This window comes from Pseudomonas kairouanensis (assembly GCF_004682055.1).
In the GTDB taxonomy this organism is placed as follows: Bacteria; Pseudomonadota; Gammaproteobacteria; order Pseudomonadales; family Pseudomonadaceae; genus Aquipseudomonas; species Aquipseudomonas kairouanensis.
This window is the reverse complement of the sequence record NZ_QUZU01000002.1, coordinates 115,343-307,014: the sequence shown is the minus strand read 5'-3', so window position 1 is coordinate 307,014 and position 191,672 is coordinate 115,343. Positions and strand designations below refer to the sequence as shown.

The window sequence follows — 191,672 nt, the reverse complement described above, 5'->3', positions numbered from 1 at the left end:
TTGGGTTTTGCTATGAGTCAGTTGAGCCAGGGGTTGGTTAGCAAGTGCTGACGCTCGAACGCTTTGATCTGCTCACTGCGCTGCAAGGTGCTGCCAATCGCATCCAGCCCCAATAGCAACGCGGTCTTGCGCAGGGTATCGATTTGAAAAGGGATCACCTCGCCATCGGCCAAACCAATCACCTGTGTTTGCAGGTCCACACTGATCTGCGCCTGTTCCGGCTGGCTCACGGTCTGCCCCAGTTTCTGCAACACCGCCTCCTCCAACGTGATCAACAACACCCCGTTGCGCTGACAATTGTCATAGAAAATCCCGGCAAAGCTGCTGCCGATCAGCGCCCGAATGCCCATCTGCTTCAAGCCCCACACTGCGTGCTCGCGGCTGGAACCGCAGCCGAAGTTGGGCCCTACCACCATAAAGCTCGCGCCCTGCCAGGCCGGCTGGTTCAACACGAACGCGGGGTTGGGCTCACCGTTGGGTAAAAAGCGCAGGTCGAAGAACACCCCGCGGTCCAGGCCGCTGCGGTCGATGCCCTTGAGAAACTGCTTGGGCATGATCACGTCAGTGTCGATATTCGCCGCCAGCATCGGCGCGGCCTTGCCGGTAACTTGGGTGAAGGGTTGCAGGCTCATGGGCGGTCTCCAAAGTGGCGGATGTCGGTCAGGTGGCCGGTGATCGCGGCCGCCGCTACCATCGCCGGGCTCATCAGATGAGTGCGGGCACCCGCGCCCTGGCGGCCTTCGAAGTTGCGGTTGGTGCTGGACGCACAGCGGTCGCCGGGGGCCAGCACGTCGTCATTCATCGCCAGGCACATCGAGCAGCCTGACTGGCGCCACTCAAAGCCTGCGTCGATAAAAATCGCCGCCAGCCCTTCAGCTTCGGCCTGATCACGGACTTCGGTGGAGCCCGGCACGATCATCGCCCGTACGTGTTCGGCCACGCGCTTACCGCGCACCACACTGGCGGCGTCGCGCAGGTCTTCGATGCGGGCATTGGTGCAGGAGCCGATAAACGCATGGCTGATAGCGATATCCCTCAGCCGCATGCCGGCTTGCAGGCCCATGTAGTTGAGGGCGCGGCGCATGGCCTGGCGCAGGATCAAGTCGCTGATAGCCTGCGGGTCGGGTACGCGGGCGCCAATGGGTGCAGCCTGGTCGGGGCTGGTGCCCCAGGTGACCATGGGTTCCAGGGTGGTGGCGTCGAGGTGGACTTCGCGGTCGAACACCGCACCGGCATCCGAATACAACCGGCGCCAGCCCACCAGTGCTTGCTCCCATCGCTCGCCCTTGGGCGCGCGGGGCTTGCCCTTGAGGTAGGCGAAGACTTTTTCATCCGGCGCCATAAAGGCCCCTCGCGCACCGGCTTCCACCGCCATATTGCAGATGGTCATGCGCGCCTCGACGCTCAGTGCATCGATGGTGGAGCCGCAAAACTCGATGGCATAGCCGGTGGCCCCCGAAGCGCCGATCTGGCCGATCAGCGCCATGATCACATCCTTGGACGTCAGGCCTGAGGCCAGCGGCCCATCCACCGTGACCCGCAGGGTTTTCAGGCGTTTATACACCAGGGTCTGGGACGCCAGCAGGTGTTCGATCTCCGAGGTGCCAATGCCAAAACCGAATGCGCCCAGGGCGCCATAAGTGGTGGTGTGGCTGTCACCGGCAGCGATCACCATGCCCGGCAGGATAAACCCCTGCTCCGGTGCGATGACATGTTCGATGCCTTGGCGCTTGTCGAGGATATCCAGCAGCTCGATGCCGAAGTCCCGGCAGTTCTCGGCCAGGTACGACACCTGCCGCGCGCCGCCTGCATCGGGCATGGCCGCACTGCGCTGGGGCGTCGTGGGGTTTACATGGTCGACCACCGCCAGCGCCGTGCCAGGGCGCCATACCTCACGCCCGGCCTCGCGCAAGCCGCTGAAGGCCTGGGGGCTGGTGTATTCATTGATCACCTGGCGGTCTATATAAAGCAGCACATGGCCCTGGTCATCCAGGGGGCACACCGTGTGGGAATCGATGTGTTTGTCGTAGAGGGTTCTGGCGGTCATTGGTCTTGGGGCTCGCTCAACGGTTTGCGCCCATCCTACGCAGCCCGCCCCCGCCATCAATGGCGCCTGGGTGATGGCGTGGAACATGTTTCGTGTTCGATCCCGGCTTTGAACCGGTCGGAATGTGAACCTGAAACATTTTCTTTCATATCCAGGTTAGGGATTTCTCATTCTCATCCGTCTTAATTTAGATACAGCCCGTCGCGTCAGCAAAAGCTACGACCGGCCTTTTCCGGGCCTTCACTGCCCCCCTCCGATCAAGACCCGCATTCACATGTCGAAGAAGTCACGCTCAAAACTCTGGTTTCTCGTACACAGCTGGCTGGCATTGCCCATCTGGTTCTTCGTACTGATCGTCTGTTTCACCGGCACCCTGGCGGTGGTCAGCCAAGAAATCGTCTGGCTGGCCAACCCGGACATCCGTGCGAGCAAGCCCTCGGAGGATGCCGAACCGCTGAGCTTCGACCAGGTCATCGCCGCCATCAAGCGTGAAGACCCCAAGGTGATCGTGCGCTCGATCCTTCGCTCCGACGAATCGCATTTCGCCTTGACCGTACGCCTTACTTACCCCGACGGGCGCGCCATATCGGCCTACGCCAACCCTTACACCGGCACCATCCAGGGCATCAGCCCCTCGTTCGACTTCGAGCAATTCACCCGCGCCCTGCACGGCTGGTGGCTTGTACCGTTCACCAATGGCTACAGCTGGGGCTGGTACCTGGTGTCGCTGCTGGGCCTGCCGATGCTGGCTTCGCTGGTCACGGGCCTTGTGGTGTACAAGCGTTTCTGGAAAGGCTTCCTCAAGCCGACGCTGCGCGTGCGCCATGGCGCGCGGATCTTCTGGGGCGACTTTCACCGCCTGAGCGGCATCTGGTCGATCTGGTTTATCGCGGTCATTTCCATCACCGGCACCTGGTTCCTGATCCAGGCGATCCTGGGGGATAACCAGATTTCAATTTCCAGCGAGCCCGTGGTACCGGTCATTGCCCGGGAGAATGTGCCGATGTCCGCACCGGGCGTACCGGCACCGATGATCGGGCTGGATAAGGCGATTGAAATCGCCACCCAGCGCATCCCCGGGCTGGAAGCCAGCTATGTGTTCCTGCCCCTCAATGCCTACAGCCACCTGACGATTGGCGGCCGTGGCTGGTACCCACTGATGTTCCAGACCGCACAACTGAACCCGTATGACGGCGAGGTTGCGGTCTCGCACATGTTGTCTGATCGCACCGCCCTGGAGTTCGTCACCGAGTCCATGCGCCCATTGCACACCGGCGACTTTGGCGGCATCTGGATCAAACTGATCTGGGCGTTCTTCGGCCTGATCCTGAGCATGATGGTCTTGAGCGGCCTGCTGATCTGGACCAAACGCACCGCCCTGGCCAGCCTCCATGCGCTCAAGCGCAGCAACAAGGCACCGCGCCAGCCCGCCCCTATCCCTGCCCTGCAGGCTGAAACTTCGGAGGGCAACCCATGAGCAAGGTCGCCGCTGCTGCACCGTCGCCATTGCGGGCCTTTTGGCTCAAGTGGCGGTTCCACCTCAATATCCTACTGTTGCTGATACCGCTGGGGTTCATGCCCAAGTACTTCGCCGATGCCGCGCTGTTTCGTGGTGATACCGGCATCGGTGAGCGGGTGGCCGGTGAAGTGAAGGTCGGCCCCTGGAGCCTGACCCTCGCCGAGTTTCGCAACGAGGGCCCCACCCCCGACCCGGCCGGCCCGATGAAGTTCTTCAATGCGGCCCTGTGCGACGCCTGCGCCGATCAGGTCAAGGCCACTTACCTGCGTATCGGCAAGCCCCGCAGCCTGCGCGCCGCCGGGGTGATCTTCTTTGGCACACCGTACCGCATGGGCGCTGCCCTGCCGGTGCCCGAGCGCACCCCGGTGGACGCCCAAGTGTGGGTCACCATGGAAGGCTGGGACGGCACCATGCACCAGGGTTCCATCCCGCTGAGCCAGGCCTCGCCTGCCACTATTGCCTGGCTGAACAAGCAAGGAGTTAAACCATGACTTTGATGCGCCTGACGCGCGCCTGCGGCGTGCTGCTGATAACTGCCGGTTTGAGTAGCGTTGCCCTGGCCCACAACCCGATGTGCGAATGCAAGGAGATCGCCGGCGAGCAGATCCAGTGCACCGGCGGTTTCTCCGATGGCAGCGGCGCCCCCGGCGTGACCCTGGATGTGATCGGCTACGACGAAACCATCCTGGTGCCCGGCAAACTGGGCCAGGACTCCACACTGACCTTTAAGAAGCCCTCCGCCGAGTTCTACGTGCTGTTCGATGCAGGCCCCGGCCATGTGGTGGAAATCGACCAAGCGGACATCCAGCCGCAATGAGTACCACACAGGTTGTACGCCCCGCCGGTGCCGGGCACGAAACCCTCTACGTCCTGCTGCTGTGCCTGATCATCCTCGCCGTGGCGGGTTCGGTCATCGCGCTGCACGGTGAAACCCAGGAAGTCGCCGCCGTGCCCAGCCACCAACTGGATGCGCGCCGAGACTTGAGTGCCGCCGAGCAAGGTATCTACGCCGACCTGCGGGTGACCCTGGATGAGATCCAGTTGCTGCAGCAGGAACACAGCGGGTTGCCAACGCCTGAGCAACTGGCCCAAGAGGGTTTTGCACCGTTTGCCCAGGACGCCAGCTCGGTCAGCCGTGGCAACCACCGCTGGCAGGTAGTGGAACCTTCGGCCTACCTGGGCTTGAGCCAGGTACCCGCCACCAGCGGTTCATTGCTGATGCGCGTGCGGGGCGCCGAGCCGGATATCTGGCTCAACCGCAGCGCCAACCTGGCCGCCCCTTCCGACCTTTCTGACCAGGCGCTGATCGCAGCCGGCTGGCAGCAAGTGGTCGCGCAATTCGATGCCGGCGTCACTCGCCAGCACCGTCACTGAACGAGAAGACCGATTGCCCATGTCTATGTCATCGCCCCTGTTGCGCCTGTTGCTGGCTGGCCTGTTCAGCCTGATGTTCGCCCCCCTGGCGAACGCCGAGGCGGCTAAACGCCTGCGTATCGGCATCACCCTGCACCCTTACTACAGCTACGTGAGCAATATCGTCGGCGACAAGGCCGAAGTGGTGCCGCTGATTCCCGCAGGCTTCAACCCCCACGCCTACGAGCCGCGAGCCGACGACATCAAGCGCATCGGCAGCCTGGACGTGATCGTGCTCAACGGCGTCGGCCATGACGATTTCGCCGACCGCATGATCGCCACCAGCGAGCGCCCGGACATCCCGGTGATCGAAGCCAACGCCAACGTGCCGCTGCTGGCCGCCACCGGCAATGCCGCACGCGGCGCGGGCAAAGTGGTCAACCCACACACCTTCCTGTCGATCAGTGCGTCGATTGCCCAGGTCAACAACATCGCCCGCGAACTGGGCAAGCTCGACCCCGACAACGCCAAGACCTACACCCAGAACGCTCGCGCCTACGGCAAGCGCCTGCGCCAGATGCGGGCCGATGTCCTGGCCAAACTGACCAGCGCCCCCAACCCGGACCTGCGCGTGGCCACCGTGCACGCGGCCTACGACTACCTGCTGCGCGAGTTCGGCCTGGAAGTCACCGCCGTGGTCGAGCCGGCCCACGGCATCGAACCAAGCCCGAGCCAGTTGAAAAAAACCATCGACGAACTGCGCGCCCTGGACGTGAAGGTGATCTTCTCGGAGATGGATTTCCCATCCACTTACGTCGAGACCATCCAGCGTGAATCCGGGGTCAAGCTGTACCCGCTGTCGCACATTTCCTACGGTGAATACAGCCCCGAGAAGTACGAAGTGGAAATGACCGGCAACCTCAACACCGTGGTCCGGGCGATCCAGGAGTCGGGCGCATGACCGCAGCACAACGACTTGAAGTGGCCAGCGTCGGCCCGACGATCGAATTCGACAAGGTGTCCCTGACCCTGGGCCGCACGGCGATCCTCGATGGCGTGAGCTTCCAGGTAGCGCCGGGCAGTATCCATGCATTGGTCGGCCCCAATGGCGGCGGCAAAAGCTCATTGATCAAGACACTGCTGGGGCAAACGCCGCACCAGGGGCAATTGCGCCTGCACTGGCCGAGCACCGTGGGCACCGTCGGCTATGTGCCCCAGGCGCTGGAGTTCGACCGGGGCTTGCCGATGACCGTCGACGATTTCATGGCTGCCATGTGCCAGCGGCGCCCGGCGTTTCTGGGCCTGTCTAAACACTACGCCGCAGCCATTGGCGAGGCGCTGGAGCGGGTCGGCATGCAGGACAAGCGCAAGCGGCGCATGGGCGCGCTGTCCGGCGGCGAACGCCAGCGTGTATTGCTGGCCCAGGGCCTGATCCCCGCACCGCAATTGCTGGTGCTGGACGAACCGATGTCGGCCCTCGATGAAGCGGGCATCCAGGTGTTCGAACGCCTGCTCAACGACTGGCGCCTGGCCGGAATCACCGTGCTGTGGATCGAACACGACCTGGAAGCCGTGGGCCGCCTGGCTGACCGCGTCACTGGCCTGAACCGCCGTGTGCTGTTCGACGCTACGCCCAAGGAGGCGCTGACCCCGGATCGCCTGCTGACCCTGTTCTCCACTCACCCTCGGAGCCCGGCGCAATGAGCTACGAAGCGTTTCGCTTGATGGTCCAGGGCTGGGCCTCTTCCGGCTACCTGCCGGAGGCGCTGGCCTATGGTTTTGTAGTCAACGCCCTGCTCGCTGGCCTGTTGATCGGCCCGGTATTGGGCGGTTTGGGTACGCTGGTGGTGGTCAAGCGCTTTGCGTTTTTTTCCGAAGCCGTCGGCCATGCCGCACTCACCGGCGTGGCCGTGGGCATCCTGCTGGGCGAACCCTACACCGGGCCCTACGGCGCGCTGTTCGGCTACTGCCTGTTGTTCGGCATCCTGCTCAACTACCTGCGCAACCGCACGGGCCTGGCGCCCGACACCTTGATCGGCGTGTTCCTTTCGGTGTCCCTGGCGTTGGGTGCGAGCCTGCTGCTGATCCTGGCCGGCAAGATCAACGTGCATATCCTGGAAAACGTGCTGTTCGGCTCGGTACTGACGGTCAACGGCAATGACTTGCTGGTGCTGGCGATTGTCGGCTCGCTGGTGATGGCCCTGGCGTTGCCGCTGTACAACCGCATCATGCTCGCCAGCTTCAACCCGCAACTGGCGGCGGTGCGTGGCGTGGCGGTAAAGACCCTGGATTACCTGTTCGTGATCCTGGTGACGCTGATCACCGTGGCTGCGGTCAAGGTAATCGGCGCGATCCTGGTGGGCGCACTGCTGGTGATCCCGGCCGCGGCGGCACGCCTGTTGAGCCAGTCACTCAAGGGCTTCTTCTGGGTGTCGGTGGTGATCGCCACCGTCAGTACGCTGTGCGGGATCTTGCTGCCGATCATCTTCGACCTGCCCATTCCATCCGGTGCCGCGATCATCCTGATGGCCGGTATCGCGTTCGCCTTCGCTGCCATCGCGCGCGGCATTGTGCCCAGCCTCAAAGGGAATATTGGATGATGCGCCCCGTTTTTCGCCCACTGGCCTTAGGCCTCGCTTGCTGGATCAGTACATCGGCGTTGGCTGTCGATGGTTTTGCCGCCAATGATTTCAAAACCAACCATGGCCTGGGCCATGCGGCGCTGAGCAAGGCCAAGTCGATAAAGCCGGTCAAAGTGCTGGCCTCGTTGCCCATCACCTATGGTCTGGCCGAGGTGCTGCTCACGGGCACAAACGTGCAACTGGAACGCGCCGCACCGGCGAACCTGCCGGGCTCGCGGCAGGTTTCGTACTTCACCGGGCGTGGCGCACCGGCCCTCGGCAAGCTGGCCGTGGAGGCCGATGCAGCCATCGGCCTGCGCTCCCTGTGGCCGGATGACCCGCTGTACCCAGTGGCACGGCGCAGCAATATCCGCATCGTCGAAGTCGACGCCGCACGCCCGGTGGACGGTGGTTTGCCGGGTATCGCCGTGCAGCCGGGGGTCGCCGATGGCCTGAACAGCCAGCCATGGCAGTCGAGCAACAACATGGGACGCATGGCCGATGTGCTGGCCGCCGACCTGAGCCGCCTCGCCCCCGACGCCAAGCCGAAGATCGACGCCAACCTCGCCGCCCTCAAACAGCGCCTGCTCAAGCTCACTGCCGACAGCGAAGCGCGACTGGCCAAGGCGGACACCCTTACGGTGGTCAGCTTGAGCGATCACTTCGCTTACCTGGTGAGCAGCTTGAACCTGGAAGTGGTCAGCACCGATGCACGGCCGGATGCCGACTGGACGAGCGAGGACTTGCAGAAACTGAGTACCGAACTGAAGGACAACGAGGTGGCCGTGGTGCTGCACCATCGCCAGCCGAGTGACGCCGTGAAAGCCGCAGTGGCCGCCGGCGGTTCACAGTTGCTCGTGTTGAACGTCGATGGCGCCGACCCGGTGACAGAACTGGAAACCAACGTAGCTCAGGTGATCAAGGCGCTCACGCCCTCGCCACAAGGCTAGATGACATCCACGCCGACGTGGATGGCGTCGTGCCGCCAGAACTCCAGGTCGCAATCGATCAGGCGCTGATGCTGGTCATAGTTGACCCGGGCGATGCGCAAGCCGGGGCTGCCCACCGACACGCGCAGGGCGCCAGCGGCCTCCACCGGCAATGAGGTGGGCACGATCTCGAAGCGCACCCGCCCGTAATGCAAGTCGTACTTGCGGGCATAGAGTTCGGTCATCGACTGGTTCAAATCGCACTCAAGAATCCCCGGAAAGTACTGCGGGTTCAGGTAATGCTCCACGTACAACACCAGCCGCCCATCGATGCGCCGGCCCCGGCAGATCTGGATCACGCTGGACAACGCCGGCAACTGCAACCATGCACACACCGCCGCCGACGCCGGTTGCAGCCGCGCCGAGATCACCTCGGTGGACGCCACCCGCCCCTGGTCGCTGACCATCGCGTGAAAGTGGCTGCGCTGCATCAGGTTGTAGGCCAACCGCGGCGGCGAGACAAACCAGCCGCGGCGCTCCTCGCGATAGATCTGCCCTTGGGCCTCCAGTTGTAACAAGGCTTCCCGCACAGTAATTCGAGTGGTACCAAACAACTCGCTGAGCTTGCGCTCGGCGGGCAGTTTGCTTGCAGGCGGCAGCAGGCCATGGTCGATCTGCTCTTGCAGCGCCAGGCCGATGGAGGTTACCGCCTTGATTGCCTCATCACGCATCAATGTTACCTATCTGGACTAGACCAGCACCGATCAGGTGCACAAACCGCTCCGTAATTGGGCTTGCGCGACTGCTTGCCAGCCTAGGCATTGCAGATGACCGACAGATGACAGTCCATGTCGATCGCCCGCAGAACACCCTGCAATACATCGGCCAAGTCCAGGCGCTGCGGGCGCTTGAGCATGGTCTACGCTCACTCTGGGGCTTGCGACATCAGCGATTTAAAAACGACATCGACACGAAACTGTCATCCATCGAGCCTAGATTGGCTCAGGTATTGCTGACCTAGACCAACACCACCGCAAACGTTCATAAAAACGCCGCGTTGATAACGCCCATAGGAGCTTCGGATGAAACAGCTTTTCCTGGCATCACTGTTAGGCTCGACCATTGCCATGTGCACCGCCGCCATGGCCGCTGATACCGATCTAAAAACCCTGGAAGCTGCCGCCAAGGCAGAAGGCGCCGTAAACAGCGTCGGCATGCCCGATGACTGGGCCAACTGGAAAGGCACCTGGGAAGACCTGGCCAAGACCTATGGCCTCAAGCACATCGACACCGACATGAGCTCGGCCCAGGAAATCGCCAAGTTCAAAGCGGAAAAAGACAACGCCAGTGCGGATATCGGCGATGTGGGCGCGGCGTTCGGGCCGATTGCGGTGAAGCAGGACGTGACCCAGCCTTACAAGCCGTCCACCTGGGCCCAGGTGCCGGATTGGGCAAAAGACAAAGACGGTCATTGGGCCCTGGCCTACACCGGTACCATTGCGTTTATCGTCAACAAAAAGCTGCTGCATGGCTCCGAAGTGCCGACCAGCTGGGCTGACCTGCAATCGGGCAAATACAAAGTGTCTGTCGGTGACGTGAGTACCGCTGCCCAAGCGTCCAACGCCGTACTGGCCGCAGCCATCGCCAACAAGGGCGATGAAAAGAACATCGCCCCAGGCCTGCAGTTTTTCACCAAGATCGCCCAGCAAGGTCGCCTGTCGCTGTCCAACCCGACCATCGCCACCATGGAAAAAGGCGAAGTCGAAGTGGGCATCGTCTGGGACTTCAACGGCTTGAGCTACAAAGCCAAGATGGCCAACCCGGATGACTACGTGGTGCTGATCCCATCGGACGGCTCGGTGAAATCCGGCTACACCACCATCATCAACAAATACGCCAAGCACCCCAACGCCGCCAAGCTGACCCGCGAATACATCTTCAGCGACGCTGGCCAGATCAATCTTGCAAAGGGCAATGCCCGCCCTATCCGCGCTGAAACCGACCTGAAACTGCCAGCCGATATCGCCAAGAACCTGATTCCAGGTGAGCAGTACACCAAGGCCAACCCGCAGCCGATCAAGGACGCCGATGCCTGGGAAGCGACCTCCAAGAAGCTGCCTCAGTTGTGGAACGAGCAGGTCATCGTAGAGATGAAGTAAGGCTATTTCCCACATTGGAAATCCACTGGAAATCCAATGTGGGAGGGGGCTTGCTCCCGATGGCGGTGGATCAGTCAATGAATGTGTTGAATGACACACTGCTATCGGGAGCAAGCCCCCTCCCACACTTGATCCCTGTTTCTCCACACAAAGAGATTCAAGTCCATCCGTTGCGGAGCACCTCCCCCCATGAAGCACAACGTCATCCTTGTGGTGCTCGACGGCCTGAACTTCGAGGTTGCGAGGCTCGCCATGGGGCACTTGCAGGCCTATGTCGGCGCAGGACGCGCAGCCCTGTACAAACTGGAATGTGAACTGCCCGCCCTGTCCCGCCCGCTGTATGAATGCATCCTTACCGGCGTGCCACCGATCCAGAGCGGCATCGTGCACAACAACGTTTCGCGCCTGTCCAACCAGCGCAGTATTTTCCATTACGCCACCGACGCGGGCCTCACGACAGCGGCGGCGGCCTACCACTGGGTGAGCGAGTTGTATAACCGCACGCCCTTCCTCGCCGCGCGGGATCGTCATACCCACGACCAGACGCTGGCGATCCAGCATGGGCATTTCTACTGGAATGACCACTACCCCGATTCCCACCTGTTCGCCGATGCCGAAAGCCTGCGCCTCAAGCACGCGCCAAACTTTCTGGTAGTCCACCCGATGAACATCGACGACGCCGGCCACAAGCATGGCCTCGACACCCCGCAATACCGCAACAGCGCACGCTCGGCCGATATCATCCTGGCCGATTACCTGCAAGCCTGGCTCGACGCGGGCTATCAGGTGTTGGTAACCGCCGACCACGGCATGAACAACGACCGCTCCCACAACGGCCTGCTGCCCGAAGAACGTGAAGTGCCGCTGTTCGTACTTGGCGACGCCTTCAGCCTGGACCTAAAAGCCACGCCCAAACAGACCGACCTGTGCGGCACCGTCTGCGAACTGCTGGGCGTGCCCCACGACAAACCTGTATGCCGGGAGCTGTTGAAATGACCCGTGGTAAATGGCTGGCACTCCTGTGCCTGGTGCCGTTCGCGTTGTTCTTCATCGTGTTCGAAATTGCCCCACTGGTATGGGTGCTGATCAACAGCCTGCAAACCGAAGAGGCCGGCTGGGGGCTGGAAAACTTCACGCGCATCTTCAGTTCGAAGTTCTACCTGCAAGCCATTCAGTTCAGTTTGGAGATCAGTTTCTACTCCAGTATTTTCGGCATCATCATCGCCACCTTGGGCAGCTATTCCCTGCGCCGGGTGGATTCGCCGCTGCGCAATTTCGTCACCGCCTTTGCCAATATGACCAGCAACTTTGCCGGTGTGCCACTGGCCTTTGCCTTCATCATTCTGCTGGGGTTCAACGGCAGCATCACCATCATGCTCAAGCAGGCGGGGATCATTGAGGACTTCAACCTCTACTCCAAGACCGGGCTGATCATTCTCTATACCTACTTCCAGATCCCCCTCGGCGTGCTGCTGCTCTACCCGGCTTTCGATGCCTTGCGCGAAGACTGGCGCGAGTCGGCCGCGCTGCTGGGCGCCAATGGCTGGCAGTTCTGGCGGCATATCGGCCTGCCGGTGCTTACACCGGCGCTGCTGGGCACCTTCGTGATCCTGCTGGCCAATGCGCTGGGGGCCTACGCCACGGTGTATGCGCTGACCACCGGCAATTTCAACGTGCTGCCGATCCGCATCGCAGGCCTGGTCTCCGGGGATGTGTCCCTCGACCCGAACATGGCCAGTGCCCTGGCCGTGGTGCTGGTGGCGCTGATGACCGTGGTCACCGTGGTCCATCAATTGCTGCTCAAGAGGAGCTACCATGTCTCGCGCTGAAGCCGGCCCGGCCTCCCTCTACCATCGGGTAGTGGTCTACGTGTTGTTTGCGATCCTGGTGCTGCCGCTGGTGGGCACCTTTGTCTACTCCATTGCCAGCAGTTGGTCGGCGACCATCCTGCCCGCAGGCTTTACCGTGAAGTGGTATGCGCAACTGTGGAGCGACCCACGCTTTCTGATGGCCTTCGGGCAGTCGTTGCTGGTGTGCGTCGGCGCGCTGGTGCTGTCGGTAGTATTGATTCTGCCGCTGCTGTTCGTGGTGCATTACCACTTCCCCAAGCTCGATGCGCTGATGAACATCCTGATCCTGCTGCCCTTTGCGGTGCCGCCGGTGGTGTCGTCCGTTGGGCTGCTGCAACTCTATGGTTCCGGGCCATTTGCGATGGTGGGCACGCCGTGGATTTTGATCGGTTGCTACTTCACCGTGGCGTTGCCGTTCATGTACCGGGCGATCACCAACAACCTGCAAGCCATCAACTTGCGCGACCTGATGGACGCCTCCCAGTTGCTCGGCGCCAGCACCTGGCAAGCGGCGATCCTGGTGGTGCTGCCGAACCTGCGTAAAGGCTTGATGGTGGCGCTGCTGCTGTCGTTCTCGTTCCTGTTTGGTGAGTTCGTGTTTGCCAACATCCTGGTGGGCACCCGCTACGAAACCCTGCAGGTGTACCTCAACAACATGCGCAACAGCAGCGGCCACTTCACCAGTGCCGTCGTGATCTCCTACTTCTTCTTTGTGCTGGTGCTGACCTGGGCCGCCAATATCTTGAACAAGGACAAAAGCCAATGAGCTTCGTCAGCGTCCAACACCTGCAAAAAGGCTACGCCGGCACCCCGGTGTTCAGTGATATCAACTGCGAGATCGCCAAGGGTGAGTTCGTGACCCTGCTCGGTCCTTCGGGCTGCGGCAAGTCCACCCTGCTGCGCTGCATTGCCGGGCTGACCTCGGTGGACAGTGGGAAGATTCTGCTGGACGGGCAGGACATCGTCCCACTGAGCCCCCAGAAACGAAACATCGGCATGGTGTTCCAGAGCTATGCCCTGTTCCCCAACATGACGGTAGAGCAGAACGTCGCCTTCGGCCTGCGCATGCAAAAGGTCAACGCCGACGACAGCCACAAACGCGTGCAAGAAGTCCTGCAGCTAGTCGAGCTCAAGGACCTGGCCGGCCGTTATCCGCACCAGATGTCCGGCGGCCAATGCCAGCGCGTAGCCCTGGCCCGCTCCCTGGTGACGCGCCCGCGCCTGTTGCTGCTCGATGAACCCTTGTCGGCCCTGGATGCGCGCATTCGCAAACACCTGCGCGAACAGATCCGCCAGATCCAGCGCGAGCTGGGGCTGACCACGATCTTCGTGACCCATGACCAGGAAGAAGCGCTGACCATGAGTGACCGCATCTTCCTGATGAACCAGGGCAAGATCGTGCAGAGCGGCGACGCCGAGACGCTCTACACCGCGCCGGTGGATGTATTCGCCGCCGGCTTTATCGGCAACTACAACCTGCTGGACGCCGACAAGGCCAGCCAACTGCTGCAGCGCCCCATCAGCAGTCGCATCGCCATTCGCCCCGAAGCCATCGAACTGAGCCGCAATGGCGAGTTGGACGCCCTGGTGCGCAGCCACAGCCTGTTGGGCAATGTGATCCGCTACCGCATCGAAGCCCGCGGCGTGGAGCTGGTGGTGGATGTGCTCAACCGTTCGGCCGACGACCTGCACGCAGATGGCCAGCGCCTGGCACTTTCCATCGACCCAAGCGCCCTGTGTGAAGTAGCCTGACGCAACGTTTTAATGAGAGAGCCTGACCGATGGCATTGGTAATTTTTGATCTGGACGACACCCTTATCCACGGTGACTGCGCCACCCTGTGGAGCGAGCAGATGGGCCGCCTGGGCTGGGTCGACCCCGAGTCGTTCATGCGCAAGAACAATGAACTGATGGACGCCTACAGCCAGGGCAAGCTGAAGATGGAAGACTTCATGGACTTCAGCCTGGAACCGATGATCGGCCGCACCCCGGAGGAGATCGACCACCTGGTGGAGCCGTGGGTCGAGGACGTGATCGAGCCGCTGATCTACAGCGACGCCACCAAGACCATTGCCCGCCACCGGGCCAACGGTGACCGGATCCTGGTGATCTCGGCGTCGGGTGCGCACTTGGTCAAGCCGATTGCGGCGCGCATCGGCATCGATGAAGTGCTGGGGATTGAGCTGGAGGTCAGCCATGGCGTGTACAGCGGGCGTACCGTGGGCGTCCTGACCTACCGCGAAGGCAAGATCACGCGGTTGCTGGAGTGGCTGGAGCAGGAAGGCGAGACGTTGGAGGGGGCGTACTTTTACTCGGATTCGCGCAATGACTTGCCATTGCTGTTGAAGGTGGATCATCCGCAGGTGGTGAATCCGGATCCGGTATTGCGGGCGCATGCTGAACAGGCAGGTTGGCCGATCCACCACTGGATCTGATTCAACCTGATTCAAAATGTGGGAGGGGGCTTGCTCCCGATAGCAGTGTGTCAGATGAAACATTCTTCACTGTCACACCGCTATCGGGGGCAAGCCCCCTCCCACATTTGACCCCATTTCAAATTGGAATCAGCTCAGGCTTTCGTCGATCACCAACACTAACTTCCCGCTGATCTGATTGGTCGCCAACTCCGCAAACGCCAATTCGGCATCCTTGATCGCAAAGGTCTTGGCCAGTTGCGGGCTCAGGCGGCCCTCCACGAACAACGGCCACACATGCTGGCTCAGATCACTGAGCAAATCGGCCTTGAACTGATCACTACGACTGCGCAAGGTCGAGCCCAGCAACTGGATGCGCTTGCCCAGCACCTGCGCCAGGTCCAGCTTGGCCTCGCGCCCGCCCATCAAACCGATCAACACCCAACGACCGTCCAAGGCCAGCAGCTTGAGGTCCAGGGCTGCATAGTCGCCGCCCACCGGGTCGAGGATCACATCGAAGGGCCCAAAATCCCGCAGCGCCTCGATGCCATCGGTGCGTACCACACCACCCTGGGCGCCCAGTTCTTCACAGTACGCCAGGCGCTCTGCCGAGCCGACGCTGACCCAGCACGGGCTGCCAAACGCCTTGCACAGCTGGATCGCCGCCGAGCCCACGCCACTGGCGCCGGCATGCAGCAACACCTTCTCACCCGGCTTCAGACCTGCCAGTTGAAACAGATTGAGCCACGCCGTGCTGTACACCTCAGGCAGCGCCGCCGCTTCGATCAGCGACAAGCCTTCCGGTACTGGCAGCACATGACGCGCATCCACCACCACCTCTTCGGCCATGCCACCGCCGGCCAGCAAGGCGCAGACGCGGTCGCCGACCTGCCAGGATGAACCGGCACCCACTTCGCTGATCACCCCGGAACATTCCAGGCCCAGCACAGGGCTGGCGCCCGGTGGCGGCGGGTAGAGGCCAGCGCGCTGTAATAAATCAGCGCGATTGAGGCCCGCAGCCGCCACACGGATGCGAACTTGGCCTACATCACATGTAGGACTGGCTTCATCCAACCACTCCACATGACCGTCAACGCCTTGCAATGCTTTCACAGTGCCTCCATAGTGAGTCTGGACTGAGCCCGTAGCTGTATCGCCGGGCTTTTTGCATTATGCGACCGGACCATATGGAACCGGCTCCCTCAAAGACGGCCTAATATGCGTTATCAATTGCCCCCGCGTCGAATCAGCATGAAGCATTTGTTCCCCAGCACCGCCCTCGCTCTTTTCATTGGTCTCGGCTTCGCGTCGATGTCGACCAATACGTTCGCAGCCAACAGCTGGGACAACCTTCAGCCGGATCGCGATGAGGTGATTGCCAGCCTTAACGTCGTCGAGTTGCTCAAGCGTCATCACTACAGCAAGCCGCCGCTGGACGACGCGCGCTCGGTGATCATCTACGACAGCTACCTCAAGCTGCTGGATCCCTCGCGCAGCTACTTCCTGGCCAGCGACATCGCCGAGTTCGACAAGTGGAAGACCCAGTTCGACGACTTCCTCAAGAGCGGCGACCTGCAGCCTGGCTTCACCATCTACAAGCGCTACCTGGACCGCGTCAAAGCGCGTCTGGATTTCGCCTTGGCTGAGCTGAACAAAGGCGTCGACAAGCTCGACTTCACCGAGAAGGAAACCCTTCTGGTGGACCGCAAGGACGCCCCTTGGCTGACCAGCACCACAGCCCTTGACGACCTGTGGCGCAAACGCGTCAAGGACGAAGTACTGCGCCTGAAGATCGCCGGCAAAGAGCCCAAGGCCATCCAGGAACTGCTGACCAAGCGCTACAAGAACCAACTGGCGCGCCTGGACCAGACCCGTGCCGAAGATATCTTCCAGGCCTACATCAACACCTTCGCGATGTCCTACGACCCGCACACCAATTATCTGTCACCAGATAACGCGGAAAACTTCGATATCAACATGAGTCTGTCCCTGGAAGGCATCGGTGCCGTCCTGCAAAGCGACAACGACCAGGTCAAGATTGTGCGCCTGGTGCCGGCAGGTCCGGCGGACAAGACCAAGCAGGTTGCCCCGGCCGACAAGATCATCGGCGTGGCCCAGGCCGACAAAGAGATGGTCGATGTGGTGGGCTGGCGTCTGGACGAAGTGGTCAAGCTGATCCGTGGCCCTAAAGGCAGCGTAGTGCGCCTGGAAGTGATCCCACACACCAATGCGCCCAACGACCAGACCAGCAAGATCGTGTCCATCACCCGTGAAGCGGTGAAGCTCGAAGACCAGGCTGTGCAGAAGAAAGTCCTCAACCTCAAGCAGGATGGCAAGGACTACAAGCTGGGCGTGATTGAAATCCCGGCCTTCTACCTGGACTTCAAGGCCTTCCGCGCTGGCGACCCCGACTACAAGTCCACCACCCGCGACGTTAAGAAAATCCTGACAGAACTGCAGAAGGAAAAAGTCGACGGCGTGGTCATCGACCTGCGCAACAACGGCGGCGGCTCCCTGCAGGAAGCCACCGAGCTGACCAGCCTGTTTATCGACAAGGGTCCGACCGTGTTGGTACGCAACGCTGACGGCCGTGTGGACGTGCTGGAAGACGAGAACCCGGGCGCCTTCTACAAAGGCCCGATGGCGTTGCTGGTCAACCGCCTCTCGGCCTCGGCCTCGGAGATTTTCGCCGGCGCCATGCAGGACTACCACCGCGCGTTGATCATCGGCGGCCAGACCTTCGGCAAAGGCACCGTGCAGACCATCCAGCCGCTGAACCATGGCGAACTCAAGCTGACGCTGGCCAAGTTCTACCGGGTTTCCGGGCAGAGCACCCAGCACCAGGGCGTACTGCCGGACATCGATTTCCCGTCGATCATCGACACCAAGGAAATCGGCGAGAGCGCCCTGCCCGAAGCCATGCCGTGGGACACCATCCGCCCTGCAATCAAGCCGGCGTCGGATCCGTTCAAGCCATTCCTGGCGCAGTTGAAGGCTGACCATGACACCCGCTCCGCCAAGGATGCCGAGTTCGTGTTTATCCGAGACAAGCTGGCCCTGGCCAAGAAACTGATGGAAGAAAAATCCGTCAGCCTCAACGAAGTGGATCGTCGCAAACAGCACGCCGACATCGAGAATCAGCAACTGGTGCTGGAGAACACCCGCCGCAAGGCCAAGGGTGAGGACCCACTCAAGGAGCTGAAGAAGGAAGACGAAGACGCGCTGCCGACCGAAGCTGACAAAACCAAGCCGGAAGATGACGCCTACCTGGCCGAGACCGGCCGGATCCTGCTGGACTACCTGAAAATCACCAAGCAGGTAGCCAAGCAGTAAATGATGGCGATTTAATGTGACCGCTACGCAAGCTGTCATCATATAGACATCATTCTGTCGTGAAATGAAGGACCGCCGGCTCACCGCCTGCGGTCCTTTTTTTTCGATCGAGATCGCCATGACCATGACCGAACAGCTGAATGCATTGGGCTCTATCCTGGCTCAAGGCAGTTTGCACAGCCTGTTCCAACCAATCATCTGCCTGTCAGAACGGCGCATCCTCGGCTATGAAGCCCTGAGCCGCGGCCCGTCCAACAGCCCTCTGCACTCCCCCGTCGCCCTATTCTCCGTGGCCCATCAGGCCGGGCGCCTCAGTGAACTGGAAATGGCCTGCCGCGAAAGCGCCTGCCGGCGCTTCAGCGAACAAAAGCTGCCGGGCAAGCTGTTCCTCAACGTCTCGCCAGAATCCTTGATGGAAACCGCGCACCAGCCAGGACGCACCCTGCAATTGCTGCATGACTACGGCATCCCGCCGAGCCAGGTGGTGATCGAACTCACCGAGCAGACCCCCACCGACGATTTCGACCTGCTGCAAACCGCCTTGCACCACTACCGCAACATGGGCTTCTCGATTGCCCTTGATGACCTCGGCGCCGGCTATTCCAGCCTGCGCCTGTGGTCGCAGCTGCGCCCGGATTACGTGAAGATCGACCGGCACTTCATCGACGGCATCCACCAGGATGCGCTCAAGCGCGAGTTTGTCGGCTCGATCCTGCAAATCGCCAAGGCCTCGCGCGCCCAGGTAATTGCCGAAGGTATTGAACTGCCCGAAGAGCTGGCGGTGCTGACCGAGATGGGGGTGGACCTGGTGCAGGGCTATCTGCTCTGTCGTCCACAAGAACAGCCGCCGCAGGAAGCCCGCCAGATGCTGCCCAAGCCTGACAGCGCCAACGTGGCCCTGAGTGAAGAAGGCAGCGACCTCAGCGCCCTGCTCAACGAACAACCGGCCATGGACCAGGACACCGCCACCGCCAAGGTGCTGGAGGCGTTTCGGCGCCAAGCCAACCTCAACTCCCTGGCGGTACTGGATGGGCGCGGTCAGCCGGTGGGTATCGTGCACCGGCATTCGCTGTCGGATGCGCTCCTCAAGCCGTTTGCCACCGACCTGTTTGCGCGCAAGCCCATCAGCCGCTTGATGAGCACTGACTTCCTGGCAGTGGAGCTGAGCCAGTCGCTGCAACAGGTCAGCCGGCTGCTCACCAGCCGGGCACGGCAACGCATCGAAGAAGACTTCATCATTACGCTGAACGGCGATTACCTGGGGTTGGGTCGGGTGATCGACGTGCTCAAGCTGATTACCGAGCTGAAAATCCAACAAGCCCGCTACGCCAACCCCCTCACCCTGCTACCGGGCAACGTACCGATCCAGCAGTGCCTCACGCGGTTGCTGCAACAGCAACGGGAGTCGGTGATCTGTTACGTGGATATCGACAGTTTCAAGCCGTTCAACGATATCTACGGCTACGGGCGCGGGGATGAAGTGTTGCTGTGCCTGGCGCAGTGCCTGAACGACCGGGTGGACCCCAGCCGCGACTTTGTCGGGCATATCGGCGGCGATGATTTTCTGCTGGTGCTGGGCCCGCAGGAGTGGCGCAAGCGCCTTAACCAGTTGCTGGATGACTTCCACACCCAATGTCGGCGCTTTTACCGTGCCGAGCACCTCGAAGCTGGTTGCTTCGTGGCGCTGAACCGCCAAGGCGTGCGCCAGGAGTTCGCGTTGTTGTCATTGTCTATCGGTGTGGTGCATTTATATCCACAGGCCTGTGGACAACTCGACGCCAGCCAACTGGCGGAATTGGCATCCCAAGCCAAACACCATGCCAAGGACATGGCCGGCTACAGTATCCATGTGATCGACAGCATGGACGCCCTGCCCCAGGCGCTTTAAGCCTCGGCGGACTCTGGATACTCGTATTCGAACACCCGCACCACCTCCGAGGCATGCCAGGAAGCCGCGGCTACCCCGTCGGAGGGCCCGCTGAAGCGCCCCAGGCGCTCCACACACTCGAAGAAACCGGTACGCGGCAAGCGGCTGGCCCCCTGGCTGATCACCAAGGAGCTGCGCAGTGGCTGCTCGGCCTTGGCGTCCAGCGCCGCCAGGTGCTCCAGGGCTGCCGCCAGGGTTTGCATGGCCGGCGTGGGGAACTGCAAACGCTCCAGCAGCGCGCGATAAGTGAGCAGATGGCGCTGGCGACGCGCCTGGTCCAGTTCGTTGAGCAACCCATCCCAGTGTTGACGGCTGATACGTAGGCTCAAGATTCATCCCTCCAACCTGCAACGCCCAATTCCCAGGCCAGGCTGCGGCGAATCGCGGCATCCGGCTGGCGTTCACCACTTTCAATCAATCCAAGGTACGAAGGGCTGATGCCCACAGTGCGTGCCAGGGTTTCAATCGCCAGGCCCTTGGTTTCGCGCAGGCCGCGCAGGTCTGCGAGCGGGCGCAGGTCCTGGGCGGGTGCGGCGTGGGCAGGTGCAGAAGAAGGAGGTGACGTCGGTTGTTGCTGACCGGCAGCTTTTAGCAGCGCCTGGTACTGGTCCCATGGCAACACCGCGTATTCGGGTGCGCCGTCGCGTGAAATTATCTGAATATCCATGACTGCCCCGTAGGATAACTGCACTTACTGAGTAAGCTCTTTCCTTAGGAGTGTAATCCTAACAGCCACAAAGGTCGCAGGGGGATATCCGCGTCATGCATTTTTTTGCGGGTTTTCCTTGGCCAGCAAGGCTGGCGTCGCAGGCAGGCGCTCGACCACGGCAAGTTTCTCCGGGCGCTGGGCGTCGCGCCAGGCGCGGAAGGCGCTCAGTTCGCCGTCCAGGGTCTTCATGACCCAGGCCAGTACGGCAATGTCATCGAGCATGCCGAACATGGGGATAAAGTCCGGAATCGCGTCGATGGGACTCAGGAAATACATCAGCCCCGCCACCACGGAAATCAGCGCCTTGGGGCTGATCGCACGGTACTCGCCGCGCCAGTAGGCCAGGCACAGGGCCTGGAGCAGCCGGAGGTCATCCTTGAGCTTACCCAGCCGGTTGCCCTGGCTTGAGCCCTTGGCGGCCACGGCAAACAGCAGGGTCGGCAGGCGGCCACGGCCGAGCAAACGAGCGGCCATGGGCAGGAAACGGGTGAAATTGAAGGGTGGTTTCATTCGTCACTCCAGTTCCAGGCGACAGGAAATGTTATCCACACAAATTGTGGATAACCTTGTGAACAGAGCCTGTTTTACAGGCTGAAAGCCACGGTTTACATAGCTTGCAGTTAGATCGGGCATTTTTTGCGCACATAAAAAAAACCCAAGATTTCATTGACTTGGTGTTGATGTGCGGCTACCCGTATTCAGGTGTTATATCAGACTGTCGTCCGCTACAGACGTTCGTTCGGATCTCTGTAGTGAGCGGGCTCGCTACAAAGACCCCGTCAGACCCGCAGAAACAACAACGCCCCGTCGAAACGGGGCGCTGTGTGTTCAAGTGCTGCTTACTTCTTGGCAGGTGCAGCCGGTGCTTCAGGGGCTTCAGCCTTGGCTGGGTCCTTGATGGCCAGCAGCTCCAGGTCGAAGACCAGCACGGAGTTGGCCGGAATCGCAGGGCTCGGGCTCTGTGCGCCGTAGGCCAGGTCGGAAGGAATGTACAGCTCGACCTTCTCGCCGACGTGCATCAGTTGCAGGCCTTCGACCCAACCCGGGATCACGCCGCTGACCGGCAGGTCAATCGGGCTACCGCGATCCACGGAGCTGTCAAAGGTGGTGCCGTTGGTGAGTTTGCCGGTGTAGTGCACAGTCACCACGTCAGTCGGCTTAGGCTGGGCGCCATCGGCTTTCTTGGTGATCTTGTACTGCAGACCGGAAGCGGTGGTGACGACGCCGTCTTTCTTGGCGTTGTCTTCGAGGAATTTCTTGCCGGCGGCTGCCGACTCTTCGCTCATTTTGGTCATGCGTTCTTCAGCACGTTTTTGCAGTGCGGCAAACGCTTCAACCAGTTCGTCGTCTTTGAGCTTTTGCTCTTTCTTGCCGACGGCATCTTCGATGCCCTGGGCTACTGCTTTGGAATCCAGGTCATCCATGCCTTCTTGGGCAAGGCTCTTGCCCATGTTCAGGCCGATGCCGTAGGAAGCTTTCTGCGCCGGGGTTTTCAGCTCTACGCTGGTCTGCGAATCACAACCCGCAAGTACCAGGCTAACCAGGGCCACCGCCGCCGCCAACCGATGCTGTTTCATGCTATTTCCTTGTTCATGCGCCAAAAGGGCAATCGAATAAAGTCGCGAGCTTATCAGGCGGCCACGACCAATGGCTACCGGCATCTGAGCAGGAAACTTCTGATAAGTTCACGTGTTTAAAAGCATTTTCATTCATGATGAGGGCCCACGATGGATCGTGGGACAGCCCCTGACAGCGCTCATGGCCACTTGCCGCACCCGTGGCGTGGTGGCATAACAGCGCTACTCCTCGACAAGACCAAGACAAGGATAGTTATCTTGCGCATTTTTTCCCGTGTTTTAGTCCTCACCCTAATAGCGCTAGGCCTGGTTCTGGCCGTGGTGCTCTATTACATCGTCAACCCCAAGTTGCCGGATTACGTGCCCGTGGACCAGGTGCACTACCAAGACCAATGGAGTGCCGCCGACCGCCAGACCTATTACTTCACGCCCCAGGGCACCCAGGTAAAAGGCCTGCACTACGACTGGTTCACCGCCCTGGAGCTGCCGTTTTCCAAGCAACGCTTTGCCACGCCCGAATACCTGGCGCGCTTCGGGTTCCTGGTGGACCCCAAGCAAGTGCCCACCCCACAAAACCCCGGCAACCTGCCCGTGGGCTTCGCCCGTCACACGAATGCCGACAGCAGCGTCCAATACCTGGACATCACCTGCGCCGCCTGCCACACCGGTGAGTTGCACTTCAAAGGCCAGGCCCTGCGCATCGACGGTGGTTCGGCCCAGCATGTACTGCCCTCCAGCGTACCCACCTTGCGTGGCGGCAGCTTCGGCCAGGCCCTCGTCGCCAGCCTGGCAGCCACCTATTACAACCCGTGGAAATTCGAACGTTTCGCCCGCCAGGTACTGGGCGATCAGTACGACGCCCAGCACAGCCAACTGCGCCAGGACTTCAAGCAAGCGCTGAACAAATTCCTCAGCGTTGCCTGGAACGACACCCACCGCGGCCTCTACCCCACCGAAGAAGGCCCGGGCCGCACCGACGCGTTCGGGCGCATTGCCAACGCCAGCTTTGGCGACGCCATTTCGCCGGACAACTATCGTATCGCCAATGCGCCGGTGGACTACCCGCAGCTGTGGGATATCTGGACCTTCGACTGGGTGCAATGGAACGGCTCGGCCCAGCAGCCCATGGCCCGCAATATCGGCGAGGCCCTGGGCGTGGGCGCAACCCTGAGCTTCTTCGACAGCGCCGGCCAACCGCTCCAGGGCGAGGCCCGCTACCCCTCCAGCGTACGGGTGCGCGACCTCAACCTGATCGAAGAAACCCTGCAACGCCTCAAGCCGCCCAGCTGGCCCGAAGACCTGTTCGGCGCCATCGACAAGCCGCTCGCCGCCCAGGGCCGCGCGCTGTTTGCCGAAAACTGCGCCGGCTGCCACGTCCCCACCGTCACCCAGGAAAACGGCCGCCCGGTGCAGCAACTTAAAATGCTGCCGGTGGACTACATCGGCACCGACCCTGGCACCGCCAACAACATCGCCGACCAACGCTACGACCTCAGCGCCCTGCAATGGGACCCGGCGGAACTGGCCAAGCTCAATGTCGAACTGCACCCCACCCCGAGCGAGCCCCTGGACCTGAAGAAAATGTCCGTGGCCAAGGGCCTCGCCTACGTCACCGCGTTTGTCGAAGACCACGCCTACCGCGCCGCCGGTGTCACTCCTCAGGAACGCCCGCGCCTGGACGGCTACGGCCTGCCCATCGGCGTGCGCGAACTGCGTGCGTACAAGGCGCGACCACTGGCCGGTGTATGGGCCACTCCGCCGTTCCTGCACAACGGCTCGGTGCCGACGATTTACCAGTTGCTCTCGCCCCAGGACGAGCGCAGCACCACCTTCTATAAAGGCACCTTCAACTACGACCCGCGCCACTTGGGCTTCGAGACCGGTGCCTTCAAGAATGCCTTCCTGTTCGATACCAAAATCACCGGCAACCACAACAGCGGACATGAATTCCGTGCCGGCAAGCGTGGCAACGGCGTAATCGGCCGCAGCTTGCTGCCGCAGGAGCGCTGGGCGTTGCTGGAATACCTCAAAGTGCTGGGCGGCCCGCTGGAGCAACAACTGCCATGATGATTCGATCCCCCTACGACCGACCTTCCCTGCTCGCGCGCCTGTGGCTGCGCATCGGCGCGTTTCTGGGCAAAACCCTGCTGTGGCTGGTGGGCCTCGGCCTGCTCGGTTGGCTGGCCGCCACTGCCTGGTATGCCTGGCAGCACAGCGGCCCGGTGTCGCCTAACGAACAGGTCCCGCCCGGTGAGGCGGCAATGACCCAGGGCATCATCCAGACGGCGGTGCGCATCGTCGACCAACACCGCGAAGGCACGCGTTACCTGCGCGATGCCCACGCCAAGGCCCACGGTTGCGTGAAAGCCGAAGTCAGCGTGCTGGCCGATCTCGACCCGGCGCTGCGCCAGGGTGTGTTCGCTGAGCCGGGCAAGACCTGGCAGGCGCTGATGCGCCTGTCCAACGGCAACGCCTACCCGCAGTTCGACAGCATCCGGGATGCCAGGGGCATGGCGCTCAAGCTGCTGGACGTGCCCGGCAAACAACTGCTGGCTGACCAGCAGGCGCGCACAGAGCAGGACTTTGTGATGTTCAGCCACCCGAACTTCTTTGTCTGCGATGTGGCCGAGTACGCGCAGAACATCGGCGCGCAAGCAGACGGCAAGAAGGTGCTGGCATTCTTCCCCAAGCTCGACCCGCGCAGTTGGCAGGTACGTCACTTGTTTATCGCCTTGGCGACCCTGGCGCCCGCCCCCGCGAGCCCGACGCAGACTACGTATTTTTCCGTATCGCCCTACAAGTTCGGCGCGGCCAATGCCAAGTTCCGCGTCGCCCCCGACCCACAAAGCTGCCCGGACTACCCACTGCCCAAACAGAACCAGGACCTGCCCAACTTCCTGCGCAGCGCCTTGAACCAGCAGCTGTCCACCGACCGTGTGCCGGCCTGCTTCGTGTTGCAGATCCAGCGGCAGAACCCGCAGAAATTCATGCCGATCGAAGACACCAGCATCGAATGGAAGGAGAGCGATGCGCCGTTTGAAACCGTGGCCAAGGTGAAAATCCCTGCGCAGGACTTCGACACTCCCGAGCAGAACCTGGCGTGCGATAACCAGTCGTTCAACCCCTGGTTCGGCGTCGCAGAGCACCGCCCCATCGGCGGCATCAACCGCTTGCGCAAGGCGGTGTACGAAGCGGTCAGCGACTACCGCCACAGCCGCAACGCACCTTAGGTCAGCAGGGTGATCACGCCTTCGGCTCAGTTGCGGGGTCGGTGATCACCAGTTCTTCGGGAATTTCGTCCACTCGCGGGTCGAGTACCGCAGCCATGGCGCCCATGGGATGTTCCGGCATGGCGACGTGATGCAGTGGCGCCCCTTCGACCAGGTACTCGCCGGTGACATGCTTGGGCTGTACTCGCCAGATCAGCAGCAACGCACAGGCCGAAAACAGCATGTAGAACGCACCGTGGCCATAGCTGTTCATCAGCGCGCCACTGAGCATCGGCCCCAGGCTGGCGCCGATGCCGTGGGTGGCGAGCATCATCGCGCTCAACGGCACACGCCGGGGTTGTTCAACGTTGTCATTGGCCAAGGCCACCGCCAACGGGTACAGGGTGAACAGCAGCAAACCGCTGAGGAAACCGAACAGCAGCAACAACGCGTAAGGCAATTGCACCAGGCCCCACAGCGGAATCACCAACAGCCCCAAGGCCAGGGCGCAACCACGAATCAGACGGGAGCGGTCGATGCGGTCCGATAGCCAGCCAATCGGCCACTGCCCACACAGCCCGGCAAAGATCGACACCGCCACAAACGTACTGGCCTGGGCGGTGCTCAAACCATTGCGGGTGGCAAACACCGGCGCCAGGGCGTAGAACGCCCCGATCATCAGGCCGGTGACAAACACCGTGGTCAAGGCTTGCGGCACGCGCTGCCAGAAGAAGCCGATCTCCAGCGGCGCCGCCACCAGTTTGGCCGGGTGCAAACGCTTGGTCATGGTCACCGGCAACAGGCACGCGGCGAAGCAGATCGCGACCATGATCAGCGGCTTGAAGTCCAGCTCCGGTCGCCAGACCAATACGCCCTGCCCCAGCATCAAGCCCAAGGACACCGCCACCATGTAGCCGGCGAACACTGCCCCGCGCTGGTTGTTTTCGGCCTGCTCATTCAGCCAGCTTTCGATAACCATGTACTGGTTCATCATCACCAGTCCCATCACAAAGCGCAGCGCCAGCCAAAATTCCAGCTGCTCGAACAGCACATGCAGCAACACGATGATGGTGGCAACGCCCGCGCAGGCCACATACGAGCGCACATGCCCCACCCCGGCAATCAGGCGGTGGCCGAACTTGGCGCCGCATACCATGCCGCCGTAGTACGCCGCCGTCAGCGCACCGATCCACAACTCGTTGATGCCCTGGCTACTCAGGCGCAGGCCGATAAAGCTGAAGAACAGCCCGTTGCCGGTGAGCATCAGGATGGTGGCGCTGTACAGCGCGGGAAAGGTCAGGAAAGTCAGGTTCATGATGGCTCAGGCGGGGTTGTTCAAGCAGCCGGCGTGGGCCAGCAGCCAGTGGCGAAAACTGCGCGCCGCCGAGGGCGGGTTGCGGTGAAGGGGTTGCATCAGATGCAGGCGACCTCGGCTGTGCATGGCGTGGGGCAAGGCCATTTGCAGGCGCCCGGCATCCAGTTCGCCTTGCAGCAGGCTCTTCCAGCCAAGGGCCACACCGTGGCCCATGACTGCCGATTGCATCAACAGTTGATAGCTGTTGGTGCGCAACGCGTGACGCGGCGTGTGGTAATGGGCATCGGCATCGGCGAACCAGTCGGTCCAGGTCAGCCAGTCGTGGTAATGGTCTTCCACGATCAGCAAGGTGTGGGCGTGCAACAGGTGCTGCACGTCGTGAATCGGGCCGTGGCGCTCGATATAGCCTGGGCTGCACACGGTGATGACCTGTTCGCTGGCGAACACCGGCGACAATTCCAGGCCGTGGGGCGGCGGCAGTTCGTCGAGGTGGTAGAACAGGCCAAGGTCGTATTCGCTTACATCCAGGTGACTGGGGCTTTCGCTGCACAGGATGCGAATGTCCAGGTCCGGGTGTTCGCGCTGGAACTGCGGCAGCAGGCCGGCGAGCCAGATAGAACTGATGGTGGGCGTGCTGGCCAACGTCAACTGGCGATCGGCACCGCGACGACGCAACTCGGCGGACTCGCGGTCAAGCTCACGCAGCAGGCGCTGGATGGTACGGAAGTAACGAACCCCGGCGGGCGTCAAGCTCAGGCCCTGGGCCAGGCGATAGAACAACGGACGAGCCAGGTCCTCTTCCAGGCGCTTGACCTGGCGGCTGACCGCGCTTTGGGTCAGGTTCAGTTCATGGGCGGCCTGGGTAAAGCTCAAATGACGGGCCGCCGCTTCGAAGGTTTGCAGGCAATTGAGCGGGGGAAGATCGACGTTTCGGCGCGACATGAACAATTCCAATGGCAGATACGGGCCCGGTTTTCCCAGGCCCGCAAAGATCAGGTTGGCAGGCATCCTGCCAGTTGCCCGCTCATAGCGCGACCCTGGCCACGCGTTTGCTCCACTGCCGGCGGTGTTCCAACTGGCCGTTCTCCCAAGCGGTCTGCTCGGCCTCGACGTAGAACCACTGGGCATCGGCGTGCACGCTCAATCGGCTTTCCACTTCGACCGCCCACCCATCGCGCCCCACGCGGTAATGCCACTGAATATCGGCACGGGCCGATAACGGGTCCCAGGGCAAGGTGTGGTATTGCTCGGTACAACGCTGGTCCACCGCCAGGCCGTGGTCGGCAAACCGCACCGCACCCAGGTCGTCTTCGATTTTTACACAGACTTCACCACTGCCCACGTCTTCGATCAGGGTGCGTTTCGGCGCGGCAGCGCGCAGCACTTCCAGGTTCGCAGGGGGGGCCGATTGCGGGGTTTGGAATGGGCAGTCCACTGCGTCACCGGTAAACACCGGCAGTTGCAGGCTTTGCAAGGTCGGCAGCAGGGTCAGGGTGGTCAGCTCGCGGCTTGGCCACAACAACGGGAAACTCGCGGTGCTCAGGGCCAGGCGCAAACGGTAGCCGGCCGGCAAGCGCATGCCGATGTGGTCGAGGTTTAACTGCACGTCCATTGCTTCACCTGGGACTACAGGGGTTACGCGGGAAAAGTCTTCACGGAGCGTGAGATTCAGCACCCCGTAACTGATCTGCGTGACCTGGCCGTCCGGCGCTATCGCATTCAATCGCGCCACCAGTTGCCCGCAAGCGGTGTCGCTGGCCAGGCGCAGGTTGAGGCGCGCGTCGCCCAGCAACGCGAGGGGTTCGGTCAGTGGCTGCGAGTCGAAGCACAGCGAGTTGGCGTCATCACGACGCTGGTCCGTCGGCCCATCGGGGCCAAACCAGATCGCACAGTATTCGCCCTGGTGCAGGCCGGTGGTCAGTGGCGAGCAGATACTGCGTGGCGCGGCCAAGGGTTGCGTACCGGGCTTCAGGCCGTCTGCGTCCAGGCTGAAATCGGTCCACTGAATCTGCGGGTCAGGCCAGCCCTGCGTCTGTACCCAAACGCCAGGCCGCTCGGCATAACTGCCCTTGGGCGGCAGAACATCCTGTAGGTAAAAGGTGCAGGCCGCGTCATCCATCACCCCGTTATCGATGCCTTTAAGCCAGTGATCCCACCAGCGCTTGGCCTCTTGCAGAAAGCCGATGGCCGGGTTGGGCACGGCAAAGTGCGGGTATTTGTGAATCCATGGGCCGATCATGGCCTTCTTCGGCCCCGGCAGGTTTTCCATCAGCCGCGAGACCGTGTTGCGGTAGGCATCGCCCCAGCCGCCCACCGCGTACACGGCGGCCTTGATCTGCGAGTAGTCTTCGCACACCGAGCCATGGCGCCAGTAGTCGTCGCGGGTCTGATGTTGCAGCCAGGTTTCGGCGAGCAGCGGCATGGCTTCCAGGCGTTGGTGCCACAGGTCTTTCCAGGCGTCGCCCACCAACAGCGGGTCGGGCACAGCGGCGCTGAAGTTGAGCATGGTGGCGGCCCAACCGAAATTCTCCATCAGCAGGTTACCGCCCTTGTAATGGATATCGTCGGCGAAGCGGTCGTCGGTGGAGCACAGGGTGATGATCGCCTTCAGCGCCTCGGGCTGGCGCGCAGCCACCTGCAGGCCGTTGAAGCCGCCCCAGGAGATACCCATCATGCCGACGTTGCCGTCGCACCAGGGTTGCTGACACAGCCAGTCGATGACTTGCAGGGCATCGTCCTGTTCCTGCAACAGGTATTCATCGGCCATCAAGCCCTGGGATTCGCCGTTGCCGCGCATGTCCACACGCACGCACACATAGCCCTGCCCGGCCATCCACGGATGGGTCAACGCATCACGCACGGCGGTGCCGTCGCGCTTTCTGTACGGCAGGTATTCCAGGATCGCCGGGAAGGTCTGCAAACCGGCGACTTCCGGCAGCCAGATGCGCGCGGCCAGCTGGGTGCCGTCTTTGAGGGGGATCAGGCAGTGCTCGATTTCACGGACCTTATAGGCAAACTCGGTAACGATTTGCATCGGTAACTCCACACATTTATTGCGAACAAACGACTCCCCCGCGCCCCGTGGGGAGCACGCGAGGAGACACACAGATTTATCCAATCAGCGGGCGTATTCCGTGACCGGGTTAGCGCCACGCAGGTCCGGCTCGGCGGCGGGCTGACGGTTTTTCACATCCAGCAGCGCCGGGTTTTTCAGCCAGAAGATCAGCGAGGTACTGGCCAGCAGCACCAGGATCATGCCGGGCAAGCCTCCGAGATTGGAAAGCATCTTCACCCCGTCGATGCCGATGAACGACACCATTACCCACGACACCGTACCGATGATCACACCCCAGACAATCTTCAACACCGGGTTGCCGTCCAGGTCGGAGTCGGCGGTCACGCCTTTGCTGCACAGGTTGGCGATCACGTCGGTACTGGAGTCTGCGGCCGTGACAAACGAGATGAACGCCACGAACAACAGGAACGCGATCATCAAGCCACTGGCCGGCAGTTGCTGGAACATCTGGTACAGCACATGCTCCACACCCTGCTCATTGAGAACACGGTTGAGGCTGCCATCCCCCAGCGCATCGAAGTACAGGCTGGTGCCGGAGAAGATGCAGATCCACACCGCCGTGAACAGTGCCGGGTAAAGCATGTTGATGTGGATGAACTCACGCACGGTGTAACCACGCCCGATCTTGCCGAGGAACAGCGCACTCACCGGCGCCCAGGCAAACCACACCGACCAGTAGAACACCGTCCAGCTTTGAGGCCAGGTGTCGCCGCTGGCGGCGCCGGTGAACAGGCTGCGGCTGAAGAACGTATCGAGGTAAACCCCAAGGGATTCGACGCCAAGGCTGAACATGTACAGGGTCGGCCCGCACAGCAGCACAAACAGCCCCAGGGCCAGCATGATCCAGGTGTTGAACGACGACAGCATCACAATGCCGCGCTGCAAGCCGCTGGCGGCCGAGGCAACAAAGGTGATGACGATGATTGCGATGATCACGGCCAGGCGAAACGGTGTGGTCTCGCCACCGATGTATTGGCTCAGGCCGCCGGACAAGGTCAGTGCCCCCGTGCCGAGGGACGACGCCATGCCGGCCACCAGGGCGAACATTGCCAGGGTGTCGATCAGACCCGCGTAGCGCTTGACCCGAGCCGCACCCAGCAAGGGTTCGAGCATGGCGCCAATCGAGAAATTGCTGCGACGGTTATAGAACACCAGCGCAAATACCAGCGAAGGCACCAGATAGATGGCGTATGGCGTGATGGTCCAGTGCAGGAACATCGTCGACATGGCAAAGCTTTTGGCGGCCGAGCTGCCGGCTTCAATCGGCAGGCTGGTGGGTGGACCGTACAGGTGATAGAGCGGTTCGGCGGTAGTCCAGAACAACACACCCACCGCCAGCGTGGTGCACAGCGCCACCATGAACCAGCGCCATTTGCTCAGCAACGGCTGGGCATCTTCGCCACCGATACGCACGTTGCCCAGCGCGGAGAAGTAAACGACAGCGGTCAGCACCACCATGGCAAACGAGCCGGCACTGAACAGCCAGGAGAAGTTTTTCAGGATCAGGTTATTGAGCTGCTTACTGACCGCAAGGAATGCATTGAGGTCGACGTAGCTGGCGATCACCGCCGCCAACAGAATCAGGAAAGTTGGCCAGAACACCAACGGACGCAATGGATATTTCATGTAGAGCCGTTCCCCTTGCAGACTATTTTTATCGCCCCGCAGGGCCATTGTTAGAAAGCGGGCACCGCAGCGTCCTGCTGCCGATTGCCTGCCTGGAAGTCTTCGCGTGGCTATAGATAACCGTTTAAGCGGCAAGGGGCGCAATCGACCAATGTGCATGGGGGTATTCCGCCACAGCATGACGCACCAGCACGGTTCGGGATGACCATTGGGTGCACAACGGTAAGGCGAGAAAGGGTCAAATCGCAGGCAAAAAAAAGCCCGCTCAATGAGCGGGCTTCTTGTGGTGACCTGGCGTTCAGTGTTCCAGGTTACCGAATATGGCGCAGCGGACGGGACTCGAACCCGCGACCCCCGGCGTGACAGGCCGGTATTCTAACCGACTGAACTACCGCTGCGCGTAACACTTGAAGCGAATGGTGGGTGATGACGGGATCGAACCGCCGACCCTCTGCTTGTAAGGCAGATGCTCTCCCAGCTGAGCTAATCACCCTTCGTTTCGGTGTGGGCGCATAATACACCAAAAAATCGTAATGTCTTGATTTAAATGCAATTTATTTAAAAAAAGTTTAAATCGCGATTTTTTGCCATATTCCGGACAAAGAAAAGCCCGCGATTAAGCGGGCTTTCTGTGGTGACCTGGCGTTCAGTGTTCCAGGTTACCGAATATGGCGCAGCGGACGGGACTCGAACCCGCGACCCCCGGCGTGACAGGCCGGTATTCTAACCGACTGAACTACCGCTGCGCGTAACACATGAGGCGAATGGTGGGTGATGACGGGATCGAACCGCCGACCCTCTGCTTGTAAGGCAGATGCTCTCCCAGCTGAGCTAATCACCCTTCGTCTCGGTGTGGCGCGCATTCTACGGAGCGACCCAAGGTCTGGCAAGCACTTTCTTAAATCTTTTTTTTGAGGCCTTCCAATGGCTTAGGCAGGGTTGGCCTGGGGCGCTATCAAGACAATAATGCCCCCCTTTGTATAAAGGAGAGACTCACCCCATGTGGTTCAAGAACCTGCTTATCTATCGCCTGACCCAAGATCTGCCTGTTGATGCCGAGGCGTTGGAAGCGGCCATGGCCACCAAACTGGCGCGCCCATGTGCAAGCCAGGAGTTGACCACTTACGGTTTCGTCGCGCCTTTTGGTAAAGGTGAAGACGCTCCCCTGGTTCACGTCAGCGGTGACTTCCTGCTGATCGCCGCGCGCAAGGAAGAACGCATCCTGCCGGGCAGCGTGGTGCGCGATGCACTTAAAGAGAAGGTCGAAGAGATTGAGGCCGAGCAAATGCGCAAGGTCTATAAGAAGGAACGCGACCAGATCAAGGATGAAATCATCCAGGCTTTCCTGCCACGCGCCTTTATCCGCCGTTCGTCGACCTTTGCCGCCATCGCGCCGAAACAAGGCCTGATCCTGGTGAACTCGGCCAGCCCGAAACGTGCCGAAGACTTGCTGTCGACCCTGCGCGAAGTGATCGGCACCCTGCCCGTTCGCCCGCTCACGGTTAAAACTGCACCGACTGCGATCATGACCGACTGGGTCACCACCCAGAAACCGGCTGATGACTTCTTCGTGCTCGACGAATGCGAGCTGCGTGATACCCACGAAGACGGCGGCATCGTGCGCTGCAAGCGCCAGGACCTGACCGGCGAAGAGATCCAACTGCACCTGACCACCGGCAAAGTCGTGACCCAACTGTCCCTGGCCTGGCAGGACAAGCTGTCGTTCATGCTCGACGACAAGATGACCGTCAAGCGCCTGAAGTTCGAAGACCTGCTGCAAGACCAGGCCGAACAGGACGGTGGCGACGAAGCGCTGGGCCAACTGGATGCAAGCTTTACGCTGATGATGCTGACCTTTGGCGACTTTATCCCGGCGCTGGTTGAAGCCCTCGGCGGTGAAGAGACCCCACAAGGCATCTAAGCCATGTGAGGATCAACATGTGGGAGGGGGCTTGCTCCCGATAGCGGTGGATCAGCAACAGATGTAGTGACTGATCCCCCGCTATCGGGAGCAAGCCCCCTCCCACATTTGATTGCATTCGCAAATTAAGAATCCAACAACAAGGACATCCCATGCGCGCACTCGCCGCCTTGAGCCGCTTCGTCGGCAACACCTTCGCCTACTGGGTGCTGATTTTCGCGGTGCTCGCGTTTCTCGAACCTAGCTGGTTCATCGGCCTGAAAACCGCCATCGTGCCGCTGCTGGGCCTGGTGATGTTCGGCATGGGGCTGACCCTCAAGATGGATGACTTCGCCGAAGTCGCCCGCCATCCGTGGCGCGTGGCACTGGGCGTGGTCGCGCATTTCGTCATCATGCCGGGCGTGGCCTGGTTGCTGTGCCAGGCGTTCCACCTGCCGCCGGAAATCGCCGTGGGTGTGATCCTGGTAGGGTGCTGCCCAAGCGGCACGTCGTCCAACGTGATGACCTGGCTGGCCCGTGGCGACCTGGCGTTGTCGGTGGCCATCGCCGCCGTGACCACCCTCCTCGCCCCACTGCTTACACCGGCGCTGATCTGGCTGCTGGCCTCGGCGTGGTTGCCGGTGTCGTTCATGGAGTTGTTCTGGTCGATCCTGCAAGTGGTGCTGTTGCCGATCGTGTTGGGCGTGCTGGCGCAACGCGTGCTTGGCGAAAAGGTGCGCCATGCCGTGGACGTGCTGCCACTGGTGTCGGTGGTGAGCATTGTGATCATCGTCGCGGCGGTGGTTGCGGCGAGCCAGGCGAAGATCGCCGAATCGGGCCTGCTGATCATGGCCGTGGTGATGCTGCACAACAGCTTTGGCTACTTGCTGGGTTACTTCACCGGCCGACTGTTCAAGCTGCCACTGGCGCAACGCAAATCGCTGGCGCTGGAAGTGGGTATGCAGAACTCCGGACTGGGGGCCGCCTTGGCCAGCGCGCACTTCTCGCCACTGGCGGCGGTGCCGAGTGCGCTGTTCAGCGTCTGGCACAATATTTCCGGGGCCTTGCTGTCGACTTACTTCCGCCGCATGAGCGAAAAAGAAGACCGCCGCATCCTGGAAAACACCCCGCAAACTTGATCGCCCGATCAATATTCGGCACTCTACCGAGCTTCGCGGGGACGACCTCGCGACGCTCTCAAGCGCCTAATCCGGGGACGACCCCACCTATATATGGGAGGTCATCATGTCCTGGATCATTCTGTTTTTTGCCGGGTTGTTTGAAGTTGGCTGGGCCGTTGGCTTGAAGTACACCGACGGCTTCAGCAAGCCATTGCCCACCGCCGTGACGATTGCTGCCATGGCTATCAGCCTTGGCCTGCTGGGGCTGGCGATGAAGGAGTTGCCGCTCGGCACCGCCTACGCGATCTGGACCGGAGTGGGTGCCGTGGGCACGGTGATTGCCGGGATTATCCTGTTTGGGGAGTCCATGGCGTTGTTTCGGTTGGCCAGTGTGGCGTTGATTATCTGTGGGCTGATTGGGCTCAAGATCAGCACTTAGGCCACTACCGCTATCGGGAGCAAGCCCCCTCCCACATTTGACCGAGTTGGTCAGACGAACACGGTCAGTGTGGGAGGGGGCTTGCCCCCGATGAGGCCAGCACAGCCAACATAAAAACTACCTGACACTCCCCCGCAACCCACCCACAACCTCCTGCAACCTTGCAGGCGTCGGCTCCTGCACAGGCTCCCCCGCCACCAACACCACCCGCGACCAGATCCGATGCAAAAACCCCTTGTTCGGATCACGGCTGAAAAAGCTCCCCCACAGCCCCTGCAACGCCAGCGGAATCACCGGCACCGACGTTTCCTCCAGAATCCGCGTCACCCCACCCCGGAACTCATTCATCTCGCCGTCAGCGGTCAACTTGCCCTCCGGGAAGATGCACACCAACTCCCCTTCTTTCAGATACTGGGCGATCCGGGTGAAGGCCTTTTCGTAAATCTGGATATCTTCATTGCGCCCGGCAATCGGAATCGCCCCGGCAGTACGGAAGATAAAGTTCAGCACCGGCAAACGGTAGATCTTGTAGTACATGACAAAGCGAATCGGCCGACGCACCGCGCCGCCAATCAACAAGGCATCGACAAACGACACATGGTTGCACACCAATAACGCCGCGCCTTCGTCCGGAATCGCTTCAAGGTTGCGATGCTCCACACGGTACATGGAATGGCTGAGCAGCCAGATCATGAAACGCATGGTGAACTCGGGGACGATCTTGAAGATGTAGGTGTTCACCGCGATGTTGAGCAGCGACACCACCAGAAACAGCTCGGGGATCGACAGCTTGGCCACGCTGAGCAGCAGGATCGACACAATGGCCGATACCACCATGAACAGCGCATTGAGAATATTGTTGGCCGCGATCACCCGCGCCCGCTCGTTCTCGGCGGTACGCGACTGGATCAGCGCATACAGCGGCACGATATAAAAGCCACCGAATACACCCAGGCCAAGGATATCCAGCAACACCCACCAGGCCTGGCCATAGCTGAGCACCGCCAGCCAGTCGTTGGCCTGCACGTTTTGCGGGAAGCCGCCGGAGTGCCACCACAGCAGCAGGCCGAACACCGTCAGGCCGAACGAGCCGAACGGCACCAGGCCGATTTCCACCTTACGCCCGGAGAGTTTTTCGCAGAGCATCGAACCCAATGCGATCCCCACGGAGAACACCGTGAGGATCAGCGTTACCACGGTTTCGTCGCCGTACAACCATTCCTTGGCGTAGGCCGGGATTTGAGTGAGGTAAATCGCGCCGACAAACCAGAACCATGAGTTGCCGACAATGGAGCGCGACACCGCCGGCGTCTGCCCCAGGCCCAGGCGCAAGGTGGCCCAGGATTCGCTGAAGATATTCCAGTTCAGACGCAGCCCCGGCGTCGAAGCGGCCGCCCGTGGAATGCTGCGACTGGCCAGGTAACCCAGCACTGCCACGCCCACGATTGCCACCGCCACCACCGGCGCATAGTGGGTGGACGACATCATGATGCCCGCGCCAATGGTGCCCGCCAGGATCGCCAGGAACGTGCCCATTTCCACCAGGCCGTTGCCGCCTACCAGCTCGTCCTCGTGCAGCGCCTGGGGCATGATCGAGTACTTCACCGGGCCGAACAGCGCCGAGTGGGTGCCCATGGCGAACAGCGCCAGCAGCATCAACTCCAGGTGGTTGGTCAGGAAGCCGGTGGCGCCCACGGCCATGATCACGATTTCGCCGATCTTGATCGCACGGATCAACGCATCCTTATTGAATTTCTCGCCAAACTGCCCGGCCAGCGCCGAGAACAGGAAGAACGGCAGAATAAACAGCAACGCGCACAGGTTGACCCAGATCGAGCGGTCACCGTCGATGGTCAGCTTGTAAAGGATGGCGAGGATCAGCGATTGCTTGAAGATGTTGTCGTTGAAGGCACCCAGCAACTGGGTAATGAAAAACGGCAGGAAGCGCCGTGTGCGCAGCAAGGTGAATTGCGAGGGGTGGCTCATCGTCCGTGTTCCTGCGTGGCCTGTTTTTTTGTAAAAGCATTCAGGCCACGACTTTACCTAATCCGGCTTACTTATTCGCTAGTCCCGCAATACACGGCGAAACAAAAAGCTCACCTTTATAGGCACCCTGCACGGTGCGCTTGGCGACGATCAGCCACATCAGTGCCAACGCCACCACCAGCGCGCTGCCAAACACAGTGAAGAACCCCAGGTGCAACAGGCTCGCCAGCTTCAACGTCGCCAGGGCATACACCCCCAGCGGAAAGGTAAAGCCCCACCAGCCGAGGTTGAACGGGATACCAGCGCGTAGGTAACGCAGGGTGATCAGCACCGCGATCAGCATCCACCACAGGCCGAAGCCCCATAGGGTCATGCCGGCCACCAGGCCCAGACCATTGGCCATTTCACCCACGCCGGGCAAGCCATTGGCGGCGAAGATCGCCGGGGCGTCGCCACCCAGCAGCAACATGCCCAGGGCACCGGTGCCGATGGGGCCAAGGGCCAGCCAGCTGGACGCGGCCATATTGGCGTGGGGTAGTTTATGCAGGGCCATGCGCAGCATCAGGATGGTCAGGATGCTGAACGCCACCGGTAGGGAAAACGCCCACAGCACGTAGCTGGTCACCAGCATCACCAGCTGCGAATGGGCGTCGACCAAGTGCGGCGCCAGCAGGCCGCCGCTGGCGGCAGCGACTTCAGCGGCCACCACCGGCAGCAGCCACACGGCGGTCATTTGGTCGATGCTGTGTTCCTGGCGGGTGAACATCATGAACGGGATCAACACGCCACAAGCCAGGGCCATGGCCACATCCAACCACCACAGGGCTTCGGCCAGGGCGATCACGCCACTGCCCCAGCGCGGCAGGCCAAACACCAGCAAGCCGTTGAGAATAGTCGCGAGCCCCATGGGAATGGTGCCGAAGAACATCGAGACCGTGGAGTGCCCGAAGATCCGTCGCGCCTCATGGAAAAACATCAGCCAGCGGGCCGCGTATAACGCGCTGAACAACACAAACAGGCCGATGGTGAACAACCACAAACCTTCAGCGATGGCGTGCAAGCCTGCCACGTTGACCGGCAGTTGGGCCAAGGCCAGAGCCAGCACGCCGGTGCCCATGGTGGCGGCGAACCAGTTGGGGGTGAACTGACGAATCACTTCCCGTGGTCGGGTCAGGTGACTGAAGGGTTTGTAGCTGATGGTCGTTGAGCAGGTCATGGGTAATCCTCTTCCTCGCATGAGGTTGAGACCATGGTAGAACCTGATCGAATATCTATATAACGGGTAATTTCTCTAACTGTTATCTGCTTTACCTATAAGCGCGTTGCGCCGCCCCCTGCACCAGCAAGGCGGCCAACGCCCCAAGGGACAGCAGGATCAACACAACGCCGTAGCCGTCGGTGGTGGCGATCAGCCCAAAGGTGCGAATCAGATTGCCCGCCAGCAACGACGGCAAGCAAAACGCCAGGTAGCTCAACACATAGAACGCCGACATCAGGCCCGCCCGTTCATGGGGCTGCGCCAATGGCACCACACTGCGCAAGGCGCCCAGAAAGCCTGCGCCGAAACCGCTGCCCGCAATCAACGTGGCGATGAAAAACAGCGGCAGGCTGGCGCTGTGTACTGCCGCCAGGATCAATGCCACCCCCACTGCCAGCAGGCTGGCGCCCAGGCGCAAGACCTTGTCGGCAGGATGATGACGCAGGCTGAAGATCATCAGCGCCCCACTCAAGGTCAGCACCGCCACCAGCCCGCCACCGATCAGGTTGGACGTGGAGCCCGTCGCCGCTCGCACCAGCGAAGGTGCCAGCGACAGATAAAAGCCGCCCATTGCCCATACGGCGATATCCACCGGCAATGACAACCACAATGCCCGTCGCGCCTGGGGCGGCACATGCAAGGTCGGGCGCAACGAGGCCAGCGCACCTGGAATGCGGCTGACGGTTTCTGGCAAGCGCCACACGTACAGTGCCTGCACCAGCATCAGCACGAACAGCGTCCAGTAGATCAACTGCGTGGGCAGCGGCGCGAATTCCACCAACACGCTGCTGCCCATCGCACCGCACGCCATGCCCAGCAATGGCGCCACGCTGTTGACCAGCGGGCCCTGCTGGCGGTCGGTGTCGAGCAACGCCGCCCCCAGCACCGCAGTGGCCATGCCGGTGGCAAAGCCCTGCAGGGTACGCGCGGCAATCAGCCAGGCCACACTGCCTTCATTGATAAACAGCAGCATCGCCGCCATATCCAGCACCAGTGCGGCAAAAATCACCGGCTTGCGCCCCAAGTGATCCGACAATGACCCCACCGTCAGCAGTGCCGCCAACAGGCTGATGGCATAGACACCAAAGATCAACGTGAGCATGCCCGCCGAAAAGTGCAGGCCCTCCTGATACAGGTGATACAACGGCGTCGGCGCGCTGGACGCGGCCAAGAAGGTCAGCAAAGTGATCGCCAGGAACACCAGGCTGGAACGATTAGAACTGATGCTGGACATGCGCACGCTCCGCTAAAGCTAATATTTTGCTTTTGCAGAGTGTGCTACTGGTCAGCGCTTAAAGCAAATTCTTTGTGTTAAGGTCGCAAACATGGCGATAAAAGAAGGGCTCCGCCCGGGGGGCCGTAGTGCCCGGGTCCAAGAATCTGTCCATCGTGCGGTGCGCGAACTGCTGGAAGCCCATGAGCGTTCCAGCGTCACCGTGCCGATGATTGCTGCGCGCGCGGGCGTCACGCCCTCCACTATTTACCGGCGCTGGGGCGACCTTTCTGCCCTGCTCGCCGACGTGGCCCTGGAACGCATGCGCCCCGACAGCGAGCCCGCCAACACCGGCAGCCTGCGCGGCGACCTGCAAGCCTGGGCCGAGCAGTATCTGGACGAGATGAGTTCAGAGCCTGGGCGCAACATGATGCGCGATGTGCAATGCAGCCTCACGCCGGGGTATTGCGTGGCGTTGATTGGTGGGCAGTTGCAGGTGATTGTGGATCGCTATCCAGATAGCAGCGCGCCCAGCGTGGATCGGTTGATCAATCTGCTGGCGGCGCCGACGGTGTTCAGGATTTTGTTTGCGAGTGAACCCTTGCAGGTTGAAGAACTGCACGACCTGATCGAATTGGCGCTGCAAACCTAAAGCCTATACACAAAACCAAATGTGGGAGGGGGCTTGCTCCCGATAGCGGCGTGTCAGTCATCACTTAGTTGACTGACCCACCGCTATCGGGAGCAAGCCCCCTCCCACCTTTTTACTGCATGCATTCAGTCAGTTAGGTGCGCATCCCGCGCCCACTCACCAGCAACCGCGCGCAGCCTACATACAGCACCACCGTCGCCACCAACATGAATGTGATCGCCACGCTGATCTTGATATCCGACACCCCCAGGATGCCGTAGCGGAAGGCGTTGACCATGTGCAGCACCGGGTTGGCCAGCGACACGGTCTGCCAGAACGGCGGCAGCAACGAGATGGAGTAGAACACCCCGCCCAGATAAGTCAGCGGCGTCAGCACGAAGGTCGGGATGATCGAGATATCATCGAAGTTGCGTGCAAACACAGCGTTGATGAACCCCAGCAGCGAGAAGATCGTCGCCGTCAGTACCACCACCAAAATGGTGACCCCAAGGTGATGCACCTGCAGATGGGTGAAGAACAGCGACAACAAGGTCACGATCACCCCCACCATCAACCCGCGCAGCACGCCACCCAGGGTGTAGCCGATCAGGATGGTGTGGGGCGACACCGGCGACACCATCAACTCTTCGATGGAACGCTGGAACTTGCTGCCAAAGAAACTCGACACCACGTTGCCGTAGGAGTTGGTGATCACCGACATCATGATCAACCCCGGCACGATGTACTCCATGTAGCTAAAGCCACCCATGTCGCCGATCTGGCGACCGATCAGGTTACCGAAAATCACGAAGTACAAGACCATGGTGATTGCCGGCGGCAGCAGGGTCTGTGGCCAGATTCGGGTAAAACGCTTCACTTCGCGATAGACGATGGTTTGCAGGGCGACGAGGTTGGGTTGCAGTTCGGAACTCATACCGCCACCTTCGCCAGGTTTTTTTCCACCAGGGACACGAACAACTCCTCAAGGCGATTGGTTTTGTTACGCAGGCTCAACACTTCAATGTTCTGCGCGGCCAATTGGGTGAACAACGCAGTGATACCCATGGCCTTGTCCACCTGGACTTCCAGGGTGTGGCTGTCTACCAGGCGGCTTGGGTAGCCGAGCAACTGCGGCGCCGTCGGCAGGTTGTTTTTCAGGTCGAGCAGGAAGGTTTCCACATGCAACTGGCCCAGCAGGTTACGCATGCTGGTGTTCTCGACGATGGTGCCGTGGTCGATGATGCCAATGTTGCGGCACAGCTGTTCAGCCTCCTCCAGGTAGTGGGTGGTGAGGATGATGGTGATGCCCTTCTCGTTCAGCTCGGTGAGAAAGGTCCACATCGAACGGCGCAGTTCGATGTCCACGCCAGCGGTGGGCTCATCGAGAATCAGCAGGCGCGGCTCGTGCACCAATGCGCGGGCGATCATCAGGCGCCGCTTCATGCCGCCAGACAGCGAGCGCGACGGCACATCGCGCTTGTCCCACAGGCCCAGTTGAGTCAGGTACTGCTCGGCGCGTTCCTTGGCGATCTTTGCCGGAATGCCGTAGTAACCGGCCTGGGTCACGACGATGTCGAAGGTTTTTTCGAACTGGTTGAAGTTGAATTCCTGGGGCACCACGCCGATGGAGCGCTTGAGCGCCGCCGGGGATTTGTCCAGGTCATGGCCAAAGATATTCACCGTGCCACTGGTCTTGTTGACGAGGGTGGAGAGGATACCGATGGTGGTGGATTTACCCGCCCCGTTGGGGCCGAGCAAGGCGAAGAAGTCACCTTCGGCAACGTCCAGATCGATACCACTCAGGGCCTGGAAACCGTTGCCGTAGGTTTTGGTTAGCTGCCGGATGGACAGAGCGGAACTCATATCGGAATACGCACCAAAGAAGGGAATAGGAACAATAGATGAGGGCGCAGCCCACGTAGTTCAACGGCGGCGCATGACAAACATGGTGCTTGCCCGCGCCGCACAAGTACAGTCACCCGTGTTAATAGTCTTTATCAGGTCAACGCAGTCATGACCGCTTTGCGGTAGGCCGGGCGTTGTTGCAGGCGCTGGTACCAAGCCTCTAGATGGGGCATTGCAGGCCGTTCGATAGGCATTTCAAACCAGGCGTACGCAAAGCAGCCCAGGGGAATATCACCGATGCCGATCTCGCTGCCCGACAGGTACGGCTGCTCGGCGAGCGCTTTGTCGACGGTGGCGAGTGCATCGATGCAGGCTTGGCGGCCAGCGTTGATGCTGTCCCAATTCTGCTTTTCAGCGGGGGTGCGCAAGATGCCCCAGAATACGGCCTTGAACGGTTCGGCCAGGGTCGAGGTGGTCCAGTCCATCCACTTTTCCGCACTGGCCCGTGCTTTCAGGTCAGCCGGGTACCAGCTGGAACCTTGCTTGGCACACAGGTAGCGCACGATGGTGTTGGACTCCCACAACACAAAATCGCCGTCTTCAATCATCGGCACCCGCCCATTGGGGTTCAGTGCCCGGTATTGCGGCGTGTCGACCACACCAAAAGCCCCGCCCGCATCAATTGCCTCATAGTCCAGGCCGAGCTCCTCGGCGCACCACAGTGCTTTCCTGACGTTTGATGAATTTTTACGACCCCAGATTTTCAGCATGACCGTGCCTTATTGTGTGGTGAGCGCAGCAGCATACGCCGGTTCACGCGCGGCTTAAATCGCTGTGCATGTCTCCCAGCAACGCGGGCATGTCCTGGCCAAACAAATGGGGGTAACACTGGCGGATATGCGCGAAGAAAAACGCCTCGGGCACGTCGGCAAATTGCCCATGGTCCACCACGTATTCCATCGAGCGCAGGCCCTGGCGGTTGAAGGCGTGGAACACGCTGTCATTGATCCCGTCGAATTCCAGCGGCGGCACATCGAACAGTTCGCACAGCTGTTGATTGAACGCCGGGGTGGCCTTGACCCAACGCCCGTCCAGATACAGCTCCGTGTAGCCGTGCATGGCAAACACATCACTTTTGAGCAAGGCGATCAGGCGCGGCGTCGACAGATGATTACGCACATCCGCCAGGCCGATCCGCGCCGGTATGCCGCAGTGCCGGGCGCAGGCGGCGAGCAAGGTGGCCTTGGGCACGCAATAGCTTTCGCCAGTGGCCAGGGCAAAGCTGGCATTCAAGGTGCCGGGATCGCGGCTGAAGGTGTAGGGGTTGTAGCGAATCGCCTCACGCACGGCGTAATAAAGACTGACTGCCTGGTCACGGGGATCGGCGCTGGAACCGCGATGTTTTTCGGCGAACTCCACCACCGCAGGGTGGTCACTATCGATGAAGCGGCTGGGACTCAGGTACGTATCCATGAGCGTTATCTCCGAAGGAAGCCTGGAGTCTAACCACAGCCCGGCCATGGAGATAACGACGAATCGGCCAAATCTCGTTACACCCTGATCACCCGCTTGCTCGGATGCCGACTAAGCTCCTGGGTGGTTTCGCCCCTGGTTTCACGGAGGATTGAATATGCTGTTGTTGTGGATACTGGTTCTGGTGCTGGGCATTGCCTACCTGGCGCACCGCCGCACCGCGCCCCTGCCCGCCCTGGGCGTGGTCGCCGTCTACCTGCTGGCGATGGGCGTGTGGAGTCACGCGCCGGGCTGGTTGTTGCTGATCTTCTGGGTGTTGCTGGCTGCCGTCGCCGCGCCCCTGCTGCTGCCGGACCTGCGCCGCCAATACTTCACCAAGCCGCTGTTCAGCTGGTTCCAGAAAGTCCTGCCGCCGATGTCCGAGACCGAGCGCGATGCCATCGATGCCGGTACCGTGTGGTGGGACGGCGAACTGTTCAGCGGTCGCCCCGATTGGGACAAGCTGCTGGCCTACCCCAAGGTGCAACTGACCGAAGAAGAGCAGGCCTTCATCGACGGCCCCACCGAAGAGCTTTGCGCCATGGTCAGCGACTGGGAAATCGGCCAGGCCATGGACCTGCCGCCCGCTGCCTGGGAACACATCAAGACCCACGGTTTCTTCGCCCTGATCATTCCCAAGGAGTTCGGCGGCAAGGGTTTCTCCGCCTACGCCCACTCCCAGGTCGCGATGAAACTCGCCACCCGCAGTGGCGACCTGGCCTCCACCGTGATGGTGCCCAACTCCCTGGGCCCGGCCGAACTGCTGCTGCACTACGGCACCGACGAACAGCGCAACCACTACCTGCCACGGCTGGCTCGCGGCGATGACATCCCGTGCTTCGCCCTCACCGGCCCGCTGGCTGGCTCCGACGCTGGCGCCATGCCCGACACCGGAGTGATCTGCAAAGGTGAATGGGAAGGCAAGGAAACCCTCGGCCTGCGCCTGAACTGGGAAAAACGCTACATCACCCTTGGCCCGGTCGCGACCCTGCTGGGCCTGGCCTTCAAGGCCCATGACCCCGACCACCTGCTGGGCGACGAGGAAGACCTGGGCATCAGCCTGGCGTTGATTCCCACTGATACGCCAGGTGTCGAGATCGGCCGTCGTCACTTGCCGCTGGGCGCCGCCTTCATGAACGGCCCCAACTCCGGCAAGGACGTTTTCATTCCACTGGACTTCCTTATCGGCGGCCAGGAAATGCTCGGCAAGGGCTGGATGATGCTGATGAACTGCCTGTCGGTAGGCCGTTCGATTTCCCTGCCGGCGGTGGGCACTGGCGCGGCCAAGTTCACCAGCCTGGTGACCGGCCAATACGCCCAGGTTCGCGAGCAGTTCAACGTGCCGCTGTCGGCCTTCGAAGGTATCCAGGAAGCCCTGGCACGGATCGGCGGCAACGCCTGGCTGATGGACAGTGCGCGCATGCTCACCGCCAACGCCGTGGACATGGGCGAAAAGCCGTCGGTGCTGTCGGCGATCCTCAAATACCACCTCACCGAGCGCGGCCGCGAGTGCATCGGCCACGCCATGGACGTGCACGGCGGCAAGGGCATCATCATGGGCCCCAACAACTACCTGGGCCGCAGCTGGCAAGGGGCGCCGATCTTCATCACCGTGGAAGGCGCGAATATCCTGTCGCGCAACCTGATGATCTTCGGCCAGGGTGCCATCCGCTGCCATCCGTTCGTACTCAAGGAAATGGCCCTGGCCGGTCGCGAAGACCACGACCAGGCGCTCAAGGAGTTCGATGGCCTGCTGATGCAGCACATCGGTTTTGCCGTGAGCAATGCCGCTAGCACCCTGGTGCTGAACCTGGGCGTCGGACACTTCGAAAAAGCCCCGGGCAACCGCTTGAGCCAGGGTTATTTCCGGGCGCTGAATCGCCAGGCCGCGGCGTTCGCCCTGCTGGCCGACCTGAGCATGATGCTGCTGGGCGGCGAACTTAAACGCCGCGAACGCTTGTCGGCACGCCTGGGGGATGTACTGAGCCATATGTACCTGGCCTCTGCTGCGCTCAAGCGTTATCACGACCTGGATTCGCCCGACCACCTTGAGCCGCTGTTCGCCTGGGCCATGGAAGAAAGCCTCGGCCAGTCGGAGCGCGCGCTGGATGAACTGCTGAGCAACTTCCCGAACAAGGTACTGGGTGGCCTGTTGCGGGTGATCGTGTTCCCGTTTGGCCGTCGCCATACCGGGCCTTCCGACAAGCTGGACGCTGAAGTGGCTGCGGTGATCGGCCGCGCCAAGGGCGACCCGACCCTGGAAGAACTGCTGGCCGGCTGCTATCGCCCACAATCGGCGGACGATCCGGTGGGCGCCCTGCAACACGCCTACGACCTGCTGGGCGCCAGCCACCCGTTGCAGAAAAAACTGCACACCGCGCTCAAGAGCGGCCAGGTCAAACCCAAGGCTGGCGAGCACGCGATTGACGCAGCACTGGAAGCCGGCGTGCTGCAACCGGGCGAAGCGCAAACCCTGCGTGATGCCGAAGCGGCGCGGCGCAAGGTGATCGATGTGGATGATTTCAGCAAGGAAGAGCTGGCGCACACCGAGGGTAAAATCCGCTGATCCAGGCGGTCATATAAAAACGGGCGCGTGAGCTATATACTCTCGCGCCCGTTTTTGCTTTAGAGGACTTATCTCGTGTCCAACGTCGTTGCCGATCATCTCGTCTTGCTCGACCACCTGCGCAGCATCCTGGTTGCCGTCGGCGAAGCCGAACAGGTTCCCGAGGAAAGCCATTCGCTGTTCCTGGAGCGTTTCGACGAATTGCGCGCCCTGCTGCCGATCGACCCGATCGAAAGCCAGTACCTGGGCCAGGACCTGATGAGCCAGGTCATCCTGCGCTACCCGCAAATTGCCCACCTGGTCCCGCGCGATTTGCTGTGGTTCTTTGGCGGTGACTGCCTGCACTTCATGCCTGATGAAGAACTGGACATGTACCAGGCCCTGGAAGAGCGTCGCTTCGAAGCCGAACAGAACGACGAACCGTTCGACTGGAACCAGGAAAAACAGCTGCTGGCCATGTCGGACGACCTAAGCAAGCACTGACTTTTCAGACCTGCATAAAACTAAATGTGGGAGGGGGCTTGCTCCCGATTGCGGTGTGTCAGCTATAAATTTGTTAGCTGACACACCGCAATCGGGAGCAAGCCCCCTCCCACATTTGCACCGCATTTCTACCGGCGACGCAGTGTCGGCTCGCGCGCCATACACTCCACAAGATAATCAATAAACACCCGCAACTTCGGCGGTAAATACCGCGTCGGCGAATGCAGCAACCACACCTCGCCATGGTACGACGCAATAAAATCCCACTGCGCCAACACCTGCACCACCGTCCCCGCCTCCAGCGCGTGGCGCGCCGTGAAGTACGGCAAGCTGGCGATCCCCACATGCTGCAACACCGCATCCAACCGCACGCCGGTGTGGTTCGCCGCATAGCGCCCACGCACACCAACCGTGACCGTCTTGCCCGCCTGGCGAAACTTCCAACGCGCATCCGCCGGGGTTTCCCCCAGGTAAATGCAGCTGTGCTCCAGCAAGTCATGGGGATGCCCAGGCGTGCCATGCTCGGCCAGGTACTGCGGCGTGGCGCACAGCAGATGTTCAATGGGGAACAGTGGCCGCCCGACCAGACCGGGTGGCGGGCTTTCGGAAATACGCAGGATCAAGTCCAGGTTGTCGTCGATCAGATCCACCGGCCGATCCTCAAGGATCAACTGCACATCCACCTTGGGATAACGCCGCAAAAACTCGGGCATATGGGGATGGATCACAAACCGCCCCACCGCCTTGGGCACGCTGACCCGCACCAGGCCTTCGGCTTCATGGGTGAACTGGCCGCTGATCTCCATCACCGAACGCGCCGCGTTGACCATCTCCTGGCAACGCTTGAACACCTCTTCTCCGCCTTCACTCAGCCGCAGTTTGCGCGTGGTGCGCTGCAACAGGCGTGTGGCCAAAGCTTTCTCCAGACGCGAGATACTGCGGCTCACCGAAGAAGGTGAAGCGCCCATTTGCCGGGCAGCTTCGGAGAAACTACCGGTCTCCACCACTTTGACGAAAATCGCCATTTCGCCCAACAGTGGTAACGGAAGATTGATGCTCATGACGCACAGGTCCATTGATAGTTGAGCGGATTATCACCTATCCAGGCACTATTTATACTCCCCGCAAAACCCTGATGCGGATGTACCTGATGACCGAGCGCCTGTTTTTCACCCATGACCACCTGACAGCCGAACTGGAAGTACTCAGTTGCACACCCCACGAAGGGCTGTTTGCGGTGACCTTGCAGTCGACGATTTTCCATCCCCAGGGTGGCGGGCAGCCGTTCGACACCGGTTGGCTCGGCGATAGCCCGGTCATGCGGGTCACTCAGGAGGCCGACCGGGTGGTGCACTACGTCAGCCAGCCAGTGGCGACAGGGCCAGTCACGGCGCGGGTCGATGAACAGCGTCGCACCCTGCACAGCCGCCTGCATTCGGCCGGGCACTTGATCGGCAATGCCGGTGAAGCCCTGGGCTGGATGCCAATCAAGGCCCATCACTGGCCGGGGGAAGGCAAGGTCACCTTTATCCGGGGTGAGGCCGCGCAAACCATGGACGCCGAGGCCATTCAACAGCAGATCAACCAATGGATCGCCGCCGACCACCCGCGTCACACAACCCTGGAAGACGGCACCCGCGAAGTCGGCTTCGGCGATTTGCCTGCGTATGCCTGCGGCGGCACCCATGTGCAGGCCTTGAGCGAATTGGGCCAGGTGACGATCCTGGCCCTGTCGGAGAAAAAAGGCGCGCTGTCGGTGCGTTACGACATCACTACACAGCAATAGCTCCGGGCCTGGTGGGCTCTACGACAAACGACTTGAGGGTCGACACCGTTGCCGCCGGGTCACGGGCATCGCTGATAACCCGAAAATGCGTGAGCATCGTGTGCTCATGCACCTCCACCGACACATACCCCCGCTGTCGGCTGTCGAAAAACTTCACATGGGGGTTCAGCGGCAAGATCTTGCTGAACGCGTCGAACGGCGGCCCATCGGATGTGACTGAAGTGCCTACGAACTCGGTGGCGACAACCGGCGACTCCAGATTGCTGCCGTCGGCATGCAGGTCGTTTGCCCAGAACGAATGAATATCGCCGCCCCAGAACACCGGGTTCTTCACCCGATGACGCTCGATCGACGCCAGCATCCGTGAGCGGTTGGCCATATAGCCATCCCAGCCATCGGTCCACCGCCCTGGCTTGTGGTTGGTCAAGTCGCGCTGAGTCAGCGGCGCCACCAACAAGTCCTGGGCGATTACGTTCCACTGCGCCGGCGACTGGGCAAAACCCTGGTCGAGCCACGCCTCCTGCTGCCAACCCAGCATGGTGCGCCCAGGGTCGCGCAGGTCATGGCACAGGTTGTCGGCGATATGCCCCTGATGGCTGCCATTGGCCTGGATGCACGGCTGTTCGGAGCGATACTGCCGACCGTCCAACACATGGAAGCGGGCCAACCGACCGTAGTCCAGACGCCGAAAGATGCGCATGTCCGGGCCTTTGGGCAAGCTGCTGGCACGCAGGGGCATGTGCTCGTAGTAGGCCTGATAAGCCGCCGCGCGCTGCTGTAAAAATTGCGCCACCGGGATCTTCGGGTCCTGGGACCAGCGGTTGGCGTAGTCATTCTGTACTTCGTGATCGTCCCAGGTCGCCACGCTCGGCGCCGCCGCGTGCAGGCTCTGCAGGTCCGGATCGGTTTTGTACAAGGCGTAGCGGTTGCGATAGTCGCTCAAGCTCACCGCGTTGCCGCTGCCATGGGGACGAATGATCTTGCCCGAGTCTGCCGCGTAAGAACTGTCGTAAATGTAGTCGCCCAGGAAAAACACCAGGTCCGGTTGCTCCGCAGCCAAGTGGCGATACGCGCTGAAATAGCCGCGCTCCCAATGGGAGCAAGAGACAAACCCCAAGCGCGCCGACACCATCGCCTGCGCCGCCGGCGCCGTACGCGATTGCCCCACCGGGCTCTGCGCCCCCAACCCCTCGAACTGGTACCAATACGGCCTGCCCGCCTCCAGCCCCGCCACCTCCACATGCACGGAATGGGCAAAGCGCTCGGTTGCCATCACCTCGCCCTGCCTGATGATGCGCGTCATCGCTGCATCGCTGGCCACCCGCCAACGCACCGGCACCGCTCGACGCAGGCCCCCACGCCCATCGGCGTCATTGAACAGTGGCGCCAGGCGCGTCCAAAGCACAAACCCATCCGGCAGTGGATCACCGGAGGCCACGCCGAGGGTGAACGGGTAGTCCACCCCGGCACTGCGGGCGAACGGGCTGAGGATCGAAAAAGTGGTGGCCACGGCCAGGCCTGCAAGCACCCGGCGTCGCCCATGATCAACGGCATCACTCATAGCGAGAACTCCCAGTCCTCACGCAGGGCGGCAAACACCAGCATGTCTTCATGCACGCCATTCTTGAGAAACGCGCCACGCAGGCAGCCTTCGTAGCGCAGGCCGATTTTTTCCATGACCCGCGCCGATTCCTTGTTGCGGCTAAAGCACTGGCTGCCCACGCGATACAAGCCCAACTCGGCAAACCCGTAGTCCATCAATGCCGTTGCGACCTCGGCGGCATACCCCTGGTTGCGCGCGTGCGCCGCCACCCAGCCACCCAGGTGCCCGTAGAGGTTTGCCGGGTTGATGCGCAGGCTGGCGATGCCGATCAATTCACCGGTGTCGCGCCGATGGACGCCCAGGCTCAACAGGTTCGCCGAACGGTATTTCTCCTGCATGCCGTCGATAAAATCCAGCGCGGTCTGCAGGGTGTAGGGCGACGCAATGGTCGCCGTGTTATCGGCGATCTTGGGGTCGTTGGCGAGGCTGCATAACGTCTGGGCCTGGTGTGTTTCCAGGGGCCGCAATAGCAGTCGCGGGGTGGGTAGATGTGGCAGTTCGCTACTCATTCCTTCGGGCCCTCAATGTAAAGTTTTTGAGAATGGTCCTCTCGGGTTTCAGTTTCGTTACGTCACCAAAATGACTTCAGAGTCACTTGAAACCCCCATCCTAGAGCCCTCAAAACGTCAATTAAAGTTAACCAATCGGTCATTTTTGGTTGTTAGCGTGTCGCCCCTAATTCAACAACGGGGTAACGGAATGAGAACCTGGGACGAACCGAAAAAACGCAAGGCGCACATCGAACTGATCCCGATGATCGATGTGATGATGTTCCTCCTGGTGTTTTTCGTACTGGTGAGCCTGAACGTGATTCCGGCCCTTGGCATGAAGACCCAACTGCCCAGCGCCAGCAGTTCGCAACAGCTCAAGCCGCAGAACAAATTCATCCTCACCCTGGGCCTTGCGGGCCAACTGCAGCTCGATGGCAAGGACCTCACGGTCGACGCCCTGGTACCGGCGCTGAAGGCCGCGGAAAAGCCCGACACCAAGTCAACCATCATCGTTAACAGCGACAAGGGCGTGGAGGTTTCGCGCCTGGTGGAAGTGATGGACACCCTGCGCCTGGGTGGCTTCACCTCCGTGTCCATCGCCACGCGCAAGTCCTGATCATGTACGTCTTGTTTCGTGCGCGTCAGTTGCTGGGCAGTGTGCCGGCCCTGATCGCCCTGGTGCTCATTGCGATGGGCATCCAGTCACAAACCTTGAAGGTCGAGCCGGTGTATGACGAGTCGGCGGTGGAGCTGGCATTGGTCGAGCCCGAGCCAGAAGTGATCCCCGAGCCCGTGGTGGAACAAGAGCCACCACCACCGGTGATCGAGGATGAAGAGGCCGAGCCGGCCCCACCGCCGCCGCCGCCCAAACCACTGCCAAAACCCAAGCCTGAACCCAAGCCCAAACCCGTGGCCAAGCCTGTGGTGGCCAAGCCAACCCCCACACCCACACCGCCCGTGGCCGCCAAACCGGCACCCGCCGCGGTGGCCCAGGCCGCGCCCACACCGGCTCCGCCCGCACCACCCAAGGTCGATGGCCAGGCGCTGGAAGGCGGTTACCTCAAGGGTTTGCGCAATGAGTTGGACACCTACAAGCAGTACCCCACCGGTCGCCAGGCGTCCCTCGAACGCCCCAGCGGCGAAGTGGTGATCTGGCTGCTGGTAGACCGCCAGGGTCGAGTCCTCGATTCGGGCCTGCAAACCCAGGCGTCGAGCATGTTGCTCAACCGAGCCGCCACCAACAGCTTGCGCCGTATCAAGCAAGTCAAGCCGTTCCCCGAGCAAGCCTTCGGGGGGCGCAACGAGCAGCGCTTCACCGCCACCTTCAACTACAGCGTGCAATAAGCACCCGACACCAGGACGACAGTGATGAGGTTCACACGGATTCATCTGGCACTCGTTGCCGCAAGCATGGGCCACGGCATGGTCATGGCCGACACCGGCGACAGCGACGTCGGCACCATCGGCGTACAGGGCAAGGCCACGGCAGGTGGCGGCTATATGGTGCAGGAAGAAAGCATCAAGGGCCGCTCCACCGTGACCAAGGAGGCGCTGGATAAACAGACCGCCACCGGCAACGCGATCGACAAGCTCAAGTACACCCCGGGCCTGAACATCTCCAGCGAGGACAACACCGGCCTGTCGGGCTTTCGCTTCACCATGCGCGGGCTCAACTCCGACCAGGTGGGCATGTCGGTGGACGGCATGCCGATCAACGACTCGGGCAACTACGCGCTGTACTCCAACCTGCTGGGCGACCCGGAGAACATCGAGCAGATCTTCGTCACCCAGGGCTCGGCCGAAGCCGACGGCCCGCACATCGGTTCCAGCGGCGGCAACATCGGCATCGTGACGATTCGCCCCACCAAGGAAACCGGCGCGTTCGTCAAACAGATCATGGGCAGCAACGCCACGCGCAAGACCTTTGCGCGGCTCAACACCGGTGAAGTCAACGGCCTGAGCAACTGGCTGTCGGTGTCCCATACCGAAGGTGACATGTGGCGCGGCTCGGGTGCCGTGCGTGCAGACAAGGTGGAGTGGAACAGCTTCTTCGATGCCGGCAACGGCAACACCGCCAACCTGATCCTCAAGTACCACGAGCAGGACAACAACAGTTACAGCCAACTGACCAAGGCCCAGTACCAGCAGAACGGCCGCAAGTACGACCCCTACCCGGCCACGCCGACAGTGGGCAGCAACGGCAAGGTCAACAGTTACTACGCCCTGGCGCAGAACCCGTTCCAGACCTTTACCGGCGTGCTCAACACCCAGTTCAAACTGGCCGACAACCTGGCCCTGTCGGTGATCCCGTATTACTACTGGGGCAATGGCAGCGGCGTGGGTTCCTCCAGCTACGCGCTCAACAGGGGCTCGAACGCGGGTGGCATTTTTGACCTGAGCAACCTGCCAACCGCAGCGCAGTACAACGCTGATGGCTCCTCCACCACCGGCGTGTACTACCGCCCTTCGCGCACCCAGACCTGGCGCCCGGGTATCACCACCAAGTTGAACTGGGACCTGGAAGAGCACAGCCTGCAATTCGGCTACTGGTACGAGCGCGCTCGCCAGAGCCAGACCCAACCGTTCATTGCCCTCAAAAACAGCGGCAAGCCGAGCGACACCTGGCCGGACGGCGATGCCGTGGTGGATGCCAACGGCAACACCGTGCAGGGTCGCGACCGCTTTACCGTGACCCCGGCGCAGAAGGTCTGGGCCCAGGACACCTGGTACATCAACCCGGACTGGACCCTGGTCGCGGGCCTGGCCTACATGAACGTCAAGCGTGACGGCACCAACCACGGCAGCCTCACCGAGCAAGCGGAAAAACGCAGCCAGACCTACAACAAGCTGCTGCCCAACGTCGGCCTCAAGTACCAGCTGGATGAGCGTGACCAGTTGTTCTACAGCCTGTCGCGCAACATGCGTATCCCGCAGAACTACGTGCTGTACGACAAGGGCGCCGGCTCCATCGACGCCAAGCCGGAAACCAGCTGGAACCACGAACTGGGCTGGCGCTACACCAATGACGACATGACCGTGGCCGCTACCTTGTTCTACATGCAGTTCAAGGATCGCCAAGTGTCATCCAGGGACATCAACGGCGACTTCGCCGACATCAACGCCGGCGCCGTCAACAACAGCGGTATCGAGCTTGAGTGGAGCGGCCTGCTGCCCAACCATTTCAACTACTACACCTCCTACACCTACACCAAGGCCGAGCAGCAAGACGACCTCACGGTGTACAACGCCGGCCAAGCGATCCTGCTGCCCACCAGCGGCAAGCAGTTCGCCAACGTGCCGAAAAACATGCTGGCGGCCAACATCGGCTACGACGATGGGCGCTTCTACGGCACCTTCGGCGGCAAGTACACCAGCAAGCTCTACGGCGACTTGACCAATGACGAAGCCATCTCCGGGCGCACCGTGTTCAACGCCGGCGCCGGTATCTACCTGCCGGTGGACAAGAAGGTGGTCAAGGACGCAACCCTGCGCCTGAACGTCGACAACCTGTTCGACAAGAAGTACCTGGACGGCGTGTACACCACCAAGACCAACGCGGCCAGCTACAGCGGTTTCCGCGATGGCGACCCGGCCTACATCGTGGGCCTGGAACGCACCGTGACGGTTTCCCTGGAAGCCAATTTCTAACTGCGAGGTAAATGAACATGGACATGAATGTGCTCCACGACATCACCTTTTATGTGATGTATGCCGCGATGGCCATCGCCATCTTTATCGCCATCGAGCGCGGTCTCTACTTCGCCTATGTGCGCCGTCAAGCCCGCGCGCTGAACGAAGTGCTGGGTGCCCATGTGCACAGCGAACGCGATTTGCCCGACAGCCTCACCCGCCGCGACAGCCTGCCACTGAGCATGGTGTTGCCGGTGCTGGCACAAAAAGCCAGCCAGGGCTCTCGCAAGGACCTGGATGACGTGATCGAAACCCAGTACCTGACCACCCGCGCCCCGCTGGCCCGTAGCCTGTGGATCATCGAGACCATCACCACCGCCGCCCCCTTGCTGGGCTTGCTGGGGACCATCCTCGGCATCATCGACACCTTCAAGGCACTGGCTTCGGCGGGCGTGTCCGACCCAGGGCAGATCTCCGGGGGTATCGGTACGGCCCTGTTCGCCACCGGGCTGGGCATCGCCATCGCGTTGTTCTGCGTGGTGTTCCACAACTTCTTCCAGGACAGCCTGGAGCGCATCAACGATCAGCTGAAGATCCTGCTGATCCGCGCTGCCACCGGCGCCCGCGTACAGAGCGAAGTGCCGCACCTGGTGCCGACGGCGCTGCACAGCCGCACGGCGTAATCGTTCAGGCGGGCGCGCAATGCGCCCGTCTTTTTTTCTGATCGAGAACCTTATGTCCCTCTCCTCTACGTTGCGTCATGCAAGCTTCGCCGGCTTGCTCCTCTGCCCATTGGCCCAGGCGCAGTTTACGATTCCGGGGTTTGAACTGGTGCACACCGTGCCCGTGGATACAGCCTTGGGCACTGCCGACCTGCGCCAGCCCGGCCCGGTGTGGATCGAGTTGTTCGACGGCGCAAGAACCAGCATCGACATCGGCCAGTTCTACGCCGCCGACCACCCCGGTTCGGTGATGGACAGCGTCATCGACCACCTGGAAGCCGCCGGCAAACGCGGTGTGAAGATTCGCTTTTTGCTCGAAGAAAAAGGCATCAAGCTGTCAGAGGCATCCACCCTGGAGCGCTTGCGTGCCATCCCCAACCTGACCTTCCGCGTCCTGGCGTACGGGCAACTGAGCGGTGGGATCATCCACGCCAAATACATGGTGGTGGACGGCAAGCAGGCGTTTGTCGGCAGTCAGAATTTCGATTGGCGCTCCCTGGAACATATCCACGAAACCGGGCTGCGCATCAGCGATGCAACGGTAGCCCGTCAGGTTCAGGCGATCTTCAATCAGGACTGGCAAGCCCAGGCCGCCCTCGCCGACCACAAACCGGTGCCATTGCCTGCGGCAAGCCAAGCGCCTGCGCGCACCGGCAACTACCTGGTCGCCAGCCCGCAACAGTACAACCCGCCGGGGGTGGGTGATTCTCAGCTGGAACTGCCGCGCCTGCTGGGCGAAGCGCAAAAGGAAGTACGGGTGCAACTGCTGGACTATGCCCCCCTGTCCTACGGACCTGATCGAACCCGCCCGTATTACGCAGTCATCGACAATGCCGTGCGTGCTGCGGCGGCACGCGGGGTGTCGGTCAAGCTGATGGTCTCCAACTGGAACACCGACAAGCTGGAACTGCCCTACCTCAAAAGCCTGGCGGTGTTGCCCAACGTGCAGGTCAAGATCGTCACCCTGCCCGAGGCCAGGCAAGGGTTTATCCCTTACGCACGAGTGATTCACAGCAAGACGATGGAAGTCGATGGGCAAGTCGCCTGGATCGGTACGAGCAATTGGCTGGGTGGTTACCTGGATAATTCGCGCAACCTGGAAGTGGTGATGCGCAACGAAACGATGGCCAAGCGTGTGGGGCAACTGCACCAACAACTGTGGGATGGGCCTTACGCCAAGGCGTTGAAGGTCACGGACGCATACCCTGAGCCGCATCCGGGCCAGCATTGACGACGCGCACCTGACTAGTGGTAGTGTGTGGAAATGTTTCTGACGATTTGGTCAGAAACCTCCTACCTACCACCTGCAAAGGAATGCTCCAGCAATGCACTTCCCACTCAAGCAACTGGCAGCTGCCACCCTGTTCGCGGCGAGCCTGTCGGCGATTACCACCCCTGCCTTGGCCAATATCACCCCGGATCAAAGCGCGGCGATTCTCAAGAGCTTCAACGAAAAATCCGTCACCGATTTTCGCGGGTTCCTCGGCACACTGAACAAGGGCGACCTGGCGCCGTCGATCAATGCTTTCCTCGACAACAAAACCCTGACCGCCGACCAGCAGAACGACATCCACCGCCTGCTCGGCATCTACACCCGCGTGAAGTACGGCAAGGCCGCCACCGAAACCCTGCGTGAGCTGGTGGAAATCCCGACGTTCAACATTGACGGCGTGCCCCAGTACAAAAACCCGGAATTCATCAAGATCGCTGGCAAGATCCAGGACCTGGCGAAAGCCTTCAACCTGAACTTCCGCAATATCGACAACCGCGTGTACGAAATATCCCTGGAAGGCAGCGGCGATGAAGTGGTGGGCATCCACGCCCACGCCGACGTAGTGCCGGTGACGCCGGAGAACTGGGTGCTCAAGGATGGCACCAAGCTCGACCCGTTCAAGGTCACGCTGATCGGCGACCGCATGTACGGCCGCGGCACCGAGGATGACAAGAACGGCATCGTGGTGGCGATGTATGCCATGAAGGTGATCAAGGAAGAAAAGCTGCCGCTGGCGCGTAATTTCAAACTGCTGGTGGACACCACCGAAGAAACCTCTGGCGACGCGATCCCCTATTACTTCGAAAAGAACCCGACGCCCCAGTACAACCTGGCGCTGGATGGCGGCTACCCCGTCGTGATTGCCGAGAAAGGCTACGGCACCGTCATGGCCACCTTCCCCCGCCGCAAGGGTGAAGGCAAAGGTGCAGAGATCATCTCAATGACCGGCGGCATGGCCACCAATCAAATCCCGTCAGCATCGGTGGCCACTTTTATCTCGGACAAACCTGCCGAATTGGCCGCCAGCCTGCAAACCGCCGGCGCTCAGTACGTCAAAGCCAACGGCGCTGATTTTGAAGTGGCCGCCAAAGTGGTTGGCAAAGAGGTCAAGCTGACGGTGACGGGCGTGTCGGCGCACTCCTCGGAACCCGAGTCGGGCATCAACCCGGTGGCGCGCATGCTGGAATTGATCTACAGCGTTGACGGCAAGATCGCCCTCAAGCACAACCACATCACCGACGCGGCGCGTTATGCGGCCGACAACTGGGGCCTGGATTACCTGGGTGGCAAGTTGGGTGTGGGCTTCTCCGATGAGTTCATGGGGCCGCTGACCACCTCGCTGACGTTTGTAGGGCTGGATGACAAAGCTTTCAAACTGGCTGTGAACCTGCGCGTGCCGAAGGGCAAGTCTCCAGAGAAGCTCAAGGCAGAGATTGCCGACAAGCTCAGTGCCTGGGACAAGAAAACCAAGGTCAAGGTGGACTTCACCTATTCAGTGGCGGAACCGATGTACCGCAACCCGGAAGGCGAGTGGGTAAAGGCCCTGCTGGCGGTGGCCAGTGAAAACCTGGGGATGGAGCACAAGTTCGGTACGTCGGCCGGTGCTACCTCGGTGCATGAATTGCCCAATGGCGTGCAATTTGGCCTGGCGCGCCCGGAAGTGAAGTACACCGGGCACACCGACAATGAGTTCAAGACGGTTGACCAGTTCTTGTTGGACTTGCAGATCGTGACTGAAATGATGGGGCGCATCGGGCAGTTGCCCACGCTCTGATAGCCGAACGAGCCCGCCGCAATGGCGGGCTTTTTTCGTGGCTATAAATCAAGCACACACAAAAACGCCGATCATCTCTGATCGGCGTTTTCGTTGAATATGGAGCGGGAAACGAGACTCGAACTCGCGACCCCGACCTTGGCAAGGTCGTGCTCTACCAACTGAGCTATTCCCGCAAATGGCGTCCCCTAGGGGACTCGAACCCCTGTTACCGCCGTGAAAGGGCGGTGTCCTAGGCCACTAGACGAAGGGGACACACAGCTGGAACACATGGTGTGTATTCCAGTGTCCAGGGGTTAAATCCGAAGATCATGCCCTGGTTTCACTCAGTGCCGCCCGAAGGCCACACTGCTTAAATTGGAGCGGGAAACGAGACTCGAACTCGCGACCCCGACCTTGGCAAGGTCGTGCTCTACCAACTGAGCTATTCCCGCAAATGGCGTCCCCTAGGGGACTCGAACCCCTGTTACCGCCGTGAAAGGGCGGTGTCCTAGGCCACTAGACGAAGGGGACACACAACTGAAACACATGGTGTGTATTTCAGTGTCCAGAGGTTAAATCCGAAGATCATGCCCTGGTTTCACTCAGTGCCGCCCGAAAGCAGCACTGCTTAAATTTGGAGCGGGAAACGAGACTCGAACTCGCGACCCCGACCTTGGCAAGGTCGTGCTCTACCAACTGAGCTATTCCCGCTTATTGGCGTCCCCTAGGGGACTCGAACCCCTGTTACCGCCGTGAAAGGGCGGTGTCCTAGGCCACTAGACGAAGGGGACACACGTACAACATTCACTACTTATCGCGTTTCGCTGTGTGCTTTCCGCTTTAAGTGGCGCGCATTCTATGGATGGATTGAAAGGTCGTCAACCCCCAAGGATAAATTTATTAAAATCAATGACTTCGCCCTGCTTATCGGGCCGATGGGGGCATTCTGCCCGTCTGGGCCTTGACGCCTATATTCTGGCGCCCGACAAGACGTTATAGTTCGCTTCGGCAAATGATGGCAATGTGCATCTACTCAGGGAACCCTTACCTATATAGACGCATCTACCTGGGTAACTGGTCGATCAGCCCTATCCCCCGGATAGCCCAGTCACTACACTCCACAGCAAACCCTACAAAGAGGTCACACCGGTGACACCACTCATGATCGCCCTGCTGGTAATAGCCGGGATCGCAATACTGATCGCCATTGGCTACATGAACCATGTGGTGGAAAACAACAAGCTGGAGAAAAAGCGCACCGAGATCGAACTCAACGATCGGCTGCGCCGTTGCGGTGAAATCACCGAGACGTTCCCTGGCCAATTGATGACCCCGGCACTCAAGTTGTTGCTGACTCGCCTGGAACTCAACGTCAACCAGCGCCTGCTCAACCTCAACAAAACCAGCGCAACGGCCAAGGCGCGGATCACCGAACTCAATGCCTTGGTGGCCCAGGGCGAATCGATTCCGGTGAACAACCCGCCCGCCCCGATCCAGACCGAAGCCAAGGCCAAGGATGTGCGCTTCCTGCTCGAAGCCCTGCACGGCCAGGTCACCCGCGCGGCCCAGGATGGTTTCCTGCCGGCCAACGAGGCCAAGCACTGGATCAAGGAAATCCGCCATATCCTGGTGCTGCTGCACATCGAATTCTTCAACAACCTTGGCCAGCACGCGCTGCAACAAGGCCAACCTGGCCAGGCGCGCCTGGCGTTCGAACGTGGCGTGCAGTACCTGCGCAAACAACCGGAGCCAGTGGTCTACAGCGCGCAGTTGCAGCAGTTGGAAGCGCAACTGGCCCGTGCCAACTCCACGGTGCTGACCAACAGCAAGCCGGCCGAAGACGAGGTCAACGAGTTGACCGAAGGCCTGAAAGTGGCCGACACCGACGCCGAGTGGAAAAAACGCGTCATCTACGACTGATTGCCTGTGGTGAGCGGGCTTGCCCGCTCACCACGCCCCCATCGGCACATGCCATCACTTTGCACCTATCCCCCCGCCCCCGACTCGCGTAAAAAAGTGCCCTCACTCCGTGAAGTCAGAGGCCTGCTATGCCTGTCGCCGTCATTGATGGACAACCGCTGCACTACATCGACCAGGGCACCGGCCCCGTCGTCCTGTTGGGCTCAAGCTACCTGTGGGGCGCTGAGATGTGGGCGCCGCAGATCGAGGCGCTGTCACACCAGTACCGTGTGATCGTCCCCGAGCTGTGGGGCCATGGCGAATCGGGCCCGTTGCCCGCGCAAACCCACTCCCTTGACGACCTGGCGCGCCAGACCCTGGCGTTGCTGGATCACCTGGATATCGAACAGATCAACCTGGTGGGGCTCTCAGTGGGCGGCATGTGGGGTGCACGCCTGGCGCTGCTGGCGCCGCAACGCGTCAACAGCCTGGTGCTGATGGACACCTACCTGGGCGCCGAGCCCGAGGCCACGCGCCAGTACTATTTTTCACTGTTCAAGATGATCGAAGACGCCGGCGCCATTCCCGAGCCGCTTCTGGACGTGATCGCGCCGATCTTCTTCCGTCCGGGCATCGACCGTGAATCCGCGCTGTATCAGGACTTTCGCACGTCGCTGCAGGCGCACTCCCGCGAACGCCTGCTGGACAGCATCGTGCCCTTGGGCCGGTTGATTTTCAGCCGTGAGGATGTGCTGGAACAACTGCCGCGCCTGGACACCGACACCACCCAGGTGATGTGCGGCGAGTTCGACACGCCGCGGCCGCCGGCCGAAGCACAGGAAATGGCCGACCTGATCGGCTGCAGCCTGATCCTGATCCCGCAGGCAGGCCATATCAGCGCCCGGGAAAACCCGGAGTATGTCAATGAAGCGCTGCTGACCTTCCTGGCCAACAACGCCTGATCGCCCGGCCCCATGATCGCCGCGTGTCAGCGGCGATCAAAGGCGAAAGTGCCCCACCATGCCCTTGAGCTCTGCCCCCAATTGCGCCAGTTGGATACTCGACGCGGCATTGCCTTGCATGCTCAATGCGGACTGATCGGCGCTGGCGCGGATACTGGTGACGCTGCGATTGATCTCTTCGGCCACCGAACTTTGCTGCTCGGCCGCAGCGGCGATCTGCTGGTTCATCTGCTGGATCAGCGACACCGCCACTGCAATGCTGCCCAGGGCACTTTCGGTTTCCAGCGTGTCGCTGACCGCCAGTTTTACCAACTCGCCGCTGTGTTGAATCTGCTGCACGGATGACTGCGCTGCGCTGCGCAATGTGCCGACAAGACGCTCGATTTCTTCGGTGGACTGCTGGGTACGCTTGGCCAGGGCCCGCACTTCATCGGCGACCACTGCAAAGCCACGCCCCTGCTCACCGGCACGGGCCGCCTCAATGGCGGCGTTGAGGGCCAGCAGGTTGGTCTGCTCGGCCACACTCTTGATCACCCCCAGCACGGTGCCAATGTTCTGGATCTCCTCACTCAGGCTTTCGATGCTGGCACTGGCGCTGGTACTGGATGTCGCCAGCAACTCGATCCGCTGCAAACTCTGACGTACCACCTGCTGGCCGCTGTCGACCTTGTCGTCCGCCGTCTGCGCGGCTTGCGCCGCCTCTTCGGCATTGCGCGCCACATCGTGCACGGTGGCGGTCATCTGGTTCATCGCCGTGGCCACCTGCTCGGTCTCCTCCTTCTGGCTGCTGACCTCGACATTGGTTTGTTCGGTGACACTGGACAGCGAATGGGCCGAACTGGCCAGTTGTTCGATACCGGCCTGCAGCCCGCTGACCATATGGCTCAGGCCATTGCCCATCTGCTGCATGGCCTGCATCAACTGGCCGATTTCATCACGGCGGCTGACCTCCATCCGGCCACTCAGATCACCTGCGGCAATCTGTTGGGCCACTGCGATCACACGGCGCAACGGCGTGACGATCAAGCGGGTGATCACCCAGGCCGCAATCAGCCCCACCAGTAGCGCCAGGGCCGACGAGCCGATGATCAGCAGAGCGCTTTTGTTCAATTGTGCCTGCATCGACTGGTCTTCGGCGTCGTAGGCCTGGTTGACCCGGCTGACCACCTGGGCCGCGCGATCATTGAGCTGCTTGTAGACCGTCTTTTCCTGGGCCAGCAGGCCGGTGTATTCGCCCAGTTTTTCGCTGAACGCGGCGATATGCCCGCTGACTTCATTGAGCACCGTCTGGTAGCCAGGATCCTTGACCGAGGTCTTCAACTGCTCGACCTGGGCCAGGGCCTGGTCCGCCTGCTCGATCTTGCCTTGCTCGGCGTCGTCGTCGCTCACCTTGCGGCTCTGGTCCAAGCGCACACGCGCTTCGTTCATGGCTTGCAGCATCAAGCGCGAAACCTGGCTGACCTGCCCCGCCTGCTCGATGAACTCAGCGCCCTCCTTGCCCTGGCTCTCCTTGAGGCCATAGGCGCCGTCGTCCGCCAGGCCGGCCTGCAGCACATCGAGGTTGTTCGCCACGCTAGACACCGACCAACTGGCCATTTCCAGTGCCAGGTCCTTGGTCTGGGTCAACTCGACAAACTGATCGAACGCCTGGCGGTAGGCGGCCAGGGCCTGCTCCACATCCGTCATCACCGATACGTTGGCAGCCGATTGCGCCTTCAGGCGGGTCGCCAGGGCCGTCAAGGCGTCGACACTTTCGTGCAGGGCATCCACGGCCTTGGGGTCGGCATGCAGGGCGTAGTCCTGTTCGATCAGGCGCACCTTGAGCAAACCGCTGTTGAGCGACGACATAGCCTTGAGGCCTTCAAAACGCTGCCCAACGGTTTGCAGGGACCACACGCCAATGGCCGCAATCAGCGCCGTCAGCAGCAGCACCAGGGCAAACCCCAGGCCCAGTTTTTTTGCCATACCCAGGTTGGCGAAACGTCGTTGCATGGCCGAAATCATTGCACTTGAATCCTCTGCACCCGGTTGACCAGTCGTGAGATTGGCAACCCCAGGGTACGGAGCACAAGACGCTGGCGCCGGAATAATGGCAAAAAGCTACATACTCGTCGTTTTCAGAATGGTCGAGGTCGATCTGGCGGGCCCCATGTCGCGGAACAGCGCCAGCGCGCGCTGATCGCCTGCGTACGCCACGTTGATGCGCAGCCAGTCACTGTGCTCGCCGGTCGGGCTGAACAATGCCCCCGGTGACAGCAACACGCCCAGTCGTTGGGCGCAGGCCGTCAAACGCGAAGGCTCCCCCGCCCCCGGCCGCGCCCACAGGAACATGCCGCCGGACGGCACGGCGAACACCTCCCACTCTTCATCCTCCAGCACCTGCAACGTGGCCGCCATTTGAGTGTTCAGCCGCTTGCGCAGACGCTGCACCCATTTGCGATAGGTTCCATTGGCCAGCAAGGTCGTGACCACCGCCTCGGCAAACCGCGAAGTGCCGAAACCGGTCAAGGTCTTCAGGCTGGCCAATTGGGTAACAAGCGCCTTGCTGGCGCTGAGGTAGCCCACCCGCAACGCACTGCTCAAGGTCTTGGAAAAGCTCGCGACGTAGATTACCCGGTCATCGTGGGGCAACGCCGAAAGCCTTGTGCAACTGGCATGTTGCAGGTCGCCTTGCACGTCTTCCTCGATGATCAGGAAGTTCTCGCGGTGGGCCAGCTCCAGCAGACGCGCGGCCACCTCGCGGCTCAGGCTGGTACCGGTGGGGTTGTGATACAGGCTGTTGATAAACAGGCACTTGGGCCGATGCTGCCGCAACAAGGCTTCCAGCACCGCAATGTCCGGGCCGCCCCGAGTGCGGGGTACCTGCAGCAAGGTCACCCCCTGGAAGGCCAGTTGCCGATAGAGGTTGCCATACCCCGGGGTTTCCACCACGACGCAATCGCCGGGCTTGAGCAGCGTACGTATCAGCAGGTCTTGGGCATGGCTGGCTCCTGCTGTGGTGAGGATTCGGTCAAGGCTTGAGGGGATGCGCAGCCGAGTCAGGCGCTTGAGCAGTTGCTCACGCAGTGCCGGCAGCCCCAGCGGCGTGCTGTAGTTGAACAGGCCAGCGGTGTCGGTACGGGCGACTTCGCGGATGGCGTAGCTGATGTCGTCGCTTTCGCGCCAGCCGTCCGGTAGCCAACCACACCCCAGTTTCAACTCGCCAAGCGGATTATCGGCAAAAGCGCCCCAGGCCTGCTCCGCACCCTCATACCATGGGCGCTCATGGGAGACCGGCGGCTGGGCGACCACAAACCCCGAGCCCTGCTTCGATGCCAGCAAGCCCTGGGCAACCATGCGCTCGAACGCTTCGATCACACTGGACTGACTGAGCAGGTTATCCAGCGCCAATTGCCGGATGGACGGCAGGCGTGTACCGGGGCTCACCCCGCTCTTGCGAATCCACTCTGCCACTGCGCTGACGATTTGCTGCACCACCGGTACAAGGGCTTGTCGATCGATCCCTAAATCCATGAGCCACTCACTTGAACTGTCTGTTATTCAACCCAGGGCAGTTAAGCACAGAAGCTTGCGCCTACCGGCGACGAAAAATTATTAAAGTATTGATTTTATTGAGTTATTTACCTGGTGATACACATTCTGACAAGGCACTGTGCCAGCCGTGGAAAAACCCCACACGCCCCCAAACCTTTTCGAATCGGGGGCGGCGCGAGGTCCTAGATCGCGGTGGCGCCACCGTCCACGGCCAAAGCCTGGCCGGTGGTGAACGCCGCACCATCGCTGCACAGGTACAGCACCGCACTGGCAATTTCTTCGACTTTACCGATGCGCCCCACTGGGTGCATGGCGGCGGCAAAGTCGGCCTTGCGCGGGTCGGCCTCATAGGCGCGCCGGAACATATCGGTATCGATCACCGCCGGGCACACGGCGTTGACGCGGATTTTCTTCTTCGCGTACTCGATAGCCGCCGACTTGGTCAGGCCGATCACCGCATGCTTGGACGCTGCATAAATACTCATCTTCGGCGCTGCACCCAAGCCCGCGACCGACGCGGTGTTGACGATGGCCCCGCCGCCCTGGGCCAGCAGCAGCGGCAATTGATGCTTCATGCACAGCCAGACGCCCTTGACGTTAACGCCCATGATGGCATCGAACTCGTCTTCGCTGCCGTCGGCCAGCTTGCCCTTTTCGATTTCGATGCCGGCGTTGTTGAAGGCGTAGTCCAGACGCCCGTAGGCATTGAGGGTCTGCGCCATCAATTGCTGCACATCCGCGTCCTGGGTGACGTTGCAGCGCACAAACAGCGCTTCGCCCCCGGCCTGCTGGATCAGCGCCACGGTGCCCTCACCGCCCGCCACGTCCAAGTCGGCGACCACAACCTTCAAGCCTTCGGCAGCGAACGCCAGCGCGGTGGCGCGGCCAATACCGGCGGCGGCGCCAGTCACCAGGGCAACCTGGCCGGAAAACGTCATGCTCATGGGAGATTTCCTGTGGGAAAAGTAACCGGGTAGCCAGTCTAGCCAACAGCATGATCGACGCGTCAGCACTATCAGCTGCGCCTATCAATCTGCATTCGCGCCCCCGGCGGGTCTTGCCTGCGGGGCGTTGAAGGTCTATCACTCTAGGCTCATTTCCTGAAGAGTCCCTGCCATGACCGCCCAGACCAACCGCCAATTCCTGCTCGCCAAACGCCCGGTCGGCGCGGCCACGCGGGAAACCTTCACCTACCAGGAAGTACCGGTAGGCACGCCTCAGGACGGGCAGGTGCTGGTGCGTAACGAATACCTGTCGCTGGACCCCGCCATGCGTGGCTGGATGAACGAAGGCAAATCCTACATTCCGCCCGTCGGCATCGGCGAAGTGATGCGTGCATTGGGCGTAGGCAAAGTGATTGCGTCGAACAACCCCAAATTTGCGGTCGGGGACTACGTGAATGGCGCCTTGGGTGTGCAGGATTACTTCCTTGGCGAACCGCGCGGTTTCTACAAGGTCGATCCAAAATTGGCGCCACTGCCACGCTACCTGTCCGCGCTGGGCATGACCGGCATGACCGCGTATTTCGCCTTGCTGGACACCGGAGCGCCCAAGGCTGGCGAGACCGTGGTGATCTCTGGCGCGGCGGGTGCGGTGGGCAGCATTGCCGGGCAGATCGCCAAGATCAAAGGTTGCCGTGTGGTCGGCATTGCCGGCGGCGCCGACAAGTGCAAATTCCTGGTGGATGAGCTGGGATTCGACGCCGCCATCGACTACAAAAGCGAGGATGTGCCCGCGGCCCTCAAGCGCGAATGCCCCAAAGGTGTGGACGTGTATTTCGATAACGTCGGCGGCGATATTCTCGACGCCGTGCTCAGCCGCCTGGCGTTGAAAGCGCGGGTGGTGATCTGCGGCGCCATCAGCCAGTACAACAACAAGGAAGCGGTAAAAGGCCCGGCCAACTACTTGTCGTTGCTGGTCAATCGTGCGCGCATGGAAGGTTTTGTGGTGATGGACCACGCGGCGAACTTTGCCGCTGCCGGTCAGGAGATGGGCGGCTGGATGGCCCAGGGCAAGCTCAAGAGCAAGGAAGACATTGTGGAGGGGCTGGAGACGTACCCGGAAACGCTGATGAAGCTGTTCAACGGCGAGAACTTTGGCAAATTAGTATTGAAGGTTAACTGACACACCCTCGATGCAAATGTGGGAGCGGGTTTGCTCGCGAAAGCGGTGATTCAGTCTACTTATCTGGCGACTGACACAACCCTTTCGCGGGCAAGCCCGTTCCCACATTTTTAACCGTGTTCGCTCCAACTATCAGGCGATTTCGGCAACCACATCCGCCAACGCCTTCGCCGGATCCGCCGCCTGGCTGATCGGGCGACCAATCACCAGGTAATCGGAACCCGCATCCAGCGCCTGACGCGGCGTGAGGATACGGCGCTGGTCATCCTGGGCACTGCCCGCAGGACGAATCCCCGGCGTTACCAGTTGCAGCGACGGGTGGGCAGTCTTCAACGCCTGGGCTTCCAGGGCCGAGCACACCAGGCCATCCAAACCGGCTTTCTGCGCCAGGGCCGCCAGGCGCAGCACTTGCTCCTGCGGCTCGATGTCCAGGCCGATACCGGCCAGGTCTTCGCGCTCCATGCTGGTGAGCACGGTCACACCGATCAACAAGGGTTTGGGGCCGCTGCGCTGTTCCAGCACTTCGCGGCAAGCGGTCATCATGCGCAGGCCGCCGGAGCAGTGCACGTTGACCATCCACACGCCCATTTCGGCGGCGGCTTTTACGGCCATGGCGGTGGTGTTGGGGATGTCGTGGAATTTGAGGTCGAGGAACACCTCGAAACCTTTGTCACGCAGGGTGCCGACGATTTCCGCCGCGCAACTGGTGAACAATTCCTTGCCGACCTTGACCCGGCAAAGCTTGGGGTCCAACTGGTCAGCCAGCTTCAGTGCGGCGTCACGAGTGGGGTAATCCAGGGCGACGATGATAGGAGTCTGGCAGACGGACATTGGAATGGGCTCTCAGGCAAGTCGAAATCGGCGCGGATTGTAGCGCAAGCAGCGCCGTTGCGGGATCCGATGATCGGTAAATACTGACCAAGTGCCCTCGGGCGGGCATTTGGGCCAATTATTTCAAAGCTGATACATTCACGACATGCCCCCAACACGCCCCACCGCTAGCCTCGCTCGCACGACCCACCGACCAGCACTACCAGCCATGGGGCTGGACGCCTATGCTGACCGCAACAACCAGGCAGATGATCGCACTATGCATACCCCTTCCGTCCCGCAAAACGACGAGCAAAAAGGCGCGGTGATCGCCGATGACAAGCGCTGGAACACCCGCGCACTGATCGTCGATGACGATGTGCCGATTCGCGAACTGCTGATCGACTACCTGGCGCGCTTCAATATCCTCGCCACCGGCGTGACCGACGGCGCCGCCATGCGCCTGGCCATGCAAGCCGAAACCTTTGACGTGGTGGTGCTCGACCTGATGCTGCCAGGCGAAGACGGCCTGTCGCTGTGCCGCTGGCTGCGCTCGGAATCGGATATCCCGATCCTGATGCTCACCGCCCGTTGCGAACCCACCGACCGCATCATCGGCCTGGAGTTGGGCGCGGACGATTACATGTCCAAGCCGTTCGAGCCCCGTGAATTGGTGGCGCGCATCCAGACCATCCTGCGCCGGGTGCGCGATGATCGCACCGAACAGCGTGCGAACATTCGTTTCGATAACTGGCGCCTGAACAGCGTCTTGCGCCAACTGGTGGCCGATGATGGCCTGGTGGTGCCGTTGTCCAACGCCGAATTTCGCCTGCTGTGGGTGTTTATCGAACGCCCGCGCCGAGTGCTGAGCCGCGAACAATTGCTGGACGCCGCCCGTGGCCGCTCCATTGAAGCGTTCGACCGCAGCATCGACTTGCTGGTGTCGCGCCTGCGGCAAAAACTGGGGGATGACCCCAAGGCGCCGCAGTTGATCAAGACGGTGCGGGGCGAAGGCTACCTGTTCGACGCCCGAGACATCGGTTGATGCGCGCCCCCTTCAACACGTTGTTCGGTCGGCTGTTCGGCGTGTTGCTGGTGGCGATCATCCTGGCTCACGTCCTGGCCATCGCGTGGTTCCGCTATTACGGCCCGCCACCGCCGCCGCCCCAGGAAAGCTTTGTCGAGCAGCCCGACGGCAGCATGAAGCCAATGAACAAAGAGCACCGCCGCCCCTGGTTTGGTGGCCCCGTGGTGCCGCTGACGTTTCAGTTCATCTCGCTGATCATCGCCGCCTGGTACGGCGCCAAGCTGTTGAGTCGACCAATCCAGCGCCTGAGCGACGCCGCCGAGCGCCTGAGCCTGGACCTGGACAGCCCGCCGCTGGACGAGTCCGGCCCTCGGGAAGCGCGCCAGGCGGCCTACACCTTCAACCTGATGCAACGGCGTATCCGCGAACAGGTCAGCCAGCGCGCACGCATGCTGGGCGCGGTGTCCCACGACTTGCGCACGCCGCTGTCACGCCTGAAGTTGCGCCTGGAACAGATCGAAGACACCCGGCTGCAGGGCCAGATGCGCCAGGACCTGAATGACATGATCGGTATGCTCGACGCCACCCTGAGCTACCTGCACGAACAGCGCACCAGCGAAACCCGGCATTGGCTGGACGTGCAGGCGCTGGTGGAATCCATGAGCGAAAACGCCCAGGACCAGGGCTCCGATGTGCAGTTCGGGGGCACCTGCGTGCCGTTGCAGGTGCAGCCGATGGCCTTGCGTTCGTGCCTCAACAACCTTATCGACAATGCGCTGCGCTACGCCGGCACGGCGCGGGTGGAGCTGCAAGACAGCCGTGAGGCACTGGTGATTCGTGTGATCGACCATGGGCCGGGCATTGCGGCCGACATGCGCGAGGCGGTGTTCGAGCCGTTCTATCGGCTGGAAGGCTCGCGCAACCGCAATTCCGGGGGGGTTGGGCTGGGGATGACGATTTCCAAGGAGGCGGTGGAGCGCCTGAATGGTCGCCTGAACCTGGAAGATACGCCAGGTGGCGGGTTGACGGCCGTGTTGTGGCTACCAAGATCCTAACGGGCGAGCACGGACCAATGTGGGCTTGCTCGCGAAGGCGGCGAATCAGCCACCCAATCAGTTGACTGACACTCCGCTTTCGCGAGCAAGCCCGCTCCCACATTGACCGAGACCTTTCAGTTGTCTTCCCGACGGCCCTGGGCCTGGGTCGCGCTCCAATCCATCAGCAGGCTGTACGCCACCGCCAGCAAGGTCGGGCCGATAAACAGGCCGATAAAGCCGAACGCGATCAAGCCCCCGAACACCCCCAGCAGCACGATCACCAGCGGCAGGTTGCCGCCCCGGCTGATCAGGTACGGCTTGAGCACGTTGTCCACGCCACTGATGATGAATGTGCCCCAGATACCGAGGAACACCGCGTAGGTGTAGTCGCCCTTCCAGGCCAGCCAGGCCGTGGCCGGGATCCACACCAGCGGTGGGCCCATGGGGATCAGGCTGAGCAGGAAGGTCACGATGCCCAGCACCAGCGCCCCCGGTACACCGGCAATCAGGAAACCGATCAGCGCCAGCAAGGCCTGCGCAGCAGCGGTGCCGATCACGCCGTTGACCACCCGTTGTACGGTGCCGGCCACCAGTTCGATGTAATAGCCAGCGCGGTCACCGATCAGACGCTCCAGCAGGCGGTGCACGAACATCGCCAGGCGCGGCCCATCGCGGTAGAAAAAGAACACGAACACCAGGCTCAAGGTCAGTTCAAGGATCCCGCCGCCGATCTGTGCACTGCGCGCCAGCAGCCAGTTGCCCACCTGCCCCAGGTACGGCTTGATACTCACCATCAGTGCCGCGCCCTGCTGGTCAATGCTGTCCCACATCGCCACCAGGCGCTCGCCAACAAAGGGCAGCGACCCCAGCCAGGTGGGTGCTGCGGGCAATCCATCGACCTGGATATCCTTGATCAGGCCCACGGCGTCACGCACATGGTCCGCCAGGTTGAACCCCAGCCATACCAGCGGCACCGCCACCAGTAACATCCACCCCAGGGTCAGGATGCCGGCCGCCAGGGATTCGCGGCCCCCCAGCCAGCGGGTGAGCAGGCGCATCAGCGGCCAGCTGGCAAACGCCAGCACCGCGCCCCAGAACAGCGCCGACCAGAACGGCGCCATCACCCACAAGCTGGCACCAAATAGCACCAGCAGCAGGATTTGCACCAGTAGGCGATCGTTATTGAGCATGGGGGTTCTCGAGAAGAAGACTTAGGAAGACAGCGTAGGCGAACGGCGCGGGTCCGTTCGCCCTGTAGGGCCTAGCGTATCAGATGCAGGTGCAAACCTTTGGCATCGCCGGTGCCGGTTTCCATGCGGGCAGCGCGTACGCCACTGTCGATCAGGCCCTGGCGCCAGGCTTCGGCGGTGGGCCCGGTCAAGCTCACGCGCAGCGTGGCGTCGAGGTTCAGGCCACGGGAGATCAGGTTCAACCAGGTCGCGTCCGGTTCGCCGCGCAGGGCCGGGAAGTCCAGCTCGCCCGTACTTTTAAGCTCACGCAGCAAGGTCGCCGAGGTGGGCAGCAGGTCGCCCAAGGGCGTGCTGGCGTCCAGTTGCTCAACATGCAGGTAGGCGCGGCGGTTGCCACGGGTGATGCCGTACAGCGCCACCAGGGAATTGTCCTGCGGCGCGGCCAGGCGCAGCAGCAAGTATTCCTGCTGGCCATCGGCGCCGACCAGCTTGGCGTTGCCGAACACCTCATTGGCCCACAGGCTGCTCTCGCCGCAATCACGGGCCTTGCACCAGAACAACAATTGCGCGCCCTTCTCCTGCAACGCTTCGCGGGTGGCGGTGAACGCAGCGCTGGACGTGTGCTCGGCCGGTAACTCATAGGTGATGGCGGTGGTTTGGCCCCGTGCGGTGGCCTGGCCTTCGTAGCGCAATTGGCCGCTGATCTTGCGGATTGCGCCCATGGGGTAGATACGCTCTTTTTCTTCGGCGGGGCGATAGTCGACGATTTGTGCGTCAACCTGACGGGCCACGCTGGGCAGGTCCTGGCTACCCGGTACGTCGGCGGCGAACACCAATGGGCTGAACAGGCTCAGGCCCAGGATACGGATACATCCGTTGCGCACGCTCATAAGGTCAACGAGCCCTGGCCAATGGAGGTCGCAGCGATGTTGAGTTTGTTCATGGTTGACTCCCTTTCAATCCGCCCAGCCTCGGCAGTTGACCGGCCCAAGTCAAGGCGCGGAGAAGAACCGATTGAAACAGTCTGCAACAAGAGCGGCACCGGGCTCGTCATTCAGGTGCAAATGATGGCCACCAGGCAGCGTGGTCACCGTGAAGGGTAGCTGGGAAAGCAATTCGGGATGTTTCGCCAACATGCCGTCAGCAGCCACCACCAACTGCGTAGGGCAACTCACGCGCCGTACGAAAGCCATGGCTTGTTCATCGGTCAGGCGCATCGGCGATGCCAGGGTGAGACGACTGTCGGTGCGCCAGGTGTAACCCCCCGGCACCGGCATCAAACCGCGCTGGGCCAGCAGTTCGGCGGCTTCGCGGCTGACGGCCACCACGCCTTTCATCCGCGCCTCGACGGCACGATCCACGGTGCCATAGACCGGCTTGCGCTTGTCCTGCAGGTTCAATTGCGCCTGCAAGGCCATGCCCAAGCGCTCGGCTGCGTGCTCACCGCTGGCGGTGGGCGGGATCACACCGTCGATCAAACCCAAATGCGTCACGCGCTCCGGCAAGGCGCCGGCCAGCACCAGGGAAACGATGGCGCCGAGGGAGTGACCAAGTAATGCAAAACGTTTCCAGCCCAGTTGCTCGGCCACTTGCAGCACATCGTGCACGTAATCCCACAAGGCATAACCGGCGCCCACAGGACGATGGGCCGAATGGCCGTGCCCCGCCATGTCCAGGGCGATGATGCGCAAGCCCTCAAGCTTGGGCGCCAGCCGCGCAAAGCTGTTGGCGTTGTCGAGCCAGCCATGCAGGGCGATCACCGGCACGCCGTCCTCGGGGCCGAACAGGTGGGCGGCCAATTCAATGTGAGGCAGGCTCAGGCGTACTTCTTCGACCGGCGTGCTCATGCGCAACTGCGCTCGCGGGCTTCCCAGCGGGAGAACAGGTTCTTGATCAAGGTGGCGGTGTCCTGGGGGCGTTCAAGGGGGAACATATGGCCGCCGGGCATGGTGAGCATCTCGCCCATGGGCAGGCGATCGACGCCGCTGGCATGGTGACGCATCACCACGCGGCTCTGGCGACCGCGTACCACGGCCAGCGGTACCTTCAACTGGCGCACCTGGCCGGGGCTGGTGTGGGGCACACCGCGGTAGATGCTGATTTCGGTAGCCGGGTCAAAGCGCAACCGCAGGCGATCACCCACCTGCTGCAAGCCATGTTGCAGGTACGCGTCGAAACATTCGGGGTCAAAGCCCCGGAACAAGGTCTTGCCCGCGAAGTAACTGCGCGCCGACGCCAAGTCGCTGAACTCTTCACGCCGGCCCAGGGTACGACCGGCCGGGGTGAGCCGGTCGATAAAGCCGAAACGCTTGGCCGCACGGATCACCCAGCGGTCGGCACGGGTCAGCACCGGCGAGTCGAGCATCACCACACCGCGATACAACTGCGGGCAACGCATGGCCGCGTGCAAATGCAGCACGCCGCCCAGGGAGTGGCCCACGCCCCATACCGGTTCCGGCTGTTGCTCCAAATGGTGGATCAACTCGTCTACCAGGTTCTGCCAGTTGTCATCCACCGGAAACCTGGGGTCGTGACCGTGCTGGGGCAGATGAGCCACTGCGTATTCCGGGGCCAGGGCGGCAAACAATTTGCCGTAGGTGGCCGAAGGGAACCCATTGGCGTGGGCAAAAAACACATGCTGCGACATACAGGATCCATCTAGCAAAACAGACATCGATTGTCACAAGCACCCGGCAGCACAGCAATGACTGTAACTGCCAGGAATGATGACACTCACGCCATGCCTATCGGGCCGGCGGGTTCTCGCCCAGCGGCACCACGGCCATGGTCAGGCGCGACACGCAGTTGACCTTGCCATCATCGGTGGTCAGGCGGATATCCCATACGTGGGTAGTACGCCCGATATGGATCGCCCGGGCTACTGCCGTCACCCGCCCGGTGCGTACACCGCGCAGGTGGTTGGCGTTGACCTCAAGGCCCACGCAATAGAACTTGCTGGGGTCGATGCACAGGTAGGCCGCCATGGAGCCAATACTTTCTGCCAGCACCACCGATGCGCCGCCGTGCAACAGGCCAAAAGGCTGATGGGTGCGAGGGTCCACCACCATGCTGGCCGTCAGGGACTCGTCGTCAAAGCTTTCAAAGCGGATATCCAGCAGTTCACCGATGGTGTTTTTCTGGATCGCGTTGAGTTGTTCGATATTCGGTTGGGTGTGCCACAGGCCCATGGTTTTGTCCTTGTTGGTTTTATGATGACCCTAATCCTGCCACAGAACGGTTTCGCAACGCTCGCTCCAAGTCTGGAAATATGCACCGTAAGTCGCTTCGATCACGTTGCGCTTGATCTTCAGGGTGGGCGTCAGAAAGCCGTTTTCCACCGCCCAAGAGTCCTTCACCACCACCAGCTGGTGCAGCCTCTCATGCTTGTCCAGCGCTTGATTGACCTGCTCCAGCCAGCGCTCAAGGCTGCTGCGCAACCCAGAATCCTCGCCCGCCGCCGATAACACGCACAAAGCAATCGGCGCGGGTAGACCATCGCCCACCACGCACACCTGTTCGATACGTGCGTGCTCGGCCAGGCGATTTTCAATCGGTGCCGGGGCCACGTATTTGCCTTTGCTGGTCTTGAAGATTTCCTTGAGCCGTCCGGTCAGGCGCAGGCGGCCGTCGGCGTCCTGTTCGCCCTTGTCGCCAGTACGCAGGAAGCCATCGGCCGTGATCGTCTCGGCGGTTTTCCCTGGGTCCTTGAAGTAGCCAAGCATGGTTGCGCCGCTGCGTACCTGCACTTCTCCTGCGGGGTCGATACGCACCTCAACGCCGGGGCACGGCAAGCCGATCCAACCAATGGTCTGCTGCCCAGGGCGACACACATGGGAGTAGCCGCAACTCTCGGTCATGCCATACACCTCCAGCACATCCAGGCCCAGGCGTTGATACCAACGCAGCAAGGCTTCGGGCACCGGAGCCGCGCCGGACAGGGCAATGCGCAGTGCGTCCAGGCCCAGCCCGGCCAGCACCTTGTGGCCCACTCGCTTGCCGATAAAGGGCAGGCGCAACAGGGTGTCCAGGCGCTTCTGCGGGACCTTGGCGTAGACCCCCAGCTGGAATTTGGTCCAGATACGCGGCACACCAAACAGTGCGGTCGGCCGCGCCCTACGCAAATCGGTGAGAAACGTATCCAGGCTCTCGGCGAAAAATACCGTCTGCCCGGTGTAGATCGAGGCCATTTCCACAAACATCCGCTCCGCCACATGGCACAGCGGCAGGTACGACAGCAGCCGATCATCTTCCCCCAGGCCAAACAGTTCGGCGCCACGGGTGGCCGCAAACCCCAGGGCGCCGAAGCTGTGCATCACGCCCTTGGGCAGGCCGGTGGTGCCGGAGGTATAGATGATGGTGGCGAGGTCCGAGGCGGCGGGTGCGGGGTCGTCCTGGATGGGTGAACGGGCTTGCAGGTCGGTCCAGGTGAAATCGAATGTGCCCACCGGGCATAGCGGCAGGCTGATGGTCGGCACCCCCACCGGCACGCCAGGTGCCATGGCCGGCCAGTCATCGAGCTTGCCGACAAACACCAGCGCCGCCTCGGAATGGCTGAGCACATGGCCAACGGAGTCAGCCGTGAGGTTGGGGTACAGCGGCACCGAGACATGCCCGGCCATCCAGATCGCCAGGTCGGCGATGATCCAGTGGGCGCAATTCTTGGAAATCAGCGCAATGTGCGAGCCTTGGGGCAACCCCCGTGCGCGCAGCCAGTGTGCGGCGCAACGCGCCTGATGGCCCACCTCGCTCCATGTAAGGGTGTGCACCTCACCGCCGCCCATGGGCTGGACCAGAAAGGTTTTGCGCGCATGTCGCGCTTCACGTTCGAAGAAGACCTGCAACGGCAAACGAAAAGCGACGGGCATGGGACGCGCTCCTTTGTGGTCCGATGATAGCCAACCAAGCACTTGCTTGGTTGACTATATAGCACACACAAAGCCGCGAGATAGCCTACGGGTTTTTTACGCTGACCAGGCTCATCAGCCCCGCCAGCGGGAAATCCCCTTCCAGTTCCGCCAGGCTGGCGGTGTACATCGGTTGCGGCTGGCGCAAGTGGCCGTGCTGCAAAAAGCAGATCAGGCTGCCCACCAGTGGCTGATGGCTGACCAACAGCACGTTGTCATCGGTGTCGAGCTTCTCCAGCACCTGCTGCGGGTTACCCTCGGGGGTCAGCCAGGGCACGGTGCGGATTGGCGGTTCAAAGCCCAAAGCCTCCCGCACCAGGTGCGCCGTCTGCTGCGCCCGCACATAGGGGCTGGCGATGATCGCGCTGATGGGCAGGCCGATCAGGTGCGCAGCACTGCGCAAGACTTCTGCACGCCCGTGTTCGGTGAGGTTGCGCTCGGCATCCGTGCGGGCATGCCCCTCGGCCTCGCCATGGCGCAGGATCCACAGTTTCACAGCTTGGGCTCTTCATCACGCGCCGGGTGCGGCGCCGGTGGCACGCTATGGGCGGCTTCGCCCTCGGGCGCGCGCGGGGTCGGCCAGTCGGCGAACGGCCAAGGCTTTTGCTCGGTGTGGAAGCTACCAAAACGGCCGATCTGCGCCAGGAACTGGCTGAGGCTGTCGCCAAAATTCATCAAGCCCAGGTTGGGTGCGCTGTAGACCAGGCGGTAGATCAATTGCACGATCACCAAGGCGCCGAGCAGAAACTGCGCCACCTGCCACACCAGGGCAAACACCAGCATCCACAGGATGCGCAACACAATGGACTCGTACTTGGGCGCTGCTTTTGGATCATTCATGGCGCGTTCCTCAGTTGAAACCGCTGGTGGAAATAAAGTCGACATCGGTTTTTGGCTCGGCCCGCATCAGCAGCTCGATGACCTGGTTCAAGGTGCGCCCTTCAAACAGGATCGCATGCAGCCCGGCGACCAGCGGCATATACACACCGGTTTCCTGGGCCTTGGCCTTGAGTACCTTGAGGGTGTTGACGCCTTCGGCCACCTCGCCCAGGCGCGTCACCGCGTCTTCCAGGCTCAGGCCCTGGCCCAAGGCAAAACCGACCTGGTAATTGCGGCTTTTGGGCGATGAGCAGGTGACGATCAGGTCGCCCACGCCCGCAAGGCCGAGGAAGGTCATCGGGTTGGCGCCTTGGTTCACCGCAAAGCGGGTCATTTCGGCCAAGGCGCGGGTAATCAGCATGCTCTTGGTGTTTTCGCCCATGCCCAGCGCCACGGCCATGCCGGCGATGATCGCGTAGACGTTTTTCAACGCACCGCCCAACTCGACGCCAAAGCGATCGCTGCTGGCGTAGACGCGGAAGGTACGGCCATGCAGCACGGCCTGGACGCGCTCGCAGAGTGCCTCGTCTTCACTGGCCACCACGGTGGCAGTCAAGGCGTGTTCGGCTACTTCACGCGCCAGGTTCGGCCCGGACAGCACGCCAATACGCGCTTGCGGGGCAATTTCCTGGAGGATTTCACTCATCAGCTTGAAGGTTTGCGCCTCGATGCCCTTGGTCAGGCTGACCAGCAGCTTGCCGGCCAGCAGATCGGCATGGGGCGCCAGCACCGAACGCAATGCACTGGAAGGCAGCGCCACAAAACTCAGGTCGCACGCGTTGAGGGTGGCGAGCAAATCCGTCACCGGCTCAACGGCCGGGTGGATCTTGATGCCTTTGAGATAACGCGGGTTTTCCCGGTGCACGCGAATCGCTTCGGCCTGCTCGGGGTCACGCATCCACTGGCGCACAGAATGACCATTCTCGGCCAGCAGGTTAGCCACGGCGGTACCAAAACTTCCGCCTCCCAGGACCGCAATAGGGCGCTGTTCAGTCATATGCAATCCGTTAATCCATACCAGTGGCGATGCCGGCATTATACGGAGCGACCCGCTTGCGGCCAGCCCCCGTGTGAATTCCCACGCCTGTCGGAAAATGCCACGCCTGTGTGAAGTAAATGCAAGTCCCACGACTGGCAAAACAACTTACCTCGGTTAACATGGGCGGCTATCCGCAATTATCAAGGCCGTGCCGTGTATTTGGGCCCTCCTCCCCGTTCATCCCTGTGGTTGATGTTGATGTGCAGCGCGCCGGCGCTGGCCGATGATCTGTTCCTCGACAACCAGCCGCTGCCCCAGGTATTGACCGCCACGCGCCTCAAGCAATCGGCGGCCGCCGTACCCGGCAGCATGACCGTGATCGACAGCGAGCTGATCAAGGCCAGTGGCGCGCGGGACATCAGCGAACTGCTGCGCCTGGTGCCAGGAATGATGGTCGGCTACACCACCGGCAACCAGGCCGCCGTGAACTACCACGGCACCAGCGCCAGCGATGCACGACGCATGCAGGTGCTGATCGACGGCCGCTCGGTCTACCGCGCAGGCCTGGCCACGGTGGACTGGAGCGATATTCCGGTGGCCATGGAAGACATCGAGCGCATCGAGGTGTTTCGCGGCCCCAACACCGTCAGCTACGGTGCCAATGCCCTGATGGCGGTGGTCAACATCCTCACCCGCTCGCCCGCCAACAGCCAGGGCACACGGGTCAAGGTGGTGCGCGGCGAACGTGGCATCAACGACTTCTACGCCAGCCAGGGCGTGGGCTGGGAAACGGGCGACCTGCGCCTGTCACTCTCCGGCCAGCAGGACGATGGCTTCGACAGCGACGCCGCCGGTGCCGACCGCCGTGACAGCCGGCGCCTCAACCGCTTCAGCCTGGCGGTGAGCCAGACGCTGAACGCGCAGCAAAGCATCGACTGGCAACTGGATGCGAAGGAAGGCACCAACCAACGTCCGTACACCTACACGCCAGTTTTTGCCGGGATTACAGAAGGCGGTAATAATTCCGACGTCACTGCCAAGGACTATGCCGCCTCCTTGCGTTGGAACTTCGACTTCAACCCCGATCACAGCCTTTATATCCAGGGCTCGGCCCAACAGTGGGACCGCCGGCAAATCTGGAAGGCGTGCGATGCCAAGGTCTCGTTCAGCCCGGAATTGACCCAGTTGTGGCAACTCAACCCCAACTACGCCGAACTGCTGGCCCGGCACATGGACACCTACAGCCAAGGCACCGCGCCACCCGGCAGTGCCGCCGAGCAAGCCCTGGCCAACCAGGTGCTGGACCAATGGCGCAACGGCGCCAACCAGAGCGTGTGTGGCGACATCGACCAGAGCACCCGCGAAAGTCGCTACGACGTGGAGGTCCAGGACACCCTCAGCCTGTCCGACAGCGTGCGCCTGGTCAGCGGCCTGAACTACCGCTACGACCGCGCCGACTCCGACACCTATTTCAACGGCACCCTGGACGACAACACCTGGCGCCTGTTCGGCCAACTGGAATGGCGCGCCAGCGAGCATTGGCTGCTGCAAGGTGGCGCCATGTTCGAAGACACCCGCTTAAGTGGCAGCTCGCTGACGCCACGGGTCGCGGTCAACTATTTGATCAACCCGCGCCACGGCCTGCGCGCGGTGTATTCCGAAGCGATCCGCTCGCCGGACATGTTCGAGAACAATGTCAACTGGAGCTACCGCGTCACCAATCTCAGCTCGCCGGCCTACGGTCAGACCTCGGGACAGTACTTCGTGAAGACCCGGGGCCCGGGCAATCTCGACAAAGAGATGATGAAATCGCGGGAACTGGGCTATAACGGCTTCTTTGCCGACATCGGGCTGAACATGGACGTGAAACTGTTCTATGACGAGATCACCGACATGATCAGTTCGCCCCTGCGCAATAACCAGTACATTGCCAGCAATGCCAACCGTTCACGGTTTACCGGTGCCGAATCCCAGTTCGACTGGCGCATGAGCAATGCCGACCGTTTGCGGCTCACCTATGCTTACGTCGACGCCAGCACCAGCAACCCACGGGACAAAGTCCAAACCGCACGCAACAGTGGCTCGGCCGGCTGGCTGCGTGAATGGGGGCAAGGCTGGTCCAGCGCGTTGTTCTACTATGGCGACGACGCCCTCAACCAATATCGCTTCGAACGGGTCGACCTGCGGGTGGCCAAGCGCCTTGCCCTGGGCAAAGCCAACGTGGAGCTGGCCGGCATGTTGCAACAACGCCTCGACAACCAGCCCACCACCTGGGCCGATAACAATTACGACCATCGCCACGTCCTCTACTTCAGCGCAGAGCTAGAGTTCTGACATGGGCGACTCGTCACGGATGACCTTCCTCTTTATCTACACCCTCTGGCGCCGCGTCGGGCTGCTGGCCTGCCTGTGGCTGGCGACCCCGGCCTGGAGCGCCGAAATCCTGCTGACCGCCGCCGAAGACAGCGCCGGCGTGCAGGCCTTCAGCCGGGCCTTGGCCGAACAACGCCCTGAAGACCGCATTACCTTCACCGCCCTCAAGGAGTTGCCGCCCCCCAGCCGCCTGCCAGGCACCACGCGCCTGATTCTGCTGGACCTGCCCAGCCTCGACTGGCGCCTGCAAGACACTCAAGGCCCTCCCACCCTGGTGCTGCGCATCAGTCGGCTCCAGGCCCAACAGCGCCTGGGCAACCTGCCGCACCCCCGCATCAGCCTGTTGTGGAGCGATCCGCCGTTGGATCGCCAACTGCGCCTGATCGCCAATATCCTGCCCCAGGCACAACGGATCGGCGTGCTCTACGGTGCCCAGAGTGAATTCCTGTTACCTGAACTGCACCAATTCGCCGGCCACATGGGCCTGCAAATAGTGCCCCAGCGCTGGGACAGCATTAATGACAGCCGACCGCTGCAAGCCCTTTTTCGCGTCAGTGACGTGTTGCTGGGTCTGGACGACCCACAGCTTTACAACCCGAAAACCGCGAAAAACCTGTTGCTGAGCAGCTACGCGCAGCAGTTGCCTTTGGTCGGTCCAAACGCGGGATTCGTGCGGGCCGGTAGCCTGGCCAGTACCTACAGCGACCAGGCCGACTGGCTGGCGGTGCTTGATCGTTTGCTCGACCACCCGCCAGCCACCTGGCCACGCTCGCTGTACCCGGATCACTTCAAAGTCGTGGGCAACCCGCAAGTCGCGCGCTCACTGGGGATCGAACAGGTGGACGAAGCCAGCGTCGCCGCCCGATTGGCCGAAGGAGAAAAACGCCCATGACCTTGCGTCGACGTTGGGATATCAACACCCGTACCCAGCTCATCACCTTGGGTCCGGCCCTTTTGCTGACGCTGCTGTTGATCAGCTTCTTCACGTTCGTGCGTATCCAGGATTTGCGTCAGGAGCTGGACCACACCGGCCAACTGATCGCCAACCAGCTGGCGCCCGCCACCGAATACGGGGTGATTTCCGGCAACAACGATGTACTCGAAAGCCTGCTGCGGGCCACCCTGGCCACCCCGCATGTGCGCTTCCTGGAGATACAGGACAGCAGCGAGAACATCTTGGTGTACGTCGAACAGCCCTCGGAGAAGCACGACCGTGCGCTGTCGGTGAAAGTGTTCCAGGCGCCGATCCGCCTGCAACATATCCAGTTGGGCAACGACTTTTTCCAGGACAACCTCAACGAACCCAAGGCGCCCCGTGCCGACTACCTGGGCCGGGTGATCGTCGGCATGTCCAACGATGCGTTCAGCCAGCGCCAGCAAGAGATCCTATTCAAGGCCGGGATCCTCGCGCTCTTTGCCTTGCTGTTCACCTTCCTGCTGGCCCGGCGCCTGTCGGCCAGCCTGTCGCAGCCGATCAGTGCCATGGGCAATGCGGTGAAGGCCATCCAGCAAGGCGACTACAAGACGCCACTGCCCATTGTGGATGACTCGGAGCTGGGCGACCTGTCGCGGCATATCAACAACCTCGCCGAAGGCCTCAACCAGGCCAGTCGTGAACAGCAGCAAGCCATGGCCCAGTTGATCCAGACCCGCGAAGAAGCCGAACGGGCCAATAACGCCAAGTCCGACTTCCTGGCCATGATGAGCCATGAATTGCGCACGCCCATGAACGGTGTGCTGGGCATGCTGCAATTGCTGGAAACCACGCAGATGACCGAGGAGCAAACCGAGTACGCGGCGCTGGCCTCCGAGTCCACCGAGCACTTGCTCAAGGTGATCAACGACATCCTCGACTTCTCGCGCATCGAACGCGCAGCGCTGGAACTGGAGCACATTCCCTTCAACCTGGCCGACCTGATCAACAGTTGCGCCCAGGCCTTCCAGCACAGCGCCCAGCAACGCGGGTTGGCGCTCAAACTGGCGCTTGTGCCGGGCCTGGAGACGCTGCGCGTCCAGGGGGACCCGACGCGCATCCGGCAGATTCTGGTGAACCTGATCGGCAACGCACTCAAATTCACCGAGCACGGCACCGTCACCGTCGAGCCCCACTGGCAGGCCCTGGACCACGAACTGGTGTGGTTCACCTGCACCGTGCGCGACAGCGGCATCGGCATTTCCGCCGAACGCCTGGAGTTGATGTTCGACGCGTTCCAGCAGGCCGACAGTTCCATTTCAAGACGTTACGGCGGCACTGGCCTGGGCCTGCCAATTGCCCGCACCCTGGCCGAACGCATGGGCGGCACGCTGCGCGCCCAAAGCGAAGAAGGCCGTGGCTCGGTGTTTACACTGGAGATCCCGTTGGCCATCGACCAACACAGCGTGCCGGCGATCAGCCTGGATGCCGAAGGCAAAAACGGAGTGGGCGATGGGCGCCATGTGCTGCTGGTGGAAGACAACCCGGTCAACCGCACCGTGGTCGAAGCGATGTTGCGCAGCCTGGGCTTTGAAGTGAGCCTGGCCACCGATGGCGCCGAAGCGATCCGCAGTGCCGAGAGCCTGATTTTCACAGCGATCCTGATGGATTGCCGACTGCCGTTGATCGACGGCTACGAAGCCACCCGGCAGATTCGTCAGTTGCCGGGCTGCGCCGACCTGCCGATCATCGCCCTCACTGCCAATGCCTTGCAGGGCGACCGCGAAGCCTGCCTGGCTGCGGGCATGAACGATTACCTGGCCAAGCCGTTCAAACGCACCGATTTGCAGCAGATCCTGCAACGCTGGGTGCAATAGCGCCGGGCCATCAGCCAACTCCGACTGGCGTGAAAGACGAAAGTGCGGCAGTCTTAGGCACCCGAACGGGCCGATAAACAGGCCCGGTTTAAAATTTCAGTGAACAAGTGTACATTCAGTACCTTACCGCTGTGACTTTCACTACAACGCAATAGTCTATGTGTAGGCTGCCGACATGAGGCATGAACGCTTCATTCGGTTCGGGAAGATTTGCCCTACCCTGCCGCATGGGATTATTGAGGAGCTCGCATGACCAAACAAAACGCCTTTACTCGGGAAGACCTGCTGCGCTGCAGTCGCGGTGAGCTGTTCGGCCCAGGTAACGCGCAACTGCCCGCCCCGAACATGCTGATGGTGGATCGCATCACCCATATCAGCGAAGAGGGTGGCAAGTACGGCAAAGGTGAATTGGTCGCCGAGCTGGATATCACCCCGGACCTCTGGTTCTTTGCCTGCCATTTCGAAGGCGACCCTGTGATGCCAGGTTGCCTGGGCCTTGATGCCATGTGGCAGCTGGTCGGTTTCTTCCTCGGCTGGCAAGGCTTGCCGGGTCGCGGTCGCGCCCTGGGTTCGGGCGAAGTGAAGTTCTTTGGCCAGGTCCTGCCGACCGCCAAGAAAGTCACCTATAACATTCAGATCAAGCGCGTCCTCAAGGGCAAGCTGAACCTGGCCATCGCCGATGGTTCGGTGAGCGTCGACGGTCGCGAGATCTATACTGCCGAAGGCCTTCGGGTCGGCGTATTCACTTCCACTGACAACTTTTAAGGGTTATCCGCATGCGCCGCGTCGTTATCACTGGTCTGGGCATCGTTTCTTGCCTGGGCAATGACAAAGAGACCGTCACCGCTAACCTGCGTGCAAGTCGCCCTGGCATCCGCTTCAACCCGGAATATGCCGAAATGGGTCTGCGTAGCCAGGTTTCCGGCTCCATCGACCTGCCCCTCGAAGAGCTGATTGATCGCAAGATCTACCGCTTCGTCGGCCACGCTGCCGCCTACGCCTACCTGGCCATGAAAGACGCCATCGCCGACTCCGGCCTGAGCGAAGACCAGGTTTCCAACGTACGCACCGGCCTGATCGCAGGCTCGGGCGGCGCATCCACCCTGAACCAGATGGAAGCGCTGGACATCCTGCGCGAAAAAGGCGTGAAGCGCGTTGGCCCGTACCGTGTAACGCGGACCATGGGCAGCACCGTTTCGGCCTGCCTGGCCACGCCATTTGCCATCAAGGGCGTGAACTACTCGATCTCTTCGGCTTGCGCCACCAGTGCTCACTGCATCGGTACCGCAGTCGAGCAGATCCAGCTGGGCAAACAGGACATCGTGTTCGCCGGCGGCGGTGAAGAAGAACATTGGAGCCAGTCGTTCCTGTTCGACGCCATGGGCGCACTGTCCACCCAGTACAACGAAACTCCGGAGAAGGCCTCCCGCGCCTACGACGCCAAGCGTGACGGTTTCGTCATCGCCGGCGGTGGCGGCATGGTGGTGGTCGAGGAGCTGGAACACGCCCTGGCCCGTGGCGCCAAGATCTACGCGGAAATCGTTGGCTACGGCGCGACGTCCGACGGCTACGACATGGTTGCGCCAAGCGGTGAAGGCGCCATCCGCTGCATGCAGATGGCAATGTCCACCGTGGATACCCCAATCGACTACCTGAACACCCACGGCACCTCGACCCCGGTCGGCGATGCCAAGGAAATGGAAGGTGTACGTGCGGTATTCGGCGACAAGGCACCGGCCATCAGCTCCACCAAGAGCCTGTCGGGTCACTCCCTGGGCGCCGCCGGCGTTCACGAAGCGATCTACTGCTTGCTGATGATGGAAGGCAACTTCATTGCCGGTTCGGCCAACATCGATGAGCTGGACCCAGCTGTCGCTGACATGCCGATCCAGCTCAAGACCGTTGAAAACGCCAAGATCGACACCGTGATGAGCAACAGCTTCGGCTTCGGTGGCACTAACGCCACCCTGGTGCTGAAACGCTGGCAGGGTCAGTAAGACCTGTAGCTTGATTGCATGAAAAAGCCCCGACTGGTTCGGGGCTTTTTTATGGGCGACTGGATTTGAGACCGAGCCGCCTGCTTCGCGAACAAGCCCGCTCCCACACTTGACCGAGTACATCCTGTGGAATGCGGTCAAATGTGGGAGCGGGCTTGCTCGCGAAGGGGCCAACCAGGTTCTGAGCCCTACACGGAGAACCGCGCCACCATGCTATTAAGCCCCACCGCCAACCGCGACAACTCCTGGCTCGCCGCGCTCGTCTGATTGGCCCCTGCTGATGTCTGATGCGCCAAATCGCGAATATTCATCAAATTGCGATCCACCTCCCGCGCTACCGCCGCCTGCTGCTCCGACGCGCTGGCGATCACCAGGTTGCGCTCATTGATCAGGGTGAACGCCGACGCAATCGCCTCCAACGCGATCCCTGCCGATTTTGCGATATCCAGCGTGGACCGAGCACGCGTGTTGCTCTGCTGCATCGAACTGACCGCCTGATCAGTGCCCTGCTGAATCCCACTGATCATCTGCTCAATCTCGCGGGTGGACTGCTGGGTACGATGGGCCAAGGCCCGCACCTCGTCGGCGACCACGGCAAACCCTCTGCCGGCATCCCCGGCCCGCGCCGCTTCAATCGCCGCATTGAGCGCCAGCAGGTTGGTCTGCTCGGCAATCGAACGGATCACATCCAACACCTTGCTGATGCCATAGACCTTCTGCGCCAAGTCTTCGACCTGCGTCACGTTGTCAGTCACATCGGTGGCCAGCGCTTCAATCGACACCACCGTTTGCTGCACCTGCTCACGCCCTTGCTGGGCGATGCGGTCGGACTCACGGGACGCCTGGGACGTGGCCACCGCGTTGCTCGCCACTTCCTCCACCGCCATCGTCATCTGGTTGACCGCCGTGGCGGCTTGTTCGATTTCCTGGTTTTGCTGGTTCAAACCGCGAGTTGCATCCTCGGTGACGCAACTGAGTTCTTCGGAAGCGGAAGCCAGCTGGTTCGATGACTCGGCAATCTGGCGAATCGTATCGCGCAGGGTCTCCTGCATCTCCTTGAGGGCCTGCTGCAAGCGTGCCGGCTCATCCTTGCCACTGACACTGATCTGCGCAGTGAGGTCACCCCCGGCAACGCCCTGGGCGACTTTGAGCGACTGTGCCAGCGGCAGCACGATGCTGCGGGTCAGCCATACCGCCAAGCCGATGGTGACCAGCGCCGCAAGCGCGATCATGCCGATGACCCAACTGCGCGACTGGCTGAATACGCTTTGTGACTGGCTGGCCGCCTGATTGGCATTGGCCTTGTTGAGGCTCACCAGCTCATGCAGGGTCTTGGCCATGTCATCGGCCAGTTGATTCATTTCGCCGTTGACGACCCTGATTGCCTCGTCCAACTGATTGGCCTTGGAAAACCCCATGACCTGCTCCTGGCGTTGCAGGTACTGCTGCTCCTGGGCCTTGAAGCGATCAAATAACGCGCGCTCCTGCGGTAACACGATCAGCGCTTCATACAGGGCCTGGGCCTGATGCAGGCCATTTTTCAGGTCGGTGAGTTTCTGTTCATTCTGAGTCAAGGATTGGGGGTCGCGGTTGATCAATAGCCGCAGCGTCAACGCACGAATTCGCAACAGGTCCTGGCTCATCTCCCCCACCGCCATCACGCTGGGCAGCCAATTGCTCTCCACTTGCTCCGACTGCTGGCGCATATTGGCCATCTGCAACAGGGCAAAGGCACCCAGGGCAAACACCATCAACCCCAGTACGCCGAACCCCAATCCTGCCCGTGGGGCGATATTCAAACTTCTGATACTCATGCCCTGGTTCCTTCCAAATGCGCTGCATCCGATTGCAGCTGGCTCTTGAAAGGTATCGGCGCCTGAGCTTTTTTACGTAAGACGAAAACGCGATATCAACGCGCAACCTCATCGCGAGCGGTTTTAGGCAGGATGCTCAGGAAATTGTCACGGGCGACTTTGTGCGCGACTGTTTCGGGCAAAGCGTCGAGAAAGGGATCAAAGCGGCGCATTTCCTTACCCAGCTTGTTGAAGCGCCCTACCACGTCCGACCCCAACATAAAGCGCTCCGGGAAGCGCTCTACCAGCTTTACCCACTCCGCGCGGGGCTTGCCTGCATCATCGAGCAAATACGGCGTGAGCATGCTCCAGGACAGGTCGATGTACAGATTCGGATAGGCTTCCAACAGGCGACTCAAAGTGGGCAGTAAAAAGTCCATCTGCACCTGGTGCCGATGGATCTCCTTGCTGGTACCGCCATGGGCCCAAATAAACCGAGTGTGCGGATGATTGCGCAGCGGCTCTTCCACTTCCGCCAGGTACAGCGGGTTGCGCTCGCGCTTGGAGGTGATATTGGAATGCAGCATCACCGGCAAATCGTTTTCGGCTGCCAGGTGGTAAATGCGCGTCATCGCCTCGTTATTGGCACGAGGCGTGTCACCGGCAGTCAGGGCAGTGAGGTCATCATGACGGGTGAAGACCTCGCCAATGCCCTGCCAAAGGCCGGGGTTGAGGTCGAGCATGCGCCGGATATGCGCAGCGGAATTCTTGTCATTGGGATTGAACCCCGACAAAAACGGATGCAACTGGCGCCGCTGTTCGGGCGCCAGTTTGTTCACGGCAGCTGCGACGATTACATCGGTGGCGCTGTACCAATAGGCATCGGCGTCATCGCCAGCGTAATAGCGTGGACGCTTGGGTTCGTCTTCGTGCCACTTCTTCGCGACCGGGATACCGGAAATCATCACATGCTCGATGTGATTGTCAGCCATGGCCTTGAGCAATGCGTCCATGCCTGCGGTTTCCTGGAAAAAATCCACGTAATGCAGGTGCGCATCGCTGTAGGCATAGTCGCGAGCCTGCGTGGGAAGGCTGCTGACAGCAAATAACAGGGCAAGGCTCAAGCGAGTCCAGGGCACGATAAAACCTCGAAAAGGGCTGATACGGGTAGACCTTGGGTGCTGCGCCGGGGTTCATCCAACAAAAAACACGGAACACCTAAGTGCCAGCATGCTCTATAACTGCATGACCTTCATCCTGCCACCTCGTGAGGTTTGCCATGCCTGTTACCGTCAACACCCTGAACCACGACAACTTTCGCCACAGCGTGAACATCAACAACCACGAACTGTTCACCGACCTGCCCAAGAGCCTGGGTGGTGATGACTCGGCGCCCTCCCCCCATGACTATTTCGACGCTGCCCTGGCCTCGTGCAAGGCGTTGACCGTCAAACTGTACGCGCAGAAGAAAGACATCCCCCTCACCGGCGTCACCGTGGAGGTTACTCACGACAGCACCGAGGAGCAAAAAGGCAAATACAAGCTCAACGTCAAGCTCACCCTCAAGGGTGTACTCACCGACGAACAGCGCGATGAGCTGCACCGCGTGGCCGATCGCTGCCCAGTGCATAAGCTGATGACCACGGCCGAGGTGACCATTGAGACAAAACTGTCGGAAGGTGCTTTCAGCCAATAGCACCAACGTCCCGTCGAGCGGGTTATGCTCAGCAGCATCCAACCCGCTCAGACAGGGACGCACCATGACCACCCTCACCGTGATCCGCCCTCGCGCCGAAGACGTCGAAGGCCAACCGATCCTGCGGCCGCTGCCCTCGCGGGAATGCCGCGCCGTCGGGCCGTTTGTGTTTTTCGACCACATGCTGCTCACACGCTACGCGCCGGGCAGCGGCATGAATATCCGCCAGCACCCACACATTGGGCTCTCCACCCTCACCTACCTGTTCGAAGGCGCCCTGCAACACAAGGACAGCCTCGGTTCGGACCAAGTGGTTCAGGCCGGTGACGTCAGCTGGATGACCGCCGGCAGCGCGATTGCCCACGTCGAACGCACCCCCGAGGCGCTCAAGGCCAGCGGCTTCAGCCTGCACGGGCTGCAAGTGTGGCTGGCCTCGCCCCAGGACCACGAAACCGGCCCAGGCCACTACAGCCATCACCCGGCGGCCAGCCTACCCGTCAGTGACAACCTGGGCGTGCAGATCCGCCTGATTGCCGGTGATGGTTTCTGCCTCAAGTCTCCCGTGCCGGTGCTCTCACCTACGTTGTATGCCGAAGTGCACATGCAAACGGCCACTACGTTGCTGATCCCCGATGAGCATGAGGAACGGGCGGTGTATGTGCTGGACGGTGAAGCGCAGTTGGATGGTGAGCCGCTGGAAGCCCACAGTCTGGTGGTGTTGCCGGCAGGCCAGGAGCTGGCGCTGTTTGCCGAGACCGATTGCCATCTGGTGGTGTTTGGCGGAGCGCCGCTGGATGGGCCGCGAAGGATCAATTGGAATTTTGTGGCGAGCGATCCGGCGGTGATCGAACAAGCGCGGCAGCGCTGGGCGGCGGGGGATTGGCCGACGGTGCCGGGTGAAACAGACAGGATTGAGTTGCCTGTGAGATAGCATTCGCGAGCAAGCCCGCTCCCACATTCAACCGCGTTTATTCTGAAGAAATACGGTCGAATGTGGGAGCGGGCTTGCTCGCGAAGAGGCCATAACAGACGCTAAAGCTTTAGCCCCCGAACACTTCATCCAACAAATCATGCATCGCCTTGAACGCCCGCCTAGCGGTCTTGGCGTCGTACATCATCTTGCCCGGCACATTGGCGTGCGGGTCGGTGAAGGAATGCACCGCACCGCCAAAGCTGTGCAACTGCCAATCCACACCAGCGGCGTTCATCTCTTCTTCAAACGCAGGTAACTGCTCTCTCGGCACCAACGGGTCGGATGCACCGTGCAGAACCAACACTGAACCCTTGACGTGTTTCGCGCCTGCCGGGTTCTGGGTATCGATGGTGCCGTGGAATGAAACGGCGGCCTTCAACGGCGCACCTGTACGTGCCAGCTCCAGCGAGCAGAAGCCGCCAAAGCAGAAGCCAAAGGTCGCAAGCTTGGCGGTATCCACTTCGGCCTGGCCCTGCAGTTGCTCAAAGGCCGCCTGCATACGCTTGAGCAGTTCCGGGTTGTCGTTCTTCAACGGCATCATCGCCGCACCGGCTTCATCGCCATTGGTCGGGCGCACGGTCTGTCCGTACAGGTCGGCAACCAGCACAACGTAGCCTTTGCCGGCCACGCTCTTGGCAATCTCTTCGGCACCTGCACTCACCCCCATCCAGTTCGGCGCCATCAGCAGGCCCGGCAACGGGCCCTGGTGGCTGGCATCGAACGCCAGGCGGCTTTCATAGGACTGGCCATCAATCTGATAGACCACGGAACGCACAGTGACTTGGCTCATCTTTTTTCTCCGGTGGAGGTGCACATCATCCCATCTGTAGGAGCGAGCTTGCTCGCGAAGGTCGTCAACAACAACGCGGGCGCTCTGGATCAACGCGTTGTCTGGACGTTTTTCGCGAGCAAGCTCGCTCCTACAGGGGGCAGAATGAAAAAGCCCGCCGAAGCGGGCTTTTCAACAACGGTGTCAGACCGACAGTTCAACCAACAGCTTGTTCAGGCGGCGCACGTAAGCGGCCGGGTCTTTGAGGCTGTCGCCAGCGGCCAGGGCCGCCTGGTCGAAGAGGATGTGCGACAGGTCGCCAAACCGCTCTTCGCTCTGCTCGCCATCGAGTTTCTCGATCAGCGGGTGAGCCGGGTTGAATTCGAAGATCGGCTTGGAATCCGGCACCTTCTGGCCGCTGGCTTCGAGGATCTGGCGCATCTGCATGCCCAGGTCCTGCTCGCCAATGGCCAGGATCGCCGGAGAATCGGTCAGGCGGTGGGAAACCCGCACTTCGCTGACCGCATCACCCAGAGAAGCCTTGATCCGCTCAACCAGGCCTTCTTTGGCTTTGGCGACTTCTTCGGCTTCCTTCTTCTCTTCTTCGGAGTCCAGGTTACCCAGGTCCAGGTCACCACGGGCCACGTCAACGAAGGACTTGCCGTCGAATTCGTTGAGGTAGCTCATCAGCCACTCGTCGATACGGTCGGTGAGCAGCAGCACTTCGATGCCTTTCTTGCGAAAGACTTCCAGGTGCGGGCTGTTCTTGACCTGGGCGTAGGTTTCGCCGGTCAGGTAGTAGATCTTGTCCTGACCTTCCTTGGCGCGCGCCAGGTACTCGGCCAAGGACACCACTTGCTCGCCGTCTTCGCCTTGGGTGGAGGCAAAACGCAGCAGGCCGGCGATTTTTTCCTTGTTGGCAAAATCTTCGGCAGGGCCTTCTTTCATGACCTGGCCGAAGTTTTTCCAGAAGCCTTTGTATTGCTCAGGCTCGTTCTTCGCCAGTTTTTCCAGCATGTCGAGTACGCGCTTGGTCAGCGCCGACTTCATGGAGTCGATGATCGGGTCTTTCTGCAGGATTTCCCGCGATACGTTCAGCGACAGGTCATTGGAGTCGACCACGCCTTTGATAAAGCGCAGGTACAACGGCAGGAAGGATTCCGCCTGGTCCATCACGAACACGCGCTGCACGTAGAGCTTCAGGCCTTTTGGCGCTTCACGCTGGTACAGGTCGAACGGCGCACGCGCCGGCACGTAGAGCAACGAGGTGTATTCCAGCTTGCCTTCGACCTTGTTGTGGGTCCAGCTCAGCGGGTTCTCGTAGTCGTGACCGATGTGTTTGTAGAACTCCTGGTATTCCTCGTCCTTGATCTCGGTACGCGGACGGGTCCACAGGGCACTGGCGCGGTTGACGGTTTCCCATTCCAGCGCTGGCTGCTCTTCGCCTTCAGCGGCTGCCTGTTCTTTTGGCAGTTCGATCGGCAAAGCGATGTGGTCGGAATACTTTTTGATGATGTTGCGCAGGCGCCAGCCATCGGCGAACTCGTCTTCACCGTCCTTGAGGTGCAGCACGATGCGGGTGCCACGGTCAGCCTTGTCGATAGTGGCGATTTCAAACTCGCCCTCGCCTTTGGACGACCAGTGCACACCTTCACTGGCCGGCTGGCCGGCGCGGCGGCTGAACACTTCAACCTTGTCGGCGACGATGAAGGCCGAGTAGAAGCCCACGCCAAACTGGCCGATCAGGTGCGAATCTTTTTTCTGGTCGCCCGACAGGTTCTTCATGAAATCTGCGGTGCCGGATTTGGCGATGGTCCCCAGATGGGTGATCGCGTCCTCACGGCTCATGCCGATACCGTTGTCTTCGAGAGTGACGGTCTTGGCGTCTTTGTCGAAGCTCACACGGATTTTCAGTTCGGCGCCACCTTCCAGCAATTCAGGCTTGGACAGGGCTTCGAAACGTAATTTGTCGACAGCGTCAGAGGCGTTCGAGATCAATTCGCGAAGGAAAATTTCCTTGTTGGAATACAGCGAATGGATCATGAGGTGCAGCAGTTGCTTCACCTCGGTCTGGAAGCCCAGGGTTTCCTTTTGAGTTTCCACACTCATGGTCATCAAACTCCAATTGGATGGCAGTGGCCGCCCCGCAAAGGTGGGCGGCGGGTTGTCATCAAAGTTGGGGGCTATCACCAGGATTTCAAGAGCAGCCAGGTTCCTCGATTTTGAAATGGGCGCGGGCGGTGGCAATCGGCTCGACCGCAGTGCTCTGCCACGCGGTTATGGCCACGTTTGCCACCCGCCGCCCCTGGCGCCATACCTGGCATTTGGCGTAAGTGTCCCGGAACTGGCCTGCGCGCAGGTAATCCAGCGAGAAGTCGATGATCTTCGGCAAGCCCGGCGCCCCCGTGAACACCAACAAATGCAGGGCCGCCGACAGCTCCATAAAACCGGCAATCACGCCGCCATGGAGCGCCGGCAATATCGGGTTACCAATATTGTCCTTACTGGCTGGCAGGCGAAACAGCAACTCATCGCCCAGGCGTGTGCATTCGATGCCGATCAGTTTGGCGTAGGGGATCAGGTCCAGCAGCGCATCATAATTACCCCGGGCGTGGGCCTGTTCCAGGCGCGTCTTGAATCGGTGCGTCATGCTGGCTCACCTTCGATCGTGCTCCCCAACCCCTGTGTGCCCTTGAGGCGCTTGCCCATGCGCATGAACGTGCCCACCACATGGGCGATGGGCTGTTGCGGGTCATCCTGGTAGGCAAAGCCACGGGTGAAGATCACATCGGTGGTCACCCGATAGCATTGGGCAAAACCGTACACCGGCTTATGCGGCTCAGCTGGGTGCATGTAGTCGATGCGCAGGTCGAGGGTCGGGCACACCTCGAACTGCGGTAATACGCACAGGGTGGCCATGCCGCAGGCGGTGTCCATCAGGGAGGTCAAGGCGCCGCCGTGGATCACACCGGTCTGGGGGTCACCCACAAGTTGCGGGGCGTAGGGCATAAGCAAAGTAATGCCCTGCTCGCTCGCATCATGGGCGCTGATACCCAGTACCTGACAATGGCGCAAGGCCGAAACAAAACGCGTCGCGCGCTCTAATAAAGGGTTTTCGGTCATTCGTTCCAGACTCTTATTAGTGTTGATCGGCAAAATCTACGGCGCGGCAAAAAGTTCCTTTAAGTCAGGGGTTTATATATCTACAGAATAAAAGGAACTAATGCCGAACCGCCATGCTCGAAAGGCCAGTAGATATCCTCAATAAGGAGAAACACCCCATGCGTAAGACTCTAGCTATTTCCATGATGCTCGCCGCTGCCCTCGGCCTGGCCGCCTGCGACAAGAAATCCGAAGACAAAGCCCAAGATGCCGCTGCACATTCTGAGCAAGCTCAGAAAGACATGGCGAAGGCTCAGGATAAGGTGAACGACGCTGCGAAAGAAAACGCCGATGCTGCCAAAGCTCAGGCTGAATCGAACGAAGCCGCCGCAAAAGAAGCAGCACCAGCAACACCTGCCACCGGTTCTTAAGACCGCGGCTTGAAGTAGCTGTACTGCAAAAAGAAAGCCCGCTTAGATAGCGGGCTTTACTTTGTCTGCTGTTTTAGTCTGATAACTCATTCACTGAATGGATTAAGCAGGTTCTTTGACAGGCTCGGGCAATGGCATATCGGTGGGCGTATAGACCATCACTTGCAGTACGTCGGAATGAAACTCGCGACGATACAGCACCAGCACTACCCCACTGCTCATCAACATGAATAACCATGGGCTGACAAACCACGCCAGCATGGTCATGCCGAAATAATAAGAACGCAGGCCAAAGTTGAACTGGTTGGCCGCCATGGAAATCACCCGCGCCGCCCGCAGGGCGAAGGCATTGCGCTCCTGCTCCGACACATGGCGCTCGCCAATCATCGGCGCCGACCCCACCAGCACCGCGGCAAAGTTGTACTGGCGCATGCACCAACTAAACGTGAAGAACGCATAGACAAACACCAGCGCCAGGCACAGCAGTTTGATTTCCGACATACCCTGGGACGCCTGTTGCACCATCGGAATATCTGCCAGCAACGACACCGCCCGCTCCGACGCGCCGAGCACGGTGAGAATGCCCGCAAGGATAATCAAGGTGCTGGAGGCAAAGAACGAGGCGTTGCGTTCCAGGTTGCCGATCACGCTGGCGTCGGCGATGCGGTTATCCCGCAGCAGCATGCGGCGCATCCAGTCTTCGCGATACAGGTGCAGCACACTGGCCAGGCATGCGGTGTCGCGGGCTTTCCAGGTGGCGTAGCGGGTGTAACCGCCCCAGCACAGGGCGAACCAGAAGGCGGCGAGCAGGTGGATCTGGTTGGCTTCGACGAACGACATGTAGGTCCTTGTACATAGTGAGTGAAGGTTAACGCGATCAAAATGTGGGAGGGGGCTTGCCCCCGATGAGGGTGTGTCAGCTGAAGGCTGCTGTGACTGACCCACTGTAATCGGGAGCAAGCCCCCTCCCACATTTAAAAGCATTCCAACTGTAGAAGGTGTTGCCTCATCAGCATAAAAAATGCCCCGTATCGATTGATACGGGGCATTTCGATACAGCGTGAAACCGGCTTAAGCGATCGCTTCGCTGCGCTTGCCCAGCAGACGGTCAATCACCACCGCCACGACCAGCACCATCACCGATGGCACCAGCCAGGCCAAGCCCTGCTCGCTCAGCGGCAGGTTCAGCAACTGCGCAGGCATCCAATCTGCCAGGCCTGCACCCTTGAGCGCATCGATGCTGCCAAAGATGAACGACACCAGCATCACCGGGCCAACGATGCGACCCTGCTCTTGCCAGAAGTCTTTGCAGAAGCTCAGAGCCACCAGCACGATGCACGGTGGGTAGATCGCCGTCAGTACCGGGATCGAGAAGGCAATCAGCTTGGTCAGGCCCAGGTTGGACACGAACAGCGAGAACAGCGCCAGAATCACTACCAGGGTCTTGTAGGACAGCGGCAGGATCTTGCTGAAGTATTCGGCGCAGGCGCAGGTCAGGCCTACGGCGGTGACCAGGCACGCCAGGGAGATCAGCACGGCCAGGAAGCCGCTGCCCAAAGAACCAAAGGTGTGTTGTACGTAGGCGTGCAGTACCGCAGCACCGTTGCTGGCACCAGCAGCCACCGCATGGCTGCCCGCCCCCAGGCGGAACAGACTGATGTACACCAGGGCCAGGCCCACACCGGCGATCAGGCCGGCGATGATCGCGTAGCGGGTGATCAGCTTCGGCGAGTCGACGCCACGGGAACGGATCGCATTGACGATCACGATGCCGAACACCAGCGCGCCCAGGGTATCCATGGTCAGGTAACCATTGATGAAGCCCTGGGAAAACGGTGCGGCGACGTATTCAGGGGTCGCGACGCCCACCTCACCGGCCGGCAGCGCGAACGCGGCGATGCCCAGCACGGCCAGGGCGATGATCTTCAGCGGCGCAAGAAAGCGACCTACGGTGTCCAGCAGTCGCCCTGGGTACAGGGATACGAAGAACACCACCAGGAAATACACCGAACTGTAGAGGAACAGCGCCAGCGGGCTTTCACCGGTCAGCGGCGCCAGGCCCACTTCGAAAGACACGGTCGCCGTACGCGGGGTAGCGAACAGCGGCCCTACCGCCAGATACGCTGCCGCCGCCAGCAGGCCACCGGCGATCTTGCCGATCGGGCTGCTCAAGGCGTCCATACCGCCGCCGACCTTGGCCAGGGCGATCACGGTAACCACCGGCAAACCCACTGCGGTGATCAAAAAGCCCAGCGCTGCCATCCAGACGTGAGGACCGGACTGCAAACCAACGATAGGCGGGAAGATGATGTTGCCGGCGCCCACGAACAGGGCAAAGGTCATAAAGCCCAACGCCAGGACATCCTGGCTTTTCAACACTTTCATTTCGGGAAATACCACACTACTGAATCGGAATTTAGAGAGGGATTCCCTGTGGATGAGGGAAGTACTGCCAGCCCTGATGGGGGCCGACCGGTCTAGCGCGCGGCTTCCTTTTGGGAGGCACACGCATAAAGAGGCGGCTAGGGTACAGAAATTGGCTGACAAACGCACTGTTGCGGGGCGCACTGTCCGATAAGCGACATCCAAATGTCGCGTTTTCATACCTAATTTGACAATACGGGCAACAAATGTGGGAGCGGGCTTGCTCGCGAAGGCGGTGGTTCAGTCAACTTATGCATCGGCTGACACACTGCATTCGCGAGCAAGCCCGCTCCCACATTTTGATCTTCACCAGATCCGAAATGCACAAAGGCCACCCGAAGGTGGCCTTTGCTTGGTAAAGCGTCAGTTAAGCGCGAGGCTTACTTGACAGCCCAACCGGTCAGCTCGGCCAGGGCCTTGCCGATGTCTGCCAGCGAACGCACGGTTTTTACGCCTGCGTCTTGCAGTGCAGCGAATTTCTCGTCTGCAGTGCCTTTGCCGCCAGAGATGATTGCGCCAGCATGGCCCATGCGCTTGCCAGCAGGGGCAGTCACACCAGCGATGTAGGAAACAACCGGCTTGGTCACGTGTGCCTTGATGTAGGCAGCCGCTTCTTCTTCAGCCGAACCGCCGATCTCACCGATCATCACGATCGCTTCGGTCTTCGGGTCTTCCTGGAACAGCTTCAGGATGTCGATGAAGTTCGAACCTGGGATCGGGTCACCGCCGATGCCGACGCAAGTCGACTGACCGAAACCGGCGTCAGTAGTCTGCTTAACAGCTTCGTAGGTCAGGGTGCCGGAACGGGAAACGATACCGACTTTGCCTGGCAAGTGAATGTGACCTGGCATGATGCCGATCTTGCATTCGCCTGGGGTGATCACGCCTGGGCAGTTAGGGCCGATCAGGGTAACACCCAGCTCGTCGCACTTAACTTTAGCGTCCAGCATGTCCAGGGTAGGAATGCCTTCGGTGATGCAGACGATCAGCTTGATGCCGCCGAAGGCTGCTTCCAGGATCGAGTCTTTGCAGAAAGGAGCTGGAACGTAGATCACGCTGGCGGTGGCGCCAGTGGCAGCTACAGCGTCTTTCACGGTGTTGAACACTGGCAGGCCCAGGTGCTCGGTGCCGCCTTTGCCTGGAGTTACGCCGCCAACCATCTTGGTGCCGTATTCGATGGCTTGCTGGGTGTGGAAACTACCTTGCGAACCGGTAATACCCTGGCAGATAACTTTGGTGTCTTTATTGATCAGGACGCTCATTATTTGCCCTCCGCAGCTTTGACAACTTGTTGAGCAGCGTCGGTCAGGCTGGTAGCCGCGATGATGTTCAAACCGCTTTCTGCCAGTACTTTAGCGCCCAGTTCAGCGTTGTTACCTTCAAGGCGAACAACAACCGGGATTTTAACGCCAACTTCTTTCACTGCACCGATGATGCCTTCGGCAATCATGTCGCAACGAACGATGCCGCCGAAGATGTTGACCAGTACTGCAGCGACGTTGGAGTCGGACAGGATGATCTTGAAGGCTTCGGTAACGCGTTCTTTGGTAGCACCACCACCTACGTCGAGGAAGTTGGCTGGTTTGCCGCCATGCAGGTTGACGATGTCCATGGTACCCATGGCCAGGCCAGCACCGTTGACCATGCAACCGATGTTACCTTCCAGGGCTACGTAGTTCAGTTCGAACTTGGCAGCGTGCGCTTCGCGCGGATCGTCTTGCGACGGATCGTGGAAAGTCTTCAGCTTAGGCTGACGGTACATGGCGTTGGCGTCGATGTTGATCTTGGCGTCCAGGCAGTGCAGATCGCCATCAGCCTTGATCACCAGCGGGTTCACTTCCAGCAGAGCCAGATCGTGATCCTGGAACAGCTTGGCCAGACCTACGAAGATCTTGGCGAACTGGGCAACTTGCTTGCCTTCCAGGCCCAGCTGGAAAGCCAGCTCGCGACCCTGGAATGGCTGAGCGCCAACCAGTGGATCGATAGTGGCTTTCAGAATTTTTTCTGGGGTTTCGTGAGCGATTTTCTCGATGTCCACGCCACCTTCGGTGGAAGCCATGAACACGATGCGGCGGCTCGAACGGTCAACGACAGCGCCCAGGTACAGCTCTTTAGCGATATCAGTGCACGATTCAACCAGGATCTTGGTGACTGGCTGGCCATTGGCATCAGTCTGGTAAGTCACCAGACGCTTGCCCAGCCACTGCTGTGCGAAGGCCTTGGCGTCTTCTTTGCTGCGAACCAGCTTAACGCCGCCCGCTTTACCGCGACCACCAGCGTGGACCTGGGCTTTGACAACCCACTCGGTACCACCGATTTTGTCGCAAGCTTCTGCTGCTGCTTCCGGGGTGTCTACTGCGTAGCCCTTGGATACTGGCAGGCCGTATTCAGCGAACAGCTGCTTACCCTGATACTCGTGAAGATTCATGCTTTTTACCGTCTTCGTTAGGTACTGCGCATTCGGCGCTGCGCTCATTATGAGTGCCGCGCCACCTGTGACTGCTGCTTGCGCAACCTGCGGGGCTCAGGGCCCGTAAAGCTGCGCAAGACTGCGTCCAGCGGATATTCCGCGGTGAGTCTTGCTCGCAAGGCTCACGACGGGCAACTCCGCCGTGGTTTCTTATTATCTCGCTTAGCGCTTCTTGCGGTTGGCGATGTGGATGGCGCCGCCATTCACAGCCAACGCTGCTTCGTGCAACGCTTCGGACAGGGTTGGATGGGAGAAGACCATCATGCCCAGGTCCTCGGCACTGGTGCCGAATTCCATACCGATTGCGCCTTGCTGTACCAGTTCTGCAGCGCTTGGGCCAATTACGTGGACGCCCAATACGCGGTCAGTCTTGGCATCAGCGATGACCTTGACAAAACCACCGGTGTCGTTGGCTGCCATGGCACGGCCAGAAGCGGCAAACGGGAAGGTGCCGACGTTAACTTCAACGCCTTCAGCTTTCAACTGCTGTTCGTTCTTGCCGACCCATGCAATTTCCGGGTGGGTGTAGATAACCGATGGAATCAGGTCGTAGTTCATCTGGGTTTTGTGGCCCTTGATGCGCTCGACAACCATGATGCCTTCTTCGGAAGCCTTGTGCGCCAGCATCATGCCGCGAACCACGTCGCCGATGGCGTACACGCCAGGTACGGAGGTTGCGCAGTGATCGTCAACGTGGATGAAGCCACGCTCGTCGATGCTCACGCCGCTGTCAGCTGCCAGCAGGTCGGTGGTCACTGGACGACGACCAACGGCAACGATCAGCTTGTCGAACGTGATGGTTTTCTCGCCATCTTTGTCGGTGTAGTTAACGACAACTTCTTCGCCGTTGACTTTCGAGCCGGTCACGCGAGCGCCCAGCTTGATGTCCAGACCTTGTTTGGTCAGGGTTTTCAGCGCTTCTTTGGACACTGCGGTGTCGGCAGCCAGCAGGAACGTGTCCAGGGCTTCCAGCACGGTTACTTCCGAACCCAGGCGGGACCAGACCGAACCCAGTTCCAGACCGATCACGCCAGCGCCGATCACGCCCAGACGCTTAGGCACCGCTTGGAATTCCAGGGCGCCGGTCGAATCGACGATCACGTTCTGGTCAACTGGAGCAGGTGGAATGTCGATTGGACGCGAACCTGGAGCCAGGATCACGTTTTCAGCTTCGATGACTTCAACCGAACCGTCTGGCTTGGTGATTTCAACTTTCTTGCCAGCCAGCAGCTTGCCGTGGCCTTGCAGGGAAGTCACGCCGTTGGCCTTGAACAAGGTAGCAACGCCGGAGGTCAGGCCTTTAACGATGTTGGCTTTACGGCCGACCATTGCTGGCACGTCCATGGTTACGCCAGCATGGTTGATGCCGTGGATCGCGAAGCCGTCCTGGGCTTCGTGGAATTTCCAGGAGCTGTCCAGCAGCGCCTTGGAAGGAATGCAACCAACGTTCAGGCAAGTACCGCCCAGCGCCAATTTGCCTTCCTTGTCGGTGTATTTTTCGATGCAAGCAGTCGAGAGGCCCAGTTGTGCGGCCTTGATAGCGGCAACGTAGCCGCCAGGACCTGCACCAATCACTACAACGTCGAATTTCTGCGTCATGAAAATAGTTCCTCTATTCAGCGACAAGCTTCAAGCGACACGTTGCAAACCAGGCTGCTTTTTCCTACAGCCTGTAGCTCGCAACGTGTTGCTGCGTCTTTTAGATGTCCAGCAGCAGACGAGCCGGGTCTTCCAGCAGGTTCTTGATGGTCACCAGGAAAGTCACGGCTTCTTTACCATCGATCAGGCGGTGATCGTAGGACAGTGCCAGGTACATCATCGGGCGGATCACGACTTGGCCGTTGATGGCCATCGGACGCTGGATGATGTTGTGCATGCCCAGGATCGCAGCTTGCGGCGGGTTGACGATCGGCGTCGACATCATCGAACCGAAGGTACCACCGTTGGTGATCGTGAAGGTACCGCCGGTCATCTCGTCGATGGTCAGCTTGCCGTCACGGGCTTTCTTGCCGAAGCCGGCGATGCCGCCTTCGATTTCAGCCAGGCTCATCAGCTCGGCGTTACGCAGAACCGGAACCACCAGGCCACGGTCGCTGGACACGGCAACGCCGACGTCTGCGTAGCCATGGTAAACGATGTCGCCGCCGTCGATGGAAGCGTTGACTGCCGGGAAGCGCTTCAGCGCCTCGGTGGCCGCTTTCACGAAGAACGACATGAAGCCCAAGCGCACGCCGTTATGGCTCTTCTCGAACAGATCCTTGTACTTCGAACGCAGCGCCATGACTTCGGTCATGTCGACTTCGTTGAACGTGGTCAGCATGGCCATGTTCGACTGCGCTTCAACCAGACGCTTGGCCACGGTGGCACGTACGCGGGTCATCGGTACGCGCTTCTCGGTACGGTCGCCAGCGGCGAATACCGGGGCAGCGGCAGCCGGGGCTGCAGCCTTGGCAGGTGCGGCAGCTGGAGCGTTTTTCTTGGCTTCTACAGCGGCAACCACGTCTTCCTTGGTCACGCGGCCATCTTTGCCGGTGCCTTTGATGGAAGCCAGGTTGATGCCGTTTTCTTCAGCCAGTTGACGCGCAGCTGGAGCAGCGATTGGATCTTCAGCGCCAGCAGCCGGGGCGGCGGCAGGAGCCGAAGCAGCCGGTGCAGCGGCAGCAGGAGCAGCGGCAGCAGCGCTGCCCTCTTCGATCGAGCCCAGCACCTGGTTCGACAGAACGGTAGCGCCCTCTTCGGCAACGATTGCGCCCAGCACGCCGTCAGCTTCGGCCAACACTTCCAGAACGACTTTGTCGGTCTCGATGTCGACGATCAGGTCGTCACGCTTGACGGCCTCACCTGGTTTCTTGTGCCAGGTGGCAACGGTGCCATCGGCAACCGATTCCGGGAATGACGGGGCTTTGATTTCGATAGCCATTATCTGTGGGTCCTTAAAATTCGGTTTCAGTCAGCGCGAAGGCGTTAAACAGTGAAAGCATCTTGCAGCAGTTTTTCCTGCTGCTCGGCGTGCATCGACGCATAACCACACGCAGGCGCTGCCGAAGCATCGCGACCGGCGTATTCCAGGCCCAGCGCCTTGTTATGGTTGCCAATGCTGCGACGCAGGTGATGCTGGCTGCTGTACCACGCGCCCTGGTTCATCGGTTCTTCCTGACACCACACCACATTGGTGAGGTTGGTGTAAGGCGCGATGGCCTCCATCAGGTCGTCTTCCGGGAACGGGTAAAGCTGCTCGATACGCACGATGGCGATGTCTTCGCGGCCTTCGGCACGGCGTTTTTCCAGCAGGTCGTAGTAGACCTTGCCGCTGCACAGCACCAGGCGAGTCACTTTGGCCGCGTCCAGCGCGTCGATTTCCGGGATCACGGTCTGGAACGAACCATCCGCCAGATCTTCCAGGGTCGAGATGGCCAATTTATGACGCAGCAGCGACTTTGGCGTCAGCACTACCAGCGGCTTGCGCAGCGGGCGGATGACCTGGCGACGCAGCAAGTGGTAGATCTGGGCCGGGGTAGTCGGCACGCACACCTGGATGTTGTGCTCGGCACACAGCTGCAGGTAACGCTCCAGACGGGCCGAGGAGTGCTCCGGCCCCTGACCTTCATAACCGTGTGGCAACAGCATGGTCAGACCGCACAGGCGACCCCACTTGTGCTCGCCGCTGGTGATGAACTGGTCGATAACCACCTGGGCACCGTTGGCGAAGTCGCCGAACTGGGCTTCCCAGATCACCAACGCGTTTGGCGTGGTGGTGGAGTAGCCATATTCGAACGCCAGTACGGCTTCTTCGGACAGGAACGAATCGTACAGGTCGAAACGTGGCTGGCCTGCGTACAGGTTCTGCAACGGGATGTAGGTGCCCGCGTCTTTCTGGTTGTGCAATACCGCGTGACGGTGCGAGAACGTACCACGGCCGATGTCCTGGCCGGTCATGCGGATCGGGTGACCTTCGAACGCCAGGGTCGCGTACGCCATGGTTTCGGCGTAACCCCAGTTGATCGGCAGGCCGCCGGCTTGCATCTTCTGACGGTCTTCGTAGATCTTCGCAACCTGGCGCTGCACCACGAAGCCTTCTGGGATTTCCAGCAGCTTGGCGGACAGTTCCTGCAAGGTCTTCAGGTCGAACGAGGTGTCGTGACGCGCGGTCCAGGTGTGACCCAGGTAAGGACGCCAGTCGACGAACAGCTCTTTGTTCGGTTCCTTGACCAGGCTTTTCACTACGTGCAGACCGTTGTCCAGCGCGTTGCGGTATTCATCGATCTTCGCCTGAACACGCTCTTCATCGATCACACCGGCCTTGGTCAGGCTTTCGGCGTACAGCTCACGGGTGGTGCGCTGCTTGGTGATCTGCTGGTACATCAACGGCTGGGTGCCGCTAGGCTCATCCGCTTCGTTGTGACCGCGACGGCGGTAGCAAACCAGGTCGATAACCACGTCACGCTTGAACTGCATGCGGTAGTCGATAGCGAGCTGGGTCACGAACAGGACGGCTTCCGGATCATCACCATTCACATGGAGGATCGGCGCCTGGATCATCTTGGCAACGTCGGTGGCGTACTCGGTGGAGCGCGCATCCAATGGGTTGCTGATGGTGAAGCCAACCTGGTTGTTGATGACGATGTGAACGGTACCGCCGGTCTTGAAGCCGCGAGTCTGCGACATCTGGAACGTTTCCAGGACCACGCCTTGACCGGCGAATGCCGCGTCACCGTGGATGGAAATCGGCAGGACTTTTTCACCGGTGGTGTCGTTACGACGATCCTGGCGAGCACGGACCGAACCCTCGACCACTGGAGAAACGATTTCCAGGTGGGATGGGTTGAAGGCCATGGCCAGGTGAACTTCACCGCCTGTGGTCATCACGTTGGACGAGAAGCCCTGGTGGTACTTGACGTCACCGGAACCCAGCTCGACCTTCTTCTTGCCTTCGAACTCGTCGAACAGCTCACGCGGGTTCTTGCCGAAAGTGTTGACCAACACGTTCAGGCGACCACGGTGAGCCATGCCGATCACGATTTCCTTGGTGCCGTAGGAACCGGAACGCTGGATCAGCTCGTCGAGCATCGGGATCAGGCTTTCGCCGCCTTCCAGACCGAAACGCTTGGTGCCCGGGTATTTGGTACCCAGGTATTTTTCCAGGCCTTCGGCAGCGGTGACGCGCTCAAGCAGGTGGCTGCGTACATCGGCGGACAACACCGGACGACCACGCACGCCTTCCAGACGATGCTGGAACCAGTGGCGTTGCTCGGAATCGGTGATGTGCGTGAACTCAGCGCCAATGGTGCGGCAATATGTCTGCTGCAACGCTTCGTGAATTTCGCGTAGGCTCGCTTCCTCTTTGCCGATGAACAGGTCGCCGGCACGGAAGGTCGTATCAAGATCGGCATTGGTCAAGCCGTAATGATTGATCGACAGGTCAGCAGGTGCAGGACGCTTCCAGAGCCCCAGCGGGTCAAGCTGGGCCGCCTGGTGGCCACGCATCCGGTAGGCCTGGATCAGTCGCAGTACTTCAACTTGCTTCTTCTCATGCTCACTGCTCACGCTGCCGGCGGAAACCGGTTGGGCGCGGCGCTGGTTCTTTGCCAGCAGCACGAACTGATCGCGAATTGTTGCATGCGATACATCGGTGGCAGCGTTGCCGTCTGAAGACAACGTCTGAAATTTGGTGCGCCATTCTTCTGGCACAGCGTTAGGGTCGTGCAGGTAGAGCTCATAAAGCTCTTCCACATAGGCAGCGTTACCACCTGAAAGATAGCCGCTGTTCCACATGCGCTGCATCACGCTTTCTTGCATGCTTGGTCACCCTCGATTTGGGGACACCACCGGCGAAAACACCGAGTTTGCTTGCAAAAGGCCAAGTGCAGCGACCAAAACAAGCCACTTAGGATCACGCTGATAGTTCGGGTACCAACCCGAATGCCCCTGCTTGTCTCATTTCTTCAAAATAAGAGCTGCGGCTTTGTAAGTCGCTGCTCAAGTTAAAACTACGGCGCCGGTTGAAGCCTGCGCCGTAGCATTTACGGGCACAACGGTCCTGCCTTTACTACAACGTCAGTTACACGCCGCTCTGCAGCAGCATGTTACGGATGTGACCAATGGCCTTAGTCGGGTTCAGGCCTTTGGGACATACGTTGACGCAGTTCATGATCCCGCGGCAGCGGAATACGCTGAACGGGTCATCCAGCGAAGCCAGACGCTCGGACGTCTTGGTGTCACGGCTGTCTGCCAGGAAGCGGTACGCTTGCAGCAGGGCAGCTGGACCCAGGAACTTGTCCGGGTTCCACCAGAAGGATGGGCAAGAGGTCGAGCAGCAAGCGCACAGGATGCACTCGTACAGACCGTCAAGCTTCTCACGCTCTTCCGGGGACTGCAGACGTTCGATGGCCGGAGCCGGCGTGTCGTTCTGCAGGAACGGCTTAACTTTCTCGTATTGCTTGTAGAAGATGCTCATATCGACGACCAGGTCACGGATAACCGGCAAACCTGGCAATGGACGAACGATCAGCTTGTTGCCTTTAACCACGGCGGACAGCGGCGTGATGCACGCCAGGCCGTTTTTGCCGTTGATGTTCATGCCGTCGGAACCGCACACACCTTCACGGCAAGAGCGACGATAGGAGAAACCTTCGTCCTGCTCTTTGATCAGTGCCAATACATCCAGCACCATCAGGTCTTTACCACCGGTATCGACCTGGAATTCCTGCATGAACGGCGCAGCGTCCTGATCAGGGTTGTAGCGATAAACACTGACTTTCAACATGGCAGCCACCCTTAGTAAGTCCGAATCTTCGGTTCAAACGTCGGAACCGTCTTCGGCGAGAAGTTCACGGCACGCTTGGTTACGCGCTTGTCACCCGGGAAGTACAGGGTGTGGCACAACCAGTTTTCGTCGTCGCGGTCTTCAAAGTCTTCACGGGCGTGGGCACCACGGGATTCTTTACGAACCTCGGCGGCGATTGCCGTCGCTTCAGCCACTTCCAGCAGGTTTTGCAGCTCAAGGGCTTCGATACGAGCCGTGTTGAACGCCTGGCTCTTATCGTTGATCTTGACGTTGGCGATGCGCTTGCGCAGATCAGCCAGCTGGGCAATGCCCTTCTGCATGTATTCGCCGGTACGGAACACACCGAAGTAGTTCTGCATGCAGCTTTGCAGCTCGCGACGCAGGGTTGCCACGTCTTCGCCATCAGTGCGCTCGTTCAGAGCGTTCAGACGTGCCAGGGCAGCTTCGATGTTGGCGTCGGTGGCGTCATCGTATTCGATGCCGTCGGTCAGCGCTTTTTCCAGGTGCAGGCCAGCAGCACGGCCGAATACCACCAGGTCGAGCAGCGAGTTGCCGCCCAGGCGGTTGGCACCGTGGACCGATACGCAAGCCACTTCACCTACTGCAAACAGACCGTGGATGATCTCGTCTTCGCCTTCGGCGTTCTGGGTGATCGCCTGGCCGTGAATGTTGGTCGGCACGCCGCCCATCATATAGTGGCAAGTAGGTACAACCGGAACCGGAGCAACCACCGGGTCAACGTGGGCAAAGGTCTTGGACAGCTCGCAGATACCAGGCAGGCGGCTGTGCAGTACTTCTTCGCCCAGGTGATCGAGCTTGAGCAGAACGTGGTCGCCGTTCGGGCCACAGCCGTTGCCGGCGATGATCTCTTTAACCATCGAACGAGCAACCACGTCACGACCGGCCAGGTCTTTCGCGTTCGGAGCATAACGCTCCATGAAACGCTCGCCATGCTTGTTGATCAGGTAACCACCTTCACCACGGCAGCCTTCGGTAACCAGTACACCGGCGCCGGCGATACCGGTTGGGTGGAACTGCCACATTTCGATGTCTTGCACCGGTACGCCAGCACGCAAGGCCATGCCTACGCCGTCACCAGTGTTGATCAGGGCGTTGGTGGTCGAAGCGTAGATACGGCCTGCACCGCCGGTCGCCAGCACGGTGGCCTTGGCGCGGATGTAGGTGGTTTCACCGGTTTCGATGCAGATAGCGATCACGCCGACGAATTCGCCTTGGGCGTTCTTCACCAGGTCGACAGCGTAGTACTCGTTCAGGAACGTGGTACCGGCTTTCAGGTTGCCCTGGTAGAGGGTGTGCAGCAGCGCGTGACCGGTACGGTCGGAAGCAGCGCAGGTACGGGCAGCCTGCCCGCCCTTGCCGTAATCCTTCGACTGACCGCCGAATGGACGCTGGTAGATACGGCCTTGCTCGGTACGGGAGAACGGCAGACCCATGTGGTCCAGCTCGAACACCGCAGCCGGGCCTTCCTGACACATGTATTCGATAGCGTCCTGGTCACCGATATAGTCGGAACCCTTGACGGTATCGTACATGTGCCAGCGCCAGTCATCGTTCGGGTCGGCGGACGCGATGGCGCAGGTGATGCCACCCTGGGCCGAAACGGTGTGGGAACGGGTCGGGAACACCTTGGTGATCACGGCAGTCTTGTGACCGCCCTGGGCCAGCTGCAGCGCAGCGCGCATACCAGCACCGCCGCCACCAATAATGATGGCGTCGAATGAAATAGTTGGAATGTTAGCCATGAATCAGATACCCCAAAGAATCTGCACACCCCAGACGAAGTAAGCGAACATCGCGACGCCGCAGACTGCCTGGAAGAGAAAACGTACTGCAGTCGCGGACTTGCCCAGCGCCATCGGCGTCAGGTAGTCGGTCGCGATGGTCCACATGCCAACCCAGGCGTGAGCGCCCAGGGCTACAAGGGCCAGCAGACTGAAGATTCGCATCGCATTGTGGGAAAACAGGCCATGCCATTGCTCATAGCTGATGCCTGGATTTGCGACGAGGTATCCGATCAGGAAAATGAAATAAGCCGCGAGAACGACCGCAGACACACGTTGTGCCATCCAGTCATAGAGGCCCGAACGCGAAAGGTTCGTAACGCTGGTTACCATATCCAAACTCCTGCCAGAACGATCAGCACCACGGAAATGGCGATGATGATTTTCGAGCCCAGGCGGCCGCCTTCGAGCGTCTCACCGATACCCGCATCCATGATCAAGTGGCGCACACCGGCAACCAGGTGATACAGCAGAGCGGACAGGAGGCCCCATGCTACGAACTTGGCCAGCGGGCTGGTCAAGCATGCCTTCACCTCGGCGTATCCTTCCTCGGAACCCAGGGATTTGCTCAATGCATAAAGCATGATGCCCAAGCCCAGGAAGAGGATGATGCCGGAAACACGGTGCAGGAACGACGTAACGCCGGTGATGGGGAGTTTGATGGTCCTTAGGTCTAGGTTTACAGGTCGTTGGCTATTCACGGCTTTTTTTCACACTGAAGAGCCCCTAACAATCAGGGCAAAGTTGTTGGGGAGTGCACTGGTCAGGTAAGCACCACCCAGGGAGTGCGACCCCCAATGAAAGCAAGCCCAAAAGCCCTTGGCGGTCGGTGGCCGAGTATAGACAGTTAGGTTACTAATGACAACGCGCTCACCTCACCCTAATAGCTGATTGCGCTGGCGAGATAAAAGGCGTAAATGGCGGTCAATTTCGAGGAAAAAGTACGGTTAAAGCCTTCTGGGGCAAGACTTTAGGCAAATTGACATCTGAATTTATCTCACTATAGTGGTGCGGGCCCTGCGTGGGGGGTCTGTCTGATGATTTGAAGCATAAATAGGAGGCCACATGGCTGACAAAAAAGCGCAGTTGATCATCGAGGGCGCAGCCCCCGTCGAGCTGCCCATTTTAACCGGCACCGTTGGTCCCGATGTTATCGACGTACGGGGCCTGACGGCCACGGGCCGTTTCACATTCGACCCAGGCTTCATGTCGACCGCCTCTTGCGAGTCGAAGATCACCTACATCGATGGTGATAATGGCATTTTGCTGCATCGCGGCTACCCGATCGAGCAACTGGCCGAGCAATCGGACTACCTGGAAACCTGCTACCTGCTGCTAAATGGCGAATTGCCAACAGCCGAGCAAAAAGCCCAGTTCGTCAGCACCGTGAAGAACCACACCATGGTTCACGAGCAGTTGAAGACCTTCTTCAACGGCTTCCGTCGCGACGCCCACCCAATGGCCGTCATGTGCGGTGTAGTCGGCGCCCTGTCAGCCTTCTATCACGACTCCCTCGACATCAATAACCCGCAGCATCGCGAAATCTCCGCGATCCGCCTGGTTGCCAAGATGCCGACCCTGGCCGCAATGGTTTACAAGTACTCCATGGGCCAACCCATGATGTACCCGCGCAACGACCTGACGTACGCGGAAAACTTCCTGCACATGATGTTCAACACCCCGTGCGAGATCAAACCGATCAGCCCGGTGCTGGCCGCCGCGATGGACAAGATCTTCATCCTCCACGCCGACCACGAACAGAACGCCTCTACCTCTACCGTACGTCTGGCAGGCTCTTCGGGTGCCAACCCGTTCGCCTGTATCGCCGCCGGTATCGCTGCACTGTGGGGCCCTGCCCACGGCGGTGCGAACGAAGCCGTATTGACCATGCTCGATGAAATCGGCGATGTGTCCAACATCGACAAGTTCATTGCCAAGGCCAAGGACAAGAACGATCCGTTCAAGTTGATGGGCTTCGGTCACCGGGTCTACAAGAACCGCGACCCGCGCGCCACCGTCATGAAGAAGACCTGCGACGAAGTGTTGAAGGAACTGGGCATCAAGAACGATCCGCAACTCGAACTGGCCATGCGCCTGGAAGAGATCGCCCTGACCGACCCGTACTTCATCGAGCGCTCGCTGTACCCGAACGTCGACTTCTACTCGGGGATCATCCTCAAGGCGATCGGCATTCCAACCAGCATGTTCACCGTGATCTTCGCCCTGGCGCGGACCGTGGGCTGGATCTCCCACTGGAAAGAAATGCTCTCCAGCCCGTACAAGATCGGCCGCCCGCGCCAGCTGTACACCGGCTACGAGTCGCGTGACATTACCAAGCTGGAAGATCGCAAGTAAGCCTTTAGCTACTTGGTTGTACTGAGAACGGCCTCCCTTAGTGGAGGCCGTTTTTATTTGTGCAGGATTCGGGAAACTGTTTTGCCTGAACTGACGCTATCGGGGGCAAGTCCCCTCCCACATTAGACTGCATTCCAACCGATGCACTCGGTTAACTGTGGGAGGGGGCTTGCCCCCGATAGCAATAGACCAGCCACCCCAAAACCTTCAGGCAAAAAAATACCCCGGCCTTTCGACCGGGGCATTTCTTATCCAGCGACAACCTTAGTGATTAACCGCCCCACTCGCCCCCAGGCCAGTCTGCGAACGCACAAACTGCGGGAAGTACAGCGCACGCTCTTTCTCTGCCGCCGCCGACTTGTCGGTGATGGAGAAGAACCAGATGCCGACGAACGCGATGATCATCGAGAACAGCGCCGGGTACTCGTAAGGGAAGATGGCTTTTTCATTGTGCAGGATCGAGACCCAGATGGTCGGGCCAAGGATCATCAGGCCTACGGCGCTGACCAAGCCCAGCCAGCCGCCAATCATGGCGCCACGGGTGGTGAGGTTTTTCCAGTACATGGAAAGCAGCAGCACCGGGAAGTTACAGCTGGCGGCAATGGAGAACGCCAGGCCAACCATGAACGCGATGTTCTGGCTTTCGAACAGGATACCCAGGCCGATCGCCAGTACGCCCAAGGCAATAGTGGTGATCTTCGATACACGAATCTCATCCTTATCGTTGGCCTTGCCTTTCTTGATCACGCTGGCATACAGGTCATGGGACACCGCCGAAGCACCAGCCAGGGTCAAACCGGCAACCACCGCAAGGATGGTGGCAAAGGCCACGGCCGAGATGAAGCCCAGGAAGATGCTGCCGCCCACCGCGTTGGCCAGGTGCACCGCCGCCATGTTGTTACCACCGAGCAAGGCGCCTGCCGCATCCTTGAACGCCGGGTTGGTGCTGACCAGCAGGATCGCGCCAAAACCGATGATAAAGGTGAGGATGTAGAAGTAGCCGATGAAGCCTGTTGCGTAGAACACGCTCTTGCGCGCTTCTTTGGCATCGCTGACGGTGAAGAAGCGCATCAGGATATGCGGCAGGCCAGCGGTACCGAACATCAGCGCAAGCCCGAGGGAGAATGCTGAAATCGGGTCTTTCACCAGGCCGCCGGGGCTCATGATCGCCTCGCCTTTCGGGTGAACCTTGATCGCCTCGGAGAACAATGCGTTGAAGTCGAAGTTGACGTGCTTCATCACCATCAGCGCCATGAACGAAGCACCGGACAGCAGCAACACTGCCTTGATGATCTGCACCCACGTGGTCGCCAACATGCCGCCGAACAGCACGTACAGGCACATCAGGATACCTACCAGGATCACCGCAACGTGGTAGTCCAGGCCGAACAGCAACTGAATCAGCTTGCCCGCACCAACCATCTGCGCAATCAAGTAGAACGCCACCACCACCAGCGAGCCACAGGCCGACAGGCTGCGGATCTGGGTTTGCCCAAGGCGGTACGACGCCACATCGGCAAAGGTGTATTTGCCCAGGTTACGCAGGCGCTCGGCGATCAGGAACAGAATGATCGGCCAGCCCACCAGGAAGCCGATCGAGTAGATCAGGCCGTCATAACCAGAGGTATACACCAGCGCGGAAATCCCCAGGAAGGACGCCGCCGACATGTAATCGCCCGCAATCGCCAGACCGTTCTGGAAACCGGTGATCTTGCCGCCGGCCGCATAGTAGTCGGCTGCCGATTTGTTGCGCTTGGACGCCCAGTAGGTGATGCACAAGGTGGCACCGACAAACGCGACAAACATCACGATGGCCGATACGTTCAGGGGTTGTTTGTGCACTTCGCCGGTCAATGCATCCGCCGCCCAGAGGGCCGGGGCAAAGAACGAAGCGCCGAGTAGTGCCAGTAGACGACCGATCATTGCGCAGCCTCCTTGAGAATCGCATTGTTCAGGTCGTCAAATTCGCCATTGGCCCGGCGCACGTAGATGCCGGTCAGGATGAAGGCGGACACAATCAGTCCGACGCCCAGGGGAATGCCCCAGGTAATCGAGGAACCGGGGCTGAGCTTGGCCCCCAGCACTTGTGGCCCGTAGGCGATCAACAGGATGAAAGCGGAGTAAAGCCCTAGCATGATCGCCGAGAGAATCCAGGCGAACCGTTCCCTTTTCCTTACCAGCTCCTTGAAGCGCGGGCTGTTTTGAATCGAGAGGTAAATGCTGTCGTTCATTGTTTTTATCCTCGCAGCACAGCTTTTTTATTATTTTGGAACGTATCCACTGTATGCGGCTGCCGTAGAGGTTCCAGACGACCTTAGTCTTAGATCGAGTGTAGCGAGGGATTGTGAGGACGCAGGAGGATTTGCAGAGGGTGAAATCAATGTGGGAGGGGGCTTGCTCCCGATAGCGGTGTATCAGTCACAGAGGTACTGACTGTCACACTGCTATCGGGAGCAAGTCGAACCGTCGCACCGCCCCTCCCACAGGGGTATATCAGTGAATGTTATTTAGCGGTCCACTCAGCTACGCGCTCAGGGTGCTTGGCCACCCAATCCTTGGCTGCTGCATCAGGCTTGGCGCCTTCCTGGATGGCGAGCATGACTTCGCCGATTTCATCCTTGGAGGCCCACTGGAATTTCTTCAGGAAGGCCGCGACTTCCGGCGCTTTCTTCTCCAGGCCCTTGCTGCCGATGCTGTTGACGGTTTCAGCAGCACCATAAATCCCTTTTGGATCGTCCAGGAAGCGCAGCTTCCACTTGGCGAACATCCAGTGTGGCACCCAACCGGTGACCGCAATCGACTCCTGCTTGTCTTCGGCGCGGGTCAGTTCGGCGATCATCGCAGCGCCCGAGCTGGCTTGCAGCTTGTAGTCCAGGCCATAGGCCTTGATGGCTTCGTCGGTCTTGAGCATTACGCCAGAACCTGCGTCGATGCCGACGATCTTGTTCTTGAAGGTGGTGTCGGTCTTGAGGTCTTCGATGGACTTGGCCTTGACGTACTCCGGCACGATCAGGCCGATTTTCGCATCCTTGAAGTTGGGGCCGTAGTCGACCACCTTGTCTTTGTTCTTGGTCCAGTATTCGCCGTGGGTCACGGGCAGCCAGGCCGAGAGCATGGCATCGAGTTTGCCGGTGGCCACGCCTTGCCACATGATCCCGGTGGCGACCGCTTGCAGCTTGACGTCATAACCGAGCTTTTGTTTGATCACCTCTGCCGCTACGTGGGTGGTGGCCACGCTGTCGGACCAGCCGTCTACGTAGCCGATGCTCAGGGTCTTGCTGTCGGCGCTGGCCAGTGTGGAGCTCATCGCAACTACCAGAGTGGCAGCTGCGCCCAAGAGTCGTCGCATCTTCATAGTACTTCCCCGAAAGTGCTGCGCCCGACGGATGCCGAGCGACGTCAACCTGTTGTTATGTGGTGCTCCGCGCCCCCTTCACGCGCATGGATCCGGCTGCCTTCCTATCAGTGGAGTGCTGACACTTGGATCATCAACCCGACGGGCCCTTGGACCTGCTCTGTCAGCGACCTCATGCAAGCAGGAAACGACATCACAACGCCAGTAGGATGCTTTGTAGGACTTGACGTCAAAATCCCGCCCGAACTTTGCATGTCAAAATTATGCAGCCCCACTGGGATGGGCCAATTCCGGGTAAGATGCGCGCCTTTGCTCCCCCAGATAAGCCAACCATGCCTGCGACTGCCCGCTTCCCTGCCCTGCCCTATTTCTTCGCCTTGCTCCTCGGCCTGTTGGCCCTGGTGGGTTACTGGTATGGCCTCGGCCGGCCGGTGGTATTGCCGGACGCGGCCAGCGCCAGCCACAAGATGCAGTGCGCGTCCTACACACCGTTCGATAAAGACCAATCCCCCTTCGACCAGCCGTTCAAGCTGCGCCCCGAGCGCATGGACGCCGACCTGGCGCTGCTGGCCACCCGCTTCGAATGCATTCGCACCTACTCCATGACCGGCCTGGAAGCCCTGCCGGACATGGCGCGCAAGCATGGCTTGAAGGTGACGGCGGGCGCCTGGGTCAGCAGTGACCCGGTGGCGACCAAGAAAGAAATCAATGAACTGATCGCCTCGGCCAACGCCCACCCAGATGTCATCACGGCGGTCATCGTCGGCAACGAAGCGCTGCTGCGCAAAGAAGTCACCGCCAAGCAGTTGGTGGCACTGATCCACACGGTCAAAAGCCAAATCAAGCAGCCAGTGACTTATGCAGATGTGTGGGAGTTCTGGCTGCAGCACCCGGAAATCGCCCCGGCCGTGGACTTCCTCACTATTCACCTGCTGCCGTACTGGGAAGATGACCCGTCCGGCATCGACCAGGCGCTCAAACATGTGGGCGATGTGCGCCAGACGTTCGGCAACAAGTTTGCGCCCAAGGACATCCTGATCGGTGAAACCGGCTGGCCCAGCGAGGGCCGCCAACGGGAAACTGCCGTACCGAGCCGGGTCAACGAAGCCAAGTTCATGCGTGGGTTCGTCGCCATGGCCGAGGCCAATGGCTGGCACTACAACCTCATCGAAGCCTTCGACCAGCCGTGGAAGCGTGCCAGCGAAGGTGCAGTGGGCGGCTACTGGGGCCTGTTCGATGCAGATCGCCAGGACAAGGGCATCCTCGCCGGGCCGGTGACCAACCTGCCGTACTGGCCGCTGTGGCTGGGGGTTGGCGGGGTTATCCTGCTGGGCACCTTGGTACTGGGCGGTCGCGTCCGTAGCACGCGCGCGGCCATTGCCCTACCGCTGCTGGGCGCTGTGGCTGCATGTTCGATTGGCGCCTGGGCCGAGCTGACCCGTGTCACTGCGCGCTTTAGTGATGAGTGGGTATGGGCAGGGTTGCTGCTCGCATTGAACCTGCTGGTACTGGCCCATGGCGCACTGGCCTTGAGCGCACGCGAACACTGGCGCGGCCGTGCGTTCACCTGGCTGGAACAACGGGCAGGCTGGCTGGTGGCAATTGCCGGGTTCGCGGGGGCAGTGATGATGCTGATGCTGGTGTTTGACCCGCGCTATCGCAGCTTCCCGAGCGCGGCGCTGGTGCTGCCGGCGCTGGTGTACCTGGTGCGTCCGGTGACGGGGCCACGTAGGGAGATCGCTCTGCTGGCCTTTATCATCGGTGCCGGCATTGCGCCGCAGTTGTACCGTGAGGGCTTGATGAACCAGCAGGCTTGGGGTTGGGCGGTGGTTAGCGCTCTGATGGTTGCAGCCTTGTGGCGGTGCTTACGGGTGCGCAAGGCTTAATACTATTTCCTGTAGGAGCGAGCTTGCTCGCGAAGAAGGCCGGGGCAACGCGGGGTTTCAGCAACCCCGCGTTATCGTTAACGATTTTCGCGAGCAAGCTCGCTCCTACGGACCAACCGCAACCCCGCAATCACCAGCGCAAACACCGCAAACGTGGTGTTGTACAACGCCAGCGCCGGCAACCCGAACACCATCCCCAGCACCGCCAACCACCACCCCGCACGACCGGGCACGATAAACGCCAGCACCGAGCTGATCAACGCCGCCCAGCCCAGTACCTTGAAGTGGATCATCCAACCCAGGTTCGAACGCAACTGGCATTCCCAGCGGCTGGCGTCGTCGGTGCAGATGCCCAACCAACTGCCATCTTCCATAAAGCCATACCGCGCGCCATAACTGGCGGCCAGCCACAATGGCAGGGCAATAAGCAGCAAAATCAGCGGCAAACGACGGGACATGGGGCACTCCGATAGGCAAAAACGGCGCTCAGCTTAATGCCCCGGCAGCGGTTAGCAAGGCGCATATACACAATTAGTGTTCACCAAAGCGTGGCAAAGTGTATCGTCTGGCTACTATTACCCCGATTCCGACGTTATTTTCCGACTTTTCGTGCCGAGTGCTGGCACTTCGGCAACGACGCGGTGGTCATAGCCTGCGAACTTCATTAAGCACGTTTCCTCTTAGGGATTAAGTCATGCTCCGTTCCTTGCGCTGTGCTGCCTTGTTGGGCAGCCTTTTTCTGAGTGCGTCAGCACTGGCCGTCGACATCGACCAAGCCACCTATGGCTACCCTTTGACCAACCCGTTCGAAGCGACCATCGCGACCACTCCGCCCGACCTTCGGCCCAAATTGCCGAGCGACGACCAGATCAACCAGTCCGACTACACCCTGAACATGCGTCCCGAGCGCGAATTCAGCCTGCCGGACAATTTCTGGCCGGTGAAGAAGCTCACCTACCGTATTGCCAAGCAGGACCGCGCCGCGCCGCTGATCTTCCTGATCGCCGGCACCGGCGCACGCTATGACAGCAGCCTCAACGAATACCTGAAAAAACTCTATTACCAGGCCGGCTACCACGTCGTGCAGCTATCGTCGCCCACCAGCTTCGACTTCATCAGTGCCGCTTCGCGCTTCGCCACGCCGGGGATCACCCAGGAAGATGCCGAAGACATGTACCGCGTGATGCAAGCCGTGCGCGCCCAGAACGCGTCCCTGCCAGTGACCGACTTCTACCTCACCGGCTACAGCCTGGGCGGCCTGGACGCGGCTTTCGTGGCCAAGCTGGACGAAACCCGTCGCAGCTTCAACTTCAAGAAAGTGTTGTTGCTGAACCCGCCGGTCAACCTCTATACCTCCATTACCAACCTCGACAAGCTGGTGCAGACCGAGGTCAAGGGCATCAACAACACCACCACCTTCTATGAGTTGGTGTTGAACAAGCTGACCCGCTACTTCCAGCAAAAGGGCTACATCGACCTCAACGACGCCCTGCTCTACGACTTCCAGCAATCCAAACAGCACCTGACCAACGAACAGATGGCCATGCTGATCGGCACTTCGTTCCGCTTTTCGGCGGCCGACATTGCCTTCACCTCGGACCTGATCAACCGCCGCGGCCTGATCATCCCGCCCAAGTACCCGATCACCGAAAGCACCAGCCTTACACCGTTCCTCAAGCGTGCACTGCAATGTGATTTCGACTGCTACCTCACCGAACAAGTGATCCCCATGTGGCGCGCCCGTTCCGATGGCGGCAGCCTGTTGCAACTGGTTGACCAGGTCAGCCTGTACGCCCTACAGGACTACCTGCACAACAGCCCGAAAATCGCGGTGATGCACAACGCCGACGACGTGATCCTCGGCCCTGGCGACTTGGGGTTCCTGCGTAAAACCTTCGGCGACCGCTTGACCGTCTACCCCCTGGGCGGCCACTGCGGCAACCTTAATTACCGCGTCAACGCCGACGCCATGCTGGAGTTCTTCCGTGGCTAAATATCTTCTGCTGCTCGCCGCCTTGATGTGTGCGGGCGTGGCCAATGCCGACAACAGCAAGGCCCATGAACCGGTTGTGCAGGGTGCCGATGGGTTCAAGGAGCCGCTGACCAAGCTCAAGTTCAACCCCGGCCTGGACCAGCGTGAGTTCGAACGTTCGACACTGACCGCCCTCAACGTCTACGACCCGCTCGAAGCGTGGAACCGTCGCGTGTACCACTTCAACTACCGCTTCGACCAATGGGTGTTCCTGCCCGTGGTCAACGGCTACACCTACGTCACCCCAAGCTTCCTGCGCACCGGCGTCAGCAACTTCTTCAACAACCTGGGCGATGTGCCCAACCTGTTGAACAGCCTGTTGCAACTCAAGGGCCATCGTTCCCTGGAAACCACCGGGCGCCTGCTGCTCAACACCACCGTCGGCATCGCCGGCCTGTGGGACCCGGCCACCGCCATGGGCCTGCCGCGCCAGAGCGAAGACTTCGGCCAGACCCTGGGCTTCTACGGCGTCCCCGGCGGCGCGTACCTGGTGCTGCCGATCTTCGGCCCATCGAACCTGCGCGACACCACTGGGCTGATCGTCGATTACGGCGCAGAAACCCAGATCAACTTCCTCAACGTGTCTGAAGTCAGTTCCAACCACCCGGAAATCTGGGCGCTGCGTGCGGTGGACAAGCGCTACCAGACCAGCTTCCGTTATGGGCAGATGAACTCGCCGTTCGAGTATGAAAAGGTGCGCTACATCTACACCGAGTCGCGCAAGTTGCAGATTGCCGAGTAAACAAGCGCCACAAAAAAAGGCCATTCGATTGAATGGCCTTTTTTATTGCCTCGGGATCAAGCCTTCGCCGTTTTCCAGAGCTTGCTCACCACACTGACCACCGCCAGCACCACCGCCCCCGCAATAACCCCTGCCACCCCATTGAGCAGCACCGGCACCAGCCAGGCGATCCCACCGGCACTTTGGCTGACCGTCTCGATCCAGTGATGCACCGCTGGCACGCCGTGGGTGAGAATCCCGCCGCCCACCAAAAACATCGCCGCTGTGCCGATCACCGACAGGCTCTTCATCATGTACGGCGCCGCCCGCAGGATCGCAGCGCCGATGCTGCGCGCGATCTGGCCGGGCTTCTGGGTCAGCCACAGGCCCAGGTCGTCCAGCTTGACGATGCCGGCGACCAACCCATAAACGCCCACGGTCATCACGATGGCGATGCCCGACAGCACGATCACCTGCTGCATCAGCGGCGCATCCGCCACAGTGCCGAGGGTGATGGCGATGATTTCGGCGGAGAGGATGAAGTCGGTGCGGATCGCGCCCTTGATCTTGTCTTTTTCAAACGCCACCAGATCAGTGGCCGGGTCGGCTACCGCTTCGACCAATTGGGCATGCTCAGCCTGGTCCTCGTCCTTGCTGTGCAGGAATTTATGCGCGAGCTTCTCGAAACCTTCAAAGCACAGGTACGCGCCGCCCAGCATCAGCAACGGCGTGACCGCCCAGGGTGCAAACGCACTGATCAACAACGCTGCGGGTACCAGGATCAACTTGTTGACGAACGAGCCCTTGGCCACCGCCCACACCACAGGGATTTCGCGCTCGGCACGCACACCGGAAACCTGCTGGGCATTGAGCGCCAGGTCATCGCCCAGCACACCCGCGGTCTTCTTTGCGGCCATTTTTGTCATCAGCGCAACGTCATCGAGTACTGCCGCGATATCGTCGATCAATACCAACAAGCTGCTACCTGCCATGAACCGGTCTTCCATAAGGGGGGGATAAACCGAGCATAGCGCGGCGCAGAGCTTCGCGGGCGTATTGTTGAGGGCCGCAGATAGCCGGTGCTACCATGCGCAACCGCCAGTCTTGGCAAGGAACTCCCAGGTTTATGAGCAGCATTCGCGAGCGCAACAAAGAAAAAATCCTGCGGGCGGCCAGCGAGGAGTTTGCCGACAAGGGCTTCGCCGCGACCAAAACCAGCGACATCGCCGCCAAGGCCGGGCTGCCCAAGCCCAACGTGTATTACTACTTCAAGTCCAAGGACAACCTCTACCGCGAGGTGCTCGAAAGCATTATCGAGCCGATCCTGGCTGCCTCCACGCCGTTCAACCCGGATGGCGAGCCCAAAGAAGTGCTGAGCAACTACATCCGCTCGAAAATCCGCATCTCCCGCGACCTGCCATTTGCCTCCAAGGTGTTTGCCAGCGAAATCATGCATGGCGCCCCGCACCTGAGCGCCGAGCAGGTCGAGCAATTGAACGCCCAGGCCAAGCACAACATTGCCTGTATCCAAAACTGGGTAGATCGTGGCCTGATCGCAGCAATCGACCCTAATCACCTGATGTTCAGCATCTGGGCGGCGACCCAGACCTATGCCGATTTTGACTGGCAGATCTCGGCGGTGACCGGCAAGGCCAAGCTGGATGAGGCCGATTATGAGGCGGCGGCATTGACGATTATTCGGTTGGTGCTTAAAGGTTGTGAGCCGGACTGATAGACCGAGGTGCCTGTGGGATTCGCGAGCAAGCCCGCTCCCACATTTTGACCGAGTTCTAACGTTGGAATGCGGTCAAAATGTGGGAGCGGGCTTGCTCGCGAAGAGGCCCTACCAGTCACCCAAAAATCAAGCCGAAACCCCCGCATCCGCCAACAACCCTACCCCCTCAATCGCGGTTATCGCGCACTGCTCATCAATATCCGACGTGTCCCCGCTAATGCCGATCGCCCCCAGCACCAGGCCCTGCTGATCCCGGATCAACACCCCACCCGGCGCCGGCACCACGCTGCCCTGCCCCAGGCTGTTCAACGCGGCGATAAACGCCGGCCGTTGCTGCGCGTCCAATGCGAGCAAACGCGAGCCCTTGCCCAGGGCAATCGCACCCCAGGCCTTGCCGATGGCAATTTGCGGGCGCAACAGGCTGGCACCGTCTTCCCGTTGCAAGGTCACCAAGTGGCCGCCGCTGTCGAGTACCGCGATGGTCAGCGGCGCCGCTGAGATAGTGCGGCCTGCGTTCAGGGCCTGGCTGGCCAGTTGGGTGGCAATTTTCAAGGTTAAAGCGCTCATGGTGCCGTCCTTCTTTTGTTATTGGGAAAGCGGTGGAGGTCTGTTTGATCAGATGCTCGATCAAACAAATAGAACACAATGACATTTGCTTTTGTATACAATATTTTTGCACAAACCTTCCATACGTCGTAAAAATGCCTTCCGTCGAACGCAAAGGCCTACCAATAAAATGGATTGACCTGCGCCGCCTGCCGTGAATACACTTTGACCAGACTCCACTTGTATACAATTATAAAACGCAAGAGGCACCAAAATCATGAGCAAAATGAGAGCAATCGAAGCCGCCGTTCTGGTAATGCGCCGTGAAGGCGTGGACACCGCCTTCGGTATCCCAGGCGCTGCGATCAACCCGCTGTACTCGGCCTTGCAGAAGGTGGGTGGCATCGATCACGTCCTTGCTCGCCACGTTGAAGGCGCCTCCCACATGGCCGAGGGCTACACCCGCACCAAGGCCGGCAATATTGGCGTGTGCATCGGTACTTCGGGCCCGGCGGGCACCGACATGGTCACCGGCTTGTACAGCGCCTCGGCGGACTCGATCCCGATCCTGTGCATCACCGGCCAAGCCCCCCGTGCCCGCATGCACAAGGAAGATTTCCAGGCCGTGGACATCACCAGCATCGTCAAGCCGGTGACCAAGTGGGCGACCACTGTGCTCGAACCCGGCCAGGTGCCTTATGCGTTCCAGAAAGCCTTCTATGAAATGCGCTCCGGCCGCCCCGGCCCGGTGCTGATCGACCTGCCGTTCGACGTGCAAATGGCCGAGATCGAATTCGACATCGACGCTTACCAGCCGCTGCCGTTGGCCAAGCCACTGGCCACCCGCGTACAAGTGGAAAAAGCCCTGGCCCTGCTGGATCAAGCCGAGCGCCCGTTGCTGGTCAGCGGTGGCGGCGTGATCAACGCCGATGCCAGCGACCTGCTGGTGGAATTCGCCGAACTCACCGGTATCCCAGTGATCCCAACCCTGATGGGCTGGGGCACCATCCCCGACGATCACCCGCAGATGGTGGGCATGGTCGGCCTGCAAACCTCTCACCGTTATGGCAACGCGACGATGCTCAAGTCGGACGTGGTGCTGGGCATCGGCAACCGATGGGCCAACCGCCACACTGGCTCGGTTGAGGTGTACACCGAAGGGCGCAAGTTCATTCACGTTGATATCGAGCCGACGCAAATCGGCCGCGTGTTCACACCGGGCCTGGGCATCGTTTCCGACGCCGGTTCCGCACTGACCATGTTCATCGAAGTGGCCCGCGAGTGGAAAGCCGCCGGCAAGCTCAAGGACCGCAGTGCCTGGCTCAATGACTGCCAGCAGCGCAAGGCCACCCTGCACCGCAAGACCCACTTCGACAACGTGCCGGTCAAGCCGCAGCGCGTTTACGAAGAGATGAACCAGGTATTCGGCAAAGACACTTGCTACGTCAGCACCATCGGCCTGTCGCAGATTGCCGGCGCGCAGTTCCTGCATGTGTACAAGCCACGCCACTGGATCAACTGCGGTCAGGCCGGCCCCTTGGGCTGGACCATTCCGGCGGCCCTCGGTGTGGTCAAGGCTGACCCGAGCCGCAAAGTGGTAGCGCTGTCGGGCGACTATGACTTCCAGTTCATGATCGAAGAACTGGCCGTGGGCGCGCAGTTCAAGCTGCCGTACATCCATGTAGTGGTGAACAACTCCTACCTGGGTCTGATCCGCCAGGCACAGCGTGGTTTCGAGATGGACTACTGCGTGCAGCTGTCCTTCGACAACCTCAACGCCCCGGAACTCAACGGTTATGGCGTGGACCATGTGGCCGTCGCCGAAGGCCTGGGTTGCAAGGCGCTGCGTGTGTTCGAACCGAGCCAGATCGCCCCCGCATTGCGCCGCGCCGAAGAGCTGATCGAAGAGTTCAAGGTACCGGTGATCGTGGAGATCATCCTGGAGCGCGTGACCAATATCTCCATGGGCACCGAGATCAACGCCGTCAACGAATTCGAAGACCTGGCACTGGTGGGCAACGACGCGCCGACCGCCATTTCCCTGCTCGATTAAGGAGAACCCTATGCCGCGTTTTGCCGCCAACCTGTCCATGCTGTTCACCGAGCAGGACTTTCTCGCTCGCTTCAAAGCGGCCGCCGATGCGGGCTTCGAAGGTGTCGAGTACCTGTTCCCGTATGAATTCAGCTCGGCTGAAATCAAGGCCCACCTGGACGCCAACGGCTTGACCCAAGTGCTGTTCAACCTGCCTGCCGGTGACTGGGCCAGCGGCGAACGCGGCCTGGCCTGCCACCCTGACCGGGTCGAGGAATTCCGCGCCGGGGTCAAGCTGGCCATCGCCTATGCCCAGGTGCTGGGTAATACCCAGATCAACTGCCTGGCGGGAATTCGTCCGGCCGGTGTGGATGACCAGACGCTGGAAAAAACCTTCGTCGCCAACCTCAAGTACGCCGCCGACAAGCTGCAAGCGGCGGGTATCAAGCTGGTGATGGAGATGATCAACACCCGCGACATACCGGGTTTCTACCTGAACAACACAGCCCAGGCCCTGTCGATCCGCGAGCAGGTGGGCAGCGCCAACCTGTTCCTGCAATACGACATCTACCACATGCAAATCATGGAAGGCGATTTGGCCCGCACCATGGCGGCGCACCTGGGTGAGATCAACCACATTCAGTTGGCGGACAACCCTGGGCGCAATGAGCCGGGTACCGGGGAGATCAACTATCGGTTCCTGTTCGAGCACCTGGACCGCATTGGTTACCAGGGTTGGGTGGGCTGCGAATACAAACCGCTGACCACCACCGAAGCAGGTCTGGGCTGGCTCAAAAGCCACAATGCCATCTAACAGAAACAACATCGATCTTTGTGGGAGGGGGCTTGCTCCCGATAGCGATATGTCAGGCAAAACAGTATTGACTGACCCGCCGCCATCGGGAGCAAGCCCCCTCCCACAGGGGTCCTGCGGTGGACTAACAAGAGGATTTCTTCATGGCTAAAATCGGATTTATCGGCACCGGCATCATGGGCCAACCCATGGCCGCCAACCTGCAAAAGGCAGGTCACCAACTGTTCCTCTCCGAACACCACGGCAAGGCGCCGCAAGCGCTGGTCGACGCCGGCGCCATTGCCCTGGCAAGCCCCCAGCAAGTGGCCCAGGAAGCCGAGTTCATCATCGTGATGGTGCCCGACACCCCGCAAGTCGACGACGTGCTGTTCCGTGCCGACGGCGTGGCCGCTGGCCTGTCGCCGAACAAAGTGGTGATCGACATGAGTTCGATCTCCCCCACCGCCACCAAGGCATTTGCCGCCAAGATCAACGAGGCTGGCGCGCACTACCTCGACGCCCCCGTGTCCGGCGGTGAAGTCGGTGCCAAGGCTGGCACCCTGAGCATCATGATCGGCGGCAAGCCGCAAACCTTCGAACGCGCCCTGCCGCTGTTCCAGGCCATGGGCAAGAACATCACCCTGGTGGGCGGCAATGGCGATGGCCAGACCGCCAAGGTGGCCAACCAGATCATCGTCGCGCTGAACATCCAGGCGGTGGCCGAAGCGCTGCTGTTCGCCGCCAAGAACGGCGCCGATCCGGCCAAGGTGCGTGAAGCGCTGATGGGTGGGTTTGCCTCGTCGAAGATTCTGGAAGTGCATGGCGAACGCATGATCAAAGGCACCTTCGATCCGGGCTTCCGTATCAACCTGCACCAGAAGGATTTGAACCTGGCGCTGGCCGGGGCCAAGGAGCTGGGGATCAACCTGCCGAACACCGCCGGCACCCAACAGGTGTTCAGTACGTGCACCGCAATTGGTGGCGGCAACTGGGACCACTCGGCGCTGATCAAGGGCTTGGAACATATGGCCAACTTCTCGATTCGGGACAAGTAGTACACACCGCTCCTACCTTTGAAATGCGGTCGAATGTGGGAGCGGGCTTGCTCGCAAAAGCGGTGGGTCAGTCAGCATGGATGTTGAATGCCAGACCGCATTCGCGAGCAAGCCCGCTCCCACATTTGATCGCGTTCCAATAGATGCATCCCTAATAACAAGAATTCCCCGGGAGCCCGCTTATGTCGGTCGATCCGCAACACCTGCTTCGCGAGCTGTTTGCCACAGCCATCGACGCCGCCCACCCCCGGCAAGTCCTTGAACCCTACCTGCCCGCCGACCGCAGCGGCCGCGTGATCGTGATCGGCGCGGGCAAGGCAGCCGCCGCCATGGCCCTTGTGGTTGAGAACTGCTGGCAGGGCGAAGTCACCGGCCTGGTGGTCACCCGCTACGGCCACGGCGCCCCCTGCAAGAAAATCGAAGTGGTCGAAGCCGCCCACCCGGTGCCCGACGCCGCCGGCCTTGCCGTGGCCCAACGCGTGCTGGCGCTGATCAGCAACCTGGGCGAAGACGACCGGGTGATCTTCCTATTGTCCGGCGGTGGCTCGGCCCTGCTGGCGCTGCCCGCCGAAGGCATCACCCTGGCCGATAAACAGGCCATCAACAAAGCCCTGCTCAAGTCCGGCGCCACCATTGGCGAGATGAACTGCGTGCGCAAGCACCTCTCGGCCATCAAGGGCGGCCGATTGGCCAAGGCTGCATGGCCGGCCACGGTGTACACCTACGCGATTTCCGATGTGCCGGGCGACCAGGCCACGGTGATCGCCTCTGGCCCCACGGTCGGCGACCCGAGCACCTCGGCGCAGGCGTTGGCGATCCTCAAGCGCTATCACATCGACGCCCCCGCCTCGGTGCGCAGCTGGTTGCAGAACCCCGCCTCGGAAACCGTCAAGCCCGGCGACCCGGTGCTCGCTCGCAGCCACTTCCAACTCATCGCCCGCCCCCAGCAATCCCTGGAAGCGGTGGCCGTAAAAGTGCGCCAGGCGGGTTTCAGCCCGTTGATCCTTGGCGACCTCGAAGGCGAAGCGCGAGACGTGGCCAAGGTGCACGCCGGTATCGCCCGGCAAATCGTGCAGCACGGCCAACCCTTGGCGGCGCCGTGCGTGATCCTCTCCGGCGGCGAAACCACCGTCACCGTGCGCGGCAACGGCCGTGGCGGGCGCAACGCCGAGTTCTTGCTGAGCCTCACCGACAGCCTCAAGGGCCTGCCCGGCGTGTACGCCCTGGCCGGTGACACCGACGGCATCGACGGCTCCGAAGACAACGCCGGCGCAATCATGACGCCGTGCAGTTACGCCCGCGCCGAAGCCCTCGGCCTGTCGGCCAGCGATGAGTTGGATAACAACAACGGCTACGGCTACTTCGCCGCCCTCGACGGGTTGATCGTCACCGAGCCGACGCGCACCAACGTCAACGATTTTCGCGCCATTCTGATTCTTGGGAACCCCACACATGACGCCTGACAAAAAGGTCAAGATCCTCGCCACCCTGGGCCCGGCCACCGATGGCATCGATGACATCCGCGAGCTGGTGGAAGCCGGGGTGAATATCTTCCGCCTCAATTTCAGCCACGGCGAGCATGCCGACCACGCCCAGCGCTACCAATGGATTCGCCAGGTGGAACGCCAGCTCAATTACCCGCTGGGCATCCTCATGGACCTGCAAGGGCCCAAGCTGCGGGTCGGGCGCTTTGCCGAAGGCAAGGTGCAACTGGTGCGCGGCCAGGCCTTGCGCCTGGACCTGGACGAAACACCTGGCGACCAGCGCCGGGTCAACCTGCCCCACCCGGAAATCATCGCGGCGCTGGAGCCGGGCATGGACCTGCTGCTGGATGACGGCAAGCTGCGCCTGCGGGTCATCACCAAGCACGCCGATGCCATCGACACCACGGTGCTCAATGGCGGTGAACTGTCAGACCGCAAAGGTGTGAACGTTCCGCAAGCGTTGTTGGAACTGAGCCCATTGACCGCCAAGGATCGGCGCGACTTGAGCTTTGGGCTGGAGCTAGGCGTGGACTGGGTGGCGCTCTCTTTTGTGCAGCGTCCGGAAGACATTCGCGAAGCCCGTGAGCTGATCGGCGACCGCGCATTTTTGATGGCCAAGATCGAGAAACCGTCGGCCGTACAGCGTCTGCAGGAAATCGCCGAGCTGAGCGACGCGATCATGGTGGCCAGAGGGGACCTGGGTGTGGAGGTGCCGGCCGAAAGCGTGCCGCAGATCCAGAAAGACATCATCAGTACCTGTCGCCAACTGGGTAAACCGGTGGTGGTGGCCACGCAGATGCTGGAGTCGATGCGCTTCTCCCCGGCCCCTACCCGTGCCGAAGTCACCGATGTCGCCAACGCAGTGGCCGAAGGTGCGGACGCGGTGATGCTGTCGGCCGAGACCGCCTCTGGCGATTACCCGCTGGAAGCCGTGCTGATGATGAGCAAGATCATCCGCCAGGTGGAAAACGGCCCGGACTACCAGGCGCAACTGGATGTGAGCCGGCCCAAGGCGGATGCCACGGTGTCGGACGCCATCAGCTGTGCGATCCGCCGTATCAGCAGCATCCTGCCGGTGGCGGTGCTGGTGAACTACAGCGAGTCCGGCAGCTCCAGCCTGCGCGCGGCGCGGGAGCGGCCGGTGGCGCCGATCCTCAACCTTACGCCCAACCTGTCCACGGCCCGACGCTTGAGCGTGGCGTGGGGCGTGCACTCGGTGGTCAATGACCGGCTGCGCCAGGTGGATGAGGTGTGTTCCACCGCCCTGGAAATTGCCCAGGCCCAGGGCATGGCAGAGCGTGGGGATACGTTGGTGATAACCGCGGGGGTGCCGTTTGGGCAGCCGGGGTCGACCAACTCGCTGCGTATCGAAACCCTACTGTAGGAGCGAGCTTGCTCGCGAAGAACCTCAACGATGACGCGGACATCCTGGATGCACGCGGCGCTCTCAGGTTTTTCGCGGGCAAGCCCGCTCCTACAGGGAGCTGCCATGCACAACCCAACCTGCCCCGACTGGGCCGAAGCCCTGCTCAATGGCTTCAGCCAAATCTTCCTGCAACGCCATCCACTGTGCGGCCTGTTGTGCCTATTGGCCATCCTGATCGGCGCCCCGGCCTTGTTCGCAGGGGCACTGTTGGGAGGCGTCGCGGGTTTGCTCACGGCCCAGCGCCGGGGCTATCCCAAGGCCGAGCGCCAGGCCGGGCTTTATAGCTATAACGGCGTGCTGCTGGGCTTGTTGATCAGCCAGCATTTCGCCTGGTCGGCGTTGGTGCCGCCGCTGATCCTGGCGTGTGGCGGCCTGGCAGCGATGCTCACACGGCAATGGTTGAAACACGCGACCCGCCCCGACGATTTACCCGCCTACACCGCGCCCTTTGTCGGCCTTGGATGGCTGCTGTTGGGCACGGCGCCAGCTGGCACCGTTCCCCTGATACAGCCGGACACGCTGTCGATCCTCATCGCACCCTTCATCGGGCTCGCACAGATCATGCTGTTGGACCAGCCCCTGGCGGGTCTGTCGATTGCCCTCGGCCTGTGGCTGGCCAACCGGCGAGCCGCCCTGTGGGCCTTGATCGGCGCCAGTACGGGTGTGTTCATCGCCCTGCTGCTCAATGACCCCACCAGCGCCCTGCTCGGCCTGCACAGCTACAACCCCGCCTTGACCGCCCTGGCCCTGAGCCAGGCTCGCCGCCCCTGGTTTCCACTGCTCGGCATCCTGCTGGCAATCGTCCTTACACCGGGCTTCGCCGCCCTGCACCTGCCAACGCTCACCGCCCCGTTTATCCTCGCCTGCTGGCTGGTGCACGCCACCCGCCGCCTGCTGCGCAAACCCCGCATGGACAGCCCCTTCGAATCCCCCTAGGCTTGCTCGATATTCGTTTCAGGCGGGATTTATGGACAGCAACAACGACTGGCGCCAGCGGCTCTATGTCATGGTTTTTCAAAGCGACACAGTGGCCGGGCGACGCTTCGACGGCATCCTGCTGCTGATCATCCTCGCAAGCCTTGTGATCGTGATGCTCGACAGCATCGACCAGGTGCACCGTGACTACGCCGATGTGCTGGCCTACATCGAGTGGGGCTTCACGCTGATCTTTGCCATCGAGTACGGCATGCGGTTGTACTGCTCGCCCAAGCCATTGCGCTATGCCTTCAGTTTCTACGGGTTGGTGGACTTGCTGGCCATCGTGCCCGGCATTCTCGCGCTGTATTACAGCGATGCGCAGTACCTGCTGATCATCCGCATCATCCGTATGCTGCGTATCTTCCGTGTGCTCAAGCTGAGCCCGTACCTCAAGCAGGCCAACTACCTGATGGCAGCATTGCGGGGCAGCAAGCAGAAGATCGTGGTGTTCCTGGTAAGCGTGTGCACCCTGGTGACGGTGTTCGGCACCCTGATGTACGTGATCGAAGGCCCGGAACACGGGTTTACCAGCATTCCCAAGGGCATCTACTGGGCCATTGTGACCCTGACCACCGTCGGCTTTGGCGATATCGTGCCCAAGACGCCGCTGGGCCAGGTTATTTCGTCACTGGTGATGATCACCGGTTACTCGATCATCGCCGTGCCCACCGGGATTTTCACCGCCGAACTGGCCAGCGCCATGCGCGGTGAACAGCTGCAACATGACTGCCCGGTGTGCCAGAAAAACAGCCATGAGCCCAACGCCGCGTTCTGCTCTCGCTGTGGGAATAATCTTTTCCGAAAATTGGAATAAGCAAAGTGCGTTTTAATCTTTAAACGTCTATGCGCCGCCAGCTATAGTCGCTGGCAAATTGCCGTCACTCACCCAGTTACCTTCTCGAACAACAAGGAATGAGCAGTGAAAAAACTCGTTAGCGCCTCTCTTCTGGCCGCCGGCCTTGCCCTGGCGGGCGCCGTCCAGGCTGCCCCCGTCACACTGCTCAACGTCTCCTACGACGTGATGCGCGATTTCTACAAGGACTACAACGCCGCCTTCCAGAAACACTGGGAAGCCGAGCACCCGAACGACAAGCTGACCCTGCAAATGTCTTTCGGCGGCTCCAGCAAACAAGCGCGCTCGGTGATCGACGGCCTGCCGGCTGACGTGATCACCATGAACATGGCCACCGACATCAATGCCCTGGTGGACAACGGCAAACTGGTGCCAGACAACTGGGTCACCCGCCTGCCGAACAACAGCGCGCCCTTTACCTCCGCTACCGTTTTCATCGTGCGCAAAGGCAACCCCAAGGCCCTGAAAGACTGGCCGGACCTGCTCAAAGATGGCGTGCAAGTGATCGTGCCCAACCCGAAAACCTCGGGTAACGGCCGCTATACCTACCTGTCCGCCTGGGGCTATGTCCTGAAGAACGGCGGCGACGAAAACAACGCCAAGGCCTTTGTCGGCAAGCTGTTCAAGCAGGCCCCCGTGCTGGACACCGGTGGCCGCGCGGCGACCACCACGTTCATGACCAACCAGATCGGCGACGTGCTGGTGACGTTTGAAAACGAAGCGGAAATGATCGCCCGTGAATTCGGCCGTGATCAGTTCGAAGTGATCTACCCAAGCGTGTCCGCCGAGGCTGAGCCGCCGGTATCCGTGGTTGATAAAGTTGTCGAGAAGAAAGGCACCCGCGTGGCCGCCGAAGACTACTTGAAGTACCTGTGGTCGCCGCAAGGCCAGGAAATTGCTGCCAACAATTACCTGCGCCCACGTGACCCGAAGGTACTGGCCAAGTACACCGACCGTTTCCCGAAAGTCGACTTTTTGTCGGTGGAGAAGACCTTTGGTGACTGGCGTACCGTGCAGAAAACCCACTTCAATGATGGTGGGGTGTTTGACCAGATCTACAGCGGGCAATAACTGAATAAACGCGGTTAAACCTGTGGGAGCGGGCTTGCTCGCGAATGGGGTGTGTCAGTCAATAGATTCATTGGCTGACACACCCCATTCGCGAGCAAGCCCGCTCCCACATTTGGTTCTGCGCCAGACATTACATAGGCGGCGTCACGCCATCCTTACCCGCCGAGATTGCCTGGGCCGTAATCGTTCCATCGGCGCCTTTAGCGGCAAACAACACCACCTTCACCCCCGGCTTCAGCAAGCTGCGATCCCCTGGCTCCAGGTTTACGATCGGCACATCCTCCGGCACCACAATCTTCTGCTCGCCGCCCTTGTACTTCACGGTCAACGTGCGCCCGTTGCTCACCACCAAGTCGCCGACGGTGCCGTTGGTCATGCTGCTGCCTTCTTTGAGGTCGAATGCGCGATGCCCGTCGCCCGTGCCGGCCATGGCCGGAGGGAATACATGCACTTCCAGCGCAGTCAGGCTGCCGTCGGCGTTGGGCATGGCGGCCGAGCCGATATAGCTGCCGGGCTTGATCTCATCGATCCTAGCCAGGGTGACGGCGCGGACCTGGGTGTCTTTTGTCAGGTGTACGGTGACGTCTTCACCGCTGTTGACCTTGATCTGCAGCGCATCACCGTCGATGGCAGTGATGGCGCCACGCACGCCCACCCGTGGCGCATCGGCGGCGTGTGCCAGGCCCATGGCCATGGCAGCGGCCAGGGTTGAAGCCATGAGCATCCTATTCAGCGTGATCTTCATAACCATGGATTTCCTGTTTCGGCAGTTGTGTCTGAATGTATCATCACCCTTCGCGCAGAAAGTTAACGATTCACTCATCATTACCGGGCATGAGTGTTATCACTGCCAGCAGCCTACCCGGGCTACGGTGTTGTCTTTAGGCTCGCCCCACTTTCCTTCGCTTTTATGAGAACACCATGAACGCTACTTCCCACGCTACAACCACCATGACCCGGAGCATGGTGATGCTGTTTGCGTTTTGCTGCGGCGCCATTGTTGCCAATATTTACTACGCACAGCCCATCATCGAACTGATCGCCCCGGACATCGGCCTCACACCGGCCATGGCCAGCCTGATCGTGTCATTGACGCAAATCGGCTACGCCCTGGGCCTGTTCTTCCTGGTGCCCCTGGGTGACCTGCTGGAAAACCGCAAATTGATGATCGCCACCACGGTTTTGGCCATCGCCAGCCTGCTGGGCGCGGCCGTTACCGAGCAGCCGAACCTGTTCCTGCTGGTGTCGTTGCTGATCGGCTTCAGTTCGGTGTCGGTGCAGATCCTGATCCCCCTGGCCGCGCACCTGGCCCCGGCCGAAAGCCGGGGGCGTGTGGTGGGCAGCATCATGGGCGGCCTGCTGCTGGGCATCCTGCTGGCACGGCCGGTGTCCAGTGTGGTGGCGGATCACTTCGGCTGGCGCGCGATGTTCATGGCTGCCGCCGCGCTGATGGCGTTTATCAGCGTGGTGCTGCTGATCACCATCCCCAAGCGTCAGCCCGATCACAGCGCCAGCTATGGCCAACTGCTGCGCTCCCTGGGTACCTTGCTGCGCAACCAGCCGGTGCTGCGCCAGCGGGCGTTCTACCAGGGTTGCATGTTCGCCACCTTCAGCCTGTTCTGGACCGCCGCCCCACTGGAGCTGGCGCGCAACCACGGCCTGAGTCAAAGCGAGATCGCGCTGTTTGCCCTGGTAGGTGCCCTGGGCGCCATCGCTGCGCCCCTTGCCGGTCGCCTGGCGGATGCCGGCCACACCCACCGCGCCTCGCTGCTGGCCATGCTGTTTGCCGCAGCGAGCTTCCTGCCAGCGTTCGTCCACCCGCTGTACAGCGTAATCGGCCTGGCCGTCACCGGTGTGGTGCTGGACTTCTGCGTGCAGATGAATATGGTGCTCGGCCAGCGTGCCATCTACGCCCTCGACGCCAACAGCCGCAGCCGCTTGAACGCGCTGTACATGACCAGCATCTTCATCGGCGGTGCGTTTGGCTCGGCGATTGCCAGCAGCGTGTACGAGCACGGCGGCTGGCTGGGGGTGATGCTGGTGGGCAGCGCATTCCCGCTGGTGGCGTTGTTGCGCTTTTTGAGCGCAGCCCGTGAACCCTCGGTAGCAACGGCCTGATTTTCCTCAGGAGCGCACCAACTTCTCCAAAGCCGCGTCCGCCAGAAATGACGAGCGGCTTTTCACTTTGTGCTCGCGCACGTACCGGTCGATACGCTGGATGACATAACCGGGCAAGGTCACATTGACCTTCTCGGTCTTGCCCAGATAGGGCGAGATGTCCAGCTCCAACATCCCCCAGCCCATTCCTGCGTAGTCTGCGTGGGCATGATGATTGGCCACCGAGGTTGGCATGGGAATCGGCCCACCTTCTGCGGCGATCTCTTGCAGCAGGATATGCGCGACTTCTACCGCAGCGTTGTACGCCTCTTCAAAACTGTCCCCGGCGGTAACAGCGCCTGGAATATCGGGGATCTGAATACCGGTGGCGGTGAAGTCATCGCCCCATTCGATACAGATTGGGTATTGCATGAATGCTCTCCTTAAAACTCAAACAAACCGGCGCGCTTCCTGATGCTTTTGACGGTGCCCAGGGGCAGGTCCTTTTTTGGATGGGGCACCGGGATCGTGTACGGGTTATATCGATGAGTAAAAATATGATGACTGCCCGTAACCCGATCCAATACCCAGCCTGCCTCTTGCAGTTCCTTGATCAATAACCTGCTTTGCACCGCCGCCTCCTTGGCTTGGCCTGAATAAAAGTAACCCTAGAGTCATGTTTACTCAAGCACAAAATACGCATGGCTGACTGACGGCTGTTTTACCGAATATTGAAAACCCCTGGCTTTATTCCAACCCGGCATAAATCCTATGCCCCCCTACCCGCTACCGAGGCCGCCCCACTGCGCCCATCATTCCCTGCAGCCAGCCCGGCTCATCTACCCAGGGAATACCTCCATGACACTTCAAGCCACACTTGATGCCTTTCGCGCCGATTTCAAAGCCGGCAGGCCGCCCTTCAATGCCCCGGCGCATATCCACCCGATCATGGAGCGTGCCACTGCCGAGTTGATCGCCTCGGGAGCCGCACAACGGGCCCTCAAGGTCGGTGACACAGCGCCGCTGTTCAGCCTCAAGGACGCCAACGGCGAACTCGTGTCCAGCGCGCAACTGCTGGCTCAGGGCCCATTAGTGCTGACGTTCTACCGAGGCGCCTGGTGCCCCTACTGCAACCTGGAATTGCAGGCACTCCAAGCCTTTTTGCCCACGCTGAAAGCCGCCGGCGCCCAATTGCTCGCCCTGTCGCCGCAGACCGCTGCCAACAGCCGCAAGTCCACACGCATCACCGAACTGCAATTCCCGATCCTCAGCGACACCCACAACGACGTCGCCGAAGCCTTCGGCCTGCGCTTTGAACTGCCGGACTACCTGATCGAGCTTTACAAGGCACTGGGCAACAACCTGCCGCTGATCAACGATGACCCGGCCTGGACCCTACCCATGCCCGCCCGTTATGTAATCGGCCAAGACAGCGTGATTCGTTACGCCGAGGTCAACCCGGATTACACTCAACGCCCAGAACCGTCAGCGCTGCTCGACGCCCTCAGCCGATAACCCAAGGACGCCCGATGGACCGCCTCACCGCCATGGAAACTTTTGTGCACGTGGTCGAAACCGGCTCGTTTTCTGCTGCCGCCAAACGCTTGGGCATCGGCCAGCCCGCCGTGTCCAAAAGCATTGCGCAACTGGAGGCGCGCCTGGCGGTGCGGTTGGTGCTGCGCTCCACGCGGGGCCTGACGCCGACCGAAGCGGGCCTGGCCTTTTTCGAGAAGGCCCGGCGCGCCATAGACGAAGCCGACGCGGCTGACGACGCCGCTCGTGGCGCGGGGGCCGGGCTCACCGGCACCTTGCGTATCAGCGCTGCGGTGACCTTCGCCCGCATGCACATCATTGCGCACCTGGGCTCGTTCCTCGCGCAATACCCCGACTTGAACGTAGATGTGGTCCTCGACGACCGCAGCCTCAACCTGGTAGAGGAAGGCATCGACGTCGCCCTGCGCATGGGCAACCTGAATGATTCGAGCCTCACGGCGCGCAAGATCGGCGAATCGCCGTGCGTCATCCTCGGCACCCCGACCTACTTCGAACGCTTCGGCGAGCCCGCCACCCCGGCGGACTTGCTGCAACACGAGGCCGTCATCTATACCCGAGGCGAAGGTTCGCACTGGACCTTCAGCCAAGGCGACACCCAATACCCGCTGGTGGCCCACGGCCGCCTGCGCGTCACGGCGGCAGAAGGTGTACGCGCTGGCGTGCTGGGCCATCTGGGGCTGACGTTGTCGTCTACCTGGATGTTTGCGCCAGAGCTGGCCAGCGGTGAAGTCAAAGCCGTACTCACCGACTGGGAACTGCCGGCACGAGACTTATGGGCCGTGTTCCCCACAGGCCGGATGGCGAGCGCCAAGGCACGGGCGTTTGTGGAATATGTGGAACGGTTATTGGCTTAGCGCCAGTGATAAAAACCTGACCGCACTGTACATCAGCAGGTGGGCTGATCCAGGCAGCACAGCAGGCGCTCGACGGTGTGCTCCAACGGGCCAGAGTTATCCAATACGAACATACCCTCACCCTTGCCCGCGATCAGCTCGGCGGTGAACCGCGCATTGCGCGCCAACCGTTCTTCGATATCCGCCAACGACTCCCGCCCGCGTGCGACCAGGCGCTGGCGCAATACCGACTGGTCAACCGTGAGCAGTAACACCAGCACATTCGGATAACGCTCGCGAGTCTGCGCCAAGTGAGCCCGGGAGCCATTGACCAGCACGTCGTCCCCGGCAGCCAGCCAATCATCGATCTCCCCAGTGATGCCGTATGACAACCCATTCGCTCGCCAACTGAGGGCAAACGCGCCCTCGGCTTCCATCACGGCAAACTGCTGCGGACTCACGCCTTGCGCAGCTTCCCCGACGGCTTCGGCCGAGCGGGTGATCACGCGCCGTACAATGCGGCAGCCGCGCTCGGCCAAACGTGGGCGTGCAGCCTCCAACAGGCTGTCCTTGCCCGAACCGGATGGCCCGATGAGATAGATCAACCTGCCTGCCATCAACCTGCCCTCTGCGAATGTGGCGACACTTGTAACACCGCCTGGCGTCATCGCCAATCGCCAAAACTGTAGAGGTTTCAGAACGTAAGCGAGGACTTTTCCTACCGACGGCCCTTGATGCGCACGCCATTATCTCGGGCGAGTTGCACGCAGGCAGGCACACCCCTGCCGGGTTTCCATCCCCTGGTCGCTTTACCTGCGTGCGGCTCGCTCTCTTAAACGCTTAGTCCTCTTTCTCTCCCTGCCGCCCAACCAATTGAAAAACAATAAGCTTTAATCACTCCACAACCTTGTAGTACAACTCCCACAAGAGTTTCAGAAGCACAACTACACGTGACATATTGCCCCAGAAAACAAACATAACTATATTTCGCTCACCCCCAAGCTAACTAAAAATTCAACCTCGGGTACCGCCTAACCCACCCATTAATTAATGCTCGGTACAAGCATTAACAATGGAGCCTTAGCAATGCACCCCTCAACCGCCTGGTGTTTGGCACTTATAGGAATAACAGCACTATGGGGCTGGTCTTTCGTCGCAATTCATGATGCGTTATCTACGCTAACTGCATCCTCACTCAACGCACTCCGCTTCTTATCTGGAACCATCGTAATGGTTATTTTCATACCTAGATTGAAGGCCCTCAGCCTCAAAGAAGTTGGTAATGGCGTGCTTGCAGGATCTGTACTTTTTCTAGCGTTTACTTTCCAAACCAGCGGACTTACTTACACCTCAGCATCCAACGCAAGCTTTATTACCGGATTGGCAATTTTGTTCACCCCATTATTTGCGCTTTTATTTCTAAAACTGCGACCATCAAAACAACAACTACTTGGCGGATTGACTGCCACCGCGGGCCTCGCACTATTGACACTCAAAGGCCTTTCTATTCACCTTGGCGACTTACTAGTCTTGATATGCGCAGCCTTCACAGCCCTTCACATCGTCACGCTGTATGTCATTAGCAAAAGAACGGACACGGCGGCTCTGGCCTTTTTACAAATATCGACTGTCGCCATACTTTCACTGATCTGGTCAGTATCAGCAGGCGAGTTCAAGCTGCCGAAAAGCATGTCTGTGACTTACCCAATTTTAATTATCGGAATCGTAGGTACAGCCCTAGCTTTCTTTATCCAGACAAAAGCCCAAACGACAGCTTCTCCGTCAACGATTGCATTAATCCTCGTTTTAGAACCTGTGTTCGGAGGAATATTCGGATATTTTCTTGGCGGCGACCGATTAAGCACAATCAATATGGCCGGCGCACTATTAATCATTATCGGCATGATCATATCTGAAACAGGTTTAAAAATTACAACAATAGGAAAAATTCACGACCCTCAGAGTAAACGCCCACAACAATAACCTACAGGAATACTCACATGAGTATAAATAACGCCAAAAATACTAGCACCCCCAACAACCCTCTGAACAGCGGGGAGTTATTTTTAATTGACAGAAAAAGAATAGTACCCTTGCCTTGGGAGCAATGGGCAGATGAAATAATTCAAGAGGGATATTCCATCATAACGCTCACGCCCTCACTTCAAATTGATTTCATAGAAATGCAGAAACTGATTGGACAAATTCCTTTTCATGACCGCGCTGAATTTAGTTTTGTAGACCGTAGCGATGGCTTTACCCCTATTGGATACTCCCATACAAAAGAACAACAAAATACAGACTTATGCGAGACCTTTAATTATTGGAAAAAACACAAGAACGAACATAAAAACCACCCTTTCAGCAATCACGCCTTTTATTCCCACATAGATAGCTACGAAAGCCAGATATCTATTTACGGCCAAACCTTGATAAATGAAATTTTAAGAAAATTTCACTACCCAACTAAAATTTCAGTACGCGACGACTCCTTCTTGCAGTTTAACTACTATCGCGAGGACCTTCGCAGCAACGGATCGAAATACTTACAGCAGCAACACGAAGACGGCCACCTGCTAACCATCATAAAACCTAACAGTCCTGGCCTAGTATTATATATTGACGATAGAGAGTGTTTGGTAGACGTAGCGCGCGATCAAGCCATTGTCATTCCGGGATCACTTCTGACTCTTCTATCGGAAGGGAAAATCGCTCCGACCTATCACGCAGTGATTAACTTTACCCTTCCGACGCCTCGATGTTCAGTTGTATACAACATTAATGAACTAAGTCCGTCACTGACAGGCATGATCTCCGGCGCTGATTTAAAAATTTTTGAACATGCCAATGCTCATCACCAGACGTTCGGTTTCCACCCACTAAAGGAACGTTAAAATCGTGAAAAGTGAAAAAAGGCGACCCGAAGGTCGCCTTTTTTCATTGCGCGTATTTTTTACTGAGCCCCGGCGGCACACCCTGCACATTGGTTTCTTCCCACGGCCCGTTCGGGCTGATGGAGCGACTCCAGCCGTTGCTCCAGCGGTAATACGTACGCTGGCGGTAGAAGGTGTCGGGCTGGTCTTCCAGCACGTAAACCTTCATGTTGCCGTCCCAGTGGCTCGCTGCACCCGGTGGTGGGGCAAAGGTCGGCGACGAGGTCGGCACTGGTTTTTTCGGCGGCGGGGTTACCGGACCAGAGGGTTTGGTGCTCGGCTGGGTCGCCGGGCCCGACGGTGGGATGGTCGGGCCGGTGGGCGCGGGAGGTGGCCGATGGACCGCACAAGCGCTCAGGCCCAATACCAGGCTGAGCAGGGTGATACGTGCGAATGCGGTCATGGGCGTTTCCTCGAAATTACTTATCCGGACTGTCGATGGTCAGCTGCTGCAAGGCAGTGGTGGTGCTGGCCAAGGGTTGGCTGCGGCCGATCCACTCGCCAGCGGTCGGAAGACCGGCCCGGGATATGCGCGCAACCAGTTGGACTTCGGGGAAGTTCGACAGTTTCAACTGCGGCATCATCGCGTCGGCATCACCTAGCTCGACGGTCACGGGTAAATCCGCGACGGTGACGCGTTTGGCCGCCAGCGGTGCCGGCGGGCCGGAGACCGCGCGGGCAAAGATGAATACGCTGTCGCCCGGCTGGGATTTGGCCTTCACGTCGGCCGACAAATCCACACGCACTTTCAGAACAGCCTTAGGGGCTTGAGCCACAGTGCCACCGCTTTCTTTGAGTTTCTCAGCGGCGCGGTCGATGCCACCTTGCAAGGCGGCACGGGAGCCATCTTCCGGCGGCAACTGGGCCAGCAGGCGATTCCAGTAGTCGATCGCTTCCTGATAACGCTGGCCTTCAAACGCAGCAATGCCCAGCAGGCCAAGGCTGGTGACTTCTTTGGGGTCCAGTTTCAGGGCTTCGTCCGTCAACGCCTGAATCTTGGGCGACCACTGCTTATTGTCGGCAAAGTACTGGGCCTGGGCCCACTGACCGAGCAATTCGGGTTGGCGACCGGCCAGGGCCACGGTGCGTTCGAAGACTTTGGCGGCATCAGCCGAACGGTCCTGGGCCATGTAGGCGCGACCGAGGAAGTACAGGCCTTCGGCCGAGTCCGGCTGCGCGGCGGCGGCGCGTTCCAGGCGGTGGGTCATGTCCTCGATGGACACTGGCGGCTGGGAGAACTCACGGGTCAGTTCAACCTTGTCGCTGGCGCCGAAATGCAGGTACAGCGCCACGCCCAATACCGGCACAAGGATCGCAGCGATCAACGGCAGCGGCTTGCCCAGGCGCGACTCGCGGGGCTTTTCCACGCCTTCAGTGTCGGCCAGCAATTCGCGGGCGGCTTCGGCACGGCCGGTGTCGAGTTGGGCGGCGTTGAGCACACCTTCGTCTTGCTGCACTTGCAACTCGGCGACTCGTTCCTGGTACAGCGCCACGTTCAGCGCGGTGCGGTCTTCTTCACGCTGGGCGCGGCGGCCGCGCAGTACAGGGATCAACAGGAAACTCAGGGCAATCAGAAGCAGCAAGCCGGCTGCCAGCCAAAAATCAATCATCAGTCTTGGTGTCCAGCAATTGGTCGAGGCGTTTGCGCTCGTCAGGGGATAACGCGTCGGAACCATCGGTAGGGGCAGCGCGGCGACGCCGTATGATCACCGCCATCACCACCACACCGGTGAGCAACAACCCGGCCGGGCCGAACCAGAGCAACGCGGTCTTGCCGGTGAGCGCCGGCTTGTAACGCACGAAGTCACCGTAGCGGTCGACCATGAAGTCGATGATCTGCTGGTTGTCCTTGCCCTCCCCCAACATGCGGAAGATTTCTTTGCGCAGGTCGGCGGCAATCGGCGCGTTGGAATCGGCGATGTCCTGGTTCTGGCACTTGGGGCAGCGCAGTTCCTTGGTCAGCTCGCGAAACCGCTCACGCTCGGCGTCGTTGGCAAATTCATAGGTGTCGATGGCGGCGTGGGCAATGCCTGCCAAGCCCAGCGCCAGCACAGCAGCAGCTAGCAGACGCTTCATGGCTTGGCCTCATCGACCAGGGCCTGATACTTGGCGGCCAGTTGTTCGCGCCACACCACCTCGTCGATCACGCCGACGTACTTGTCGCGGATCACGCCCTTGGCATCGATAAAAAAGGTTTCCGGGGCGCCGTACACGCCGAGGTTCAGGCCCAGGTTGCCGTCTTCATCGCGGATATCCAACTGGTACGGGTTGTGGAACTCGGCCAGCCACTTCAAGGCGGCAGCGTTGTCGTCCTTGTAGTTGATGCCGTAGATCACCACGCCTTTCTCGGCCAGTTTATTCAGCACCGGGTGTTCAACGCGGCAGGAGATGCACCAGGTGGCCCACACGTTGACCAGCGCCGGTTTGCCCTGCAAGTCGGCCTGGGTCAGGGTCTTGTCGCCCTGCACCGTTGGCAGGCTGAATGCCGGGAACGGCTTGCCGATCATTGCCGAAGGCAGCTCGGACGGGTCCAGGTAGAGGCCTCGATACAGGATCACAGCGCCCAGCAAAAATACGATCAGAGGGATCGCCATCAACCAACGCTTCATACCGCTGCTCCCTGCATGCCCAGGGCTTCACGCACCCGGCTCTTGACCTTGACCCTGTAGCGGCGATCCAAAGCCGCCAGCAAGCCACCGAACCCGGTAAGCAAACCGCCGAACCAGATCCAGCGCACAAACGGTTTGACATGCACCCGTACCGCCCAGGCGCCGTCGCCCAACGGCTCACCCAGTGCCACATAGAGGTCACGGGTAAAACCGGCGTCGATGCCAGCCTCGGTCATCATCGAGCTCTGCACGGTGTACAGGCGTTTTTCCGGATGCAGCACGGCCACCTCCTTGCCGTTGCGCACCACGCGCACGGTGCCTTTGTCGGAGGTGAAGTTCGGGCCTTCGAAGTGCTTGGCGCCTTCGAAGATGAAGTGGTAACCGGCCAGGTCCATGGACTCCCCCGGTGCCAGGCGCAGGTCACGCTCGGCACTGTTCTGGCTGGACAACACCACGCCCAGGGCGCACACGGCGATGCCGATGTGGGCGATCTGCATGCCCCAGTAGCTGCGGGTCAAGGTTGGCAGGCCTTTGAGCAAGCCTTTGTGGCGGGTCTTGTCGACGATGTCCCGCACACCGGCCAGCAACACCCAGGCCGCCAGCAGGAAGGTGGCCAGCACCGCCCAGTTAAAATCGCCGTAGGCGAAGCCGGCGATCACGGCCAAGGCAACACTGCCCAGCAACACCGGCATCAGCATGCCCGCCAGCCATTTCACCGGAGTGTCTTTCCAGCGCACCAGCACGCCGACCGCCATCACCACCATCAACAGGCCCATCAACGGGATGAACAACGCGTTGAAATACGGCGGGCCAACCGACAGCTTGGCGCCGCTCAGCGCATCCAGCACCAACGGGTACAGGGTGCCCAGCAGGATCATCGACGCGGCCACCACCAGCACCAGGTTATTGCCCAGCAACAGGGTTTCGCGCGACCACAGGTTGAAACCGACCTGGCTCTTGACCACCGGTGCGCGCAAGGCGAACAGGGTCAGCGAACCGCCGACCACAAACAGCAGGAAGATCAGAATGAACACGCCACGCGCCGGGTCGGACGCAAACGCATGCACTGAGGTCAGCACGCCCGAACGCACGAGGAAGGTGCCGAGCAGGCTGAGGGAAAATGCCGCGATGGCCAGCAGCACGGTCCAGCTTTTGAACACGCCACGTTTTTCCGTGACCGCCAGGGAGTGAATCAACGCGGTGCCCACCAGCCACGGCATGAAGGAGGCGTTTTCCACCGGGTCCCAGAACCACCAGCCGCCCCAGCCCAGTTCGTAGTAGGCCCACCACGAACCCAGGGTGATGCCGATGCCAAGGAAAGCCCAGGCGACGATGGTCCACGGCCGCGACCAACGCGCCCACGCGGCATCCAGGCGCCCGCCGAGCAAGGCAGCGATGGCAAACGCGAAGGCCACCGAGAACCCCACGTAGCCCATGTAGAGCATCGGCGGGTGCACGATCAGGCCGATGTCTTGCAATAACGGGTTGAGGTCATGCCCGTTGGCCGGGATCTGCGGCAGGATGCGGCTGAACGGGTTGGAGGTCATGATCAGAAACAGCAGGAACCCGATGCTGATCATGCCCATCACCGCCAGCACCCGCGCCAGCATCACTTGCGGCAGTTGTCGCGAAAACACCGACACAGCGAAGGTCCAGCCACCGAGGATCAATGCCCACAGCAGCAGCGAACCTTCGTGGGCGCCCCACACGGCGCTGAACTTGTAGTACCAGGGCAGTGCACTATTGGAGTTATTGGCCACATAGGCGACGGAAAAATCGTCGGTCATAAAGGCGTAGGTCAAGCAACCAAAGGCAAACAGCAGGAAGGCAAACTGGCCCCACGCGGCCGGTTGCGCCAGGCTCATCCACAGGCGGTCGCCACGCCAGGCACCCAGCAACGGCACCACGGCCTGCACCACGGCAAAGCACAGCGCGAGGATCATCGCCAGGTGGCCCAGTTCCGGAATAAACAGTGCAGAGGTCATCACTCAACCCTCCTTGGCGGGCGTGGGTGCGGACTGGCCGCTGTCTTTCAAGGCCTTGGTGACTTCCGGCGGCATGTATTTTTCATCGTGCTTGGCCAGCACTTCATCGGCCACCACCACGCCCTCGGCATTCAGCTTGCCCAGCGCGACGATGCCCTGGCCTTCGCGGAACAGGTCCGGGAGGATGCCGCGGTAGGTGATGGTCACGGCTTTGTTGAAGTCGGTGACCACGAAGGTCACGTCGAGGGAGTCGGAAGAACGCTTGAGCGAGCCCTTTTCCACCATGCCGCCGGCGCGGATGCGCGTGTCCTGCGGGGCTTCGCCATTGGCGATCTGGGTCGGGGTGTAGAACAGGTTGATGTTCTGCTGCAGGGCGCTCAAGGCCAGGGCCACGGCAATGCCGACGCCGGCCAGGATGGCAAGGATGATCAACAGACGCTTTCTACGCAGCGGATTCACTTTTCGGTCTCCCGGCGCAGACGACGCGCCTCTTGTTGCAGGTAACGCTTGCGGGCCAGGATCGGCGCGGCAACGTTGAGGGCCAGCACCGCCAGGCAAATGCCGTAGGCCGTCCAGACGTACAGGCCGTGATGGCCCATGGCGAGAAAATCACTGAACGAAGCAAAACTCATGAGCGCGCTCCCAGGCTGCCTTGCACTTCGGCCTTGACCCAACTGGTGCGGGCTTCACGCTTGAGCACTTCCAGGCGCATGCGCATCAGCAACACAGCGCCGAAGAAGCAGTAGAACCCCAGCACCATCAGCAGCAGCGGCGCCCACATTTCCACGGGCATGGCCGGTTTTTCGGTGAGGGTGAAGGTGGCGCCCTGGTGCAAGGTGTTCCACCACTCCACGGAGTACTTGATGATCGGAATGTTGATCACGCCCACAATCGCCAGCACCGCGCAGGCCTTGGCGGCGCTGTCACGATTACTGATGGCGTTGCCCAGGGCAATGAGACCGAAGTACAGGAACAGCAGGATCAACATGGACGTTAGTCGCGCATCCCACACCCACCACGACCCCCAGGTCGGCTTGCCCCAGATCGCCCCGGTGACCAGCGCCACGGCGGTCATCCACGCGCCGATGGGCGCCGCGCATTGCAGGGCCACGTCCGCAAGTTTCATCTTCCACACCAGGCCAACGATGCCGCACACGGCCAGCATCACGTAGCAGGATTGGGCCAGCATCGCGGCGGGCACGTGGATATAGATGATGCGAAAGCTGTTGCCTTGCTGATAGTCCGGCGGCGCGAACGCCAGGCCCCAGACCAGGCCAATGCTGATCAACAATATGGCGGCGATGCTCAACCACGGCAGCAGCTTGCCACTGATGCCGTAGAACCATTTGGGCGAGCCGAGCTTGTGAAACCAGGTCCAGTTCATTGCTGTTTCCATCACGGTTGCTGCTTGGCGATGCAAGCAGCGTAGGGTCTTTACTGGCTAAGCGCGTAACGCTTTGCCAGACCTCATTATTCGCCGACGCTGATCTTCAGGCCGGCCGCTATAGCAAAGGGTGTCAGGGTTACCGCCAGGGCGGTCAGGCTACCAAGCCACAAGAGGTAACCGGTGGCCGGCATGCCCATAAGCGCGGCTTGCAATGCACCGCTGCCCAGGATCAACACCGGGATATACAACGGCAGAATCAACAGGGCCAGCAACAGGCCGCCGCGCTTCAACCCCACTGTCAATGCAGCACCCACCGCGCCCAACAGGCTGAGCACCGGCGTGCCGAGCAACAGGCTCAGGAGCAGGATCGGCAGGCACTCGGTGGGCAAGCCCAGCATCATCGCCAACAACGGTGAGAGCAAGACTAGCGCCAGCCCAGAAAAAGCCCAGTGTGCCAGCACCTTGGCCAGTACCAGTAGTGGCAAGGGGTGCGACGAAAGGACCCACTGTTCAAGGGAACCGTCCTCGAAATCACTGCGAAACAGCCCGTCCAGCGAGAGCAACACCGATAACAGCGCGGCGACCCACACCAGCCCCGGGGACAAGGTTTGCAACAGTTTAGTCTCGGGACCCACCGCCAGGGGAAACAGCGCGATGACGATGGCAAAGAACACCAGCGGGTTGGCCAGTTCGGCCGGGCGACGGCACAACAGCCGCGCTTCGCGGGCGACCAGCAGGGCGAACACACTCATGCTGACCACCGCCCCAGATCCAGGTCACGGTAACCGGCGGGCATGCGGCTCAGGGTGTGGTGGGTGGTAAGGACCACCAGGCCGCCCCTCTCGCAATGCTGGGCCAGGTGGTCTTCCAGTTGGGCGACGCCTTGTTTGTCGAGGGCGGTGAACGGCTCGTCGAGAATCCACAACGGCGGCCCCGGCAAGTACAAACGGGCCAACGCCACGCGGCGCTGTTGGCCGGCAGACAGGGTATGGCAAGGCACGTCTTCGAAACCCTTGAGGCCTACGGCGGCCAGGGCCTGCCAGATGGCGTCACGGGACGCCGGGTGATGCAGGGCGCTGAGCCAGCTGAGGTTTTCTTCGGCAGTGAGCACGTCCTTGATGCCGGCGGCGTGGCCGATCCACACCAGGTTGCGGGCAAGTTCGGTGCGTTGTTCGTTGAGGGGTTTGCCGTTGAGTCGAACCTCGCCGGCCGTCGGCTGCATCAGCCCGGCCAGCAGGCGCAGCAAACTGGTCTTGCCGCTGCCGTTGGGGCCGCTGACCTGCACCATATCGCCGCCCGCCAGCCGCAGTTCGAGGTGTTCGAACAGCAGGCGCAGGTCGCGTTCACAAGCAAGCGCTAGGGCTTCAAGAAGAGGGCTGGTCAAAAGATCGCGGGCCTTTACGGTTCAAGTCGGCGGTGCAGCGGCCGTTAAAGAGAGATGCACAATAACGGCTTTGGCGACCGGTTTTAGAGAGCTGGATCAAATAGTTGTGTAGTTTTTAGCGCTCTCTTTGCAGACGGGCCGCATTATACATGCGATGCCCTACTCTAAAGAGGGCAATTTCCTTCAAGACGGCGCGCACGATGACCGGTGAGATCAACCTTCCTACGCTTGCACCCACCCCGGCGACCGGGTCTGCCCCGTCAGCGGCGGGCGGTGAATTGCTGAAACTGCTGGAGCCGCAGATCGGCTTGATTGCCCCTGGGAAAACCGCAAACGCCGAAGTGATTGCCCTGAAACAAGGTGGCGAAGCCTTTCAGCTATTGCTCAAGTTGACCCTCGACGGTGGCCGCCAGACCCTGGTGCAGGCCAGCAGCGCCCAGCCCTTGCCCCTGGGCAGCAACGTCGCCGTGAGCCAGACGCCTGCGGGCAACCTGACACTCACCTTGCAACAAGCCTTGAGCGCCAATGTGGCCGCCCTCACGCGCATCGACACCCACCAGGTGCCAGTGGGCACGCTGTTGCAGGCCAAGGTCTTGACCACCCAAATGCTGCCCCAGGGCACGGCGCAACCAGCGATCTACCGCTCGCTGGTCACCGTGCTCAATAACGCCTTGGCGGGCGCGACGCTAACGGTGGAGAGCCCGCAGCCGCTTCGGGTTGGCAGCTTGCTCAGCGCCGTGGTGCAGAACGCCCAGACCCTGAGCTTTGTGCCGTTGAGCGGGCTCAAGGATCAACTGGCGGTGGCCCAGCAACTCTCGACCCAGCAAAGTCGCCAAGGCTCCCTGGATGCGGTGTTCACCGCCTTGCAAAACCTGCCACGCGGCGACAGCACCTCAGCCGACCTGCGCGCTGCCGCCGACCGTTTGCTGGCTGCCCTGCCCGATCTGGCCCAGGTCAGCAACCCAAAAGTGCTGGCCCAAGTGGTGCAAAACAGCGGGGCCTTTCTTGAAGCCAAACTGCTCGCCGGGCAGAACCCTGGGGTTCCACCGCTGGACATGAAAGGCGCCCTGCTGCGCCTGGTGGCCGACTTGCTGCCCGCCCTGCCCGCCAGCACCAACCTGAACGCGATCCTCGCCGCCAACACCCTGGCGCAGGTCATGCCCAACTTTGTGCGCAGCCCGCTCAACACCCTCGGCCAGGTCAGCGCCCGCCAGGCCCCCGCCAGCTTTCCGCTGCCCGAACGGTTGATGGCCAAACTGGAAGGCGAAGGCGACCTGGAAAACCTGCTGCGCCTGGCCGCCGGCGCCATCTCGCGTTTGCAGAGCCACCAACTGTCGAGCCTGGAACAAACCGGCACCACCGCCGATGGCCGCCTGCAAACCACCTGGCAACTGGAGATCCCCATGCGCACTTTGCAGGACATCGTGCCGTTGCAGGTCAAGTTCCAGCGCGAAGAACCGGCTCCGGACAAGGACCAGCCTGAACGCAAAGAGCGCAAGGACCCCAAGCAAATGCTCTGGCGCGTCGAGCTGGCGTTTGACATGGAGCCACTGGGCCCCTTGCAGGTCCTGGCGCAGTTGAGCCAGGGCAAATTGTCGAGCCAGCTGTGGGCAACACGCGCCTTCACGGCAAGCTTGATCGAGAGCCACCTGGGCAATTTGCGCGAACGCCTGGTGACTTCGGGCATCAACGTCGGCGACCTCGATTGCCACGTTGGCACCCCGCCACGGGGACCGAAAACCGGATTGGAGCAGCGCTGGGTGGATGAAACCGCATGAAGAACCTCAGCCCACCGCGCCAGGCCATCGCCCTCAAGTACGATGGCCAGCAAGCCCCGACATTGACGGCCAAGGGCGACGATGCCCTGGCCGAAGCCATTCTGAAACTGGCGCGGGAAAATGAAGTGCCGATCTATGAAAATGCCGAGCTGGTGAAGCTGCTGGCGCGCATGGAGTTGGGGGACAGCATTCCCGAGGAGCTGTACCGCACGGTGGCGGAGATCATCGCCTTTGCGTGGAAGCTAAAAGGCAAGTTCCCAGTGGGTTATGACCCGGACGCGGGGCCGGTGGAGCGGGATGTCACCGAGCGTGGTGACGATTACTGAGTGCCGCAGGCATACACAGATCCAAATGTGGGAGGGGGCTTGCTCCCGATAGCGGTGTGACAGTCACAGATATATTGACTGATCCACTGCTATCGGGGGCAAGCCCCCTCCCACATTTGAATTGATGTTTAGTTCAAGACCTCGCTGAGGGGGATGAAATTGACGGTATCCCCCACCGACAACGTCGTCCCCTCCAACACCTCCACAAAACCCTCCGCCCACGCCGCGCTGCGCAGCACGCCGGAGCTTTGGTTGCGGTAGATGATCGCCTTGCCCTGTTCGATCCGCCCGCGCAGGTATTCGCGGCGGTTGCCCGGTTTGGGCCACTCGAAGCCCACGGGCACTTCGAAACGCAGCGGTTCCACCTCCGCCACGCCCTGGCGACGCAGCAAATACGGCCGCGCCAGCAGCGCGAAGGTCACCAGTGTCGAAGCCGGGTTGCCCGGCAGGCCGATCACCGGAACGCCACGAAAGTGCCCGAAGGTCAGCGGCTTGCCGGGTTTGATCGCCAGTTTCCACAGTGCCAACTCGCCCTCTTCGCGCAGGGCGATGCCGAGGAAGTCCGCCTCACCCACCGACACGCCGCCGGTGGAGAGGATCAGGTCGACTGCGCTCAAGCCCGCGAGCCGAGTGCGGGTCTGTTCCAGGTCATCGGGCAAGATGCCAGCGTCGATGACTTCGCAGCCCATGCGCGCGAGCCACGAACACAGCACCCGACGGTTGCTGTTGTAGATCTGGCCGGGGCCCAGTGGCAGGCCCGGTTCGATCAGTTCATCGCCGGTGGACAGCACGGCTACACGCGGGCGGCGGATGACGGCCAGTTGATCAGCCCCCAGGGAAGCAGCAAGACCCAGTTCAATCGGCCCCAAGCGTGTGCCGGCGGTCAAAACCAACTCACCGACAGTCGTCTCTTGGCCTTGTGGGCGGATGTTTTGATTGAGCTGCAACGGCTCGGTGAAGCTCACGCGCTCGTCGGGGTGGACGATGGCGTTTTCCTGCATTTCTACGCAGTCGGCGCCTTCGGGAACCGGCGCGCCGGTGAAGATGCGCGCACAGGTACCGGCGGCCAGAGACTGGGGCGCCTGCCCGGCGAAGATACGTTGGCTGACCACCAGCGGTTCGCCGGTCCAGTCCCCGACGCGCAGGGCATAACCGTCCATGGCGCTGTTGGGCCAGGGTGGCAAGTCGAGGGTGGAGACCAGGTCCTGGGCCAATACACGGCCATCGCAGTCGGCCAGATCCAGCGTTTGCTGCTCGCGGATCGGCGCGGCTTCGGCCATGTCCAGCAGTTGCTGCAACGCTTGCTCCACCGGCATCAGCGCGCCGGTCTTGCCCGGCTTACCCACGGGATTCACAGGGTTCGGCCTGCTTCAAGTGCGGCACGAAGTTGCACGGGCGGTGGCGGTTGTCCAGTTGCTCGGCGAGGATGCCGTCCCAACCGGTGCGCACGGCATTGGTGGAGCCCGGCAGGCAGCACACCAGGGTGCCATTGGCCAGGCCGGCCAGGGCGCGCGATTGCACGGTGGACGTGCCGATATCGGCCACGGAGATCTGGCGGAACAGTTCGCCGAAGCCATCGACCTGCTTGTCCAGCAGGCAGCTTACCGCTTCGGGGGTGCTGTCGCGGCCGGTGAAGCCGGTGCCGCCGGTGATCAGCACGACTTGCACCACGTCTTCGGCGATCCAGTGGGCGACCTGGGCGCGAATCTTGTAGAGGTCGTCCTTGAGCAACACGCGTTCGGCCAGGTTGTGCCCGGCGGCGGTGAGACGGTCGACGAAGACCTGGCCCGAGGTGTCGGTGTCCAGGGTGCGGGTGTCGCTGACGGTCAATACAGCGATATTCAGGGGTACGAAGGGCGCATCAGCCTTGGCTTTCATGGCACGGTCCGGTTGTCGAAGAAACAGGCCGGTGTTATATCACAGGGCCCTATTTGCCTGCCGCAGCGGAACCGCCATGTCTCTCGATTCTTCACCCCTGCCCTGTTCGATCCTGCTGCTGGCGGGCGGGCGCGGCCAACGCATGGGCGGCCAGGACAAAGGCCTGCTGCCCTGGCAGGGCGAGCCCCTGATTGCTCATGTGCAGCGCCTGGTCCGGCCACTGACGGACGACCTGATCATCTCGTGCAACCGCAACCATGAGCGCTACGCCACCTATGCCGACCAACTGGTGAGCGACGACAGCCCGGACTACCCCGGCCCGCTCGCGGGCATCCGTGCAGGACTTGGCGCCGCACGCCACACGCATGTGCTGATCCTGCCGTGCGATGTGCCGCAGATTGATGCCAGGTTACTGGCCGAGCTGCGTACGACCGCGCAACGCAACCCCTTGCTACCGGTGATGGTGCGCCATGGCGAGTTCTGGGAGCCCTTGATCTGTGTCATTCCCACCGGCTTGCGAACCGCGGTAGAACAGGCATGGCACGCCGGTGAACGCAGCCCGCGCAAGATCTTCCTGCAACTGGGCGGTATTGGCCTGGCGTGCCCGGCAGATGACCCGCGCCTGGCCAACCTGAACACGCCCGAGCTATTACTCCCAAGGCCTGGCGTGTCAGAATGAACCTCGCACCCGGAACTTTGTCGGCGCTGTACGCGTCACAAGGTCAGTATTTCAAAAGAATTCTTTCGGAGACAACACCATGACTCAACGGACCATCGCCGCTCTCATGCTTGCACTGGGCCTCGCCACCCTCGCCGGTTGCGCCTCGCCAACAGTGATCACCCTGAATGACGGTCGCGAAATCCAGGCCGTCGACACCCCGAAATACAACGAAGATTCGGGTTTTTACGAATTTGAACAACTGGACGGCAAGCGCACCCGCATCAACAAAGATCAGGTTCGCACCGTTAAAGACCTGTAATGAGCGGGACGCCGCGCACTACCAGAAAGACCCAGCTATCCGTTTAACCCAAGGCCCGCCTCGCGCGGGCCTTGGTGTTTCCGGGGTTACCAGTCAAGGGTAATAAGGCTGCGAAAACTGCGTTCCTCGCCGGTGAAAGGGTCGATAAAGCGCACACCCTGGGCCAGCAATTTGAGCGGGTTGGCGTAGTCGTCCACGGCGTCCTTGATCACATCCGGGTAAAACGGATCGTTGCAGATACTCGCGCCGAGCGCCGTCATGTGCACCCGCAGTTGGTGCTTCTTGCCGGTCACGGGAAACAGGCCGTAGCGCCACAGATCGCCATTTTTCTCGCGCACCTCCACCGCCGTTTCGGTATTGCTCGCGCCCGGCCCTTCCTGCATGCGGAAGAACGGTTCGCCATCCACCAGGCGGCTTTTGTGCACCAATGGGAAAACCTGCTCAGGTAAGGCAGGTGCAATGGCTTCGTAGAATTTATCGATCTTGCGCGTGGGAAACAGCTGCTGGTAAGCCGAACGGCTCGCCGGGTTGGCCGAGAACAGCACCAGCCCCGCCGTGTGCCGGTCGATCCGATGCAGAGGCACCAGCGCCGGGTTGTCCAGGCGGCGAATCAGGCGGCGCAGCAGGGTTTGCTCGACGTACTCGCCAGCAGGCGTTACCGGCAGGAAATGCGGTTTATCGGCAACCACCAGATGCTCGTCGGCATAGAGGATGGTTTCCTCAACCGGGATCACTTTTTCGTTCGGCACTTCACGAAAATAGTAAATGCACAGGCCTTCCTTGTAGGCCAGGTCCACGGGGATGGGGCTACCGTTGATGTCCAGCACGCGCCTGCGGGCGATACGGTCCAGCCAGTGTTCACGGCTGATCGCCGGGAAGTGTTCGCACAGGCAATCGAGCACCGTCGCCCACGGGCCCGGTGGCAGGTACAGGGTGCTGGCTTGGTGCTCGGACGCGATAAAAACAGAAGTGGACATGCTTGAAGCCTGGAGAAAACCGGCGGACATTATCCCGCATGGCTCAGGCCTTGGCCAATTGCGCCCGCAGCAACGGCGAGGCGCTGGCCGCCTCGGTGAACTCCTTGAGCCAGCGCAGCACGTCCACCGCTTCCCAGCGGCCTGGGTCGTACAACGCGTACAACAAGCCTTGATAGCCCACCACATCCAACTGCTTGTGGTAACCCGCACGCTGGAACAGCGCTTCGATCTCGGCAAAACAGGTATTGAAATGCACTTTGTTAAACGGCGTCTTGCCTTCCGTGACCAGGCCGTCGAGGCGCAGCTCGTTCACCGCGTCGCGCACGACGTCGGCGGACATGCGATTGACGCTGCTTTTCAGTTGTTCAACATTCACCACGGGCGTTCCCTCTATTCAATCGCTGTACAAACATACAGTAACGTAATATTCGGAAACCCGCCATCGCGTAAACGTCAGAGAAGGAAGGACACCACCTGCCCGGTATCGAATGGCCAACCCAGCTCCGCGCCGGTATCGATTCGGCGAAGCACCGGAATCCGTAGGCCGTAGGCCTCAAACAGGGCTTCGGAATCGGCGATATCCACCAGTTCGACCAGCAGCCCGTGTTCGACGAGCGGCATGATTTCTTCTTCGGCGAGTTCACACAAATGGCAGCCCAGGGTGGTAAACAACTGGCATTCAGGAGGCATGACAACGTGACCTGATCGGAAGTAGGCCATCATTCTATGCTCACCCCTCAAAGCCCAACAGCCCATAAACCCTGACCCAGGTCACCATGGCCTATAACTGTTTCAGCGATTCTCGCCGCTTTTTGCCCGCCCTTTGCAATGGAGATGCGTGTGTTTGCCAACCTGCTGATCATCCTGGCTTCATCTTTGGTCGTGATTGCGCTGTTTCGCCGCCTGCAATTGCCGCCCGTGTTGGGCTACCTGTGCGTCGGTCTGGCCGTGGGCCCCACCGCGTTGGACTGGGTGAATGACAGCGAAGAACTGCCCGACCTGGCAGAGTTGGGGGTGGTGTTCCTGCTGTTCTCCCTGGGTCTGGAGTTTTCCCTGACCAAGATGCTCGCCCTGCGCCGCGTGGTGTTTGGCCTGGGCAGTTTGCAGGTGTTGGGCTGCGGAGTGCTGCTGGGGTTGCTGTTGATGGTCCTCGGTGTGGCGCCCGGCATCGCCCTGTTGCTCGGGGCCGGACTGGCGTTGTCCTCTACGGCGATCGTCAGCAAGGAACTGACCAGCCTGGGGGAGATTTTCAGCAGCCATGGCCAGAACGCGATTGGCGTGCTGCTGTTCCAGGATGTGGTGGCGGTATTGCTGCTGACCCTGGTGCCAGTATTTGCCGGCACAGGCGGGCAGGCCTGGTATTGGGCACTGCCGCTGACCTTGGGCAAGACCGTGGTGCTGTTTGTCGGCCTGCTGTTGGCCAGTCGATGGTTGTTGCCGCGCTTGTTCCGTGAGGTGGCGGCGTCCCATTCGGCAGAGCTATTTGTGTTGCTGGCATTGGTGATCGTGTTGCTCACCGCGTGGCTCACGCATTTGCTGGGTTTGTCCCCTGCCCTCGGTGCATTCCTGGCGGGCATGCTGTTGGGGGAAAGCCATTACCGGCATCAGATCGAGGCGGATATCCGGCCGTTTCGCGACATCTTGCTGGGGCTGTTTTTCGTCAGCATCGGCATGCTGATCGACCTGCAACTGTTCGTCAGCCACAGCCTGCTCATCCTCGGCCTGACCCTCACCCTGATGCTGGTCAAAGGCTGCGTGGTGGCCGCCCTGGTCAAATGGCGTGGCAGCGACAGTGAAACCGCCTGGCGCAGCGGCCTGGCCCTGGCCCAGGGTGGCGAGTTCTGTTTTGCCTTGATGGCGCAGATGCAACAGAGCCGGCTGATTCCGGATGAGTTCAATGGCTTGCTGCTTGCCGCCACCTTTTGTTCGATGCTGCTGACCCCACTGCTCCTGCGCGCCGCACCGGGCATCGCCCTGCGCCTGCACCGCAAGCCCAACCAGCAAGTCCAGCTTGAGGAAATCACCGCGCTCAACGCCCAATTACACGGGCACGCCGTGATCTGTGGGTATGGCCGCGTAGGCCAATCCATCGGACGCTTCCTGCGCAATGAGCAACAGCCGTTTATTGCCCTGGACGATGACCCTGAACGGGTACAGCAAGCCGCCACCGAAGACAGCAGCGTGCATTACGGAGATTGCCGCCGTGGTGCGCTACTCAGCGCGGTTGGCCTGGAGCGCGCACGCCTGGTGGTGATCGCGGTGGACAACAGCGATGTCGCGCTCACCGTGTTGAAGGAGGCGCGCAGGATCAACCCGCAAGTGCCGATCCTGGTGCGTACCCGCGATGACAGCCAGTTGGCTGAGTTGAAAGCGGCGGGCGCCAGTGAAGTGGTGCCCGAGCTATTGGAGTCGAGCCTGATGCTCGCCTCCCATGCCCTGGTGCTGCTGGGCCTGCCGGAGCAGCAGGTGCAGGCGCGGGTCGACGAGGTGCGGCACAACCGCTACCGCTTGCTCCACGGTTTCTATCAACCCGCAGAGCCGCCCATCAATCCTGACTGACCGCCCCGATCTTATGAATCGACAAGTCAGCCCCGTAATATTCCTCTTCCTGGCTCAGGCGCAGGCCGTGCACGCGCTTGATCACGCCATACACCAACAAGCCACCGCCCAGCGCCACCACCACGCCCAGGGTGGTGCCGATCAGTTGGCTGATCAGGCTGACGCCGCCCAGGCCACCCAAGGCGGTCTGGCCAAAGATGCCACAGGCGATACCGCCCCACACGCCGCACAGGCCGTGCAGCGGCCACACGCCCAGCACGTCATCGATCTTCCAGCGATCCTGGGCCGCGATAAAGCACCACACAAACAGCCCTCCGGCCACTACGCCGGTGACCAGCGCGCCCACCGGATGCATCAAGTCAGACCCGGCACAAATCGCGACCAGCCCCGCCAGTGGGCCGTTATGCAGAAAGCCTGGGTCATTGCGACCGATGATCAACGCCGCGACGGTACCGCCCACCATGGCCATCAACGAATTGACCGCCACCAGGCCGCTCACGCCATTGAGGGTCTGCGCGCTCATCACGTTAAAGCCGAACCAGCCCACGATCAGGATCCACGAGCCCAACGCCAGGAAGGGAATGCTCGACGGCGCAAACGCCACCAGGCGCCCTTCGCGGTAGCGCCCATTGCGCGGGCCCAGCAGCAACACCGCCGCCAGCGCCAGCCAGCCGCCCATGGCGTGTACCACCACGGACCCGGCGAAGTCATGGAAGCTGGCACCGAAGGTCGCCAGCAGCCAGGCTTGCAGGCCGAAATTGCCGTTCCACACCATGCCTTCGAAAAACGGATAGATAAACGCCACGATCAGCGCCGTGGCGCACAACTGCGGAACAAAACGTGCACGCTCGGCAATGCCACCGGAGATGATCGCCGGGATCGCTGCCGCAAACGTCAGCAGGAAGAAGAACTTCACCAGGCCGTAACCGTGGTCGGCACTGATTACCGCCGCCGGTTGCATGAAGCTGACGCCGTAGGAGATCCAATAGCCTATAAAGAAATAGGCCAGGGTGGAGATGGCGAAGTCACTGAGAATCTTCGACAGCGCGTTGACCTGGTTCTTCTGGCGCACCGTACCGACTTCCAGGAACGCGAAGCCGGCGTGCATGGCCAGGACCATGACCGCACCGATCAGGATAAACAGGGTGTTGGAACTGTGGACGAGGGTGTCCACCGCACTTTGCAGGTTTTCCATGGAGGTTGGCAGGCCTGTAATAAAGGCAAAAAGCACCAAAGCGGTTCAAGCCAGAGTTGCACGCACTAAATTGGCACGCTCGGCCCCACCCCTCTCTAGAGGGCGTGAACCGCTTTAGCGCAGCGATCAACTCAACAGGCCGTTGCCGACAGGGTTTTTCCGCGAGTTTCAGTTATTTAGGGTAAGGTTTTTGAAGGCTTCCTGCCCCACCGCCCGGATTCAGCGCAAGCCCCAGGGCGTGCGCACCAAGGCAAAGCAAAAGCTGTACCAGACAATTGCACTGAACCTTCACCGATGCCGGTGACTCGAAAACAAATGTAAAGATCAGCCAATCACGGAGATAACCATGGCCAGAAGAACTGCAAAGACTGCTCAAGAAATACTGATGGCGGATTTTCAAACCCTGGTGACAGACACCGAGCGGCTGCTGGACGACACCAAGGTTCTGGCCGGCGACCAGGCTGATGAACTGCGGGCCAAGATTCACGACACACTGCTGCAGGCGCGTGAGACCCTCAAGCAGACCGAAGACTCGCTGCGCGAGCGCGGCCAGGCAGCGGTCACCGCCACTGAAGACTACGTGCAAGCCAACCCTTGGCAGTCGGTGGGCATTGCCGCCGGCATCGGCTTTTTGATCGGCCTGCTGGCTACAAGGCGCTAACGCTATGTCTATCGGCGAAACCGGCTCGTCTACGGGCACAACCTCAAGGCGTCTTGGCGCGGCCGTGCTGGGTTTGCTGCACAGCCATGTCGAATTGTTTGGCATCGAATTGCAGGAGCAGAAGGCGCGCACCGTCAGCCTGCTGTTGTTCGCTGGCTTGGCGCTGGTGTTTGCACTGTTGTTGTTGGTGGGGTTGTCGACCCTGGTGATGATCCTGGTGTGGGACACCGGCTACCGCCTCACCGGCATTATCTGCCTGTGCGTGTTCTACAGCCTGGCCGCAGCGTTCTGCGGGGTGCGCCTGAAAGCGGCGGTGTTCGATGAGTCCACGCCGTTCCACGCCACGCTCGAAGAGTTGGCCAATGATCGGGAGCGCCTGTTGCCATGAGCCGACCTGAATTGCCACACAACACCTCTCGGCGGGAAATGCGCAAGGCGTTGATCCGCCTGCGCATGGAAATGCACCGCCAGGAGATCCGCCACGAGTCTCAGCAATTGCTGGTGCCGCTAACCAAGGTGCGCAACCTGGGTCATAACTGGCAAGACAGCCTGGGCATCAAGCACGCGCCGCTGTGGGGCGTGGCCGCCGTGACGCTGATGGGCTTCTTTACCGGCAAAGGCGCCAAGGGCGGCGGTATCAGCAGCGTCACGCGCCTGGTACGGCTGGGCGCCGGCCTGATTCCGCTGATCAAATTGGCCATGCAGGGCAGTTCGCGAAAAAGTTGAGCCCGACTGGCTGCATTCTTGCTAACAGAATCGGCCCGGTCCTTGTTTTGAAGGACCGGGCCTTTTTTCGCCAACGTTCTTAAGGAGGCTCTGTGATCGACGGGCAACCGCTCGCCTGTTTCCAGCCGTTTATCGACACCGCCACTGGCCGCATCGCCGGCGTCGAGGCCTTGGGTCGTCTACGCCAGGCTGACGGCCGCCTGCAGTCCGTGGGCCCGTTGTTTGCCGACCCGCGTACGCCAGGCGTCACCCTGCGCCGCCTCGACCGGCAAATTCGCGACAACGCCCTGAGCCGCCTGCACGAAGCCCCCGAGGACTGGTTCCTGAGCCTGAACATCTCGCCGCGCTGGATCAACCGCCTGCGCCCCGGCCAGGCGCTGCCGAGCCTCAAGCAGATCCACAGCCATGGCGTCGACCCACAGCGCATTGTGTTTGAGATTACCGAACTGGGCGGCGATATCCGGCGCCTGGCCGACGTGGTGGCACGCTATCGCGAAGCGGGTGCGCGCATCGCCATCGATGATTTTGGCGCCGGCTATTCCCAGCTCGACCGCGTGCTGGCCTTGCAGCCGGACATTCTCAAGCTGGACATGCGCCTGTTCCAGGAAGCCGCCCGCGGCGGGCCGAGCAGTGAGGTGGTGCGGGCGCTGGCGCAAATGGCCGAGAAGACCGGCTGCTGGATCATCGCCGAAGGCGTGGAAACCGAAGCGCAGTTGAGCTTTGCCCTGGAGTGCGGCTCGCGTTATGTGCAGGGCTATCTGTTTGCCCAGGCGCAGTTGGATTGGTTCGCTGCCGATGCCTTCGTGCCACGCTTTGCTCAACTGCGCACGGTGTATGTACAGCAGAAGCTGGCAGAGCGCGGGCGCATCATGCAGTTGCGCCAGCAATTGGCCGAACTGATGAAAATCCTGCAAAGCTGGGCCCAGGCCCAGGCGCCGCTGAGCCAATTGCCTCAATTGCTGGCCTTCCCCTGGCTGCTGCGCTTCTACCAGTGCGATCGGCATGGCACCCAACTGACGCCAAACTTCGAATGGCGCCAGGATGCCTGGCAGGCCGACAGCCGCTACCTGGGGCACAACTGGTCGTGGCGTCCGTATTTCTATCACCTGCTGGCCGAAGGCTGGGAGGAGCGGCGCCTGACCTTGTCCTCGACCTACCGCGACGCCACGACCAATCAGTACTGCCTTACCGCCGGACAATTCTTCGATAACGGTCAGCGCTTGCTGTTAATCGATATCGACGCCGCTGGGCTGTAGATTTTCGCTTGCCCAGGCCGCGCTGAACCGGGAAGCTGGGCGGGTCATTCACCGCACGGAGAGTACCCGCCTTGGATTGGCCCACCCTGCTTACCCGCGAACGTCTTGGAAAACCCCTGCACAGCCCGGAAGAACTGGGCCGCAGCCCGTTTCACAAAGACCACGACCGCATCATCTTCTCCGGCGCGTTCCGCCGCCTGGGCCGCAAGACCCAAGTGCACCCGGTGTCCAGCAACGACCATATCCATACCCGCCTGACCCACTCACTGGAAGTCAGCTGCGTGGGCCGCTCCCTGGGCATGCGCGTGGGCGAAACCCTGCGCAGCGCCCTGCCCGACTGGTGCGACCCAAGCGACCTGGGCATGGTGGTGCAATCGGCCTGCCTGGCCCATGACATCGGCAACCCGCCATTCGGGCACTCCGGCGAAGACGCCATTCGCCACTGGTTCCAACAGGCAGCAGGGCGCGGCTGGCTGGACGACATGAGCAGCGCCGAGCGCAATGACTTCCTCAATTTCGAAGGTAATGCCCAGGGTTTTCGGGTGCTGACCCAACTGGAGTACCACCAGTTCGACGGCGGCACACGGCTGACCTACGCCACCCTCGGCACCTACCTGAAATACCCCTGGACCGCTCGCCACGCCGACTCCCTGGGCTACAAGAAGCACAAGTTCGGCTGTTACCAGAGCGAGCTGCCGATCCTCGAACAGATCGCCCACAAGCTCGGCCTGCCGCAGCTTGAGGAACAACGCTGGGCCCGTCACCCCCTGGTGTACCTGATGGAGGCGGCGGACGACATCTGTTACGCCTTGATCGACCTGGAAGACGGCCTGGAAATGGAGTTGCTGGAATACGCCGAAGTCGAGTCGCTGCTGCTGGACCTGGTGGGCGATGACCTGCCCCAAACCTACCGGCAACTGGGCTCCCAGGATTCCCGTCGGCGCAAGCTGGCGATATTGCGGGGCAAGGCTATCGAGCATCTGACCAATGCCGCCGCCAGGGCCTTCGTCGAACAGCAAGACGCCCTGTTGGCCGGCACCCTGCCGGGCGACCTGGTGGAGCATATGCACGGCCCGGCCAAGCGCTGCGTGCTGGACGCCAAGGACATGGCCCGCAAGAAGATCTTCCAGGACAAGCGCAAGACCCTGCATGAGATCGGCGCCTACACCACCCTGGAAATCCTGCTCAATGCCTTTTGCGGTGCAGCCCTGGAACAGCATGGCGGGCGTACGCCATCGTTCAAGAACCGGCGCATTCTCGACCTGCTGGGCAACAACGCGCCGAACCCGGCCTGGCCGTTGCACGCCTCGTTCCTGCGCATGATCGACTTCATTGCCGGCATGACCGACAGCTATGCCACCGAGATGGCACGGGAAATGACCGGACGCTCCAGCCCTCAATAACCGGAACGATCACGCTGCCTGTTCCCTGACAGGAATCGCCCTACGAAGGGAACAGAGTGGCCTGATCGAATTCGCACAAATACCCAATGAATAATCGCGCACGCTCCGGGCGAGGCCTTCCTACCGGCGCCCCCTTCGATGCTTGACTCATTGTGTGCCCTCAATGCCCAGTTATCCCCTACGAATCCTGCTGGTGGAGGATCATCCCTTTCAGCTCCTGGCCACCCAGTGCCTGCTCAGAAGCTTCGGGTTCGAACGGCTGACGCCGGCCGAAAATGCCGAACAGGCGATCCATGTGATGACGCAGGCCCTGACCCCTTTCGACTTGCTACTGTGCGACCAATGCCTGCCCGATCTACCAGGACTTGAACTGATAGAAATCGCCAGTCGCCGGCGGTTCATCACCACGGCCATCTTGCTGAGCGGATTACCCCCAGGTGAGCTTGCCAACTTGATCACCCTGGCCCTGAACCGCGGTATGCCAATGCTCGGTTACTTATCCAAGCCCGTGAACAACGAAGAACTTACACGATTGATTCGTCCATTACTTAACGTGTAAATGTAGGACTTTAAACATCTAACCCTAAGGAACACACACTCAAAGTATCAGCCAGATCCTCCGCACCACACTTTATCCCGTGCGCACTCGAATCACGGCTCCATCACTTCCTTAATCCTTAGCAACTGGTAGGCATTCGCCTTTTTCAATGTAGGAATTTTCCTGTTTTATACCTGCTCCCCCCTGCGCTCATGCTCCTCTTGCCGCTTCTGAGCTAATGTGCCCGCTTTATTTGCACTTGCATGGAACATGATCATGAACTCAGTTTTTATTATCGATGACCATCCGGTTATACGCTTGGCTATCCGAATGTTGTTGGAACATGAAGGTTATAAAGTAGTCGGCGAAACAGATAACGGCTGCGACGCCATACAAATGGTCCGCGAATGTCTTCCTGACCTGATTATTTTAGACATCAGTATTCCAAAACTGGATGGACTGGAAGTGCTCTGCCGGTTCAACGCAATGAATACGTCGATGAAGACACTGATACTGACGGCGCAATCCCCAACCCTGTTCGCCACGCGATGCATGCGCTCGGGCGCCGACGGCTACGTGTGCAAGGAGGGTGACCTGAGCGAGTTGCTCAGTGCCATTCGTGCCGTATTGTCCGGGTACAACTACTTCCCCAGCCAGGCCCTGAACACCAATGGTGTCGATGCCGCAGACGCCCAGGAACTTGAACTGTTCAAGACCGTCAATGACCGCGAACTCATGGTTCTGCAACTTTTTGCACAAGGTCGTACCAACAAGGAAATTGCCAAAGGCATGTTCCTGAGCAACAAAACCGTCAGCACCTATAAGAAGAGGCTAATGCAAAAACTTCAAGCCAAGTCACTGGTAGAGCTTATTGAAATGGCAAAACGAAACGCACTAGTGTGAGAAAGCGGATGCCCAGGCGTATAAAGGATTATCTGATTTTATTGAGCGCTGGTTTGTGCCTGTGCACCACCGTGTTCGCCAACCATCAACCGGGCCCGGAACACTTCAACCTATTGAGCCGCGCAGGCTCCGTCCAACTGGAAACCCACCTGGACAAAGCCCAACGCCAATGGCTGCAAAACAAGCGCGAGTTGGTGCTGGGCACTGCCTCACCCGATTACCCGCCCTTCGACCTCACGTCCAGCGGCCAGGACTACGAGGGGCTCACCGCCGACTATGCCGGCCTGCTCGCCAAAGCGCTGGCCTTGCCGGTCAAGGTCGTACGCTACGCATCCCGCGAGGCCGCCATCGATGCCCTGGAAGCGGGCGAAATTGATTTGCTGGGCTCCTCCAACGGCTTTGAGGCGTCCAACCCGAATCTCACGCTGTCCGAGCCCTATGCGGTGGATCAACCCGTGCTGGTCACCCGCGAAGGTGAAATCCGCAGCCTCAGCGAGGGTCTGGCCGGTATGCGCCTGGCCCTGGTTTATCACTACCTGCCCCTGGACGAGGTGCAAAAGCTTTACCCCAAGGCCATCATCCGCGCCTATCCCTCTTATCAAAATGCCTTGAATGCAGTGGCATTCGACCAGGCCGACGTGTTTCTCGGCGACACCATTTCCACCCACTACATGATCAACAAGGGCTACCTGAAGAACATCCGCATGGCCAATTTCGGCAAGCACGAGGCCTACGGATTCAGCTTTGCCGTATCCAGGCACCAGACCCTGCTGCTGAGTATCGTCGACGCCGTACTGGCAGCGGTACCGATCACCGAACAAGAAGCCATCAATAAACGCTGGAGTGCCGGCAGCGATATCCTGTTGAGCGACCAGAAGCTGCAACTTACGCCACGGGAGGAGCGCTGGCTCAATGAGCATCCTGTGGTCAAAGTCCTGGTGAATGAGACCTTCGCACCGCTGACCTTTTTTGACGCTGACGGCAATTTTCGCGGTATCACCGCCGACCTGCTGGAGTTGGTTCGGCTGCGCACCGGGCTGAAGTTCGAAATCGAACGCGAGCGCGGGGTGCAGACGATGATTGAGCAAGTCGACGCAGGGAAAGCCGACATCATTGGCGCCATCGTCCCCAGTACGGAGCGGGAAACCCGACTGAACTTCAGCCGGCCATACCTGGAGAACTCCTATGTAATGCTCACGCGCAAGCAGGATCAGACCACCAGTCTGGAAGAGATGGATGGCAAGCGCGTGGCGGTGACTCAAGGCAGCCCACAAGCTACGTTTTTGCGCCAGAATTTCCCCACAATGGAGTTGGTGGAGACCGGCGACAATTTCAAAGCCGCCGAATTGCTGGTGCAGGGACACGTCGATGGCGCCGTGAACACCCTTGTGATCGCCAACTACTTTCTCTCGTCCCCCATGTTTCAGGACAAGATTCAAATCAGCTTCAGCATCGGCACACTGCCCGCTGCCTTTTCACTGGCCACCTCACGCCGAGCCACAGAACTGGGCTCGATCCTGGACAAGGCACTGTTGAGCATCGCCCCCGATGAGCTGGGGGTGATCAACAGTCGCTGGCGCGGCTACACCGCAGCCTCCGACAGCTACTGGCGCAATTACCATGAGCTGATCGCCCGGATCATCATCGGTACGGGGTTGCTGCTGCTGATCTCCCTGACCTGGAACGCCTATATGCGCCGCCAGATCAAACAGCGGAAAATGGCCGAACGCGCCCTCAATGATCAGTTCGAATTCATGCGTGCGCTGGTCAACGAAACACCACATCCGATCTACGTACGCGATCGCCAGGGCCTGTTGCAAACCTGCAACGACAGCTACCTGCAAGTGTTCGGTGTCAAGCGCGAGGACGTGATTGGCAGAAGCGCAATCCAGATGAGCACGGCCCTGGAAGCGCAAGCGGCGCAATATCACGCGGACTACCAACGGGTGATGGCTGAAGGCAATCCACTGATCCTGGACCGTACCCTGAATATTCATGGCCGCAAACTCACGATCTACCACTGGATCCTGCCTTACCGCGACTCGGTCGGCGAAGTCCAGGGCATCATCGGCGGCTGGATCGACATCAGCGAACGGCGCCAGTTGTTCGACGAAATCCGCGCCGCCAAGGAGCGCGCCGATGAAGCCAACCGCGCCAAGAGTACGTTCCTCGCCACCATGAGCCATGAGATCCGCACACCGATGAACGCAGTAATCGGCATGCTGGAACTGACCCTCAAGCGCGCCGACCAAGGCCATCTCGACCGCCCGGCTATCGAAGTGGCGTACCACTCGGCCAAGGACTTGCTGGAGCTGATCGGCGACATCCTCGATATCGCACGCATCGAGTCCGGTCGCCTGAGCCTGGCGCCGGAGCGCGTCAATTTGCGGGAGGTGGTCGAGTCGGTGGTGCGCGTGTTCGACGGCCTGGCACGTCAGAAAACCCTCAGCCTGCTGTTGGAGTTCCAGCCCGCGCTGGACGACACCGAGGTGCTGATCGACCCCCTGCGTTTCAAGCAGGTGCTGTCCAACCTGATCAGCAACGCCATCAAGTTCACCGAGCGGGGCCAGGTAAAAATCAGAGTGGACGTGGTGCCCACTGACCTTGCGCAACAGATAGAAATGCGACTGGTAGTGGAAGACACCGGCATCGGCATCAGCCGGGAAGACCTGTCGCGCCTGTTCGAACCCTTTGCCCAGGCCGATAACTCTGGGCAGTTGGCCAGGAGTGGTGCGGGACTGGGCCTGGTGATCTGCCGCAGCCTATGCGCCATGATGGGCGGGCAACTGAGCCTGAGCAGCGTGCCCATGGTGGGCACCCAGGTGCATGTGAGCCTGAAAATGACCCGCCTGCAACCGCTGCTGACAGTGGAGGAGGCCAAGCCCGAAGCACCGGTCACAGCGCAGGTATTGAATGTGCTGGTGGTGGATGACCATCCGGCCAATCGCCTGTTGATGTGCCAGCAACTGGGCTACCTGGGCCATCAGTTCACGGCAGCGCAGCACGGAGCGGCAGGCTTTCAGGCGTGGCGCCAGGAGCGCTTCGACCTGGTGATCGCCGATTGCAATATGCCCATCATGAATGGCTACGAATTGAGCCGCTCGATCCGTGAATACGAACAACGTGAACAACTCGCGCCCTGTGTGGTGCTGGGGTTTACCGCCAACGCCCAGCCCGAAGAGAAACTGCGCTGTGCACAGGCGGGCATGAACGACTGCCTGTTCAAGCCCATCAGCCTCACGGCGCTGGAGCGGCAACTGGCTCTGATCGCGCCACAACTGCCCAGGCCCAGCCTGGACCTCAGCAACTTCGAGGCCCTGACGGGGGGTGATCCACACATGAGCCAGCGCCTGCTGGAAGAGCTGTTGAACAGCAGTCGCCATGATCGTCAGGAGCTGCTCGCACTGGTCAGCCAGCAGGGCGCGCCCCAGGAAATCATGGAGCAGGCCCACAAGATCAAAGGCGCCGCCCGTATTGTTCAAGCCACTTCACTGGCCAGGCAGTGCGAAACCCTGGAACAGGCCTGCGCCCACAGCGACGACCGGGCGGTGATCGAAGCCGAAGTGAAGTCGCTGGAAAAACTCATGCTGGAACTGGAGAAATTGCTGCACACGCAGTTGCAGGGGTTGGATGACCGTTAAGGGGCGGCCGGCGCCCCTTGGCTGAGTCAGCAGTCGGTCAAGCGCAGGAAAATCGCCGCCAGCTGTTCGATGCCCGCCTGGTCCTGCGTGGTAAAGCGGGCCAGTGACGGGCTGTCGAGGTCAAGCACGCCCACGAGCTTGCCGTCCTTGACCAGCGGCACCACCAGTTCGCTGTTCGAGGCACTGTCACAGGCGATGTGCCCTGCAAATGCATGCACGTCCTCAACCCGCTGGGTTTGCCGCGATGCCGCAGCCGTCCCGCACACGCCACGACCAAACGGAATGCGCACGCAGGCGATCTGGCCCTGGAACGGCCCGAGCACCAACTCTTCATTGCGGTTGAGATAGAACCCCGCCCAGTTCAGGTCATCGAGCTGGTTGAACAGGAATGCGGAAAACTGAGCACTGTTGGCGATGAAGTCACGCTCATCGGCCAGCAGCGACTCCAACTGCGCACAGAGCATGGCGTAGCCATCAAGGCCAGTGCCAGCCTGTTGAAGATCGATCATGGTTGACGCTCCAGCAATTTAAGACCTACCCAGTAACGGGCGAATTGATACGCGCAACGGCCGTTGCGGTTGCCACGGCCGGTAGCCCAGCGCACGGCGAGAATGTCGAGGGTTTCATCGCGCTGCCACTGCAGACCGGCCTTGTTGGCCAGCTCGCCGATCCAGTGTTCCACCACATCCAGGAAGTGTTCCTGGGTGAACGGGTAGAACGACAGCCACAGGCCAAAGCGGTCGGACAAGGCAATCTTGTCCTCCACCGCTTCGCTGGGGTGCAACTCGCCGTCCACCCGTTTCCATTTCTCATTGTCGCTCTGGTTTTCCGGCACCAGGTGGCGGCGGTTGGAGGTGGCGTACAGCAGGACGTTTTCCGGTGCCTGCTCCAAAGAACCGTCCAGCACGCTTTTGAGTACGCGATAGTCGCCTTCGCCAGCTTCGAACGACAGGTCATCACAGAACAAAATGAAGCGCTGCGGCAGCTTGAGCAGTTGCTCGACTACACGCGGCAGGTCGGCCAGGTGGTCGCGTTCGATTTCGATCAGGCGCAGGCCGGCCTTGGCGTGCTGGGCGAGCAAGGCACGCACCATAGACGATTTGCCAGTACCGCGCGAACCCCACAGCAGCGCATGGTTGGCGGGCAGGCCATCCAGAAACTGCTGGGTATTGCGGGCCAGTTGTTCACGTTGTTTGTCCACGCCGATCAGGTCGGACAGGCGCATGTCCAGGCTCACATCCAGCGGCAACAGAAAGCCGGCACGGCCTTCACGCTGCCAACGGGCAGCCAGGCACTGGGTCCAATCAATGGCTTGGCGTGGCGCGGGCAACAAGGGCTCCAGCCGGGCGAGCACTGCGTCGGCCCGCTCAAGAAAGGCATTCAATCGACTATCCACGATTATTCCTCTGGCAAGTTCTTGCAAAAGATGGCGTATTGGCAGCCCTGCGGCAGACCGCACGAGGCTGCATAAAAAAACGATTCATGCCGGGCAAGCCAGAGCCTGTGGATGTTCAGCTATGCTTGCCGGGCGAAGGGAAACGTGAAGTGGTTCAACACTCGATGGATATCAAGTTCGCCCACCGCTTGTCTTATAAACAAGCCAGATTGACTGTGCTGGTCGGTTTCGTCTTGGGAACCTTGCTCAGCCTGATCCAAATCGGCATTGATTATGCCAGCGAAGACGCATCCATCAACCGTGAAATTGCTTCGCTGCTGGAAATCAGCCACAACCCTGCGTCACGCATTGCCTACAACATCGATGCCGAACTGGCCCAGGAGTTGACTCTTGGCCTGCTGCACTCCCCTGCGATCATTCACGTTCAGTTGATCGACAATAACGGCGTGGTGCTGGCCGATGTCGACCGCCCGCGTAAAGACAGCTCCTACCGTCCCCTCAGCGACTTCCTGTTTGGGGCCAATCGCCAGTTCGAAGACCGGCTATACCTGAGCCATATGCCCAACGAATCCCTGGGGGTGTTGCGCCTTGACGTTGACACCTATGCCTTTGGCAGCCGCTTCCTGCGCCGCGCCGAGATCACTTTGCTCAATGGCTTTGCCCGCAGCCTGCTGCTGACCGGCATTCTGCTGGCGCTGTTTTATGTGATGCTGACCCAGCCGCTGGTGCGCATTATTCGCGAACTGAGCAACCGCAAACAGGCACGCCTGGACTGCCCCCCCGGCCACGAACACGACGAGATAGGCGTACTGGTCAGTGTCGCCAACCAGCAGTTCGAAAACATGGAGACCGAGATCCAGCAGCGTCGTCATGCCGAAGACCGACTGACCGAATACCTGGGCCAACTGGAAGACATCGTCTCTGCGCGCACCCTTGAGCTCAAGGCCAGCAACCAGCGCCTGAGCCATTCCAATGCTGAACTGGAAGCGGCGAAGATAAATGCACTGGGCATGGCCCAGGCGCGGGCAGCGTTCCTGGCCAACATGAGCCACGAAATCCGCACGCCTCTCAATGGCCTGCTGGGCATGATCGCCCTGTCGCTGGACAGTCCGCTGAACGCCGAGCAACGCCAGCAGCTGTCCATTGCCCATGACTCGGGCAAGGTGCTGGTGGAACTGCTCAACGATATTCTGGACCTGTCCAAATTCGACGCTGGGCAACTGGAACTGGAGCGTATTCCCTTCGACTTGGGCGCGCAGGTGGAAGACACCGCCAACCTGTTGTCGCAGAACGCTGCACCGAACGTGGAGCTGACCTGCCTGATCGACCCGCAGTTTCCGGCGCAGGTGCTGGGTGACCCGACACGGGTAAGACAGATCGTCAGCAACTTGCTCTCCAACGCCCTGAAGTTCACGCGCTTTGGCCGGGTGGACGTGCGACTGAGCAGCGTCGATGGCCGGGTGCGTATTGAAGTGTGCGACACCGGCATCGGCATTGCGCAGGAAGCCCAGGTGAAGATCTTCCAGCCGTTCACCCAAGCGGGCGCTGGCATCACCCGACAGTTTGGGGGCACGGGCCTGGGCCTGGCCCTCACACACAACTTGTGCGAGGCAATGAAGGGCCGCTTGAGCATCAGTTCGGAAGTCGGCTTTGGCAGCCAGTTCTGCGCCGAACTGCCGCTACCGACCCACCTGCCCGCCGCGCGACTGGCCCCGCTCAAAGGCGAGGTCATCGCCGTCACCAGCGCCGACAGCGGCCTGACGGAATTGCTCACCACCCTGCTGCCCCACTGGGGGCTGACACCGCGCTGTTACCCGCGCGACGAGGACGTGAGCGGCCAGCACCCGGATCTGCTGATCACCGACTGCCCGCAATGCCTGTTCCGCCTGCGTCCTGTGATCGGCGCGCCAATCCTGTTGGTGACCGCCTATGGCAATTTCATGCCCAGCGAAGAGGTGGCGGCACTCGCACCGTTGCAACAGCAGGCCCGCCCGCTGAGTCGCAACGCGCTGTACCAGATTCTGCAACGCAACTTGCGCAGCGACGCGCAATTGATCCTCGACCCCATCCAGATGGAGGCCGCCCCCCTGGCACACCGCGCGCGCATCCTGCTGGTGGAGGACAACCCGGTCAACCAACTGGTGGCCAAGGGCATGCTCAGCAAACTGGGGTGTGAAGTGATCGTAGCAGCCCATGGCGGCGAAGCGCTCAAGTTCCTGGAAGAACAACGCTTTGACCTGGTGTTGATGGACTGCAACATGCCGGTGATGGATGGCTATGAGGCCAGTCGGCAAATTCGCCGCAGCGGCCGCTGGCCCGACCTGCCGATTGTTGCCCTGACCGCCAACGCGCTGTCCGAAGAGCGCGAACGCTGTCGGGCGGCGGGCATGAATGACTACCTGGCCAAGCCGTTCCGCCGTGAGGAACTCAGCGGTTTGCTGGACCTGTGGGTGCCAACGACGACAAATCTGTGAGCTGGCGCAGCAACTGGTCCAGGCCGGCGCGCAGGCTGTCGGCCTGGTTCAGGTCGATGCCGCTGTCGCACAGCAATCGGCTCTTGAGGCTGTGGGCCTGGTCACGCAGGTGCACACCGGACTCGCTGAGGCTCAGGTGCACTTCCCGCTCATCCTGGCGACTGCGCCGGCGTTGCACCAGGTCGAGCTGTTCGAGGCGCTTGAGCAAGGGGGTCAGCGTGCCCGAGTCGAGCATCAAGCGCTCGCCCAAGGCCTTGACCGTGGGGTAAGCCGGGGCTGCCTCATGCCATTCCCACAACACCAGCATCACCAGGTATTGCGGGTAGGTCAGGCCCAGTGGGTCCAGCATCGGCTTATAGGCCCGCGTGACAGCCCTGGAGGCGGCGTAGAGTTTGAAGCACAGCTGATTGTCGAGGGCCAGGGATACGGTCATTTGAGCAGGGCTTCGATCTCTTGGGTCAGGTCCTGAGGCTTTGTAGTGGGGGCGAAACGCTTGACCACCTCACCGTCGCGACCCACGAGGAACTTGGTGAAGTTCCACTTGATCCCCTTGGAACCCAGCAGGCCGGGCGCTTGCTTCTTCAACTGTACGAACAGCGGGTGGGCATCTCTGCCGTTCACATCGATCTTTTTGAACAAGGGAAAGCTGACGCCGAAGTTCAACTCGCAAAACTCGGAAATCGCGCCTTCGTTGCCTGGCTCTTGCTTGCCGAACTGGTTGCAAGGGAAGCCCAGCACGACCAGGCCCTGGTCCTTGTACTGCTGCCAGAGTTGCTCCAGGCCCTTGTACTGCGGGGTGAAGCCACATTTGCTGGCGGTGTTGACCACCAGAATGGCTTTGCCGGAGAAGTCGGCCAGCGTCTTCTGTTCGCCCTTGATGGTGGTGCAAGGGATGCTCAGCAGGGTGTTGCTCATGGCAGTGCCTCGATAACGAAGGGGACGGAGCAGAAACATAGCGCTCAATTCAATTGCACGCAATTTATATGACTCAAGCCGCAATCCAATGTGGGAGGGGGCTTGCCCCCGATAGCGCTGTATCAGTACCCGATGCACTAACTGACACACTGCCATCGGGGGCACGCCCCCTCCACATTTGGACCTGCATGCAATAGCGGTTTAGCGCGGCACGAAGTCCAGGCACACCGAGTTGATGCAGTAGCGCAAGCCCGTCGGCGGCGGACCATCCGGGAACACATGACCCAGGTGCGCATCGCACTTGGCGCAGGTGACTTCGGTGCGGATCATGCCGTGGCTGACGTCACGGATCTCGATCATCGCGCTTTCGGCAATCGGCTCGTAGAAGCTGGGCCAACCGCAGCCGGCATCGAACTTGGTTGTGGAGTCGAACAGCGGCTCATTGCAGCAAATGCAGTGGTACACGCCGTCGGCAGTGGTGGCGTTGTACTTGCCGGAGAACGGGCGCTCGGTGCCCTTGAGGCGGCACACCTGGTATTGCGCCGGGTCGAGCATGTCCTGCCATTCCTGAAGGGTTTTCTGCAACTTTTCCATCGGTACACCTCGGCAACTGAAAAACCCTGATCTGTATCTTTTCGCTGGATCAGGCGGCACGTATGATTGCGCCTCTTCAAAACGCCAGTCTGGCACCCGCGCTACCGGCATTCAAACGTATTTATGGGTGCGGGCCCCGCAGGATTCACAGTACGGTAGTGCCCCTACCGTCTGGATCGTTCATTTTCAGGATCACATCGCCATGCAGGTCAGCAAATCGAACAAGCTCGCCAACGTCTGCTACGACATTCGCGGCCCAGTGCTCAAGCACGCCAAGCGCCTGGAAGAGGAAGGCCATCGCATCCTCAAGCTGAACATTGGCAACCCGGCGCCGTTTGGTTTCGAAGCGCCGGACGAAATCCTCCAGGACGTGATCCGCAACCTGCCGACCGCCCAGGGCTACAGCGACTCCAAGGGCCTGTTCAGCGCCCGCAAGGCGGTGATGCAGTACTACCAGCAAAAGCAGGTAGAAGGCGTCGGCATCGAAGACATCTACCTGGGCAATGGCGTGTCCGAGCTGATCGTGATGTCCATGCAGGCCTTGCTCAACAACGGCGATGAAGTGCTGGTGCCCGCGCCCGACTACCCCCTGTGGACTGCTGCCGTGACCCTGGCCGGCGGCCACCCGGTGCATTACCTGTGCGACGAAGGCGCGGACTGGTTCCCGGACCTGGCCGACATCAAGGCCAAGATCACCCCAAATACCAAGGCCCTGGTGATCATCAACCCCAACAACCCCACCGGCGCCGTGTACTCCAAGGAAGTGCTGCTGGGCATGCTCGAATTGGCGCGCCAGCACAACCTGGTGGTGTTCTCCGACGAGATCTACGACAAGATCCTCTACGATGACGCCGTGCACGTGTGCACCGCCTCCCTGGCGCCAGACCTGCTGTGCCTGACCTTCAATGGCCTGTCCAAGTCCTACCGCGTGGCGGGTTTCCGCTCCGGCTGGATCGCCATTTCCGGCCCCAAGCACAATGCCCAAAGCTACATCGAAGGCATCGACATGCTGGCCAACATGCGCCTGTGCGCCAACGTGCCAAGCCAGCACGCCATCCAGACCGCCCTCGGCGGCTACCAGAGCATCAACGACCTGGTACTGCCCCAGGGCCGCTTGCTGGAACAGCGTAACCGCACCTGGGAATTGCTCAACGCGATCCCGGGCGTCAGCTGCGTGAAACCCATGGGCGCGCTGTACGCCTTCCCACGTATCGACCCAAAAGTGTGCCCGATCTTCAATGACGAGAAGTTCGTGCTCGACCTGTTGCTGTCGGAAAAGCTGCTGGTGGTTCAGGGCACGGCATTCAACTGGCCGTGGCCGGATCACTTCCGCGTCGTGACATTGCCGCGTGTGGATGACCTGGAAATGGCCATTGGGCGCATCGGCAACTTCATCAAGTCCTATCGCCAGTAATGCAAATGCCGCTGTACGGCCGAGATTCGGTCGTACGGCGCGTATCTGGCAACACTTCTTTGCCCCGCTTTACCCCTTTCGCCTTTGCAGCGCTCACGTGTTGATCTGCCCCCTATAATCACGGGGCTTCAAGGCATTTTCGAGGCGATTGAGCGGCGTTTTGCGCGTCGGAAAATCCTTTCAAGGCTTTACATTCATGCTGTAGGACACAGTTTGAAATAGTCGCTCGGTTGAATCACCCAATGCCGCACCTTATATACCCCGCAGTACGCGACATATTAAGCATGAGGAGAACTCTACAACCATGATGCGCATCCTGCTGTTCTTGGCCACTAACCTGGCGGTCGTGCTGATTGCCAGCATCACCCTGAGCCTTTTCGGCTTCAACGGGTTCATGGCGGCCAATGGGGTTGATCTCAACCTCAATCAGCTGCTGATTTTCTGTGCGGTCTTTGGTTTTGCCGGTTCGCTGTTCTCGCTGTTCATCTCCAAGTGGATGGCGAAGATGAGCACCAGCACCCAGATCATCACCCAACCCCGCACCCGCCATGAACAATGGCTGATGCAAACTGTGGAGCAGTTGTCTCGGGAAGCTGGCATCAAGATGCCCGAGGTGGGGATTTTCCCGGCCTACGAGGCCAACGCCTTCGCCACGGGCTGGAACAAAAACGACGCACTCGTTGCCGTGAGCCAGGGCCTTCTGGAGCGTTTTTCGCCCGATGAAGTCAAGGCGGTGCTGGCGCACGAGATCGGTCACGTCGCCAATGGCGACATGGTCACCCTGGCGCTGGTACAGGGCGTGGTGAACACCTTCGTGATGTTCTTCGCGCGGATCATCGGCAACTTCGTCGACAAGGTGATCTTCAAGAACGAAGAAGGCCGCGGCATTGCCTACTTCGTGGCGACCATCTTTGCCGAGGTGATCCTGGGCTTCCTGGCCAGCGCGATCGTGATGTGGTTCTCGCGCAAACGGGAGTTCCGTGCAGACGAAGCAGGCGCACGCTTGGCAGGCACCAACGCCATGATCGGCGCGCTGCAACGCCTGCGCTCGGAACAGGGCCTGCCGGTGCACATGCCCGACAGCCTGACCGCCTTTGGCATCAACGGCGGCATCAAGCAGGGCCTGGCTCGCATGTTCATGAGCCACCCGCCGCTGGAAGAGCGTATCGACGCACTGCGTCGTCGGGGCTGATAGCCAAGCACGAAAAAAAGGGGCGATCTGATCGCCCCTTTTTTGCGCCCGCAATGCCTGTGAAGGCCTCTGCCGTCATCGCGGGCTTACTGATGTCAACGCTTGATCAACTGATAAACCCGCTCCTCAAGCCGCGTGACGCCATCCTGCACGAACTTCCAACTCTCACCCAGGATGTCTTGCACCTGCAACACCTCCAGCGCCCAATGCGAGCCCAATAGCACACGCACCTCCTCATGCGTCACGGCAAACGGCGGGCCTGCTTTTTGTGCCTGGTCATAGTCGAGGGTGATCAACAGGCCCAGGCAACCGGGTTGCAGGAGGCCATTGAGGTGCTCGGCGTATTGCGCACGCATCAGCGGCGGCAAGGCGATCAGGGCTGCACGGTCGTAGAGTGCAACGCAGTCCGCCAAGGCCTCGGCGCCCAGGGCAAAGAAGTCGCCGCACCAGATCTCGATCAAATCAGCCTGATACACCTTGAACATGCCCCGCTCGGTGATCCGCGGCGTAAGATTCTGCTCGCTGAAGAACGCCTCCACGGCCTGCTCCGAGAGCTCGACACCCAGCACCCGCAACCCCTGGCTGGCGAGCCACATCATGTCCAGGCTCTTGCCACACAACGGCACCAGCACTTTGGCCCCCTGACCCAGGGACGGCCAGTGCCGCTGCAGATAAGGGTTGACCTCAGGCAAGTGAAAGCCGATCTGATTGCGCGCCCAACGCTCCTGCCAAAACTTAGGCTCCATGGATCACTCCAGAAAACTCGATCAAATAGCGCTAAAACTTATATTAGATTTAGATCAATGATCTGATTAAAGATGGGTGCATATTAACGCTCAGGACCCGACTTATGTTCCCCAGCCTGTTTATCTCCCACGGTTCGCCCATGCTTGCCCTGCAACCCGGCGCCAGCGGCCCGGCGCTTCAACGCCTGGCTGCCGAAATGCCACGTCCCAAAGCGATCGTGGTGGTTTCAGCGCACTGGGAAAGCCAAGAGCTACTGGTCAGCGGCAGCAGCGCCCCGGACACCTGGCACGACTTCGGCGGCTTCCCCCCGGAATTGTTTGCGGTGCAGTACCCGGCGCCCGGCAACCCGCCATTGGCGGCCTCGATTGTCCAATTGCTGCAAGCGGATGGTTTGAACGCCCGTATCGATGAGCGCCGCCCCTTCGACCATGGCACCTGGGTACCGCTGTCGCTGATGTACCCGGCGGCGGATATCCCGGTGGTGCAGGTATCGTTGCCCAGCCGCCTGGGCCCTACCCTGCAGACACGCGTCGGACATGCGCTGGCCAGCTTGCGCGAGCAAGGTGTGTTGTTGATCGGTTCCGGCAGCATCACCCACAACCTGGGCGAGTTGGACTGGCACGCCGGGCCTGAGAGTATCGAGCCATGGGCACGGGATTTTCGCGATTGGGTGGTGGAGAAGCTCGCAGCCAATGATGAAGCGGCCTTGCATGACTATCGTCGCCAGGCGCCCCATGCCGTGCGTAGCCATCCCAGCGACGAGCACTTATTGCCGCTGTACTTTGCACGCGGCGCGGGTGGCGAGTTCAGCGTGGCGCACCAAGGGTTCACCATGGGCGCGCTGGGGATGGACATCTACCGCTTCGGCTGACACGGACCTACCGCTGAAATCCAGGACAAAAAAATCCCCGAACCAGTCGGGGATTTTTTATGTGCGATCAATCAGCCCAGGGGCGGATCAATCTTCGCGGTAGCGACGCAGCTTGAGCTGCTTACCGGCAACGCGCGTGTCTTTCAGCTTGGCCAGCAGCTTTTCCAGACCGTCTTCCGGCAGCTCCACCAGGGAGAAACTGTCACGAACCTGGATGCGACCGATGGCTTCACGTGCCAGGCCACCCTCGTTGAGGATAGCGCCCAGCAGGTTCTTGGCCGCGATACCGTCACGCGCGCCCAGCGCGGTACGGCAACGAGCACGGCCTTCAGCCAATGGAACCGGAGCGCGACGCTCACGATCACCACGGTCTGGACGGTCGCCGGAACGCTCTGGACGATCACCGCGTGGCGCGCTGTTCGGAACCAGTGGACGTTCTTTCTCGATGGCTGCCAGGGTCAGGGCCTGACCGTTGGTAGCTTTGCGCAACAGGGCTGCAGCCAGGGCACGGGGGGTGCAGCCGATATCGGCGGTCAGGCGGTCCAGCAGGTCGCCGTGGGTCGATTCAGCGTCAGCCACCAGTGGCGACAGGCTGTTGGTCAGTTTCTTGATGCGCGCATCCAGAACTGCCTGGGCATCCGGCAGACGCACTTCGGCCACTTTCTGACCGGTTACACGCTCGATCACTTGCAGCATGCGGCGCTCACGCGGAGTCACCAGCAGCAGTGCACGACCTTCGCGACCGGCACGGCCAGTACGGCCGATACGGTGAACGTAGGACTCTGGATCGTAAGGCATGTCAACGTTGAACACGTGGGTGATACGTGGAACGTCGAGGCCACGGGCGGCAACGTCGGTCGCCACAACGATGTCCAGACGGCCATCCTTGAGGGAGTCGATCACGCGCTCACGTTGGTTCTGGGCGATGTCACCGTTCAGCGCAGCGGCTTTGTAGCCTTTGGCTTCCAGGGCACTGGCCAGGTCCAGGGTCGCTTGCTTGGTGCGCACGAACATGATCAGGGCGTCGAAGTCTTCGACTTCCAGCAGGCTCAATACAGCCGAGGTCTTCTGGTCAGCGTGAACCAACAGGTGAGCCTGTTCGATCGCGGTAACGGTCTGGGTCTTGGTCTGGATCTTGACGTGCTCTGGGTCACGCAGGTGACGCTCGGCAATGGCACGGATCGACTGCGGCAGGGTGGCCGAGAACAGTACGGTCTGACGGGTCGGTGGCAGTGCCTTGAAGATGACTTCCAGGTCATCCATGAAGCCCAGCTTCAACATTTCGTCAGCTTCGTCCAGAACCAGATGGTTCACGGTCGACAGGACTTTCTCGTCACGACGCAGGTGGTCGCACAGACGGCCCGGTGTGGCGACAACGATCTGTGCGCCATTACGGATGGCTTTCAGTTGTGGGCCCATAGGCGCGCCGCCGTAAACGGCCACAACGGTAACGCCCGGCATTTGCTTGGCGTAGGTTTCGAAAGCGGTTGCTACTTGCAGCGCCAACTCACGGGTTGGCGCCAGGATCAGGGCTTGCGGTTCGCGCTTGGCAGGATCGATGCACTGCAGGATAGGCAAAGCGAACGCGGCAGTTTTGCCGGTACCGGTTTGCGCCTGGCCAATCATGTCCTTGCCGGCCATGATGATCGGGATCGATTGCTGCTGAATCGCCGAAGGTTCTTCGTAGCCAGTCGCTGCGACGGCTGCCAGAATGTTCGGGTTAAGATTAAAAGCGGCGAAGCCGCCGGTTTCCTGGGTCATGGGTCTGCCTCTAAGTGCATCCGCAAAGACCCATGCTCCAAAGCTGCGCATGCCGTGTTGAGACTCAAGAGTCGCCCTGGCTGCTTTGTCGGCGGGGATTTGCGAAAACGAATGAATGAAAAAGATTCGTCAAGGGAGAGTCCGCTGTGCGGACGTGCAGCCGAAGCTGACTTCGGGGAATTGCGCTACCTAAACGCGGCCCGGTTAAAGGCCGGCGCGCACTATACCGGAAATAGCTGAAAAAGGGAGCTTTTTTTATCGCAAAGCACCGATAAACCGCGCTGCGTCACAGTCTTTGCAGAGATCAGCACCAGGGTCTATTTTTCAAAGGCCCGGCCCTGCTGGTCATGAAGCTTAAACGGTTCACCCAACCTCTCGGACCTTTGGTCCGAAACTCTTCCCCGCGCCCGAGGGCACACCCCATGAATCACCCCAGCAGCAGTCGCGTCAGTCGTGAATTACAGGGCCATGTCCTGCTGTTGGGCCTGGACCGAGTGGCCAAACGCAATGCGTTCGACCTGGATTTGCTCAATGAACTGAGCCTGGCCTATGGCGAATTTGATCGAAACCACGAAGCCCGAGTCGCCGTGGTGTTTGCCCATGGCGAGCACTTCACGGCCGGCCTGGACCTGGCGAATGTCAGCGGCGTGATGGCCGGCGGCTGGCAACCACCGTTGGGCGGCTGCGATCCGTGGGGCGTATTCGCTGGCCCGCGCGTGAGTAAACCGGTGATCGTCGCCGCTCAGGGCTACTGCCTGACCATCGGTATCGAGTTGATGCTGGCAGCGGACATCAACCTGTGCGCAAGCAACACGCGCTTTGCGCAGATGGAAGTGCAGCGCGGGATCTTTCCGTTTGGCGGCGCGACGTTGCGCTTTCATCAGATTGCCGGCTGGGGCAATGCAATGCGTTGGTTGCTCACCGGTGACGAGTTCGATGCCCATGAAGCCCTGCGCCTGGGGCTGGTGCAGGAAGTGATGGCCAGTGAAGATTTGTTGCCCCGCGCCATCGAGCTGGCCAGCCGCATTGCGCGCCAGGCGCCATTAGGGGTTCAGGCGACGTTGATGTCGGCGCGATTGGCGCGAATGGAAGGGGAAACAGTGGCGGCTGCGGCGTTGCCGCCGATGGTAGATCGGCTGCTCAACAGCGAGGATGCCAAGGAGGGGGTGCGGGCGATGGTGGAGAAGCGGCCCGGGGTGTTCAAGGGGATATGAATCGACAGTGATGACCTCTTCGCGAGCAAGCCCGCTCCCACACTTGGAATGCATTTCAAAATGTGGGAGCGGGCTTGCTCGCGAAGGCGTCGGCATAGGCAACTCAAGTCGCCGGTCGAATCGCCTTGATCAACGCCTGCAACGAATACCCCAACTGAGGCGCCAACGCCTCGGCGCGGGCTGACAGTGAGTCAATATCCAAGCCCTGATCCAGCTCCGAAGGCACCAGCAAAATCACATTGCCCTCCTTCACCGGCAATTCCCAGTAATGCCGGTGGTACAACCCGCGCAACAGCGCCGCGCCCAACGGTTTGCCGTCATCGGTGGCCCACTGGTTGATCACCAGCCAGCCGCCAGGGTTGAGTTTCTTCTGGCAGTTTTCGAGGAAACTCCAGGCCAGGTGCCCGACACCTGGGCCGACGTCGGTATAGAGGTCGACGAAAATCAGGTCGGCGGATTCGGCCGTCTCCAGCAATTGCAGGGCATCACCGATACGGATGTACAGGCGCGGATCGTCGTCCAGCCCCAGGTATTCGATGGCCAGGCGCGGCACATCAGGGCGCAGCTCGATGGCTTCGACATCTTCCAGCGGCAGAAACTTGAGACACGCCTGGGTCAGCGTGCCCGCACCCAGGCCGAGGAACAGCGCACTCTCGGGCTGCTCATGGCACAACGCGCCGATCAACATGGCGCGGGTGTAGTCGTACTCCAGCCAACTCGGGTCAGCGGTGAACACGCAGCTTTGCTCGATGGCGTCGCCGAATTCGAGAAACCGGTAATCGGCCACTTCGAGCACACGGATCATACCGAAGTCATCATGGACCTCGGCCAGCAGGCGCTCGACACGCTCCTCTGTCATCACTACTCCTAACGGGTTTGCTGTACGCCAAAGGCGCGATTGTCGGCCAACCGGCGGCAACAGGTCACGCACTAATTGCTGATAACATTGACGCCCGACCGACCATTACCCTATCGAGTTGATGATGAGCCAACCCTGGAGCCCCGACAGCTGGCGCGCCCTGCCGATCCAGCAACAACCCCAGTACCCGGACGCTGCGCACTTGCTGCAGGTTGAGCAGAGCCTGGCCAGCTACCCGCCGCTGGTGTTTGCCGGGGAAGCCCGCGAATTGCGCCGTCAATTTGCCGAAGTGACCCAGGGTCGCGCCTTCCTGTTGCAGGGCGGTGACTGCGCCGAGAGCTTTGTCGAGTTTTCCGCCGCCAAGATCCGCGACACCTTCAAAGTGCTGCTGCAAATGGCCATTGTGATGACCTTCGCTGCCGGCTGCCCGGTGGTGAAAGTCGGGCGCATGGCGGGTCAGTTCGCCAAGCCGCGTTCGGCCAATGACGAAACCATCGACGGCATCACCCTGCCCGCCTACCGAGGCGATATCGTCAATGGCATCGGCTTCGATGAAAAAAGCCGCGTACCGGACCCGGATCGCCTGCTGCAGTCCTACCACCAGTCCACCGCCACCCTGAACCTGCTGCGCGCCTTTGCCCAGGGCGGTTTTGCCGACCTGCACCAGGTGCACAAGTGGAACCTGGACTTTATCGCCAACTCCGCCCTGGCCGAAAAGTACAGCCAACTGGCCGACCGCATCGACGAAACTCTGGCCTTCATGCGCGCCTGCGGCATGGACAGTTCGCCGCAACTGCGCGAAACCAGCTTCTTCACCGCCCACGAAGCGCTGCTGCTCAACTATGAGCAAGCCTTCGTGCGCCGTGACAGCCTGACCAACGACTACTACGACTGCTCGGCCCACATGCTGTGGATCGGCGACCGCACTCGCCAGTTGGACGGTGCCCACGTCGAGTTCCTGCGCGGGGTGAACAACCCGATCGGCGTCAAGGTCGGCCCGAGCATGAACCCTGATGATCTGATCCGCCTGATCGACATCCTCAACCCAAACAACGACCCAGGCCGCCTCAACCTGATTGCGCGCATGGGCGCAGGCAAGGTGGGCGACCATCTGCCTAACCTGATCCGCGCCGTCCAGCGCGAGGGCAAACAGGTGCTGTGGAGCTCCGACCCGATGCACGGCAACACCATCAAGGCCAGCAGCGGCTACAAGACCCGCGACTTTGCGCAGATCCTGGGCGAAGTGAAGGAGTTCTTCCAGGTGCACCAGGCCGAGGGCAGCTATGCCGGCGGGATTCATATCGAGATGACCGGGCAGAACGTCACCGAATGCATCGGTGGCGCACGGCCGATTACCGAGGATGGTTTGTCAGACCGCTATCACACCCATTGCGACCCGCGGATGAATGCCGATCAGTCGTTGGAGTTGGCGTTTTTGATTGCCGAGACGTTGAAGCAGGTTAAGCGCTGAGGTAGTTGTTGCCGGCACTGACGCCTTCGCGAGCAAGCCCGCTCCCACATTTTGATTGGGTTCACAGGTCAAAAAGGTGGGAGGGGGCTTGCCCCCGATGGGGCCCTAAAAACCAACATCCATGGCAAGCCTTAACCGATCTGCACTCACCCTCTGGCAATTAAGCTGCACCCGCTCCAACCCCAGCCAATTGGCCATCTGCCGCAAATTCAACGCCAGCGCCAACATCCCCTGCTCATCCAGCCCCGGCTCCTCTTCGTGCACCGCATGCACCGCCAGACAGCCATTGGCCCGTTCGGCCCGCAGGTCAACGCGGGCGGCGATCCGTTCGTTGTGTAGAAACGGCAGCACGTAGTAGCCGTACACTCGCTTGTCCTGCGGGGTGTAGATCTCCAACCGATAACGGAAATCGAACAGCCGCTCGGTGCGACTGCGCTCCCAAACCAGTGAATCGAAAGGCGACAACAACGCGCTGGCCGGTACGTTTCGCGGCACCTTCGGCTCAGGCAAGCAGTACGCTGGCTGCTTCCAGCCTTGAACCTGGCAGGCCAGGAGTTGACCGTCTTCCACCAACTCTGCCAGGCGACTGCGGCTGTCGGCCGGGTCCAGGCGGAAGTAGTCGCGCAGGTCCTTTTCAGTGCCCACGCCCAACGCGGTGGCGCTGTGCAACAACAAGCCGCGCTGGGCTTCTGCCTCGCTGATACAGGCCTTCAGCAACTCGCCGGGGATCACCCGCTCGGGCAAATCATAGAGCCGTTCAAACCCACGTCGGCCGGCAACAGTGACCAGGCCCGCCGCGAACAACCATTCCAACGCATGCTTTTCATCACTCCAGTCCCACCAGGGGCCCGCGCGCTCTTCACGGGTGGACAAGCTGCCCGCGCCCACGGCGCCTTGCTGCTCGACTGTGCTCAACACGCGCTGAATGACAGCCTGCTGCTCACGGCCGAACCGCGCCATCTGCGAATAAATCCCCTGCCCCAACTTGGCCCGCTCCATGCGCCAGCGCATCAGCGGGTACAGCGCCATCGGTAACAGCGATGCTTCATGCCCCCAATATTCGAACAGCGAACGCCGTCGGCCCTGGCTCCAGGCCGCCTGTTCAAGCATCAAGGGAGAATAATTGCCCAGGCGGGAAAACAACGGCAGGTAGTGAGAACGCACCACCGCGTTGACCGAATCGATCTGCAACACACCGAGGCGTTCGATCAAACGGTTGAGATGCGCGGCCTTGATCTGTGCCGGCGCCTGGCGCCCGGAAAACCCCTGGGCGGCCAGCGCCATGCGTCGGGCTTGTTTGATTGAAAAAGACAGGTCGGTGGGCATGGAACTCTCCGTGTAGGCGCGCCCACTACCCTACTGCATCCGGGTCACTTTCGCAGGGGGTCTTGCCACACAGTCAGGCGACGCTCCTGTTCCACATCGACCCGATTGAGCCCGATATCCTTGAGCGCATCGTCGCTCAGGTTCGCCAGCAACTGCCGCTCGTGCCAACGGCACAGTGCATTCAACACGCCGGTGAACGGCCGCTTCGCCATCAATACAAAACCTCTTTGACCTTTCATCTTCTCGCCCTCCCGTGGGGATGGCGCAAGTTTGAGCGGGCGCTTAAGATCAATCCAACGAATGTTTCTTATGCAATACATCTCAAGGATTGATCAATTGACCAGCTTCCCCAGCATCGACACCGAAGTGCTGCGCACCTTCGTCGCCATCGCCGATCAAGGCGGCTTTACCCGCGCAGGCGAACTGGTCAACCGCACCCAATCGGCGGTGAGCATGCAGATGAAACGCCTGGAAGAAGACGTGCTACAGCGCAAGTTGTTCGAGCGCGATGGCCGCCAGGTGCGGCTGACGCCTGAAGGCCAGGTGTTGCTGGGGTACGCGCGACGCATCCTGAAACTGCACAGCGAAGTATTCAACACCTTGCGTGAGCCCCATATGGTGGGGCTGGTGCGCATCGGTACGCCAGACGACTACGTGATGCGTTTTCTGCCGGGCATTCTCAAATCGTTTTCCAAGGCCTACCCGCTGATCCAGGTCGAAATGCACTGCGAGTCGTCAACGGTGCTGATGCAACGTCGCGACCTGGCGCTGACGGTGATCAGCCGCGAACCCGGCAATGAAATGGGTGAATTGTTGCGCACCGAGCGCATGGTATGGGCGGCAGCGCCGTGCTTTTGCGTGGACGAGCATGCCACCCTGCCCCTGGCAGTCTCCGGCGCCGATTGCTTGTACACCCACTGGACCCGCTCAGCGCTCGAAGCGGCAGGCAGGGATTATCGCCTGGCCTACCACAGCACCAATGGCGCGGCGATACAAGCTGTGGTCAGCGCTGGCCTGGCCCTGATGATCAGCATGGAAAGCCTGGTAAGCGAGGATTTGCGCGTACTGGGCAGCGATCAAGGGTTGCCGCCGCTGCCCTCGATGAACCTGCACTTGCTGCGCAACCCCCAGATGACCTCGCCCATCACCGAATGCCTGGCGGAGTACATCATCGAAGGTTTCAAACTTTAAACGTCAGCATCACCGCGCAGACCATCAGGAACCCGCAGAACAGACCGCGCAGCGTGCGCTCCGGCAAGGCATGGGCAACCTTCACGCCCCAACTGATACTCAAAAGTCCACCCACGGCCAGGGGCGCGCCGATCAGCCAGTCCACCTCGTGGTGCCAGGCGAAGGTCACCAGGGTCACGCCGGTACTCGGCAGGGCCAGCGCCAGGGACAACCCCTGGGCGACCACTTGGGTGGTGCCGAACACGCTGGTCAGCACCGGCGTGGCGATCACCGCGCCACCCACGCCAAACAAGCCGCCCATGGACCCGGACGCCGCCCCAAGCACACCAAGCCAGGGCCAGGAATAGCGCATCTCAGCGCTGGGGGGCGCATTGCGGGTGAACATGCGCAGCAGGTTGTAAGCCGACAGCGCGACAAGAAAGGCGATAAAACCGATGCGCATCAAACCTGCATCCAGGCCCACCGCCCAGATCGACCCCAACCACGCAAAGCTGAAGCCCATGACCGCCAGCGGCAACGCGTGACGCAGGTAAATAGGGTTGCGCTGGTGATAACGCCACAGCGCCAGCATCACATTGGGCACTACCATGACCAACGCGGTGCCCTGGGCGATCTGCTGGTCCAGGCCAAAAAATACCCCCAGCACCGGGATTGCGATCAGCCCGCCACCAATCCCGAACAAGCCGCCCACGGTGCCCAAGGCCACGCCCAATACCAGGTACAACGCTAAATCCAACACGCTTGACTACTCCACGATCCCAAGGGCTGCATGCTACGCAGTCGGCTCTAGCCTGGAAACGCACAGCAACGCACAATGGCTGTGCCAATCTCGCATAAGCGCTTATTCGATGAACCCGAACACCCTGACCGATCAACTCAGCCTGTTTCTGGATGTGCTGGAAACCGGCAGCTTTTCCGCCGCTGCGCGCCGTCATCCGCTGACGCCCTCAGCCGTTGCACGGCGTATCGACAGCCTGGAAAGCTCGGTGGGCAGCCGCCTGTTCCAGCGCAGCACCCACGCAGTGGTGCCGACGCCGGCGGGCCTGGCGTTTGCCGAACGGGCGCGGCGTATCGTCAGCGAGCTACAACTGGCGCGGGCCGAAGCCGTGTCCCTGAGCCATGCGCCTGAAGGCTTGATCCGCGTGGATGCGCCTGCGGCGTTTGGTCGGCGGCACCTGGCGCCGGTGATTGCGGACTTCCTGAATGTGTACCCGGGGCTGGACGTGCACCTGCATCTGATCGACAGCTTTGTGGACATGCAGGGCGCGCATCTGGGCAAGGTCGACCTGGTGCTGCGGGCCGGGCATATCGTTGATACGCGCCTGATTGCCACGCCCTTGGCCAGCATCGTACGTATCGCCTGCGCCAGCCCGGCCTACCTGAAAAACCGTGGCACGCCGACCCACCCGCGCGAACTCAGTGAGCATGACGGTCTCGACTGGGACGGCCTGGCACCCATGTTCGCCTGGCGCTTCGAACTGGACGGACGCCGCGCAACCTACCGCCCGCAGCGCATCCGTATGAGCGCCAACAACGCCGAAGCCCTGCTGTCCGGTGCCCTGGCTGGGCTTGGCATCGCCCATTTACCCACTTGGCTGGCCAGTGAATACCTGGTGCGCGGCGAACTGTTGCCGCTGTTTTGCGAAGACGGCCTGCCCAGCCCGGAAACCACGGGTATCTATGCGTTGCGTCTGGAACAGCAACCCAACGCCCGTAGCCGATTGTTACTGGAATACCTGAAAACCCGTTTCAGCCCGGTGCCGCCCTGGGATCTGGCCTTGCAGAGCGGTCTGATCTGACTGCCCGGACAGATTTATCTGGCGCATTAAACATTTGCCCGCTAGATTCCAGCCCAGACACGCTTTCCCGAGGTACCGCCATGAGCAAGAATCCCGCCCCCTGCGAATCCCTGATGCTGGACAACCAGCTGTGTTTCGCCCTGCACTCCACGTCGTTGCTGATGACCAAGGTCTACAAGCCATTGCTGCAAGCCCTTGGCCTGACCTACCCGCAGTACCTGGCCATGATGGTGCTGTGGGAAGAGGACGGTTTGACCGTGGGTGAAATCAGCAGCCGTTTGCTGACCGATCCAGGCTCTCTTACTCCCCTGCTCAAACGCCTTGAAGCTGAGGGGCTGTTGAGTCGCACACGCAGCCGTGAAGACGAACGGGTGGTGGTGGTGGAATTGACTGAGACTGGGCGGGCACTGCAAGACAAAGCGATGGGTATTCCGCAGTGTATTTTGGGGGCCAGCGGGCTGGAGCTTGAGCAGCTGCGTAAGCTCCAGGCTGATTTGATTGCGCTGCGGGGCAACCTGCAGAACTCAATCTAATAGCATTGAAGCTTTGAAATGTGGGAGGGGGCTTGCTCCCGATAGCGGTGTATCAGCCAAGGAATCGATTGACTGACCCTCTGCTATCGGGAGCAAGCCCCCTCCCACATCGTTTTGCGGTATCCACACAAAATAATTTAAAAATTTATCTTGCGCACAAAACATTAGCGCTATACATTCACCTCATCAACTACTTAGCGCGCAAACATTTAGCACTACACACTCAAGAGGACCACACCATGCAAACTCTCTATACCGCAGTAGCTACCGCAACCGGCGGCCGTGACGGTCGTGCTGTTTCCAGCGACAACATCCTCGACGTCAAGCTTTCTACCCCTAAAGAACTGGGCGGTGCTGGTGGCCAGGCCACCAACCCCGAGCAACTGTTCGCTGCCGGTTACTCGGCCTGCTTTATCGGCGCCCTGAAATTCGTGGCCAGCCAGACCAAGCGCAAAATCCCGGATGACGCTTCGATCACTGCCCACGTTGGCATCGGTCAAATCCCCGGCGGTTTCGGCCTGGATATCGACCTGCACATCAGCCTGCCGGGCCTGGCCCAGGATGACGCGCAAAACCTGGTCGACGCCGCTCACCAAGTGTGCCCGTACTCCAACGCCACCCGTGGCAACGTCGATGTACGCCTGCATGTGACCGTCTGACCTAATAGACGCCCATAAAAAAACCCGACTCAACGTCGGGTTTTTTTCGTATCGGCGGGGCCAGAATTACTTCTTGGCGCGGCCTTTGTACGAACCGCCTTCGCGGGTGTCGATCTCGATCATGTCGCCGATTTCGATGAAATCTGCAACAGCCAGTTCGGTACCGTTTTTCAGTTTGGCAGGCTTCATGACCTTGCCCGAAGTGTCGCCGCGAGCGGAACCTTCGGTGTAGTCAACCTGACGCACGATAGTAGTCGGCAGCTCTACGGAAACCAGGCGGTCTTCGAAGAAGATCGCTTCGCAGACGTCTTCCATACCTTCTTCAACGAACGGCAGAACGGCTTCGATGTCTTCAGCGTTCAGCTCGTACATGGTGTAGTCAGTGGTGTCCATGAACGTGTAGGTGTCGCCGCTGATGAAGGACAGGGTCGCTTCTTTGCGGTCGAGGATCACGTCGTCCAGTTTGTCGTCGGCGCTGTAAACGATCTCGGTCTTGTAACCGGTCAGCAGGTTCTTCAGCTTGGTCTTCATGATGGCGCTGTTACGACCAGACTTGGTGAACTCAGCTTTCTGAACCAGCCAAGGGTCGTTTTCGAGACGGATCACTGTACCGGGTTTCAGTTCTTTACCAGTTTTCATTGCATATATCCGAAATTTGGATGGGATTTACAAAATTCAAGGTGGCGTATCATATCCAACTTTCATGAAAATTCACCAGCGCCGTCGCAAGATCGGCCTGCAAGGCCTGTTCCAGACACCAGTTTTCAGCGTGTTGGTTCACCTCAGGCCAATGTTCCAGCAGTTTTTTCCACACCACGGCCATATCACCCTCCGTGTTCCAGGCCTGCCATAACGCAACCAATGCAGCGCTAGCGGCCGGTGACAAGGCGGCGGTGTACAACGCCAGGAACGCATCGAGCTTATCGAGGTGGATATCCTCGTCCTGGCGATAGATGTGCCACAACAACGGCCGGCCGGCCCATTGGGCGCGCACGAACGAGTCCTCGCCACGCACCGCGTTGAAGTCGCAGCACCACAAAAGGCGGTCGTATTGCTCCTGGCGCACGAACGGCAGCACCTGCACTGTCAGGGCGTCACGTTGAAGAATATCCCCCACCACCAGCCCTTCGACGCCAAGCCAGCGCCCTACGTCCCCGAGGATACGTCCCTCCGGCACCACTAGATGAGTGGCACGCCCGTCCGTCGATAACACGTCCAACCAACGCGCCAGTCCGGCATTTTCGTAGGCAAACAGTGAGATCAGCTGTGCGCCCTCGGCAGGAAACACACCGAGGGTTTGCAGGAATTGTCGCTGTGCAGCCCCATCCTGCTGAAACGCCCGACGCTGTTCCAACAACCCCGCCTCCCGCAGCAGGCCACCGGTACCCGGGCGAAAGCCTGGAAAGAAGAAGTACTTCTGCACACCCTTGAACTTCACCGATGGCAGGCGGTGACAACCCACTACCCAATCTTCGGCGCTCAGGTAATCCAGGTTCATCCACAGGGGCACGCGATCGCGCTCGGCCATGGCTTCCATATACTCAGACGGCAATTGGCAAGCGAACGCGGCGATCACCACATCCGCCGCCGGCGCGTTCTGCCACTCGGCCGGCCAATGGCGCACTTCGACGCCCTCCTGCCATTGCTGGCTCAGCTGCACATCAATTTCGGGGCACATGCGCTCAAAGGCGCGCAGGTCATCAACCCATAAGCGCACTTCGCAACCATGCTCGGCCACCAATTGCCGGGCCAGGCGCCAGGTCACGCCGATGTCGCCGTAGTTGTCGACGACGCTGCAAAAAATATCCCAGCGGGCTTTCATTCCGGGCTCCAACATTCAAAGGCTCGATTGTCCGCATAAATGCGCGGATGCAGAAGGCTTGATCGCGATTATTCTGCACAACGGCTGTGCGACAATCGCCGCCACGCCGCAAATGCCTGCCAGGAGGCCACCATGTCTGATCGCCCGTTGTCGCTGCTCAAGCTGTGTATCGCTATCGCCCTGGGCGTATGGCTGGGGTTTATCGCCATTGCGCTGACCACCTGGCTGGCGTCGCGCTATCTGTTCCCGCAAAGCCTCGCGCCCGTGGCCCAGGCGGTTGAGCAGTTGGCCAGGCCGACGGTGGTGACCCCGGAGCCGCCCAACCGGATGTTCGAGCAATATCAGCAAAACCTGCAAAAACAGGAGCAGCAGCAAACCCTGGACCAGGCCCGCAGCAACGCGCGCAACCTGTCCAACCCCAAGTGCCAGTTCTGGCTGCAACAGGACCAGAACGCCCCCAACGAAAAGACCCGGGCCAATGTCCTGCAATTTTGCGATTGATGATCATGAATAAACACGCCGTCCACCAACTGCTCCTGGAAAAGCTCACCGTCGATCTCGACATCGCCCAACGTGCCGCGCAAACCGCCTACGAAACCGCGACCCACGAAGAAAACATCGCAGAAAACAAATACGACACCCTCGGGCTGGAGGCGTCGTACCTGGCTGCCGGCCAGGCCAAGCGGGTCGAGGAAATCAAACAGGCGCTGGTGCTGTGCCAGAACATGCCACTGCGTGCCTACGATGATCAGCGTGGGATAGAGGTCGGCGCGCTACTGGGCCTGGAGGACGAAAACGGCCGTCAGCAGTGGCTGTTCCTGGCGCCTGATGCGGCAGGTTTGAAAGTGGATGTGGTGGGGCAACCGGTGACCGTCATCACCCCGCGCTCACCCTTGGGCAAAGGCCTGCTGGGCAAGTTCGAGGGGGATGAGGTAGAGATTCTGGTGGCGGGCGCTCGGCAACTGTTTGTGGTTACCGAGGCCAAATAAACCCACTCAGTGAACGGGCAGTTCAACGCCTTCGAACAGCTCTTCCAGTTCCTGCTTGTTGTGGCACTGGATCGCCTTGGCCATGACTTCACGGGTCAGGTGCGGCGCGAACTTCTCGATGAAGTCGCACATGAAGCCGCGCAAGAAGGTGCCGCGACGGAAGCCGATCTTGGTCACGCTGGACTCGAACAACTCGCTGGCATCGAGCACCACCAGGTCTTTGTCGAGGTTGGTGTCCACCGCCATCTTGGCGACGATGCCCACGCCCAGGCCCAGGCGCACGTAAGTCTTGATCACGTCGGCGTCAGCTGCGGTAAACACCACTTTTGGTGTAAGGCCACGGTGGCTGAAGGCTTCGTCGAGCTTGGAACGGCCGGTGAAACCGAACACATACGTCACGATCGGGTATTCAGCCAGGGCTTCCAGCGTCAGCTTCGGCAGCTTGGCCAATGGATGGCCCTGAGGCACAACGACGCAACGGTTCCAGCGATAGCACGGCATCATCACCAGGTCACCGAACAGCTCCAGGGCTTCGGTAGCAATCGCGAAATCCACGGTGCCATCGGCGGCCATCTCGGCGATTTGCATCGGCGAACCCTGGTGCATGTGCAGTGCAACATCCGGGTATTGCTTGATGAAATCGCGGATCACCGGTGGCAATGCATAACGGGCCTGGGTGTGGGTGGTCGCGATGGACAGGGTGCCCTTCTTCTCATTGGAGAATTCCTGGGCGATCTGCTTGATGCTTTCGACTTTGCGCAGGATCTCGCCAGCGGTGGTGATGATGCGTTCACCCGCCGGGGTGACTCGGGTCAGGTGCTTGCCACTGCGTGCGAACACTTCGACGCCCAGCTCGTCTTCGAGCAGGCGGATCTGCTTGCTGATACCGGGTTGCGAGGTGTAGAGGCTTTGAGCGGTAGCGGAAACGTTGAGGTCGTGGTGCGCCACTTCCCAGATGTAGCGCAGTTGTTGAAGCTTCATATGTGTCCCTCAAAGCAAGTAGACGCCACGGGTATCAGCGACGGTATATAACTATATTAAAGGTTCGATGGATAAATCTAGAACTTTTTATCGCTTTCTATCCATCACACGTCATCACTGCGTCGACGTTGCAACGAAGGCACCAGGTAAACCGGCACCGTAGACAACTGCAGCACCCGAGCAGCGGTGCGTCCAAGCGGAGTCGCCGCTGCGGTTGCATGGCTATGACTGCCTACAATAACCAGGTCGACGGACAGTTTGCGCATCTGGTCGAGAATCACCTCACAGGGGTCCCCCTGGATCACCCGTACCGAGCGAATCAACTTCAGGTCCTGCTCCTCGTCCCCCAATTCCTCACGAAAGCTGTCCAGCACCCGCTGCTCGATGGTTGCCATCACGGTGGTCAGCCCCTGACTCTGCCATTCACTCAAGGCCTGCTCATCAAGGTAGCTCTGTAACACCGATTCGGCGAACAGCCCGATAGGCTCGACCACGTGGATCACATACAGGTCCGCCTTGAACGTTCGCGCCAGCGCCAGTGCATGTTGCATCACATAAGGCGCATACAGACCCAGGTCTGTGGCGTACAGCATCGAACGAATCATAGAACCTCCTGGACTGCCAGGATGGCGGAGATGAAATGAGCTTAGCAGCGCCTCGATGACTTCGACTGACTTAGCTCTCGGACTGAACCCTTACCTCATTGCTGATGCCATGGGGCACATGCCCAGTGGCCACCACGTCCCTGGCCTTCTCGCAATGTCCGGCCTGGTCGTCAAAAAATACATCGGCGGCGAAGGCCTCCAGGAACGCGGATTTCTCCAGCCCACCCAGGAACAGCGACTCGTCCAGGCGAATATCCCACTCGCGCAACGTACGAATCACCCGTTCGTGGGACGGTGCCGAACGGGCGGTGACCAGTGCGGTACGAATCGGACATTGCTCGTCTGGAAACTCTCGCTGCAACAAATTGAGCGCCGCCAAAAAGCCTTTGAACGGACCGCCATGCAACGGCTGACGCGCCGACTCCCGCTCGCTGGCCTGGAACGCTTCCAACCCGCCGGCCTGGTACACACGCTCGGACTCATCAGAAAACAACACGGCATCGCCGTCGAAGGCAATCCGCAGTTCTTCGCTGGACGCGCGACGTGGGCCACCGGACAAAATCGTCGCCGCCGCAAAGCCAGCGTCAAGGGCACTGCGCACATCTTCAGCATGGGTCGAAAGAAACAGATGGCAACCAAAGGCTGCCAAATAAGGATAAGGACTACGTCCGCCAACGAAAGCAGCGCGGGAAATATCCAAGCCGTAGTGCTGGATCGAATTGAAGACGCGCAAGCCGGTGTCGGCGCTGTTTCGCGACACCAGCACCACCTCGACCCGAGCCCGGCCGAGGCTGGCGTTGAGACTCAGCAGCTTCTTGACCAGCGGGAAGGCGTCGCCGGTCTCGAGGATTTCTTCCTCGTGTTCGATCTGGTATTTGCGGTACGCCTCGACGCCCTGGGCCAGGTACACCTTGTGGCTGTCGCTCAGGTCGAACAGGGCTCGCGATGAGATGGCCAGCACCAATTTATCGCCCAATCCCTTTGCCATGATGTGCCCCCCATTCAGCGGTTGTGCCGATCAATAAAACTCAAGGCCTGGTACAGCGCCTGCATTCGCGGCAATTCACAGCCGGCAGCCCTGGCCGCAGCCAAGGGTCGCGCGTAGATCGCCGCCAGTTCCAGCGGGCGTTTGTGAATATGGTCGTGGTACATGCTGGGCAGGTAGTCGTCCATCGTTTCGGTCATGGCGAACATCTGTTCGGCGTAGCTGGCGGGAATCTCATGGCCGCAAGCGTTGGCGCCCTGCACCACTTCAGCCATCAACGCCTGGATCAACTCGCGGCTGGACTCGTCCGCCATCATCGCCGTGGTACCGGTGCCAAACAGGACGGAAAGGCCGTTGTAGGGCACGTTCCACACCAGCTTGTGCCAACGGGCCTGATGCACATTGGCCATGGCCTGGGACTCGATGCCCGCCTTATGAAACAGCGCGGCGCCCTCTTCAACAATGGCTTTCTGGCGCTCTTCGTCGTTGGCCGCCGTACCACTGTGATACCCCAGGTTCACGCGCCCCAGGGCCTGGTGCTCGACCACGCCGGGCGCAGAGCGGTACACACCGATGTAGCACAGCCCGCCCAGCAGATGGATCGACGCTGGCAAGTGTTCGCGCAGGCTGTCTTCCACATCCAGGCCGTTTTGCAACAGCACCACTTTGGCGTCCGGCGCCGCGACCTGGGCGAGGGTCGGCGCCAGTTCCACGTTACCTGTGGACTTGGTGCCCACCAGCAACCAATCGCACGGCGGCATATCGGCGGCGTGGGCATAGGCCTGCACCGGATGCAGGTGCAAGGGGCCGTGCACCTGACTGTTCACACGCAAGCCCTGCTCACTGACGGCTGCGTATTCGCTACGCAACAGGAAGTGCACATCGAAGCCGGCGCGCGCCAGCATCAGGCCGTAGAAACCACCGATGGCGCCGGTGCCGATGATGCCAATGCGTGGCGATGGGGATGCAACTGCGGTCATGGCAAATCCTCTGGGGTGCGGGTAAGGGCTTGGTTCACGGCATTGGCAAGGTCATCGAGCGTAAGACGTGTCTGGATCTGCCCGAGGAACTGACCCTCGCATACCACGAACAGCGCGGGCAAATGAAAGATCTGGTAGCGTTCGACCGCACCGCCGTTGTGCCCGGCATCCACCCAGCACACGCGGTCCACCGGCAACGGCCAGCCGGGCACCTGCTGGCGCGCCCAACGGCAACTGGAGCAACCGACACTGGTGAATACCACCAACGAAATACCTGGCAATCCCAGCAATTGCTGGTCAATATCCAGGTCGGTCAATTCCAGTTCCTTCACTATACTGCTGCCACCGCCGTCAACAGGACGGTGCTCGGAGTCCGTGTACATGGGTCGTTTTTTACCTCACCCTGATGATGTCGCTGTCGAGTTAATCCAACGCCCCGCTCCTGCCATCCCCCGCCAACGCCTGCTCACTCAGGGCCTTGGCGGTATCGCCTGCCATTGGCCGCGTGCCTGGCGCCAGGGTACGGCGGTTGATCTGCAAATCCCCTCCCTGGGCCCCAGTGCCCGCTATCCAGGTTATGTAGCCTGGTGCCGCAAGGTAGAGAACGGCTACCGCATCGGCATCGCGTTCACTGATGAACATGCGTTGTTCGGCGCCCGAATGGGCGAACAAGCATGCCGGATAGAACGCTACTGCCGCCAGCACGAAGACGCTGAACCTACGCCCCAGCAATTCGAAGCCCTGGCCCGCGAGTGGGTGTCGCGCCATGCCGTGGAGTTCTCCCACGAGGCCTTTGTGGCGCCAGTGCTGGATTAAAGCGGGCTTTGCCCATTGTCGCGGGCCCGTGTTACGCGCTAAGGTTCCTCCCCCCTGCATTCAAATCATGCTGTGCTCCGCCGCACGGGGATGGCTGGCGGCCGGCACCCGTGACCCTGACGAGTAACACGATGGCTGATTTACCGATCAATGACCTAAACGTCGAATCCAACGAGACCCTGATCACACCCGATCAGCTCAAGCGCGAAATCCCCCTGAGCGACGCTGCCCTGCAGACCGTCACCAAGGGCCGCGAAGTCATCCGTGACATTCTCGATGGCACCGACCACCGCCTCTTCGTCGTCATCGGGCCCTGCTCGATCCACGACCTCAAGGCCGCCCACGAATACGCCGAGCGCCTGAAGGTGCTGGCGGCAGAAGTGTCGGACACTCTGTACCTGGTGATGCGTGTCTATTTCGAGAAGCCGCGTACCACCGTCGGCTGGAAAGGCTTGATCAACGACCCATACCTGGATGACTCGTTCAAGATCCAGGACGGCTTGCACATCGGTCGTCAACTGCTGCTGGACCTGGCGGAGATGGGCCTGCCCACTGCCACCGAAGCCCTCGACCCGATCTCCCCGCAGTACCTGCAGGACCTGATCAGTTGGTCGGCCATTGGCGCACGTACCACCGAATCCCAGACCCACCGTGAAATGGCGTCCGGCCTGTCATCGGCCGTGGGTTTCAAGAACGGTACCGACGGCGGCCTGACCGTAGCGATCAACGCGCTGCAATCGGTCTCCAGCCCGCACCGGTTCCTGGGTATCAACCAGGAAGGGGGCGTCTCCATCGTCACCACCAAGGGCAATGCTTACGGTCACGTCGTGCTGCGCGGCGGCAACGGCAAGCCCAACTATGATTCGGTCAGCGTTGCCCTGTGCGAACAGGCCCTGAACAAGGCCAAGATCAAGCCGAACATCATGGTTGACTGCAGCCACGCCAACTCCAACAAGGACCCGGCCCTGCAGCCGCTGGTGATGGAAAACGTCGCCAACCAGATCCTGGAAGGCAACCAGTCGATCATCGGCCTGATGGTCGAAAGCCACCTGAACTGGGGCTGCCAGGCGATTCCAAAAGACCTGGCCGACTTGCAGTACGGCGTGTCGATCACCGATGCCTGCATCGACTGGGCGGCCACCGAGAACACCCTGCGCAGCATGCACGCCAAGCTCAAGGACGTATTGCCCAAGCGCAAACGCACCTGACACCGTAGTGCGCACACAAAAACGCCGGGCTCAGCCCGGCGTTTTTCATGGTGCGGTTTTATGCCTTACAGCTTCGCGGCATGACGCTGATGGCGCTCCATGTAGCGTTCGACATAGGAGCAGGATGGAATCACCGTGTAGCCCGCCTCTTCGGCGAACTTCAAGGCTTCCTCGGTCAAGGCCGCCGCGATGCCTCGGCCTCGCAGTGCGTTGGGCACGAAGGTCCGATAGATATCCAGGGTCTGCTTGCCGAGGTCCATATAGGTCAGATAGGCACGATGACCGTCCACATTGGTCTCGAACTGATGACCAGCCTG

186 protein-coding genes, 10 tRNA genes and 2 pseudogenes (1 of these 198 cut by a window edge) are annotated in these 191,672 nt (G+C 60.6%); 89 read left to right on the top strand and 109 right to left on the bottom strand.

The window, feature by feature from the left end:
• Positions 1 to 17: 17 nt before the first annotated feature.
• Complete coding sequence (leuD, locus tag DYL59_RS03850) at positions 18 to 632, bottom strand: 3-isopropylmalate dehydratase small subunit (protein ID WP_135287974.1); 615 nt, start codon at positions 630 to 632, stop codon at positions 18 to 20.
• Entirely contained in the window at positions 629 to 2,047 is a 1,419-nt protein-coding gene (leuC, locus tag DYL59_RS03845; RefSeq protein WP_135287973.1) for a 3-isopropylmalate dehydratase large subunit, read from the bottom strand. Before leuC ends, leuD begins: the two co-directional genes overlap by 4 nt.
• Before the next feature lie 274 nt (positions 2,048 to 2,321).
• On the opposite strand from leuC, the gene DYL59_RS03840 reads away from it, so the two are divergent.
• Genes DYL59_RS03840 through DYL59_RS03805 form a run of 8 tightly spaced genes read left to right on the top strand, consistent with a single transcriptional unit; the run spans position 2,322 to position 8,490 of the window.
• Positions 2,322 to 3,524 carry a PepSY-associated TM helix domain-containing protein gene (locus DYL59_RS03840; protein ID WP_135287972.1) on the top strand — a complete coding sequence of 401 codons (1,203 nt, stop codon included), beginning with the start codon at positions 2,322 to 2,324 and terminating at the stop codon, positions 3,522 to 3,524.
• A complete protein-coding gene (locus DYL59_RS03835) occupies positions 3,521 to 4,057 on the top strand; it encodes a thiamine pyrophosphate-binding protein (RefSeq protein WP_135287971.1) in 537 nt (178 codons plus the stop codon). Before DYL59_RS03840 ends, DYL59_RS03835 begins: the two co-directional genes overlap by 4 nt.
• On the top strand, positions 4,054 to 4,383 hold the full coding sequence (locus DYL59_RS03830) for a hypothetical protein (RefSeq protein WP_135287970.1): 330 nt from the start codon (positions 4,054 to 4,056) through the stop codon (positions 4,381 to 4,383). Before DYL59_RS03835 ends, DYL59_RS03830 begins: the two co-directional genes overlap by 4 nt.
• Complete coding sequence (locus tag DYL59_RS03825) at positions 4,380 to 4,940, top strand: DUF6162 family protein (protein ID WP_135287969.1); 561 nt, start codon at positions 4,380 to 4,382, stop codon at positions 4,938 to 4,940. Before DYL59_RS03830 ends, DYL59_RS03825 begins: the two co-directional genes overlap by 4 nt.
• A 19-nt stretch (positions 4,941 to 4,959) precedes the next feature.
• On the top strand, positions 4,960 to 5,880 hold the full coding sequence (locus DYL59_RS03820; RefSeq protein WP_135287968.1) for a metal ABC transporter substrate-binding protein: 921 nt from the start codon (positions 4,960 to 4,962) through the stop codon (positions 5,878 to 5,880).
• Positions 5,877 to 6,623, top strand: coding sequence for a metal ABC transporter ATP-binding protein (locus DYL59_RS03815; RefSeq protein ID WP_135287967.1), 747 nt, complete (start codon positions 5,877 to 5,879; stop codon positions 6,621 to 6,623). Before DYL59_RS03820 ends, DYL59_RS03815 begins: the two co-directional genes overlap by 4 nt.
• Entirely contained in the window at positions 6,620 to 7,519 is a 900-nt protein-coding gene (locus DYL59_RS03810; protein WP_135287966.1) for a metal ABC transporter permease, read from the top strand. The genes DYL59_RS03815 and DYL59_RS03810 overlap by 4 nt, the downstream gene beginning before the upstream one ends.
• Positions 7,519 to 8,490, top strand: a complete 972-nt coding sequence (locus tag DYL59_RS03805) for a metal ABC transporter solute-binding protein, Zn/Mn family (RefSeq protein WP_135287982.1) — start codon at positions 7,519 to 7,521, stop codon at positions 8,488 to 8,490. Before DYL59_RS03810 ends, DYL59_RS03805 begins: the two co-directional genes overlap by 1 nt.
• Here DYL59_RS03805 and DYL59_RS03800 read toward each other — a convergent pair.
• The gene (locus DYL59_RS03800; protein WP_135287965.1) at positions 8,487 to 9,200 is read right to left on the bottom strand and encodes a UTRA domain-containing protein; all 714 of its coding nucleotides are present in this window, start codon (positions 9,198 to 9,200) and stop codon (positions 8,487 to 8,489) included. The two genes, DYL59_RS03805 and DYL59_RS03800, sit on opposite strands and share 4 nt — an antisense overlap.
• 351 nt (positions 9,201 to 9,551) lie before the next feature.
• Between DYL59_RS03800 and DYL59_RS03795 the strand changes: the two genes are divergently transcribed.
• From DYL59_RS03795 to DYL59_RS03770, 6 genes are all read left to right on the top strand, one after another.
• Positions 9,552 to 10,628 carry an ABC transporter substrate-binding protein gene (locus DYL59_RS03795; RefSeq protein ID WP_135287964.1) on the top strand — a complete coding sequence of 359 codons (1,077 nt, stop codon included), beginning with the start codon at positions 9,552 to 9,554 and terminating at the stop codon, positions 10,626 to 10,628.
• 189 nt (positions 10,629 to 10,817) lie between these two features.
• Positions 10,818 to 11,624, top strand: a complete 807-nt coding sequence (locus tag DYL59_RS03790) for an alkaline phosphatase family protein (protein ID WP_135287963.1) — start codon at positions 10,818 to 10,820, stop codon at positions 11,622 to 11,624.
• A complete protein-coding gene (locus tag DYL59_RS03785) occupies positions 11,621 to 12,457 on the top strand; it encodes an ABC transporter permease (RefSeq protein ID WP_135287962.1) in 837 nt (278 codons plus the stop codon). The genes DYL59_RS03790 and DYL59_RS03785 overlap by 4 nt, the downstream gene beginning before the upstream one ends.
• Positions 12,444 to 13,244: an ABC transporter permease gene (locus tag DYL59_RS03780; protein ID WP_135287961.1), complete on the top strand. Its 801-nt coding sequence runs from the start codon at positions 12,444 to 12,446 to the stop codon at positions 13,242 to 13,244. Before DYL59_RS03785 ends, DYL59_RS03780 begins: the two co-directional genes overlap by 14 nt.
• Positions 13,241 to 14,230: an ABC transporter ATP-binding protein gene (locus tag DYL59_RS03775; protein ID WP_135287960.1), complete on the top strand. Its 990-nt coding sequence runs from the start codon at positions 13,241 to 13,243 to the stop codon at positions 14,228 to 14,230. Before DYL59_RS03780 ends, DYL59_RS03775 begins: the two co-directional genes overlap by 4 nt.
• Before the next feature lie 29 nt (positions 14,231 to 14,259).
• Positions 14,260 to 14,913 carry an HAD family hydrolase gene (locus DYL59_RS03770; protein ID WP_135287959.1) on the top strand — a complete coding sequence of 218 codons (654 nt, stop codon included), beginning with the start codon at positions 14,260 to 14,262 and terminating at the stop codon, positions 14,911 to 14,913.
• 129 nt (positions 14,914 to 15,042) lie between these two features.
• Here the strand turns inward: DYL59_RS03770 and DYL59_RS03765 are convergent, their stop codons facing one another.
• The gene (locus DYL59_RS03765; protein ID WP_135287958.1) at positions 15,043 to 16,005 is read right to left on the bottom strand and encodes a zinc-binding dehydrogenase; all 963 of its coding nucleotides are present in this window, start codon (positions 16,003 to 16,005) and stop codon (positions 15,043 to 15,045) included.
• Between the two features lie 138 nt (positions 16,006 to 16,143).
• Between DYL59_RS03765 and DYL59_RS03760 the strand changes: the two genes are divergently transcribed.
• Entirely contained in the window at positions 16,144 to 18,225 is a 2,082-nt protein-coding gene (locus DYL59_RS03760; protein WP_193557530.1) for a carboxy terminal-processing peptidase, read from the top strand.
• 118 nt (positions 18,226 to 18,343) lie between these two features.
• A complete protein-coding gene (locus tag DYL59_RS03755; protein ID WP_135287956.1) occupies positions 18,344 to 20,113 on the top strand; it encodes a bifunctional diguanylate cyclase/phosphodiesterase in 1,770 nt (589 codons plus the stop codon).
• Here the strand turns inward: DYL59_RS03755 and DYL59_RS03750 are convergent.
• The 4 genes from DYL59_RS03750 to DYL59_RS03735 all read right to left on the bottom strand — a co-directional run bounded on the left by DYL59_RS03750 (position 20,110) and on the right by DYL59_RS03735 (position 22,438).
• Positions 20,110 to 20,481: a hypothetical protein gene (locus tag DYL59_RS03750; protein ID WP_005786715.1), complete on the bottom strand. Its 372-nt coding sequence runs from the start codon at positions 20,479 to 20,481 to the stop codon at positions 20,110 to 20,112. The genes DYL59_RS03755 and DYL59_RS03750 overlap by 4 nt on opposite strands.
• Positions 20,478 to 20,819: a helix-turn-helix domain-containing protein gene (locus DYL59_RS03745; RefSeq protein WP_135287955.1), complete on the bottom strand. Its 342-nt coding sequence runs from the start codon at positions 20,817 to 20,819 to the stop codon at positions 20,478 to 20,480. Before DYL59_RS03745 ends, DYL59_RS03750 begins: the two co-directional genes overlap by 4 nt.
• A 93-nt stretch (positions 20,820 to 20,912) precedes the next feature.
• Positions 20,913 to 21,371, bottom strand: coding sequence for a YkvA family protein (locus DYL59_RS03740; protein WP_135287954.1), 459 nt, complete (start codon positions 21,369 to 21,371; stop codon positions 20,913 to 20,915).
• Between the two features lie 329 nt (positions 21,372 to 21,700).
• Entirely contained in the window at positions 21,701 to 22,438 is a 738-nt protein-coding gene (locus DYL59_RS03735) for a BamJ family beta-barrel-assembly machinery protein (RefSeq protein ID WP_135287953.1), read from the bottom strand.
• Positions 22,439 to 22,696: 258 nt separating this feature from the next.
• Here DYL59_RS03735 and DYL59_RS03730 point away from each other — a divergent pair, with 258 nt between their 5' ends.
• Positions 22,697 to 24,505, top strand: coding sequence for a di-heme-cytochrome C peroxidase (locus DYL59_RS03730; RefSeq protein WP_135287952.1), 1,809 nt, complete (start codon positions 22,697 to 22,699; stop codon positions 24,503 to 24,505).
• Complete coding sequence (locus tag DYL59_RS03725; protein WP_135287951.1) at positions 24,502 to 25,668, top strand: catalase family protein; 1,167 nt, start codon at positions 24,502 to 24,504, stop codon at positions 25,666 to 25,668. The genes DYL59_RS03730 and DYL59_RS03725 overlap by 4 nt, the downstream gene beginning before the upstream one ends.
• A gap of 13 nt (positions 25,669 to 25,681) precedes the next feature.
• Here DYL59_RS03725 and DYL59_RS03720 read toward each other — a convergent pair whose 3' ends face one another.
• From DYL59_RS03720 to DYL59_RS03685, 8 genes are all read right to left on the bottom strand, one after another.
• Positions 25,682 to 26,962 (bottom strand): MFS transporter, encoded by a 1,281-nt coding sequence (locus DYL59_RS03720; RefSeq protein ID WP_135287950.1) that lies wholly within the window; start codon positions 26,960 to 26,962, stop codon positions 25,682 to 25,684.
• A gap of 6 nt (positions 26,963 to 26,968) precedes the next feature.
• Positions 26,969 to 27,904 (bottom strand): LysR substrate-binding domain-containing protein, encoded by a 936-nt coding sequence (locus DYL59_RS03715; RefSeq protein WP_135287949.1) that lies wholly within the window; start codon positions 27,902 to 27,904, stop codon positions 26,969 to 26,971.
• An 82-nt stretch (positions 27,905 to 27,986) separates the two neighbouring features.
• On the bottom strand, positions 27,987 to 29,996 hold the full coding sequence (locus tag DYL59_RS03710; RefSeq protein ID WP_135287948.1) for a CocE/NonD family hydrolase: 2,010 nt from the start codon (positions 29,994 to 29,996) through the stop codon (positions 27,987 to 27,989).
• 84 nt (positions 29,997 to 30,080) lie between these two features.
• Positions 30,081 to 31,664, bottom strand: a complete 1,584-nt coding sequence (locus tag DYL59_RS03705) for a BCCT family transporter (protein ID WP_135287947.1) — start codon at positions 31,662 to 31,664, stop codon at positions 30,081 to 30,083.
• Between the two features lie 321 nt (positions 31,665 to 31,985).
• A tRNA-Asp gene (locus tag DYL59_RS03700) sits at positions 31,986 to 32,062 on the bottom strand.
• A 19-nt stretch (positions 32,063 to 32,081) separates the two neighbouring features.
• Positions 32,082 to 32,157, bottom strand: a tRNA-Val gene (locus tag DYL59_RS03695).
• Between the two features lie 176 nt (positions 32,158 to 32,333).
• Positions 32,334 to 32,410: transfer RNA gene (locus tag DYL59_RS03690), tRNA-Asp, on the bottom strand.
• Positions 32,411 to 32,429: 19 nt separating this feature from the next.
• A tRNA-Val gene (locus tag DYL59_RS03685) sits at positions 32,430 to 32,505 on the bottom strand.
• A 159-nt stretch (positions 32,506 to 32,664) separates the two neighbouring features.
• Between DYL59_RS03685 and rdgC the strand changes: the two genes are divergently transcribed.
• The 3 genes from rdgC to sugE all read left to right on the top strand — a co-directional run bounded on the left by rdgC (position 32,665) and on the right by sugE (position 35,124).
• On the top strand, positions 32,665 to 33,585 hold the full coding sequence (gene rdgC, locus DYL59_RS03680) for a recombination-associated protein RdgC (RefSeq protein ID WP_010211632.1): 921 nt from the start codon (positions 32,665 to 32,667) through the stop codon (positions 33,583 to 33,585).
• A 152-nt stretch (positions 33,586 to 33,737) separates the two neighbouring features.
• Positions 33,738 to 34,703 carry a bile acid:sodium symporter family protein gene (locus DYL59_RS03675; RefSeq protein WP_135287946.1) on the top strand — a complete coding sequence of 322 codons (966 nt, stop codon included), beginning with the start codon at positions 33,738 to 33,740 and terminating at the stop codon, positions 34,701 to 34,703.
• 106 nt (positions 34,704 to 34,809) lie between these two features.
• Entirely contained in the window at positions 34,810 to 35,124 is a 315-nt protein-coding gene (gene sugE, locus DYL59_RS03670) for a quaternary ammonium compound efflux SMR transporter SugE (RefSeq protein WP_135287945.1), read from the top strand.
• A 117-nt stretch (positions 35,125 to 35,241) separates the two neighbouring features.
• Here the strand turns inward: sugE and DYL59_RS03665 are convergent, their stop codons facing one another.
• From DYL59_RS03665 to DYL59_RS03655, 3 genes are all read right to left on the bottom strand, one after another.
• Entirely contained in the window at positions 35,242 to 37,110 is a 1,869-nt protein-coding gene (locus DYL59_RS03665; protein WP_135287944.1) for an MFS transporter, read from the bottom strand.
• 67 nt (positions 37,111 to 37,177) lie between these two features.
• Positions 37,178 to 38,326: a TDT family transporter gene (locus DYL59_RS03660; RefSeq protein WP_135287943.1), complete on the bottom strand. Its 1,149-nt coding sequence runs from the start codon at positions 38,324 to 38,326 to the stop codon at positions 37,178 to 37,180.
• A 91-nt stretch (positions 38,327 to 38,417) separates the two neighbouring features.
• Entirely contained in the window at positions 38,418 to 39,602 is a 1,185-nt protein-coding gene (locus tag DYL59_RS03655; protein WP_135287942.1) for an MFS transporter, read from the bottom strand.
• Positions 39,603 to 39,693: 91 nt separating this feature from the next.
• Between DYL59_RS03655 and DYL59_RS03650 the strand changes: the two genes are divergently transcribed.
• On the top strand, positions 39,694 to 40,233 hold the full coding sequence (locus DYL59_RS03650; protein ID WP_135287941.1) for a TetR/AcrR family transcriptional regulator: 540 nt from the start codon (positions 39,694 to 39,696) through the stop codon (positions 40,231 to 40,233).
• A gap of 133 nt (positions 40,234 to 40,366) precedes the next feature.
• On the opposite strand, the gene DYL59_RS03645 is transcribed toward DYL59_RS03650, so the two are convergent.
• From DYL59_RS03645 to DYL59_RS03630, 4 genes are all read right to left on the bottom strand, one after another.
• Entirely contained in the window at positions 40,367 to 41,146 is a 780-nt protein-coding gene (locus DYL59_RS03645) for an ABC transporter permease (protein WP_135287940.1), read from the bottom strand.
• Positions 41,143 to 42,075, bottom strand: coding sequence for an ABC transporter ATP-binding protein (locus DYL59_RS03640; protein ID WP_135287939.1), 933 nt, complete (start codon positions 42,073 to 42,075; stop codon positions 41,143 to 41,145). The genes DYL59_RS03645 and DYL59_RS03640 overlap by 4 nt, the downstream gene beginning before the upstream one ends.
• Positions 42,076 to 42,209: 134 nt before the next feature.
• Entirely contained in the window at positions 42,210 to 42,827 is a 618-nt protein-coding gene (locus tag DYL59_RS03635; RefSeq protein WP_135287938.1) for a glutathione S-transferase family protein, read from the bottom strand.
• Between the two features lie 43 nt (positions 42,828 to 42,870).
• Complete coding sequence (locus DYL59_RS03630) at positions 42,871 to 43,530, bottom strand: transglutaminase-like domain-containing protein (RefSeq protein ID WP_135287937.1); 660 nt, start codon at positions 43,528 to 43,530, stop codon at positions 42,871 to 42,873.
• A 157-nt stretch (positions 43,531 to 43,687) separates the two neighbouring features.
• Here DYL59_RS03630 and DYL59_RS03625 point away from each other — a divergent pair, with 157 nt between their 5' ends.
• Positions 43,688 to 46,135, top strand: coding sequence for an acyl-CoA dehydrogenase (locus DYL59_RS03625; protein ID WP_135287936.1), 2,448 nt, complete (start codon positions 43,688 to 43,690; stop codon positions 46,133 to 46,135).
• Positions 46,136 to 46,210: 75 nt separating this feature from the next.
• Positions 46,211 to 46,618 carry a PA2817 family protein gene (locus DYL59_RS03620; RefSeq protein WP_135287935.1) on the top strand — a complete coding sequence of 136 codons (408 nt, stop codon included), beginning with the start codon at positions 46,211 to 46,213 and terminating at the stop codon, positions 46,616 to 46,618.
• A 128-nt stretch (positions 46,619 to 46,746) separates the two neighbouring features.
• Here DYL59_RS03620 and DYL59_RS03615 read toward each other — a convergent pair whose 3' ends face one another.
• Positions 46,747 to 47,679: a LysR family transcriptional regulator gene (locus DYL59_RS03615; RefSeq protein ID WP_135287934.1), complete on the bottom strand. Its 933-nt coding sequence runs from the start codon at positions 47,677 to 47,679 to the stop codon at positions 46,747 to 46,749.
• 89 nt (positions 47,680 to 47,768) lie between these two features.
• On the opposite strand from DYL59_RS03615, the gene DYL59_RS03610 reads away from it, so the two are divergent.
• Positions 47,769 to 48,404, top strand: a complete 636-nt coding sequence (locus tag DYL59_RS03610; RefSeq protein ID WP_135287933.1) for an alanyl-tRNA editing protein — start codon at positions 47,769 to 47,771, stop codon at positions 48,402 to 48,404.
• Here DYL59_RS03610 and DYL59_RS03605 read toward each other — a convergent pair.
• Together DYL59_RS03605 and DYL59_RS03600 are read right to left on the bottom strand one after the other, a co-directional pair.
• On the bottom strand, positions 48,391 to 49,965 hold the full coding sequence (locus DYL59_RS03605; protein WP_135287932.1) for an alkaline phosphatase D family protein: 1,575 nt from the start codon (positions 49,963 to 49,965) through the stop codon (positions 48,391 to 48,393). The two genes, DYL59_RS03610 and DYL59_RS03605, sit on opposite strands and share 14 nt — an antisense overlap.
• Positions 49,962 to 50,516 carry a GNAT family N-acetyltransferase gene (locus tag DYL59_RS03600; protein ID WP_135287931.1) on the bottom strand — a complete coding sequence of 185 codons (555 nt, stop codon included), beginning with the start codon at positions 50,514 to 50,516 and terminating at the stop codon, positions 49,962 to 49,964. Before DYL59_RS03600 ends, DYL59_RS03605 begins: the two co-directional genes overlap by 4 nt.
• Before the next feature lie 190 nt (positions 50,517 to 50,706).
• Here DYL59_RS03600 and DYL59_RS03595 point away from each other — a divergent pair, with 190 nt between their 5' ends.
• The 6 genes from DYL59_RS03595 to DYL59_RS03570 all read left to right on the top strand — a co-directional run bounded on the left by DYL59_RS03595 (position 50,707) and on the right by DYL59_RS03570 (position 57,897).
• Positions 50,707 to 51,114, top strand: coding sequence for an ExbD/TolR family protein (locus DYL59_RS03595; RefSeq protein ID WP_135287930.1), 408 nt, complete (start codon positions 50,707 to 50,709; stop codon positions 51,112 to 51,114).
• A 2-nt stretch (positions 51,115 to 51,116) separates the two neighbouring features.
• Complete coding sequence (locus DYL59_RS03590) at positions 51,117 to 51,842, top strand: energy transducer TonB family protein (RefSeq protein ID WP_135287929.1); 726 nt, start codon at positions 51,117 to 51,119, stop codon at positions 51,840 to 51,842.
• 24 nt (positions 51,843 to 51,866) lie between these two features.
• Entirely contained in the window at positions 51,867 to 54,146 is a 2,280-nt protein-coding gene (locus DYL59_RS03585) for a TonB-dependent receptor (protein ID WP_135287928.1), read from the top strand.
• Between the two features lie 17 nt (positions 54,147 to 54,163).
• A complete protein-coding gene (locus DYL59_RS03580; RefSeq protein WP_135287927.1) occupies positions 54,164 to 54,811 on the top strand; it encodes a MotA/TolQ/ExbB proton channel family protein in 648 nt (215 codons plus the stop codon).
• A 52-nt stretch (positions 54,812 to 54,863) separates the two neighbouring features.
• On the top strand, positions 54,864 to 56,081 hold the full coding sequence (locus DYL59_RS03575) for a phospholipase D-like domain-containing protein (protein WP_135287926.1): 1,218 nt from the start codon (positions 54,864 to 54,866) through the stop codon (positions 56,079 to 56,081).
• A 94-nt stretch (positions 56,082 to 56,175) separates the two neighbouring features.
• Positions 56,176 to 57,897 (top strand): dipeptidase, encoded by a 1,722-nt coding sequence (locus DYL59_RS03570; protein ID WP_135287925.1) that lies wholly within the window; start codon positions 56,176 to 56,178, stop codon positions 57,895 to 57,897.
• A gap of 100 nt (positions 57,898 to 57,997) precedes the next feature.
• On the opposite strand, the gene DYL59_RS03565 is transcribed toward DYL59_RS03570, so the two are convergent.
• The 6 genes from DYL59_RS03565 to DYL59_RS03540 all read right to left on the bottom strand — a co-directional run bounded on the left by DYL59_RS03565 (position 57,998) and on the right by DYL59_RS03540 (position 58,670).
• Positions 57,998 to 58,073 (bottom strand) — tRNA-Gly (locus DYL59_RS03565).
• 3 nt (positions 58,074 to 58,076) lie between these two features.
• Positions 58,077 to 58,152 (bottom strand) — tRNA-Glu (locus DYL59_RS03560).
• A gap of 103 nt (positions 58,153 to 58,255) precedes the next feature.
• Positions 58,256 to 58,331: transfer RNA gene (locus DYL59_RS03555), tRNA-Gly, on the bottom strand.
• 3 nt (positions 58,332 to 58,334) lie between these two features.
• Positions 58,335 to 58,410: transfer RNA gene (locus tag DYL59_RS03550), tRNA-Glu, on the bottom strand.
• A 104-nt stretch (positions 58,411 to 58,514) separates the two neighbouring features.
• Positions 58,515 to 58,590: transfer RNA gene (locus tag DYL59_RS03545), tRNA-Gly, on the bottom strand.
• Between the two features lie 4 nt (positions 58,591 to 58,594).
• Positions 58,595 to 58,670 (bottom strand) — tRNA-Glu (locus DYL59_RS03540).
• Positions 58,671 to 59,028: 358 nt separating this feature from the next.
• Between DYL59_RS03540 and DYL59_RS03535 the strand changes: the two genes are divergently transcribed.
• Together DYL59_RS03535 and DYL59_RS03530 are read left to right on the top strand one after the other, a co-directional pair.
• Positions 59,029 to 59,799, top strand: coding sequence for a hypothetical protein (locus tag DYL59_RS03535; RefSeq protein WP_135287924.1), 771 nt, complete (start codon positions 59,029 to 59,031; stop codon positions 59,797 to 59,799).
• A gap of 128 nt (positions 59,800 to 59,927) precedes the next feature.
• Positions 59,928 to 60,740, top strand: coding sequence for an alpha/beta fold hydrolase (locus DYL59_RS03530; RefSeq protein WP_135287923.1), 813 nt, complete (start codon positions 59,928 to 59,930; stop codon positions 60,738 to 60,740).
• A 36-nt stretch (positions 60,741 to 60,776) separates the two neighbouring features.
• Here DYL59_RS03530 and DYL59_RS31985 read toward each other — a convergent pair whose 3' ends face one another.
• The 4 genes and pseudogenes from DYL59_RS31985 to DYL59_RS03515 all read right to left on the bottom strand — a co-directional run bounded on the left by DYL59_RS31985 (position 60,777) and on the right by DYL59_RS03515 (position 65,218).
• On the bottom strand, positions 60,777 to 61,619 hold the full coding sequence (locus DYL59_RS31985; protein ID WP_420359262.1) for a methyl-accepting chemotaxis protein: 843 nt from the start codon (positions 61,617 to 61,619) through the stop codon (positions 60,777 to 60,779).
• Positions 61,620 to 61,637: 18 nt separating this feature from the next.
• A pseudogene (locus DYL59_RS31980) lies at positions 61,638 to 61,862 on the bottom strand (HAMP domain-containing protein); the annotation flags it as partial.
• A gap of 978 nt (positions 61,863 to 62,840) precedes the next feature.
• A complete protein-coding gene (locus DYL59_RS03520) occupies positions 62,841 to 64,253 on the bottom strand; it encodes an aminotransferase-like domain-containing protein (protein WP_135287921.1) in 1,413 nt (470 codons plus the stop codon).
• 203 nt (positions 64,254 to 64,456) lie between these two features.
• On the bottom strand, positions 64,457 to 65,218 hold the full coding sequence (locus DYL59_RS03515) for an SDR family oxidoreductase (protein ID WP_135287920.1): 762 nt from the start codon (positions 65,216 to 65,218) through the stop codon (positions 64,457 to 64,459).
• A 172-nt stretch (positions 65,219 to 65,390) separates the two neighbouring features.
• On the opposite strand from DYL59_RS03515, the gene DYL59_RS03510 reads away from it, so the two are divergent.
• Positions 65,391 to 66,398 carry an NADP-dependent oxidoreductase gene (locus DYL59_RS03510; protein ID WP_135287919.1) on the top strand — a complete coding sequence of 336 codons (1,008 nt, stop codon included), beginning with the start codon at positions 65,391 to 65,393 and terminating at the stop codon, positions 66,396 to 66,398.
• 132 nt (positions 66,399 to 66,530) lie between these two features.
• On the opposite strand, the gene pyrF is transcribed toward DYL59_RS03510, so the two are convergent.
• Positions 66,531 to 67,229, bottom strand: coding sequence for an orotidine-5'-phosphate decarboxylase (pyrF, locus tag DYL59_RS03505; protein ID WP_012723118.1), 699 nt, complete (start codon positions 67,227 to 67,229; stop codon positions 66,531 to 66,533).
• Between the two features lie 259 nt (positions 67,230 to 67,488).
• Here pyrF and DYL59_RS03500 point away from each other — a divergent pair, with 259 nt between their 5' ends.
• Both DYL59_RS03500 and DYL59_RS03495 read left to right on the top strand, forming a co-directional pair.
• On the top strand, positions 67,489 to 68,253 hold the full coding sequence (locus tag DYL59_RS03500; protein ID WP_135287918.1) for a response regulator: 765 nt from the start codon (positions 67,489 to 67,491) through the stop codon (positions 68,251 to 68,253).
• Entirely contained in the window at positions 68,253 to 69,290 is a 1,038-nt protein-coding gene (locus tag DYL59_RS03495) for a sensor histidine kinase (RefSeq protein ID WP_135287917.1), read from the top strand. The genes DYL59_RS03500 and DYL59_RS03495 overlap by 1 nt, the downstream gene beginning before the upstream one ends.
• Before the next feature lie 116 nt (positions 69,291 to 69,406).
• Here the strand turns inward: DYL59_RS03495 and DYL59_RS03490 are convergent, their stop codons facing one another.
• The 9 genes from DYL59_RS03490 to DYL59_RS03450 all read right to left on the bottom strand — a co-directional run bounded on the left by DYL59_RS03490 (position 69,407) and on the right by DYL59_RS03450 (position 77,242).
• Entirely contained in the window at positions 69,407 to 70,462 is a 1,056-nt protein-coding gene (locus DYL59_RS03490; protein ID WP_135287916.1) for an AI-2E family transporter, read from the bottom strand.
• A 71-nt stretch (positions 70,463 to 70,533) separates the two neighbouring features.
• A complete protein-coding gene (locus tag DYL59_RS03485; RefSeq protein WP_135287915.1) occupies positions 70,534 to 71,352 on the bottom strand; it encodes a DUF4892 domain-containing protein in 819 nt (272 codons plus the stop codon).
• 102 nt (positions 71,353 to 71,454) lie between these two features.
• Complete coding sequence (locus DYL59_RS03480) at positions 71,455 to 72,309, bottom strand: alpha/beta hydrolase (RefSeq protein WP_135287914.1); 855 nt, start codon at positions 72,307 to 72,309, stop codon at positions 71,455 to 71,457.
• A complete protein-coding gene (locus DYL59_RS03475) occupies positions 72,306 to 73,109 on the bottom strand; it encodes an alpha/beta fold hydrolase (RefSeq protein WP_135287913.1) in 804 nt (267 codons plus the stop codon). Before DYL59_RS03475 ends, DYL59_RS03480 begins: the two co-directional genes overlap by 4 nt.
• 97 nt (positions 73,110 to 73,206) lie before the next feature.
• Positions 73,207 to 73,650 carry a hotdog fold thioesterase gene (locus DYL59_RS03470; protein ID WP_135287912.1) on the bottom strand — a complete coding sequence of 148 codons (444 nt, stop codon included), beginning with the start codon at positions 73,648 to 73,650 and terminating at the stop codon, positions 73,207 to 73,209.
• A 30-nt stretch (positions 73,651 to 73,680) separates the two neighbouring features.
• Positions 73,681 to 75,327 carry an AMP-binding protein gene (locus DYL59_RS03465; protein ID WP_135287911.1) on the bottom strand — a complete coding sequence of 549 codons (1,647 nt, stop codon included), beginning with the start codon at positions 75,325 to 75,327 and terminating at the stop codon, positions 73,681 to 73,683.
• Positions 75,328 to 75,412: 85 nt separating this feature from the next.
• Positions 75,413 to 75,862, bottom strand: coding sequence for a phosphohistidine phosphatase SixA (gene sixA, locus DYL59_RS03460; protein ID WP_135287910.1), 450 nt, complete (start codon positions 75,860 to 75,862; stop codon positions 75,413 to 75,415).
• Complete coding sequence (locus DYL59_RS03455; protein WP_135287909.1) at positions 75,859 to 76,206, bottom strand: DUF4389 domain-containing protein; 348 nt, start codon at positions 76,204 to 76,206, stop codon at positions 75,859 to 75,861. Before DYL59_RS03455 ends, sixA begins: the two co-directional genes overlap by 4 nt.
• A gap of 10 nt (positions 76,207 to 76,216) precedes the next feature.
• Positions 76,217 to 77,242, bottom strand: coding sequence for an NAD(P)H-dependent glycerol-3-phosphate dehydrogenase (locus DYL59_RS03450; RefSeq protein ID WP_135287908.1), 1,026 nt, complete (start codon positions 77,240 to 77,242; stop codon positions 76,217 to 76,219).
• A 195-nt stretch (positions 77,243 to 77,437) separates the two neighbouring features.
• Here DYL59_RS03450 and DYL59_RS03445 point away from each other — a divergent pair, with 195 nt between their 5' ends.
• The 5 genes from DYL59_RS03445 to fabB all read left to right on the top strand — a co-directional run bounded on the left by DYL59_RS03445 (position 77,438) and on the right by fabB (position 84,384).
• A complete protein-coding gene (locus DYL59_RS03445) occupies positions 77,438 to 79,558 on the top strand; it encodes a TonB-dependent receptor plug domain-containing protein (protein WP_337678411.1) in 2,121 nt (706 codons plus the stop codon).
• Between the two features lies 1 nt (position 79,559).
• The gene (locus DYL59_RS03440; protein ID WP_135287907.1) at positions 79,560 to 80,489 is read left to right on the top strand and encodes an ABC transporter substrate-binding protein; all 930 of its coding nucleotides are present in this window, start codon (positions 79,560 to 79,562) and stop codon (positions 80,487 to 80,489) included.
• Entirely contained in the window at positions 80,486 to 82,387 is a 1,902-nt protein-coding gene (locus DYL59_RS03435) for an ATP-binding protein (RefSeq protein ID WP_135287906.1), read from the top strand. Before DYL59_RS03440 ends, DYL59_RS03435 begins: the two co-directional genes overlap by 4 nt.
• Before the next feature lie 249 nt (positions 82,388 to 82,636).
• Entirely contained in the window at positions 82,637 to 83,152 is a 516-nt protein-coding gene (fabA, locus tag DYL59_RS03430) for a 3-hydroxyacyl-[acyl-carrier-protein] dehydratase FabA (protein ID WP_010211704.1), read from the top strand.
• Positions 83,153 to 83,163: 11 nt separating this feature from the next.
• Positions 83,164 to 84,384: a beta-ketoacyl-ACP synthase I gene (gene fabB / locus DYL59_RS03425; protein ID WP_135287905.1), complete on the top strand. Its 1,221-nt coding sequence runs from the start codon at positions 83,164 to 83,166 to the stop codon at positions 84,382 to 84,384.
• Positions 84,385 to 84,572: 188 nt separating this feature from the next.
• On the opposite strand, the gene DYL59_RS31975 is transcribed toward fabB, so the two are convergent.
• The 3 genes and pseudogenes from DYL59_RS31975 to DYL59_RS03415 form a co-directional block, all read right to left on the bottom strand.
• Positions 84,573 to 85,436: a methyl-accepting chemotaxis protein gene (locus DYL59_RS31975; protein ID WP_420359261.1), complete on the bottom strand. Its 864-nt coding sequence runs from the start codon at positions 85,434 to 85,436 to the stop codon at positions 84,573 to 84,575.
• Positions 85,428 to 86,198, bottom strand: a pseudogene (locus DYL59_RS31970) (MCP four helix bundle domain-containing protein); the annotation flags it as partial. The pseudogene DYL59_RS31970 and the gene DYL59_RS31975, both read right to left, overlap by 9 nt.
• Positions 86,199 to 86,293: 95 nt before the next feature.
• Positions 86,294 to 87,316, bottom strand: a complete 1,023-nt coding sequence (locus tag DYL59_RS03415; RefSeq protein ID WP_135287903.1) for an amidohydrolase family protein — start codon at positions 87,314 to 87,316, stop codon at positions 86,294 to 86,296.
• Positions 87,317 to 87,456: 140 nt separating this feature from the next.
• On the opposite strand from DYL59_RS03415, the gene DYL59_RS03410 reads away from it, so the two are divergent.
• Both DYL59_RS03410 and DYL59_RS03405 read left to right on the top strand, forming a co-directional pair.
• A complete protein-coding gene (locus DYL59_RS03410; protein ID WP_016974677.1) occupies positions 87,457 to 87,873 on the top strand; it encodes an OsmC family protein in 417 nt (138 codons plus the stop codon).
• A gap of 64 nt (positions 87,874 to 87,937) precedes the next feature.
• The gene (locus DYL59_RS03405; protein ID WP_135287902.1) at positions 87,938 to 88,804 is read left to right on the top strand and encodes a pirin family protein; all 867 of its coding nucleotides are present in this window, start codon (positions 87,938 to 87,940) and stop codon (positions 88,802 to 88,804) included.
• Between the two features lie 109 nt (positions 88,805 to 88,913).
• Here the strand turns inward: DYL59_RS03405 and DYL59_RS03400 are convergent, their stop codons facing one another.
• The 4 genes from DYL59_RS03400 to DYL59_RS03385 form a co-directional block, all read right to left on the bottom strand.
• Entirely contained in the window at positions 88,914 to 89,636 is a 723-nt protein-coding gene (locus DYL59_RS03400; protein WP_135287901.1) for a dienelactone hydrolase family protein, read from the bottom strand.
• A gap of 183 nt (positions 89,637 to 89,819) precedes the next feature.
• A complete protein-coding gene (gene htpG, locus DYL59_RS03395) occupies positions 89,820 to 91,724 on the bottom strand; it encodes a molecular chaperone HtpG (RefSeq protein ID WP_135287900.1) in 1,905 nt (634 codons plus the stop codon).
• 88 nt (positions 91,725 to 91,812) lie between these two features.
• A complete protein-coding gene (locus DYL59_RS03390; protein ID WP_135287899.1) occupies positions 91,813 to 92,265 on the bottom strand; it encodes a PaaI family thioesterase in 453 nt (150 codons plus the stop codon).
• Entirely contained in the window at positions 92,262 to 92,738 is a 477-nt protein-coding gene (locus tag DYL59_RS03385; RefSeq protein WP_135287898.1) for a PaaI family thioesterase, read from the bottom strand. Before DYL59_RS03385 ends, DYL59_RS03390 begins: the two co-directional genes overlap by 4 nt.
• A gap of 158 nt (positions 92,739 to 92,896) precedes the next feature.
• On the opposite strand from DYL59_RS03385, the gene DYL59_RS03380 reads away from it, so the two are divergent.
• A complete protein-coding gene (locus DYL59_RS03380; RefSeq protein ID WP_010211724.1) occupies positions 92,897 to 93,148 on the top strand; it encodes a hypothetical protein in 252 nt (83 codons plus the stop codon).
• Between the two features lie 102 nt (positions 93,149 to 93,250).
• On the opposite strand, the gene DYL59_RS03375 is transcribed toward DYL59_RS03380, so the two are convergent.
• From DYL59_RS03375 to sdhC, 11 genes are all read right to left on the bottom strand, one after another.
• Entirely contained in the window at positions 93,251 to 93,988 is a 738-nt protein-coding gene (locus DYL59_RS03375; protein ID WP_135287897.1) for a DUF599 domain-containing protein, read from the bottom strand.
• 231 nt (positions 93,989 to 94,219) lie between these two features.
• Positions 94,220 to 95,533 (bottom strand): branched-chain amino acid transport system II carrier protein, encoded by a 1,314-nt coding sequence (gene brnQ, locus DYL59_RS03370; RefSeq protein ID WP_135287896.1) that lies wholly within the window; start codon positions 95,531 to 95,533, stop codon positions 94,220 to 94,222.
• A 419-nt stretch (positions 95,534 to 95,952) separates the two neighbouring features.
• Positions 95,953 to 96,834 (bottom strand): succinate--CoA ligase subunit alpha, encoded by an 882-nt coding sequence (gene sucD, locus DYL59_RS03365; protein WP_071496227.1) that lies wholly within the window; start codon positions 96,832 to 96,834, stop codon positions 95,953 to 95,955.
• Positions 96,834 to 98,000, bottom strand: a complete 1,167-nt coding sequence (gene sucC / locus DYL59_RS03360; RefSeq protein ID WP_003233235.1) for an ADP-forming succinate--CoA ligase subunit beta — start codon at positions 97,998 to 98,000, stop codon at positions 96,834 to 96,836. Before sucC ends, sucD begins: the two co-directional genes overlap by 1 nt.
• A gap of 204 nt (positions 98,001 to 98,204) precedes the next feature.
• Positions 98,205 to 99,641, bottom strand: a complete 1,437-nt coding sequence (gene lpdA / locus DYL59_RS03355) for a dihydrolipoyl dehydrogenase (RefSeq protein WP_135287895.1) — start codon at positions 99,639 to 99,641, stop codon at positions 98,205 to 98,207.
• A gap of 100 nt (positions 99,642 to 99,741) precedes the next feature.
• The gene (gene odhB, locus DYL59_RS03350; protein WP_135287894.1) at positions 99,742 to 100,962 is read right to left on the bottom strand and encodes a 2-oxoglutarate dehydrogenase complex dihydrolipoyllysine-residue succinyltransferase; all 1,221 of its coding nucleotides are present in this window, start codon (positions 100,960 to 100,962) and stop codon (positions 99,742 to 99,744) included.
• Between the two features lie 44 nt (positions 100,963 to 101,006).
• On the bottom strand, positions 101,007 to 103,838 hold the full coding sequence (locus tag DYL59_RS03345) for a 2-oxoglutarate dehydrogenase E1 component (RefSeq protein WP_135287893.1): 2,832 nt from the start codon (positions 103,836 to 103,838) through the stop codon (positions 101,007 to 101,009).
• A 262-nt stretch (positions 103,839 to 104,100) separates the two neighbouring features.
• The gene (locus DYL59_RS03340; RefSeq protein ID WP_003172807.1) at positions 104,101 to 104,805 is read right to left on the bottom strand and encodes a succinate dehydrogenase iron-sulfur subunit; all 705 of its coding nucleotides are present in this window, start codon (positions 104,803 to 104,805) and stop codon (positions 104,101 to 104,103) included.
• Between the two features lie 11 nt (positions 104,806 to 104,816).
• The gene (sdhA, locus tag DYL59_RS03335) at positions 104,817 to 106,589 is read right to left on the bottom strand and encodes a succinate dehydrogenase flavoprotein subunit (RefSeq protein WP_010211741.1); all 1,773 of its coding nucleotides are present in this window, start codon (positions 106,587 to 106,589) and stop codon (positions 104,817 to 104,819) included.
• A 3-nt stretch (positions 106,590 to 106,592) separates the two neighbouring features.
• On the bottom strand, positions 106,593 to 106,961 hold the full coding sequence (sdhD, locus tag DYL59_RS03330; protein WP_016974690.1) for a succinate dehydrogenase, hydrophobic membrane anchor protein: 369 nt from the start codon (positions 106,959 to 106,961) through the stop codon (positions 106,593 to 106,595).
• Complete coding sequence (gene sdhC, locus DYL59_RS03325; protein WP_016979564.1) at positions 106,955 to 107,329, bottom strand: succinate dehydrogenase, cytochrome b556 subunit; 375 nt, start codon at positions 107,327 to 107,329, stop codon at positions 106,955 to 106,957. Before sdhC ends, sdhD begins: the two co-directional genes overlap by 7 nt.
• Before the next feature lie 364 nt (positions 107,330 to 107,693).
• Between sdhC and gltA the strand changes: the two genes are divergently transcribed.
• Positions 107,694 to 108,983, top strand: coding sequence for a citrate synthase (gene gltA, locus DYL59_RS03320; protein ID WP_003210575.1), 1,290 nt, complete (start codon positions 107,694 to 107,696; stop codon positions 108,981 to 108,983).
• Between the two features lie 264 nt (positions 108,984 to 109,247).
• On the opposite strand, the gene DYL59_RS03315 is transcribed toward gltA, so the two are convergent.
• The 3 genes from DYL59_RS03315 to DYL59_RS03305 form a co-directional block, all read right to left on the bottom strand.
• Positions 109,248 to 110,906: a cation acetate symporter gene (locus tag DYL59_RS03315; RefSeq protein ID WP_135287892.1), complete on the bottom strand. Its 1,659-nt coding sequence runs from the start codon at positions 110,904 to 110,906 to the stop codon at positions 109,248 to 109,250.
• Entirely contained in the window at positions 110,903 to 111,214 is a 312-nt protein-coding gene (locus tag DYL59_RS03310) for a DUF485 domain-containing protein (RefSeq protein WP_016972153.1), read from the bottom strand. Before DYL59_RS03310 ends, DYL59_RS03315 begins: the two co-directional genes overlap by 4 nt.
• 272 nt (positions 111,215 to 111,486) lie before the next feature.
• The gene (locus tag DYL59_RS03305) at positions 111,487 to 112,338 is read right to left on the bottom strand and encodes a glycine betaine ABC transporter substrate-binding protein (RefSeq protein WP_135287891.1); all 852 of its coding nucleotides are present in this window, start codon (positions 112,336 to 112,338) and stop codon (positions 111,487 to 111,489) included.
• Positions 112,339 to 112,670: 332 nt separating this feature from the next.
• Between DYL59_RS03305 and DYL59_RS03295 the strand changes: the two genes are divergently transcribed.
• Positions 112,671 to 114,224 (top strand): glycoside hydrolase family 17 protein, encoded by a 1,554-nt coding sequence (locus DYL59_RS03295; RefSeq protein ID WP_135287890.1) that lies wholly within the window; start codon positions 112,671 to 112,673, stop codon positions 114,222 to 114,224.
• Positions 114,225 to 114,301: 77 nt separating this feature from the next.
• Here the strand turns inward: DYL59_RS03295 and DYL59_RS03290 are convergent, their stop codons facing one another.
• A complete protein-coding gene (locus tag DYL59_RS03290; protein WP_135287889.1) occupies positions 114,302 to 114,682 on the bottom strand; it encodes a hypothetical protein in 381 nt (126 codons plus the stop codon).
• A 236-nt stretch (positions 114,683 to 114,918) separates the two neighbouring features.
• Here DYL59_RS03290 and DYL59_RS03285 point away from each other — a divergent pair, with 236 nt between their 5' ends.
• Positions 114,919 to 116,217 (top strand): serine/threonine protein kinase, encoded by a 1,299-nt coding sequence (locus DYL59_RS03285; RefSeq protein ID WP_135287888.1) that lies wholly within the window; start codon positions 114,919 to 114,921, stop codon positions 116,215 to 116,217.
• A complete protein-coding gene (locus tag DYL59_RS03280) occupies positions 116,210 to 116,998 on the top strand; it encodes an MlaA family lipoprotein (RefSeq protein WP_135287887.1) in 789 nt (262 codons plus the stop codon). The genes DYL59_RS03285 and DYL59_RS03280 overlap by 8 nt, the downstream gene beginning before the upstream one ends.
• A gap of 56 nt (positions 116,999 to 117,054) precedes the next feature.
• Here DYL59_RS03280 and DYL59_RS03275 read toward each other — a convergent pair whose 3' ends face one another.
• The gene (locus DYL59_RS03275) at positions 117,055 to 117,969 is read right to left on the bottom strand and encodes a DUF808 domain-containing protein (RefSeq protein WP_135287886.1); all 915 of its coding nucleotides are present in this window, start codon (positions 117,967 to 117,969) and stop codon (positions 117,055 to 117,057) included.
• A gap of 134 nt (positions 117,970 to 118,103) precedes the next feature.
• On the opposite strand from DYL59_RS03275, the gene DYL59_RS03270 reads away from it, so the two are divergent.
• On the top strand, positions 118,104 to 118,709 hold the full coding sequence (locus DYL59_RS03270; protein ID WP_135287885.1) for a TetR/AcrR family transcriptional regulator: 606 nt from the start codon (positions 118,104 to 118,106) through the stop codon (positions 118,707 to 118,709).
• A gap of 129 nt (positions 118,710 to 118,838) precedes the next feature.
• On the opposite strand, the gene DYL59_RS03265 is transcribed toward DYL59_RS03270, so the two are convergent.
• Positions 118,839 to 119,279, bottom strand: coding sequence for a GlcG/HbpS family heme-binding protein (locus DYL59_RS03265; RefSeq protein WP_135287884.1), 441 nt, complete (start codon positions 119,277 to 119,279; stop codon positions 118,839 to 118,841).
• Positions 119,280 to 119,535: 256 nt separating this feature from the next.
• On the opposite strand from DYL59_RS03265, the gene gcl reads away from it, so the two are divergent.
• From gcl to DYL59_RS03220, 8 genes are all read left to right on the top strand, one after another.
• Positions 119,536 to 121,311 carry a glyoxylate carboligase gene (gene gcl / locus DYL59_RS03260; protein ID WP_135287883.1) on the top strand — a complete coding sequence of 592 codons (1,776 nt, stop codon included), beginning with the start codon at positions 119,536 to 119,538 and terminating at the stop codon, positions 121,309 to 121,311.
• Positions 121,312 to 121,321: 10 nt separating this feature from the next.
• Entirely contained in the window at positions 121,322 to 122,104 is a 783-nt protein-coding gene (gene hyi, locus DYL59_RS03255) for a hydroxypyruvate isomerase (protein ID WP_135287882.1), read from the top strand.
• Positions 122,105 to 122,247: 143 nt separating this feature from the next.
• Positions 122,248 to 123,138: a 2-hydroxy-3-oxopropionate reductase gene (locus DYL59_RS03250; protein ID WP_135287881.1), complete on the top strand. Its 891-nt coding sequence runs from the start codon at positions 122,248 to 122,250 to the stop codon at positions 123,136 to 123,138.
• Between the two features lie 182 nt (positions 123,139 to 123,320).
• A complete protein-coding gene (locus DYL59_RS03245; RefSeq protein WP_135287880.1) occupies positions 123,321 to 124,601 on the top strand; it encodes a glycerate kinase type-2 family protein in 1,281 nt (426 codons plus the stop codon).
• Positions 124,591 to 126,006, top strand: a complete 1,416-nt coding sequence (gene pyk / locus DYL59_RS03240; protein WP_135287879.1) for a pyruvate kinase — start codon at positions 124,591 to 124,593, stop codon at positions 126,004 to 126,006. Before DYL59_RS03245 ends, pyk begins: the two co-directional genes overlap by 11 nt.
• A gap of 105 nt (positions 126,007 to 126,111) precedes the next feature.
• Positions 126,112 to 126,984: an urea transporter gene (locus DYL59_RS03230; protein WP_135287878.1), complete on the top strand. Its 873-nt coding sequence runs from the start codon at positions 126,112 to 126,114 to the stop codon at positions 126,982 to 126,984.
• A gap of 31 nt (positions 126,985 to 127,015) precedes the next feature.
• On the top strand, positions 127,016 to 127,840 hold the full coding sequence (locus tag DYL59_RS03225) for an ion transporter (RefSeq protein ID WP_135287877.1): 825 nt from the start codon (positions 127,016 to 127,018) through the stop codon (positions 127,838 to 127,840).
• 105 nt (positions 127,841 to 127,945) lie between these two features.
• On the top strand, positions 127,946 to 128,950 hold the full coding sequence (locus DYL59_RS03220) for a sulfate ABC transporter substrate-binding protein (RefSeq protein ID WP_135287876.1): 1,005 nt from the start codon (positions 127,946 to 127,948) through the stop codon (positions 128,948 to 128,950).
• Between the two features lie 130 nt (positions 128,951 to 129,080).
• Here the strand turns inward: DYL59_RS03220 and DYL59_RS03215 are convergent, their stop codons facing one another.
• Positions 129,081 to 129,695, bottom strand: coding sequence for a DUF5666 domain-containing protein (locus DYL59_RS03215; RefSeq protein ID WP_135287875.1), 615 nt, complete (start codon positions 129,693 to 129,695; stop codon positions 129,081 to 129,083).
• Between the two features lie 176 nt (positions 129,696 to 129,871).
• Between DYL59_RS03215 and DYL59_RS03210 the strand changes: the two genes are divergently transcribed.
• A complete protein-coding gene (locus DYL59_RS03210) occupies positions 129,872 to 131,068 on the top strand; it encodes an MFS transporter (protein ID WP_135287874.1) in 1,197 nt (398 codons plus the stop codon).
• A gap of 6 nt (positions 131,069 to 131,074) precedes the next feature.
• Here the strand turns inward: DYL59_RS03210 and DYL59_RS03205 are convergent, their stop codons facing one another.
• Complete coding sequence (locus tag DYL59_RS03205) at positions 131,075 to 131,479, bottom strand: type II toxin-antitoxin system HicB family antitoxin (RefSeq protein ID WP_135287873.1); 405 nt, start codon at positions 131,477 to 131,479, stop codon at positions 131,075 to 131,077.
• Positions 131,480 to 131,490: 11 nt separating this feature from the next.
• A complete protein-coding gene (locus DYL59_RS03200) occupies positions 131,491 to 131,679 on the bottom strand; it encodes a type II toxin-antitoxin system HicA family toxin (protein ID WP_135287872.1) in 189 nt (62 codons plus the stop codon).
• Between the two features lie 226 nt (positions 131,680 to 131,905).
• Between DYL59_RS03200 and DYL59_RS03195 the strand changes: the two genes are divergently transcribed.
• A complete protein-coding gene (locus tag DYL59_RS03195; RefSeq protein ID WP_135287871.1) occupies positions 131,906 to 132,562 on the top strand; it encodes a peroxiredoxin-like family protein in 657 nt (218 codons plus the stop codon).
• Positions 132,563 to 132,576: 14 nt separating this feature from the next.
• The gene (locus DYL59_RS03190; protein WP_135287870.1) at positions 132,577 to 133,455 is read left to right on the top strand and encodes a LysR family transcriptional regulator; all 879 of its coding nucleotides are present in this window, start codon (positions 132,577 to 132,579) and stop codon (positions 133,453 to 133,455) included.
• Positions 133,456 to 133,487: 32 nt separating this feature from the next.
• On the opposite strand, the gene phnN is transcribed toward DYL59_RS03190, so the two are convergent.
• Positions 133,488 to 134,051: a phosphonate metabolism protein/1,5-bisphosphokinase (PRPP-forming) PhnN gene (gene phnN, locus DYL59_RS03185; RefSeq protein WP_135287869.1), complete on the bottom strand. Its 564-nt coding sequence runs from the start codon at positions 134,049 to 134,051 to the stop codon at positions 133,488 to 133,490.
• Between the two features lie 469 nt (positions 134,052 to 134,520).
• Between phnN and DYL59_RS03180 the strand changes: the two genes are divergently transcribed.
• Together DYL59_RS03180 and DYL59_RS03175 are read left to right on the top strand one after the other, a co-directional pair.
• Positions 134,521 to 135,417: a DMT family transporter gene (locus tag DYL59_RS03180; RefSeq protein WP_135287868.1), complete on the top strand. Its 897-nt coding sequence runs from the start codon at positions 134,521 to 134,523 to the stop codon at positions 135,415 to 135,417.
• A 17-nt stretch (positions 135,418 to 135,434) separates the two neighbouring features.
• On the top strand, positions 135,435 to 136,328 hold the full coding sequence (locus DYL59_RS03175; protein ID WP_135287867.1) for a hypothetical protein: 894 nt from the start codon (positions 135,435 to 135,437) through the stop codon (positions 136,326 to 136,328).
• 43 nt (positions 136,329 to 136,371) lie between these two features.
• Here DYL59_RS03175 and DYL59_RS03170 read toward each other — a convergent pair whose 3' ends face one another.
• The 10 genes from DYL59_RS03170 to ccmA form a co-directional block, all read right to left on the bottom strand.
• Positions 136,372 to 136,770 carry a hypothetical protein gene (locus tag DYL59_RS03170; protein WP_135287866.1) on the bottom strand — a complete coding sequence of 133 codons (399 nt, stop codon included), beginning with the start codon at positions 136,768 to 136,770 and terminating at the stop codon, positions 136,372 to 136,374.
• Between the two features lie 16 nt (positions 136,771 to 136,786).
• On the bottom strand, positions 136,787 to 137,977 hold the full coding sequence (gene ccmI, locus DYL59_RS03165; RefSeq protein ID WP_135287865.1) for a c-type cytochrome biogenesis protein CcmI: 1,191 nt from the start codon (positions 137,975 to 137,977) through the stop codon (positions 136,787 to 136,789).
• Positions 137,970 to 138,443, bottom strand: a complete 474-nt coding sequence (locus DYL59_RS03160; RefSeq protein WP_135287864.1) for a cytochrome c-type biogenesis protein — start codon at positions 138,441 to 138,443, stop codon at positions 137,970 to 137,972. The genes ccmI and DYL59_RS03160 overlap by 8 nt, the downstream gene beginning before the upstream one ends.
• A complete protein-coding gene (locus DYL59_RS03155; RefSeq protein ID WP_135287863.1) occupies positions 138,440 to 138,976 on the bottom strand; it encodes a DsbE family thiol:disulfide interchange protein in 537 nt (178 codons plus the stop codon). Before DYL59_RS03155 ends, DYL59_RS03160 begins: the two co-directional genes overlap by 4 nt.
• On the bottom strand, positions 138,973 to 140,961 hold the full coding sequence (locus DYL59_RS03150) for a heme lyase CcmF/NrfE family subunit (protein WP_135287862.1): 1,989 nt from the start codon (positions 140,959 to 140,961) through the stop codon (positions 138,973 to 138,975). The genes DYL59_RS03155 and DYL59_RS03150 overlap by 4 nt, the downstream gene beginning before the upstream one ends.
• Positions 140,962 to 140,964: 3 nt before the next feature.
• Positions 140,965 to 141,420, bottom strand: coding sequence for a cytochrome c maturation protein CcmE (gene ccmE, locus DYL59_RS03145; protein WP_135287861.1), 456 nt, complete (start codon positions 141,418 to 141,420; stop codon positions 140,965 to 140,967).
• Entirely contained in the window at positions 141,417 to 141,593 is a 177-nt protein-coding gene (gene ccmD, locus DYL59_RS03140) for a heme exporter protein CcmD (RefSeq protein WP_003172771.1), read from the bottom strand. Before ccmD ends, ccmE begins: the two co-directional genes overlap by 4 nt.
• Entirely contained in the window at positions 141,590 to 142,345 is a 756-nt protein-coding gene (locus DYL59_RS03135; RefSeq protein WP_135287860.1) for a heme ABC transporter permease, read from the bottom strand. The genes ccmD and DYL59_RS03135 overlap by 4 nt, the downstream gene beginning before the upstream one ends.
• An 86-nt stretch (positions 142,346 to 142,431) precedes the next feature.
• Entirely contained in the window at positions 142,432 to 143,100 is a 669-nt protein-coding gene (gene ccmB, locus DYL59_RS03130) for a heme exporter protein CcmB (protein ID WP_017734375.1), read from the bottom strand.
• Positions 143,097 to 143,732, bottom strand: coding sequence for a cytochrome c biogenesis heme-transporting ATPase CcmA (ccmA, locus tag DYL59_RS03125; RefSeq protein WP_135287859.1), 636 nt, complete (start codon positions 143,730 to 143,732; stop codon positions 143,097 to 143,099). Before ccmA ends, ccmB begins: the two co-directional genes overlap by 4 nt.
• 200 nt (positions 143,733 to 143,932) lie before the next feature.
• Here ccmA and fliK point away from each other — a divergent pair, with 200 nt between their 5' ends.
• Together fliK and DYL59_RS03115 are read left to right on the top strand one after the other, a co-directional pair.
• Complete coding sequence (gene fliK, locus DYL59_RS03120; protein ID WP_135287858.1) at positions 143,933 to 145,510, top strand: flagellar hook-length control protein FliK; 1,578 nt, start codon at positions 143,933 to 143,935, stop codon at positions 145,508 to 145,510.
• The gene (locus tag DYL59_RS03115; RefSeq protein ID WP_135287857.1) at positions 145,507 to 145,836 is read left to right on the top strand and encodes an EscU/YscU/HrcU family type III secretion system export apparatus switch protein; all 330 of its coding nucleotides are present in this window, start codon (positions 145,507 to 145,509) and stop codon (positions 145,834 to 145,836) included. Before fliK ends, DYL59_RS03115 begins: the two co-directional genes overlap by 4 nt.
• A 128-nt stretch (positions 145,837 to 145,964) precedes the next feature.
• Here DYL59_RS03115 and DYL59_RS03110 read toward each other — a convergent pair whose 3' ends face one another.
• Positions 145,965 to 147,191: a molybdopterin molybdotransferase MoeA gene (locus DYL59_RS03110; protein ID WP_193557529.1), complete on the bottom strand. Its 1,227-nt coding sequence runs from the start codon at positions 147,189 to 147,191 to the stop codon at positions 145,965 to 145,967.
• A complete protein-coding gene (gene moaB, locus DYL59_RS03105) occupies positions 147,175 to 147,714 on the bottom strand; it encodes a molybdenum cofactor biosynthesis protein B (RefSeq protein ID WP_056857153.1) in 540 nt (179 codons plus the stop codon). Before moaB ends, DYL59_RS03110 begins: the two co-directional genes overlap by 17 nt.
• 76 nt (positions 147,715 to 147,790) lie before the next feature.
• On the opposite strand from moaB, the gene mobA reads away from it, so the two are divergent.
• Together mobA and DYL59_RS03095 are read left to right on the top strand one after the other, a co-directional pair.
• A complete protein-coding gene (gene mobA / locus DYL59_RS03100; protein WP_135287856.1) occupies positions 147,791 to 148,393 on the top strand; it encodes a molybdenum cofactor guanylyltransferase MobA in 603 nt (200 codons plus the stop codon).
• A gap of 79 nt (positions 148,394 to 148,472) precedes the next feature.
• The gene (locus DYL59_RS03095) at positions 148,473 to 148,694 is read left to right on the top strand and encodes a YgdI/YgdR family lipoprotein (RefSeq protein ID WP_010211805.1); all 222 of its coding nucleotides are present in this window, start codon (positions 148,473 to 148,475) and stop codon (positions 148,692 to 148,694) included.
• 86 nt (positions 148,695 to 148,780) lie between these two features.
• Here the strand turns inward: DYL59_RS03095 and DYL59_RS03090 are convergent, their stop codons facing one another.
• The 3 genes from DYL59_RS03090 to DYL59_RS03080 all read right to left on the bottom strand — a co-directional run bounded on the left by DYL59_RS03090 (position 148,781) and on the right by DYL59_RS03080 (position 150,361).
• The gene (locus tag DYL59_RS03090) at positions 148,781 to 149,671 is read right to left on the bottom strand and encodes a pseudouridine synthase (protein ID WP_135287855.1); all 891 of its coding nucleotides are present in this window, start codon (positions 149,669 to 149,671) and stop codon (positions 148,781 to 148,783) included.
• Positions 149,672 to 149,714: 43 nt separating this feature from the next.
• The gene (locus tag DYL59_RS03085; RefSeq protein ID WP_135287854.1) at positions 149,715 to 150,050 is read right to left on the bottom strand and encodes a transcriptional regulator; all 336 of its coding nucleotides are present in this window, start codon (positions 150,048 to 150,050) and stop codon (positions 149,715 to 149,717) included.
• 74 nt (positions 150,051 to 150,124) lie between these two features.
• Positions 150,125 to 150,361 (bottom strand): glutaredoxin family protein, encoded by a 237-nt coding sequence (locus DYL59_RS03080; protein WP_135287853.1) that lies wholly within the window; start codon positions 150,359 to 150,361, stop codon positions 150,125 to 150,127.
• Positions 150,362 to 150,505: 144 nt separating this feature from the next.
• Here DYL59_RS03080 and DYL59_RS03075 point away from each other — a divergent pair, with 144 nt between their 5' ends.
• Entirely contained in the window at positions 150,506 to 152,230 is a 1,725-nt protein-coding gene (locus DYL59_RS03075) for a cation:proton antiporter (protein WP_193557528.1), read from the top strand.
• Here DYL59_RS03075 and DYL59_RS03070 read toward each other — a convergent pair.
• A complete protein-coding gene (locus tag DYL59_RS03070) occupies positions 152,217 to 153,425 on the bottom strand; it encodes an ammonium transporter (protein WP_135287851.1) in 1,209 nt (402 codons plus the stop codon). The two genes, DYL59_RS03075 and DYL59_RS03070, sit on opposite strands and share 14 nt — an antisense overlap.
• Positions 153,426 to 153,771: 346 nt before the next feature.
• On the opposite strand from DYL59_RS03070, the gene DYL59_RS03065 reads away from it, so the two are divergent.
• The 8 genes from DYL59_RS03065 to DYL59_RS03030 all read left to right on the top strand — a co-directional run bounded on the left by DYL59_RS03065 (position 153,772) and on the right by DYL59_RS03030 (position 162,553).
• Positions 153,772 to 154,086, top strand: a complete 315-nt coding sequence (locus DYL59_RS03065) for an ElaB/YgaM/YqjD family protein (protein ID WP_135287850.1) — start codon at positions 153,772 to 153,774, stop codon at positions 154,084 to 154,086.
• 4 nt (positions 154,087 to 154,090) lie between these two features.
• Positions 154,091 to 154,474, top strand: a complete 384-nt coding sequence (locus tag DYL59_RS03060; protein ID WP_012723020.1) for a phage holin family protein — start codon at positions 154,091 to 154,093, stop codon at positions 154,472 to 154,474.
• A complete protein-coding gene (locus DYL59_RS03055) occupies positions 154,471 to 154,812 on the top strand; it encodes a hypothetical protein (protein WP_135287849.1) in 342 nt (113 codons plus the stop codon). Before DYL59_RS03060 ends, DYL59_RS03055 begins: the two co-directional genes overlap by 4 nt.
• 92 nt (positions 154,813 to 154,904) lie before the next feature.
• Positions 154,905 to 156,068: an EAL domain-containing protein gene (locus DYL59_RS03050; protein WP_135287848.1), complete on the top strand. Its 1,164-nt coding sequence runs from the start codon at positions 154,905 to 154,907 to the stop codon at positions 156,066 to 156,068.
• Between the two features lie 71 nt (positions 156,069 to 156,139).
• The gene (locus DYL59_RS03045) at positions 156,140 to 157,471 is read left to right on the top strand and encodes a deoxyguanosinetriphosphate triphosphohydrolase (protein ID WP_122307806.1); all 1,332 of its coding nucleotides are present in this window, start codon (positions 156,140 to 156,142) and stop codon (positions 157,469 to 157,471) included.
• A 163-nt stretch (positions 157,472 to 157,634) separates the two neighbouring features.
• On the top strand, positions 157,635 to 158,030 hold the full coding sequence (locus DYL59_RS03040; RefSeq protein WP_135287847.1) for a response regulator: 396 nt from the start codon (positions 157,635 to 157,637) through the stop codon (positions 158,028 to 158,030).
• Between the two features lie 255 nt (positions 158,031 to 158,285).
• The gene (locus DYL59_RS03035; RefSeq protein WP_135287846.1) at positions 158,286 to 158,912 is read left to right on the top strand and encodes a response regulator transcription factor; all 627 of its coding nucleotides are present in this window, start codon (positions 158,286 to 158,288) and stop codon (positions 158,910 to 158,912) included.
• Between the two features lie 8 nt (positions 158,913 to 158,920).
• Positions 158,921 to 162,553 carry a transporter substrate-binding domain-containing protein gene (locus tag DYL59_RS03030; protein ID WP_135287845.1) on the top strand — a complete coding sequence of 1,211 codons (3,633 nt, stop codon included), beginning with the start codon at positions 158,921 to 158,923 and terminating at the stop codon, positions 162,551 to 162,553.
• A gap of 26 nt (positions 162,554 to 162,579) precedes the next feature.
• Here DYL59_RS03030 and DYL59_RS03025 read toward each other — a convergent pair whose 3' ends face one another.
• Both DYL59_RS03025 and DYL59_RS03020 read right to left on the bottom strand, forming a co-directional pair.
• A complete protein-coding gene (locus DYL59_RS03025; RefSeq protein ID WP_135287844.1) occupies positions 162,580 to 163,062 on the bottom strand; it encodes a GAF domain-containing protein in 483 nt (160 codons plus the stop codon).
• On the bottom strand, positions 163,059 to 163,949 hold the full coding sequence (locus DYL59_RS03020; RefSeq protein ID WP_135287843.1) for an ATP-binding protein: 891 nt from the start codon (positions 163,947 to 163,949) through the stop codon (positions 163,059 to 163,061). Before DYL59_RS03020 ends, DYL59_RS03025 begins: the two co-directional genes overlap by 4 nt.
• 164 nt (positions 163,950 to 164,113) lie before the next feature.
• Here DYL59_RS03020 and DYL59_RS03015 point away from each other — a divergent pair, with 164 nt between their 5' ends.
• Positions 164,114 to 166,423, top strand: coding sequence for a hybrid sensor histidine kinase/response regulator (locus DYL59_RS03015; RefSeq protein WP_135287842.1), 2,310 nt, complete (start codon positions 164,114 to 164,116; stop codon positions 166,421 to 166,423).
• Here the strand turns inward: DYL59_RS03015 and DYL59_RS03010 are convergent.
• The 3 genes from DYL59_RS03010 to msrB form a co-directional block, all read right to left on the bottom strand.
• Positions 166,377 to 166,856: a MarR family winged helix-turn-helix transcriptional regulator gene (locus tag DYL59_RS03010; RefSeq protein ID WP_135287841.1), complete on the bottom strand. Its 480-nt coding sequence runs from the start codon at positions 166,854 to 166,856 to the stop codon at positions 166,377 to 166,379. The two genes, DYL59_RS03015 and DYL59_RS03010, sit on opposite strands and share 47 nt — an antisense overlap.
• A complete protein-coding gene (locus tag DYL59_RS03005) occupies positions 166,853 to 167,338 on the bottom strand; it encodes a glutathione peroxidase (protein WP_135287840.1) in 486 nt (161 codons plus the stop codon). Before DYL59_RS03005 ends, DYL59_RS03010 begins: the two co-directional genes overlap by 4 nt.
• A 201-nt stretch (positions 167,339 to 167,539) precedes the next feature.
• Complete coding sequence (gene msrB, locus DYL59_RS03000) at positions 167,540 to 167,932, bottom strand: peptide-methionine (R)-S-oxide reductase MsrB (protein WP_135287839.1); 393 nt, start codon at positions 167,930 to 167,932, stop codon at positions 167,540 to 167,542.
• A 202-nt stretch (positions 167,933 to 168,134) separates the two neighbouring features.
• Between msrB and DYL59_RS02995 the strand changes: the two genes are divergently transcribed.
• Complete coding sequence (locus DYL59_RS02995) at positions 168,135 to 169,346, top strand: pyridoxal phosphate-dependent aminotransferase (RefSeq protein ID WP_135287838.1); 1,212 nt, start codon at positions 168,135 to 168,137, stop codon at positions 169,344 to 169,346.
• A 304-nt stretch (positions 169,347 to 169,650) separates the two neighbouring features.
• Positions 169,651 to 170,538, top strand: coding sequence for a protease HtpX (htpX, locus tag DYL59_RS02990; RefSeq protein ID WP_135287837.1), 888 nt, complete (start codon positions 169,651 to 169,653; stop codon positions 170,536 to 170,538).
• Positions 170,539 to 170,633: 95 nt separating this feature from the next.
• Here htpX and DYL59_RS02985 read toward each other — a convergent pair whose 3' ends face one another.
• Positions 170,634 to 171,284, bottom strand: coding sequence for a thiopurine S-methyltransferase (locus tag DYL59_RS02985; RefSeq protein ID WP_135287836.1), 651 nt, complete (start codon positions 171,282 to 171,284; stop codon positions 170,634 to 170,636).
• A 104-nt stretch (positions 171,285 to 171,388) separates the two neighbouring features.
• Between DYL59_RS02985 and DYL59_RS02980 the strand changes: the two genes are divergently transcribed.
• Entirely contained in the window at positions 171,389 to 172,156 is a 768-nt protein-coding gene (locus DYL59_RS02980; protein ID WP_135287835.1) for a DODA-type extradiol aromatic ring-opening family dioxygenase, read from the top strand.
• Between the two features lie 87 nt (positions 172,157 to 172,243).
• On the opposite strand, the gene DYL59_RS02975 is transcribed toward DYL59_RS02980, so the two are convergent.
• On the bottom strand, positions 172,244 to 173,917 hold the full coding sequence (locus DYL59_RS02975) for a DEAD/DEAH box helicase (protein WP_016972326.1): 1,674 nt from the start codon (positions 173,915 to 173,917) through the stop codon (positions 172,244 to 172,246).
• 422 nt (positions 173,918 to 174,339) lie between these two features.
• Here DYL59_RS02975 and DYL59_RS02970 point away from each other — a divergent pair, with 422 nt between their 5' ends.
• Positions 174,340 to 175,131 carry a crotonase/enoyl-CoA hydratase family protein gene (locus tag DYL59_RS02970; RefSeq protein WP_135287834.1) on the top strand — a complete coding sequence of 264 codons (792 nt, stop codon included), beginning with the start codon at positions 174,340 to 174,342 and terminating at the stop codon, positions 175,129 to 175,131.
• A 103-nt stretch (positions 175,132 to 175,234) separates the two neighbouring features.
• Here the strand turns inward: DYL59_RS02970 and DYL59_RS02965 are convergent, their stop codons facing one another.
• The gene (locus DYL59_RS02965) at positions 175,235 to 175,990 is read right to left on the bottom strand and encodes a spermidine synthase (RefSeq protein WP_135287833.1); all 756 of its coding nucleotides are present in this window, start codon (positions 175,988 to 175,990) and stop codon (positions 175,235 to 175,237) included.
• Between the two features lie 124 nt (positions 175,991 to 176,114).
• On the opposite strand from DYL59_RS02965, the gene DYL59_RS02960 reads away from it, so the two are divergent.
• A complete protein-coding gene (locus tag DYL59_RS02960) occupies positions 176,115 to 177,461 on the top strand; it encodes a class II 3-deoxy-7-phosphoheptulonate synthase (protein ID WP_135287832.1) in 1,347 nt (448 codons plus the stop codon).
• 105 nt (positions 177,462 to 177,566) lie between these two features.
• On the opposite strand, the gene DYL59_RS02955 is transcribed toward DYL59_RS02960, so the two are convergent.
• Positions 177,567 to 178,787, bottom strand: coding sequence for a winged helix-turn-helix domain-containing protein (locus tag DYL59_RS02955; protein WP_135287831.1), 1,221 nt, complete (start codon positions 178,785 to 178,787; stop codon positions 177,567 to 177,569).
• Positions 178,788 to 178,831: 44 nt separating this feature from the next.
• Positions 178,832 to 179,026 (bottom strand): DUF1127 domain-containing protein, encoded by a 195-nt coding sequence (locus DYL59_RS02950; protein ID WP_167496651.1) that lies wholly within the window; start codon positions 179,024 to 179,026, stop codon positions 178,832 to 178,834.
• A 70-nt stretch (positions 179,027 to 179,096) separates the two neighbouring features.
• On the opposite strand from DYL59_RS02950, the gene DYL59_RS02945 reads away from it, so the two are divergent.
• Positions 179,097 to 179,978 (top strand): LysR family transcriptional regulator, encoded by an 882-nt coding sequence (locus DYL59_RS02945; RefSeq protein ID WP_135287829.1) that lies wholly within the window; start codon positions 179,097 to 179,099, stop codon positions 179,976 to 179,978.
• Here the strand turns inward: DYL59_RS02945 and DYL59_RS02940 are convergent.
• Complete coding sequence (locus DYL59_RS02940; RefSeq protein ID WP_135287828.1) at positions 179,968 to 180,717, bottom strand: sulfite exporter TauE/SafE family protein; 750 nt, start codon at positions 180,715 to 180,717, stop codon at positions 179,968 to 179,970. The two genes, DYL59_RS02945 and DYL59_RS02940, sit on opposite strands and share 11 nt — an antisense overlap.
• A gap of 109 nt (positions 180,718 to 180,826) precedes the next feature.
• Here DYL59_RS02940 and DYL59_RS02935 point away from each other — a divergent pair, with 109 nt between their 5' ends.
• The 3 genes from DYL59_RS02935 to DYL59_RS02925 all read left to right on the top strand — a co-directional run bounded on the left by DYL59_RS02935 (position 180,827) and on the right by DYL59_RS02925 (position 182,969).
• Positions 180,827 to 181,777, top strand: coding sequence for a LysR family transcriptional regulator (locus DYL59_RS02935; protein WP_135287827.1), 951 nt, complete (start codon positions 180,827 to 180,829; stop codon positions 181,775 to 181,777).
• Between the two features lie 80 nt (positions 181,778 to 181,857).
• Positions 181,858 to 182,310 carry a MarR family winged helix-turn-helix transcriptional regulator gene (locus DYL59_RS02930; RefSeq protein ID WP_135287826.1) on the top strand — a complete coding sequence of 151 codons (453 nt, stop codon included), beginning with the start codon at positions 181,858 to 181,860 and terminating at the stop codon, positions 182,308 to 182,310.
• Positions 182,311 to 182,549: 239 nt separating this feature from the next.
• The gene (locus DYL59_RS02925; protein ID WP_135287825.1) at positions 182,550 to 182,969 is read left to right on the top strand and encodes an organic hydroperoxide resistance protein; all 420 of its coding nucleotides are present in this window, start codon (positions 182,550 to 182,552) and stop codon (positions 182,967 to 182,969) included.
• Between the two features lie 66 nt (positions 182,970 to 183,035).
• Here the strand turns inward: DYL59_RS02925 and DYL59_RS02920 are convergent, their stop codons facing one another.
• Together DYL59_RS02920 and earP are read right to left on the bottom strand one after the other, a co-directional pair.
• Complete coding sequence (locus tag DYL59_RS02920) at positions 183,036 to 183,608, bottom strand: elongation factor P (RefSeq protein ID WP_135287824.1); 573 nt, start codon at positions 183,606 to 183,608, stop codon at positions 183,036 to 183,038.
• Between the two features lie 49 nt (positions 183,609 to 183,657).
• Positions 183,658 to 184,791: an elongation factor P maturation arginine rhamnosyltransferase EarP gene (gene earP, locus DYL59_RS02915; RefSeq protein ID WP_135287823.1), complete on the bottom strand. Its 1,134-nt coding sequence runs from the start codon at positions 184,789 to 184,791 to the stop codon at positions 183,658 to 183,660.
• 132 nt (positions 184,792 to 184,923) lie between these two features.
• Here earP and DYL59_RS02910 point away from each other — a divergent pair, with 132 nt between their 5' ends.
• Positions 184,924 to 185,292 (top strand): hypothetical protein, encoded by a 369-nt coding sequence (locus DYL59_RS02910; RefSeq protein WP_135287822.1) that lies wholly within the window; start codon positions 184,924 to 184,926, stop codon positions 185,290 to 185,292.
• Positions 185,293 to 185,297: 5 nt separating this feature from the next.
• Complete coding sequence (locus tag DYL59_RS02905; RefSeq protein WP_135287821.1) at positions 185,298 to 185,780, top strand: GreA/GreB family elongation factor; 483 nt, start codon at positions 185,298 to 185,300, stop codon at positions 185,778 to 185,780.
• A gap of 6 nt (positions 185,781 to 185,786) precedes the next feature.
• Here DYL59_RS02905 and cysB read toward each other — a convergent pair whose 3' ends face one another.
• From cysB to DYL59_RS02880, 5 genes are all read right to left on the bottom strand, one after another.
• Entirely contained in the window at positions 185,787 to 186,761 is a 975-nt protein-coding gene (cysB, locus tag DYL59_RS02900) for an HTH-type transcriptional regulator CysB (protein ID WP_017734418.1), read from the bottom strand.
• A 104-nt stretch (positions 186,762 to 186,865) separates the two neighbouring features.
• The gene (locus DYL59_RS02895; protein ID WP_135287820.1) at positions 186,866 to 187,366 is read right to left on the bottom strand and encodes a universal stress protein; all 501 of its coding nucleotides are present in this window, start codon (positions 187,364 to 187,366) and stop codon (positions 186,866 to 186,868) included.
• Positions 187,367 to 187,436: 70 nt separating this feature from the next.
• Positions 187,437 to 188,354 carry a 5'-nucleotidase gene (locus tag DYL59_RS02890; RefSeq protein ID WP_135287819.1) on the bottom strand — a complete coding sequence of 306 codons (918 nt, stop codon included), beginning with the start codon at positions 188,352 to 188,354 and terminating at the stop codon, positions 187,437 to 187,439.
• 14 nt (positions 188,355 to 188,368) lie between these two features.
• Complete coding sequence (locus DYL59_RS02885; protein ID WP_135287818.1) at positions 188,369 to 189,331, bottom strand: putative 2-dehydropantoate 2-reductase; 963 nt, start codon at positions 189,329 to 189,331, stop codon at positions 188,369 to 188,371.
• Positions 189,328 to 189,714 (bottom strand): YbbN family protein, encoded by a 387-nt coding sequence (locus DYL59_RS02880; protein ID WP_135287817.1) that lies wholly within the window; start codon positions 189,712 to 189,714, stop codon positions 189,328 to 189,330. Before DYL59_RS02880 ends, DYL59_RS02885 begins: the two co-directional genes overlap by 4 nt.
• Between DYL59_RS02880 and DYL59_RS02875 the strand changes: the two genes are divergently transcribed.
• Both DYL59_RS02875 and DYL59_RS02870 read left to right on the top strand, forming a co-directional pair.
• The gene (locus DYL59_RS02875; RefSeq protein ID WP_135287816.1) at positions 189,713 to 190,147 is read left to right on the top strand and encodes a PilZ domain-containing protein; all 435 of its coding nucleotides are present in this window, start codon (positions 189,713 to 189,715) and stop codon (positions 190,145 to 190,147) included. The genes DYL59_RS02880 and DYL59_RS02875 overlap by 2 nt on opposite strands.
• A 131-nt stretch (positions 190,148 to 190,278) precedes the next feature.
• The gene (locus DYL59_RS02870; protein ID WP_016975370.1) at positions 190,279 to 191,355 is read left to right on the top strand and encodes a 3-deoxy-7-phosphoheptulonate synthase; all 1,077 of its coding nucleotides are present in this window, start codon (positions 190,279 to 190,281) and stop codon (positions 191,353 to 191,355) included.
• 65 nt (positions 191,356 to 191,420) lie between these two features.
• On the opposite strand, the gene DYL59_RS02865 is transcribed toward DYL59_RS02870, so the two are convergent.
• On the bottom strand, positions 191,421 to 191,672 hold the 3' portion of the coding sequence (locus DYL59_RS02865) for a GNAT family N-acetyltransferase (RefSeq protein ID WP_003189869.1). 30 nt of this gene lie beyond the right edge of the window; only the last 252 of its 282 coding nucleotides appear in the window; its start codon lies beyond the right edge, outside the window — the gene reads right to left on this strand; the stop codon is at positions 191,421 to 191,423.

Coding starts and splice junctions, on each gene's coding strand:
- ccmI (WP_135287865.1), bottom strand. CDS start 137,977: ATGATTGATTTTTGGCTGGCAGCCGGCTTGCTGCTTCTGATTGCCCTG.
- DYL59_RS03710 (WP_135287948.1), bottom strand. CDS start 29,996: ATGCAAATCGTTACCGAGTTTGCCTATAAGGTCCGTGAAATCGAGCAC.
- DYL59_RS03180 (WP_135287868.1), top strand. CDS start 134,521: ATGCACCCCTCAACCGCCTGGTGTTTGGCACTTATAGGAATAACAGCA.
- DYL59_RS02875 (WP_135287816.1), top strand. CDS start 189,713: ATGGGTCGTTTTTTACCTCACCCTGATGATGTCGCTGTCGAGTTAATC.
- ccmD (WP_003172771.1), bottom strand. CDS start 141,593: ATGAGTTTTGCTTCGTTCAGTGATTTTCTCGCCATGGGCCATCACGGC.
- DYL59_RS03470 (WP_135287912.1), bottom strand. CDS start 73,650: ATGGGCCTGTGGCACACCCAACCGAATATCGAACAACTCAACGCGATC.
- DYL59_RS03250 (WP_135287881.1), top strand. CDS start 122,248: ATGGCTAAAATCGGATTTATCGGCACCGGCATCATGGGCCAACCCATG.
- DYL59_RS03790 (WP_135287963.1), top strand. CDS start 10,818: ATGAAGCACAACGTCATCCTTGTGGTGCTCGACGGCCTGAACTTCGAG.
- DYL59_RS02935 (WP_135287827.1), top strand. CDS start 180,827: ATGAACCCGAACACCCTGACCGATCAACTCAGCCTGTTTCTGGATGTG.
- DYL59_RS02945 (WP_135287829.1), top strand. CDS start 179,097: ATGCAATACATCTCAAGGATTGATCAATTGACCAGCTTCCCCAGCATC.
- DYL59_RS03840 (WP_135287972.1), top strand. CDS start 2,322: ATGTCGAAGAAGTCACGCTCAAAACTCTGGTTTCTCGTACACAGCTGG.
- DYL59_RS03270 (WP_135287885.1), top strand. CDS start 118,104: ATGAGCAGCATTCGCGAGCGCAACAAAGAAAAAATCCTGCGGGCGGCC.
- odhB (WP_135287894.1), bottom strand. CDS start 100,962: ATGGCTATCGAAATCAAAGCCCCGTCATTCCCGGAATCGGTTGCCGAT.
- DYL59_RS03735 (WP_135287953.1), bottom strand. CDS start 22,438: ATGAAACAGCATCGGTTGGCGGCGGCGGTGGCCCTGGTTAGCCTGGTA.
- DYL59_RS02950 (WP_167496651.1), bottom strand. CDS start 179,026: ATGAAAGGTCAAAGAGGTTTTGTATTGATGGCGAAGCGGCCGTTCACC.
- fabB (WP_135287905.1), top strand. CDS start 83,164: ATGCGCCGCGTCGTTATCACTGGTCTGGGCATCGTTTCTTGCCTGGGC.
- DYL59_RS03275 (WP_135287886.1), bottom strand. CDS start 117,969: ATGGCAGGTAGCAGCTTGTTGGTATTGATCGACGATATCGCGGCAGTA.
- DYL59_RS02970 (WP_135287834.1), top strand. CDS start 174,340: ATGAATCACCCCAGCAGCAGTCGCGTCAGTCGTGAATTACAGGGCCAT.
- DYL59_RS03465 (WP_135287911.1), bottom strand. CDS start 75,327: ATGCCCGTCGCTTTTCGTTTGCCGTTGCAGGTCTTCTTCGAACGTGAA.
- DYL59_RS03380 (WP_010211724.1), top strand. CDS start 92,897: ATGCGTAAGACTCTAGCTATTTCCATGATGCTCGCCGCTGCCCTCGGC.
- DYL59_RS02960 (WP_135287832.1), top strand. CDS start 176,115: ATGAGCCAACCCTGGAGCCCCGACAGCTGGCGCGCCCTGCCGATCCAG.
- sdhA (WP_010211741.1), bottom strand. CDS start 106,589: ATGGCTAACATTCCAACTATTTCATTCGACGCCATCATTATTGGTGGC.
- DYL59_RS03785 (WP_135287962.1), top strand. CDS start 11,621: ATGACCCGTGGTAAATGGCTGGCACTCCTGTGCCTGGTGCCGTTCGCG.
- DYL59_RS03665 (WP_135287944.1), bottom strand. CDS start 37,110: ATGAGCCACCCCTCGCAATTCACCTTGCTGCGCACACGGCGCTTCCTG.
- DYL59_RS03065 (WP_135287850.1), top strand. CDS start 153,772: ATGGCCAGAAGAACTGCAAAGACTGCTCAAGAAATACTGATGGCGGAT.
- ccmB (WP_017734375.1), bottom strand. CDS start 143,100: ATGAGTGTGTTCGCCCTGCTGGTCGCCCGCGAAGCGCGGCTGTTGTGC.
- moaB (WP_056857153.1), bottom strand. CDS start 147,714: ATGAAAGCCAAGGCTGATGCGCCCTTCGTACCCCTGAATATCGCTGTA.
- DYL59_RS02965 (WP_135287833.1), bottom strand. CDS start 175,990: ATGACAGAGGAGCGTGTCGAGCGCCTGCTGGCCGAGGTCCATGATGAC.
- gltA (WP_003210575.1), top strand. CDS start 107,694: ATGGCTGACAAAAAAGCGCAGTTGATCATCGAGGGCGCAGCCCCCGTC.
- DYL59_RS03650 (WP_135287941.1), top strand. CDS start 39,694: ATGGCGATAAAAGAAGGGCTCCGCCCGGGGGGCCGTAGTGCCCGGGTC.
- sugE (WP_135287945.1), top strand. CDS start 34,810: ATGTCCTGGATCATTCTGTTTTTTGCCGGGTTGTTTGAAGTTGGCTGG.
- DYL59_RS03440 (WP_135287907.1), top strand. CDS start 79,560: ATGGGCGACTCGTCACGGATGACCTTCCTCTTTATCTACACCCTCTGG.
- DYL59_RS31985 (WP_420359262.1), bottom strand. CDS start 61,619: ATGGTCAGCGGGCTGCAGGCCGGTATCGAACAACTGGCCAGTTCGGCC.
- DYL59_RS03090 (WP_135287855.1), bottom strand. CDS start 149,671: ATGTCCACTTCTGTTTTTATCGCGTCCGAGCACCAAGCCAGCACCCTG.
- DYL59_RS03740 (WP_135287954.1), bottom strand. CDS start 21,371: ATGAAACCACCCTTCAATTTCACCCGTTTCCTGCCCATGGCCGCTCGT.
- gcl (WP_135287883.1), top strand. CDS start 119,536: ATGAGCAAAATGAGAGCAATCGAAGCCGCCGTTCTGGTAATGCGCCGT.
- DYL59_RS03795 (WP_135287964.1), top strand. CDS start 9,552: ATGAAACAGCTTTTCCTGGCATCACTGTTAGGCTCGACCATTGCCATG.
- DYL59_RS02925 (WP_135287825.1), top strand. CDS start 182,550: ATGCAAACTCTCTATACCGCAGTAGCTACCGCAACCGGCGGCCGTGAC.
- DYL59_RS03595 (WP_135287930.1), top strand. CDS start 50,707: ATGAGAACCTGGGACGAACCGAAAAAACGCAAGGCGCACATCGAACTG.
- DYL59_RS03675 (WP_135287946.1), top strand. CDS start 33,738: ATGCGCGCACTCGCCGCCTTGAGCCGCTTCGTCGGCAACACCTTCGCC.
- DYL59_RS03745 (WP_135287955.1), bottom strand. CDS start 20,819: ATGGATATTCAGATAATTTCACGCGACGGCGCACCCGAATACGCGGTG.
- DYL59_RS03195 (WP_135287871.1), top strand. CDS start 131,906: ATGACACTTCAAGCCACACTTGATGCCTTTCGCGCCGATTTCAAAGCC.
- DYL59_RS03230 (WP_135287878.1), top strand. CDS start 126,112: ATGCACAACCCAACCTGCCCCGACTGGGCCGAAGCCCTGCTCAATGGC.
- sdhD (WP_016974690.1), bottom strand. CDS start 106,961: ATGGTAACCAGCGTTACGAACCTTTCGCGTTCGGGCCTCTATGACTGG.
- fabA (WP_010211704.1), top strand. CDS start 82,637: ATGACCAAACAAAACGCCTTTACTCGGGAAGACCTGCTGCGCTGCAGT.
- DYL59_RS02920 (WP_135287824.1), bottom strand. CDS start 183,608: ATGAAAACTGGTAAAGAACTGAAACCCGGTACAGTGATCCGTCTCGAA.
- DYL59_RS02985 (WP_135287836.1), bottom strand. CDS start 171,284: ATGGAGCCTAAGTTTTGGCAGGAGCGTTGGGCGCGCAATCAGATCGGC.
- DYL59_RS02980 (WP_135287835.1), top strand. CDS start 171,389: ATGTTCCCCAGCCTGTTTATCTCCCACGGTTCGCCCATGCTTGCCCTG.
- DYL59_RS03095 (WP_010211805.1), top strand. CDS start 148,473: ATGACTCAACGGACCATCGCCGCTCTCATGCTTGCACTGGGCCTCGCC.
- DYL59_RS03485 (WP_135287915.1), bottom strand. CDS start 71,352: ATGAGCGTGCGCAACGGATGTATCCGTATCCTGGGCCTGAGCCTGTTC.
- DYL59_RS03155 (WP_135287863.1), bottom strand. CDS start 138,976: ATGAAGCGTTGGTTGATGGCGATCCCTCTGATCGTATTTTTGCTGGGC.
- DYL59_RS03290 (WP_135287889.1), bottom strand. CDS start 114,682: ATGTCCCGTCGTTTGCCGCTGATTTTGCTGCTTATTGCCCTGCCATTG.
- DYL59_RS03400 (WP_135287901.1), bottom strand. CDS start 89,636: ATGAGCCAAGTCACTGTGCGTTCCGTGGTCTATCAGATTGATGGCCAG.
- DYL59_RS02995 (WP_135287838.1), top strand. CDS start 168,135: ATGCAGGTCAGCAAATCGAACAAGCTCGCCAACGTCTGCTACGACATT.
- DYL59_RS03035 (WP_135287846.1), top strand. CDS start 158,286: ATGAACTCAGTTTTTATTATCGATGACCATCCGGTTATACGCTTGGCT.
- DYL59_RS03015 (WP_135287842.1), top strand. CDS start 164,114: ATGGATATCAAGTTCGCCCACCGCTTGTCTTATAAACAAGCCAGATTG.
- DYL59_RS03295 (WP_135287890.1), top strand. CDS start 112,671: ATGCCTGCGACTGCCCGCTTCCCTGCCCTGCCCTATTTCTTCGCCTTG.
- msrB (WP_135287839.1), bottom strand. CDS start 167,932: ATGGAAAAGTTGCAGAAAACCCTTCAGGAATGGCAGGACATGCTCGAC.
- DYL59_RS02895 (WP_135287820.1), bottom strand. CDS start 187,366: ATGATTCGTTCGATGCTGTACGCCACAGACCTGGGTCTGTATGCGCCT.
- DYL59_RS03570 (WP_135287925.1), top strand. CDS start 56,176: ATGCACTTCCCACTCAAGCAACTGGCAGCTGCCACCCTGTTCGCGGCG.
- DYL59_RS03450 (WP_135287908.1), bottom strand. CDS start 77,242: ATGACTGAACAGCGCCCTATTGCGGTCCTGGGAGGCGGAAGTTTTGGT.
- DYL59_RS03405 (WP_135287902.1), top strand. CDS start 87,938: ATGACCACCCTCACCGTGATCCGCCCTCGCGCCGAAGACGTCGAAGGC.
- DYL59_RS02870 (WP_016975370.1), top strand. CDS start 190,279: ATGGCTGATTTACCGATCAATGACCTAAACGTCGAATCCAACGAGACC.
- DYL59_RS03070 (WP_135287851.1), bottom strand. CDS start 153,425: ATGGAAAACCTGCAAAGTGCGGTGGACACCCTCGTCCACAGTTCCAAC.
- mobA (WP_135287856.1), top strand. CDS start 147,791: ATGTCTCTCGATTCTTCACCCCTGCCCTGTTCGATCCTGCTGCTGGCG.
- DYL59_RS03215 (WP_135287875.1), bottom strand. CDS start 129,695: ATGAAGATCACGCTGAATAGGATGCTCATGGCTTCAACCCTGGCCGCT.
- DYL59_RS03345 (WP_135287893.1), bottom strand. CDS start 103,838: ATGCAAGAAAGCGTGATGCAGCGCATGTGGAACAGCGGCTATCTTTCA.
- DYL59_RS03590 (WP_135287929.1), top strand. CDS start 51,117: ATGTACGTCTTGTTTCGTGCGCGTCAGTTGCTGGGCAGTGTGCCGGCC.
- DYL59_RS03705 (WP_135287947.1), bottom strand. CDS start 31,664: ATGAAATATCCATTGCGTCCGTTGGTGTTCTGGCCAACTTTCCTGATT.
- DYL59_RS03815 (WP_135287967.1), top strand. CDS start 5,877: ATGACCGCAGCACAACGACTTGAAGTGGCCAGCGTCGGCCCGACGATC.
- DYL59_RS03835 (WP_135287971.1), top strand. CDS start 3,521: ATGAGCAAGGTCGCCGCTGCTGCACCGTCGCCATTGCGGGCCTTTTGG.
- DYL59_RS03135 (WP_135287860.1), bottom strand. CDS start 142,345: ATGAACTGGACCTGGTTTCACAAGCTCGGCTCGCCCAAATGGTTCTAC.
- DYL59_RS03175 (WP_135287867.1), top strand. CDS start 135,435: ATGAGTATAAATAACGCCAAAAATACTAGCACCCCCAACAACCCTCTG.
- DYL59_RS03720 (WP_135287950.1), bottom strand. CDS start 26,962: ATGAACCTGACTTTCCTGACCTTTCCCGCGCTGTACAGCGCCACCATC.
- DYL59_RS03615 (WP_135287934.1), bottom strand. CDS start 47,679: ATGAGCATCAATCTTCCGTTACCACTGTTGGGCGAAATGGCGATTTTC.
- DYL59_RS03390 (WP_135287899.1), bottom strand. CDS start 92,265: ATGACGCACCGATTCAAGACGCGCCTGGAACAGGCCCACGCCCGGGGT.
- DYL59_RS03265 (WP_135287884.1), bottom strand. CDS start 119,279: ATGAGCGCTTTAACCTTGAAAATTGCCACCCAACTGGCCAGCCAGGCC.
- DYL59_RS03005 (WP_135287840.1), bottom strand. CDS start 167,338: ATGAGCAACACCCTGCTGAGCATCCCTTGCACCACCATCAAGGGCGAA.
- DYL59_RS03385 (WP_135287898.1), bottom strand. CDS start 92,738: ATGACCGAAAACCCTTTATTAGAGCGCGCGACGCGTTTTGTTTCGGCC.
- DYL59_RS03150 (WP_135287862.1), bottom strand. CDS start 140,961: ATGACCTCTGCACTGTTTATTCCGGAACTGGGCCACCTGGCGATGATC.
- rdgC (WP_010211632.1), top strand. CDS start 32,665: ATGTGGTTCAAGAACCTGCTTATCTATCGCCTGACCCAAGATCTGCCT.
- DYL59_RS03575 (WP_135287926.1), top strand. CDS start 54,864: ATGTCCCTCTCCTCTACGTTGCGTCATGCAAGCTTCGCCGGCTTGCTC.
- DYL59_RS03640 (WP_135287939.1), bottom strand. CDS start 42,075: ATGAGTTCCGCTCTGTCCATCCGGCAGCTAACCAAAACCTACGGCAAC.
- DYL59_RS03080 (WP_135287853.1), bottom strand. CDS start 150,361: ATGCCTCCTGAATGCCAGTTGTTTACCACCCTGGGCTGCCATTTGTGT.
- DYL59_RS02880 (WP_135287817.1), bottom strand. CDS start 189,714: ATGTACACGGACTCCGAGCACCGTCCTGTTGACGGCGGTGGCAGCAGT.
- DYL59_RS02955 (WP_135287831.1), bottom strand. CDS start 178,787: ATGCCCACCGACCTGTCTTTTTCAATCAAACAAGCCCGACGCATGGCG.
- DYL59_RS03805 (WP_135287982.1), top strand. CDS start 7,519: ATGCGCCCCGTTTTTCGCCCACTGGCCTTAGGCCTCGCTTGCTGGATC.
- DYL59_RS03510 (WP_135287919.1), top strand. CDS start 65,391: ATGACCGCCCAGACCAACCGCCAATTCCTGCTCGCCAAACGCCCGGTC.
- DYL59_RS03610 (WP_135287933.1), top strand. CDS start 47,769: ATGACCGAGCGCCTGTTTTTCACCCATGACCACCTGACAGCCGAACTG.
- DYL59_RS03770 (WP_135287959.1), top strand. CDS start 14,260: ATGGCATTGGTAATTTTTGATCTGGACGACACCCTTATCCACGGTGAC.
- lpdA (WP_135287895.1), bottom strand. CDS start 99,641: ATGACGCAGAAATTCGACGTTGTAGTGATTGGTGCAGGTCCTGGCGGC.
- DYL59_RS03580 (WP_135287927.1), top strand. CDS start 54,164: ATGGACATGAATGTGCTCCACGACATCACCTTTTATGTGATGTATGCC.
- fliK (WP_135287858.1), top strand. CDS start 143,933: ATGACCGGTGAGATCAACCTTCCTACGCTTGCACCCACCCCGGCGACC.
- DYL59_RS03480 (WP_135287914.1), bottom strand. CDS start 72,309: ATGAGCACGCCGGTCGAAGAAGTACGCCTGAGCCTGCCTCACATTGAA.
- htpG (WP_135287900.1), bottom strand. CDS start 91,724: ATGAGTGTGGAAACTCAAAAGGAAACCCTGGGCTTCCAGACCGAGGTG.
- DYL59_RS03715 (WP_135287949.1), bottom strand. CDS start 27,904: ATGTCGCGCCGAAACGTCGATCTTCCCCCGCTCAATTGCCTGCAAACC.
- DYL59_RS03305 (WP_135287891.1), bottom strand. CDS start 112,338: ATGAAGATGCGACGACTCTTGGGCGCAGCTGCCACTCTGGTAGTTGCG.
- DYL59_RS03490 (WP_135287916.1), bottom strand. CDS start 70,462: ATGCTCAATAACGATCGCCTACTGGTGCAAATCCTGCTGCTGGTGCTA.
- DYL59_RS03800 (WP_135287965.1), bottom strand. CDS start 9,200: ATGCGTGATGAGGCAATCAAGGCGGTAACCTCCATCGGCCTGGCGCTG.
- DYL59_RS03375 (WP_135287897.1), bottom strand. CDS start 93,988: ATGTCGTTCGTCGAAGCCAACCAGATCCACCTGCTCGCCGCCTTCTGG.
- DYL59_RS03455 (WP_135287909.1), bottom strand. CDS start 76,206: ATGAATGATCCAAAAGCAGCGCCCAAGTACGAGTCCATTGTGTTGCGC.
- DYL59_RS03075 (WP_193557528.1), top strand. CDS start 150,506: ATGCGTGTGTTTGCCAACCTGCTGATCATCCTGGCTTCATCTTTGGTC.
- DYL59_RS03010 (WP_135287841.1), bottom strand. CDS start 166,856: ATGACCGTATCCCTGGCCCTCGACAATCAGCTGTGCTTCAAACTCTAC.
- DYL59_RS02885 (WP_135287818.1), bottom strand. CDS start 189,331: ATGACCGCAGTTGCATCCCCATCGCCACGCATTGGCATCATCGGCACC.
- leuD (WP_135287974.1), bottom strand. CDS start 632: ATGAGCCTGCAACCCTTCACCCAAGTTACCGGCAAGGCCGCGCCGATG.
- DYL59_RS03285 (WP_135287888.1), top strand. CDS start 114,919: ATGCTCCGTTCCTTGCGCTGTGCTGCCTTGTTGGGCAGCCTTTTTCTG.
- DYL59_RS03055 (WP_135287849.1), top strand. CDS start 154,471: ATGAGCCGACCTGAATTGCCACACAACACCTCTCGGCGGGAAATGCGC.
- phnN (WP_135287869.1), bottom strand. CDS start 134,051: ATGGCAGGCAGGTTGATCTATCTCATCGGGCCATCCGGTTCGGGCAAG.
- DYL59_RS03830 (WP_135287970.1), top strand. CDS start 4,054: ATGACTTTGATGCGCCTGACGCGCGCCTGCGGCGTGCTGCTGATAACT.
- DYL59_RS03630 (WP_135287937.1), bottom strand. CDS start 43,530: ATGGATACGTACCTGAGTCCCAGCCGCTTCATCGATAGTGACCACCCT.
- DYL59_RS03205 (WP_135287873.1), bottom strand. CDS start 131,479: ATGCAATACCCAATCTGTATCGAATGGGGCGATGACTTCACCGCCACC.
- DYL59_RS03410 (WP_016974677.1), top strand. CDS start 87,457: ATGCCTGTTACCGTCAACACCCTGAACCACGACAACTTTCGCCACAGC.
- DYL59_RS03645 (WP_135287940.1), bottom strand. CDS start 41,146: ATGAGTTCCGAACTGCAACCCAACCTCGTCGCCCTGCAAACCATCGTC.
- DYL59_RS03530 (WP_135287923.1), top strand. CDS start 59,928: ATGCCTGTCGCCGTCATTGATGGACAACCGCTGCACTACATCGACCAG.
- DYL59_RS03310 (WP_016972153.1), bottom strand. CDS start 111,214: ATGAACGACAGCATTTACCTCTCGATTCAAAACAGCCCGCGCTTCAAG.
- DYL59_RS03725 (WP_135287951.1), top strand. CDS start 24,502: ATGATGATTCGATCCCCCTACGACCGACCTTCCCTGCTCGCGCGCCTG.
- DYL59_RS03520 (WP_135287921.1), bottom strand. CDS start 64,253: ATGGATTTAGGGATCGATCGACAAGCCCTTGTACCGGTGGTGCAGCAA.
- DYL59_RS02905 (WP_135287821.1), top strand. CDS start 185,298: ATGAATAAACACGCCGTCCACCAACTGCTCCTGGAAAAGCTCACCGTC.
- DYL59_RS03170 (WP_135287866.1), bottom strand. CDS start 136,770: ATGACCGCATTCGCACGTATCACCCTGCTCAGCCTGGTATTGGGCCTG.
- DYL59_RS03340 (WP_003172807.1), bottom strand. CDS start 104,805: ATGTTGAAAGTCAGTGTTTATCGCTACAACCCTGATCAGGACGCTGCG.
- DYL59_RS03030 (WP_135287845.1), top strand. CDS start 158,921: ATGCCCAGGCGTATAAAGGATTATCTGATTTTATTGAGCGCTGGTTTG.
- DYL59_RS02930 (WP_135287826.1), top strand. CDS start 181,858: ATGAGCAAGAATCCCGCCCCCTGCGAATCCCTGATGCTGGACAACCAG.
- hyi (WP_135287882.1), top strand. CDS start 121,322: ATGCCGCGTTTTGCCGCCAACCTGTCCATGCTGTTCACCGAGCAGGAC.
- pyk (WP_135287879.1), top strand. CDS start 124,591: ATGACGCCTGACAAAAAGGTCAAGATCCTCGCCACCCTGGGCCCGGCC.
- DYL59_RS03225 (WP_135287877.1), top strand. CDS start 127,016: ATGGACAGCAACAACGACTGGCGCCAGCGGCTCTATGTCATGGTTTTT.
- DYL59_RS03475 (WP_135287913.1), bottom strand. CDS start 73,109: ATGTCGCAGCATGTGTTTTTTGCCCACGCCAATGGGTTCCCTTCGGCC.
- pyrF (WP_012723118.1), bottom strand. CDS start 67,229: ATGTCCGTCTGCCAGACTCCTATCATCGTCGCCCTGGATTACCCCACT.
- DYL59_RS03115 (WP_135287857.1), top strand. CDS start 145,507: ATGAAGAACCTCAGCCCACCGCGCCAGGCCATCGCCCTCAAGTACGAT.
- DYL59_RS03755 (WP_135287956.1), top strand. CDS start 18,344: ATGACCATGACCGAACAGCTGAATGCATTGGGCTCTATCCTGGCTCAA.
- DYL59_RS03245 (WP_135287880.1), top strand. CDS start 123,321: ATGTCGGTCGATCCGCAACACCTGCTTCGCGAGCTGTTTGCCACAGCC.
- DYL59_RS03495 (WP_135287917.1), top strand. CDS start 68,253: ATGCGCGCCCCCTTCAACACGTTGTTCGGTCGGCTGTTCGGCGTGTTG.
- DYL59_RS03315 (WP_135287892.1), bottom strand. CDS start 110,906: ATGATCGGTCGTCTACTGGCACTACTCGGCGCTTCGTTCTTTGCCCCG.
- DYL59_RS03655 (WP_135287942.1), bottom strand. CDS start 39,602: ATGTCCAGCATCAGTTCTAATCGTTCCAGCCTGGTGTTCCTGGCGATC.
- DYL59_RS02975 (WP_016972326.1), bottom strand. CDS start 173,917: ATGACCCAGGAAACCGGCGGCTTCGCCGCTTTTAATCTTAACCCGAAC.
- cysB (WP_017734418.1), bottom strand. CDS start 186,761: ATGAAGCTTCAACAACTGCGCTACATCTGGGAAGTGGCGCACCACGAC.
- brnQ (WP_135287896.1), bottom strand. CDS start 95,533: ATGAAAGTGTTGAAAAGCCAGGATGTCCTGGCGTTGGGCTTTATGACC.
- leuC (WP_135287973.1), bottom strand. CDS start 2,047: ATGACCGCCAGAACCCTCTACGACAAACACATCGATTCCCACACGGTG.
- sucD (WP_071496227.1), bottom strand. CDS start 96,834: ATGAGCGTCCTGATCAATAAAGACACCAAAGTTATCTGCCAGGGTATT.
- DYL59_RS02890 (WP_135287819.1), bottom strand. CDS start 188,354: ATGGCAAAGGGATTGGGCGATAAATTGGTGCTGGCCATCTCATCGCGA.
- DYL59_RS03210 (WP_135287874.1), top strand. CDS start 129,872: ATGAACGCTACTTCCCACGCTACAACCACCATGACCCGGAGCATGGTG.
- DYL59_RS03810 (WP_135287966.1), top strand. CDS start 6,620: ATGAGCTACGAAGCGTTTCGCTTGATGGTCCAGGGCTGGGCCTCTTCC.
- DYL59_RS03435 (WP_135287906.1), top strand. CDS start 80,486: ATGACCTTGCGTCGACGTTGGGATATCAACACCCGTACCCAGCTCATC.
- DYL59_RS03585 (WP_135287928.1), top strand. CDS start 51,867: ATGAGGTTCACACGGATTCATCTGGCACTCGTTGCCGCAAGCATGGGC.
- DYL59_RS31975 (WP_420359261.1), bottom strand. CDS start 85,436: ATGCAGGAGACCCTGCGCGATACGATTCGCCAGATTGCCGAGTCATCG.
- DYL59_RS03600 (WP_135287931.1), bottom strand. CDS start 50,516: ATGAGTAGCGAACTGCCACATCTACCCACCCCGCGACTGCTATTGCGG.
- DYL59_RS03760 (WP_193557530.1), top strand. CDS start 16,144: ATGAAGCATTTGTTCCCCAGCACCGCCCTCGCTCTTTTCATTGGTCTC.
- DYL59_RS03820 (WP_135287968.1), top strand. CDS start 4,960: ATGTCTATGTCATCGCCCCTGTTGCGCCTGTTGCTGGCTGGCCTGTTC.
- DYL59_RS03160 (WP_135287864.1), bottom strand. CDS start 138,443: ATGAAGCGTCTGCTAGCTGCTGCTGTGCTGGCGCTGGGCTTGGCAGGC.
- DYL59_RS03825 (WP_135287969.1), top strand. CDS start 4,380: ATGAGTACCACACAGGTTGTACGCCCCGCCGGTGCCGGGCACGAAACC.
- DYL59_RS03660 (WP_135287943.1), bottom strand. CDS start 38,326: ATGACCTGCTCAACGACCATCAGCTACAAACCCTTCAGTCACCTGACC.
- DYL59_RS03780 (WP_135287961.1), top strand. CDS start 12,444: ATGTCTCGCGCTGAAGCCGGCCCGGCCTCCCTCTACCATCGGGTAGTG.
- earP (WP_135287823.1), bottom strand. CDS start 184,791: ATGAAAGCCCGCTGGGATATTTTTTGCAGCGTCGTCGACAACTACGGC.
- DYL59_RS02910 (WP_135287822.1), top strand. CDS start 184,924: ATGTCTGATCGCCCGTTGTCGCTGCTCAAGCTGTGTATCGCTATCGCC.
- DYL59_RS03625 (WP_135287936.1), top strand. CDS start 43,688: ATGCTGTTGTTGTGGATACTGGTTCTGGTGCTGGGCATTGCCTACCTG.
- DYL59_RS03500 (WP_135287918.1), top strand. CDS start 67,489: ATGCATACCCCTTCCGTCCCGCAAAACGACGAGCAAAAAGGCGCGGTG.
- DYL59_RS03775 (WP_135287960.1), top strand. CDS start 13,241: ATGAGCTTCGTCAGCGTCCAACACCTGCAAAAAGGCTACGCCGGCACC.
- DYL59_RS03190 (WP_135287870.1), top strand. CDS start 132,577: ATGGACCGCCTCACCGCCATGGAAACTTTTGTGCACGTGGTCGAAACC.
- sucC (WP_003233235.1), bottom strand. CDS start 98,000: ATGAATCTTCACGAGTATCAGGGTAAGCAGCTGTTCGCTGAATACGGC.
- DYL59_RS03635 (WP_135287938.1), bottom strand. CDS start 42,827: ATGCTGAAAATCTGGGGTCGTAAAAATTCATCAAACGTCAGGAAAGCA.
- DYL59_RS03040 (WP_135287847.1), top strand. CDS start 157,635: ATGCCCAGTTATCCCCTACGAATCCTGCTGGTGGAGGATCATCCCTTT.
- DYL59_RS03515 (WP_135287920.1), bottom strand. CDS start 65,218: ATGAGCATGACGTTTTCCGGCCAGGTTGCCCTGGTGACTGGCGCCGCC.
- DYL59_RS03605 (WP_135287932.1), bottom strand. CDS start 49,965: ATGAGTGATGCCGTTGATCATGGGCGACGCCGGGTGCTTGCAGGCCTG.
- DYL59_RS03025 (WP_135287844.1), bottom strand. CDS start 163,062: ATGATCGATCTTCAACAGGCTGGCACTGGCCTTGATGGCTACGCCATG.
- DYL59_RS03060 (WP_012723020.1), top strand. CDS start 154,091: ATGTCTATCGGCGAAACCGGCTCGTCTACGGGCACAACCTCAAGGCGT.
- htpX (WP_135287837.1), top strand. CDS start 169,651: ATGATGCGCATCCTGCTGTTCTTGGCCACTAACCTGGCGGTCGTGCTG.